The sequence below is a fragment of the Streptomyces sp. NPDC002787 genome, from assembly GCF_053592095.1.
In genome coordinates, this window is sequence record NZ_JBSFVC010000008.1 from 115344 (window position 1) to 306304 (window position 190961).

172 protein-coding genes, 1 tRNA gene and 7 pseudogenes are annotated in these 190961 nt (G+C 70.0%); 83 read left to right on the plus strand and 97 right to left on the minus strand.

Annotated features, from left to right (window positions below; all coding sequences use genetic code 11):
* Positions 1-368 precede the first annotated feature (368 nt).
* The 3 genes from ACWD26_RS13255 to ACWD26_RS13265 form a co-directional block, all read right to left on the minus strand.
* A complete protein-coding gene (locus tag ACWD26_RS13255) occupies positions 369-626 on the minus strand; it encodes a hypothetical protein (RefSeq protein ID WP_451269309.1) in 258 nt (85 codons plus the stop codon).
* A complete protein-coding gene (locus tag ACWD26_RS13260; protein WP_451269311.1) occupies positions 623-979 on the minus strand; it encodes a hypothetical protein in 357 nt (118 codons plus the stop codon). Before ACWD26_RS13260 ends, ACWD26_RS13255 begins: the two co-directional genes overlap by 4 nt.
* A gap of 227 nt (positions 980-1206) precedes the next feature.
* A complete protein-coding gene (locus ACWD26_RS13265; RefSeq protein ID WP_451269313.1) occupies positions 1207-2490 on the minus strand; it encodes an adenylosuccinate synthase in 1284 nt (427 codons plus the stop codon).
* A 200-nt stretch (positions 2491-2690) separates the two neighbouring features.
* Here ACWD26_RS13265 and ACWD26_RS13270 point away from each other — a divergent pair, with 200 nt between their 5' ends.
* Together ACWD26_RS13270 and ACWD26_RS13275 are read left to right on the plus strand one after the other, a co-directional pair.
* Positions 2691-3662 carry a diacylglycerol kinase family protein gene (locus tag ACWD26_RS13270; protein WP_451269315.1) on the plus strand — a complete coding sequence of 324 codons (972 nt, stop codon included), beginning with the start codon at positions 2691-2693 and terminating at the stop codon, positions 3660-3662.
* A gap of 535 nt (positions 3663-4197) precedes the next feature.
* Positions 4198-4869 (plus strand): hypothetical protein, encoded by a 672-nt coding sequence (locus ACWD26_RS13275; protein ID WP_451269317.1) that lies wholly within the window; start codon positions 4198-4200, stop codon positions 4867-4869.
* A 134-nt stretch (positions 4870-5003) separates the two neighbouring features.
* On the opposite strand, the gene ACWD26_RS13280 is transcribed toward ACWD26_RS13275, so the two are convergent.
* Both ACWD26_RS13280 and ACWD26_RS13285 read right to left on the minus strand, forming a co-directional pair.
* Positions 5004-5222 (minus strand): DUF397 domain-containing protein, encoded by a 219-nt coding sequence (locus ACWD26_RS13280; protein ID WP_451269319.1) that lies wholly within the window; start codon positions 5220-5222, stop codon positions 5004-5006.
* Positions 5219-6088, minus strand: a complete 870-nt coding sequence (locus ACWD26_RS13285) for a helix-turn-helix domain-containing protein (protein ID WP_451269321.1) — start codon at positions 6086-6088, stop codon at positions 5219-5221. The genes ACWD26_RS13280 and ACWD26_RS13285 overlap by 4 nt, the downstream gene beginning before the upstream one ends.
* Positions 6089-6275: 187 nt before the next feature.
* On the opposite strand from ACWD26_RS13285, the gene ACWD26_RS13290 reads away from it, so the two are divergent.
* Both ACWD26_RS13290 and ACWD26_RS13295 read left to right on the plus strand, forming a co-directional pair.
* Positions 6276-6689 carry an ATP-binding protein gene (locus ACWD26_RS13290; protein ID WP_451269323.1) on the plus strand — a complete coding sequence of 138 codons (414 nt, stop codon included), beginning with the start codon at positions 6276-6278 and terminating at the stop codon, positions 6687-6689.
* Positions 6690-6918: 229 nt separating this feature from the next.
* Positions 6919-7149: a hypothetical protein gene (locus tag ACWD26_RS13295; protein ID WP_451269325.1), complete on the plus strand. Its 231-nt coding sequence runs from the start codon at positions 6919-6921 to the stop codon at positions 7147-7149.
* A 95-nt stretch (positions 7150-7244) separates the two neighbouring features.
* Here ACWD26_RS13295 and ACWD26_RS13300 read toward each other — a convergent pair whose 3' ends face one another.
* Positions 7245-7862, minus strand: coding sequence for a hypothetical protein (locus ACWD26_RS13300; RefSeq protein ID WP_451269327.1), 618 nt, complete (start codon positions 7860-7862; stop codon positions 7245-7247).
* A 29-nt stretch (positions 7863-7891) separates the two neighbouring features.
* Positions 7892-8449 carry a hypothetical protein gene (locus ACWD26_RS13305; protein WP_451269329.1) on the minus strand — a complete coding sequence of 186 codons (558 nt, stop codon included), beginning with the start codon at positions 8447-8449 and terminating at the stop codon, positions 7892-7894.
* A 148-nt stretch (positions 8450-8597) separates the two neighbouring features.
* Between ACWD26_RS13305 and ACWD26_RS13310 the strand changes: the two genes are divergently transcribed.
* Positions 8598-9083, plus strand: a complete 486-nt coding sequence (locus tag ACWD26_RS13310) for a DNA-binding protein (RefSeq protein ID WP_451269331.1) — start codon at positions 8598-8600, stop codon at positions 9081-9083.
* 12 nt (positions 9084-9095) lie between these two features.
* On the opposite strand, the gene ACWD26_RS13315 is transcribed toward ACWD26_RS13310, so the two are convergent.
* Entirely contained in the window at positions 9096-9638 is a 543-nt protein-coding gene (locus tag ACWD26_RS13315) for a GbsR/MarR family transcriptional regulator (protein ID WP_451269333.1), read from the minus strand.
* Between the two features lie 101 nt (positions 9639-9739).
* Here ACWD26_RS13315 and ACWD26_RS13320 point away from each other — a divergent pair, with 101 nt between their 5' ends.
* The 3 genes from ACWD26_RS13320 to ACWD26_RS13330 all read left to right on the plus strand — a co-directional run bounded on the left by ACWD26_RS13320 (position 9740) and on the right by ACWD26_RS13330 (position 12731).
* Complete coding sequence (locus ACWD26_RS13320; RefSeq protein ID WP_451269335.1) at positions 9740-10642, plus strand: ABC transporter ATP-binding protein; 903 nt, start codon at positions 9740-9742, stop codon at positions 10640-10642.
* On the plus strand, positions 10639-12285 hold the full coding sequence (locus ACWD26_RS13325) for an ABC transporter permease (protein ID WP_451269337.1): 1647 nt from the start codon (positions 10639-10641) through the stop codon (positions 12283-12285). The genes ACWD26_RS13320 and ACWD26_RS13325 overlap by 4 nt, the downstream gene beginning before the upstream one ends.
* Positions 12286-12347: 62 nt before the next feature.
* Positions 12348-12731, plus strand: a complete 384-nt coding sequence (locus ACWD26_RS13330; protein ID WP_451269339.1) for a hypothetical protein — start codon at positions 12348-12350, stop codon at positions 12729-12731.
* On the opposite strand, the gene ACWD26_RS13335 is transcribed toward ACWD26_RS13330, so the two are convergent.
* The 9 genes and pseudogenes from ACWD26_RS13335 to ACWD26_RS13375 all read right to left on the minus strand — a co-directional run bounded on the left by ACWD26_RS13335 (position 12714) and on the right by ACWD26_RS13375 (position 20817).
* Positions 12714-13931 (minus strand): cytochrome P450, encoded by a 1218-nt coding sequence (locus tag ACWD26_RS13335; RefSeq protein ID WP_451269341.1) that lies wholly within the window; start codon positions 13929-13931, stop codon positions 12714-12716. The two genes, ACWD26_RS13330 and ACWD26_RS13335, sit on opposite strands and share 18 nt — an antisense overlap.
* 82 nt (positions 13932-14013) lie before the next feature.
* Complete coding sequence (locus ACWD26_RS13340) at positions 14014-14679, minus strand: response regulator (protein ID WP_451269343.1); 666 nt, start codon at positions 14677-14679, stop codon at positions 14014-14016.
* Positions 14676-16025, minus strand: coding sequence for a sensor histidine kinase (locus ACWD26_RS13345; RefSeq protein WP_451269345.1), 1350 nt, complete (start codon positions 16023-16025; stop codon positions 14676-14678). Before ACWD26_RS13345 ends, ACWD26_RS13340 begins: the two co-directional genes overlap by 4 nt.
* 124 nt (positions 16026-16149) lie before the next feature.
* Positions 16150-16374: pseudogene (locus ACWD26_RS13350) on the minus strand (response regulator transcription factor); the annotation flags it as partial.
* A gap of 14 nt (positions 16375-16388) precedes the next feature.
* Positions 16389-17279 carry an alpha/beta hydrolase gene (locus tag ACWD26_RS13355; RefSeq protein WP_451269347.1) on the minus strand — a complete coding sequence of 297 codons (891 nt, stop codon included), beginning with the start codon at positions 17277-17279 and terminating at the stop codon, positions 16389-16391.
* A 547-nt stretch (positions 17280-17826) separates the two neighbouring features.
* On the minus strand, positions 17827-19062 hold the full coding sequence (gene kynU, locus ACWD26_RS13360; protein WP_451269349.1) for a kynureninase: 1236 nt from the start codon (positions 19060-19062) through the stop codon (positions 17827-17829).
* Positions 19055-19900 carry a tryptophan 2,3-dioxygenase family protein gene (locus ACWD26_RS13365; protein WP_451269351.1) on the minus strand — a complete coding sequence of 282 codons (846 nt, stop codon included), beginning with the start codon at positions 19898-19900 and terminating at the stop codon, positions 19055-19057. Before ACWD26_RS13365 ends, kynU begins: the two co-directional genes overlap by 8 nt.
* Positions 19901-20054: 154 nt before the next feature.
* Positions 20055-20468, minus strand: a complete 414-nt coding sequence (locus tag ACWD26_RS13370; protein WP_451269353.1) for a DUF3151 domain-containing protein — start codon at positions 20466-20468, stop codon at positions 20055-20057.
* 52 nt (positions 20469-20520) lie between these two features.
* Positions 20521-20817 (minus strand): GntR family transcriptional regulator, encoded by a 297-nt coding sequence (locus ACWD26_RS13375; RefSeq protein WP_451269355.1) that lies wholly within the window; start codon positions 20815-20817, stop codon positions 20521-20523.
* A 418-nt stretch (positions 20818-21235) separates the two neighbouring features.
* On the opposite strand from ACWD26_RS13375, the gene ACWD26_RS13380 reads away from it, so the two are divergent.
* Positions 21236-21559 (plus strand): hypothetical protein, encoded by a 324-nt coding sequence (locus ACWD26_RS13380; protein ID WP_451269357.1) that lies wholly within the window; start codon positions 21236-21238, stop codon positions 21557-21559.
* A 3-nt stretch (positions 21560-21562) separates the two neighbouring features.
* Here ACWD26_RS13380 and ACWD26_RS13385 read toward each other — a convergent pair whose 3' ends face one another.
* The 11 genes from ACWD26_RS13385 to ACWD26_RS13435 all read right to left on the minus strand — a co-directional run bounded on the left by ACWD26_RS13385 (position 21563) and on the right by ACWD26_RS13435 (position 31306).
* Positions 21563-23032 (minus strand): MFS transporter, encoded by a 1470-nt coding sequence (locus tag ACWD26_RS13385; protein ID WP_451269359.1) that lies wholly within the window; start codon positions 23030-23032, stop codon positions 21563-21565.
* 79 nt (positions 23033-23111) lie between these two features.
* Positions 23112-24134: a class II fructose-bisphosphate aldolase gene (fbaA, locus tag ACWD26_RS13390; RefSeq protein WP_451269361.1), complete on the minus strand. Its 1023-nt coding sequence runs from the start codon at positions 24132-24134 to the stop codon at positions 23112-23114.
* A gap of 165 nt (positions 24135-24299) precedes the next feature.
* Positions 24300-24854: an orotate phosphoribosyltransferase gene (pyrE, locus tag ACWD26_RS13395; RefSeq protein WP_451269363.1), complete on the minus strand. Its 555-nt coding sequence runs from the start codon at positions 24852-24854 to the stop codon at positions 24300-24302.
* A 32-nt stretch (positions 24855-24886) separates the two neighbouring features.
* Positions 24887-25681 (minus strand): aldose epimerase family protein, encoded by a 795-nt coding sequence (locus ACWD26_RS13400; RefSeq protein WP_451269365.1) that lies wholly within the window; start codon positions 25679-25681, stop codon positions 24887-24889.
* Between the two features lie 112 nt (positions 25682-25793).
* A complete protein-coding gene (locus ACWD26_RS13405; protein ID WP_451269367.1) occupies positions 25794-26648 on the minus strand; it encodes an SRPBCC family protein in 855 nt (284 codons plus the stop codon).
* Between the two features lie 135 nt (positions 26649-26783).
* Positions 26784-28418: a polyamine aminopropyltransferase gene (locus ACWD26_RS13410; RefSeq protein WP_451269369.1), complete on the minus strand. Its 1635-nt coding sequence runs from the start codon at positions 28416-28418 to the stop codon at positions 26784-26786.
* Between the two features lie 330 nt (positions 28419-28748).
* Positions 28749-29276: a DUF2617 family protein gene (locus ACWD26_RS13415; RefSeq protein WP_451269371.1), complete on the minus strand. Its 528-nt coding sequence runs from the start codon at positions 29274-29276 to the stop codon at positions 28749-28751.
* Between the two features lie 590 nt (positions 29277-29866).
* Positions 29867-30283, minus strand: coding sequence for a hypothetical protein (locus ACWD26_RS13420; protein ID WP_451269373.1), 417 nt, complete (start codon positions 30281-30283; stop codon positions 29867-29869).
* Positions 30284-30436: 153 nt separating this feature from the next.
* Entirely contained in the window at positions 30437-30772 is a 336-nt protein-coding gene (locus tag ACWD26_RS13425) for a hypothetical protein (RefSeq protein ID WP_451269375.1), read from the minus strand.
* Positions 30773-30775: 3 nt separating this feature from the next.
* On the minus strand, positions 30776-30973 hold the full coding sequence (locus ACWD26_RS13430) for a hypothetical protein (protein WP_451269377.1): 198 nt from the start codon (positions 30971-30973) through the stop codon (positions 30776-30778).
* A 102-nt stretch (positions 30974-31075) separates the two neighbouring features.
* A complete protein-coding gene (locus ACWD26_RS13435; RefSeq protein ID WP_451269379.1) occupies positions 31076-31306 on the minus strand; it encodes a hypothetical protein in 231 nt (76 codons plus the stop codon).
* Positions 31307-31426: 120 nt separating this feature from the next.
* Between ACWD26_RS13435 and ACWD26_RS13440 the strand changes: the two genes are divergently transcribed.
* Positions 31427-32695, plus strand: a complete 1269-nt coding sequence (locus tag ACWD26_RS13440; protein ID WP_451269381.1) for a pyridoxal phosphate-dependent aminotransferase — start codon at positions 31427-31429, stop codon at positions 32693-32695.
* Between the two features lie 75 nt (positions 32696-32770).
* Here the strand turns inward: ACWD26_RS13440 and ACWD26_RS13445 are convergent, their stop codons facing one another.
* Positions 32771-33571: a hypothetical protein gene (locus ACWD26_RS13445; RefSeq protein ID WP_451269383.1), complete on the minus strand. Its 801-nt coding sequence runs from the start codon at positions 33569-33571 to the stop codon at positions 32771-32773.
* Between the two features lie 389 nt (positions 33572-33960).
* Between ACWD26_RS13445 and ACWD26_RS13450 the strand changes: the two genes are divergently transcribed.
* Genes ACWD26_RS13450 through ACWD26_RS13465 form a run of 4 tightly spaced genes read left to right on the plus strand, consistent with a single transcriptional unit; the run spans position 33961 to position 42197 of the window.
* Entirely contained in the window at positions 33961-36072 is a 2112-nt protein-coding gene (locus tag ACWD26_RS13450; protein ID WP_451269385.1) for a hypothetical protein, read from the plus strand.
* A gap of 37 nt (positions 36073-36109) precedes the next feature.
* Positions 36110-37747, plus strand: a complete 1638-nt coding sequence (locus tag ACWD26_RS13455) for a class I SAM-dependent DNA methyltransferase (RefSeq protein WP_451269387.1) — start codon at positions 36110-36112, stop codon at positions 37745-37747.
* Positions 37744-38934: a restriction endonuclease subunit S gene (locus ACWD26_RS13460; RefSeq protein ID WP_451269389.1), complete on the plus strand. Its 1191-nt coding sequence runs from the start codon at positions 37744-37746 to the stop codon at positions 38932-38934. Before ACWD26_RS13455 ends, ACWD26_RS13460 begins: the two co-directional genes overlap by 4 nt.
* Positions 38931-42197: a type I restriction endonuclease subunit R gene (locus ACWD26_RS13465; protein ID WP_451269391.1), complete on the plus strand. Its 3267-nt coding sequence runs from the start codon at positions 38931-38933 to the stop codon at positions 42195-42197. Before ACWD26_RS13460 ends, ACWD26_RS13465 begins: the two co-directional genes overlap by 4 nt.
* Before the next feature lie 59 nt (positions 42198-42256).
* Here ACWD26_RS13465 and ACWD26_RS13470 read toward each other — a convergent pair whose 3' ends face one another.
* Both ACWD26_RS13470 and ACWD26_RS13475 read right to left on the minus strand, forming a co-directional pair.
* The gene (locus tag ACWD26_RS13470; protein ID WP_451269393.1) at positions 42257-43108 is read right to left on the minus strand and encodes a helix-turn-helix domain-containing protein; all 852 of its coding nucleotides are present in this window, start codon (positions 43106-43108) and stop codon (positions 42257-42259) included.
* A 16-nt stretch (positions 43109-43124) separates the two neighbouring features.
* Positions 43125-43883: a DUF6879 family protein gene (locus ACWD26_RS13475; RefSeq protein WP_451269395.1), complete on the minus strand. Its 759-nt coding sequence runs from the start codon at positions 43881-43883 to the stop codon at positions 43125-43127.
* Positions 43884-44055: 172 nt separating this feature from the next.
* On the opposite strand from ACWD26_RS13475, the gene ACWD26_RS13480 reads away from it, so the two are divergent.
* From ACWD26_RS13480 to ACWD26_RS13495, 4 genes are all read left to right on the plus strand, one after another.
* The gene (locus ACWD26_RS13480) at positions 44056-44259 is read left to right on the plus strand and encodes a hypothetical protein (protein WP_451269397.1); all 204 of its coding nucleotides are present in this window, start codon (positions 44056-44058) and stop codon (positions 44257-44259) included.
* Complete coding sequence (locus ACWD26_RS13485; protein WP_451269399.1) at positions 44259-44474, plus strand: hypothetical protein; 216 nt, start codon at positions 44259-44261, stop codon at positions 44472-44474. Before ACWD26_RS13480 ends, ACWD26_RS13485 begins: the two co-directional genes overlap by 1 nt.
* 98 nt (positions 44475-44572) lie before the next feature.
* Positions 44573-45073 carry a hypothetical protein gene (locus ACWD26_RS13490; protein ID WP_451269401.1) on the plus strand — a complete coding sequence of 167 codons (501 nt, stop codon included), beginning with the start codon at positions 44573-44575 and terminating at the stop codon, positions 45071-45073.
* 69 nt (positions 45074-45142) lie between these two features.
* Positions 45143-45799, plus strand: a complete 657-nt coding sequence (locus ACWD26_RS13495) for a class I SAM-dependent methyltransferase (protein WP_451269403.1) — start codon at positions 45143-45145, stop codon at positions 45797-45799.
* A 40-nt stretch (positions 45800-45839) separates the two neighbouring features.
* Here the strand turns inward: ACWD26_RS13495 and ACWD26_RS13500 are convergent, their stop codons facing one another.
* The 5 genes from ACWD26_RS13500 to ACWD26_RS13520 form a co-directional block, all read right to left on the minus strand.
* A complete protein-coding gene (locus tag ACWD26_RS13500) occupies positions 45840-46184 on the minus strand; it encodes a PIN-like domain-containing protein (protein ID WP_451269405.1) in 345 nt (114 codons plus the stop codon).
* Between the two features lie 31 nt (positions 46185-46215).
* On the minus strand, positions 46216-46872 hold the full coding sequence (locus ACWD26_RS13505) for a DUF433 domain-containing protein (RefSeq protein ID WP_451269407.1): 657 nt from the start codon (positions 46870-46872) through the stop codon (positions 46216-46218).
* Between the two features lie 85 nt (positions 46873-46957).
* Positions 46958-47896, minus strand: coding sequence for a hypothetical protein (locus tag ACWD26_RS13510; protein WP_451269409.1), 939 nt, complete (start codon positions 47894-47896; stop codon positions 46958-46960).
* A 282-nt stretch (positions 47897-48178) separates the two neighbouring features.
* Positions 48179-48316, minus strand: a complete 138-nt coding sequence (locus tag ACWD26_RS13515; protein WP_451269411.1) for a DUF397 domain-containing protein — start codon at positions 48314-48316, stop codon at positions 48179-48181.
* Positions 48273-49187: a helix-turn-helix domain-containing protein gene (locus ACWD26_RS13520; protein ID WP_451269641.1), complete on the minus strand. Its 915-nt coding sequence runs from the start codon at positions 49185-49187 to the stop codon at positions 48273-48275. Before ACWD26_RS13520 ends, ACWD26_RS13515 begins: the two co-directional genes overlap by 44 nt.
* 176 nt (positions 49188-49363) lie before the next feature.
* Here ACWD26_RS13520 and ACWD26_RS13525 point away from each other — a divergent pair, with 176 nt between their 5' ends.
* The 4 genes from ACWD26_RS13525 (at position 49364) to ACWD26_RS13540 (ending at position 54772) form a co-directional block, all read left to right on the plus strand.
* The gene (locus tag ACWD26_RS13525; protein ID WP_451269413.1) at positions 49364-49888 is read left to right on the plus strand and encodes an ATP-binding protein; all 525 of its coding nucleotides are present in this window, start codon (positions 49364-49366) and stop codon (positions 49886-49888) included.
* A 181-nt stretch (positions 49889-50069) separates the two neighbouring features.
* Positions 50070-52553: an AAA family ATPase gene (locus ACWD26_RS13530; protein WP_451269415.1), complete on the plus strand. Its 2484-nt coding sequence runs from the start codon at positions 50070-50072 to the stop codon at positions 52551-52553.
* Complete coding sequence (locus ACWD26_RS13535) at positions 52550-53005, plus strand: hypothetical protein (protein WP_451269417.1); 456 nt, start codon at positions 52550-52552, stop codon at positions 53003-53005. The genes ACWD26_RS13530 and ACWD26_RS13535 overlap by 4 nt, the downstream gene beginning before the upstream one ends.
* 84 nt (positions 53006-53089) lie before the next feature.
* Entirely contained in the window at positions 53090-54772 is a 1683-nt protein-coding gene (locus tag ACWD26_RS13540; RefSeq protein ID WP_451269419.1) for a TIGR04141 family sporadically distributed protein, read from the plus strand.
* 219 nt (positions 54773-54991) lie between these two features.
* Here the strand turns inward: ACWD26_RS13540 and ACWD26_RS13545 are convergent, their stop codons facing one another.
* Together ACWD26_RS13545 and clpB are read right to left on the minus strand one after the other, a co-directional pair.
* Positions 54992-55519 (minus strand): YbjN domain-containing protein, encoded by a 528-nt coding sequence (locus tag ACWD26_RS13545; protein ID WP_451269421.1) that lies wholly within the window; start codon positions 55517-55519, stop codon positions 54992-54994.
* A gap of 150 nt (positions 55520-55669) precedes the next feature.
* Entirely contained in the window at positions 55670-58303 is a 2634-nt protein-coding gene (clpB, locus tag ACWD26_RS13550) for an ATP-dependent chaperone ClpB (RefSeq protein ID WP_451269423.1), read from the minus strand.
* A gap of 130 nt (positions 58304-58433) precedes the next feature.
* Between clpB and ACWD26_RS13555 the strand changes: the two genes are divergently transcribed.
* Entirely contained in the window at positions 58434-58859 is a 426-nt protein-coding gene (locus ACWD26_RS13555; RefSeq protein WP_451269425.1) for a pyridoxamine 5'-phosphate oxidase family protein, read from the plus strand.
* A 196-nt stretch (positions 58860-59055) separates the two neighbouring features.
* Here the strand turns inward: ACWD26_RS13555 and ACWD26_RS13560 are convergent, their stop codons facing one another.
* The gene (locus ACWD26_RS13560) at positions 59056-59391 is read right to left on the minus strand and encodes a Rieske (2Fe-2S) protein (protein ID WP_037702762.1); all 336 of its coding nucleotides are present in this window, start codon (positions 59389-59391) and stop codon (positions 59056-59058) included.
* Positions 59392-59396: 5 nt separating this feature from the next.
* Positions 59397-59567 (minus strand): hypothetical protein, encoded by a 171-nt coding sequence (locus ACWD26_RS13565; RefSeq protein ID WP_451269427.1) that lies wholly within the window; start codon positions 59565-59567, stop codon positions 59397-59399.
* A gap of 128 nt (positions 59568-59695) precedes the next feature.
* Between ACWD26_RS13565 and ACWD26_RS13570 the strand changes: the two genes are divergently transcribed.
* Positions 59696-60709 carry a helix-turn-helix transcriptional regulator gene (locus ACWD26_RS13570; protein ID WP_451269429.1) on the plus strand — a complete coding sequence of 338 codons (1014 nt, stop codon included), beginning with the start codon at positions 59696-59698 and terminating at the stop codon, positions 60707-60709.
* Between the two features lie 48 nt (positions 60710-60757).
* Here ACWD26_RS13570 and ACWD26_RS13575 read toward each other — a convergent pair whose 3' ends face one another.
* A complete protein-coding gene (locus ACWD26_RS13575; RefSeq protein WP_451269431.1) occupies positions 60758-61834 on the minus strand; it encodes a LuxR C-terminal-related transcriptional regulator in 1077 nt (358 codons plus the stop codon).
* Between the two features lie 388 nt (positions 61835-62222).
* On the opposite strand from ACWD26_RS13575, the gene ACWD26_RS13580 reads away from it, so the two are divergent.
* Genes ACWD26_RS13580 through ACWD26_RS13590 form a run of 3 tightly spaced genes read left to right on the plus strand, consistent with a single transcriptional unit; the run spans position 62223 to position 65571 of the window.
* Positions 62223-63764 (plus strand): circularly permuted type 2 ATP-grasp protein, encoded by a 1542-nt coding sequence (locus tag ACWD26_RS13580; RefSeq protein WP_451269433.1) that lies wholly within the window; start codon positions 62223-62225, stop codon positions 63762-63764.
* Positions 63761-64696, plus strand: coding sequence for an alpha-E domain-containing protein (locus ACWD26_RS13585; RefSeq protein ID WP_451269435.1), 936 nt, complete (start codon positions 63761-63763; stop codon positions 64694-64696). Before ACWD26_RS13580 ends, ACWD26_RS13585 begins: the two co-directional genes overlap by 4 nt.
* Before the next feature lie 5 nt (positions 64697-64701).
* Positions 64702-65571 carry a transglutaminase family protein gene (locus ACWD26_RS13590; RefSeq protein WP_451269643.1) on the plus strand — a complete coding sequence of 290 codons (870 nt, stop codon included), beginning with the start codon at positions 64702-64704 and terminating at the stop codon, positions 65569-65571.
* A gap of 7 nt (positions 65572-65578) precedes the next feature.
* On the opposite strand, the gene ACWD26_RS13595 is transcribed toward ACWD26_RS13590, so the two are convergent.
* From ACWD26_RS13595 to ACWD26_RS13650, 12 genes are all read right to left on the minus strand, one after another.
* The gene (locus tag ACWD26_RS13595; protein WP_451269437.1) at positions 65579-66136 is read right to left on the minus strand and encodes a hypothetical protein; all 558 of its coding nucleotides are present in this window, start codon (positions 66134-66136) and stop codon (positions 65579-65581) included.
* A 250-nt stretch (positions 66137-66386) separates the two neighbouring features.
* Positions 66387-67541, minus strand: a complete 1155-nt coding sequence (locus tag ACWD26_RS13600; RefSeq protein WP_451269439.1) for a sugar ABC transporter substrate-binding protein — start codon at positions 67539-67541, stop codon at positions 66387-66389.
* 549 nt (positions 67542-68090) lie between these two features.
* A complete protein-coding gene (locus ACWD26_RS13605) occupies positions 68091-69251 on the minus strand; it encodes a zeta toxin family protein (RefSeq protein WP_451269441.1) in 1161 nt (386 codons plus the stop codon).
* Positions 69248-69607 (minus strand): hypothetical protein, encoded by a 360-nt coding sequence (locus ACWD26_RS13610; RefSeq protein WP_451269443.1) that lies wholly within the window; start codon positions 69605-69607, stop codon positions 69248-69250. Before ACWD26_RS13610 ends, ACWD26_RS13605 begins: the two co-directional genes overlap by 4 nt.
* Positions 69608-69715: 108 nt before the next feature.
* A complete protein-coding gene (locus tag ACWD26_RS13615; RefSeq protein ID WP_451269445.1) occupies positions 69716-70222 on the minus strand; it encodes a hypothetical protein in 507 nt (168 codons plus the stop codon).
* A 65-nt stretch (positions 70223-70287) separates the two neighbouring features.
* The gene (locus tag ACWD26_RS13620; RefSeq protein ID WP_451269447.1) at positions 70288-71094 is read right to left on the minus strand and encodes a hypothetical protein; all 807 of its coding nucleotides are present in this window, start codon (positions 71092-71094) and stop codon (positions 70288-70290) included.
* A complete protein-coding gene (locus ACWD26_RS13625) occupies positions 71094-72824 on the minus strand; it encodes a type IV secretory system conjugative DNA transfer family protein (RefSeq protein WP_451269449.1) in 1731 nt (576 codons plus the stop codon). Before ACWD26_RS13625 ends, ACWD26_RS13620 begins: the two co-directional genes overlap by 1 nt.
* A gap of 49 nt (positions 72825-72873) precedes the next feature.
* Positions 72874-74280, minus strand: a complete 1407-nt coding sequence (locus tag ACWD26_RS13630; RefSeq protein ID WP_451269451.1) for an outer membrane protein assembly factor BamB family protein — start codon at positions 74278-74280, stop codon at positions 72874-72876.
* 67 nt (positions 74281-74347) lie between these two features.
* Positions 74348-76471 carry a peptidoglycan DD-metalloendopeptidase family protein gene (locus ACWD26_RS13635; protein ID WP_451269453.1) on the minus strand — a complete coding sequence of 708 codons (2124 nt, stop codon included), beginning with the start codon at positions 76469-76471 and terminating at the stop codon, positions 74348-74350.
* A 7-nt stretch (positions 76472-76478) separates the two neighbouring features.
* Positions 76479-77150, minus strand: coding sequence for a hypothetical protein (locus ACWD26_RS13640; RefSeq protein WP_451269455.1), 672 nt, complete (start codon positions 77148-77150; stop codon positions 76479-76481).
* Positions 77151-77301: 151 nt separating this feature from the next.
* Positions 77302-77664 carry a DUF4913 domain-containing protein gene (locus ACWD26_RS13645; protein ID WP_451269457.1) on the minus strand — a complete coding sequence of 121 codons (363 nt, stop codon included), beginning with the start codon at positions 77662-77664 and terminating at the stop codon, positions 77302-77304.
* Between the two features lie 140 nt (positions 77665-77804).
* Positions 77805-78317 (minus strand): hypothetical protein, encoded by a 513-nt coding sequence (locus ACWD26_RS13650; RefSeq protein WP_451269459.1) that lies wholly within the window; start codon positions 78315-78317, stop codon positions 77805-77807.
* 321 nt (positions 78318-78638) lie between these two features.
* Between ACWD26_RS13650 and ACWD26_RS13655 the strand changes: the two genes are divergently transcribed.
* From ACWD26_RS13655 to ACWD26_RS13725, 15 genes are all read left to right on the plus strand, one after another.
* Positions 78639-80339: a conjugal transfer protein gene (locus ACWD26_RS13655; RefSeq protein WP_451269461.1), complete on the plus strand. Its 1701-nt coding sequence runs from the start codon at positions 78639-78641 to the stop codon at positions 80337-80339.
* A gap of 53 nt (positions 80340-80392) precedes the next feature.
* A complete protein-coding gene (locus ACWD26_RS13660; protein WP_451269462.1) occupies positions 80393-80668 on the plus strand; it encodes a TrbC/VirB2 family protein in 276 nt (91 codons plus the stop codon).
* Positions 80669-80708: 40 nt separating this feature from the next.
* Positions 80709-81191 carry a hypothetical protein gene (locus ACWD26_RS13665; protein ID WP_451269464.1) on the plus strand — a complete coding sequence of 161 codons (483 nt, stop codon included), beginning with the start codon at positions 80709-80711 and terminating at the stop codon, positions 81189-81191.
* 64 nt (positions 81192-81255) lie between these two features.
* Positions 81256-84258 carry an ATP-binding protein gene (locus ACWD26_RS13670; protein WP_451269466.1) on the plus strand — a complete coding sequence of 1001 codons (3003 nt, stop codon included), beginning with the start codon at positions 81256-81258 and terminating at the stop codon, positions 84256-84258.
* Positions 84259-84299: 41 nt separating this feature from the next.
* Positions 84300-84965, plus strand: coding sequence for a hypothetical protein (locus tag ACWD26_RS13675; RefSeq protein ID WP_451269468.1), 666 nt, complete (start codon positions 84300-84302; stop codon positions 84963-84965).
* Between the two features lie 120 nt (positions 84966-85085).
* Positions 85086-87311 carry a hypothetical protein gene (locus ACWD26_RS13680; RefSeq protein ID WP_451269470.1) on the plus strand — a complete coding sequence of 742 codons (2226 nt, stop codon included), beginning with the start codon at positions 85086-85088 and terminating at the stop codon, positions 87309-87311.
* A 54-nt stretch (positions 87312-87365) separates the two neighbouring features.
* Positions 87366-87995, plus strand: coding sequence for a hypothetical protein (locus tag ACWD26_RS13685; RefSeq protein WP_451269472.1), 630 nt, complete (start codon positions 87366-87368; stop codon positions 87993-87995).
* Between the two features lie 37 nt (positions 87996-88032).
* Positions 88033-88641, plus strand: coding sequence for a hypothetical protein (locus ACWD26_RS13690; RefSeq protein WP_451269474.1), 609 nt, complete (start codon positions 88033-88035; stop codon positions 88639-88641).
* Positions 88638-89855 carry a hypothetical protein gene (locus ACWD26_RS13695; RefSeq protein ID WP_451269476.1) on the plus strand — a complete coding sequence of 406 codons (1218 nt, stop codon included), beginning with the start codon at positions 88638-88640 and terminating at the stop codon, positions 89853-89855. The genes ACWD26_RS13690 and ACWD26_RS13695 overlap by 4 nt, the downstream gene beginning before the upstream one ends.
* 48 nt (positions 89856-89903) lie before the next feature.
* A complete protein-coding gene (locus tag ACWD26_RS13700; RefSeq protein ID WP_451269478.1) occupies positions 89904-90533 on the plus strand; it encodes a hypothetical protein in 630 nt (209 codons plus the stop codon).
* Between the two features lie 25 nt (positions 90534-90558).
* Entirely contained in the window at positions 90559-91188 is a 630-nt protein-coding gene (locus ACWD26_RS13705) for a hypothetical protein (protein WP_451269480.1), read from the plus strand.
* Between the two features lie 173 nt (positions 91189-91361).
* Entirely contained in the window at positions 91362-92261 is a 900-nt protein-coding gene (locus ACWD26_RS13710; RefSeq protein WP_451269482.1) for a hypothetical protein, read from the plus strand.
* A complete protein-coding gene (locus tag ACWD26_RS13715) occupies positions 92258-92980 on the plus strand; it encodes a hypothetical protein (RefSeq protein ID WP_451269484.1) in 723 nt (240 codons plus the stop codon). Before ACWD26_RS13710 ends, ACWD26_RS13715 begins: the two co-directional genes overlap by 4 nt.
* A gap of 127 nt (positions 92981-93107) precedes the next feature.
* A complete protein-coding gene (locus ACWD26_RS13720; RefSeq protein ID WP_451269486.1) occupies positions 93108-94685 on the plus strand; it encodes a WhiB family transcriptional regulator in 1578 nt (525 codons plus the stop codon).
* A 28-nt stretch (positions 94686-94713) separates the two neighbouring features.
* Entirely contained in the window at positions 94714-95004 is a 291-nt protein-coding gene (locus ACWD26_RS13725; protein ID WP_451269488.1) for a hypothetical protein, read from the plus strand.
* Between the two features lie 116 nt (positions 95005-95120).
* Here the strand turns inward: ACWD26_RS13725 and ACWD26_RS13730 are convergent, their stop codons facing one another.
* From ACWD26_RS13730 to ACWD26_RS13745, 4 genes are all read right to left on the minus strand, one after another.
* On the minus strand, positions 95121-95795 hold the full coding sequence (locus ACWD26_RS13730; protein WP_451269490.1) for a hypothetical protein: 675 nt from the start codon (positions 95793-95795) through the stop codon (positions 95121-95123).
* Positions 95792-97021, minus strand: a complete 1230-nt coding sequence (locus tag ACWD26_RS13735; RefSeq protein ID WP_451269491.1) for an AAA family ATPase — start codon at positions 97019-97021, stop codon at positions 95792-95794. Before ACWD26_RS13735 ends, ACWD26_RS13730 begins: the two co-directional genes overlap by 4 nt.
* 355 nt (positions 97022-97376) lie before the next feature.
* The gene (locus ACWD26_RS13740) at positions 97377-97640 is read right to left on the minus strand and encodes a hypothetical protein (protein WP_451269493.1); all 264 of its coding nucleotides are present in this window, start codon (positions 97638-97640) and stop codon (positions 97377-97379) included.
* Positions 97637-97780: a hypothetical protein gene (locus ACWD26_RS13745; protein ID WP_451269495.1), complete on the minus strand. Its 144-nt coding sequence runs from the start codon at positions 97778-97780 to the stop codon at positions 97637-97639. Before ACWD26_RS13745 ends, ACWD26_RS13740 begins: the two co-directional genes overlap by 4 nt.
* 366 nt (positions 97781-98146) lie before the next feature.
* Here ACWD26_RS13745 and ACWD26_RS13750 point away from each other — a divergent pair, with 366 nt between their 5' ends.
* The gene (locus ACWD26_RS13750; RefSeq protein ID WP_451269497.1) at positions 98147-98380 is read left to right on the plus strand and encodes a GntR family transcriptional regulator; all 234 of its coding nucleotides are present in this window, start codon (positions 98147-98149) and stop codon (positions 98378-98380) included.
* A gap of 11 nt (positions 98381-98391) precedes the next feature.
* Positions 98392-98634, plus strand: coding sequence for a GntR family transcriptional regulator (locus ACWD26_RS13755; RefSeq protein WP_451269645.1), 243 nt, complete (start codon positions 98392-98394; stop codon positions 98632-98634).
* A 59-nt stretch (positions 98635-98693) separates the two neighbouring features.
* On the opposite strand, the gene ACWD26_RS13760 is transcribed toward ACWD26_RS13755, so the two are convergent.
* Entirely contained in the window at positions 98694-99257 is a 564-nt protein-coding gene (locus ACWD26_RS13760; protein WP_451269499.1) for a hypothetical protein, read from the minus strand.
* 61 nt (positions 99258-99318) lie between these two features.
* On the opposite strand from ACWD26_RS13760, the gene ACWD26_RS13765 reads away from it, so the two are divergent.
* On the plus strand, positions 99319-102069 hold the full coding sequence (locus ACWD26_RS13765) for a hypothetical protein (RefSeq protein WP_451269501.1): 2751 nt from the start codon (positions 99319-99321) through the stop codon (positions 102067-102069).
* 39 nt (positions 102070-102108) lie between these two features.
* Here ACWD26_RS13765 and ACWD26_RS13770 read toward each other — a convergent pair whose 3' ends face one another.
* The gene (locus tag ACWD26_RS13770; protein WP_451269503.1) at positions 102109-102729 is read right to left on the minus strand and encodes a Uma2 family endonuclease; all 621 of its coding nucleotides are present in this window, start codon (positions 102727-102729) and stop codon (positions 102109-102111) included.
* Between the two features lie 263 nt (positions 102730-102992).
* On the opposite strand from ACWD26_RS13770, the gene ACWD26_RS13775 reads away from it, so the two are divergent.
* Both ACWD26_RS13775 and ACWD26_RS13780 read left to right on the plus strand, forming a co-directional pair.
* Positions 102993-104429, plus strand: coding sequence for a PA14 domain-containing protein (locus ACWD26_RS13775; RefSeq protein WP_451269505.1), 1437 nt, complete (start codon positions 102993-102995; stop codon positions 104427-104429).
* A gap of 109 nt (positions 104430-104538) precedes the next feature.
* Positions 104539-105081, plus strand: coding sequence for a hypothetical protein (locus ACWD26_RS13780; RefSeq protein WP_451269507.1), 543 nt, complete (start codon positions 104539-104541; stop codon positions 105079-105081).
* 90 nt (positions 105082-105171) lie between these two features.
* Here the strand turns inward: ACWD26_RS13780 and ACWD26_RS13785 are convergent, their stop codons facing one another.
* The 5 genes from ACWD26_RS13785 to ACWD26_RS13805 form a co-directional block, all read right to left on the minus strand.
* On the minus strand, positions 105172-105624 hold the full coding sequence (locus ACWD26_RS13785; RefSeq protein ID WP_451269647.1) for a heat shock protein transcriptional repressor HspR: 453 nt from the start codon (positions 105622-105624) through the stop codon (positions 105172-105174).
* Positions 105625-105629: 5 nt separating this feature from the next.
* A complete protein-coding gene (gene dnaJ, locus ACWD26_RS13790; protein ID WP_451269509.1) occupies positions 105630-106808 on the minus strand; it encodes a molecular chaperone DnaJ in 1179 nt (392 codons plus the stop codon).
* A 54-nt stretch (positions 106809-106862) separates the two neighbouring features.
* A complete protein-coding gene (grpE, locus tag ACWD26_RS13795) occupies positions 106863-107555 on the minus strand; it encodes a nucleotide exchange factor GrpE (RefSeq protein ID WP_451269511.1) in 693 nt (230 codons plus the stop codon).
* Positions 107552-109402 (minus strand): molecular chaperone DnaK, encoded by a 1851-nt coding sequence (dnaK, locus tag ACWD26_RS13800; RefSeq protein WP_451269513.1) that lies wholly within the window; start codon positions 109400-109402, stop codon positions 107552-107554. The genes grpE and dnaK overlap by 4 nt, the downstream gene beginning before the upstream one ends.
* 884 nt (positions 109403-110286) lie before the next feature.
* Positions 110287-111531, minus strand: a complete 1245-nt coding sequence (locus ACWD26_RS13805) for an undecaprenyl/decaprenyl-phosphate alpha-N-acetylglucosaminyl 1-phosphate transferase (RefSeq protein ID WP_451269515.1) — start codon at positions 111529-111531, stop codon at positions 110287-110289.
* Positions 111532-111788: 257 nt separating this feature from the next.
* Between ACWD26_RS13805 and ACWD26_RS13810 the strand changes: the two genes are divergently transcribed.
* On the plus strand, positions 111789-114086 hold the full coding sequence (locus ACWD26_RS13810) for a heterodisulfide reductase-related iron-sulfur binding cluster (RefSeq protein WP_451269517.1): 2298 nt from the start codon (positions 111789-111791) through the stop codon (positions 114084-114086).
* Positions 114087-114154: 68 nt separating this feature from the next.
* Here ACWD26_RS13810 and ACWD26_RS13815 read toward each other — a convergent pair whose 3' ends face one another.
* Positions 114155-114547 (minus strand): DUF6281 family protein, encoded by a 393-nt coding sequence (locus ACWD26_RS13815; RefSeq protein ID WP_451269649.1) that lies wholly within the window; start codon positions 114545-114547, stop codon positions 114155-114157.
* Between the two features lie 381 nt (positions 114548-114928).
* Here ACWD26_RS13815 and ACWD26_RS13820 point away from each other — a divergent pair, with 381 nt between their 5' ends.
* From ACWD26_RS13820 to ACWD26_RS13840, 5 genes are all read left to right on the plus strand, one after another.
* Positions 114929-116404 carry an FG-GAP and VCBS repeat-containing protein gene (locus ACWD26_RS13820; protein WP_451269519.1) on the plus strand — a complete coding sequence of 492 codons (1476 nt, stop codon included), beginning with the start codon at positions 114929-114931 and terminating at the stop codon, positions 116402-116404.
* A 254-nt stretch (positions 116405-116658) separates the two neighbouring features.
* Positions 116659-118038, plus strand: a complete 1380-nt coding sequence (locus ACWD26_RS13825) for an FG-GAP-like repeat-containing protein (RefSeq protein WP_451269521.1) — start codon at positions 116659-116661, stop codon at positions 118036-118038.
* 215 nt (positions 118039-118253) lie between these two features.
* Positions 118254-118649 (plus strand): nuclear transport factor 2 family protein, encoded by a 396-nt coding sequence (locus ACWD26_RS13830; protein ID WP_451269523.1) that lies wholly within the window; start codon positions 118254-118256, stop codon positions 118647-118649.
* A gap of 107 nt (positions 118650-118756) precedes the next feature.
* Positions 118757-120244, plus strand: a complete 1488-nt coding sequence (locus ACWD26_RS13835) for an integrin-like protein (RefSeq protein WP_451269525.1) — start codon at positions 118757-118759, stop codon at positions 120242-120244.
* A gap of 88 nt (positions 120245-120332) precedes the next feature.
* Positions 120333-121349, plus strand: a complete 1017-nt coding sequence (locus tag ACWD26_RS13840) for a Yip1 family protein (protein ID WP_451269527.1) — start codon at positions 120333-120335, stop codon at positions 121347-121349.
* 125 nt (positions 121350-121474) lie between these two features.
* On the opposite strand, the gene ACWD26_RS13845 is transcribed toward ACWD26_RS13840, so the two are convergent.
* The 3 genes from ACWD26_RS13845 to ACWD26_RS13855 form a co-directional block, all read right to left on the minus strand.
* Positions 121475-121972: a phosphoribosyltransferase gene (locus ACWD26_RS13845; RefSeq protein WP_451269529.1), complete on the minus strand. Its 498-nt coding sequence runs from the start codon at positions 121970-121972 to the stop codon at positions 121475-121477.
* Between the two features lie 2 nt (positions 121973-121974).
* Positions 121975-122550, minus strand: coding sequence for a dCTP deaminase (gene dcd, locus ACWD26_RS13850; protein WP_451269531.1), 576 nt, complete (start codon positions 122548-122550; stop codon positions 121975-121977).
* Positions 122551-122696: 146 nt separating this feature from the next.
* Positions 122697-122819 carry a hypothetical protein gene (locus ACWD26_RS13855; protein ID WP_256966653.1) on the minus strand — a complete coding sequence of 41 codons (123 nt, stop codon included), beginning with the start codon at positions 122817-122819 and terminating at the stop codon, positions 122697-122699.
* Positions 122820-123147: 328 nt separating this feature from the next.
* On the opposite strand from ACWD26_RS13855, the gene ACWD26_RS13860 reads away from it, so the two are divergent.
* The 3 genes from ACWD26_RS13860 to ACWD26_RS13870 all read left to right on the plus strand — a co-directional run bounded on the left by ACWD26_RS13860 (position 123148) and on the right by ACWD26_RS13870 (position 127594).
* A tRNA-Gly gene (locus ACWD26_RS13860) sits at positions 123148-123221 on the plus strand.
* A gap of 228 nt (positions 123222-123449) precedes the next feature.
* Positions 123450-124010 carry an FG-GAP repeat domain-containing protein gene (locus tag ACWD26_RS13865; RefSeq protein WP_451269533.1) on the plus strand — a complete coding sequence of 187 codons (561 nt, stop codon included), beginning with the start codon at positions 123450-123452 and terminating at the stop codon, positions 124008-124010.
* A gap of 704 nt (positions 124011-124714) precedes the next feature.
* Positions 124715-127594 (plus strand): SpoIIE family protein phosphatase, encoded by a 2880-nt coding sequence (locus tag ACWD26_RS13870; RefSeq protein WP_451269535.1) that lies wholly within the window; start codon positions 124715-124717, stop codon positions 127592-127594.
* Positions 127595-127662: 68 nt separating this feature from the next.
* On the opposite strand, the gene ACWD26_RS13875 is transcribed toward ACWD26_RS13870, so the two are convergent.
* Positions 127663-129183 carry a purine-cytosine permease family protein gene (locus ACWD26_RS13875; RefSeq protein WP_451269537.1) on the minus strand — a complete coding sequence of 507 codons (1521 nt, stop codon included), beginning with the start codon at positions 129181-129183 and terminating at the stop codon, positions 127663-127665.
* A 513-nt stretch (positions 129184-129696) separates the two neighbouring features.
* A pseudogene (locus tag ACWD26_RS13880) lies at positions 129697-130958 on the minus strand (IS701 family transposase).
* 186 nt (positions 130959-131144) lie between these two features.
* On the opposite strand from ACWD26_RS13880, the gene ACWD26_RS13885 reads away from it, so the two are divergent.
* Entirely contained in the window at positions 131145-131297 is a 153-nt protein-coding gene (locus ACWD26_RS13885) for a nuclear transport factor 2 family protein (protein ID WP_451269539.1), read from the plus strand.
* A 157-nt stretch (positions 131298-131454) separates the two neighbouring features.
* On the opposite strand, the gene ACWD26_RS13890 is transcribed toward ACWD26_RS13885, so the two are convergent.
* The 4 genes from ACWD26_RS13890 to ACWD26_RS13905 form a co-directional block, all read right to left on the minus strand.
* A complete protein-coding gene (locus ACWD26_RS13890; RefSeq protein ID WP_451269541.1) occupies positions 131455-132390 on the minus strand; it encodes a GNAT family N-acetyltransferase in 936 nt (311 codons plus the stop codon).
* A complete protein-coding gene (locus ACWD26_RS13895) occupies positions 132387-132989 on the minus strand; it encodes a TetR/AcrR family transcriptional regulator (protein WP_451269543.1) in 603 nt (200 codons plus the stop codon). The genes ACWD26_RS13890 and ACWD26_RS13895 overlap by 4 nt, the downstream gene beginning before the upstream one ends.
* 167 nt (positions 132990-133156) lie before the next feature.
* Entirely contained in the window at positions 133157-134287 is a 1131-nt protein-coding gene (locus ACWD26_RS13900; protein WP_451269545.1) for a CU044_5270 family protein, read from the minus strand.
* Positions 134284-134847, minus strand: coding sequence for an RNA polymerase sigma factor (locus ACWD26_RS13905; RefSeq protein ID WP_451269547.1), 564 nt, complete (start codon positions 134845-134847; stop codon positions 134284-134286). The genes ACWD26_RS13900 and ACWD26_RS13905 overlap by 4 nt, the downstream gene beginning before the upstream one ends.
* 262 nt (positions 134848-135109) lie before the next feature.
* Between ACWD26_RS13905 and ACWD26_RS13910 the strand changes: the two genes are divergently transcribed.
* On the plus strand, positions 135110-135433 hold the full coding sequence (locus ACWD26_RS13910; protein WP_451269549.1) for a phosphotransferase: 324 nt from the start codon (positions 135110-135112) through the stop codon (positions 135431-135433).
* 190 nt (positions 135434-135623) lie between these two features.
* Here ACWD26_RS13910 and ACWD26_RS13915 read toward each other — a convergent pair.
* Both ACWD26_RS13915 and ACWD26_RS13920 read right to left on the minus strand, forming a co-directional pair.
* Positions 135624-136252, minus strand: a pseudogene (locus ACWD26_RS13915) (pyridoxal-phosphate dependent enzyme); the annotation flags it as partial.
* A 197-nt stretch (positions 136253-136449) separates the two neighbouring features.
* Positions 136450-136889, minus strand: a pseudogene (locus tag ACWD26_RS13920) (transposase); the annotation flags it as partial.
* Between the two features lie 539 nt (positions 136890-137428).
* On the opposite strand from ACWD26_RS13920, the gene ACWD26_RS13925 reads away from it, so the two are divergent.
* From ACWD26_RS13925 to ACWD26_RS13955, 7 genes are all read left to right on the plus strand, one after another.
* Positions 137429-138046 carry a flavodoxin family protein gene (locus ACWD26_RS13925; protein ID WP_451269551.1) on the plus strand — a complete coding sequence of 206 codons (618 nt, stop codon included), beginning with the start codon at positions 137429-137431 and terminating at the stop codon, positions 138044-138046.
* Positions 138047-138192: 146 nt separating this feature from the next.
* Positions 138193-138831, plus strand: a complete 639-nt coding sequence (locus ACWD26_RS13930; protein WP_451269553.1) for a (2Fe-2S)-binding protein — start codon at positions 138193-138195, stop codon at positions 138829-138831.
* 12 nt (positions 138832-138843) lie between these two features.
* Positions 138844-139824 carry an FAD binding domain-containing protein gene (locus ACWD26_RS13935; protein ID WP_451269555.1) on the plus strand — a complete coding sequence of 327 codons (981 nt, stop codon included), beginning with the start codon at positions 138844-138846 and terminating at the stop codon, positions 139822-139824.
* On the plus strand, positions 139821-142028 hold the full coding sequence (locus ACWD26_RS13940) for a xanthine dehydrogenase family protein molybdopterin-binding subunit (protein WP_451269557.1): 2208 nt from the start codon (positions 139821-139823) through the stop codon (positions 142026-142028). The genes ACWD26_RS13935 and ACWD26_RS13940 overlap by 4 nt, the downstream gene beginning before the upstream one ends.
* A gap of 132 nt (positions 142029-142160) precedes the next feature.
* Entirely contained in the window at positions 142161-143345 is a 1185-nt protein-coding gene (locus ACWD26_RS13945) for an XdhC family protein (RefSeq protein ID WP_451269559.1), read from the plus strand.
* Positions 143346-143386: 41 nt separating this feature from the next.
* On the plus strand, positions 143387-144376 hold the full coding sequence (moaA, locus tag ACWD26_RS13950; RefSeq protein WP_451269561.1) for a GTP 3',8-cyclase MoaA: 990 nt from the start codon (positions 143387-143389) through the stop codon (positions 144374-144376).
* Positions 144377-144401: 25 nt separating this feature from the next.
* Complete coding sequence (locus ACWD26_RS13955) at positions 144402-144872, plus strand: molybdenum cofactor biosynthesis protein MoaE (protein ID WP_451269563.1); 471 nt, start codon at positions 144402-144404, stop codon at positions 144870-144872.
* A gap of 67 nt (positions 144873-144939) precedes the next feature.
* On the opposite strand, the gene ACWD26_RS13960 is transcribed toward ACWD26_RS13955, so the two are convergent.
* On the minus strand, positions 144940-145794 hold the full coding sequence (locus tag ACWD26_RS13960; RefSeq protein WP_451269565.1) for a helix-turn-helix domain-containing protein: 855 nt from the start codon (positions 145792-145794) through the stop codon (positions 144940-144942).
* Between the two features lie 258 nt (positions 145795-146052).
* Positions 146053-146298, minus strand: coding sequence for a hypothetical protein (locus tag ACWD26_RS13965; protein ID WP_451269567.1), 246 nt, complete (start codon positions 146296-146298; stop codon positions 146053-146055).
* A gap of 338 nt (positions 146299-146636) precedes the next feature.
* Here ACWD26_RS13965 and ACWD26_RS13970 point away from each other — a divergent pair, with 338 nt between their 5' ends.
* Entirely contained in the window at positions 146637-147260 is a 624-nt protein-coding gene (locus ACWD26_RS13970; protein ID WP_451269569.1) for a TetR family transcriptional regulator, read from the plus strand.
* A gap of 154 nt (positions 147261-147414) precedes the next feature.
* Here the strand turns inward: ACWD26_RS13970 and ACWD26_RS13975 are convergent, their stop codons facing one another.
* Positions 147415-147765 (minus strand): helix-turn-helix domain-containing protein, encoded by a 351-nt coding sequence (locus tag ACWD26_RS13975; protein WP_451269571.1) that lies wholly within the window; start codon positions 147763-147765, stop codon positions 147415-147417.
* A 134-nt stretch (positions 147766-147899) separates the two neighbouring features.
* Here ACWD26_RS13975 and ACWD26_RS13980 point away from each other — a divergent pair, with 134 nt between their 5' ends.
* Positions 147900-148271: a low affinity iron permease family protein gene (locus tag ACWD26_RS13980; RefSeq protein WP_451269573.1), complete on the plus strand. Its 372-nt coding sequence runs from the start codon at positions 147900-147902 to the stop codon at positions 148269-148271.
* A gap of 851 nt (positions 148272-149122) precedes the next feature.
* Here ACWD26_RS13980 and ACWD26_RS13985 read toward each other — a convergent pair.
* The 6 genes from ACWD26_RS13985 to ACWD26_RS14010 all read right to left on the minus strand — a co-directional run bounded on the left by ACWD26_RS13985 (position 149123) and on the right by ACWD26_RS14010 (position 152123).
* Positions 149123-149293 carry a hypothetical protein gene (locus tag ACWD26_RS13985; protein WP_451269575.1) on the minus strand — a complete coding sequence of 57 codons (171 nt, stop codon included), beginning with the start codon at positions 149291-149293 and terminating at the stop codon, positions 149123-149125.
* Between the two features lie 268 nt (positions 149294-149561).
* On the minus strand, positions 149562-150155 hold the full coding sequence (gene amaP, locus ACWD26_RS13990) for an alkaline shock response membrane anchor protein AmaP (RefSeq protein WP_451269577.1): 594 nt from the start codon (positions 150153-150155) through the stop codon (positions 149562-149564).
* A 10-nt stretch (positions 150156-150165) separates the two neighbouring features.
* Positions 150166-150924: a DUF6286 domain-containing protein gene (locus ACWD26_RS13995; RefSeq protein ID WP_451269579.1), complete on the minus strand. Its 759-nt coding sequence runs from the start codon at positions 150922-150924 to the stop codon at positions 150166-150168.
* Positions 150921-151385 (minus strand): Asp23/Gls24 family envelope stress response protein, encoded by a 465-nt coding sequence (locus ACWD26_RS14000; RefSeq protein WP_451269581.1) that lies wholly within the window; start codon positions 151383-151385, stop codon positions 150921-150923. Before ACWD26_RS14000 ends, ACWD26_RS13995 begins: the two co-directional genes overlap by 4 nt.
* On the minus strand, positions 151382-151609 hold the full coding sequence (locus ACWD26_RS14005) for a hypothetical protein (protein WP_230215084.1): 228 nt from the start codon (positions 151607-151609) through the stop codon (positions 151382-151384). The genes ACWD26_RS14000 and ACWD26_RS14005 overlap by 4 nt, the downstream gene beginning before the upstream one ends.
* An 82-nt stretch (positions 151610-151691) precedes the next feature.
* Positions 151692-152123, minus strand: a complete 432-nt coding sequence (locus tag ACWD26_RS14010) for an Asp23/Gls24 family envelope stress response protein (RefSeq protein WP_451269583.1) — start codon at positions 152121-152123, stop codon at positions 151692-151694.
* A gap of 175 nt (positions 152124-152298) precedes the next feature.
* On the opposite strand from ACWD26_RS14010, the gene ACWD26_RS14015 reads away from it, so the two are divergent.
* Both ACWD26_RS14015 and ACWD26_RS14020 read left to right on the plus strand, forming a co-directional pair.
* On the plus strand, positions 152299-153084 hold the full coding sequence (locus ACWD26_RS14015) for a hypothetical protein (protein WP_451269585.1): 786 nt from the start codon (positions 152299-152301) through the stop codon (positions 153082-153084).
* 314 nt (positions 153085-153398) lie between these two features.
* Positions 153399-154442, plus strand: coding sequence for a fatty acid desaturase family protein (locus ACWD26_RS14020; protein WP_451269587.1), 1044 nt, complete (start codon positions 153399-153401; stop codon positions 154440-154442).
* A gap of 495 nt (positions 154443-154937) precedes the next feature.
* Here ACWD26_RS14020 and ACWD26_RS14025 read toward each other — a convergent pair whose 3' ends face one another.
* The 5 genes from ACWD26_RS14025 to ACWD26_RS14045 form a co-directional block, all read right to left on the minus strand.
* Positions 154938-155618, minus strand: a complete 681-nt coding sequence (locus ACWD26_RS14025) for a hypothetical protein (RefSeq protein WP_451269589.1) — start codon at positions 155616-155618, stop codon at positions 154938-154940.
* Positions 155615-155983, minus strand: a complete 369-nt coding sequence (locus ACWD26_RS14030; RefSeq protein WP_451269591.1) for an STAS domain-containing protein — start codon at positions 155981-155983, stop codon at positions 155615-155617. Before ACWD26_RS14030 ends, ACWD26_RS14025 begins: the two co-directional genes overlap by 4 nt.
* 439 nt (positions 155984-156422) lie before the next feature.
* Positions 156423-156716 carry a hypothetical protein gene (locus ACWD26_RS14035; protein ID WP_451269593.1) on the minus strand — a complete coding sequence of 98 codons (294 nt, stop codon included), beginning with the start codon at positions 156714-156716 and terminating at the stop codon, positions 156423-156425.
* A 5-nt stretch (positions 156717-156721) separates the two neighbouring features.
* A complete protein-coding gene (locus tag ACWD26_RS14040; protein ID WP_451269595.1) occupies positions 156722-157333 on the minus strand; it encodes a DUF5994 family protein in 612 nt (203 codons plus the stop codon).
* A gap of 269 nt (positions 157334-157602) precedes the next feature.
* Positions 157603-158175, minus strand: a complete 573-nt coding sequence (locus ACWD26_RS14045; RefSeq protein WP_451269597.1) for a DUF5994 family protein — start codon at positions 158173-158175, stop codon at positions 157603-157605.
* 178 nt (positions 158176-158353) lie between these two features.
* On the opposite strand from ACWD26_RS14045, the gene ACWD26_RS14050 reads away from it, so the two are divergent.
* The 5 genes from ACWD26_RS14050 (at position 158354) to ACWD26_RS14070 (ending at position 162066) form a co-directional block, all read left to right on the plus strand.
* Positions 158354-158638: a hypothetical protein gene (locus ACWD26_RS14050; protein WP_451269599.1), complete on the plus strand. Its 285-nt coding sequence runs from the start codon at positions 158354-158356 to the stop codon at positions 158636-158638.
* Between the two features lie 529 nt (positions 158639-159167).
* A complete protein-coding gene (locus ACWD26_RS14055; protein ID WP_391010385.1) occupies positions 159168-159440 on the plus strand; it encodes a hypothetical protein in 273 nt (90 codons plus the stop codon).
* A gap of 81 nt (positions 159441-159521) precedes the next feature.
* Positions 159522-159878, plus strand: a complete 357-nt coding sequence (locus ACWD26_RS14060) for a PRC-barrel domain-containing protein (RefSeq protein ID WP_451269601.1) — start codon at positions 159522-159524, stop codon at positions 159876-159878.
* Positions 159879-159915: 37 nt separating this feature from the next.
* Positions 159916-160086 (plus strand): hypothetical protein, encoded by a 171-nt coding sequence (locus ACWD26_RS14065; protein ID WP_450937116.1) that lies wholly within the window; start codon positions 159916-159918, stop codon positions 160084-160086.
* Positions 160087-160314: 228 nt separating this feature from the next.
* Entirely contained in the window at positions 160315-162066 is a 1752-nt protein-coding gene (locus tag ACWD26_RS14070) for a SpoIIE family protein phosphatase (RefSeq protein WP_451269603.1), read from the plus strand.
* Between the two features lie 239 nt (positions 162067-162305).
* On the opposite strand, the pseudogene ACWD26_RS14075 reads toward ACWD26_RS14070, so the two are convergent.
* Both ACWD26_RS14075 and ACWD26_RS14080 read right to left on the minus strand, forming a co-directional pair.
* Positions 162306-162968, minus strand: a pseudogene (locus ACWD26_RS14075) (tyrosine-type recombinase/integrase); the annotation flags it as partial.
* 255 nt (positions 162969-163223) lie between these two features.
* On the minus strand, positions 163224-164360 hold the full coding sequence (locus ACWD26_RS14080) for a PQQ-dependent sugar dehydrogenase (RefSeq protein ID WP_451269605.1): 1137 nt from the start codon (positions 164358-164360) through the stop codon (positions 163224-163226).
* Between the two features lie 362 nt (positions 164361-164722).
* Here ACWD26_RS14080 and ACWD26_RS14085 point away from each other — a divergent pair.
* The 4 genes and pseudogenes from ACWD26_RS14085 to ACWD26_RS14100 all read left to right on the plus strand — a co-directional run.
* Positions 164723-164911 (plus strand): annotated as a pseudogene (locus ACWD26_RS14085) (dCTP deaminase); the annotation flags it as partial.
* 327 nt (positions 164912-165238) lie between these two features.
* Positions 165239-166447 carry a serine hydrolase domain-containing protein gene (locus ACWD26_RS14090; protein WP_451269607.1) on the plus strand — a complete coding sequence of 403 codons (1209 nt, stop codon included), beginning with the start codon at positions 165239-165241 and terminating at the stop codon, positions 166445-166447.
* A complete protein-coding gene (locus tag ACWD26_RS14095) occupies positions 166444-168153 on the plus strand; it encodes an alpha/beta hydrolase (protein WP_451269609.1) in 1710 nt (569 codons plus the stop codon). Before ACWD26_RS14090 ends, ACWD26_RS14095 begins: the two co-directional genes overlap by 4 nt.
* A gap of 1189 nt (positions 168154-169342) precedes the next feature.
* Entirely contained in the window at positions 169343-172204 is a 2862-nt protein-coding gene (locus ACWD26_RS14100; protein WP_451269611.1) for a tetratricopeptide repeat protein, read from the plus strand.
* Positions 172205-172495: 291 nt separating this feature from the next.
* Here ACWD26_RS14100 and ACWD26_RS14105 read toward each other — a convergent pair whose 3' ends face one another.
* The 3 genes from ACWD26_RS14105 to ACWD26_RS14115 all read right to left on the minus strand — a co-directional run bounded on the left by ACWD26_RS14105 (position 172496) and on the right by ACWD26_RS14115 (position 176666).
* Complete coding sequence (locus ACWD26_RS14105) at positions 172496-173824, minus strand: enolase C-terminal domain-like protein (protein WP_451269651.1); 1329 nt, start codon at positions 173822-173824, stop codon at positions 172496-172498.
* An 84-nt stretch (positions 173825-173908) separates the two neighbouring features.
* Complete coding sequence (locus tag ACWD26_RS14110; RefSeq protein WP_451269613.1) at positions 173909-175246, minus strand: gluconate:H+ symporter; 1338 nt, start codon at positions 175244-175246, stop codon at positions 173909-173911.
* A gap of 460 nt (positions 175247-175706) precedes the next feature.
* A complete protein-coding gene (locus tag ACWD26_RS14115; protein WP_451269615.1) occupies positions 175707-176666 on the minus strand; it encodes a 5-dehydro-4-deoxyglucarate dehydratase in 960 nt (319 codons plus the stop codon).
* A gap of 112 nt (positions 176667-176778) precedes the next feature.
* Here ACWD26_RS14115 and ACWD26_RS14120 point away from each other — a divergent pair, with 112 nt between their 5' ends.
* The 3 genes and pseudogenes from ACWD26_RS14120 to ACWD26_RS14130 all read left to right on the plus strand — a co-directional run bounded on the left by ACWD26_RS14120 (position 176779) and on the right by ACWD26_RS14130 (position 180991).
* On the plus strand, positions 176779-177567 hold the full coding sequence (locus ACWD26_RS14120; protein WP_451269617.1) for an IclR family transcriptional regulator: 789 nt from the start codon (positions 176779-176781) through the stop codon (positions 177565-177567).
* A 90-nt stretch (positions 177568-177657) separates the two neighbouring features.
* Positions 177658-177920: pseudogene (locus ACWD26_RS14125) on the plus strand (PIN domain nuclease); the annotation flags it as partial.
* Between the two features lie 419 nt (positions 177921-178339).
* A complete protein-coding gene (locus ACWD26_RS14130) occupies positions 178340-180991 on the plus strand; it encodes an RICIN domain-containing protein (RefSeq protein WP_451269619.1) in 2652 nt (883 codons plus the stop codon).
* 738 nt (positions 180992-181729) lie between these two features.
* On the opposite strand, the gene ACWD26_RS14135 is transcribed toward ACWD26_RS14130, so the two are convergent.
* Positions 181730-182179, minus strand: coding sequence for a hypothetical protein (locus ACWD26_RS14135; protein ID WP_451269653.1), 450 nt, complete (start codon positions 182177-182179; stop codon positions 181730-181732).
* Positions 182180-182938: 759 nt separating this feature from the next.
* Between ACWD26_RS14135 and ACWD26_RS14140 the strand changes: the two genes are divergently transcribed.
* The gene (locus tag ACWD26_RS14140; RefSeq protein WP_451269620.1) at positions 182939-183766 is read left to right on the plus strand and encodes a hypothetical protein; all 828 of its coding nucleotides are present in this window, start codon (positions 182939-182941) and stop codon (positions 183764-183766) included.
* A 73-nt stretch (positions 183767-183839) separates the two neighbouring features.
* On the opposite strand, the gene ACWD26_RS14145 is transcribed toward ACWD26_RS14140, so the two are convergent.
* A complete protein-coding gene (locus ACWD26_RS14145) occupies positions 183840-184415 on the minus strand; it encodes a hypothetical protein (RefSeq protein ID WP_451269622.1) in 576 nt (191 codons plus the stop codon).
* A 243-nt stretch (positions 184416-184658) separates the two neighbouring features.
* On the opposite strand from ACWD26_RS14145, the gene ACWD26_RS14150 reads away from it, so the two are divergent.
* Positions 184659-190829 carry a DNRLRE domain-containing protein gene (locus ACWD26_RS14150; RefSeq protein WP_451269624.1) on the plus strand — a complete coding sequence of 2057 codons (6171 nt, stop codon included), beginning with the start codon at positions 184659-184661 and terminating at the stop codon, positions 190827-190829.
* The last annotated feature ends 132 nt before the right edge of the window (positions 190830-190961 follow it).

A 190961-nucleotide genomic window follows, 5' to 3' on the forward strand; every position in this document is an offset into this window, starting at 1 on the left:
AGGATATGCCCGGTATGCACACCACGCTCCCGACAACGGCCGGAACGCGACCCGCTGTGGCCCAACGCCCCGTCGTTCTGTGTCACGGGATGGATGCAATCTGTAGCAAGGAGGACGGAGCGAGCGATCACTGAGTCCAGTGCCGACGACAGGCGCCCCTGCAGCACCCACTCCGAACTGAGGGGGGCGTCCTCCCGTGACGTCGTCCAGGCGAGGGGCATCGCGGGAGGCGTCCACTTCCACGACCAGCCGGCGGACCGCTACGGTTCGGACCCGCCCACACCACGACAACTCGCGGACGGCACCCGGCAGGCCGACCGCGCGGGCGTCGTGCCCCGGCCGAAGCGTGCGCCGTGGCGCGCTGAGGATCAGAACTCAAGATGCGTGAGCTGCACGACATACACGCGCTCGTGGCGAACCACGATCTGGTAGTCGAAGAAACCGCTGCCAACACTCAGGGAACCGCCCGGCGGGTCCTCCCCTTGATACGTCTTGCCGTCCAGATACTGGGCCTCGCACATACGGACCAGCTCATCCGCCTTCGCCCTCACCTTCGCGAGGAACGGCGCGGGCAGCGTCTTGGCAGACTGCTCAGCGCCGAAAGCGTACTCCCAGCTCCAGCTCACCGACGCACCGCCGCCATCGCCTCATCGAGAACCTTGGACAAGTCGTCGGCAGCCGCTTTGACGGTGGCCTCGTCGGAGCCCGCGTTGTGCATGCGGTGCAGCGCGTCCTTGTAGCGGGCGGCCAGCTCGGGCCTGCGCGCGATCTCGATATCCCGGGCCCAGGTGAGGATCCAGGCCCGGAGCGGCGTCAGCGAGTTCTCTTCGAGGGCCCCAGCAACGGCCTTGTCGCGCTGCTCCGCCATCTCCTCCAGGCGCTGCGGGGCGACGGCGGCCAGGGCCTGCCGCAGGGCCTCAGGGGTGCGCTCGGGGCGGGGAATCAACGCTCCGCCATATTGCTCGGGCTGTGCGGTCACGGTTCCTCCTCAGGATCCTTCACCAGCGTAGTGTCCCTCTCCTCGTCACGTGGCTTCCAGTCGCTCACCCAGCGTTCTCCTGCGCTGCGGCCAGGGTTCGCTGACCTCGGCGGCAACTGCGCGGCGCTCGGCGCAGCGACCAGTCACACCATCCGGCCGCGTCTGGGTGCGCGACGGCGGCCGACCCCGTCACCGGGTCGGCCGCCTCGCGGACGGGGTGCGGTGGGTTAGATGAACGAGTTGATCTCGATCGTCTCGTCGCGGCCCGGGCCCACGCCGATCGCGGAGATCGGGGCGCCCGACATGTCCTCCAGCGCCTTGACGTAGTTCTGGGCGTTCTTCGGCAGGTCGGAGAACGACTTCGCCTTGGTGATGTCCTCGGACCAGCCCGGGAGGGTCTCGTAGACGGGCTTGGCGTGGTGGAAGTCGGACTGGGAGTACGGGAGTTCCTCGACGCGCCTGCCGTCGATCTCGTAGGCGACGCAGACCGGGATCTGCTCCCAGCCCGTGAGGACGTCGAGCTTGGTGAGGAAGAAGTCCGTCAGACCGTTCACGCGGGTCGCGTAGCGGGCGATGACCGCGTCGAACCAGCCGCAGCGGCGGTCACGGCCGGTGGTCACACCCCGCTCGTGGCCGATGCGGCGCAGCGCCTCGCCGTCCTCGTCGAAGAGCTCGGTGGGGAACGGGCCGGCGCCGACGCGGGTCGTGTACGCCTTGAGGATGCCGATGACCCGGCTGATCTTCGTCGGGCCGACGCCCGCGCCCGTGCAGGCGCCGCCGGCGGTCGGGTTCGACGAGGTCACGAAGGGATACGTGCCGTGGTCGATGTCGAGGAGCGTGCCCTGGCCGCCCTCGAAGAGGACCACCTTGTCGTCGTCGAGGGCCTGGTTGAGGACCAGGACCGTGTCGGCGACGAACGGGGCCAGCTTGTCGGCGTAGCCCAGCAGCTCCTCGACGACCTGGTCGACGGCGATCGCGCGGCGGTTGTAGAGCTTGGTGAGGAGCTGGTTCTTGACGTCGAGGGCCGCCTCGACCTTCTGCGTCAGGATCGACTCGTCGTACAGGTCCTGGACGCGGATGCCGACGCGGTTGATCTTGTCCGCGTAGGTCGGGCCGATGCCCCGCCCCGTCGTACCGATCTTGCGCTTTCCGAGGAAGCGCTCGGTGACCTTGTCCACCGTCACGTTGTACGGCGTGATGATGTGAGCGTTGCCGCTGATCAGGAGCTTGGACGTGTCGACGCCACGCTCGTTCAGACCGCTCAGCTCGGAGAGCAGGACCGACGGGTCGACGACGACGCCGTTGCCGATGACCGGCGTGCAGCCGGGGGAGAGAATCCCGGAAGGGAGGAGGTGGAGGGCGTACTTCTGGTCACCCACGACTACCGTGTGGCCGGCGTTGTTGCCGCCCTGGTAGCGCACCACGTAGTCAACGGATCCGCCTAGCAGGTCCGTCGCCTTTCCCTTGCCTTCGTCACCCCACTGAGCACCGAGCAGCACAAGTGCGGGCACGCGCGTACACCCCTTCCGGGCGGGGCATGTCCAAGGTCGGGGGCGTACGCGGTGGCTCATATCCACCGCGTGCGCCGGGCGACCGCCGTTGGTCGCAGACTGTAGGACCCGGGTGCCCCGGAATAGACGAAGCCCCTGGCGCAATAGCGCAAGGGGCTCTTGCACAAAGATGCTACCCGAGGAAGCGAGGCAGGACCGAGGTGGCGCCTTACGACCAGCTCCTCGTGGTCATCGACCCCCTCGCCCGTCGCACGGACGGTGAGGCGGTACGGATCGCGAAAGACGTGCTCAGCGCGGGTGCGGCGAGTACGAAAGTGTGCCTTCCCGAGGGGCCCGAGGAATTCGCGCGAGCGCTCTCGCGGCGCGGTTCGCGGCGGCCGGTGGTGGTCGGCGACGACCGCGCGCTGCTGCGGACCGTGGCTCTGCTGCACCGTCGGCGGGAGCTCGCCGCGTGCGCCCTCTCGCTCGTCCCGGTGGGGTCGGCGCTCGGGCTCGCCCGCTCCCTCGGTGTGCCCACCGACGCCGTCGCGGCGGCCCGTGCCGCCCTCGACGGTGTCGAGCGACGGCTTGATCTGCTCGTCGACGACAGCGACGGGGTGGTGCTGGGCACACTGCGGATCCCGGTCCTGCCGGGCGCGCCGCCTCCCGAGCCGGAGGAGGCGACCGACGCGGAGGCCGGCACGTGCACGGGCGCGGGAGCAGGTGGTGGCGCCTCGGGGGACGGCTCCCCCGGGGACGGCTCCTCGGCCGGCCATCACTCCTGGCTGCGCGCCTGGCCGCAGTCCCTCGTCCGTACGTTGTCGACGCGGCCTTCGCGACCTGCGCGGCCTTCTGGGGCACCGCGTCCGCTGCGGCCGCGCATACGGGTCGCCGCCGGGGGCGGGGCCGGGCCCTCGCGGCTGCGGGTGGAGGTGGACGGGGTGATGCTCGTCGACCTCGACCAGCCCGTGGAGGGCGTGTCCATCACCCCCGGCTCGGACGGCGGCGCCGACGTCGAGATCCGCCCGGTGTCGGTGGGCGCCGAGGCGGCCCCGCTGCAGGCGACCGGCCACCGGGTGACCGTGTCCGGCGCGGACTTCCGCTACGGGGCGGACTCCCTGGTAGCCGGGCCCGTACGGACGCGGACGTGGACGGTGCGGGAGGGGGCCTGGGGCCTGACGTTGCCGGGGTGAACGCGGGGCCCGGAGAGGGCGCCCGGCTTTACCGACCGCCCCGCCCTTTCAGGTGAGCGCGCGGGGGCGTGCGTTGCCGGCACCGCAGGCCTCCGCGCGGGCCGACCACGGTACGCGTCGCGGGGCCCGCACGAGCGCGCGACACGCCGGGGAAAACGCTTCTCGCCATCGAATTCACACGACAGGACGGAAGGGCCTTTTCACCCTGCTCCAGCCCTTCCTGAGGAACCGTCAGCTGTTATCTGATGACGAATCAGAGTGTTGATCCGTTCCGAGGCACCCCCAACAGGGTGACGGTATGTCAGCACGGACCTGCGTAATTCTTCGCCGGATTCGAAATACCAGCTCACTGCCATATTTTGATGCCACGTCAGACCCGCCGGTGGTCACTCGACAGGGCGACATTTCACGCACCCGTTCAGACCTATTTTCGCCCCGCTCCGAGCCTCCTCGAAATGACAGCCGAAATGGCCGTCATTACGTTCGTTCTCGTCGGCAGGTCATGCCGGCGAGAACGAAGAGAAGGGGTAGTGCATTGCGCACTCGTAAGATCACGGTGATCGCCGCCTCCGTCGGCGTGGCAGTCGCGGCCGCCACAGGTGTCACCTACGCGAGCTCGGCCCTGGAGTCCGCCCCCAAGTCGGCCCCGATCGTCAAGGAAGCCGTCACCGACGCGGCCCCGCGCGGCGGCAACGGCACGGGCACCAACACCGGCTCGAACGCCGCGTCCGACGCCGGGCAGCACGACAACAGCTGGAGGCAGGGCAAGGGGAACGAGGGGCGGGGTGGCAACGGGGGCGGCAACGGGGGTGAGAACCGGGGTGAGCACCGCGGCGAGAACCGCGGCGAGCACCGGGAAGACCACCACCGGGACCACGGCCGGATCATGATCAACGAGCGCACGTATCCCGCCGAGCCGGGGTCCTGCGTCGCCGTCATCAACCTGAACCCCATGGCCCCTGCGATCGGCGCTACCAGCTTCAACATCCGAAACGAAAGCGACAAGACCGTCGAATTCTTCAACGGGATCAGCTGTGACAATGGCGCTCCCATCGCCACGGTCGGCCCTCGCAGCTCAGCCACCGCGATCACCCCGACGCCGCCGGCACCTGTAACTGGAGCCATCGTGGGCAGCTTCCGCGTGATCCACGATCACAACGGGCACAACGGGCACAACGGGCACAACGGGAACAACGGCCACCACTGACGCGACCGAATCCGGCGACGGATAGGGCAGCCCTTCATGGCAACATCGGAAACCCCGGCTCGCCGCAATCGAGCCGGGGTTCCGGCACAGGGCATCCCTGGGGGAGATGACCTCCCCATGTTAATCCGCGCGGATCAGCCGCAGCGTCTGTAATTACTCCTGACGGGTTCCTCCACGAGGATGCCGGTCAGGAAGGAGTGCCAGCACGTGGGGCTGAGGTGGAGGAGGGGGCCGTGAGGGTTCTTGCTGTCGCGTATGGCTCGGCCGCCGGTGGTTGTCGCGGCGACCTCGACGCAGTTGCCCTCCCCTCCGGAGTACGACGACTTCCAGAAGGGGCCTATGACCTCGGTCACGATGCGTCTTCCCTGCTACTCCGCAGTGCGCTCCGAATGAGCCGCGCACTGGCGTCCGGTGCCAGTGCTGCCGATCGTAGATGGTCGTGCGCATTGGCGTAAGCCGCCAGGTCCTCGGGAGCTTCAAGGACCGACGTCCCCCGCAAGTTCTCCAGGGTCACGGCTTCGACGATCGGGTCGGCTTCGAAGCTGAAGGACGAAAAGGGATCCGTGAGGCCGGCCATCGCCCCCGCGCTGAACGGCAGCACCTGCACGGTGACGTTCTTCCGCTTCCCCACCTCAAGGATCGTGGCGAGCTGTTCCTGATGGATGTCGACGCTCACCAGCGGGTGCGCGATGACCGCTTCCCAGATGATGACGGCGTAGGTTGCTCCGCCTTCCTCGATCTTCGCTTGTCGACCCACGCGCACTTTCACCAGCTCCGCGATCCGTTCGGGAGCGATGTAGTGAGGGGTCGCCGCGATAACCGCCTCCGCGTAGGCCGGGGTTTGCAGTAGCCCCGGCACCAGAACCGGCTGCCACTCGCGGATGTACGTCGCGTCGTCCTCCAACGCGATGTGGTCGAGGTAGTCCGGCCGCAGGTGTGCCGCGTGTTCGAGCCACCAGCCGCGGTTCTTCGAGTGCTTGGCCAAGTCCTCCAGCTTGTCCCGGACTTCCTGGTCGGTGACGCCGTACGCGTCGAGCAGCAGCCGTACCTCGATGACGCGAGGTGTCGCATGCCCGGTCTCTACGCGGCTGATCCGAGCCTGGCTCGACGCGATCACCTCGGCGGCCTGCGGCTGGTCCAGCTTCGCGGCCAGTCGGTAGCTCCTGAGCGCCGAACCCAGGCGCCTGCTGCGCACGGTCGGCCGTCCACCTGCGGGCATGGGCCCTCCCCTCTGCTGCGGCAACGATCCCACGCTAGGCGTCAACCCTAGGACCGCATCACACCATCGAGTGACACGAGTGCATGTATTCAGTCGTCCACATTGCATGGGTCGTGAATTTGCCCCTAGCTTCGAAGCACGCGCCGCTGAGGCGTGCTTTCTTGACGACTGGTCAGTGGGTTTTGCCATGCCCGTTCTCACCCCACGTCGCGACTCCTTCCGTATCCCCAAGCAGAGAAGACACGTTCCCGAGGCCCGCGCTCAGGTGCGCCGGATCCTCAAGGACTGGGCCCTCGACGGGGAACTCGTCCACGACATCGCCACGGTGGCGACAGAGCTGGTCACCAATGCCGTACGGCACTGTCGGGTGAGCCTCGCCGAGGTCGAGGTCGTGCTGTCGGTCCGGGGGTGTGGGGTGCTGGTGGAGGTGTCGGACCCGGACAAGGGGAAGGTGCCGACACCGGTGGTGGAGCCGGACGGCGACGGCGGCCGGGGGCTGACGGTGGTCGCCGGGCTGGCCGAGCGGTGGGGGCATGAGCTGCGGCCGTTCACCAAGTGCGTGTGGGCGTACTTCGTGATCCCGGGGCGGTCGTCCCGGTGAGCGCGGCGACGCTGAGCCCGGAGCGGGGGCGCTGGCGGCGCTGGGCCGCGCGGGCGGAACGGCAATGGGCAGCGTACGGGCGCTGGTTGCCGCTGCTCCCCCGGGAACCATGCTGGGAACCCCGGCGGCCGGCCGCGCGGACCGTGCCGCCGGAGGACGAGGCCTTTGACGAAGGGGACGTCGTGCGGGCGTATGTCACGGCGCACCTGCGGGAGGGGCGGGCGGCGGCATGAGCGGGGACGAGGAGGAGACAGCACGGCCGGATGGCAGTCCGCCGCTCGACGCGGTCATGGCCACGTTCGGCGACTGGCTCGACCACGCCGTGGCTTGCAAGGACGCGTGCCGCAGAGAAGGGGTCTCGTGTCTGCACTCGATGCGGCTGGGCAAGAGACACCGCGAGGCGAGGAGAGCCGCGGCCCGGGCGGCCCGCCGGACGGACGGGCCGCCGGAACTCCTGTGAGCCGGCAGGACACGTAACCGGTCGGCCGGAATCCTCGCGTCACGCGTCACACGCCACGCGTACGGCTCACGGTCACGTGTAGTGGGCCGTGGGTCTCACGTGATGAGCAGCCGGTTGAAGAACGAGCGGTAGCGGCGCAGGGCCCCGCGCAGTTCCTCGGTGTCCACCTGTTCGTCCTGGCCCCACTGGCCCTCCAGGTCCTTCTTGTGCTGGGCGAAGGTGGAGGCCAGGGTCTGCATGACGTCCGCTACCAGCGTGTCGGCGGCGTGGACGGCCTCACGGGGCTCGTCCACGAACTGACTCTGGATCTCCTGCCAGCGTTCGCGGAAGCCCTGCTCCTCGTCCTCCGTCAGCAGCCGGGGAGCCTCGTCGGCCGTGCCGGAGGCACCCGGGGTGCCCGGCGCGGCGATCCCGCCTTCGGGCTCCTCGGCCACGGCCTCACCGGCGCCGGGGGTGGCCTCATCGGTGACGGCCTCATCGGTGACGCCTCCGCCGCCGGGCTCATCGGTGGTGGTCTCAGCGGCCTCGCCCCCGCTCTCCGTCTCGGTGAGCGCGCTGCCCTCGCCCGGGAAGAGCGGGGCTCGCGAGGAGGTTTCCTCCGCCCCTCCCGGTGTCCCCTCGGTTGTCCCCTCGGTGGTGCCGGTGGTGGGCTGGGCGAGATCCTCGGTGGACAGGCCGCCGGTCTTGCGGTCGTTTTCCTCGTTGCTGTGCATGGCTACCTCCATGCCGGGTCGTGTCGGCGTCAGGACGGGGTGGGCTGGGCCCGGCCGCCGTCGGAGAGCAGCTCGTCGAACAGGGCGCGGTAGTGCACCATGGCACCCCGCAACTGCTCGGTGGTCGCCTGCCTGCGCGTGCTGAGGGACTCCACCTCGTGCGCGGCGCGGTAGTGCTCCAGCGTGCGGCCGTGTTCCACCGAGAGGTCCCTCATCTGCTGCTCGAACCCCTCGGTCGGATACCCGCGCTCGTGCATCAGGGAGGTCACCAGCCGGTCGGCGTCGTGCACGGCGTCCTCCGGCCGGTCCACGAACTCCTCCTGGACGCTGTTCCACTCACGTGTGTAGCGGTCCCGCGAGACGGGAGGCAGCGGTTTGATCTCCAGCGAGTCGTGCCTCTTCTCCCGGGCCCTCAGCTCACGCTCGCCGGCGAACCGGCTGTCCGAGCCCTCAACCGTCCGTTCGTACTCCGGGCCGAAGCGATCGCGGAGCTCACGGCGTCGCATCATCAGTGAGACCGCCACAGCGGCCAGGGCGACCACCACGACGATCGGAATGATGATCGCAAGAAGCGTTCCTGTGGACATGGGGCGCACGCTCCTCATGGGAAAGATGTATGCACACTCCCTTTTCCCCATTTGCCTGATATTTACCCTTCTCGACAGCAATCGGGACGTCACAGCAGGCGTAAATAAAGCGTTGACAACAATCTGTTTGCATCAGAGGCTGAGTCGTATGACGTCAACCTCGCCACAGCCGCCTGATGCCGCCGACCCCTTCACCCCGCCCAGCGCCGACGAGGCGAGGGCGCAGCGCGTCTACACCGCCCTCTTCCGCATCGCGGAGCGGCACGCCGCCACGGACGGGCAGCGCCGCCGCCAGACCCACCCCCGCGTACTCGGCCCGCACGAGGCGATCAGGTTGGTGTCGTTCCTTCTCAGCGGTGCCGCCCTCCTGGAGGAGGGCGAACCCGAGGTCGACCGCGCCGACATCACCGCCGCCCTCAGCCTCGTCCCGCTCGCCCGCGGCGAGATGGACGAACTGGAGGTGGGCCTGCTGGACATGGCCCGGGGCCGCGGCATGACCTGGCCGGAGATCGCCTTCGGCCTCGGCCTCCAGACCCCACAGGCCGCCCGGCAGCGCTACGAACGCCTGGCCGGCCGTACGGAGACGGGCATCGCGAAGGACGACGGGCGACAGGGAGACGTGGAGGGCGGTTGATGCCGCCCGGGGTCAGCCCCGGCCGAAGGTCTTCTCGCGGTGGACGCGCCAACGGGCCATCACGCCCTGGACCTCGACCTCGACGAACTCGAAGAAGGCGAGGGTCTCGGAGAGCCGGCGCCCGGCGGGGGTGTCGGCGCCCAGGCCGGCGACACCCTCGCGCAACGCGTCCTCCCAGCGCTTGATGAGGGCCTCCCGGTTGGTGAGGGCCTCGTACCACTGCTCACTGTGGACGCGGTAGCGCTCGCGGCGCGAACCGGGCTCACGCTCGCGTGACACCAGGTGCACCTGGGCGAGATAGCGGACCGCGCCGGAGACGGCCGCGGGGCTGATCCGCAACTGCTCGCCCAGTTCGACGGAGGTCAGCGCGCCGGTGTCGGAGGCGAGGAGCGCGGCGAAGACCCGGGCCGGCATACGCGGCACCCCGGCCTCGACGAGTTGCGCCGCGAAGTTCTCGACGAAACGGGAGACCGACTCGGGGTCGCGCCCCACGGCCCGGCCGCCATCGGCCTCGACACCGTCGGCCCCCGCTCCGGCCTTCGAATCCGCCGCCATCCCTGGATCATCTCCCCTGGTCGGACACCACCGGCCAGCCTACCGGTATTCATACGCTTCCTTAACTTCACAAGTTTCTGAAATAAGCGTACGTTCTGAACATGACTAAGGCCCTCACCGTCTCCGGACTGCACAAGTCCTTCGGACGGACCCACGCGCTCGACGGCCTCGACCTGGCCGTCGACACCGGCGAGGTTCACGGCTTCCTCGGCCCCAACGGCGCCGGGAAGTCGACCACGATCCGCGTCCTGCTCGGCCTGCTGCGCGCCGACTCGGGCGCCGCGCAGGTGCTCGGCCGCGACCCGTGGGCGGACGCGGTCGAGGTGCACCGCCGGATCGCCTACGTACCGGGCGACGTGACCCTGTGGCGGAACCTCTCCGGCGGCGAGGTCATCGACCTGTACGGCAGGCTGCGCGGCGGACTGGACGCCGGGCGCCGCACGGAGCTGATCGAGCGTTTCGAGCTGGACCCCACCAAGAAGGGCCGCACCTACTCCAAGGGCAACCGCCAGAAGGTCGCCCTCGTCGCCGCGTTCGCCTCCGACGTGGACCTCCTTATCCTGGACGAGCCGACCTCGGGCCTCGACCCGCTGATGGAGGAGGTCTTCCAGCGGTGCGTACGGGAGGAGCGGGGCCGGGGCCGTACGGTCCTGCTGTCGTCCCACATCCTCAGCGAGGTCGAGGAGCTGTGCGACCGGGTGAGCATCATCCGCAAGGGCGTCACCGTCGAGAGCGGCTCCCTCGCCGACCTGCGCCACCTGACCCGCACCACCGTCACCGCCGAACTCGCCGGACCGCCGGGCGGCCTGGCCCGCCTCCCCGGCGTCCACGACCTCGACGTCCAGGGCAACCGCGTCCACCTCCAGGTCGACACCGACAAACTCAACGCCGTACTGCGTTCCCTGACCGAGTCCGGCGTACGGTCGCTGACCTCGACCCCGCCGACGCTGGAGGAGCTCTTCCTGCGGCACTACCAGGGAGCGGGAGAGGCGGTCGCGCGATGACCACCACCGACGCGGAGGCCGGCACCGGCACCGGCACCACAGCCCTGAACGCCTTCGCCGTACGATCCGGCGGGAAGCGTCAACTCGCCGGGACGGGAACCCTGTTGAGGTTCGCCCTGCGCCGTGACCGGGTGATGGTCCCGGTCTGGGTCGCGGTGACCGGGCTGATGGTCCTCTCCATGCCCAACAGCCTGCGGAGCCTGTACGGCACCGCCGCCGAACGTGCCGACCTCATGCGCCAGATGACCACCAACTCGTCACTGCGCGCCCTGGTCGGCCCCGTCTTCGACGACTCCCTCGGCGCCCTGACCGCCTGGCGCGTCGGCGTCTACGCCGGCCTCCTCGCCGCCGTCATGAGCCTCCTCGTCGTCATCCGCCACACCCGCGACGAGGAGGAGAGCGGCCGCCAGGAACTCGTCGCGTCGGGCATGGTGGGCCGCCGGGCCTCCCTGACCGCCGCCCTGCTCACGGCGGCCGTCGCGAACGGCGGGCTGGCACTGCTCGTCACGCTCGGGCTGGCCGGGGAGAGCACTTCCGGCGCGCCGGCCTTCGGGCTCGGGATCGCGGGCGTCGGGATGGTGTTCGCGACGATGGCGGCGGTCGTCGCCCAGCTGACGGAGAGCGCGCGGCTGGCGCGGGGGCTGACGGCGGGGGTGCTGGGCGCGGCGTTCGTGCTGCGGGCGGCGGGCGACGCTTCCGAGAACGACGGCTCGTCCTTTCTCACGTGGATGTCGCCGCTGGGGTGGCTGGAGAACGAGCGTCCGTTCGCGGAGGAGCGGTGGTGGGTGCTGCTGCTGTTCGTGGCGGCGACGGCCGTCCAGGGCGCGGTGGCGTACGCACTCGCCGGGCGCCGTGACGTCGGCATGAGCTTCCTGCCGACCCGGCCGGGACCGGCCGCCGGCCGACTGGGTACGGCCGGCGCCCTGGCCTGGCGGCTGCAACGCGGCAGCGTCCTGGGCTGGAGCCTCGGGTTCTTCCTCGTCGGCGTCGTCTACGGCGGGCTGACCGAGGGCACGGCCGACTTCGTCGGCGACAACAAGGGCGCCCGCGAGATCTTCGAACGCATGGGCGGTCAGTCGGGTCTGACGAACGCCTTCCTCGCCTCGATGATCGGCATGCTCGGTCTGATCGCCGCGCTGTACATCGTCAGCGCCGTCCTGCGCCTGCACGGCGAGGAGACGTCCGGGCGCGCGGAACCGCTCCTCGCGAACTCGGTCGGCCGACTGCGCTGGGCCGGCGGCCACCTGGCCGTCGCCTTCGGCGGAACCGTGTGGATCATGCTCCTGGCCGGCCTCGGCTTCACCCTCGGCTACGGCAAGGAAGCCGGCCCGATCCTGGGCGCGTGCCTGGTCCAGGTCGCGGGGGTGTGGGTCATCGGCGGTGCGGCCGTCCTGCTGTACGGCCTCACCCCGCGAGCGGCCATGGCGGCCTGGGGGCTCGCCGGAGCCGTCCTCCTCATCGGCTGGATCGGCCCCGTCCTCGACGTCCCGCAGGCGCTCCTCGACCTCTCCCCCTTCGGCCACCTCCCGAAGCTGCCGGGCGGCGAGATGGAGTGGGGGCCCGTGCTGGTGCTGACCGGGCTCGCGGTGGCGCTGGTCGCGGGCGGTCTGGCGGGGCTGCGGCGGCGGGATCTGAGCAGCTGAGGACCGCACGCACCGCGCACACCTCAAAGAACCACGGCCGAACCCGGCGCGTCCCTCCGGACATGGACCTACCGGAACAGCGGGGTGAGCGGCGCCAGCGGGACGAGGACGAGCGGGGCCGGGGGCTCGATCGGCAGAGCGTGCTGGGGTGTGGTGGCTGTGCGCTGTCGGCGGTGGGCGCGACGGCCGCGACGCTCGCTTGGGGCACCTCCGACCGCACCCAACGCCATCTCGGAGGCGGCTTCGAGGGCGAGGGCATGGACTACACCGTCCTCGCCACCGAACTCCCCTTCGTGGCCCTGGCCGGAGCCGCCCTCCCGGCCCTCGTCTGCCTCACGATCGCACTCCTGCCGGCCCGGCGACGGCGGTCGGGGGCGGGGGCGGAGTCGGGTTCGGGGGCGGAGTCGGGTTCGGGTGGCGCGGGCTCCTCAGGCCTCGACGGATAGGCCGTCCAGCCCCCGGATCACGAAGTTCGGCTTGCGCGTCGGCTCGGCGGCGAGGGCGAGTGCCGGTGCCTTCTCCAGGAGGGCGGTCATGGAGGCCGCCAGCTCGATACGGGCGAGGGGGGCGCCGATGCAGTAGTGGATGCCCGCGCTGAAGGAGATGTGCGGGTTCTCCCTGCGGGTGAGGTCCAGCTTCTCGGGGTCGGCGAACACGGCCGGGTCGTGGTTCGCCGAGCCGAACAGCATCGCGATCTCCGCCCCCCGGGGAACCGTCGTACCGTCGATCTCGATGTCGTCCAGCACCCAGCGCTCGAAGAGCTGCAGCGGGGTGTCGTACCGCATCAGCTCCTCCACCGCCGTCGGGACCAGCGAGTGGTCCGCCCGCAGCGCCGCCAACTGCTCCGGGTTGCGGAACAGCGCCCACCAGCCGTTCACCGTGGCGTTCACCGTCGCCTCGTGGCCCGCGTTCAGCAGCAGCACACAGGTCGAGATCATCTCCTGCTCGGTCAGCCGGTCGCCCTCGTCGTGCGCCGCGATCAGGCCGGAGATCAGGTCCTCGCCCGGCTCCGCCCGACGGTGGGCGATCAGCTCCCGCAGATACTCCGAGAACTCCACCGACGCCCGCACCGCCCGCTTCGCCGTCTCCTGCGACGGGCTCAGCTCGTACATCCCGCAGATGTCCGCCGACCAGGGCCGCAACTGCGCCCGGTCCGACTCGGGGATGCCCAGCATCTCGGCGATCACCGCCACCGGCAGCGGCTCCGCGACATCCGCCAGCAGATCACCCCCGCCGGCCTCCACCAGCCGCGTCACCAGCTCACCGGCCAGCTCCTCCACATACGGCTTCAGCTGCTCCACCGTGCGCGGTGTGAACGCCTTCGACACCAGTCGCCGGATCCGCGTGTGGTCCGGGGGCTCCAGGTCGAGCATCCCGTGGTCGTTCAGGGTGTGGAACGGCTCGTGCTCCGCCGGGGGCGCCGTCCGTCCGAAGTCCTCGTGCGTGAACCTGTGCTGGTACGTCCGCCCGAGCCGCCGGTCCCGCAGCAACGCCGAGACATCCGCGTGGTGCGGGACGAGCCACTGGTTCGTGGGCTCGAAGTACCGCACCCTGCCCCGGGCCCGCAGCTCCGCGTACGCCGGGTACGGGTCGGCCACGAAGTCGGGGTCCCACGGGTCGAAAGCGAGGTCGGAAGCAGGTGCCATGAACGGACGCTAACCCGCGACCGGGCCCGCTGAACAGGGGGAACCGGCGCGTGACCTCGACAAAACCGCTCCCGGTGCCCGGTCAGCCGGGCGTGACGAGCCGCGCCTCGTAGGCGAAGACCGCCGCCTGGGTGCGGTCGCGGAGGCCCAGCTTCACCAGGACTCGGCTCACATGCGTCTTGATGGTGGACTCGGCGACCACCAGGCGCTCGGCTATCTCCGAGTTCGACAGCCCCTGGGCTATGAGGACCAGGACCTCCGTCTCACGGTCGGTGAGTTCGCCGTACGCCAGCTGGGTGGCCGCCGACGGGCGGGGAACGTGGGCGAGCTTGGAGAACTCCGTGATCAGCCGCTTGGTGACGGACGGGGCGAGGAGGGCCTCGCCGGCCGCCACCACCCGGACCCCGTCGGCCAGTTGGCGTGCCGAGGCGTCCTTGAGGAGGAAACCGGAGGCTCCCGCGCGCAGCGCCTGGTACACGTACTCGTCGAGGTCGAACGTGGTCAGCACCAGCACCTTCGCCCCGCCGTCCGCCGCCACGATCTCCCGGGTGGCCTCGATGCCGTTCAGCTCGGGCATCCGGATGTCCATCAGGACCACGTCCGGCGACAGCTCCCGGACCCGGTCGACCGCGTCCCGGCCGTTCACCGCCTCGCCGACCACCTCGATGTCCGGCATCGCGCCGAGCAGCACCGAGAAGCCCTCGCGGACCATCATCTGGTCGTCGGCGATCAGCACGCGGATCGTCATGCGTCGGCCTCGCTCACCGTGGACACCGGCAGGAACACCGTCACCTCGTACCCTCCGTCGTCCGTCTCGCCCGTCGTCATCTCGCCGTTCAACATCGTGACGCGCTCGCGCATGCCGGTGATGCCGTGGCCCGCCCCGTGGGTGGACTTCACCAGGGTCACCTCCGGGGAGGGGCCGTTGACTATGCGCAGGCCGAGGCCGCCCAGGACGTAGCCGATCTCCACGCGCGCCGTCGCGCCGGGCGCGTGCCGCAGGGTGTTGCTGAGAGCCTCCTGGACTATGCGGTACGCCGACAGCTCCACACCCTGCGGGAGTTCACGGACCGCCCCGGTGACCGCCTTGTCGACCGTCAGGCCGGCCTCCCGCACATTGGCGAGCAGGCCGTCGAGGTCGGCGAGGGTGGGCTGCGGGGCGTCCGGGGCCTCGTAGTCCTCGGCGCGGACGACACCGAGGACGCGGCGCAGCTCGGTGAGCGCGGCGACCGCGTTCTCCCGGATCGTGACGAAGGCCTGCTCCAGCTCCGGCGGGGGGTTCTCCACGCGGTAGGGCGCGGCCTCGGCCTGGATGGCGACCACCGACATGTGGTGGGCGACCACGTCGTGCAGCTCGCGGGCGATCGTGGTGCGCTCTTCGAGGAGGGTGCGCTTGGAACGCTCGTGCGCCGTCACGGTCCGCTGGGCGGTCACCTCCTGCTGGGCCGACCGGCGTATGTTCACGACGGACGCGGCCAGCAGGGCCATCGCGGAGATGACCAGGAACGGGCCTGTGTTCGAGGCGTAGTGACCCGTGCCGATGGTGCTTTCGAGGAGCAGTCCGTACGTCGCGGTCAAGGCCCACATCCACGCGGCCGTGCGGGGCCGGGTGCGCAGTGCCACAACCGTCAGCACCACGAGGTGGCAGGCGAAGCTACCGGCCGCCCAGGGCCAGTCGCTCCACATGTCGCTGAACGCCCCGGTGACGGGGGTGGCGGCCATGGACACCCAGAAGGCTCCGACGGGTCGTATCAGCGTCAGCAGGACCGGGCACACGGCGAGGAGGGCGGACAGGAAGATGGCGAGTTCACCGTTGCCCTGGCTGGCGGATGCCGAGATGGTCAGCGCCAGCAGGCCGGCCGCCACCACGATCGCGTGCGGGGTCCAGCGCGTGTACTCCCGCAGGTGGCCGGAGAGCCGGCTGGTGAACAGGCCGTCCATCCTCATGGGCGGCAGTGGTCGGTAGGCGAACGCGTCGTGGAACAGGTCCTGCCGCATCCTGCGCCACGCGTCCATCGCCACCCGGAACTCCGGGCTGCTCGGCCTGCCCCCACCGCGTGAGGGCATCGTCTGCGTCTGGGTCGTCTCGGTCACGTGGAAAACGGTAGGTGGAGGGCGGGGTCGGCGTCGTCACCAGTGAGGAGGGTCTGTCCGGGTCCTTCTCAGGTACTACGGGTCGTGCGGGGGTGGGGCTGTCGCTCACCGTGGCGGTGTCCGCTCAGTATCCCGTGGGGCGGACCAGGCCCGACTCGTAGGCGAAGACCGCCGCCTGGGTGCGGTCACGCAGACCGAGCTTGACCAGGATGCGGCCCACGTGGGTCTTCACGGTCTGTTCGGCGACGACCAGACGCTGGGCGATCTCGGCGTTGGGCAGGCCCTGCGCGATCAGGGAGAGCACCTCCGTCTCCCGCTCGGTCAGGTCACCGACGCGGGCGGCGCGGGGCCATCCCCGTACGCTCACCAGGCCAGTTGCGCGATTTCCTCCGCCACCACCGCGCACGCGTCCGCCGCCGGGTCGATGAGGGGGAAGTGGCCCACGTCCTCCAGGAGTGTCAGACCCACGACCTCGCCCGCCTTGGCCGCGGCGTCGGCGTACGCCTCGGCGACGGCCTGGGGGACGACGATGTCGGAGCGGCCCTGTACGAGGGTGGTGGCGATGCCGGTCGGGAGGAGGAGGGCCGGGTCGGCGTAGGGGCGTCGTTCGGTGAACTTGTCCTGGCCGCCCAGGAGTTGGGTGGCCGCGCCGCCACAGACGTCGAGCTTCTCGGCTACGGCGAAGTCGGCGATGGGGGCCAGGGCGACGACGCCGCGGAGGGGGGCCGGGCGGGGGGTGTGCCACGGTGAGTCGGCCGGGAGTACGTGGCGGGCGGCGGCCCACAGGGCGAGGTGGCCGCCGGCTGAGTGGCCGGTGAGGACCGTGCGGCGGGGGTCCGCCTGGGGTAGGGCCTCGCGTACGAGGGCGGGCAGGGCGTCGAGGGCGGTGGCGATGTCGTCGAACGTCTCCGGCCAGCGGCCCGCTATCGGGGTGGGGGTGCTGGTCGGGCCGGACTGTGCGGGGAGTGAAGTGCCCCTTCTGTACTCGACGTTGGCCACCGCGAAGCCGTGGCGGGTGAGGAAGTCGGCGAAGGGGGTGATGTGGTGGCGGTCGTACGGGGCTCGCCAGGCGCCGCCGTGCAGGACTACGACCAAGGGGGCGGTGGCCGCGTCGGGGGTGCGGGGGGCGTAGAAGTCGATCAGTTGGTCGGGGTGGTCACCGTAGGGGGAGGTGACGAGGGGGGCGACCGGGGGGTGGGAGAAGGCGGACGCCTCTTCGGCGGCATCGCGGGCTGCGGCGTCGTCGTCGGGCATGCGCCAACCTCTCGGGTGGAATGGATTTGGAAGGGTTTGGGGTGGGCGGGTCTCTGGGGTGGGGAGGCCTGCCGTTGGCGGGGACGGTATCAGGCCGGTGACGTGCGTCGACACGGGGATGTGACGCTGGGTCAGGCGGATGGGGGTGGGCCGGGGCGGGGCCGGATGGGCGGCGGATGAAAGCTGGGCCGACGCCGCGGCTGGGCAGGGGTGGGCTTCGCTCGCCCGCGCTTGCGGGGTGCCGCCGCGCCCACCCGTCCCGCCCCAGCGGCACGACTGCCCGCAGCTACGCCGAGCGGACCGGGGCCCGCCTGCGGCTACGACGAGCGGACCGGCCCCGCATGCGGCGCTGCGGCAGGGCCAAGCACCCCCCGCCGGAGCCCAGCGCCGTTGCCCCAATGGCCGAAGCCCCCAGCACCGCTACCCCTTCGGCCCCCAGGTGCCCCCAGCGCCGTTGTACCGACGGCCGAGGTCTCCCCGGACACCGCTGCCCCCAGGCCAAGGCCCTCCCGGCATCCCTGCCTCCGAGGCCGAGGCCCCCGCAGCGCTACCGCAGCGTCCGCAGCGTTTCGCCCAGTGTTCGGGCCGCTCGTTCCGCGTCCGTGAAGCTGACGTAGAGCGGGGTGAAGCCGAAGCGGAGGACGTCGGGGTGGCGGAAGTCGCCTATGACTCCCTTGCCGATGAGGCGTTTCATGATGTCGCCGGCGTCGTCGCAGCGGAGGGCCACCTGGCTGCCGCGTTCCGCGTGGGCGGTCGGGGTGAGGGACTCGACGCGGCCCTCCGGGGCGTACGTCGATACGCAGCGCAGGAAGAAGTCCGTCAGGGCGAGGGACTTCGCGCGAACCGACTCGATCGTCACCCCGGCCCCTCCCTGGCCCCCGTACCAGACGTCAAGTGCCGCCTCCAGTGCCAGCATTGACAGGATGTCAGGTGTGCCGACGCGGCCCCGTACGGCTCCGGGGGCCGGGTCGTACGTGGGGTGCATGGCGAAGGGCTGGGCGTGGGAGGTCCAGCCGGGGAGGGGGGAGTCGAAGCGGGGCTGGAGGTCTTGGCGGACGTAGAGGTAGGCGGGGGAGCCCGGGCCGCCGTTGAGGTACTTGTAGGTGCAGCCGACCGCCAGGTCGACGCCGTGTTCGTCGAGGCCCACGGGAAGGGCCCCCGCGCTGTGGCAGAGGTCCCAGACGACGTGGGCGCCCGCGCGGTGGACCGCCGCCGTCAGACCCGGCAGGTCGTGCAGGCGGCCGGTGCGGTAGTCGACGTGGTTGAGGAGCACGGCGGCCGTACGGTCGCTCAGGGCCTCCGGCACCTCCGCCGGCGTCACCGGGCGCAGCGTACGGCCCGTCATGCGGGCCGCGGACTCGGCGATGTAGCCGTCCGTGGGGAACGTCGTCGCGTCGACCAGGATCTCGTCGCGCCGGCCCTCACCGGCCTCGTCCGCCATCCGTACCGCCGCCACAACCGCCTTGAAAACGTTGACACTTGTGGAGTCGCCTACGACGATCTGGCCCGGCGCCGCGCCCACCAGCGGAGCGATACGGTCGCCGATCCGCTCGGGCGCGGACCACCAGCCGCTCTCGTCCCAGGAACGGATGCGCAGCTCGCCCCACTCGCGGTACACGACGTCGGCCACCCGCCCGGGGACCGACACCGGCAGCGCGCCGAGCGAGTTGCCGTCGAGGTACACGGCATCGTCGAGGACGAAGCGGGTGCGCAGGCCGGCCAGTTCGTCGGCCGCGTCCAACTCCTTTGCGACTGCGGCCAGTTCAACGTTGAGTTCAGACATGGGAACGCGCCGTCCACAGCTCGGGGAACACGTTCTTGCGGGCGCGCTTCTCCAGCCAGGCCACGCCGGCGGAGCCGCCCGTGCCGGCCTTGGCGCCCATCGCGCGGCGCGTGGCGACGAGATGGTCGTTGCGCCAGCGCCAGACGAGTTCGGCCACGTCGGTCAACGCCTCGCCGAGGCGGGCGAGTTCATGGTCCGGGTCGCCGGAGTACAGCTCGGTCCACACCTCCTCGACCTCGGCGGAGGGCTCGTAGCGCTGCGAGACGTCACGGTTCACGACGGACGCGGGGATCGCGTGGCCTCGGCGGGCCAGGAGCCGCAGTACCTCGTCGTAGAGGCTCGGCTCGTGCAGCGCCTTCTCCAGTTCGGCGTGGACACGCGGGGCGCCCCGGTGCGGTACGAGCATGGAGGCGGACTTCTCGCCGAGCAGGAACTCCATCCGGCGGTACATCGCCGACTGGAAACCGGAGCCCTCGCCGAGGGCGTCCCGGTAGGAGTTGAACTGGGCGGGGGTGAGCTGGCCCAGGGGCTTCCAGGAGGCGTTCAGGGCCTCCAGCTCGCGCACGGAACGCTTCAGCGCGTCCCTCGCCGTCGCCACGTCGTCGTTGCGGATCGCGGTGGTCGCGGTCTCCCACTCGTGGACGATGACGGTGAACCACAGCTCCATGACCTGGGTCGTCACCAGGAAGACCATCTCTCCGGGGTCGTCGGAGAGGGGGTGCTGGAGGTGGGTGAGGACGTCCGCCTGGACGTAGTCCTCGTACGGGGTCGTGCCCTGGAAGTCGAGATGCGGGGTCTCGGGCTCCGAAGCCTCGTGGGGCTGAGCCTGAAGGGACATCGCTGTCTCCTGCTGTGTACTCCGGGTAGCGGTCCGCCCCTGCCGAATTCCGACACGGGGGCCCCGGTCCCCACCGGCATCGTCGGGGATACGCCCACGAACCGCAAGGTCCGCCTGATCACACCAGGCGGACCTGCGCGAACAAGTCCCCGGGTCAGCTCAGGGTCTGCGCCGCCGTCGGGGAGGAGTCCTTCAGGAACTGGGAGCAGCGCTCGTACTCCTCCTGCTCGCCGATCTCTCCGGCGGCGCGGGCGAGGGCGTGCAGGGCGCGCAGGAAGCCGCGGTTCGGCTCGTGCTCCCAGGGGACGGGGCCGTGGCCCTTCCAGCCGTTGCGGCGCAGGGCGTCCAGGCCGCGGTGGTAGCCCGTACGGGCGTAGGCGTACGACTCCACGACACTGCCCCGCTCGTACGCGTCGTCGGCGAGCTGGGCCCAGGCGAGGGAGGAGGTGGGGTACTTGGCGGCGACGTCGGCCGGGGCCGTGCCGCTCGCGAGGAGTTCGCGGGGCTCCGGGTCGTCGGGGAGGTGCGTCGGGGGCGGGCCCCCGAGAAGGTTCTCGTGAATCGTCATGGGTTCCAGTCTGGCCCATGTGGGTGCGGGTGGCGGTACGGGTGGCGGCGGATCAGCCGGCGGCCGGGGCGTCTTCGGGGGTGTCGCCGGTGGGCGGCTGCTCGGCTCGGACGAAGGTGCCCTTCACGGGGACCGTGATGACGAGGCCTTGATCGCGGAGGTCGCGGACAGCCCGGCGGATGGTGTTGACGGCCACGCCGTACTGCTCGGCGAGGTCGCGCTCGGCGGCAAGCCGGGCCCCCGCGGGCAGGCGCCCGGTACGGATCTGCTCGGCGAGATGATGCACGACCTGGAGGTACACGTAGACGTGGCTCGTCGGGTCAGGGCTCCAGTCACGGTCGTCAACCATGCCTGCACGCTAAGGCGGCTCGACGCGCCGCACTACGTACGGGAACACTCAGGTGCAACCCTATGCTTCCTATTGCTACCCAACGCTCCCTAATGCACTGTAGTCTGAAGAACGAAAGAACCCCGGCGGCCTGCCAGGACCCCGGGGCGTGGCCGACGCTGCAACCGGAGCATCGACATGCGCAACCTTATCCACCGCGCCGCCCGCTACTGGGCCTTCTGCTCACCCCGGGCGCGGGAACGCACCGCGCGGGCACCCGCCCCACCCAGCAGCCGCCCGCACCCCGCCCCCACCCCGCCGCAGAACGACTACCGCTTCACCGCTCCCCGTACGGCCTCGACCTCGGCCCCTGCGACGGAGGCACCAGCCCCCTCGTTCGCCCCTACCTCATCGGCATGGAAGTAGAGGCAGCCGCCTGATGGACTCGGTCACCACACCCCGCCTCCTGCCCTGGACCTCCTCGGAGGGCAACCCGTGCTACCTCCTCCCCAGCAACGAGGGCGGCTACGTGTCCCGCCTGGCCGACGAGATGGAGGCCGTGCAACTGACCGTGGGCACCGACGTACTCGGCCATGCCCGCAAGGTGCTGGATGACCCCGCGTCCCCGTACACCGAGGTGCGGTACGCCGGGCTCCGGCTGGCGGAGTGCCTCGGCGACGCACTGCGGGTCGCCGAGTCACGCGGACTGCGCCTGCCCACGCCGGACCACCAGGACACCCAAGACGACCAGGACGACGGCTGAGGCTCACGTCTCCCGGTCGCCCAAACCCCCCGCCTCCAGCGGCGGAGCCGTCACCCCGCAGTGCGTGCGGCACTCGGGGTGGCGGCAGTCCGGCGCCGGGCGGCGGATCGTCGCGTAGGCCAGGGCCGCGCCGGCCACCAGCGTGGCCGCGCAGACGACCATCGCCGTGCCGAACGCGTCGTCGAACTGCGTCGCCGACCGGTACGCCTCCGGCCCCATCCCCGCGATCAGCGGCAACGCGGCCACGGCGATGAGGCCGGCCGCGCGGGCCGCCGCGTTGTTGATGCCGCTCGCCAGACCCGCGTGCTCGGTGTCGACCGAGGCCAGGACCGTCGCGGTCAGGGGCGCGACCAGGGTGACCATGCCGAGGCCGAGCACCACCAGCGCGGGCAGGACATCGGCGACGTACGACGCCTCCGGCCCCACCCGCAGCGCCAGCAGCATGCCCGCCGCGCACAGCAGCGGGCCGACGGTGAGCGGGACGCGCGGGCCGATCCGTTCGCCGAGGGCGCCCGCGCGGGAGGAGAGCAGGAGCATCAGGACCGTGATGGGAAGCAGGGCCGTGCCCGCGCCCAGCGCCGAGTAGCCCGACACCACCTGGAGTTGGAGCGCGGCGAGGAAGAAGAAACCGCCGAAGGCCGCGTACACGCACAGGGTGACCAGGTTGACCACCGTGAACTGGCGGGAGGCGAAGATCTTCGGCGGCATCATCGGGTCGGGGCGCCGGCGTTCGACCTGGACGAAGGCCACACCCGCCACGACCCCCGCGACGGCCGACAGGGTCACCGCCAGCGAGCCCTCCCCCGCCTCGATCAGCGCGTACGTCACCAGGGCCAACGACAACGCGCCCAAGGTCGCGCCGAGGACGTCGAAGCGGCCGGGGTGTGCCTGGCCGTCGCCCGACTCGGGTACGTGGCGGGTGGCGATCGGGACGCAGACGAGCGCGAGGGGCACGTTCAGCAGGAAGACCCAGCGCCAGCCGGGGCCGTCCACCAGCCAGCCGCCCAGGAACGGGCCGACGGCGGCGCCGATGCCGCCGAAGCCGGACCACAGACCGACGGCCCGCGCGCGGTCGTCGGGGTGGAACGAGGCCTGGATGAGGGCGAGGGAGCCAGGGGTGAGGAGGGCGCCGCCCACGCCCTGCAGCGCTCGGGCCGCGATCAGGACGCCGACGTTCGGCGCGAGGCCGCACAGCAGCGACGCCACGGCGAACCACACCACACCGATCACGAACACCCTGCGCCGACCGAAGCGGTCACCGAGGGCGCCGCCGAGCAGGATCAGACCGGCGAGGGTGAGCATGTACGCGTTGACGGTCCACTGGAGGGCCGCCAGATCCGCGTCCAGGTCCTCGCCCATCCGGGGCAGGGCGACGTTGACGACGGTGGAGTCCAGCAGGGCCATGCTGGAGCCGAGGATCGTGGTGAGCAGGACCCACTTGCCCTGGGGCGAGGCCAGCCGGATGTCGGGCATGGGTCCAGGTATACAGCGAGCCCGGTGCCGTAGCACCGGGCTCGCTGCAAGAAGTGGGCTTACCTCGATCGACGCGGACCTACTTGATCTTCGTGCCCGCCGAGCGCAGGTTGCCGCAGGCCTCGACCACACGGGCCGCCATGGACGCCTCCGCGAGCTTGCCCCAGGTGCGCGGGTCGTAGGTCTTCTTGTTGCCGACCTCGCCGTCGACCTTCAGGACGCCGTCGTAGTTCTGGAACATGTGGGCCGCGACGGGGCGGGTGAAGGCGTACTGCGTGTCGGTGTCGATGTTCATCTTGACGACGCCGTTCTCCAGGGCCGTGCGGATCTCGTCCTCCGTGGAGCCGGAGCCGCCGTGGAAGACGAAGTCGAACGGGGACTCCTTGCCGAAGCGGGCGGCGACGCCCTCGTTCAGCTCCTTGAGGAGGTCGGGGCGCAGGACGACGTTGCCCGGCTTGTACACGCCGTGGACGTTACCGAAGGACGCGGCCAGCAGGTAACGGCCCTTCTCGCCCAGACCCAGCGCCTCGGCGGTGCGGATCGCGTCGTCGACCGTCGTGTAGAGGGAGTCGTTGATCTCGTGCGAGACACCGTCCTCCTCACCACCGGTCGGGGTGATCTCGACCTCCAGGATGATCTTCGCGGCGGCGGCGCGGGCGAGGAGCTCCTGGGCGATGGAGAGGTTGTCGGCGAGGGTCTCCGCCGAGCCGTCCCACATGTGGGACTGGAACAGCGGGTTCTGGCCGGCCTTGACCCGCTCCTCCGACACCGCCAGCAGCGGACGTACGTAGCCGTCCAGCTTGTCCTTCGGGCAGTGGTCGGTGTGCAGGGCGACCGTGACGGGGTACTTCTCGGCCACGATGTGCGCGAACTCGGCCAGGGCGACGGCACCCGTCACCATGTCCTTGCTGTACTGACCGCCCAGGAACTCGGCGCCGCCGGTCGAGATCTGGACGATGCCGTCGCTCTCCGCCTCCGCGAAGCCCCGCAGGGCGGCGTGCAGCGTCTGGGTCGAGGTCACGTTGATGGCCGGGTAGGCGAACTTGCCTGCCTTCGCCCGGTCGAGCATCTCGTTGTAGACCTCGGGGGTTGCGATGGGCATGGTCCGCTCCTTGTATGTGCGGGTGGCGTTGTGCTTACGAGCCCTGACCTAGGGTTGCGACATCATCGTCGGCCCCATCTTTCCAGACGGGACCGGATGCTCCGGCCAGGGTGTCCGGAACTGTTCGGTAACCCCTGACCTTGTGTTCCGCCCGGCGTGCCGACCTCAGTCGAGACCCAGTTCGTCCTTCGAGAACGCGAACCGGTACGGCACCCCGGCGCCCTGTTCGATCTTCTCGGCGGCGCCGGTGGCACGGTCGACGATGGTGGCGACGGCGACGACCTCGGCGCCCGCCTCGCGCACGGCCTCGACGGCGGTCAGCGGGGAGCCGCCGGTGGTGGAGGTGTCCTCGACGACGAGTACGCGACGGCCGCGGATCTCCGGCCCCTCGACCCGGCGCTGCAGACCATGCGCCTTGGCCGCCTTGCGGACGACGAACGCGTCCAGCCTGCGGCCCCGGGCGGCGGCCGCGTGCAGCATCGCGCCGGCCACCGGGTCGGCGCCCATCGTGAGGCCGCCGACCGCGTCGAAGTCGAGGTCGGCGGTCAGGTCGAGCAGCACCTGCCCGACCAGCGGGGCGGCCTCGCCGTCGAGCGTGACGCGGCGCAGGTCGACGTAGTAGTCCGCCTCCAGACCCGACGACAGGGTCACCTTGCCGTGCACCACGGCCTTGTCCTTGATCTGCTGCAGCAGAGATCCACGTACGTCCACGTCAGTCATGGCAGCCAGCTTAAGGGGGCCCTTATGTCCGCTTACAGCCGCCGCCACGTCCAGGTCGTCGTGGCTTCGAGGGGGTCGATGGGGGTGACCAGACGGGGGTGTGTGTTGAGGCCGTTGGGCGGGCCGGTCTGCGGTTCGACGCACACGGCTTCCGCCTGCTCGTCGTAGAGGACGACCCACTGCTCGCGTGAGGTGACCTTCAGCTCCAGCCGCCCCGGCCAGGTGAGGGTGACGTCGACGCCGTCGGGCATGCCGAAGCAGTCGTCCCAGGGGCCGGGCTCGGGGTCGACGCGGTCGCCGGTGGGCAGGTGGTCCGCGCCGCGCTCCTCCTGCCAGGCGGGCGTGAAGTCGATCCGTACGTCCTCCCCGCCGCCCTCCAGGCTCCGGTTGAACCAGGGGTGCCAGCCGATCTGGGCCGGGAAGGAGGAGTCGTACGCCTCGACGGCCATCGCGAGGGTGAGGGCGTCCGGGGTGAGGGTCACCACCTGGGTGACGCGGCCGGGGTAGGGCCAGGGGTCGACGAGGTCGTACGTGAGGACGGCCTCGGAGTCGCCGTGGCGCGCCACGCGCCACGCGCCGTCGCGGGTCGTGCCGTGGATGGCGTTGGGCGGGGCGTTGAGGGGCATCTGCTGTACGGTGCCGCCGCTGAGGAAGCGGCCGTCCCGGATCCGTCCGCACCAGGGAACCATCGGGAAGCAGCCGAACCGCTCGCCCTGACGCAGCAGTTCGACCCCACCGACCCGCAGGCCCGCCACCCGCCCGCCGTTCCCCGGCGCCAACACCGCCTCCGCGTCGCCCGCGGCCAACGTGATCTGTTCGCTACTCACGCCTCGACCCTACTGGTCCCCCCGACCGGGGAGTTGCCGAACGGGGCGGTGCGCGACAGCAGCACCGCGTAGGACGACACCGTCCGTGGGGGTGGTCAGCGGGGCGGCGCCCTCAGCGGCGCTTGCGCAGGGCGCGGCTCACGATGATCGCGGAGGCTACGGCGAAGGCCGCTGCCGGGGCCGCCCAGCGGAGGGTCGCGCTCGCGGAGACGGTCTCGGGGGCCGGGACCGGGGCGTACCGGCCACGCGGCGGGGCGTGGTCGACCTCCTCCGCGCTGCGGCCGATCATCGTCCGGCGCGCATGCGCGGCCTCGGCCGGCGGCTCGCCCCCGGCGACGAAGTCGTCCTCGACGAAGGGATCCAGCGCGGACGGCGGCGCCTCGGCCTCGAAGACGGGACCCCCCTCCGCGGCCTCCGCCTCGCCCTCGCCCTCGCCCTCGTCCTCGGCGGGGCGTGTCGACTCCTCCTCAGCGGTGGCTTTCGCGTCGTCGGCCTTGGTTGCGGCTGTGCCGGAGGCGTCCTCGGCCGCTTCTTCGGTGCCCCGTTCGCCCGCCGCTCCCAGGTTCTCCGCGAAGCGGCCCAGCAGGCGGGTCAGCGTCGAGGACACCGAGTCGGCCGGGAGTTCGGTGATGCGGCCGTCGGCGGTGGCCGTGCCGGTGTAGGTGACGGTGGTGCCCTCGGTGGCCGGGGCGAGGCTGAGGGTGAGCGTGAGGGTGACGGAGCCGCTGCCGCGGGCCTCGGTGGCGTCGCCCTCGACGGCGTAGGAGCCGTCGTCCTGGGCGGTGACGCGGAGGGTGCCGCGGTACGTGATGGTGTGGCCGGCGACGCGGACCTTCAGGCGGCCGGCGACGGGCGGCGTGCCCGCGTCCTGCTGGAGCCCGGGGACCGCTCGGGCCACCCGCTCGGGGTCGGACAGCGCCTCCCGGAGGCGGCCGACGGGAACCGGAACGAACACCTCATGCTCCATGGAAGCCGAGCCTACCCAGGAGAGACCGCACCGCACCCGTACATACGCGTTATTGCTCGTGTTCCGCCCCAGGCGACCTCATGTGGTCACACGCGCCCCATGCGTGAGGCGGCCGCACACGCGAACGCACGCGGCTCAGCCCGGGTACCTCGGGTGCACCAGCGTCGACGGCGGCAGGCCCGCCACCCGGTCGGCGGCGCCGAGTCGCGCGGCCCCGGCGCCGAGGTCCGGCGCGGGGCGCCGGCCGTCGGAGGCCCGCGTCGCCAGGACGAAGCCCCAGTCGTGGGGCGCGCGGGAGGTGTGGGCCGTGCGGTCGGGGCCGGTGACGAAGCCGGGATCGGGGGCGGCGACACGGTAGGGCGTGGTGCGCAGGCCGGTCGCGCGGACGGTGGCGTCGACCGTCCAGAAGACGTGCCGGCGTGACGACACCGGGCCCGCGTGCACGACCATGCGGCCGTCGTGGGCGAGGACCTCGCGGGCCAGGCCGTAGAACTCCTGCGAGTAGAACTTGGTGCTCGCCGTGATCCCGGGGTCGGGGAGGTCCGAGATCACGACGTCGTACGTCTCGGTCGGGCGCGCGTCCCGCAGCCAGGCGAAGGAGTCCGCCGTGTGGGCGCGGACGCGGTCGTCGGCGTACGCACGGCCGTTGAGGGCGGAGAGGGCGGGGTCCGTGCGGGCCAGACGCAGCACGCCGGGGTCGAGTTCGACGACGTCCACGCGACGTACGCCCTCGTGGCGGAGGACTTCGCGGGCGGCGAGGCCGTCACCGCCGCCGAGCACGAGGACGCGGGCGTGCGGTCCCGCGTTCATGGCGGGGTGGACGAGGGCCCGGTGGTAGCGGTGTTCGTCGCGGCCGCTGACGCGCAGACGGCCGTCGAGGAAGAGGGAGAGCGGGCGGCCGTCCCTGCCGCCGGTGAGGACGACCTCCTGGACGCCGGTCTGGAGTGCGACCCGTACGTCCTTGCCGTACACCGCGCGCCTGGCCGCGCGTTCGAAGTCGTCGACGTGTACGGCGGCGGTGGCGAGGAGGCCGAGGACGGCGAGGTTGGTGATCACCAGCAGCCAGCGGGCGCGGCGGCTGAGGTCGTGGTGGAACAGGCCCAGGACGAGGGCACCGCCGACGAGGGCGTTGACCGTGCCGGTGAGCAGGGCGCCGGTCAACTGGCCGAGCCAGGGCAGGAGAAGGAAGGGGAAGGCGAGGCCGCCGACGAGTGCGCCGACGTAGTCCGCCGCGAAGAGGTCCGCCACCGTGCCGGCCGCGTCCTGGCGGCGGATGCGCTGGATCAGCTCCATCAGCAGGGGGACTTCGGCGCCGATGAGCAGGCCGATGGCGAGGGAGAAGGCGACGAGGAGGTAGCGCGAGCCACTGGCCCACATGCCGCCCCAGTCGCCGGTCCAGGCGAACGCCGCGTACAGGGCGAGGGCGCTGCAGCCGCCGACGAGGGCGAGGGCGGCTTCGATGGCGCCGAAGCCGAGGGCCGCGTGGGGGCGGAGGCGTTTGGCGGCGAGGGAGCCGAGGCCCATGGCGAAGACCATGACGGAGAGGACCACGGAGGCCTGGGTGACCGAGTCGCCGATCAAGTACGAGGCGAGGGCGACGAGTTCGAGTTCGTACACGAGGCCGCAGGCGGCGCAGACGAAGACGCCGGCGAGGACGAGGAAGCGGCCTATTCCTGGGCGGACCGGTAGCCACGCCTGGGTGCCTGGGCCTCCGTGGCCGCGCCAGAGGGGAGGGACGCCAGGAGGTGCGGGAGCGTGCGGCTCGATCACTCCTCGCACGCTACCGTCAGGGTCACGCTCCGCTGGGTCACCCACACGGGTGGTCTGCGACGCTGAGCCAGGCGCCTAATAGCTCGGGGGTTCGGGTAGTTCGGCGGGCGCGGGTGGTACGTGGTTGCTCGCGCAGTTCCCCGCGCCCCTGAAAGACACGGCCCTGCGGGCCGAGAAGCAGGGGCGCCGCCCCTGCTTCTCAGGGGCGCGGGGAGTGCGCGAGAAGCTCTACGGGGCCCGCGGACAACCACCCACCACAGCCACCCCACCCCTCTTCCCACCCACTCCGAGCCACCCGTTCCAAGTCACCGTCACCCCACTCCCCACCGGTCAAAGCGCCGCAGGCACCGGCACCCTGACCCCGACTCTCGTTCTCGTGGCCACCAGTTGCCCGTCCTGCGGATACGCGTGCCACGTACGCCAGTGCACCTGCCCCTCGTGGCGCTGGGCGAGCATCGCGGTGAAGGCGTGAGGGCTGCCGGGGAAGACGCCCGCGAGGCCCTGCGGGTGGTCGGAGACGAGGGCCAGCAGCTCCTGGGCGCGGCCCGCGAAGGAACCGGGGGACAGGATTTCGACGCGGGCGGCGAATTCGTACTCCCAGTCGTCGATCCGTTTGGCGACACCGAGCGGGAGGGGTGTGCTGGAACCCGGGATACAGGCGACCGTCTCCGAACAGTGGCTGCCCCGCTCCTCCTCCAAAAGCACCTGGTGGGACGCGCCGAGCAGTCTCAACTGCAGCTTCGCGCCAGCGAGTTCGAGGTCGAGTGTGGCGAGCGCGGGAAGCGGTTCGCGGCCCAGGGCCCAGGCGAGGTCGGCGGCGCGCGAGTCGGTGTAGGCGGTGTTCAGGGTCGTGAGCATGGGTCGGCTCCACAGAGACGCAAAGAGAAGAGGAGTGGGTCCGGCACGCTCCGGGACGACACTGGGGGATGTGGCCCGGTCAGCCAGGTCAGGCGAGGACGACGTCCCGGGCGGTCCGGTCAAGCCGGATCAGGCTTGCCGGGGGGGGAACGTCCGGGTCCGCATTGGCGATTTATAGGGAATCATGAACTGTGGCGCCACCACAGCGTTTTTACCCAACTTGACGCGCTTTCCATCCCCCCGAGTGGCAGGCCAGCTCAAGTGTTCAACCAGGCGTACGCCCCTTGCGCCGACGCACTCCCCGCACGCCCACCGGGGCGGGCGCGCGGACCCCGGGGAGCGCCCCTCGGACAACCGGGTCCACCCGGCGTACTCAGGCGTACACAGGAGTCACTCGCGTGCGCCTCCCCCACATGGGTCAGCGCCCTGGCCCTGTACGCTTCCCCGCCTGGTCAGGCTCGCTCGTCCGGTGCGCCTGCCCCGAGAAGGCGGGCGTACACCTGTCAAAGCCACAGCCGCCGCACACGCGAGCGCCCGCCGGGAAGTTCGTCCCGGCGGGCGCTCGTGTCGTGAAGCTCAGCTGCCCCGTGTCAGCTGCCTCCACCGCATCCGCCCCCACCGCCGCAGGAGGACCCGCCACCACAGGACGAGCCGCTGCTGCTGCTGCACGACGAGGAACTGCCGCTGCCGCAGGACGAGCCGCCTCCCCCGGACGACGAACCCCGGTCGTCGCCGGACGAGGAGTCGGACGAACCGCTGTCACCGACCCCGGCGGTACCCAGCACCCACCAGCTGTTGTCGCTGTTGCTCGACGCGCTGTTGCTGGATGCGCTGTTGCTCCGGCCGCCGCTGCCGCCGCCGTAGGCGCTGCCGCCTCGGCCGTACGACTGACGGCGTCGAGCCGCCGCCCGCGCCGCGTTCGCCCTGCTGCGGTTGACGGTCACCACGACCACCGTCACGAGACAGACCACCGCCAGGATGATGCCGATCACCGCGATCGCGTTCATGGCGTCACCCTCCCCTCTTCTTCCTGAGTCCCCCGAAGCGGCCCCCCGTGGGCGCCTCGCTCACTTGCGTGTCGCGGGGATGCCCCCGCCGTCGTTCGTTCAAAGCCGAGTTGAGCAAGTCCAGAGCTTGTCCGGACGATTCGTCGTGCGCGGTCAGCTGCTGCTGCCGCAGGAGGACGAGGACGAGCCGCCGCCGCAGGACGAGCCGCCGCCGCACGACGAACCACCGGACGATCCGCCGCCACCTCCGCACGACGACCAGTCGCCGTGACCGTGACCGTGGCCGCCGCCGCCCCCGTCGGGCCACGGCGACCGCGAGGCGTTGGCCCACCAGCTGTCGTCCCGTCGGCGCGGGTGGGGCGGGCGCAGGCCGGGCGCGTCACCGATGCCACCACGCGTGATCAACACGACGAAGGGCACCACCAGCGACGCCACCACCACGAGCGCGACGAAGAGCAGGACGCCGAGCGTGAGCAGGGTCGCGGTCATAGGTCAGTCCCCTCCCCCACCGCCGCCGCAGCCGCCGCCTCCGCAGGACGAGCCGCCCCCGCACGACGAACCACCGGACGAGCCGCCGCCGTCCGCCCACCAACTGCGGCGCCGTCCACGGCGCGTGGAGCTCCTGACGGCCCCGACGACGATCGCCAGGGCGATGACGACGACCACCAGGATGAAGCCGGCTTCCGCCATGACCCACCCTCCTCTTCCTCACATGTGTCCCCCGAAGCGCCCCCCGTGGGTGCCTCGCTCACTTGCGTGTCGTTCAGCTGCCGCCGCCGCAGGCCGGAGCGGTCAGCTGCCGCCGCCGCAGCCGCCTCCACCGCCTCCGCCGCCGCAGGAGGAACCGCCGCCGCACGACGAGCCGCCCCCGCACGACGAACCACCGGACGAGCCGTGGTGGGACGAACGGCCGTCCGCCCACCAGCTGTGCGAGCGGCGCCGGCCGCGCCGTGAGCCTCCGCCGAGCCTCGACACGATGCTGATCACGACGATCGCGCCCGCGAAGATGATGAAGACCTCCATCTCGGCACCCGCCTTTCCGTTCCCCCCGGCAGACCCCCCGTGGGCCGCGCGTGACGTGGGGATGCCCTCGCGCGTCACCGGTCAAAGCCGAGTTGAGGAAGTCCAGAGGTTCGGCGCAGGATGACGGCCATGACCTCCAGCGCAAGCCCCTCCCGCACGCCTCGTCCTCCGCTCAACCGGAGGCTCACCGAGTTCGGGACGACGATCTTCGCCGAGATGTCGGCGCTCGCCGTCCAGACCGGGGCGATCAACCTGGGCCAGGGTTTCCCGGACACCGACGGCCCCGAGGAGATCCGCGAAGCCGCCGTACGGGCGTTGCGCGACGGGCGCGGCAACCAGTACCCGCCGGGGCCGGGCGTCCCCGAGTTGCGCACCGCGATCGTCGACCATCAGCGTCGGCGGTACGGGCTGACGTTCGACCCGGACACGGAGGTGCTGGTCACGGCCGGCGCCACGGAGGCCATCGCGGCCGCGCTGCTGGGTCTGCTGGAGCCCGGTGACGAGGTGGTCGCCCTGGAGCCGTACTACGACTCGTACGCGGCCTGCATCGCGATGGCGGGCGGGACGCGCGTACCGGTGACGCTTCGGCCGTCCGAGGGACCCAGCGACGGAGAGGAAAGGCGCGACGGAGAGGGACCCCGCGACGGGGTCGCGGACCGACGCTTCCGGCTGGACCTCGACGAGCTGCGGGACGCCGTCACCGACCGGACGCGGCTGCTGCTGATCAACACCCCGCACAACCCGACCGGGACCGTCCTCACCCGTGAGGAGCTGACGGCGGTCGCCGAGCTGGCCGTGGAGCGGGATCTGCTGGTGGTGACGGACGAGGTGTACGAGCACCTGGTCTTCGACGACGCCGAGCATCTGCCGCTGGCGACCTTCCCGGGCATGCGGGAGCGGACGGTCACCATCGGGTCGGCGGGCAAGACGTTCTCGTTCACGGGGTGGAAGGTGGGCTGGGTGACGGCCGCGCCCGCGCTCGTCTCGGCCGTGCGCTCGGCGAAGCAGTACCTGACCTACGTGGCGTCCGGGCCGTTCCAGTACGCCGTCGCCGAGGCCCTCGCGCTGCCGGACAGCTACTTCGAGGCGTTCCGCGCGGACATGCGCGCCAAGCGGGACGTGCTGGCGTCGGGGCTCTCGGACGCCGGGTTCGAGGTGTTCCGTACGGCGGGCACGTACTTCATCACCACCGACATCCGCCCCCTCGGCGAGACCGACGGCTTCGCCTTCTGCCGTGCGCTGCCGGAGCGAGCCGGCGTCGTCGCCATCCCGAACGCCGTCTTCTACGACCACCGCGAGGCGGGCGCGCCCTTCGTACGGTTCGCGTTCTGCAAGCGCACGGAGGTGCTGAAGGAGGCGGTCTCCCGTCTCAGGACCCTGTCAGGCTGAGGCCGCCGGGCGGAGGCTCGGTGGGCCTAGGGATCCGCTACTGCATTGCGCGAGCCAGGCGAGCCTCCGCGCCGATCACTCGGCCTTGGGGGACCTCAACCAGCCCTCGAAGTCGCTCAGGAACTCGCCCATGGCACCGAGGGACATGGGTGACGACTCGTACTGCGCCGAGAGGTTGACCTCGTACAGCTTGTACGCGGGCTCGGTCTCGCGTGCCGCCGCACACGCGGCCGCCAGCATCCGGACCGCGCGCCCCCGGTCACCGGCTTCTACCGCCTCCACGAGGTCGGGCCACAGCGGGTCACCGATGTGGTCGACGAGTGCCTCGACATGGGCTGCGGCCCGCCGGGCACGGTCCTTGATCGCCTCCCGTTCGGCCTCGGCGCGGTGCTCGGCCCGGTGGGAGTCCCGCTCGTCGGAGTCCGCCCAGGCATGGTCGCCCCAGATCTCCTCCCAGCGCTGGTCCGCCCGGGCCAGGTCGGCCTTGAAGCCCCGGTCCAGGTCCTCCTGTGTGAGGCGAGGATGCTCTCCGGCGTCGCTGTCCTCGAACGCCGCCAACGGCAGGGTGAGGTCAGGCATGGGTTCGTCGTCGCGGAGTGCGGTGAGCAGCAGTACGGTGTCGATCGCGGGGAGCACCTCCTCCACGTCCACCAGTCCGCGCAACGAGGCGACGGTCTGCTCGACGGCGGCGTAGTCGTACTCGGCGATCTGGTTGTCGAGATCGCCGTGAAGGTCGAGGACGGCACTGCCGATCGACTCGATCTCATCCATACGCGCCGCTATCTCCGTGTCGAGACGCTCCACGATCTGACGCAGCATGCGGACGTCCTCGACCCGCTCCTCAAGCTTCGCCACCGCTTCGGCCAGCTCACCCATTCCGTATCCCCCTGTCTCGATGATCGCCACGTTTCTCTGGAGGCAGGCTAATGACGAAGGCCACCTGCTCCGCTGTCATCCGGCCACGCGGATGGCTGCCCTCGGCTCGTGCCGGTTACTGTCGCGGAACCTAGCGCCGGGACCTATCGATAATCTGATAACCGGGATTATCAATCGATTTCGCTACGACGCAGCCTGAAGCGTCGTAGCGTTCTCTGGCATCGGGCGGGAAACCTCGGAAAGAGGCTCCGTGGAGCCCAACAAGGTCGAGCCCTGACAGCCGCAGCGACTGCCGGGAGGAGAGACGGACGGATGGGGGAGGTGTGCGCAACGTGATCACCGGTCCACCAGACACGACACTACGGCCCTCGGCGCCCCTCCTGGTGTCGATGTCCGAGATCGCCGCTCTCGCCCGGGTCAAGCGTCCCGTGGTGTCCACCTGGCGCCGTCGGCATCCGGACTTCCCCACCGCCGTGTCCGAGAACTCAGGACGGCCGCTGTTCGACGGCGCCCAGGTGGCCGAGTGGTTGATCGCGTCCGGCCTGGGCAACGCCGACCCGACGGAACTCAGGTCCGAGCTGGCCCTGTTCGGCGTCATCGCGCTGCGGGAGCGGTTCACGCCGTGGCAGTTGGTCGAGGCACTGGGAAGCCTGCTGTGCCTGCGCCGGCTCGGTCGGAGTCGGCCGCTGACCGACGGCGTGAGCGACCCCTCGGGCGATGCCGAAGGGGACACGGCCCTGTGGGCCGCCCTGCTGCACCGCGCCGAACGGATCGACGCGGAGGACGATTTCGTCCTCCGGGAACTGCGCTCTCTCGACGCATCGGCTGCCCCTCTCGCCCGTCTCGCGGAGGACCTGGTCGAGGCCGCCTACGACGAACGCGGCGCGTACGAGTGGCTGCTCGCCGCCCGCTCCCGGCTCGGCCTGGACTCCCTCGCCGCCGACGCCGTCGCCCCTGAGCTGCGCCGCCTGCTCACCCAGCTCACCGATCTCCGCGTGCGGCTGGAACACGGAGAGTCCCTCACCCTCGCCGACCCGCACGCCCGCGCCGGCGACCTGCTCGTCGCGCTCCTCGTCGACACGGAGGACCGCGAGAGCGTCGGCATCCTGGCCGCCGACCCCGACGAGCGGTTGGCCCGCATCACCCGCCGCCGACTCCTCCTCGCGGGCGTCAGCGAACTCGACCTCGACGTCCAGACCGGCCCTGATCTGGAGGAACGCCTCGCGGACCCGGACCTCGTCGTCACCCAGCTCCCCTACCGCCCCGGCGAGGACCGTTCCGTGTTCGCCGCCCTGGCGGAGGTCGAGCGGGTCGCCGACCTCCTCCGCCCCGGCTGCACGGCCCTCGTCCTGGGCCCGGCCGACGCACTCGTGGACGCGCTCAAGGACACCGAGGCGGCCCAGCTCCGCTCGGCCCTCCTGCGCTCCAACGTCGTAGAGTCGGTCATCGCGCTTCCCGGCGGCGTCCTGCCCTTCCGCCCCGGCTACCGCCCAGCCCTGTGGACACTCACCCGCGACCCCGTCCCCGAGGCGGAGGGCAAAGTCTTACTGGCCGACATCAGCTCCGAGCAGCTCACGGCGGAGGTACGCGCACGGCTCGCCGAAGACGTCCTCCTCTGGCGTGCGGAGGGCTTCCGGGAGCTCGACGGCCACGACCCGCGCTACGGCCGCGCGGTCCCCGTCGCCGTCCTGGACCGGGCCTTCGGCGGTCCGCTGACCCCGCCCGCGCCACCCGCGTCCGCGATCTGGTCCGACAAGGTCAAGGAGCGCCCCGCCCTGATCGGCGAGGCCGAGGCACGCCTGGAGCGCGCGACGGCGGACATGCGCGCATACGAGGACGGCCAGGGCCCCTACCGAGGAGGCGTACTGCGCCGGGTGGGCCGCCTGCCCGGCCGTACCACGCTCGGCAAGCTGATCGCGGGACACCGGGTGACCCGGCTCCCCGGCCACCGCGTCGACGACCGCCACCTCGACCCGGACGGCCACCATGCCGTCCTCGGACCCGAGGAGATCACAGGCGAACGGCCCGTCGGCGTACGCCGTATCGACCGGCTGGTCCTGGCCGCCGAATACGACCGGGTGGCGCTGACGGAGCCCGGGGACGTCGTCTACACCCTCACGCCCCGCCTCGGCCTGTACGTCGACGTCGACGGTTTCTCGGTGGTCGCCTTCCCGGCCCGCGTCCTCCGCGTGCACCGTGACGCGGCCCGTCCGCTGACCCCGCGCGTCCTGGCGGCCCTGCTGGGCGCGGCCCGGGGTACCGCCCGCAGCCCCAGCGCGGTGCGGGCGGCCCGCCGTATCGAGGACTACCAGCTCCCCGACCTCGACCCGGACGAGGTGCTCCGCTTCGATGCCCTGCTGGCCGAGACCGAACGCCGGGAACGCCTGCTGCGCGCCCAGGCCGACGCCCTCGCCGAGGCCCGGCGCATGACGATCGCCGGCCTGGCGGACGGCACGCTCACGCTGGCCGACCCGCCCGCCCGACACGCCAACCGTACGTAGCCCATCCACCGTTCAACTCGGATTGGAAGAAGGAACGATGCCTCCCCGCAAGCGAGCCGCGGCAGCCGCCGGACAGGGCGAACTGCTCAGTGTCTCCAGCACGAAAGAGATCCAGGACATCCTGTGGAAGGCCGCGGACAAGCTCCGCGGTTCCATGGACGCCGCCCAGTACAAGGAGTTCGTGCTCGGCCTGGTCTTCCTGAAGTACGTCTCCGACGCCTTCGCCGAGCGCCGCGAGGAGCTGGCCGCCGACCCCGAGCTGGCCCAGATCCCTGAGCACCGCCGCGCGGCCTTTCTTGAGGAGAAGGACGAGTACACCGAGAAGAACGTCTTCTGGGTGCCCCCGACCGCCCGTTGGGACCACATCTCCGAGAACGCGGCCAGCGCGGAGGGGGGCGTCGGCGCGCTGCTGGACACGGCGATGGATGAGGTGATGAAGGCCAACAAGACCCTCACCGGCGTCCTCCCGAAGATCTTCAACCGCGACAACGTCGACCAGAAGCGCCTGAAGGAACTCGTCGACCTAATCAGCGACGCCCGCTTCACGGGGCACGGTGACCGCCCGGCGCAGGACGTGCTGGGTGAGACGTACGAGTACTTCCTGGAGAAGTTCGCCCGCGCCGAGGGCAAGCGGGCCGGCGAGTTCTACACCCCGGCGAGTGTCGTCCGCCTGATCGTCGAGGTGCTGGAGCCGTACGAGGGGCGGGTGTACGACCCGGCGTGCGGCTCGGGTGGCATGTTCGTGCAGAGCGGCAAGTTCGTCGCGAAGCGGCGCGGCAAGGACCACACGCACGACATCGCGGTCTACGGCCAGGAGGCCAACGAGCGCACGTGGCGCCTGGCCAAGATGAACCTCGCGATCCACGGCATGGACCCGAAGGGCGTCGGCGACCGCTGGGCGGACACGTTCGCGGACGACAAACTGCCGGACCTCAAGGCCGACTTCGTGATGGCCAACCCGCCGTTCAACATGTCGGACTGGGCAAGGAAGACGGACGACCGGCGCTGGCGGTACGGCACCCCGCCCCAGTCGAACGCCAACTACGCCTGGCTCCAGCACATCGTCTCCAAGCTGGGCGACCGGGGCAGCGCGGGGGTGGTCCTGTCCAACGGCTCGATGTCGTCCAAGCAGTCGGGCGAGGGCGAGATTCGCGCGGCGATGGTCGAGGCGGACCTGGTCTCCTGCATGATCGCCCTCCCAGGCAACCTGTTCCGTACGACGGCGATCCCGGCGTGCCTGTGGTTCCTGACGAAGGACAAGTCCCCGCAGGGGGTGCGGGCGTTGGAGGACCGGCGGAGCCGGGTGCTGTTCATCGACGCGCGTGCGATGGGCACGATGGTCGACCGCACGGAGCGGATCCTCACGGAGGAGGACCTGGAGAAGATCTCCGACACGTACCACGCGTGGCGGGGCACGAAGTCGGCGACGGACAAGGGCCTGTCGTACGAGGACGTGCCGGGGTACTGCTACAGCGCGACGCTGGAGGAGATCGAGAAGCACGACTATGTGCTGACTCCGGGGCGGTATGTGGGGGCGGCGGAGGGCGAGGTGGATCCCGAAGCTGAACCGGTGGACGAGCGGATTACGCGGCTGATGAAGGAACTGTTCGAGCAGCTGGATGAGTCGGCTCGGCTGGATGTGGTGGTGCGGGAGCAGCTGGGGAGGTTGAGTTGAACAACTGGGATACCAAGACGATCGGACAGCTCGGACGCGTCGTCACAGGGACGACACCGCGGACAGGTGACAACAAGGCATGGGGAGACCACGTTGACTTTGTCACCCCCACGGAGATGAGCTACTCAGACCGTGAGCCTTCTGGATGCAGACGACTCTCCGAAGATGGTCTGGCTACGATGCGACGAAGGCTCGTACCCGCTGGATCTGTACTGTTCGCTTGCATCGGCTTCTCAACCGGAAAAGTTGCCCGCATCTCGCGGCCTGCTGTCACGAATCAGCAGATTAATGCACTGGTCCCTGATCTGTCTGTCGTTGACCCAGGCTTCGCTTACTATATGTTGCGATATCGCGCAGCGGATATTCGGAGAATTGCCAGCGGTTCAACAACGCCGATCGTAAATAAATCCACATTCGAAGCGTTCATTGTGTCCACCCCTGACGTGTCGGAGCAGGCGGAAATCGCAGAGGTCCTTGGGGCACTGGACGATAAGATCGCGATCAACAAGCAAATTGCGGCCACAGCCCTTGAGCTTGCGGACACTCAATTTGCCAGTGCTGCGAGAGGGGTGAACTTCGGTCCGGACACGTTCGGTTCGACGGCGACGGTTGCCGGTGGTGGGACGCCCAGTACGAAGACAGAGGAATACTGGGGCGGAGGAATCGCTTGGACCACTCCAACGGACGTAACCGCATTGTCCGCGCCATATCTGTTTGAAACTGGCAGGACCGTAACAGGTGAGGGACTAGAAAACTGTGCATCGCAGCTCTATCCGGCGCAGTCCATCTTCATGACCTCTCGTGCAACCATTGGGGCTTTCGCTCTGCCTCAGATTCCCGCTGCGGTGAACCAGGGATTCATCGTCGTCCTGCCGCCGAACGAGGAACTGCGATGGTGGCTGCTTCATGAAATGCGCTCTCGCGTGGAAGAAATGATCAGCCTGGCTAACGGGTCGACCTTCCTTGAGTTGAGTCGCAAGAATTTCAAGGCCATGCCGATCCGGCTGGCGAGTGACCAGAGCATTGCCGAGTTTGCGCAGGCCGTTGCGCCACTGCATCGCAGAGCTGCTCAAGCCACGGCTGAATCGCGCACCCTAGCGACCCTCCGCGACACCCTCATCCCTCAGCTAATGTCTGGCAAGCTCTACGTCCGAGACGCCGTGAAGGTCGTGGGGGACGCCGTATGACCAGCAATAGCGGCAGCGAGCCCCCTCACACCCCCGCCCACCTCGACGCCAAAATGACCGAGTCCACCTGGGAGCTCCTCGCCCTCGATGAACTCGGCGACCTCTCCTGGGAGATCAAAGCCGGTAAAGACCTAGCGCCCGGCACCGGCCACCGCCGCGACTGGGACGACCTCATCCTCCACGGCGAACTGCAAGCGGCCATCGAGAAGCTGAACCCGGAGCTGACCCCCACCGCCGTCACCGAAGCACTCCGTATCGCCACCGACCCCGCCTCCCGCGAGGCGTATGCGGAGAACCGGCAGGCGCACGAGCACCTCACCACCGGCATTCGCCTCACCTACACCGACGAGTTCGGCGCCGAGCAGACCCCCACCGTCCGCCTCGTCGACTTCACGGACCCCGACGCGAACAGCTACCTCGCCGTCAACCAGGTCACCCTCCGGGAGACCGACGGCAGTCACCGCCGCTTCGACATCGTCCTGTACGTCAACGGCCTGCCCCTCGCCGTCGTCGAGTTGAAGAGCGCCTCCGACGAGAACGCGACCCTCAGGTCCGCGCACGCGCAACTCCAGACGTACGTCTCGGAGTTCCCGATCGCGTTCCGCTACAACGTGCTCTGTCTCGTATCGGACGGCATAACCGCCAAGTACGGCACCGTCTTCACGCCGTACGAGCACTTCGCACCCTGGAACGTCGACCACGAGGGCAAGCCCGTCGACACCAACGAACCCGGCTACGACGGCCTCGACGCACTGAACCTGGCCCTCCACGGCCTGTTCACGCAGGAGCGGTTCCTCTCCCTCACCCGCAACTTCGTCAACTTCCCCCCGCCCAAGCCCGGCGAGGCTTTCTCCGGCAAGCGCATCGCCAAGCCGCACCAGTACTTCGCGGTCAACAAGGCGGTGGACGCGGTCGTCGAGGCGTCCCGTGGGAGCGGGCAGGCCGGCGTCGTCTGGCACACGCAGGGTGCGGGCAAGTCGGAGGAGATGGTGGAGACGACCGCGCTCGTCTCCCGCCACCCGGCGCTCAACAACCCCACCATCGTTGTCATCACCGACCGCAACGACCTCGACGACCAGCTCTACGACACTTTCCAGGACAGCCGGACTCTCCTCGGACAGGAGCCCCTCCAGGTCAATACGCGGGAAGAACTGCGCACCGAGCTGAAGAGCCGTAACGTCGGCGGGATCGTCTTCACCACCCTCCAGAAGTTCGGGCTCAGCACGGAGGAGAAGGCGGCCGGTAAGTCCCACCCCCTCCTCTCCGAGCGCCGCAACATCCTCGTCATCGTCGACGAGGCGCACCGCTCGCACTACGACAGCCTCGACGGATACGCTCGCCACCTGCGCGACGCCCTCCCCTACGCCACCCTGCTCGCCTTCACCGGCACACCGATCTCCAAGGCCGAGGCCGACACCCGGGCCGTCTTCGGTGAGTACATCGACGTCTACGACCTGAAGCGCGCCGTCGACGACGGAGCCACGGTCCGCGTGTTCCACGAGCCGCGGGTGATCGAGGTCGACCTGCCCAAGGGCGTCGACCCGGGCAAGCTCGACGAGCAGGCCAACACCCTCACCGAGGGCATGGACGATGCCGAGCGCCGTCGCGCCATCAGGTTCGCCACGGCGATGAACACCGTCTACGGCGCCCCCGACCGGATAGCGACGCTCGCCGACGATCTGATCGCCCACTGGGAGAAGCGTCGGGAACTGGTCAAGCCGGACCTCGGCGGGCCCGGCAAGGCAATGGTCGTGTGTATGACGCGGGACATCTGCGTGGCGCTCTTCGACGCGCTGGCCGAGCGGCGTCCGGACTGGGTGGCCAAGGAAGCCGATCAGGGCGTCATGAAGATCGTCTTTCACAGTGACCCTTCCGACGAGCCGCACCTGCGCGCGCACGCGCTCCGCCCGTCCCAGCAGAAGGTCGTCCAGGCCCGCGCCAAGGACCCGGACGACGAGCTGGAGCTGCTCATCGTCCACTCCATGCTGCTCACCGGCTACGACGCACCGCCCATCCACACCCTGTACATGGACCGCCCCATGAAGGGCGCCAACCTGATGCAGGCCCTGGCCCGCGTCAACCGTCGCTTCCGGGGCAAGCAGGACGGTCTCCTCGTCGGCTACGCGCCCCTGACCGACAACCTCGCCAAAGCCATGAGCGAGTACTCGGACCAGGACCGCAAGGACCAGACGCTCGGCGCCGACATCGAGCGGGCCATCACCGAGGTCAAGAACGAACTGTCGACCATCAAGGGCCACCTCGCCGGGTGCCATTGGCGGGAGTGGCTCGCCGACACCGGCCGCCCCGACTCCCGTAAGCGCGCACTGCGCCTGACCGCCGACTTCCTGCGGGACCCCAAGAACCCGGGCAACAAGGTCGAGCCCGGTGCCAAGCCGCTTTCCGTCCGCTTCAAGGACAGCGCCGCCCGGCTCGACCGCTTCTACCGTGTCTGCGCGATGAGCCGTGAGATCGCCGAGCGGTGCGACGACCTGGACGACTGGCGCGGAGACATCGCCTTCTTCAGCGAGGTCCGGGCCTGGATGATCAAGCTCGACGCCGCGCAGCGCGAGGCGAGCGGCGAGACGCTCAGCGCCGAGGTGCAACGCTACCTCCAGGCCCTCGCCGCCTCGGTCGTCGACGCCGACGAGATCACCGACCTGTACGCGGAGGCCGGGATCGGCCGGCTGGACATCACGCGCCTCAACGAGGCCCAGCTGCGCAAGCTGGAGAACTCCGAGACCCCGCACCTGGTCACCGAGGCGCTGCGGCGCCTCATCCAGCAGAAGATGCGCGAGGTGACCAAGCACAACGTCGTCCGGAACGAGAGCTTCGCCCAGCGCCTCGACGACCTGATGAAGCGGTACATGCTCCAGCAGCTCACCAGCGCCCAGGTCATCGCCGAACTCGCGGCCCTGGCACGGGAGGTGTCGGCAGAGGCTCGCCGCGGCGAGCAGTTCGACCCGCCGCTCAGCCATGCCGAACTGGCCTTCTACGACGCGGTCGCCCACCGTGACATGGCCGAGCTGATGGAGGGCGGCCAGGACACACTCGCCAAGATTGCCCGAGCCCTGGTGAGGGACATCCAGAAGAACCTCTCCGTCGACTGGCTCTCCCGCGAGCCCGTCCGGGCGAAGCTCCGCACCCGCATCCGCCGCGTACTGGCGATGTTCGACTACCCACCGGAGGAGGAGCGCGAGGCCGTCGACCTGGTCCTCAAGCAGATGGAGATCGTGGCCGCGCTGTGGGCACCCGCCGCGAAGTAGGGACACACTCGGGCGCACTCACACCGTCGAGCGCGAGCTCCTCGGACATGGGCTTGGCTTCAACGTGAGTGCAACGCTCGTCGTGCGGCGCTGATGAGGTTGTGCGCTTCAGCGCCGTACACGGCGGACTCCCGGAGTGTCTTCCAGGTGCGGAGATAGGTGTCCACGCTGGCCTCGTCGTCGATCCACAACTCCGCGTGCCAGTTCTCGACGATCACTTGGCGGTCGTCGTAGATCCAGAAGGCGGTGGCCGGGGGGATCTTGAGCGAGGCAGACAGGGGGATGATCCCCAGCTCTACGGTGTCCAGTCCGACGGCTCCTGCGAGTCGGTCGAGTTGGGCCGCGAGCACCGAAGGTGGGCAGACCAAGGCATGCAGGGCGGCTTCCCACATGATGAGGTGGAAACGCTTCGAGGAGTCGTACAGCGTCTCTTGCCGTTTCATGCGGGACCGGACTGCCCCTTCGGTGTCACGTGGCGATCGCTGCAGCTCCGAGTACCTCGTGAAGATCGACCGGGCGTAGTCCGGCGTCTGGAGAATCCCGAAGATCATGGAGGGTTCCCAGCCACGGAACACGGAGGCGTCGGCATGAGCGCTCAGGTGGGTGTCCTGGACTGGCTTGTGCCCGGCCGCCAGTTGTCGCCGCCAAGATCGGATGTGGGACTCGAAGCCCCGGAGGCGGGCCAGCAACTCGTCGTACACCTCGGACTGGCCGGTTGCCTCCGCCCATTTGCGCAGGTCCTCGGGTGTTGGAGTCTGCCTGCCGTTCTCCAGCCTGCTGACCTTGGACTTGTTCCACCCGTACAGCGTGGCGAGTTCCGTGCCGGTGAGCCGACGTCCAGGGGCGGAGAGCCGGAGTTCGCGTAGGCGCGCCCCGAGAGCTTCTCGTGCCTGCTGATAGTCCGTGCTCACCGGTACGCACCTGCTCTCAGTCCTTCTTCGCGGTCAGCTGCGCCGCGAACTGTTCGTACGGGACGGCGTGATGCATCGCCGCGTCACGCGCCATGGCGTACCGCAGGACTGCTGCGGGCTCCGTGATCAGTTCGACGTTGACCAGGTGGTCGGCGTCGTCGAAATTGAGCAGGGCGACCAACCGGGAGTCGAAGATCCAGAAGTCTTCGTCGGGCAGGCCGAGCCGGTGAGCGTCCACACGCCGGAGATTGCGGATCTTCTCGCCGACACCGCTGTTGCGGCGTGCGTTGTCGAGAAGATAGAGCTGGCCGGCCGTCGGCGGATCGTCGACCGTGCGGACGCGTTCGAACCTCTTGCCGAGCCCGGTCTGCTCGCGGCGCTCGGCACACCACTCGGCGTCGACGCCCTCCCAGTTGACGGGCTCGCCGTTAGTGAACTGCGCATACGTGTCCGTGAGCTCGTCGGACGCGTACCGACGGCGGCTCTCCAGACGCCACGCCGTGTGCTCGAACTGCGTGAAGAGTCGGTCGAACTCGTCCAGCCCGATGATGTTCGGCACGCGAGTGAACTCCTTGGGTGCGAAGTCAACGAGCACTTCCCGTGGCACCACGATGGGCACCTCCCCCTCGCTCAGGTGCCTGAGCTGGGCGACATCGTGCGGGTCGGTGAGGGCCGGGCCGTGCACGATGACCTCGCCCGTGTCGAGGTCTTCGTGAATGGACGGGCACCCGTTGACGCCGCTGCCCGTGCCGTTGAAACGCAGTCGTCGGGCCATGATCACGTCCTTCTACTGGGGACTGATCTCCCAAGCCTCCCTAAGGTCAGCGTCTTCTGGTGAGGGTTCCGTCGACCCATATCAGCAACGTCGCGCAACCTCGCCATACAGTCAAGCAACTTCGCGCAACTTCCATGGCGGCCATCAACTCCACCTCTCTAGCGTCCTGTTCATGGCTACGACGGAACTGCGAAACGTCGACCCGCACGCGGCAGTGGAGTCATTGAGGGCGGCGCTCACCGAGGCCGGGATCGTCTTACCCTCCCTCGGCGTCGACCTCGCGAACCCCGACCTGAACCTCGTCGAGCTGGGGCGCGTCCACGCCGACGTCGCTGAACGACTGACGGAAGCACTCCGGCGAGAGGGCCGTGAGTGATGGCCACGCGAGAAGGGGATGGCGCCCTGGTCATCGACACGAAGACGGACAGGATCGGCTACGTGATGGGGCGCGCCGGCCCCTACGTCCAGCTCAGGCCCCCCGGCGGCGGGCGTGAGTGGGACGCGGACCCCGACGCCGTCCGGCAGGCCACGGATACCGAAGTACTGCGCGCCCGTGTGACCGAGATGAACCGGGCGAAGCGGCTCGGATGACCGCGCCCGTCTCCGATACCCATTCCTCCGAAGGACCACGAACCTCCGATGGGGCGAGTTACCAGCACGGCACGCCACCTCCGAGAAAGGGAACGTTCATGACCGTCATGCTCGACAACCCCTCCCACACCCGCACCAGGGAACCGAAGGAGCTGCTCAACGCCGTCCAGCCGCACATCAGGCACCTGACCGTCAACGTCCTCGACAGCGGCATGAGCCTGTGGGACCGGGAGGTCGCCCTGTTGCTGCGCGATCACACGATGGTCCGCGACATGGCCGAACGCGTCCTGAGCAACGCCGTCATGTACACCATCGGTTGCATGGAGCACCCGGAGGTCCACCTCGGAGTCGGCAAGCTCGTCGACATCGGTGTCCACCAGCTCATCCTCGACACGCCGGTGTGGTGGGCTCTGTGCGATGCGTACAACGAGGGCCGGTACAAGCACCACGCCCCGTTCATCGAGCGTCGCCGTGACGGCCTGTGCCTGCGCACGGCGGACTTCCTGAAGTCCATCGGCTTCGACATCGACGAAGAGCTGTGGGCCATCGACGGCACGGACTGCTCACCGTGCGACAACAAGGTCCCCGACAGCCATTGAACGGCCCTACCCTGGCCCCTGCCCTCGGTCCCCTGGGGCAGGGGCCGTCCCTTGCGAAGAGGAATCGTCTTGCCTGCACACCACGACATCGCCGCCGAGACGGAGCTGTGGGACACCTTCGCCGCTTCCGCCTTCAAGGACGACGCGGAGCCTGGGTTCTCCTGGACCCAGTACGCCGGTCACGGTCCCGGCCCCGAACTGCTCGGCGACCCACGCTGCGTTCTGGAGATCGGCTGCGGCACCGGCCGCGCTCTCGCTCACCTGGCTCAGCGTGGCATCGCAGCTCGGGGCGTTGACCTGTCTCCGGTCATGGTGAAGAAGACCACCACGAAGTGGGGCAGTACCGGCGCGGAGTTCGTGTGCTCCGAGGTCCTGCGGTACCTGAGCGAGGAAGAGGCCGCGTACGACGCCGTCTACTCGATCTTCGGAGCCGCCTGGTTCACCGACCCGAGCCGCCTCTTCCCGCTCGTCCGCCAGCGGCTCAGGCCCGGGGGCGTCTTCGTCTTCTCGCAGCCGCCTGCCATCCCGGGCGCCTACGGGCCGCAGGGCATGTACAAGGGGGGCTTCGCGGGCAAGGCGATGTTCACCTACCGCTACAGCTACCGCCCGGCCGTGTGGGAGCGATTGCTCACTCGGGCCGGGTTCCTCACGGCTGACGCCCAGGTACTTGATGCCCCACACCCTGGCCACATCGGTACGCTCCTCGTTCGCGCGGTGGCGCCGTGACCGACGGTGTACATATGGCCGGCCTTCCTTCGCCGATCCGTCACGGCCAGGTGCGTTCGATGCGGTCGTGCCGCACGGCGTAGGCCGCCGGACCGCCTTTCTCGACCGCCCGGTGGATCGCGTCCTGGTGCATGGCGAGCCGACCGATCATCTCGGCGCTTCGGAGCTGCTGGTTGTCCAGGTAGAACAGCACAGCCTCGCGTTCCAGGACCGGTCGGATCTCCAGGTCCCGGGTCTTGATCCGCCCATCCTTCGACAGCGGAACCCAGGAGCGGTCGAGACCGTGCGTGATCCACTCCTCGTCCGGGATATCCTGGCCGTCGTCCGGGAAGACGTCCCCGATGCGGTGAACCGTCCACCCACAGGCTCTCAGTCCTTCCGCCACACGCCGACCGAGATTCCGGCCGAGGAAGAACTCAGGCGACAAGGTGCACCACTGCCTGGCAGAGCGCGTCCACCTGCTCAGGCGTCATGTCGTAGTCGTACGCGATGTCCTCGACGGTTTCTCCGGCCTCCCACAGGTCGGTGATGGCCTGGACCGTGACGCGGTTCGCGGCCACGACAGGGAGTCCGTGGCCGAACCTCGGGTCGATCACGACGGGGACGGAGTCCGGGTACTGCCTCAGCCGCAGGCTGGAGGGGAAGTCGTCGCCCGGCTCCCAGGTGAGGTAGCGGAGATAGTCGGAGACCACTTCGTGGATGGGGACCTGGCCGTCGCGGGCTCTGCGGAGATCCCCCCAGCCGTGCTCGATGAAGATGTCCACGCCGTCCGTGGCGATTCTCTTGGAGACGAGGCCGTAGGGAGTGTCGAGGGCGTCCCGTACGGCGGCGGCCGCCTCCCTGATCTCGCTCATGCGGAGCCCCAGGGAACGCAGGGACCGCAGGGCGTGCGCCTCGGCCACCGCGATGAACGGCACCGAAGGCTGCCCTTTCCGCACCGGCTCCACCTGGTGGACCAGTGGTGCTCCGGCGGCTTTGCCCTTCAGCCACGAGGTGAGGGTCGACTGGGGAATCTGAAGGTAGGAGGCTGTTTCCGTGGGCGTCAGAAGGCCGTCCGAGAACCTGTCGACCATGCCCCACCTCCTCTTGGCGTCAGATTTCGCATCGTGCCACATCAAGCCTCCCACCTGCGGGTGGACCGCACACCCGGCCACCGGCTCAGCCGGTCGCGGGGAGTTGGTCCCGGGACCGGCAGTCCCGGCAGTGGCTGTGTCCCGCCGAGCGGAAGCCCCGGTCGCAGCCGTCGCAGTTCCGCATTCTCAGGACCGCCGGGCGCTCTGGGGTCTCGGGGCTTCCGGGCTCCGGTGCGATCAGTGGAGTGTCCTTGAGTCGGTAGGCGAGGATGCCGGCCGGGCGGACGAGGAGGTTTGCCGGGAGTCGTGCGGTGAGGTGGTCGGTGATCTGGGTGGGCAGCAGGCCTGCCCCGAACCACCGGGTGACCGCCGGGGCGAGGCGGGCGGCTTCCCGCTCGGACAGGACGAGACGGGGGTCGACCCGGCGGAGGCCGGCGAGTACGGCGATGGCTCGGGGGTCGACGTCGGCGAGCGGGACCGGTGCCTCCGCCTCGGTCTCAGCCTGCGCTTCCGGCTCCGCTGCCTCCGCCGTCTTCTCTCCCGCCTGTACGGGTGCCTCCACCGTGTCCCGCACGGCCCCGGACGCGGGCGCGGGCGTGGCGGCGGCGGGTTGCTTCCGGGGGCGACGAGGCTTGGGCGGCCTGGGAGACCCGTCGGGATCCGGGGCGGGCTCGCCGCCGGGTACGTCGTAGAAGTACGTCCGGGTGCGGACCTGCCCGGTGGGCGTCCGTTCGCGACGGCGTTCCAGGTATCCGGCCTCTTCCAGTTCCCTGAGTGCCCGCGAGATGAGGATCTCGCCCTCGTCGAAGTGCTCGCACAGGGCGGCGATGCTCACACAAGTGCCGCTGGGCAGAGAGGAGATGTACGCCGCCACACCGACCGTGACCGCACTGCCGCGCCGCTGAGCGAGAGCGTTGGAGATCACGGTGAAGTCGGCGGTCAGCCGGGTGCGTACGTGGATCACGCCGGAGGTCGGAGCTCCGGCGTCGGCGCGCAGGGGCGCGTTAGACTGCGGGTCAGCCATCGGGAAGGTTGTCTCTTCCTGATCGGTCAGGCCCTCGTTCGGGATTGCCGTCCCGGCCGGGGGCCGTATCTGTTTGCGGTTGTCGCGGCGAACGTAACCGCCCGCATCCCACGCCTGCAAGCCGGTCACCCGGACGGGTGACGCAGGCCTCGCGGCCGGGGATGGTGGGTGGGCGGGTAGTTCTTTCCCCCGGTTCTTTGGGGAGGTCAGTGGCCCGCCGGACCCTCGCGGACAAGGGCCCGGTGAGCCCGGCAGACGGACGGCGGCCGGGGCCCGGCCGCCTCAGGGTCGGTGGTTGCCGGCCTTCAACTCGCCTATGAAGGCGGCCCAGGAGGCGGCTTCGAAGCACAGCGCCGGGCCCTGCGGGATCTTGCTGTCACGGACGGGAACGACGGTCCGGAACCCGTCGGCCACTTCCACGCAGTTGCCGCCCTCCTGATTGCTGTAGCTGCTCTTGCGCCAGGCGACGCCGTTCAGATCGGGACGGGACTTTCGCTCCACGGTGGTTGTCCTCCATCACGGATCGGATCATGTCGAGCGACATGAGCGAGGGCAAAGCTGCCGCCCTCAGCCGATCGTAGGTCAGCGCGAAACTCCTGACTTCGTCCGGATCCTCGATGAGTTGGCCGTAGTGCGCGCCTTCCGTGTAGGCGATCTCCGAGCCGTCCGGCATGGTGAGCACCGTGAGCGATCCGCCCAAGGCATCGTGCTCGCCCTGGTCGAACGGCAGTACCTGCACGGTGATGTGAGGTTCCGCCGTGGTCCCGAGCAGCCGCGCCAACTGCTCACCCATCACCGCCCGGCCACCGACCGGACGCCTGAGCACCGCCTCGTCGAGGACCACCCACAGTTCGGGACGATCGGGCGTACCGAGGCGCTCCTGTCGTCCCATGCGAAGGGCGACCCGCTCTTCCAACTGCTCCTTGCTGCCGAGCGTTCGACCGACACTCAGCACCGCCCGCGCGTAGTCCTCCGTCTGCAACAAGCCAGGCACCACATGAGCCGCGTATTCGCGGACGGCCACCGCCCGCGCCGAGTACTCCATGAACTTCCGCGACCAATCCGGAAACGCCTCCCGGTACACGTACGGCCACAACTCGACCAGCAGGTCGTCCGCGCCGAGGACCGCGTCCAGCGCACGCGCCAGCTCCAGCGTCGGCTTCGCTCCGGACGCCCGCTCGATCTGGGTGATCCGGGTGCTCACCACGTGCGTCCGGTCACCGAGCTCGGCCTGCGTCAGTCCAGCCGCCGTACGAAGCCTGCGCACCCGCGCGCCGAACAGCGCCGCCATCGACGCGCTGGGATCAATTCCGTTGGCCAAAGCGTCACTTCCGTTCCTTACGGACTGAAAAGTAAGGCTGCGTCACCTGTCGAGCGTAGGGCGATCGGACGAACCTTGGACACGGAACGTGACTATTCACGTACTCCGTGAGATTTCTCAGCTCGACAGACAAGGACGGACCAGCCGTGCTGACAGCAACGACCACGCCGGGAGACGAGCCGCGGCGGAGCATCGCGACCCTTGCGCCGGAGACAGTCGCGCTCGCCGCCAAGGCGAAGTCAGGCGAACTCCCCGCCATCGCCGAGCGGTTCGTCTCCTCCCCGCGAGGGGCACAGCTCGCCCGACGTCTCGCCGTCCGGCGTATGGACGAGTGGGGCTACCCGGCGGCGTCCGACGCGTCGTGCACCGTCGCTCTCGTCGTCGGCGAACTCGCCGCGAACGCCGTACGGCACGGCCGGGTTCCCGGACGGGACTTCGGCCTCCGACTCGCCCTCGACCTGACCGCGGGGGTGGTGCGTATCGAGGTCGCCGACGCCGCCTCCGCGAAGCGACCGCCCGCCACCCCGCCCTTGTCGCGCCCCGACGGCGAGTCCGGTCGAGGACTACTGCTGGTGGACGTCCTGGCCATGCGCTGGGGGTCGGATCCTCGTCACCCCGTGGGCAAGACGGTGTGGGCGGAGGTCTCCTTTGAGGCGTCAACTCGCCTCTAGGCAGCGTGAATTGCGATAACCCGCGTTATCGCCGAAATCATGGCTCCCCTCTCCTCTCCTTCCCTACCGTCTGTTCCGTCGCACCCGGCTCGCGCACAGCGGGAAGCACTCACGCCTCCCGCTCACCGCGCCCGCCCGGCCGGCTCTCATCGGAACGGACCACGGAAGGGCGGAGAACGCCATGACGGAACACCACGATCACCACCAGCCCCCGGAGCTCGACGGCCAGGCTCCCGACAACGGCGTCGGATCCTCGACGCTCTCCCGGCTGACCGGCCGCCTCGAAACGTCCACCCTCGCCGAGGCGACCAAGGAGATGCTCCGTGAGGCGCTCGGCGGGCACGGGGCGTCGGGCACCGGTCCGGACGCGCCCGGCGGCCCGCACCCGGACCGCCGGGTGTTCCTCGACTCCGTCAGCGTCAGCGGCTTCCGTGGCATCGGCCGCAAGGCACGTCTGCCGCTGAACGCGAAGCCCGGTGTCACCCTCGTGGTGGGTCGCAACGGTTCGGGGAAGTCCAGCTTCGCCGAGGGCGCGGAGACGGCGTTCACCGGCCGGACCGCCCGCCTCGACAAGCAGCGCGGCGAGGTGTGGCGTCGGCACTGGCGCAACCTGCACGACGGGGCCGAGCCGAGGGTCGAGGTCCGCCTCGCCATCGCGGGTGACGCCCGATCGTCCACGCTGACGTGCACCTGGCCGGGCGACGACGTCACGGCCCCGGAGGTCGAGTTCAAGCGGCCGGGACACGGCCGGCGGCCCTTCGAGGACGCGGGCTGGGAGCGGGCGCTGAACAACTACCGGCCCTTCCTGTCGTACTCCGATCTGGACAAGATCATCAGCGGCAAGCCCAGCGAGCTGTACGACTCGGTCGCCACCATCCTCGGGCTCGGCGAGCTGACGACTGCGGACGAACGGCTCCAGGTCGTCGAGAAGGCGCTCAACTCGGCCGTGAAGACGGCCGAGGCGGAGCTGCCCGCCCTCGTCGAGGCGCTGTCCGCGCTGGACGATCCCCGGGCGGAACGCGCGCTCGCGGCCGTCAGCGGGGCCGGGGCTCCCGACTTCGACGGCCTGGACGCCCTCGTGACCGGACTGCCCGACGCGGACGACGACCGGTTGAGGGAGCTTCGCGCGACCGTCGCACTGGCCGGTCCCGACCTCGACGCGGTCGGCGCTGCCGTGGACCGGCTGCGCGAGGCCGTCGCCGTACTCGACGATGTACGCGCCTCGGGTGCCGAGGACGCCCACCAGCGCGCCGAACTGCTGGACAAGGCCTTGGAGCACAGCCGTCGGCACACGGACGAGAAAGCCTGCCCGGTGTGTGGATCCGACCGGCCGCTCGACGAGGCATGGGCCGAGGGAGCCGCCGAACAGGTGGCCGCCCTGCGGCGGGAGGCCGCCGCCGCGCAGGAGGCCCGCATGGAGCTGAAGGACGCTGTGGACGCCGTCCGTTACCTCGTCACGCGGGTCCCCGCGTGGCTGCCCGCCCCGGTCGTCGCCCCCTGGGAGGAGTGGGCGGCCTGCCGGGCGATCGACGACGCCGAGCGGCTCGCCGCCCGTGCCGAGACCGCCGCGCTCGTCCTCGCCGACGCCTGCGCCGCCCTGCGGGCGGAGTCCGCCCGGGAGCTGGAGAAGCTGGACGAGGCGTGGCGGGGCTGCGTCACCCGCCTCGCCGCCTGGCTCGACCGGGCCAGGGCCGCGCACGCCGGCAAGCCCCGGCTGCGGCAGGTCAGGGCGGCCCGCAAGTGGCTCAAGGAGGCGTGCGCCGAGCTGCGCGAGGAGCGGCTGCGGCCCTTCGAGGACCACTCGCAGCGGATCTGGGAGGAACTGCGCCAGCAGAGCAACGTCGACCTGCGCTCCGTACGCCTGACCGGCAGCGAGAAGGCCGCCGTGCGCAAGCTGGTGATGGACGTGTCCGTGGACGGTACGGAGGCCGCCGCACTAGGTGTCATGAGCCAGGGCGAGCTGCACTCCCTCGCCCTCTCGCTCTTCCTGCCGCGTGCCGCCGCGCCCGACAGCCCCTTCGGGTTCGTCATGATCGACGACCCCGTGCAGTCCATGGACCCCGCGAAAGTCCACGGCCTCGCGAAGGTCCTGCACGACCTCGGCGAGACCCGCCAGGTCGTGGTCTTCACCCATGACACACGGCTCCAGCGGGCCTTCACCAGCCAAGAACTCCCGGTGACGGTGCTGGAGGTGGAGCGGGAGGCACGGTCGGTGGTGACCGTGCGCCGGGTGACCGATCCGGTCGGCCAAGCGCTGGACGACGCGCGTGCCCTCGCCCGTACGCCGAACCTGCCGCCGGTCGCCATGACCCACGTACTGCCCGGCCTCTGCCGCACCGTCCTGGAGCGGGCCTTCTCCGAGGCCGCGTGGCTGCGGCTGCACCGCGCCGGACTGACCGAACACGAGGCGGAGAAGATCGTCACGGCCGCCGTCAGGCTGCTGGACATCGCCGCCTTGGGGCTCTTCGGAGACCCGTCGAAGACGGCGGCTGACATCTACCGCGAGCTGCGCAGGCGGTGCGGCCCCGGGGCGGTGGACCTTATCCGGCAGTGCCAGGAGGGCGCCCACCCGTCGGGCACCTCGATGCCCGATCCCCGCCGGTTCGTGGAGGACGTCAAGGCCGTCGCCCAGACCGTGCGCATGCCGGAGGAGGTCACCCCGTGAACACGACGATCCGTCAGTTGTTGGACACCGCCGACTTGCTTATCGAGGACAACGGCGGTCCCGCCTTCGCCAGCCCCGTCACGGCCGGGCCCGCCACGACGTGGGTCAGTACGGCCGTACCCGCCCCGCCCGTAACCCTCACCCTCACCGCCACGGCGGCGAGCCGGTGCCGCGGGGCCGCCTTCGCACTCCGCGCCGCGCTGGAGAGCGCGGTCACCACCCGTCTGGCCACGCACGGCGCACCCCGCTCCATCCGTGAGGGCTCCATGCGGGCCGCACTCCTGTGGCTTCGCGGCTGCGCCGAAGCCGAGACCGCCCGCCGGGCGAAGGCCGCGTGGAGCCAGCTCTGCCTCGGCTGTCACTACCACCAGTACGAGATCGGCCCCAGGGAGGACCAGGTCCGTGCGTGGCGGGCCGAAGTCACCGCGATCGTCGCCCTGTTGGCCTGCTGAGAACGGCCGCTCCCAGAAGCCGGCGCACCTGAGAACGACACCACCAGGGCGACTGTCGCCGCCCCGCACGAGAGGAGCGACACCATGGCAACCCGCACGTCGAAGCGCACCCTGTACAGGCTCAGGGGCGTCACTCCTACCGTCGACGGGATGTTCGACGCTCTGGACGCGAGCCAGCTGGAGAGGGTGCACGCGGATTTCGACTTCCCCGAGAACCTCGGTGGGGCGGCGGTCCTGGTCACCGGCAGTTTCGAGCAGTCCGTCGCAAGCTGGTGCGACGAGATCTTCCGTACGACGGGCATCGAGGTGGCTCGGCCGGTCAACCGCTCGGCCGGACTGCTGATGCTCGCCGTCGACGGCGATGTGTACGCCCTCGGCTACGACCAGGGCTTCCGCCTGGTTCCCGACCGCTTGAAGGATCACCGGTTCGGCCTGAGCTTCGCGTCCCGCCGGGTGGATCCCACCCGAATCCGGGACGTGGTGTCGCACACCCCGGGCGGAGGCCGCACCGACATCACTCTCGTCCCGGGCGGCGCCTCCATCTGGAGCCTGGGCATCGTCGAGCACGCCCAGATCGTGCGCCGCCTCGGCGGTCACCTGGACGGCATCCCGCTCACCATCTCCCGGGACAACCCGGCGAGGATCTTTAGCGCCGAGGGTGGTGCCGGCCTGCGCCTGCGGCTCGGTGTGGAAGGCGCTGACCTGATCGCCGACATTCGTGCGATCGCCCGGGTCCTGCGCGAGGAGAAGCCGAGCCCGGAGCTGGAATTTGTCGAGCACGTCGTGCCCGTCGACGATCCCAGCCTTGTCACCCGCCTGGAGGCCGTCCTCGATGATCTCCTCGGTCAGGAGCCCGACGGACGGATCGGCGTAGCCGTCCCCGCCGACCACTGGGACGACTACACCGCCGCCCAGACGTTCCGGGCCAGGATCAACAGCGACACGGCCGGCCGGGCGACCGACGACCTCGACCTCGGCTACGTCCTCTGCCGGGCCCGTGTCCAGCGGGCCGGCAGACGGGTCACCGCACTCCGGGAAGGAACCGTCACCCTCTACCGGCACAGCCGCGCCGACCGGACCGACGAGATCTGGACCTCCAGCGCGCTCCGGTGGATCGAGGCGGAGGTGTCCCTCGGCTCACACCGGTACTTCTTGATGGACGAGCACTGGTACGAGATCGACCAGACATACCTGAAGGTGATCCGCTCGCACGCGGAGCGGCTGATGACGCGCTCCCCGTCCGTGGACCTGCCCCCGTGGGTTCTCGGAGAGGCGGAGCGCACCTACAACGCGTCCGTGCCGGACCAGCGGCCCGGGTACGTCTGCTTCGATCGCGACAACGTCCGGACGGCACTGCACCGCGGCAACGGAGTGGAGATCTGTGATCTCCTCAGCCCGGACAATGCGTTGGTCATGGTGAAGCGCGCCAAAGGTTCCGATGCGCTGAGCCATCTCTTCAGCCAGGCCCTCGTCGCCGTGCAGACCCTACGGAACTCCCCGGAGGGCAGGGAACGGTTCGCCGAGAAGGTGGCCACGGCACGTAAGGGGCGCGGCCTGCCGGAAGACTTCCGGCCCTCGAAGGTCGTCTTCGCAATTCTCCTGAAGAACGGAACCGACCTCACCGCCGACACCCTGTTCCCGTTCTCGCAGGTCACCCTGGTACAGACAGCCAGGACGCTCGAAGCGTGGGGGGTTCAGGTCGAGGTCGTGGGCATCGCTTCCACTCCAGCCGTCACCTCGCTCGGGAGTCGGCGGGTCGCGGCGTAGTTCGCACTTCCCGCCGCCCGCGTCCTCGCTGCCTTGCGTCGCCATGCCACAAGCCTGGACGGCGAGAGCCCGGCCGTGGCACCCCCGCGATGGGGAGGCGCCCTGGCCGGGCTCTCGTACGTGTGTCCGGGGAGCGGTTCTGGCCGTCATGGGCCAGGTCCCCCTGTGGCCACCGCGGCCGGTGACCGCCGGTGACCGTGGAAGCGCGTCGGGGGACGACTACTCGTCGTCCTTGGGCTTGTCGGTCTCCTCGATGTCCTCGGCCAGGCCGAGCTGCTCGACGAGCCACTTGTCGAACTCGATGGCGGCCCGCACCCAGCTGACCGTCGACGAGACGAAGTGCTCCAGGCTGACGCCGGTGCCGATCAGCAGCTGCGCCTCGCCGATGAGACGGACCGTGCCGTCGTCGTGGGTGTGGCTGTAGACCTTGGGCCACAGCGTGCGGCGGTTCCAGTCGTCGATGGTCTCCAGCAGGGCCGGCTTCTCGTTGATCTGGTGCGGACGGTCGTAGAACGTGCGCACCGAGAAGACCTGCTGGTCGCCCTCGCCACGGAACATGAAGTACGTACGGAATTCCTCCCACGGCGCCGCGAGGTCACCCTCGTCGTCGACGACGTACTTCAGCTCCATCTGGTCCAGGAGCTGCTTCACGAGGTCCTGATCCGGGACCACGGGGCCGGGCGGCGGGCCGGGCTGCGGCTCGGGCTGGCCCCCGAAGTTCGGAATCGAGGACGGGTCGATGCTCACCGTGATTTTCCCTTCGTACGGATTCCGCCATCCTCCCCCATGCGGGGGCGGGAGTGGCAACCCCCGCCCCGCGTGGTTCGTCGCCCTTGGCCGGATCCGGGAAGGGGATTCAGCTACGAGCGTGGGCGGGAACCTTTCGGGTACCCCCGCTCACGGGTTCTTCTCCAGCGAAGGTGCCGTCGGGGCACCCGTCACCGGGCCCACGATCAAGCCCTCCCCCTCCCCGAACGTGTCCACCCGGACCGTGTCGCCGTCCTTGACCTCGCCGGAGAGGATCTCCTTGGCGAGGCGGTCGCCGATGGCGGTCTGGACGAGGCGGCGCAGCGGGCGGGCGCCGTAGGCCGGGTCGTTGCCCTCGTCGGCGAGCCAGGCCAGGGCGGCGGGGGTGATCTCCAGGGTGAGGCGGCGCTCGGCGAGACGCTTGGACAGGCGTTCGATCTGGAGTTTCGCGATGCGCTCCAGCTCAGCCTTGTCCAGCGCGGAGAAGACGACGAGGTCGTCGAGGCGGTTGAGGAACTCCGGCTTGAAGGAGGCCCGGACCACCTCCAGGACCTGCTGCTTCTTCTCCGCCTCGCTGGTGACGGGGTCGACCAGGTACTGGCTGCCCAGGTTCGAGGTGAGGATCAGGATCGTGTTGCGGAAGTCGACCGTACGGCCCTGTCCGTCGGTGAGACGGCCGTCGTCGAGCACCTGGAGGAGGATGTCGAAGACCTCGGGGTGGGCCTTCTCCACCTCGTCGAGCAGGACCACGGAGTACGGGCGGCGGCGGACGGCCTCCGTCAGCTGGCCGCCCTCCTCGTAGCCGATGTAGCCGGGGGGCGCGCCGACGAGCCGGGCCACGCTGTGCTTCTCGCTGTACTCCGACATGTCGATACGGACCATGGCCCGCTCGTCGTCGAAGAGGAAGTCGGCGAGGGCCTTCGCGAGCTCCGTCTTGCCGACACCCGTCGGGCCCAGGAAGAGGAAGGACCCGGTCGGGCGGTCCGGGTCGGCGATTCCGGCCCGGCTGCGGCGTACGGCGTCGGACACGGCCCGTACGGCCTCGGTCTGGCCGATCAGGCGGCGGCCCAGCTCGTCCTCCATGCGGAGCAGCTTCTGGGTCTCGCCCTCCAGCAGACGGCCCGCCGGGATGCCGGTCCAGGAGGCGACGACGTCGGCGATGTCATCGGAGCCGACCTCGTCCTTGACCATGGTGTTCTTGGACGCGGCGGCCTCCTCCTCCGCCTCGGAGGCCTCCTCCAGCGCCCGCTCCAGCGTGGGGATCTCCCCGTACAGCAGCTTGGAGGCGGTGTCGAAGTCGCCGTCGCGCTGGGCGCGTTCGGCCTGGCCGCGCAAGTCGTCGAGCTTCTCCTTCAGTTCACCGACGCGGTTGAGGGACTGCTTCTCCTTCTCCCAGCGGGCGTTGAGGCCGCGCAGCTCCTCCTCCTTGTCGGCGAGGTCGCGGCGCAACCGCTCCAGGCGCTCGCGGGAGGCGGCGTCGGTCTCCTTGTCGAGGGCCATCTCCTCCATGCGCAGCCGGTCCACGGACCGCTGCAGCTCGTCGATCTCGACGGGCGAGGAGTCGATCTCCATCCGGAGCCGGGAGGCCGACTCGTCGACGAGGTCGATGGCCTTGTCGGGCAGGAACCGGGAGGTGATGTACCGGTCGGAGAGGGTGGCGGCCGCGACCAGCGCCGCGTCCGCGATCACGACCTTGTGGTGGGCCTCGTAACGGCCCTTGAGTCCGCGCAGGATCGCGATGGTGTCCTCGACGGTCGGCTCCGCCACCAGCACCTGCTGGAAGCGGCGCTCCAGGGCCGGGTCCTTCTCGATCCGTTCCCGGTACTCGTCGAGGGTCGTCGCGCCGACCATGCGCAGCTCACCGCGGGCGAGCATCGGCTTCAGCATGTTGCCGGCGTCCATGGCGGAGTCGCCGCCGGCGCCCGCGCCCACGACCGTGTGCAGCTCGTCGATGAAGGTGATGATCTGCCCGTCGGAGTCCTTGATCTCCGCGAGGACCGTCTTCAGCCGCTCCTCGAACTCGCCCCGGTACTTCGCCCCGGCGACCATGGCGCCGAGGTCGAGCGCGACCAGCCGCTTGTCCTTGAGGGACTCGGGCACGTCGCCCTTGACGATCCGCTGGGCGAGCCCTTCGACGACGGCCGTCTTGCCGACGCCGGGCTCACCGATGAGGACCGGGTTGTTCTTCGTACGGCGGCTGAGCACCTGCACGACCCGCCGGATCTCCTGGTCCCGGCCGATGACGGGATCGAGCTTCCCGTCCCTCGCGGCGGCGGTGAAGTCGGTCCCGAACTTCTCCAGGGCCTTGTACTGCCCCTCCGGATCGGCTGTGGTCACCCGGCGTCCTCCCCTTGCCTTCTGGAACGCCTCCCGCAGCTTGCCGGCGGTCGCTCCCTGCCGGGAGAGTACGTCCCCCGCCTGGCCGCCCTTCTCGGCGATCCCGATCAGCAGGTGCTCGGTGGAGACGTACTCGTCGCCCAGCTCCTTCGCCTTCGCCTGGGCCTCGGCGACGACGCTCAGCAGCTCACGGTTGGGCTGGGGCGGCGAGACGGTGGAGCCGGTCACGCTGGGCAGGCCGGCCACGATCTTCTCGGCGCCGGTGCGCACGGCCGCCTGGTCGGCCTCGACCGCGGCGAGCAGGTCGGTGATGTTCTCGTTGTCCTGCCCCTGGAGCAGCGCCAGCAGCAGGTGGGCGGGGGTGAAGTCCGGGTTGCCCTCGGACACGGCCCGGTTGCTGGCCGCGTTGATCGCGTCCCGGCTCCTGTTGGTCAGCTCGGCGTCCACGTTCGCGTTTCCTCCTTGCGTCAGCCGTCGGCCACAGTGACTTGGACAACGTGCATAAAGTTGAGTCTATTCCACTCAAGGTGAAGGGGGGAGGGATCCCTGGGTCGGATCGCCGCTAGATTCCACGACCGTGAGTACCTACCGACCTCCATACCGAGTGGACCCCGGCGAGCCGGACGCCGCCTATCTCGCCTTCTGGCAGGAGCGCCATCTCTGCACCCTGACCACCCTCCGCGCCGACGGCAGCCCCCATGTGGTGCCCGTCGGGGTTACATACGAACCCGGGGCGCGCCTCGCTCGGGTGATCACCAGTGCGACGAGCGCGAAGGCGCGGCATGTGCGCCTCGCCGGGGAGGAGGGCGCCCGGGTCGCCGTGTGCCAAATGGAGGGCAAGCGCTGGGCCACGCTGGAGGGGCGCGCGTTCGTCCGTACGGACCGGGAGCGGATCGCGGACGCCGAGCGGCGGTACGCCGAGCGGTACGGCAGGGACCCGCGACCCAACCCGCAGCGGGTGGTGATCGAGATCGAACTGACGGCGGCGCTGGGTCGGGGCTGAGGACGACACCGAGGGTGACCGCCCGCTTCCGGTTGACCTTTTTTCGGACAGATGAGCGACGGGTGGAGTGGTTCCGATACCGGGAGGCATTCTGAAATGTCCCCGTAAACCTGCAGCGGCGTCACCGTGTTCAGGTCACGGTGACGCCGCTGCTGGGGGGAAGCGCCTGAGCGATATGGAACGACGGGGGATCGCTTCAGGCACTGCGGGGGGTGGCCGAGACGGCCGTGGAGGCCGGGGTCTCCGGCTCGGCGAGCCGGTGGTCGCGCTGGTCGAGATTGACGAAGACCATCCCGTACCGGACGGCGCACCGCACTGGCTGCGGCGCGCCGCGCGGGCGCCGCAGACACCGGTACGCCCGGATGTCCTCGTCCTCGTCCCTGGTCACCACCACCGGCTCACCGAACACGGTCACCATCAACGAGTCACCGCTGTGGGGGATGGCGGTGGCCAGGTCAATGAAGTGCCAACCGGAGCGGTAGGCGGTGGCCATTTCGCGGCGGAAGGAGCGGTCGTCGGGTGGAGTCGTCATGTCAGTCAGTCCCAGACGCTGTCTTGTTCGCCAGTCTCTGCGGTGCCACCGGTTTCCACTGCCACCACGACAGTCGACGCCTCGTCACCGTTCGCCAGGCGATCACCGCTCTCCACGCCGGAAAGGCCGCTCAGCGCTCCGAAAGCCACAACGGTGGAGAAGGCGGCGACAAGCACCGAGCGAAGCATTCTGTTACACATAGTCGGCTTCGTCCTCACTTGAAGGTCCCCTCTTCCCCCGTCGGGTACGACGATGACTCATTCGGGCACGTCATGGCCACATAATCGATGCATCATGTTCCTGCATGTTCAGGACCCTGGGGGGTGGAGATTTGGTGACAGATCGAACTAAAGCGACGCATCCCCATCCAGTGACCGAGCTGTGCGAGGAAGGCGGACGCCTCTACGCGAACGCCCTGCGGCTGGGACGTATCGCCCGCGCGGACGTGGAATCCGCGCCCTGTCTCATGGAGTTCGCCCTCCTCCACCCCGACCCGGACGACATCGGCTGGTTGCGCCCTGTTGCCCCGCTGGTGGCCCTGGCACAGCGGCTCAACCCCCTGGAACGCGAGATCAGCGAGCGCCGACGGCTGTCGATCGAACTCTCCGAGGCCTTCGAACCCTTCATGGCGCTCACCGCCCAAGGCTCGTCGCCCACCCACTCGATCACGGTCCTGGAGGGCCTGGACCGCATCAACACGGCCCTCGATCTCGCCACCGCCGAGTGTCGGACGGAGATGCTGACAGTCCAGCCGAGCGGTCGCCGCCGACCCGAACAGCGGCTCATCGAAGGACTGGAGCGCGACCGGCCACTGATCGAACGCGGTGTGCGGCTGCGCACCCTCTACCAACACACAGCCCGATACAGCCCCGAGCGGCTGGCGTACGTCGATCAGATCGGCGACGGCAAGGTGGAGATACGCACCATCGACGAGCTCGTCGAGCGGCTCATCATCTGCGACGAGACCGTGGCCTTCATCCCTGTCCGGGATGACCGGCAGGTGGCCCTGGAGTTGCGCCACCCCGGCCTCGTCCGCTACCTGATCAAGGTCTTCGAGTTCATGTGGGGCCGTTCCGTCCCACTGAACGCCGGCGCCCCCTACGAAACCGCCCCCGACGGCATCACGGACATCCAGCACTCCATAGCCAAGCTCCTCATCGAGGGCCATGTAGACGAGGCCATAGCCCGCCGCCTCGGTATGAACGTCCGCACCTGCCGCGCCCACATAGCCAAGCTGGCGACCGCGCTGGGCAGCGGCAGCAGGGCGCAACTCGGCTATCTCATCGCCCAGTCGGGGATGCTGGAGCAGGAGGGCTGACCGACGGGGGCGACGGGCCCCGTGAGAGCCGTGCGCAACCGGGCTGCCTCACAGGGCGGTCGGGGATTCCCGAGGGGGAAGTGGGGCCGTGGGGGCGGGAGTCGGGGAGGGTACGGCGGGGAGGTCGTCCGGGGCGACGGGACGGGGCGGGCCGTCGAGGCCGGCCTCGGCGATACGGACACCGAGTTGCGTACGGCTGGCCGCGCCGAGCCGCTCGGAGAGGCGGGCGATATGGGCCCGGCAGGTGCGCACGCTGATCCCGAGCCGCTCGGCGACCACCGCGTCCTGATGGCCCTCCGCCAGCAGGGCCGCGATGGAACGCTCCCGGTGGGTGATGCCCGCGACACCGGTCGACGGCAGCGAGGCGGACAGCGGCACGCCCAGCCGCCACAGCCGTTCGAAGACCGTGACCAGGTACTCCACGAGCGCCGGGTGGCGGATCTCCAGGGCCATGGTCCGGTCGGCGTTGGCGGGGATGAAGGCCACCGTGCGGTCGAAGACGATGAGGCGTTCCACGACCTCGTCCAGCGTGCGGGCCTCCGCCGACTCCCCCATCAGCTCCATGTAGTTGTGCAGCCCCTGCCCGTGCCGGGCCACATGCGTGTACAGGTCCCGCATCCGCACGCCCCGCCGGCACATCGCCAGCGCCCGGTGCAGCCCCTCGCGCAGCTCGTCCTCGCGCCGGATGCCGCCCGGCTGCACGGTCAGCACCTCGGTCGTACAGCGGTCGGTGGCCTCGTCGATCGCCGCCCGGATCCGGGCCAGCCCGTCGAGCACCCGGATCGCCGCGCCCTCGGCCGGGTGCCGGGCGCCCCGGGAGCTGCCGAGCCCGGCGTACCACTCGACGGCGTCGACCGCCGCGCCCATCCGGGCCTGGCTGGCGCTGACCTCCGCGTGGACGCCGCGCAGCAGCCGGGTCATGACCTCCTGCGGGGAGGTGGGCACCAGCCAGCCCATGTCGTCGGGGTCGGGGTGCAGCAGGGCGAGTTCCAGCAGGCAGGGCACGGCGTCGGCGTCCGAGCGCGGTACGCGGCCCCGCCGTACGGCTCTGGAGTACACGCGGTCCCCGGCGGCGCAGAGCCGGTCGGCACCGTGCGGATGCTCCTCGGTCGCGGGCCCGGCCATCACCCATTCACCCCCGGTTCCAGCCTCTTCGCAGCGCAACTATGCGCGGCCCGCACCGGCACCGCAACACGGCTCCGCCGTCTTTCTGCCCCGGTAAAGCACCTTTCACCCACCTACCTCCACCCCTCAGGCAGTGCGCTCTGCAACAAGCTGAAGTCGGCGACGGGCGGTGCCGGGCCCCGGCGAGTTCCCCGTACCCGACCGTGGAGAAACTCGTTCCCCCGGAGTACGGCTCATCGCCCCCGGAGGCGACGAGGGCGTCCGCGCCCCGCCTCCCCCGCGCGGCCGTACTTCAAACCCTCCGTTTCCGCAGGTCGTGGTCGTCCCCGCAAGGTGCCGGAAATGCGATGGTGATCAGGCCGTTACGAGGCGCACTTACCGTCGGGCCATGGCGGACATATTTGACGCGTACGCGTTGGCCGACGCGTGGGACGAGATGTTTGAGCGGCCGGGTGAGGTCAGGACCGCCTATGAGCCGGTGCTGGCGGCCCTGCAGCCCATCGAACCGGCCGAACTGCGGTTCAGGGCCGACCAGATGGCCCGCGCCTTCACCGACCGGGGCGTGACCTACGCCTTCGCGGGCGAGGAGAGACCCTGGCCCCTGGACCTGGTCCCGCGCATCCTGGACGCCCTGGAGTGGGACCTCATCCAGCGCGGAGTCGCCCAGCGCGTACGGGCGTTGGAGGCGTACCTCGCTGACGCGTACGGGCCGTGCCGGGCCTTCGAGGACGGGGTCGTGCCCTGGCGGCTGCTCCTCAACTCCCCCCACTTCCACCGGGCCGCGCACGGGGTGGAACCTCCCGGCGGGGTCCGCATCCACGTCGCCGGCATCGACCTCGTACGCGACGAGGCGGGCGACTTCCGGGTGCTGGAGGACAACGTCCGGGTGCCGTCCGGGGTTTCGTACGTCATCGAGAACCGGCGGGCGATGACCCGGGTGTTCCCGTCCCTCTTCGCCGAGCAGCACGTCCTGCCCGTCGACGGCTACACGCAGAGGCTGCTCGCCGCGCTCCGGGCCGCCGCGCCCGGCGGCATCGGTGACCCCCGCGTCGTCGTCCTGACCCCCGGCCCCAACAACGCGGCCTACTTCGAACACGCCCTGCTGGCCCGGCTGATGGGCGTGCAGTTGGTGGAAGGGCACGATCTCGTCTGCCGGGGAAACCGGGTGTGGATGCGGACCACCCGCGGCGAGATGCCCGTCCACGTCGTATACCGGCGCCTCGACGACGACTTCCTCGACCCCCTCCACTTCCGGCCCGACTCGGTGATCGGCTGCCCCGGCATCATGGGCGCCGCGATGGCGGGCAACGTGACGCTCGCGAACGCCGTCGGCAACGGCATCGCCGACGACAAGCTCCTCTACACCTACGTCCCGGACCTCATCCGCTACTACCTCGGTGAGGAACCGATTCTCCCGAACGTCGAGTCCTTCCGGCCCGACGAACCCGGGCAGTTGGAGGCGGTCCTCGACCAGATCGACCAGCTGGTCGTCAAGCCGGTCGACGGGGCCGGCGGACAGGGCATCGTCATCGGCCCGAAGGCCGACCGGGAGACGCTGGAGCGCACCCGGGAGGCCGTGCTCGCCGACCCGCGCGGCTGGATCGCACAGCGCCCGGTGGCCCTGTCCACCTCCCCCACCCTCGCCGGCGAACGCATGGCCCCGCGCCACATCGACCTGCGGCCGTTCGCCGTGAACGACGGGAGCGAGGTGTGGGTCCTGCCCGGCGGGCTGACCCGTGTCGCCCTCCAGGAGGGCAACCTCATCGTCAACTCCAGCCAGGGCGGCGGCTCCAAGGACACCTGGGTCCTCGCCGAGGGCCCCGCCGAGCAGCGGTACGAGGAGAGCGGCGGCCCGTTGGAGAAGGCGCCGCGCCTGCTCGGACCCGACGGCACCCGTGCGGTCGTACAGGAAGGGGCGCAGCAGCAGTGAACGACGTGATCCTCTCCCGGATAGCCGAGGCCCTGACCTGGACGGGACGGTACGTGGAGCGGGCCGACGCCACCGGCCGCATCCTCGACGCCTACCTCCACCGCCTCCTCGAAGACCCCTGGCGCGACGAGGACGCAGCCTGCCGCTCGCTGTACGCGATCCTCGGCGTGGACGCGCCCGACCGGCACTGCGACATGCAGCAGGTGCTCGACCGGCTGGCCTTCGACGCCCGCTCGACGGGGTCGATCGAGGGCGCGCTCGGCGCGGCCCGCCTCAACGCCCGCAGCGCCGGTGAGGCGGTGTCGTCCGAGATGTGGGAGTGCCTGAACTCCACCTGGCACGCGCTCGCCGACCAGCGCACGGCCGCGCGCCGCACGGGCGGCCCGTACGCGTATCTGGAGCTGGTACGCCGCCGGGCCGCCCTCTTCTTCGGCCTCGCGGACTCCACGATGAGCCGCGACGACAGCTGGCGTTTCGTGGTCCTGGGCCGCAGCCTGGAGCGGGTGGACATGACCGTACGGCTGCTGTCGGTGCGGGTGCTGGACGCGGCGCACGCGCCCGACTGGCCGACCCTGCTGAGCGCGAGCGGCGCCGACGAGGCGTACGCGCGCGTGCACGGCGGCTTCGGCGACAGTCCCAAGGTCGCCGAGTTCCTGCTCCTGGACCGGGACTTCCCGCGCTCGGCGCTGCACGCGCTGACCACGGCGGAGGAGTGCCTGGCCGCGCTCGGCCGCCCCCGCCAGGACCCGGCCCGCCGCCCGATCGGCGCCCTGCGCACCCACCTCGAATACCTCGACTCCGAGTCGCTGGAGGCCGGACTGCCCACGCTGCTGCGCGACCTGCAGCAGGCGTGCATGGCCTCGGCGGAGGCGGTCGCCGAGAAGTTCTTCCCGTACCAAGGCCCCGTCGAGTGGGCCCAGGAAGGCGCGTGAGCACGATGAACCTGCCCGTAGCGGCTCCGAGGGCGACCCGGCGCCTGCGCATCCGGCACACCACCCGCGTCTCGTACGCCCAGCCCGCGGCCTCCTCCCACAACGAGGTCCGCATGACCCCGCTGACGCTGCCGGGCCAGACCACCCTGGACGCCCGCGTCCTGGTGAACCCTTCCACCCCCACCTGGTCGTACTGGGACTACTGGGGCACCCAGGTCACCGGGTTCGACCTCATCGAGCCCCACTCCGACCTGACGATCACCGCGACCAGCCTGGTGGAGACGGCCCCGCCGGACCCGCTGCCGGACGCGCCGGACTGGGCGGAGGTCCACCGGGCGAGCGCCGACTCCCGCCTCCTGGAGTACCTGACCGCGACGGGCCGTACGACGCTGCCGGCCGAACTCCTGGACCGGGCCCGGGAGGTCTCGGACGGCCTCTCCGTGCACGAGACGGCGACCGCGGTCTCGTCGATGGTCGCCGACCACGTCTCGTACGTGCCGGGCGCGACCGGTGTGCACACCAGCGCGGCCGAGGCCTGGGAGCAGGGCGCCGGCGTCTGCCAGGACATCGCCCACCTCACCCTCGGCATGCTGCGCGGCCTCGGCCTGCCCGCCCGCTACGTCTCCGGCTACCTCCACCCCGAACGCGAGGCCGAACTCCACCGCCCCGTCGCCGGCCAGAGCCATGCCTGGATCGAGTACTGGGCGGGCGACTGGACCGGCTACGACCCGACCAACCGCGTCCCCGCCGACGAGTCCCACGTCGTCGTCGGCCGCGGCCGCGACTACGACGACGTGACACCGCACAAGGGCATCTACCGGGGGGTGGCGGGGGGACCGCCGGAGGTGACGATCGAGTTCACGCGGGTGGCTTGAGGGGGCTCTAGTAGTTCTCGTCCTCGTCCTCGTCCTCGTCCTTCCGGGCGTAGTCCGTCAGGACGCAGCCCGCCTCGCCCTCGTCCTGCCGGTAGGTGCTCGGTATGTCCACGCCCGGATCGCAGACGAGGTAGAGGAGGCCCGCGTCGAGGAGGGCCTTGGCGCTCTTGTCGTCGTCGGCGTCGACGGCGAAGGTCATACCGACCATCAGGCCGGTGTCGTCGACGATCTCGGAGTTCACCACGTCCTTCTGGAAGTCGCCCAGCATCGGGAAGTGCACGAAGTCCATGTCGGTCTCGTCGTCGACCTCGCACTCGCCGGCACTGTCGACCGCGTAGCTGACCTCGGCGCGGAACTCCAGCAGGTCGTCGCCCACGTAGTAGTCGGTGTCCTGGCACCCGACGTTCTTGTCCAGGAAGAGGGCGACCGCCTCCGCGTCCTTGGCCACGGGAAGCATCTCGCCGTCGCCACCACAGGCGGAGACGGTGAGGGCGAGCAGCAGGGCGCAGGCGGACGAGGTCAGGGTGGAGGGCAGACGGCGGCGGGTACGGGCAGGCGTGCGCAAGGGAGGGTTCCTCTGGGAGTCTCGGTGAGCGGAAGGGGAGAGCGCGTACATCTGTCCCCACTGCTCCGAGACATGCGACAGTCGCCCCCTGTGATCACGACATGACAAGCCGTACCCTAGACCATGGGGCGAACGGCACGGCCCGGCAGGTCAACCGCCCGGCCCGTGGAGCCGGTGGTCGGCCCTGCCGGGCCGAGAGGTGTCGTGAGGGCGGCGCGAGGCCGTCGTGAGGGCGGTGTGAACCCGCGGGTCAGTCCAGGCCGGCCGCTTCGCAGTCGGACTTGAAGGCGGACGTGCAGATCTGCTTGACCGTGTAGATGCCGTCGGCGATGACCGTGTCCTTGATGTTGGACTTGGTCAGCGCGACCGGGGGCACCAGCTGGGCGGGGATCTTCTTGGTGGTCGGGGAGTCGACGCTGTCCTTGGCGAGGGCGTCGAACTCGATGGAACGGCCCTGGACCTTGGCGACGGCCATCTCGGCGGCGGCGCTCGCCTGCGTCGGGAACGACTTGTACACGGTCATGTACTGGTCGCCCGAGAGGATCCGCTGCACCGCGTCCAGGTCGGCGTCCTGCCCGGTGACCGGCGGCACCTTGGAGACACCGGCGGTCTTCAGCACGTCGATGACGGCGCCGGCGATGCCGTCGTTGGCGGCGTAGACCGCGTCGATGTTGTCGATGCCGAGCTTGGCGACGGCCTTCTCCATGTTGACCTTGGCGACCTTCGGGTCCCAGTCCGTGGTGTCGTACGTCTCCGAGATCGTCACCTTGTCCTGGAGCTCGGAGAGGGCGCCGTCCTTGAACATCGCGGCGTTCGGGTCGGCCGGGGACCCGTTCATCATGACGATCTTGTTGGCGGCGCTGTCCCCCAGATCCTCCACCAGCGAGCGGCCCTGCACCTGGCCGACGAGCTCGTTGTCGAAGGAGACGTAGCCGTCGATGGGGCCCTCGGCCAGGCGGTCGTAGGCGATCACGGGGATACCCGCGTCGTCCGCCTTCTGCACGGCGGGCGCGACGGCCTTGGAGTCCACGGCGTCGACGATGATGATGTCGACCTTGTCCTCGACCATCTGCGCCATCTGGCTGTTCTGGGTCTCGGGGTCGTTCTCCGCGTTGGCGTACTTGGTGACGCCCTTGTTGTCGGTCAGCTCGGCGATCTTCTTCTTGATGTGCGGGTAGTCGAACTGCTCGTACCGCTTGGTGTCCTTGTCGGGGAACAGCACACCCACCGTGATGTCGTCGCCCTTCGTGGGGCTCGCCTCCGCGCTGTCGCCGATGTCCGAGACCCCGCAGGAGGCGAGGGAGACGGCCGCGGCGGAGGCGGCGAGGGCGGTGGCGGTGCGGCGCAGAGCGGTACGACGACGTATACGGGTGCCGGGGGTGTTGCTGGTGGTACGGGCGTTCACATCAAGGGCCTTCCGGGCGTGGGTGCAGCACTGCGACCCAGGTGGCTGAAAGCCAACGCGGTGATCACCTCAGCGTCAAGGAGTAATCACTTAACGAGATGACAACAGCCTTGTGTGGTCTCGGTGTGAAGAGGGTAAAGCAAGGGACCCCCGGTGTCGCCGCTCGGCCTTCACGTGAGACGGGCCGACGACTACCGATGGGTAGCCGTCCGCGTCAATGACCTTCGTACGAACGGGGGTTGAGAACCGAGAGGATACGCGCCGCCGTTCGCCGGGTTCCTCGTGTACGGGGTGGCAGGTCAGGGCGGTGGCCGGTCCCCGGCCCGGGTGAACGCTTACCTGACGCCACGGAGGGGGTTACGCCCGTCTGCGGCGACCCCGGCACCCGTTCCCGCCCCCCGGGGCGAACAGCGACGAACAGCGACGGGTGGTGGACCTCACTCCGGATGGCGTCACGGGGCGCGTCGACACGCGGGTGGGGAGACAGGTGAGGGGGTGGGGGCGGGTCGAGGCGGTGGTGTGTGGGTGGGGGCGGGCCTGTCCGGTCCGCTATCTGCTGCGGCCCGGGTGGGGGTCGGGCCCGCCAGGCCCCTGGTGCGGCGTCGGGCGGGTGGGGCCGCCGGGGCGTGGCCCCTCCCCCGAAGGCTGCGGTGTGGTGGGCCTTCCGGGGCGCGGGGTGCTGCGGGAGCGCGCGGCTGCGGCCGACGGCGAGGCAGGCGGGGTGGTGGGGGCGGCGGCCGGCGACGAAGGCGACGAGGCGGCCGTAGCCGATGGCGAAGGTACGGGAGAGGGTGGCTGGGTGGTCGGGGCGGCGAGTCGGGCCGCGGCGTTCGGGGTCAGCAGGGGGTGGGCCTGGGACTCGATGCGGGCGAGCCGGGGCGGCCATTCCGGGCCCAGGGCCTGGCTGGTCTCCCGGAGTCTCAGCTGGGTGGTGACGAAGGAGTCGCTCTCGGCCGCCGTCCAGGGGCGGCCACGCTCCGCCATGAGGGCCTCGCGCAAACCCGGCGGGCCGGCCCAGTGGCCCGAATCGTCGAGGGAGTTGCTGTAGCGCGGCTTGCTCTCGCCGCGCCGGTAGACGCTCGCGAGGTCGGCGAGGGCACCCCGGTCGACCCGGTCGGCGAGTTCGAGGATGCCGGCGTAGGACTCGTCGGCGTTGGACTGCACGGTCAGCCGCCCCTGGCCCCGGTCGGCGAGCTGCTCGAAGTACCGGTTGACGATGCCCTGGTTGCTCATCGCCTGTGGCACACCCATGAAGAGGGCCTCGACGCGAGCGCCGGAGTCCCGGTACGCGCGCATCTTCTCCTCCACGGCCGCCGCGTTCTGCGAGGTCTCCTGGATGATCGCGTGCAGCCCGTGCTCGCGGACGTACGCCTCGGCCCGGGCCATCCAGGCCCGCCCGTCGGCGCGGGTGTACGCGGCCATCAGGGTGTCGTCCCGCGCCATCAGCCGGGCGTACGCGGGGTGGTAGGGCTTGTAGAGGTCGCTGTCGACGTCGACGAAGCCGCCGTGGCGGTTGAGTACGCCGGCCACCATCTCGGTGACCCGGCTCTTGCCCGCGCCGGGCTGACCGACGAGGAACACCACGGTGGGCGTCTCCTGCCCGGCCCGGCCTGCCAGGAGGTCGGGGACAATACGCTCGCGGAAGATCCGCCGGTTCTCGGCGTCGGACAGCCGGTGCCGCTCCACCTCGGCGGGGTCGACCACGTTCACCTGATGCTCGCCAGGACCTCGCGGGCGACCCGGGCGTAGTGGGCGCGGGCCTCGGCGATCTGCTCCCGGTCGGCCGAACGCAGCCGCTCACGCTCCTTCGCCAGCCGCCCCTGCGCGGCACGCGCGGCCTCGATGACGGCGGGGTCGGGAGCATCCTTGGCCTCCTCGGCCGCGATCCGCGCGCTGTAGGCGCCGACCGCGCCGTTGACGGCCTCGACCGCCGCCTCGTACGCCGCGGTCTCCTCGTTCGACCAGTCGTGCGGCTCCAGGTCGTGGGTCACCGAGACACCGCTGTCGCGTGCGGTGCCGCGTGCGGTGTCCCGTGGAGCGCCCTGTGGAGTGTCCCGTGCGGTCATGTGTCCCTCCGGTGTCCCGGTGTCCAGTGGTCATTGTGGGGGACGGCGGAGGAGCGGAACCGGGTTCCCGGGAACGCGGGGGGCGGCGCGAGGGGCTCCCCCGCCGGCTCAGCCCTCGGTCGCCCACTTCCGCAGCAGCGCCTCGCGCTCCTCGCGACGCGGGGTGCCCTCGGCGGCGTGGGCGCGGCCCCACTCCGCGAGCGTCTCCACGTCCGCCGTACCCGCGACGAGCCGCTCCAGCAGGGCGACGGAGAGGTCGTACTCGGACTGGACGTAGCCGCCGAGGGAAGCGGCCGACTGCGCGTTCAGTTCGACGGTCCTGTCGGCGGTCTCCAGGTGCACCTCGAACGCGGCCGCGGCATCACCGCCGCCCGCGACGGCGTGGAGGACGAGGTCGACGGCCGTGGTGGCGAGCAGCCGAGCGCTGGACCGGATCCGCACGTACCGCACGTCGACCGACCGGATCTCCGACCAGCCCCACACAGCGCTCTGGCCGGTCCCGAGCGCCTCCACCCAGTCCGGCGTCAGCCGCACCCCATACCCGTACCCCTCCGGCTTCGCCCCGACGTACACACCACCGTCCGCGGCGATCCAGAACAGTCCGACCATGGCCATGAGTTGCCTCCCCAACAGCGACGTACGCGTTTCACCTGGTGAGACGTGCACCGGCGCAGGACGGTTCAGCGGCCCAGTGCCGTCCGCAGGGTCACCCCGTGCCGGACGCGCAGACGCCGCACCTCCCACAGGGACAGCGCCGTCACCGTCAGCGGGCCGCCGAGGAGGAAGGAGTAGATCACGGCGGGCGGAGCCGCCACATCGGGGGTGTCGGAGACGCTGAGGGCGAAGAGCGACCAGACCAGCAGGGGAGAGAGGAGGGCGGGAAGCAGTTCGTGGACGTCGGCGGTGCGGAAGCAGGAGTTCAGGGCCATGAACGTGACCAGCAGGGTGGTGCAGAGAGAGACGAGCAGGACGACGACGCAGGCGAAGAATCCCACGACCAGCAACGCCATCATGACCAGGCCGGTGATCGCCCTCCCGGCCAGGTCACCGAAGAGCCCGAACGTGAGATCGAATCGACCGATGTCGGCCTCGGAGACGATGTCACCGCGCAACCCCAGGAACGCGAGCCAGCACAGGCCGATCCCGAGGACGATGATCCCTATCACGGTCAACGGCCCGACGAGGCGACGCGTGTACACACTCCCCAGCGGTGAGCGCGCCGCGAGGATGAAGAGCGTGATTCCGACGGCCCCGGCGCCCAGCATGATGGCGCAGCCCAGCGCCAGGTTCCCCAGCTTGTCCAGGACGAACTCCTCACGCCCCTTCCGCAGCGGATAGGCCATCACCAGCCACACACTGGCCAGCAGCCCCAGCGCGGTGCGGGCCCGCTGGAGCCAGGTGATGACCGGGTCCCTGATGAGGTCGGGCCGGTTCGGAACAGTCAGTGCGAGCGCACCGCCCAAGGCGATGCCCACGACCTCCCCCATCAGCGCGCCCCGGGGTCGTACTTCCTCAAGGACGCCTGGACCTCCTGGGCGTACGGCCCCTCCCACCACGGGATGGTCTCGACGAGGACCGGCTTGGTGCCGGAGGCGAGGACGAGGGCGCGGCCCGGGGGCATGGCGCCCAGGTCGGAGACGCCGAGGACGCGCTGGCGGCTGACGGACTCGCTGACGGTGCGGTTGCCGCTCCAGCCGCCGAACTCCGACTCACGGCTCGCCTGGTACTCGCGCTGGTCGTACTCGCCGGCCAGTTCGCTGAGGTCACCGAGGAACCGGGTGTCGGAGACACCACCGCCGTAGACGCGGATGTTCGCGGCGGACCACAGCTTCTCCATGCCGCGCTCGCCCCACACCTCGATGCCCTGGGCCCAGGACTGGAGGATGGTCATGAGGATGATGCCGCGCGAGCCGTAGTGGGAGTACAGGTCGGGCAGGGTGCGCCAGCGGCAGACGTTCGCGGCCTCGTCGAGGACGCCGACGAGGGGCAGCGGGAGGCGGCCGCCGCGCTGGGTGGTGGCGTACTCCTCGGCCGCCTCGACGACGGCGACGGTGAGCGCGGTGACCAGCGGTCCGGCGGAGTCGCGGCCCTCGCGGGAGAGTGAGTACAGGGTGCCGCCGGTGCGGACGAAGGCGTGCGGGTCGAACTCGGGCGCGTTCGGGTCGGCCGGCGGGGTCACCCAGCGGTTGACCTCCGGGTTGATCAGGCAGGACGCCATCTGCTGGGCGACGCCGTAGATGCCGCTGCGCTGCTTGTCGGGGGCGGTGATGACGCCGTTGAGGCCGTCGGCGGCCATGGTGTGCCCGGAGCCGCGCAGGATGCGCTCGGGGGTGTCGTCCTTGGGGTTGGACAGCCAGCTGTAGATCTGCGTGATCGGCATCTTGCCGCAGGCCGCGGCGAGGAGGAGGTTGGCGAGCAGGTCCTGGCCGGCCGGGTCGAAGAAGGCGTCCGTGGAGGCGTTGGCGTCCCGCGATCCGCTGGCGAAGTGGTCGGCCATCTTGCGGGCCTTGGCCACGTCGGTGACGTACGACAGCGGGTTCCACCACCAGCTGGGCGGCTCGGCGGCGACCTGCTGCGGATCGAAGACCCAGACGGGGCCGCGCGCGGAACGGGGGCCCCGGGTGGAGTCCACGATGTCGCGCTTGTTGGAGGTGACGAGGACGGCGCCGGGCCCGTCGAGGATGGCGGGGACCGCGCGTCGCGTCGTCTTGCCGGTACGCGGGCCCCAGATGTCGACGTGCATGTCCTCGTACGAACCGAACAGCGGCTGGCGGCCCTTGACGGACCGTCCGATGAACACGCCGGGCGTGCGCGCCTTCACGCCGAGCCGTTCGGCGATGGCCGCCGCGCCCTTCATCGTCAGCTTGCCAAGCTCCTCGCCCTTCGCGAGATGCTGTGCGGCCCCGTCCACCTTGGGCTTCTTCTTGAACCGCTGCACCACGCGGTACACGACGGTGCCGAGGATGCCGAGCAGCACGGCCTCACCGGCGGCGACGGCGCTGGCGGGCGACCCCGGCCAGCTGTAGTCGCCCTTGACCATGGCGACGAGGAAGGTCAGCGGGTTCGACGCCGGTGCCGGCGCGTCCGCGAACGGCGCGCCGATCTTCGCCGCGAGCCAGGCCCCGACGACCCCCAGGAGCACGATCGCGACCACGATGACGATCTCGATCGTCCAGTCGTCCTCGGCGCGGGGCTTCTTCTGCTGTTCTGCGGTCACCCGCGGGTCCGTCCTTTCTGGGGGTGGGGCGAAGCTGGTGGAACGGCCGTCAGGCCTTCTCGCCCTCGAAGGCGAAGAGGCCGTCGGCGGTGTCGACGAGCGTGTAGCCGCTGCTGCTGAACGCCTCGGGGAGCTCCGTCCCCTCGGGGACCATGCCGAGCAGTTCCTTGGTGTCCGCGGCCAGAGCGGCGGTCTCGCCGTCGTCGAGCGTCGCGTAGAGGACACCGCCAGGAGTGATCAGCAACGGCTTGATGTTCTTCTCGTCCGCCTCCTGGCGCCACAGCTCGGCGCCGGTCTCGGTGTTCCAGGCGAGCGCGCCCTCACCGAAGTTGCAGACGGCGGTCTTGCCATCGGGCGAGACGACGATCTCGGCCAGGTCCGTCGTGGCCAGGTGGACCTCGACGGACGGTCCCGTGGCCACGGTGCGTCCGGTCGGCAGGTCGACCGTGGTGATCACCGACCCGCTGCCGCCCAGCGGTGTCCACATGAGCGTCGCCCGGTCGCCCCGGAGCGGGAACAGGTCCTTGTGGCCGTCCTCGATGTCGCCGCCCTTGCCACGCAGTTCTCGGGGCGGGGTGACGTCGTCCTCCGTGCTCCAGACGGTCTCGCCCGTGGTTCGGTCGGCCAACCGCAGAGGGGAGTAGGCCCCGTCGTACTTGGCGACATAGCCCTGGCCGGTGCCGAAAATGGTCTCGTCGGCCAGGAAGCGCTCGAGAACGAAGTCCTTGCCGCCACCGATCGGAGCGAAGGTCACCTCGCCGTCGGGCATCTCGACGTGTCCCCGGACCACCGGCAGGTCCCTGTTCCTCTCACCGGTGAGGGTCGAGCTGCCCAGTTCCCTGCCGTTGGGGTCGTACATGGTGTAGACCTTTTTGAGCGTGGCCGCCTTCAGACCGCTCCCCGCCTTGTTCTCGCAGGTACGGATCAGGAGGGCCGGGGAACCGTCCTTCCACTCGCCCACCTGGACGAGAGTGTCGAACGAGGGCTTCCTCTCCAGTGCGGGGTCGTACGCGCACTTCACGGTGAGGGACGTGCGCTTCTCACCGGTGGCCGCGTCGAAGAGGTGGGCGACGAGGTGCACCGTCGGTGTCTCCGTCTCGGACTCCTCGTCCGGGACGGTGCGGTCCTGGACCAGGACGAAGGCGTCCCCCACCTGGCACACGCCCTTCTGGACGGTGGGGAAGCCCTTCTCGTCCTGCCCGTCGAAGGCGGCCTCACCCGGGCACGAGTACTCCTCGCCGTCCTTCTGGGCCAGGGCCCAGGCGGGCTTCGCCGCCAGCCCCGGGATCCGCTTCCCCTTGTAGACGGGTTCGCCGGCCGCGTCGGCGGACGCGGACGCCTTCGGGCTCCCGGTGGCCTTCGTACCGGTCCCGGCGTCGTCGTCACCGCCGCCACAGCCGGTCACGAGTCCCAGGGACAGGACGGTTCCGACGACGAGACCAGTGCGTGTCTTCATCAACTTCCTTGTTTCACACGGTGATGGGGGGATCAGTGGGCGGCTGTCGCAGGCCCGCCCCAGGCCCTTACGCGTCTGTGTGGCCGTCGCCCTCGATCGCGTTCGTGCCCGCCGGGATCGGCACGCGGTAGACGCCGGTGATCGGGTCCTGCTTGTCCCACGTGCTGAAGGCGACATCCCTGCCCGGACGCGGGGCGTGGATGATCTTCTTGCTCTTGGGGTCCCAGACGATGCCCACGTGACCCGACTGACCGTTGCCCTCCGGCCGGAAGAAGATCAGGTCGCCGGGCTGGGCCTCGGACAGCTGTACCTCGTACTTCTTGAGGCGAGGCTCCTGCACATAGGTGGTGCCACCGATGTCGATCTTCCCGTCGCTGGCCATGTAGTACGCCCACTGCGTGAAGCTGGAGCAGTCGAAGCTGGTCGGGTTCTGGCCCTGGAGGCGCGGCGCCCCGAACACGTACGGGACGCCGATGCCGCGCTGCGCCCAGCCGAGGACCGCGCGGATCACCGGGTCGTCGGAGTCGGGGAGGACACCGGAGGCGCCGGCGCCGTCGGGGGCGACGGCCGCGCCGCTGCCGCCCTTCGCGCAGTCGGCGTACTCGGCGTCACGGGACTTGTCGTCGGAGTCGGAGCCGGGGACCGTGCCGTAGTCCGGGTTGGCCGTGACCCGGCCCGCCATCCATTCCTCGGGGTCGACCATGCCGGGGCCGTTGTCCTGGCCGCCGACGAACGGGTTGTCGACACCGGGGACGAGAACCTCCCAGTGCAGGTGGGGGCCGGTGACGTTACCGGTCGCGCCGATCGTGCCGATCATCTGACCGCGCTTGACGGACTGCCCCGTCCGTACCTTGATCGTGGTCTGGTGGGCGTAGAGCGTGACGACGCCGTCCGCGTGCTGGAGCTTGGTCATGTTCCCGTAGGACCCGCCGGGGCCCGCGGTCATGACCTGGCCGTCGGCCGGGGCGTAGATGGGAGTGCCGCTGGAGGCCACCAGGTCGAGGCCGGTGTGGTAGCCGAGGCTCCACATGTTGCCGCTCTTGTGGTACTCCGTGCCCATCTGGTAAGTGCCCTTCTCCATGGGCCACTGCCAGTCCTTGCCTGCGGCGGGCGGCTTGGCGGCGGGGAAGGAGATCGGGGCCACGCTCGCTCCGCCCGTGCCGGTGTACGCGGCCGGCGCCATGGCGGTGACGGCCTCGTCGCCGGCGTCGTCCAGCGCGGTGACGGCCTCGTCGCCGGCGTCGTCCAGCGGCGGGGTAGACCACGAACGGGCCGCTGTCGCGGCGATGCTGAGAGCCTTCGTGGGCTGGGCGTCGTTGCCGACCGGCTCGGGGATGTCGGACTGCTTCCCGAGGGTGGGGAAGTCCGGGTTCTTCTCGACGGTCTTCTTGAGGTGGGCGTACCAGCGCTCGATGAGGTCCGTGTCACCGGTGAGCACGCCCCGGTAGCGGGCGGCCTGGGTGAGCACGACGCGCGGGTAGATGGTGTTGGAGGCGGTCGAGCCGGAGTAGATCTGCAGCGCCTTGAAGGGCTGGGTCTCCGCCTTCTTTGCGTGCAGGAAGTTGGCGGCGGCCCAGGCCGCGTCGTCGATGTTGTACAGGTCCTTCTGGCCGTCGTCGTTGCCGTCGTCCCCGTAGTCCGTCCAGGCGGGCTTGCCGAACTGCAGAATGCCCATGTAGCCCAGGGAGTTGGCGCCGCCGGGCGCGGCCGACGGGTCCTGCCCGTACTTGGTCTCCTGGTACATCTGACCGGCGATCATCGTCCAGTCGAGGCCGTCGTAGCGGGCGGCGGCGCGCATCGCGGCGAGGATCATCTTCGGCGGTATCTCGTTGCGCGCGGTCTCGCTCGGCATGTACATCTTGCCCGCCGGCATGATCGGGTTGGTGGCGGCCGCGTCGCCGGTGTTACCGGCTTCGGCGTTGTCGGCGTAGTCGGCGCAGGACGCGTTCGTGGCGCCGTTGCCGACGCCGCCGATCATGCTGCCGATGAGCAGCAGGACGAGACAGATGCCTGCTATGGCGAGGCCGCCGCCGCCGCAGAGGAAGATCCACCACTTGAAGCCGCTCTTCTTCCTGCCGCCACCTCCGCCCTTCGAGCCGCCGGAAGCCGCGGCCAGCTGACCGGCGGCCTTGGCGGCCTTGGCGACTTTCGCGGCCTTCGCCGCGGCTGCCAGTACGGCAGGTGCCACCATGGAAGGCTCACTCCCCCGATTCGTCGGAGGCGCCGACGTCACCCAGGCCGAAGATGTCGAACCCCGAGACCACCCACTTGCCGCGGTCCTCCTGGACGGTCACGAGCCATTCGTTGGACTCCGTCGTCGACTGCCCGCCCGCGGTGACCGTGGAGGTCGCCTCGACCAGGCTGGAGATCGTACGACCGCTGCCGCGCACCAGGTCGTCGGAGATCACCGCGTCGCGTACGACGACGGCCGTGCCCTTGGACTCGCACTGCTCCGCCTCGCAGGTCGCCCAGGCCTTGCCCGAGGGCAAGACGGTCAACTGCTTCATCCGGGTGTCGCCGGTGGTGAGTTCGAGCAGCGGGGGAACCCAGGTGACCGCGCTGCTCTTGTAGTCGTAGGTGGTGATGCCGGCCATGTACTTCGTCATGACCGTGTGCGCCTCGGCCACTTCGGAGAGGGCGACGATGGGGGTCGCCTCGGCGTCGCCCGGTTCGTCCGAGCCGGAGTCCGCGTCCTCACCACCGGGTCCCGGCTTCCCCGCGGAGGGTGCCGCCGATGCCGCGTTCCCACCGCCCGCGTCCTCGTCGTCTCCGTCGAAAACGATGAACACCGTCAGCGCGGCGGCCAGCAGAGCGCCGAGCACCGCCAGAGCCAGCAATGCCGTGCGCTTGTTCTCGGCAGGCAACTCCACGGTTCCCGCGTCTCCCTTGTGCTGAGCCAGTACGGCGGTCGAGCGCTGACCGGGACACGGTAGGGGGAGGTGAGGGCGGGAGAGGCTCAGCTTTTCCCGGTGGGGAATGGCCCGGGAAAAGGGGGCGAGCGTGGGGAAAGGCGGAAGGCCGTCACTCCGGCCGCGGATCCACCGGCAGGGGATCGAACGGGTACGCGGTGTGCCCGTCCTTGGGCGAACAGGCCGCGAACGGGCCCGAGTCGGCGTCCATCAGCACCCGCAGATGAGGGTCGGCGTGATGCAGCCACCACGTCGACATGCCGAGCGCCGGGTCCTGCCGCAGGTGCTCCCACGCCAGCCAGAGCGCGGAGAGGCGGGCACCGGCCTCGGGGTGCTCCCACCACTTGGGGCACCAGGTGGCCGACGAGCCGTTGACCCGGCGGCGGACCATCTGGGCGAGGTAGTCGGAGACGAAGACGTAGACGTCCGCGAAGTAGAACTCCGGCTCCTCGGCCTCGGCTTCGGTACCGGTCATCGTTCCACTCCTGGGGTCGCTGTTCGGGGGCGGCGGTGGCGGAAGGTCATTACCGCCACCGGATTGAGGGCTCCGTGGTCGAAGGAGGCCGAAGGAGGCGGCGCCGGCCTGCCGAAGAGGCCGAAGGGGCGGGCCGGCGATCAGGCCAGGACGATACCGAGCAGCAACAGCACCACGACGATCGCACCCATCACGATCCGCGCCGTCGGATCCTCGCGTTCCCACAGGTCGTGGACGAGGGCCCAGCCAGTCAGCCGGGCAGCTCTTCCGCTGTGGAGATCGGTGTCCGGCCCTTGTTGGTCCTCGCCGCCTTCCGGAACCGTCTCCGGCTCGGGGCCGGCGTCGAAACCGACCGGCAGGCCCTGCTGTTCCTGGGCCACCAGGACCATCTGCTCAAGGAGTTCGGGAATCGTGTTCGGGGTGAGGGGATAGGCGAAGGTGCCGTACGGCGTCTCGACACACAACCGCGCCTGCCAGGGGTTGCCGGGCTCATAGCCGTCGACCCAGGCGTGGTCGGCCTGGTGGACCTGGGGCAGCGGTACGGCCGCGGGAGCGGGGGCGGGCGCCTGCTGGACCGAAGGGGCCTGCTGGGGAACATCCCAGGTGCGCGGGTCGGGCTGCGGCGGCTGCGGGTGCCCGTTGTGGTCGGTCAACTGTCGTCCTTCGCCGGTCCGTCGGGTCCAGGTGGTGCCGGGAACGTCAGCTGTACGGCAGACGCGCCCAGCGCATTGTGGGCCCGGCGCGGATCAGGACGGCCCGACGACTTCCCGGCGTATCCCTGACACTTATCCCGACCTTTCCCGAAACTCCGCCCGCTCGGGAATCCCCTCTCTCCCGGCAAGGAAAGCGACAGCGGTTGGGTGACAGGTCTTTGTCACACTGCCTGCGCACCTGGCTGGGCCAGGGCCCGTCGTGCGGTGCGGTCGTGCCCGCCGAGGCGGACGGGGAACCGACTCGCTGGAGTAACCGACTCGATGACAGACCACAACAGCCCTGCTGGCGCGGTCGGCGGAGGCCAGCCTTCCGGCCAGCCCGGGTCCTTCGGTCCTCCTCAGCAGCCCCAACAGCAGGCATGGCAGGCACAGGGCCACGGTCAGCCCTCGGCCCCCCACCAGGCCCAACCCTCCGCCCCGCAGCCTTCCCACCCCCAGCCGCAGCAGCTTCCCTCCGACGCGGCCCGCGCACAGGTCGCCGCCGCCTGGGTGCGCAACACGCCCCAGGCCGGGCAGGCCGCCGTACCGGCGTTGCCGCCGCGCGAGACGCGCCCCGCGAGCGAGTCGAAGAAGGAGAAGCGCGAGCGCGAGCGGGCGGCACGGAAGGCCGCGTACGAGCAGAAGAAGACGGCGAAGGAACAGCGCAAGAGGGGCGGTACGACAACCGCCCCCGCCGCGGCCACGTCCGCCCCTCCTGCGACCTCGGCCGTCACCCACGCGCCTCCGACACCCCAAGCACACCAGGCACCAGCGCTCAACAATCAGACCCTCACCCTGGGAACCCGCTCCGACACCTCGGCCGCCCCGGCCACCGCCACCGGAGCCACTGCGGCCCCGGCCGCCACCAGGCCCCGCCCCGCCCGCGACTTCGACGTCCCCAAGCCCGGCGGCCGTGCCCGCACCGGGGGCCGCCGTACGCACGTCGCGCTGCGAGCCACCCTGCTGATCACCACATGCGTGTTCGCACTGGGCTCGTGCGGTGTGATGGGGATGGTGATCGGCGCGTCGTCAGGTTCCGTCACGGCGGGTCTCGACTCCGACGACGCGGCCAAGTACCGCCTCACCGACTTCCCGACGCAGCAGGCGGCGACCTTCGCCGAGCAGTACGCGCTGCTGTGCATGACGTACTCGCCGGAGACGGAGGCGGACCGCCGCGAGAACCTGGCCCGCTACGCCTCCTCCGGCGTCGACTCCGAGTGCGGCTGGAGCGGTGAGGGGTCCAGCACGGCACTGTCCGCCGTCTGGGACGGCACCCTCGAGGAGCTTCCCGAGTACGGTGACCGCGGCCGCTACCTCGGCATCCAGGTCCGTAGCGAGGACGGCTCCCTGACCACACTCACCGTGCCCGTGTACGTGAAGGACCTCGCGACCGGCGAAGGCATGCGCGTCGCGGGCGACGTCGGCCAGATGCCGCTGCCCGCCCGCGCGGACGTGCCCGAGATCAACGAGGACGAGGTCGTCGACGACACCCTCGCGGCACAGCTTCAGGAGAAGGTGCTGCCGGGCTACTTCGAGGCATGGGGCGCGTCGGACTCCACCGCCATGGCCCGCTTCGCCGCGCCCGGCGCCACCCAGGTGGCCACCGCCGGTCTGGCCGGCCGGCTGACGGACCCGACGATCGACGATGTGGTCGCACTGGTGCCCAAGAGTCTCCAGGGCGCCGACTCGTACACCTACGGCAATGGGCAGACCGTGCAGCTCCGCGTGGTCGTCACCTGGGGCGAACCCAAGGGTGCGACCGTGCGGCGCGCGTACCGGATGACCGTCGTGAACACGGCGCAGGGCTGGTTCATCAAGGACATCCGCGGCGGCGTCCTGGACCCGGAGGGCGGCCGGGCCGACTCCGACGAGGCAGCCGTGCCGGAGGAGGACACCGGCGCACCGTCGGCGTCCCCCTCAGGCTCGGCGTCCCCCTCCGGCGCGTCCAAGCCGGCCGGGGACGACAAGCCCCAGAAGTCCTGACCGCCCACGCCCCCACCCCCATCACTCGCTTTTCCCACCCGAGAGGAACCACCATGTACCTGGCCGCAGAGGGCGACGGAACCAACAAGATGAAAGAGATGTTCGGTGAGGTGCAGGACATCCTCACCAGCGCCGGCACGCTGGTCGCCGTCATCGCCCTTCTCGTTCTCGGCATCCGCATGCTCATGTCGATGAAGCGGGGCGACGGTATGCGCGAGGCCTTCCAGGGCTTCGGCATGATCGCGCTCGCCGCTCTCGTCATCGGTGGTGCCAGCGGTCTCGCCGGCCTGCTCATCTCGCTCGGCGACCAGATCGGCAACGGCGGCTGACGATTAGTCAACCGACTGTCAACGGGAGGAGCTGGTCACGATGACGCAGGAGGCACCCGAGCCGCTGGTCGCCTACGACCACACCGATCTGGTCAACCGGCCGAAGCGGATCTGGAACTGGGGCAACATCCCCCTTCCGGGGCTGCTGCTGCCGGCGCTGGGTGCGGCCTTCGGCTTCGGGCTGGTGTGGCTCATCCTCATGTTCACCCTCTCCGCGTTCCTCCCCTTCCTCGGCATGTCGATGGTCACGTCCGTCCTCTACTTCGGGCCGCCGTTCGCCGTCTACTTCGTCTGGGGCCGCCCGCTTCCCTCGGCGCTCACGCTGAGCCAGCAGCTGGTGGTGTGGACCGACTGGTGGTTCCAGCCCAAGCGGCTGCAGGGGCTCTCCGCCGACCAGGAACCGGAGGAACTGCACTGGCAGGTCATCCTCTGGTCCCCGGGGGGACCGCGCTGGCAGGCCCGCTACGACGAAGCCCGCCGGGCCGCCGCCGAACGCGGTACGGCCTTCTCCGCACCCCGCTGAACAGGCCAGTCCCCCCCGCTGATCCACCCCCGTACCAAGCCGACTACCGCAGGATGACTCCTCCATGTCCATGTTCATGTTGATCCTTCTGGGCGGGGCGACCGCCTTCTTCGTGGTCGCCATGATCATGGCCGCCACGTCGAGCAAGAAACCGGGCCAGGGCGGCGGCGGTCGGGCGAACTCGTCGTCCAGCCGTTCCAAGTCGTCCTCCGGGACCGGCGCCTCAGCACGACGCGAGGACCTCCGGCTGCCGTACCGCTACGCGGACGACATGATCTTCGTTCACGGCGATTCGGTGTGGACCGGCCTCGTCCTGCCCAACGCCATCGACGAGTACCTGAACGCCCAGGAACTCCAGGCGATGGCCGAGGGCCCGCCGCGCGGTCTGCTCAACCTCGCCCGCGGCGACCGCAACGTCGAGTGCCACTACCGCAAGGTCTACCAGCCGATCACCGCGCTGACCTGGGCGGAAGACCTGAACGCGATCGCCTGGGACCCGACCGACAACTACAAGGCCTACAACCTCCGCAAGGCCGAGTACCAGGAACGCATCGGTGCCAACCGGGAGCGCAACGTCCTGCTGGTGAAGCTGGGTTCGCTCAAGCGCAACAGCGGCGGCTCCGGGGTGATGTCCGAGGACGACGAGCCGTACGACGAGCCGGGCCTGCTTCGCGGCGTACGGGGCGCCGCCGACCACGTGGCCGCGACCGCGACCGGGGTCGCCGACGAGTACCTGTCACCCTCCGTCGTCGCGGAATGGACGCAGGTGGCGACCGAGGTCCACGAGAGCCTGGAGACCCTCCGGGGCACCCCCCTCACCCGCGAAGAGTTGGTCTGGCTGATCCGCAAGCCCCTCCACGGCGACCTGCCGGTCCCGCCCGAGCCGGTGCTGGGCTCGCGCGCCTGGGGCCCCAACGCCTTCGACCTCGTCGTCGACTTCTCCGGCGAGAACCGCAAGACGCACATCGTGCTGAACCAGTACGACGAGGTCACCGGCGAGCAGCAAACCAGCTACACCACGACCTTGGTCGCCGCCAACTGGCCCGCGGAGACCCGCTTCCGCCAGTCGACGGCGTGGGCGCGTTACGCCGCCCAGCACGTGGAGTTCCCCGTCGAGATCGACATGCGGTTCACACTCATCCCGTATCTGAAGTTCAAGGACCGGGCCGACAAGATCCGCGGCAACCTCGTGGACGAGATGAACGACATGGCCAACTCCGGCCGCAGCCCGGACACCAAGCTGGCCCACCAGGTCACCCGCGCCCAGGAGCTCGTCGACGACATCGAGGAGCACAAGATGCCGGGGATGGAGGCGCAGATCCGCTTCACGATCTCGGCTCCGAGCGTGAAGGAGCTGGAGCGCCGTCGCCGGGTCCTGGAGATGCAGTTCAAGCAGGACCTGAAGGTCACGCTGCTCCGCCCGACCCGCCAGCAGTGGCGTCTGCTCCAGTCCCAGCTCCCGGGCGACGCGCCGAAGCTCCCCATCGCCCCCTACCTCCGCCTCCAGGAGGTCGAGCAGCTGGGCGCCGGACTGCCCACGGCCGGCACGGAGTTGGGCGACAACCCCGAGCACCGCTCCGGCAAGCGCCTCGGCTGGGTCGGCAACCTGGTGGGCTGGGCGGGCAAGATGCCGGTCCACTACTCGCTGCACGTCGGCCCGGCCCGCAACGACGGCGGTGGCCTCGCCATCGTCGGCGCCTCCGGTGGTGGCAAGTCGTCCCTGGCCCTGCAGAAGTTCTACGAGGAGTCGGAGTCGGGCGTCCGCTGCCTGGTCATCGACCCCAAGACCGACTTCGCCCAGCTCTGCTACTACCTGGCCTTCGGCTCCCAGGTGAACGACCCGGCGTTCTCCGGCGACGCGGAGGCGGGCCTCCTCGGCACCCCGGCCAGCCGGTTCCAGCCGGTGAACCCGGAGTTCTGGGCGGAGACGGAGGTCGTCGACCTCCTCAAGGGCCAGGCGGGTGTACTGGACCCGTGGGTGATCGCCCGTGACGTCCCGGCCGGCCGTCTCCTCGCGGAGTCCATGCTGCGCGGCTTCCTCGGCGACGAGGACTACCAGCGCGTACGCCTCCCCGTCATCGAGGCGATGGCCACGGTCGTCGGCCGCTACAACTCGGCCATCCGCCAGGCCGTCGAGCAGGGCCTGACGGCCCGGGACGCCGACGCGCAGGTACCGCGACCGACGCTGTGGCAGGTGGTCGACGAGGTCGTGACGGCGTACGAGCACGCCGTGGCGACCGGTGACCGTGAGGCCGCGAAGGACCTGAAGCTCGCGCAGATGCTCCTCACCGAGCTGCGCACGCTCCCCTACGCCCGGCTCGCCTTCTCCGAGCAGCCCCAGCCGCTCTCGGCGATGCGCAAGCGCCGTACGGTCATCACCCTGCGCGGCTTCCAGTCCCCCGCGGCCTCCGACCCGCGCAGCTGGAACCCGGCGGAGCGCCTCGCGGCGACGGCCCTGATGGCGGTCGTGGAGCTGGGCAGCCAGATGCTGGACGTCGGTTACGAGAAGAACCCGGTTACGGGCGAGATCGGTCTGCGCCCGAAGGCGCTGTTCGTGGACGAGGCGTACGTCGTCACGGCCACGGAGTCGGGCCGCGACCTGATGCGCCGCGCCCTGAAGCAGGGCCGCTCGTACATGGCCGTGACCGTCCTGATCACCCAGCAGGCCATCGACCTGGTCCAGATCGAGGACTCCGAGGCCCGCAGCGGTGGCGCCAACCAGATCCACACGGTCTTCGCCTTCAAGCAGAAGTCCGCGCAGGAAGCGTCCCTGGTGGCTCCGCTCCTCGGCCGCCCCGAGGACGACCCGAAGGTCGTCGCGGCCCTCCAGGAACTCCGCACCGGCGTCTGCCTCCAGCGCGACGCCGACAAGCGCGTCGGCACGGTCGCCGTCGACCTGGTCTTCAAGGAGATCCTCGCGGCGACGGACACCAACGGCACGACCCGCCCGGCCCGTCAGGGCGTCAACCCGCCACTGAGCGTGTGGGACTGGACGTTCCTGCAGGAGGCGGCGGAGGACCCGGCGACGACGGCGCGGTCGGCCACACCGGAACCGTCTGTCGCGTGACGCCGCCCCGAAACACCCCCACCTCAGGAGGACACACCTTCATGTTCCGGTCCAAGGCCCTCATCACGGGCGTCATGTCCCTTGCCCTGCTGACCACGCTCACCGCGTGCGGATCGGACTCCGGTGAGGACGAGGGTGATTCCTTCTTCTCCCGCGCCAGTAATTCGCCCTCCCCCGAGGCCGAGGAAGCGAGCCGCCCCAGCGCCAAGACGCTGAGGGACGTCCAGGAATTCATCACCGGTGCGGGACTTCCGTGCGACAACCTGACCGACGACGAGATGGCGAAGAATACGCCTCTCGGGGGGTTCCTCGGCCCTGCGGAACAAACGTACAACCCTGCGGAGGAGGCCGACCCGTGGGCCATCCGTAAGGCCGGGTTTTGTGGGGACGTCGACGCCGACATGGGTGGCTGGGTCATCTATCTACCCAAGGACATGAAGGCGTTCCAGGAGAATTACCGTAAAGCGGCCCGAGAGGAGGACAAGGAGGTTGGCAGGATGGAGCTGGAGCGCGGAAGGTTCTTCATAGGCGCTGACTTCATCGTCGACCCCACGAATTACCTAGCCAGCCAGACCTTGCTCGAAGCGGGCATGCTGCTGGAGAACTGCGATCCCAGCTTCAAGGCTCCCGAGGGGTATCGCACAGAGAAAGCGTTGGCGAGCGGCTGCGTTCTGACCAACTATCTCCTCGATCCCCTGGACCAGTAGCACACCGGATCCCATGGGAAGGCTCCGCAGCTCAACCCAGAGGAATTTACTTCCTTCCGAAAGAGAACTGCGAAAGCCGCTGCCTATCTCGTTCTCGCCCCATCCCCGTTAGGACTTAAGATGCCCCCGCGCAACGCGCTGAGCCGCCGCATTCGGAACGCCGGCGCAGCCGTCCGTGCCGGTCTCTTTTTGGTGCTGGCGCTGATCGCCCTCACCCTGGCCGCGCCAACGTCGGCGTCCGCGGACTTCACCTGCGATTTCACCGGGGACGAGACTTACCACAGGGACTCCCCGGGCAGTAACGGCGAGGCCTTCATACCCACGGTCGTGCAGTGGGGTTCCCCGCCGGTCGTCGGAGATCTTCTGATCGACGAAGAATACGTCACTGAGGACTTGGTACAGCCGAAGGATGCAGGCAGCTACACCCTGTACGAACTGAACGGCATGCGGGGCCTCAACTGGTCCATGACCTTCAAGGACAAGGACGACGCCCAAAAGAACAACGGCACCTGGTTCAGCGGGGCGGATGACTGTTCGCTCATGACCTGGGTCAACAACGGCATGGCAAACATCATCTTCAACGGCACCAAGGTCCTGACCCGGTTCTCCATCTCGATCAAGGAGATGGCCTCCAACCCGAGTCCGTTCGCCGGCCTTTACTCGGGGCGGGACAACGTCGTCACAACGCTCAAGTCCCACGTCCTCAAGCCCGCCGTCCCGGTGATGATCGCGTTGGTCGGCTTCTGGGTGTTCGCCAAGTGGCGCAAGGGGGACATGCGCGAGGTCTGGGCCGGAATCTCCTGGACAGCGTTGACCACGATCGCGGTCATGGCCGTTTTGTACGACACCAACTACGACAAGTTCGTATCAGGTGCCGACAAATGGATCGCGGAGGCCAACTCGACACTCACGTCGACCGCGCTGTCCAGCGTGTCGGGCACGCCGCAGCCACCGTGCGACCTGAACGACAAGCGAGGGAAGGAAGGGCTTCGTCTCTCCAGCTGCGCAATGTACGACACGCTGGCGTTCCGCCCGTGGGCGCTGGGCCAGTTCGGAGAGGCGGGCAACACCTGCATCTTCAGGATGAAGAGCGACAAATCGACCGCCGTGAGCGGTTACTGCCCTGACAATGTCCCGGATGGAGTCTCGATGGGACTCCCGGACCACTCCGGTTGCTACTGGGGCACGAAGGGCAGTACCCGCTGCGCAGATCTCCGCGTGCGCCAAGTCGTCACACAGTCCATAACCGACATCGACACGTCGTCCGTACGCGGCGATGAAGATGAAGGCGACAAGAACCTCAACCAGTTCTACGATTGGCAACTGATCCGCGAGGACATCGCAAAGGGCACGCACTACCCAGTGCCGTACCCCGACTGGGCAGGCATGAACGCCTCCGACCGAGTGGGCATTGCCTTCTATTCCGTCATCGCCGCCTTCATCGTCGGTGTGATGGTCATCGTCCTCAGCGCGCTCACCCTGCTCTGGCACGCGGTCACACTGATCCTGATCATCATGTTGCCGTTGGTCGCCACCCTCGGTATCCACCCTTCACAGCAGAAGCTGCTCAAGGGCTGGCTGGAGACGTTCATCCACAGCTTCGTGCTGCGGGCAGGCTTCGGAGTGATCCTGACCGTCCTGCTCGTCCTGTACCAGATCATCCTTCCGGCCCAGGTCGCCCTGGGTACGCAGCTGTTGATGCTGGTCCTGGTCACTGCCGCCGTGGTGATGATGCTGAAGAAGCTCCTCGCCGGGAACTTCAGCCCCGAGTTCGCCGGCGGTGCCGGTGACGCGATGGGCATCCGGGAGGCAGCGAGCGCCGGGAGCGACAAGGTGGTCACCAAGGGCAATACCGCCATGGCGAGCACGGCCAAGGCCGGCGGGCGGGTCGTGGGCAAGACCGCTGCGGGGGCAGCCAACTTGCTCACCGGACGCAAGGGCCGTAAGGCGCTCCAGGAGCAGGGCTGGCTCGGCCAGTCCAAGCGCGAGCAAAACCAGTCCGCCTACTGGGCAAAGGAGGACGCGCGGGCGGCCCGAGAGGACAGGGCAGCAGCCCGCGTGGGGAACAACGGCAACAGGCCGACACCCCAGCCGGAGGCGGAGCAGGAGCCGGAAGGGCAGGAATCCGCCGACTCCAGGCGCAGCGGACGCGTCAGCGGTTCGAGCGGCGCGCAGACCCAGCAGCCGCCGCCCAAGCCCGCGCCGAGCCCCGCGCCCACGGCCCCCGCGCCGCGCCAGGAGCCGGAGCCCCAGCCGTCACCGCGCCGGGTCGCTCCGGCGGATCCGACTCCGCCCGCGCCGCGCCCGGCGCCGCGGGACCCGCGTGACCCGAGCGGTCGCGTCTGACCGGCCCTCGCCCGCCCGCACCCGGCGCACCGCCCCACTCCGAGGAGCCAGCCCATGCCTGCCTTGACCGCCGACCGCGCCCCCGACCAGTTGGTCGGGGAGATGCAGCGGCTCACCGGCGTGGACTGGCCCACGGTGTGGGCGGGCGTCCCCACGGACGCGGAGAAGCGCGCCCACTGGTGTGCGGGCTTCGGCTGGCACCCCCTTTGGTTCCAGTCCGGCCTGCGCGTCCGCACCTCCCTGGGCGGCCGCCTGCACCTCGTCTCACTCGGCCCGGCCCTCCCCGTGACCCGCGCCGAGTACACACTGTGGGCGGCCCGGTCCCACGACGTGTCCGAGAACGGCAGGATCACGGATCTTTCCGAGACCCGCTGGCAGGCCCACTTCGACGCGTTGCGCGGCTACCTGGGAAACCCGACCCACCGCAGCACGTGGGACAGCCCGGACTTCCCGGAACTGCCCGGCCCACAGCCCTGGCCGGACACGCGCTGGCGCTCGGAGCACCAGGACCCTCACCGAGTGGCGGTGTGGCGCTTCCTTCCGCCGCACGCCCCCCTCGTGGAGTTGCGGATGACGCTCGGCGCGGTCACCCGGCGCGGCCCGGTACCGGCCGATGCGAGGATCGTGCTCGCCTGTCACGACCCCGCCCACGCGGACGCGGAGCGGCAGGCACGGCACGGGTGAACCGGAGCCGCCCGAGAAGACGAGGAGGCAACAGACGATGACGACCACCAGGATCGACCGCAGTCCTGAGCAACTGGCCGAGGAACTCACGGGCCTGGAGCACGTGGACTGGCCCGCGGTCTGGGCCGGTCCTCCGAACCCCGGTCAGGCGTTGGACGATTGGTGCGCTCTGTTCGGCTGGAAGCCGACCTCGGCGGAGCGGGTGCTGACAGTACGCAGCGCCACGGGGCAGAGCTTCGTGCTCGACCCCGTGCGCGAGGCCGGCTGGGCTCCGATCAAGCAACTCGGCTGGACCAGTTGGCAGCAGTCGGCCGACGACGTCTCCGAGAACGACGAGGTCCTCAAGCAGGCAGCTGAGAGGTGGGCAGCGTACCTGGCTGCCGCACGCCCTGTGCTCGGTGAACCCGCCTTCGCCGGGGCCTGGAACGACCCCGCCTTCCCCGAACCGCCGCACGACCGGCACTGGCTCATGCCCCGCGACATCCGCCTGGAGGACATGGACCCCTACCGCATGGCTGTGTGGCGCGAGAACGGCCCGGAAGGGCGCATCACGGTGCTCACCGTCAGCCTGGGCGCCGCCCTGGAACCCGGCGAGCTTCGGCGCGCCCTCATCAATGTCGACTGCTATCCGCCGGAGGCCGTGTGATCCAGGTACACGTGTCGGACCAAGTCCTCGACGACGCCCGGGGCCGACAGCACACCGGCGAGTCCGCACCGACTCCAGACGAGGTCAAGAGAATCTCGAAGCGGTTGCGGGCAGGCATCGCCCACCTTCCGGACAAGGAATACACAGCGCAACTCCGCAAGCGACTGAGGGAGTTCACTGCTGAGCAGGACATGGAACTTCCCGCCCCCGACACCCGATCGGCCTTCTGGTCCTACCGGTTGGAGGATCACCCGACCGTCGACGTGCAAGCTGGGGAACAGCTTCAGAGCATGCACGTAGCGGCGGCGTACACCGAGGCTCAGAACTCAATAGTCGAGAACACTCTGCGGTACCTGGAAGGCACACCCGGCGGACAGGCACTGGGCGACCTCCACCTGTGGGATGCAAACGTGCAGAGGGCGCTGAAGCTGGACCGGGACACGGGCACGGCCCTCGCCTACGACGCCTGGGGCGCCCTCTCCCAGAGATACGCGGCCACGACCGAGACCGAAGCTCTCTTCTTCATGGCCGAGCTCAACCCGGGGGCCGTCGCCTACCAGACGGAAGCCCCACAGCTCCGCCAGGACGGCAAGCTCGACATCATCAACTTCATGTATCCGCCGCCGATGGACAAGTACGCGGACCTCGCGCCGGAAACCCAGGAGTTGCTGGCCTCCCAGGCCGTACGCGCCCAGGTCCACACCTTCGCGTACGACGAGAACGACCCCAAGTACACGCCGCTCACCAAGGCCGGCCACCTCGACCTGGAGCACCTGAAGTCGCTCCCCACTCCGGAGGCCCAACGCGCCGCCGTCCTCGAGGTCTGCACCCGCGTGGCAGCGATGGACGGCCCCGCCCGCACGGCCGACGTCGAGAAGTACGTCGAGGAGATCAAGGTCCTGCGCCCGGATCACGAGGTGGTCCTGCCCAGCTCCACGGATCTGGCATGGGCGTACGAAACCCGCGCCCAGACCACCCCCGTGGTCAGCACCCACGGCGCCTTCCTCCCCGGCGTGGAAGTGAACGCGAGGACCGGCCCCCAACAGATCCAGCCGCCCGAGGCCTCGGCGCAAGCCATCGCAGGCGCCCACTTCCTGCCCGGAGTCACCCTCAAGCCCGCACCGGCCCCCGCCGCACCGGGCCCCACCGTCCCCGCTCCCACCCAAGCCCCTCCCACCCCCGAGCAGGCGCGCGGCCCAGGCCTGGCCGAGTAAACAAGCCGCCGCCCCCTGCCGTACCGCCCCGACCCGAGGAGCCACCCCATGCCAGTCCTGACCGCCGACCGCACCCCCGACCAACTGGTCGAGGAACTGGGGCGGCTCATCGGCCTGGACTGGCCCACGCTCTGGGCCGGAGTGCCGGAGGACGAGGAGAAACTGGCGCCCTGGTGCGCCGGTTTCGACTGGCGGCCGCTGTGGTTCGAGGCGGGCCAGTGGGTGCGTACGGCACAGGGCGGCCAGCTGCACCTGGCGTCGGTCGCCCCCGGTCGGCCCGTCACCCGGGTGGAGCACGTCCTGTGGTCGGTCCGGTCCGGCTCGGCGGCGGAGAACGCGGCCGTGATGACCCTCGTCAGCCGCAGGTGGCCCTCCTACCTCGCCGCCGCCCAGGCCGTACTGGGCACGCCCGTCTGGTCGGGCGACTGGGACACCGACGGGTTCCCGGAGGCCCCCGGACACGCCTACTGGCGCGACGAGGAGTGGCGCCGGGAACACCGGGACCCGCACCGCCTCGCCGTGTGGTTCCCCCGTACGCCGGGCGCACCCATGTGCGCGCTCAGGGCGAACCTGTCGGCGGGTACGGCGGCCGGGTGGGGACCCGGCAGTGCGACGATCTCCCTCGCCTGCCACGGCCCCGCCGACCCCGAGGACGACGGCTCCGGCTGGCTGCTGTGACTACGAGGAACACGAGGTACTGACCATGGGACTCTCCGCTTCGGGTCCGCAGGACCGGACCCCGCAGGAACTGATCACCGAACTGCGCGGACTGACGGACGTGGACTGGCCGACGATCTGGGCCGGCCCGCCCTACCCCGGCAAGGGCCTGGACATGTGGTGCGCGCAGTTCGACTGGGTACCGACGAGCTTCGAGCGGGTGCTCCAGGTCCGCACCGACACCGGCGGCCAGCTCACCCTCAACAATCTCGGCGGCCGCTGGGCCCCGGTGACCCACGTCAGCCACTGGCTCTGGGGAGCGAGCGCCGAAGGCGTCGAGGACAATCCCGCGGTGTTGGCGGAAGCGGTGCGTGTCTGGCCCCTTTACCTGACGGCCGCCTGCGCAGTCCTGGGCGAGCCGACCTGGGAGGGCGCCTGGGACGCGGAGGACTTTCCCGAGAGCCTCGGCGACTACGACACCGGATCGCACGAGTACCGGTTCGAGCAGCAGAACCCGTACCGGTTGGCCTACTGGATGCCCCGCGAGGCCACCGGCCCGTTGGTGATCCTTCAAGTCTTCCTCAGCTTGGACACCGCCGCACCGCAGCCCCGGCGCGGTGTCGCGAACATGTCTGTCAAGTTCTACCCGCGGCCGGTCGGGATGGGAGCGCTGTGAGCCCACAACCCATACCCCGATACATCGAGCGGCTTGCCCTCAAAATCGCCAGCGAGGAGGACGAAGCAGCTCGGAAGGCAAACACGCCGGAGGGGGCGCGGGCCATCGTCCGTCGCCTGACAGCCGAATCCGACGCCAAGGGCTTCTCGTCCGTCAAGGAATACATCGAGTCCGTGACCAAGGACCGGGATGGTGTCACTCCCCCGGAGGGCACCTCCCCCACGAGCGCCTTCTGGTCGCACGGCATCCTGCACGACGAAGCGCCGCTGAACTGGAAGGGCGAACACTTCCTCGACAACCGGTATGTGGCCGAGGCGTGGGCCAGGACACAGAACAAGCGGAATCCCGGCTCCGCGCAGACCCTGGAGACCACAGCCGCAGGCCGCTGGCTGAACGAGGCGTACCTCTTCGAGGAGACGGTCCGAGAGGTACTCGGTGGCGATGGCCACGGCTTCACCTACGAATGGGCCCGCGGCTGTTGGGCCAACATCTCCGAGACCTACGCCGCCGCGGCCCGCGGCCAGGTCGTCGTGTTCGCCGAGTCCGCCCACACGCGCTCGATCCTCTACAACCAGGAACTCCCCGCCCTGCACACGAACCCGTACGTCGGCGTGGACAACGTCAAGTTCGCCTACGTGCCGAGCAAGCAGTGGCCGGAAGCTTCACGGAACGAGATCGGCGCGCACCAGATACGCGCGCAGGTACAGGTCGACGACCCGACCCTGCCGCACTACGTCGACGTCGCCGCGTACGCGAAGCAAGATCCCGTCGCACGTCAGGAGGCTCTGACCGCCGAGTGCGCGTCGGTGACGGCCGAACGCAACGAGAGAGCAGCCGCGAAGATCGCAGCCACTCCCGCCACGAACGAGGCGGAGGTTCCCGAGGCCGAAACGCCTGCCGTCGAATCATCGGCCCAGCCCGCACAGCCGTCGGCCCGCGTCCCCGTCTGGCAAGTCGGATTCAAGCCCGTACCCGTCAAGAACGAAGCACGAGCCGCCACTTCGGTGGCCACTCCCACGGCTCCGCCGACCCCCGACCTCGGAAAACAAGCCACAGGCACAGGGCTGGAATGACCACGAAGACGAGCAAGCAGCCAAAGGCGGACGCGATGACAAGCTCCAAGGCGGGCTCCCTGCGGGAATCGAAGCCACAGCCCTCTGCCCCCGGCGCGCCCCGCCCGGCCTCCGCCCTGCCCGGCCTCCGCCGCCTCCTCCACCAGGACAAGAACGACCCCTGGGCCGTACGCATGCTCCCCCGCATCGTCTTCGGCCTGGCCGCCGCCTACACCCTGTTCGCGATCGCCTCGCAGAGCGGCTCGTCCTTCGTGATGGTCTGCGTGGTGCTGCTGCTCGGCGGAGCCGTCTGGCTGCTCCGCCGCCGCACCCAACTCCTCCTGGCACTCGCCTCGACCGTCCTCGCCATGGCCTTCAGCGGCTACTTCTCGGCGGCGGGTGACGCGGCGCGGATGAACACGAGCGCGATGGTCACCGGGACGGCCGCGTTCGGGTACTGGGCCGTGGCCGGGATGGCCCTGCTCGGCGCCTGGATGGTGAAGGAGCACCCGGGCCGGCGCGGGGTCACGGTCGTGCTCGCCGATGTGATCTTGGTCATCGGCTCCGTCGCCGGCATGTTCGCCCCGGAGGCGGGCGTGCCCATCGGATTCGTGGGGGTCCTCGCGGTCCTGGCCGTACGCGGTGCGGCCGCGAAGGCGATGACGGACCGGGTCAAGCGGGTCGCGCGGGCGATCGGTCGGCCGCGTCGGCGCGACTCCCGTGAAACGACGGACAGTTGAGGCGCGCGTGAAAGATTCGTCACGTCACTGTTCGTTTCTGGCCAGTACTTTGCACATGCGTTGCAGCAGTTTGACAACTTGTTCTAGAGTCCCCCGCGATCACAGATCACCACGGGGGATATTACTCATGCGTATGGCGAGCCATACGACGCTGGCCAGGCTGCCTGTCCAACCTGCCCACAAGGCGGTTCGGCGGGAAGCCCACGTACCCGACGCGGCACTGCCCTGTCGGCGACGGCCGGACGTCTTCCAACACCCGTTGCTGGACAACTCGCAGAACCCACACAGCCTTTACGGCCCGGACGGTACGACGGCCGCGACCACGGGCATCTCACCCGACCAGCGCCACCAGCACCTCGTCCTGCTCCGCACCGCACGCGACCTGTGCGCCTCCTGCCCGCTCTGGGCGGAATGCCTCCAGGACGCCGTCGCGTACGCCGAACCGTACGGCTACACGGCGGCCACCACCCGGGAGGACCGGCGTGCGCTGCGCCGCATGCTCGACATCGGCGACGAGAACGGCGACCTGCCGGCGCACGCCGCGATCCGCTTCGACTCCGGTTCACTGCCCCGGCGGCTGACCCGGCTCAGGTCCCGAGCCGACGAGTCGTCCGCGCCCCACACGACCCGCCGCCAGACCGCCCCGGAGCTTCCCGAACTGGAGCGGATCCTCGACGCCTTCGACCTGCTCCAAGGCCAACTGGCCCATGATCGACCTCTGTTGCGGGAACGAACGCAAGGCGGCGCGCCCACACCGCTGTTGCAATCGCACATCACCTCACAAGCAACTCACAGACAGCCGCCCACCACGGGCGGGCCGTCACACCCGCCCAGACCGTCGGACGACAGGAGCGAGGAACCCATGGCAGCGGCCGAGGCCGGGCAACGGATCGCCTTCTCGTACGAGGATCCCGCCCTGGCCGTACGGCAGGCCGTGCTCGGCCCGCTGGTGCGCTCCGCCCTGCCCGCGCTCACGAGCCTCGAACAGCTCGTCGCGATGCTGACGTGCATGCCCGGCGACGCGGCCTCAGAGGCCCCCCAAAACCTCACCGCCGTACGGGAAGCCGTCGAGTCGCTGCTCCCGGCCGGCACCGACGCCCCCGAAGACGCCGACGGCGCGCCCCTCCCACCCCGGCGGCCCCTCACCGGCTCCGTGTCCGTCGAACTCGCCACCACCGACCCGGTCGCCGCCCTCCGCCGCGACTTCCTCGAACCGCTGCTACGCGAACTGGCCGCCACCCTCGTGAACATAGAGAAGGTCGCGACGATGCTGGCGGCCACCTCGGACGACGCCGGCGACGCCCACCTGGAGACGATCCGCACCGCCCTGCGCGAGATCCACGACCGCTTCCCGAGGGCGGCGACACCCACACCCCACCAGTCGGCGCACTCGATCCCCGCCGATCACCGGGCCGCCGCACCGTCCCGCCGTACGCCCTCCGCCCCCAGCATCCGCGCCGCCGTCGAGAAGGCCGTGGCCGGCTTCCCGGGCGCCTTCTCCGCCCGCGACGTACTGCGCGCCCTTCCCGCCGGCGTCTACGGCGACCCGTCGAAGACCATCAGCAACGTCCTGTCGACGATGGTCAAGTCGGGCCGCCTGCAACGCCTCTCCCGCGGCACGTACGCTCGCGTCCTGGACGTCGAGGAGATCGAAAACATCGACGCCACCCTCCTCCCCGAGCGGGGAGAGGCGAAGAGCGCCTGACCCTAGCCGGAAGGAACCCCGACCCCAGATGACCGAACCGACGCCGTTCCCGAGCCAGAGTCCGACGTCCCCGTCCGCCACGCCCCCCGGCGCGGCGGACGCCCAGGTCCACGTCTTCTCCCCCAACGCCGGCCTCATCGACGGCGTCCCGGTCACCGCCCCGCCCTACGGCGACATCCAGGACGTCGTCCTGTCGATCCTCCAACAACGCGCCCAGCAACTCGGTGCCCCCACCCCGGCGACCATCACGGACAACCGCTACGGCGGCGCGATCCGCCTCCTGATCCACCCGGACGGGACGACGGAACAGCTGGACTGAGGAGCTGAGTGCGGCGTCGGCCCTGCCACGGCCGGGCCGTTCACTGGGCGGAGCCGACGAACAGGGCGACCCCGACGTTCGTATCGCTCGCAGACGGCCTTCTGCCAGGTCTCAACTCAGCGCCCTGCACGGCGGGGAACCGGCCATGCCGACAGATCCGAGACGAACTCGCTGTACGACCGGTTGGAACCCTTGGGCTGGGTGAGCAGGCCCTGGACCAGGGCCTTGGAGGCTATCTCCGGTCCGTCGCTCTCTCGGAAGCGTGGGCTGCCGAACACTGCTTCAAGATCTTCTTTGGGTGTCCGCCGCCGACCCGTGTCCTTCCCCTGCCATGAGTCGGGCAGTTTCCAGGACGGCCTGTGTAGGGCAAACGCGTCGGGAAAGAGAAGCAGCCAGGCCTCGGACTCGGCTGCCGCCAGCGCATAGACCGCTTCACACGCGCCGGCCGCCTTGTCCAGAGCCGAGGACACGGCTCGACGAGCGCTGTCATAGGCAGGTCCCGGGCAGGCGTCCATGTCCTCGTGGACCGCGATACCCACGAGGTCGCCGTTCTTCAGCTTGGCTTTGCCCCGCGCCTTGTTCACCAGAGTGCCGGCGGCGGTAGCCAGTTCGGGACCGGTCTTCTTCCGCAGCCGGACCGGATCGGTGATCTCGGTGAGCAGAACAGCGGAGGCGAGCTCCGGGTGAACAGCCTTGATGAAGGAGGCCAAAATGCGACGGTCGTTGGAGCTTTCTCCGGCGAGAACGACGATCCCTCTGCCGGAGACCTTCGCCGTGCTTCTCCTACTCACAGTTCGTCCTCTGTCAGGTCTCCGCCGAGCACGCCGGAGAACCACAGCTCGCCCAGAGGCTGATCGCCTGTCTCCGCGACGATGTCCTCGACCTCGTCCACCGACAGTGCCGGGATGATGGATGCGCCGCTGTCGTCGCGATCACAGACGATGAACTCCTGCGGCTTCAGGCGATCCACAAGGGCGGGGGAATGCGTCGCCACGATCAGCTGTGTCCGTTCGGAAGCCTCCCGCATCCGTTCCACGATGAGTTCGAGCGCCTGAGGGTGCAGACCGTGGTCGATCTCCTCGATACAGGTGAGGGCGGGCGGATGCGGGTCGTAGAGCATGGCCAGCAACCCCAGAAGTCGTACGGTGCCGAAGGAGGCGTCAGCCAGCGGAGTGGTACGGCGGAGGCCCCGCTCATGAAGTACGACGGCCAGTCGATCCGCGTAACCGCCGACCTGCTCGAACTCGATGGCCTCCAGTTGCGGCAGCAGTCGGCGGGCGTCCTCCGTCAGCAGACCCCAGCGCTCCTCGTCGGCGCTGAGCTGGACCAGGAAGGCTGCCAGGTTCTCGGCATGCGGTTCCAGACTGGCCGCCAGCGTGGAGCGGGCCCTGGTGGGCTGGCGTGCCGCTGCGACATCCACGTCGAAAACCCGGAAGGAGGAGAGTCGTTCGGCCACACGCGTGACTTCCTCACCGCCGTCCGAACGGCCCAGCCGTGGCAGGGTCGAGAGCCCACTGCTCAGTCGCTGGATGCCGAAACTTCCGCCGTCGGACTCGCGGCCCGCCCGTCGGTCGACCACACGGGCTTCCTCACCGGAGATCGTGATACGCCGCCCACGCCCACCGGTGCGCTTGAACTGGAAACTCTCCTGACGCGACAGCGTGTAGGAGTCCGGCCTGTCGGGCTTGGGAGAAGAGCGCCTGCGGATGGTCAACGAGTACTCGTCCGGCGCGGTGCGGCTCGCGTGGGTCGTCCAGGTGGCCTTGAGGTGGATCTGCAGGGAGGTTGGTGGCTTTTCACCACCCCAGAAAGCCACCTCGTCGAAACCGCCCTGCTCCTCAAGCGCGGGTCGGAGGTCGGTGCGAATGATCGCGGCGAGGAAGTCGAAGACCTTCAGCACATTGGACTTGCCGACGCCGTTGGGCCCCACGAGCACGGTCAGCGGGCCGAGCGGGATGGTCACATCGCGCAGACTGCGGAAGTTCTCGACGTGAAGTTCGAGGAGGCGGCCGGGCATGGGATGAACCTATCGAGTGGGAGAACACGGAAGGGGCGGGTGGGCGAAGCCGGTTTCATCCGTTGACCGATCGGCCGCTGTCCGTCCGGCCGGGACCGCCGCCCCGGCCCGGCACCCGTCCGGGGCGACATCGCTGTTGTCGGCGGTGCGAACCGTGACGGTTGTGCGGTGAAGCGACATGCGGAGCAGAGTAGACGCTCCGGCTGACAGCATGTCTGCTCGATCTTTTCACCGGCGGTACCTCGCCTTCGAGACCACGACGAGACACGGCGAACGGTCGAGCGGTGGGTGCCCCGGAAGATACTCCCGACCACCCACCGCCGTTACGGCCGTACGGCCGGACATCTCTCCGTCGTCACTCCCTGTCCGCGTCAGCGGTCATGATGCCGACGCATTCATCCAGCGCCGCGTACAACGACGGCACGAAGGCGGCGAGTTCGGTGTCCGACGCCCTCCCCGCCTCCAGTACGGCACCCACGACCGTTACCAGCACAGCGGCGGCCTTCAGCGCCTGTGTGTCAGCCAGCGCTTCGAGGAAGCCGCCGGGGCGCGTGTCCGCGAAGGCCTCCCGGCCGGTCGCCGGGTCCACGCCGAGGCTGCGGAGACGCGGCCCGCTCATACGGCGGCCTGCCGCGGGCAGTAGTCCTGGCCCGGCGTCGCCAGGACGGCCGCCCGGCGCCGCGCCCGCTGCAGGCGCCGACGATCGAGTTCGTCCCGCTCACGCTCCCATTCGAGGACGTACGGCCGGACCAAGGGCAACCCATCGACCCTGATGACGTCACCCAGGAACGGACATGGGGGTGCGGGCCGGTACAGGGACACGGGCGGACACGGGGGAGCGGAAGTCAGGGACGCCGCGACAGCGCGGTGCGCCCCGCGAGCGGGAAGGAAGAGGCTCAGAATCGCGGCCAGTAGGCTGCGTATAGGTCGACTCCTACGTAGTCGGCTCAGCCCCGGCACGGAAGCTCTCACCCTTCCCGCCGGGGCGCTTTCACCCTCTCAGGATAAGCACAATCTGCCCTGTGTGCACAGTGCGCTCACTCCGCACAGTCCGCACAGTCCGCACAGTCCGCACAGTGTGTTACCCAGTGCGCGCGATGCACCGCACGCACAGATGATCGGAGCATGGTTGAGTACGAGTGGGTGCGCATCGCAAGGGACCTCGAACGGCGGATCCGCAAGGGGGAGATCCCTCCCGGCGGTCGACTCGAGAACGAGCGCGCGCTGGCCGATGTGTATCAAGTCAGCCCTGGAACTGTGCGGCGCGCTGTGCGTGACCTGCGCGAACAGGGATTGGTCGAGACGCTGGCGGCCAAGGGGACGTACGTGGTCGACCCGCTGCCGCCCGCCGCCGGGTAAAGGTCGACTCGCTGACCCTTGACCGTACGCGCCCGCTGTGGCGGCAGATCGCAACGGAGATCATCCGGCGCATCGAGGCCGGCACATACCCGCCGGGAAGCCGCGTGCCGTCCACTCTGGAGATCGCCCAGGAGTTCGGCGTGGTGAACGCGACGGCAGCGAAGGCCATGCGGCATGTTCGGGAGCAGGGCTGGACGCGGGGCGAAGTGGGACTGGGGACCTTCGTTGCCGACCAACTGCCGCCGTCCTCATAAGCCCCCGACCCCGGCCAGCCGCGCTCGGCCCCGTTCGCAGCCGACCCTCCGTGCCATGCCTACGCGGCAGGCCCCGAACCATTGCCCATCTCGTCGATGCCGTCGAGGACATCACGAGCGACCCGGACATTCAGCTCCAGAATCTCGCGTGTGAAGTTTCCCGGATCACACCGATATCGCTCCTTGCCCACCTCGGAGGTGAATGCGCTAGCCGGAATGGCGTCCTCACCCGGCGGAAGAAACTTCAGCATCTCCTCGTACGCCGCGACGGTACAGGCCACCGCGCCGCGAAGCTTGTGATGCTCGGACTCAGGTGTGTTGAGGAGCTGGATTCCGGTGGATTCAGCGAGCCGACCCGCAACCTCCTCGAACTCCCCGGGGTCGATGATCCGAGAAGCCTCCGCACCACCGAATGCGGGCGGGGGCGGCGGAATCTCTTCCGTCATACGGAACTCGAAACGGCGGATCCTTCCACACTGCGCACAAGCACCCTCGTACACCGCGACCAGGGCATCGCCGCGCAGCTCCAGCCGGTGTTGGCGGTCGAAGTCGCCCGACCCGCACTCGCACCGATGCAGGTCCATGTACAGATGTGCTTCGGCGGATGAGCGCGCTGTCAACATGACATGATCCTAGGCGCTGTTCGGCTCATTCGTCGGCGCGGATTCGGGGGAGGAACGTCACGTGGACACGACGACCACCGACACGGGGACGCGTGCCCAGCAGGCGGCGCTGATCGCGACGGTGAAACGTGAACTGCGTGCGGTGACGACCGTCGTACTCGGGCAGCGATTCGCGTCGTTCGAGGAGAAGGTGTCCGAGGACGGCAGGGAGTACTTCTCCCTGGAGGACACCCAAGGCGGTTCGGCCGACCTCTGGGTGGACGCCATTCCCATGGTGTCGGGAATGATCGCCAACACGATGACGAACACGACGACGGATCAGTACGTCGTGCAGATATCCGACCGTCTGCCCAGCGAATTCCTGACCCGTGTCCTCGCCCATGAGGTGGGCGAACTCATCGCAGCACGCGACCGATCGAGTCAGGGTCTGGCGCCGGTGCGCGAGAACCTCCTGAACCAGGAGGCGGACCTCGGCAACCGGCACGAACTGTCGAGTCGGGACCATGGACGTATCGCCGAACTGAACTGGCTGGCCGCTCGTGCCTCCGACACGGAACTCGCGGAGTCGCAGCGGGCCGGGGCACGTGCCGACCTCTCGGCCCTGATCGACCACTGCGGTCTGCGGCCGGTGTCAGCCCTCACGGAGGCGGAAGCGCACACCGCCGAACGCAAGTCGGCTCGAACACGGCTCTACGCTTCCTGGAACTCGCTCTCCTCCAGAGCGAGACCACTGATCGCCACCCTCGCCCACCCCATAGAACACCTCAACCCCACCGACGCCACCGCCCTCCAAGCCTCCCGTGACGCCGCCCTGCGCGCCGAGCGTCAGGTCGAGGCCTTCATCGGTCGGCGTGACGTCACCATGGCCATGCCGGGCTACGACCAGAACGGACTGCCGCTCCCCCGCGACCAGTTGGAGGCGGTGGCGATGCAGTGGGCCGAGTACCGCGCCCAGATCAGCGCACGCACCGAGCAGGGGATCGAAGGGCAGTTGGCGCAGGGCGAGTTCCCGACCCGCCGCGTCGTGATCGGCGGCGGCGCGAGCCTGACCGGGCGGGACACGGACGCGCTGCTGATCGACGGGGCGGGCCGGTGGCACCTGGACCCCGGCCAGGGCATCGTGCAGTCGGCCGACCAGGACCGGGACCTCGCCCAGTGGATGGGAGTCGATCCGCACTCCACGGTCGAGCACCCCGGGCACCGCCTGCCCATCCAGGCCGTACGGATCTGGGAGGACCAACTCGCCACCCGGGGAGACGTGGTGAACGGCCACGCCCGCCTCCGCCTCGGCCGGAACGGCGAACTCCTCGCCGAGATCCAGAGGCCGGCCGAGGAGGGCAGAGAAACGCCGCCCCCACTGTGGGTGGCGTGCGACGGTACCCCGAGCATCGCCACCGGTCTGACCCCCGAGGTCGTACCCGGCATGCCACGCGGAGAGCACGCCGTGGAGAGCCGCGGCGAGGCCGTACGGCTGATCAGTGACCGGTTGCGGGAGTTGGCTCAGCGGGGTCTGGCGGGGGCAGACGAGCTGCGGGCCTGGCTGACCCAGGCCGAGCGCGGCGGCGCGGACGCCCGTACCGTGCTCGGCGTTCTGAAGTCGTCCCCGCTACTGGACGCCCTCACCACCGGCCTCGGCCCCGACAAGGCCCGCATGGGCAACTGCTTCGGCGCCCTCGACTCGACCGCGAAGTGGGAGACGGCACGGGAGGAGGCACCGGGCCGCGCGCTGCTCGGCGACGAGGTCGCCGAGAACCGCTTCGACGCGCGTCAGGCGAAGGACTGGGTCGTCGCGGGCTCCGGCGGCACCGGAGTCGCCAACGCCGAGATCATCCTCACGCAGAACCCGGACGCCCACGTCACGATCATCGGCTCGGCGCCGCCGCCGGCGCTGCAGCACCAGGTCCAGTTCCCGGCCATGGAGAAGATGTACGGCCACGGCGAGAACGGGCAGAAGCGCCTGACCTTCATCGAGGCGCGAGTGGGCGCCATCGAGACGTATCGGGACGAGAAGTCCGGCGAGACCCGCTTCCAGGTCCCCTACGAGGAAGGGGAGGGGGAGAACAGGCAACGGAAGGTGCTCCAAGCGCAGGGCTACGTCACCAGCCTCGGCCGCACCAACCCCCTCCCGCCCGCCCTCCAAGTCCTGGCCGACGAAGTGCGTGACCGGGGCGGGCAGATCTCCGGTGACCTGCAGTTCGACAAGGACGACCAGTACATCGGCTACGGCCTCACCTTCACCGTCGACGGCAAGGAACACCGGGTCGACGTGGACGGCGCGGCCTCCTGGCAGCTGCCGCGCGAGATCTTCGCCCCGGAGTCAGGCCTCCAGCGGCAGCTGAACGAGATGGGCGCCCGAGGCCTCCCCGCCGAGACCGGCAACGCCGCCCCCGGCTTCGCCCCCGTCGCCCGGCAGAGCGCCCTGCGCGCACGGGCCGTGGCGGCGCTGCAGGCGGGCGACGAGAGCGCCGTGCAACGGAGGTCGACGATCCCGGAACGCTGGCGCCGCCCGGACCTCACCCCGGAAACGGCCGCGGAGACGAAGACAGAGACGGAAACACCGGGCGGGGGCCCCGCGAACACCGCCCCACCGCAGAAGGAGACCCAACCGCAGCAACAGCCCCCCAACGCCGAGCGGACCCCGAGCCCTCCCGCCCCTACCAAGCCCGCGCCCGACACCCCCCTCTGGGAAGTCGGCATGCCCCGGCGCGGCACCCCCCGCGCACCGCGCCCCACCACCCAGCAACCCCAGCAACCCCAGCAACTGCCCCTCGGCCACGAGCGCCCCAACCCGGGGCTCGGCATAAACGACTGACCCGCCCGACCGAGGACACCGCTCGGCCGGGACCGACAATCAGCCCCGCCTCGGCCCCGTGATCGCCTCTCCGATGACGAAGCCCTTGGCGGGCCCTTCGGGGATGACGACCTCCGTGTCGTACGCAAACCGCCGGGTGTCCGCCCAGTCGGCCGCCTCCGGGCGCGGTCCGGTGAAGAGCGTGACGGCGCCCTCACCGTCGTAGTCATCGATGACGACGTACACCGGAATTCCGGCGCGGGCGTACTCACGTCGCTTCTTCACCCGGTCCCGGTCCTGGTTGCGCTCCCCCGGGGAGACGACTTCGACGATGAGGTGCACGGATTCGGCGGTCACGCCCAAGTCGTCCTCGTCCTCGTCACCGCACGGCTCCGTGTCCTCCGGAGCGACGAAGGCATCCGGGATCCACGCCTTACTGTCGTGGATCACGTTCCCGCCCTGGTAGCAGGTGTAGTCGCCGCCGTCCAGAAACCTGTCCAGAGCCCGTCGCAGACGATTGGCGATCAGGCCGTGCGAACGGCGCGTGGTGGGCGACAACTCGATGGCTCCCTCGATGATCTCAGCGCGGTAGCCCTCGGGCGGATCCATGGCCTTCCACACCTGCCACAAGGCCTCGCTCAGGCTGGGTCCATTCGCGAATTCGGCCCCGGTCTCGGACATGATCTCGGGCCTCTCGTGAGCACAGCAACGCCGCCACGCTAAGCGGCCACACAAGCTCACCTGCGAAAACACCCTCGCTTCACTCGAACTGGTGACGCAGAATCGACCCGCCCCGCACGCCCCGGATCGAACCACACCCCCTGCGCTGCCCCCCTGTCTCTCCTGCCCCATCCACCCCGTACAACCATTCCCCCACCTCGAACGTCTGATCGTCACCGGCGGCCCCCGCCGGTGACGATCGGCATCACGCCCTGAAGGACCCCATGACCTCAGCCAGACGCTCGACGGCGGCCGCAGCCACCGCCGTCGTTCTCGCCACCACGGGCGGTCTCCTCGCCGCGGCCGCCGCGCCCGCGGCCGCCGCCGTGACCTGCGCCTCCCCCGTCTTCAAGCGCCAGCTCTTCGCCAACACCACCTTCTCCGGCACGCCGAAGAAGACGGACTGCGACAGCGCGATCGACCAAAACTGGGGCACCGGCGCCCCCGCCTCCGGCCTCCCGTCCAACAACTTCGGCGTCCGCTGGAGCGTGACCCGCGACTTCGGCTCCGGCGGCCCGTTCACGTTCTCCGCCTCCGGCCTCGACGGCATCCGCGTCTACCTCGACGGCACCCGCAAGGTCGACCTCTGGAAGAACGTGTCGTCGACCGTCTCCAAGACCGTCAACGTCACCATCCCCTCCGGCAAGCACACCCTCCGCGTCGACTACGTCAACTGGACCGGCTTCGCCAAGGTCAAGTTCACCTACACGCCCCGCACCTCGGCCACCGTCGACGCGGTCGCCCCGCTGACACCGACGGGCCTCGCCGTGGCGTACGACAAGGCCACCGGCAGGGCCAAGCTGACCTGGGCGAAGAACAAGGAGATGGACCTCCGCGGCTACCGCGTGTACCGCCGTGGGGAGGGCGCGTCCTTCGCCGAGCCGATGGTGACGACCACGGGGACGTCGTACACGGACGCCACCCTCCCGGTCACCGGCGCGATGTACCACTACGAACTCCGCGCCCTCGACCAGGCCGGGAACGAGTCGAAGGGCACCGCCGACAAGGCCGTCACCACCGTCGACCGGGTCGCGCCCGGCGTTCCCCAGGGAGTGGACGTCACCGACGCCTCCGAGGCCGGCGGCATCCGCGTCGGCTGGGCGGCGGTCGCGGGAGCGTCGTCGTACCGGGTCCACCGGGCGGCGAGCGCCGACGGCACCTACACCCGGGTCGGCACCACGGACCAGCTCTCCTACCGGGACGCGACCGCCGAGGTCGACGTCACCTACCACTACCGGGTGACCGCCGTCGACGCCGCGGGCAACGAGTCCGCGCGGTCCGCCGCCGTCAGCGGGCGGCGCCGGGACGACACCCCGCCCTCCGCCGTCACGGGGCTGACCGCCACGCCGACCGAGTACGGCTTCGAGCTGAACTGGGACGCCAATCCGACGCCCGACCTGGCCCGTTACGTCGTCTACGGCGGCGAACTCGTCGGTGACGAGGAGGAGCGGATGTGCTACGCGGGCGAGGTGGAGTGGCTGTCGGCCGACACGACCTCGTACCAGTACCAGACCGTCCCGGACGGCGAGGAGCGCTGCTTCTTCATCGACGCCGTCGACGACGACTGGAACTCCCACTACGAGTGGACCCGCGAGCCGAACGTCGTGATCGCGACCGAGCTGGACACGCCGAGCGAGCCGACAGCCGAGTCCTCCTCCTGAAGGGAGTTGAGCGGTTCCGGACCAGGGGCAACCTCGTAGGACGTATCGGCCGTCCTACGAGGTGACGTACCGACCACTCGTCGGCCCCCGCCCAGGGAAGGACCACCACATGGCGAAGGACCCCGCCCCCCAGGCCGAGCCGGTCGTGGAAGCCCTCGTGGAGGACGACCTGTTCGGTGAGATCTCCGTGCGGCTGGACGTCGTACGCGGCGAAGTCGTCGTGGCGGGGGAGCGGGTGCCCCGGATCGAGATACGGCGGGCCGAGGGGACCGGGATGGAGGAGCACATCCCGGTCGGGACGCGGGACGGCGCCCTGCTCACCCTCACCGTCGACGGCACGGACGCCGTCATCGAGCCCGCCAAGGGCCGGCTGACCCGGCGTTCGTTCCGCGTCGACGTCCGGTACGGGGAGCACTCCTGGCGTCTGGTCCCCAACTCCACGGACGACAGCGGCCTGTTCCGTGACGGGACGGAGCACATCGGGGACTTCTCCTCCGAGGGCGACGGCAGGGTCGTCGGGGAGTGGCGCGAGGACGCCGAGCCGCAGGCCCTGGACGCCGCCTTCGGCTACGCCCTCGCCGCCGCGTTCGGCACGGGCGCCGACGCCACGTGGATGCTCACCGCCGGGGCGGTCGGCGAGTTCTTCGTCTGACAGCCGTACCCCGCTCCGCCACCCGTACGACGCGAAGGGCCCCGCCGGTACCGGAAAGTACCGACGGGGCCCTTCGCTCGCCGCGTCCCGTCAGTCCGACGGCTGCCGCCCCTTGGGCCGCCACACCACCAACGCGCTGCTCTGCTGCATCTCCTGATACGGCACCAGATCGCGCCGGTACGACGCGTGGACCGCGGCCTCGCGCTGGCGCATCGTCGCGGCGGCGCCGTCGAGGGCCGCCTCCATCTCCGCCACCCTCGCCTGCAGCGCGGCGACCTGGTTCTCCAGCTCGATGATGCGCTTGATGCCGGCCAGGTTGATGCCCTCGTCCTGCGACAACTGCTGGACCGTGCGCAGCAGTTCGATGTCACGGGCCGAGTAGCGACGGCCCCGCCCGGCGGTGCGGTCCGGGGAGACCAGGCCGAGACGGTCGTACTGGCGCAGGGTCTGCGGGTGCAGACCGGAGAGCTGGGCGGCCACCGAGATGACGTACACCGGTGTCTCTTCCGTCAGCTCATAGGGGTTTCGACGGCGGCCGTCCATCACATTCATGCTCCCTTCGCGGCCTGGAACAGCTCCGCCCGCGGGTCCTCGCCCGCGGTCGCCTCGCGATACGCCTCCAGGGCGTCACGAGCCTTCCCCGACAGGTCCTTCGGGACACTCACCTCGACGGTGATCAGCAGGTCCCCTCGGGTGCCGTCCTTGCGGAAGGCGCCCTTGCCCCGGGCTCGCATCGTACGGCCGTTCGGGGTGCCCGGAGGCAGTTTCAGGGTGACCGGCGGTCCGCCCAGGGTCGGGACCCGGACCTCGCCGCCGAGCGCGGCCTCGGTGAACGTCACCGGCACGGTCACCGTGAGGTTGTCCTCCTTGCGGCCGAACACCGGGTGCGCGTCGACGTGCACGACCACGTACAGGTCGCCCGCCGGGCCGCCCCGCTCACCGGGCGCGCCCTTGCCGCGCAGCCGGATCCGCTGGCCGTCGGAGACGCCCGCCGGGATGCGGACCTGCATGGTGCGGGACGACTTGGCGCGGCCGGAGCCCTTGCATATGTCGCAGGGGTGCTCGGCGATCAGGCCCCGCCCCTTGCAGTCCGGGCAGGGGTCGGTCAGGGAGAAGCCGCCGCCGGAGCCCCGCGCGACCTGGCCGGTGCCGACGCACGTCGGGCACACACGGGGGGTGCCGTTGGCGTCGCCGGTGCCCGAACAGGCCTTGCAGGGCGACTGCGAGGACATCCTGAGCGGTACGGTCGCGCCCTCGATGGCCTCGGTGAAGCTCAGCGTGACCTCGGACTCGATGTCCTGGCCGCGGCGGGGCTGCACCCGTGTGGTGCCGGAGCTGCCCCGGTTGAACAGGCCCCCGAAGACATCGCCGAGCCCCCCGCCGAAGCCGCCCGCCCCCTGGCCGCCCTGGGCGCCGCCTCCGAAGAGGTCGCCCAGGTCGAAGTTGAACTGGCCGCCGCCGGCGCCGGGTCCGGGGCGGAAGCCGCCGTTGCCGAAGAGGGCGCGGGCCTCGTCGTACTCCTTGCGCTTCTTGGGGTCACCGAGGATGTCGTTGGCCTCGGAGATCTCCTTGAAGCGCTCCTCGGCCTTGACGTTCCCCTTGTTGGCGTCCGGGTGGTACTCGCGGGCGAGCTTGCGGTACGCCTTCTTGATCTCGGCCTCGGTGGCGTCCTTGGGGACGCCGAGGACCTTGTAGTAGTCCTTCTCGATGAAGTCCTTGGTGCTCATCCGCGACGTCCCTCCTTCCACTCACCGTGCACATCACCGTGTACGCCGTCGGCGTCAGCCCTCTTCCGGGCCACCGCTCTCCTTGTCGTCGGCACCGGAGGCACCCTCCGCGGTCTCCGAGGAGTCCGCCTTGACCGTCTGTGCCCCCGGCTGGGGCTCGGCCACGGCCACCCGCGCGGGGCGGATGGTGCGCTCGCCGATGCGATACCCCGGCTGGAGAATCGCCACGCACGTCGTCTCGGTGACGTCGGGCGCGTAACTGTGCATCAGGGCCTCGTGGATCGTCGGGTCGAAGGGCTCGCCCTCCTTGCCGAACTGCTGCAGGCCCATCTTCGCCGCGACGGTCTCGAGCGACTCGGCGACGGACTTGAAGCCGCCGACGAGTTCGCCGTGCTCCCGTGCGCGGCCGATGTCGTCGAGCACGGGCAGGAGCTCGGTCAGGAGGTTCGCGATGGCGATCTCCTTGACCTGGATACGGTCGCGCTCGACCCGGCGGCGGTAGTTCTGGTACTCGGCCTGGAGCCGCTGGAGGTCGGCCGTGCGCTCACCGAGCGCCGTACGCACCTGGTCCAGCTGGGCCGTCAGACCGGCGACCTGGGCCGCTGCTGCCGCGTCCCCGGCCGGGGCCGCCCCCTCCTGGGGGGCGGCCTTCGGCTCGGCGTCCTCGGAGCCGGAGGGGACGTCGGGCTGCTGCGGCTGAGCCGACTGCGGCTGCTGCTCGTCGAAGCCCGGGGTCTCCTCCGTCACGCGGCACCGTCCTTCCGGTCCTCGTCGACGATCTCGGCGTCGACGACGTCGTCGTCAGCGGCCTTGGCCCCACCGTCGGCGGCGCCCTCCGGCCCGCCCGCGGCCTGCGCGGCCTGGGCGTCCGCGTACAGGGCCTGGCCGAGCTTCTGCGAGACGGCGGCGACCTTCTCGGTGGCCGTGCGGATCTCGGCGGTGTCCTCGCCCTTGAGCGCGGCCTTCAGCTCCTCGACGGAGGCCTCGACCTCGGTCTTGATGTCACCGGGGACCTTGTCCTCGTTGTCCTTGAGGAACTTCTCGGTCTGGTAGACGAGCTGCTCGCCCTGGTTGCGGGACTCGGCGGCCTCGCGGCGGCGGTGGTCCTCCTCCGCGTACTGCTCGGCCTCCTGGCGCATCCGGTCGACCTCGTCCTTCGGCAGCGAGGAGCCGCCGGTGACGGTCATCTTCTGCTCCTTGCCCGTGCCGAGGTCCTTCGCGGTCACGTGCATGATGCCGTTGGCGTCGATGTCGAAGGAGACCTCGATCTGCGGGACGCCGCGGGGCGCCGGCGGCAGACCGGTCAGCTCGAACATCCCGAGCTTCTTGTTGTACGCCGCGATCTCGCGCTCGCCCTGGTAGACCTGGATCTGCACGGACGGCTGGTTGTCCTCGGCGGTGGTGAAGATCTCGGACCGCTTGGTCGGGATCGTCGTGTTCCGCTCGATGAGCTTGGTCATGATGCCGCCCTTGGTCTCGATACCGAGGGACAGCGGGGTGACGTCGAGGAGCAGGACGTCCTTGACCTCACCCTTGAGGACACCGGCCTGGAGCGAGGCGCCGATGGCGACGACCTCGTCCGGGTTCACACCCTTGTTGGCCTCCTTGCCGCCGGTCAGCTCCTTGACGAGCTCGGCGACGGCGGGCATACGGGTGGAGCCACCGACGAGAACGACGTGGTCGATCTCGGAGAGGGCGATCCCGGCGTCCTTGATGACGTTGTGGAACGGCGTCTTGCAGCGCTCCAGCAGGTCGGCCGTCAGCTGCTGGAACTGGGCTCGGGTGAGCTTCTCGTCCAGGTGCAGCGGGCCCTCGGCGGAGGCGGTGATGTAGGGCAGGTTGATCGAGGTCTCCGTGGAGGAGGACAGCTCGATCTTCGCCTTCTCGGCGGCCTCGCGCAGACGCTGCAGCGCCATCTTGTCCTTGGCGAGGTCCACGCCGTGGCCGGCGCGGAACTGCTGCACCAGGTAGTCGACGACGCGCTGGTCCCAGTCGTCACCGCCGAGGTGGTTGTCGCCGTTGGTGGCCTTCACCTCGACGACGCCGTCACCGATCTCCAGGAGCGACACGTCGAAGGTGCCGCCACCGAGGTCGAAGACGAGGATCGTCTGGTCGTCCTTGTCCAGGCCGTAGGCGAGGGCGGCGGCGGTGGGCTCGTTGACGATGCGCAGGACGTTGAGGCCCGCGATCTCACCGGCCTCCTTGGTGGCCTGCCGCTCGGAGTCGTTGAAGTAGGCCGGGACGGTGATGACCGCGTCCGTGACCTTCTCGCCCAGGTACGCCTCGGCGTCCCGCTTCAGCTTCTGCAGGATGAAGGCGGACATCTGCTGCGGGTTGAACGGCTTCCCGTCCAGCTCGACCTTCCAGTCGGTACCCATGTGCCGCTTCACGGACCGGATGGTCCGGTCCACGTTCGTGACCGCCTGGCGCTTCGCGACCTCGCCTACCAGCACTTCACCGTTCTTCGCGAAGGCGACGACGGACGGCGTGGTCCTGGCACCCTCGGCGTTGGTGATGACGGTGGGCTCGCCGCCCTCCAGAACGCTGACGACGGAGTTAGTCGTGCCCAGGTCGATGCCGACCGCACGTGCCATTTCGATTCCTCCAGCTGACTTGAGTGGAACGGACTCAAGCATGCACGACACCCACCGCCGGGTCAACAGAGCTGAGTCGAGGAGGCTCAACTCTTATGTTTTCCTTATACGCAAGAACCCCCTGACCTGCGAAGAATCCCCACCTGGGAGCCGAATGAAAGGCCCACACGGGGGTGATCGTCGGACCGGCCCGACGACTCGGCGGACCTGCGGCAGGGACAGGGCGGGCCCGGGGGCCGGGGGCGCCGCCGCCAGGAAGGGGGGCGAGGCAGGCCGGTCATTCGCCGGAACAGGCCGCCGCGTGCCGGTCGGCCAGACCGGACGCCCCTCGGCGCAGGCCAGGCACAGGTAGGAGGGGTGCCCGGAGGACAACCACACCGGTGCGTCCCTGCGGCTCAGCCGGCCTGCCGTGCGGGCCGGGCGGCTGCGGCATGACGCGGCGGACAGCCCCCAGAGCGGGTCGCGCTGCGGGGGGCTCAACGCGTCCGCGCACGCCGGGCTCCGGTGAGCGCGGGCCCGGTCACGCGCACGGGAACGACAGCGCCTCGAGGACGGCCACATCGGCGTGGCTCGGCGGCTCAGCCGACCTGCGGACGGGACCGGGGCGCGCGGCAGGGCGGACCGGGGGCCGGGGTCGCACCCACCGGGGGTGGGACGGCGACGGTGGAGACGCGGTGACGCCGTCGGCGTGGGCCGGGCGGCGGGAAGGGGGCGTATGGAAGGGGCGGGTCCGAGGGGACGCGGCGGACGGCCACCAGAGCGGGCCAGGCTGCCGGGGGCAGGCCGCACCCCGTCCCGTACAGGCCCGACGCCGGTCGGCGCGGACCGGCCACGAGGAACGAAGAGCGCCCCGAGAACAGCCACGCTGGCGGGGGCCCGGCAGATCAGCCCACCTGTGGGCGGGACCGGGGCGTGCGGAAGGACGGCGAGCCCGGGGGCGCGGGAGCGCGGCCGCCGGGAATGGGGCGGGCGACGGTGGCGGGGACACGGTGGGCGCCCGTCGGAGCAGGGCGGGCGGCCGGGGGAACCGGGCGGGCTGCGGTGGAGGTAGGGCGCATGCCCGTTCGTGCAGGGCGTACGCCCGTCGGAACAGGTCGGCGCACTCCCGTCGGAACAGGTCGGCGTGCGCCCGTCGGAACAGGGTGGAGGCCGGTCGGGGAGGGGCGGGGCGCGCCCACAGGGACGCAGAGCGCCCCGAGGACGATCACGCCGGCGGCGCCCGACACCCACAGCGCGCTGCGCGGCTCCGTCCACAGCATGTGGATGGCGAGGCCGACGCCGGACGCACCGGCCGCGCACACTCCCAGCACGACCACCACCCCCGGCGGCGCGAGGCCGACCCGTCGCAGCCGGTGCGCGAGATGGTCGGGCCCACCACGCCACAGCTCCCGCCCCGCCAGCTTCCGCGACACCAGGACGAGCACCGCGTCGGCGGTGGCCACGGCCGTGAGGGCGAAGGGCGCGCCGACCCCGGCCCCGTACCCGACGGCGTAGACGTGCAGCACACCACCCGCGAGCAGGAACCCGACGAAGAGGGCGCCGCAGGTGCCGAGCACGACCCGCGCGGGCGGCCAGTTGTGCATCAGGAACCCGGTGAGCGCGGCCGCCAGCACACTGAACAGCGCCGCCAGACCGTCCATGACCTCGGCCGCCGCACACCCGCTCAGCGCGAACGCGGTCACCGCACCGACGACCCCGAGCACCCCGTCGGAACGCCCCATCCCCTTGAACCCGTGCACCACGAAGACGATCCAGACCGCCCCCAACAACCCGCCGAACACGCCGAGTTCGCGATACGGCACGACCAGCGCGGCGGCGACCACGATGCCGGCCGTCCGCACCACCACGGGCATCCGCCACACATCGCCGACCAGCCCGAGCACCCCCAGCCCGGCCCCGACGACGACCAGCCACCCGGCCTCACGTTCCAGCGGAGCGACCCCGCTCCACTCCCCCACCCACGCCACGCCCCCGACCCCGGCCATCACCGCGACACCCCCGAGCAGGGGCACCCCGCGACCCCGCCGCCGCTCCACGATCCCCCACCGCAGCGCGGGCACACGTACGGCCGCCGACAGCACGGCGGTCAGCAACAGGGCGGAGGCGGCGGCAAGGATTCCGTACAGCACGGATCCAAGTTAGGCGCGAATGTCACAATTTCTCATGAATAACACGATCGTTTTGAAATGGCGCGATCACCCGAAGCCACCCCACGGCCACACTCAGGCAACCCTCAGCGACGCAGATCACCGCCCTCCTGGCTACAGTGCGGCTGAAGAACTGGGTAGTCTCAGACGGACTGCATAAGTTACCGCTTAGTAATGATCTCCGAGGCGCCCGGCAGGCACCCCGGAGGAAAACCCTCGCAGGCCCGAGGAGCCCCCAAATGCAACTCGCCGCGATCATCGTGTCGTTGGTCCTGACCGTGGTCGGCGTTGCGCTCATCACCCGAGCCGTGGCGCAGATCTACCGGTTCGTGAAGCTCGGTCAGCCGGTACCGGCGGGCAGCCGTACCGACAACCCGAGGGCGCGCACGATCACCCTGGTCAAGGAGTTCCTCGGCCACACCCGGATGAACCGGTGGGGGATCGTCGGCTTCGCGCACTGGTTCGTCGCGATCGGCTTCCTGACGCTGCCGCCGACCCTCGCCCAGGCGTACGGCCAGCTGTTCCAGGCGGACTGGACGCTGCCGGTCATCGGCGGCTTCCTGCCGTTCGAGATGTACATCGAGTTCATCGGTGTGATGACGATCCTCGGCATCCTCGTCCTGATGGCCATCCGGCTGCTCAACCTGCCCTCCCGCGCCGGCCGCAAGTCACGCTTCGCGGGCTCCAAGGCCTGGCAGGCGTACTTCGTCGAGTACGTCATCCTCACCATCGGCCTGGCGATCTACACCCTGCGCGGTCTCGAGGGCGCCATCCACCACGTGGACCACTACGAGGCCGGGTACTTCGCCTCGTACCCGCTGGTCCTGGCCTTCAAGGACCTCGATCCGAGCACCCTGCAGAACCTGATCTACTTCGTCGCGATGATCAAGATCGGCACCTCGCTGATCTGGATGATCACGGTCTCGCTGAACACCAACATGGGTGTCGCCTGGCACCGCTTCCTCGGCTTCCCGAACATCTGGTTCAAGCGCAACGCCGATGGTGCGACGGCGCTGGGTGGCCTTCAGCCGATGACCTCCGGCGGCAAGCCGATCGACTTCACCGACCCGGGTGACGACGACGTCTTCGGTGTCAGCCAGGTGGAGCAGTTCTCCTGGAAGGGCATCCTCGACTTCTCGACCTGCACCGAGTGCGGCCGCTGCCAGTCGCAGTGCCCGGCCTGGAACACCGGCAAGCCCCTCTCCCCCAAGCTGCTGATCATGTCCCTCCGGGACCACGCGCACGCCAAGGCCCCCTACCTGCTCGCCGGCGGCGGCAAGACCATGGAGGGCGAGGAGAAGGCGAGCGAGGAGCAGCTCAAGGACGTCCCGGCCGCCGCCCTCGCCGAGGCCGAGCGCCCGCTGATCGGCACCGTCGAGGAGAACGGCGTCATCGACCCCGACGTCCTCTGGTCCTGCACCACCTGCGGCGCCTGTGTCGAGCAGTGCCCCGTCGACATCGAGCACGTCGACCACATCGTCGACATGCGCCGCTACCAGGTGATGATCGAGTCCGCGTTCCCGTCCGAGGCGGGCACGATGCTCAAGAACCTGGAGAAGAAGGGCAACCCCTGGGGCCTGGCGAAGAAGCAGCGCCTGGAGTGGCTCAAGGAGGTCGAGTTCGAGGTCCCGGTCGTCGGCAAGGACATCGAGGACCTGTCCGAGGTCGAGTACCTGTACTGGGTCGGCTGCGCCGGCGCCCTCGAAGACCGCGCCAAGAAGACCACGAAGGCCTTCGCGGAGCTGCTCCACATGGCGGGCGTCAAGTTCGCCATCATGGGCGGCGACGAGAAGTGCACCGGTGACTCCGCCCGCCGCCTCGGCAACGAGCCCCTCTTCCAGGAGCTCGGCATGGAGAACGTCGCCGCGCTGAACATGGCGTTCGGCGAGAAGATGGACGAGGACGGCAAGGTCACCGCCGAGACCAGGAAGCCGAAGTCGGCGAAGAAGATCGTCGCCACCTGCCCGCACTGCCTCAACACCCTCGGCAACGAGTACCCGCAGCTCGGCGGCGACTACGAGGTCATCCACCACACCCAGCTGCTCCAGCACCTGATCGACGAGGGCAAGCTGATCCCGGTGACCCCGGTCGAGGGCCTGATCACCTACCACGACCCCTGCTACCTGGGCCGTCACAACAAGATCTACACGCCCCCGCGCGAGATCATGACCGCCGTCCCGGGCCTGCGTCAGCAGGAGATGCACCGCCACAAGGAGCGCGGCTTCTGCTGTGGCGCCGGTGGTGCGCGGATGTGGATGGAGGAGCGGATCGGCAAGCGCATCAACAACGAGCGCGTCGACGAGGCCCTGTCCCTGAACCCGGACATCGTCTCCACGGCCTGCCCGTTCTGCCTCGTCATGCTGACCGACTCGGTCAACGGCAAGAAGAACGAGGGCAAGGCGAAGGAGTCCATCACCGTCGTGGACGTCGCCCAGCTCCTCCTGGAGTCCGTCAAGACCCCGGTTCCGGACGAGGACGAGCCCCCGGCGGGCACGACGGAGACGGAGAGCGAGCCGGAGCCGCAGCCGGTGAAGTGACCCGGGTCCGGCCGCCGAGGCCGTGCCGTTCGACGCCCCCAGGTCCCGCCCGGACCCGGGGGCGTCGCTCATTTCACCGGAAGGCGATCCTCGACCGCCGACGGCAGCTCCTCGCCCTGGCGCACCATGAAGAACGTCTCGTCGTCCAGTGAACGGCGGACCCCGATGGCATCGGCGGTGTCCAGCCCGTCGATCGCGTACGCCTCGAACGCGTCGTCAGGCTCGGGCGGGGCCTCGCCGTCGTCGGGGGTGTCGTCGCAGTACGCCGTACGGGCGGTGCCCACCTCGGCGCCGAGCTCGAACTCCATGTTGGCCAGTTGGCGGTAGTCGCGCCCGCCGTACTCCACCACGAACGCGCACGACGCCTGGGAGTCGCCGCCCCCGCTCACCGCCGCACAGCCGACGGCGAGCGGGGTCGTCACCAGAACGGCCAGGGCGGCCCGCACGCGGGATCCGATCATCGTCACGTCACGTCCTTGTCAGCGGCCCTCGTCAGGGGTCCTGCTCAGGGGTCCTGGTCAGGGGCCCTGACCAGTGGTCCTGCTCAGCGGTCCTACGCACCCCAGACGCACGACCCCCGCCGAACGTTCGGCCCACCCGCCGACCGCCCACACGCAACAGGCGTACTGATCTAAGAGCTCCCCCACGCCCCACCCGTTCCACCGGCCCCAGAAAATCTCCGAATTCCCTGGAGCCCCGTACAACCCTCCCCCACTCCCATCGGTCTCCTGTTCGCCAACCTCCCGTGAACTCCCGGACAACTCCGGGCGAACACGAACAGGAAGGGCACCCCATTGGCTGCGGACGTCTGCCAGACGTCCGCATGCAGCAGGAGATCCCGCATGCACAAGCACCTGCGACTCGCCCTCGCGACGGCCTCCGCGGCCGCGCTGACCGGCGGTCTGCTCACCTTCTCGGCCGCGACGGCGACGGCGGCCGACTCGGTCCACCAGCCCACGGCCGACTTCAACAACGACGGCTTCGGTGATGTCGCGTACTCGGCCGGCAACGCGACCGTCGGCGGCAAGAAGGGCGCCGGTCAGATCGTCGCCCTGTACGGCTCGGCGAGCGGTGTGACCTCGACGAAGCGCACCACGATCAGCCAGAACACCACCGGCGTCCCCGGCAGCGCCGAGACCGACGACGCCTTCGGCTGGGTCAGCGCGTACGGCGACTACAACGGCGACGGCTACGACGACCTGGCCGTGTCCGCACAGGCCGAGGACGTCGACGGCGACGTCGACGGCGGCACGGTCGTCATCGTCTGGGGCTCGGCGAAGGGCCTGTCCGGCGCCACCACCCTCAAGGACCCGGCGGTCTCCTCGCACGACTGGTGGGGCACCGCGCTGGCCTCCGGCGACTTCGACGGCGACGGCAAGGAGGATCTCGCGGTCGGCTCCTCGTCGAACCGGGTGTACGTCTTCAAGGGCGGCATCAGCAAGTCCGGCACGTACGGCGGCCGCTACAGCTTCACCACCCACATCCTCTCCGGCAAGGGCACCGGCACGCTGGTGCTCACCGCGGGCGACGTCAACGGCGACAAGCGGACCGACCTCGTCGTCGACGGCTTCGAGACCGACAGCGACTGGGGTTACAACACCAACTGGTACGTGCCCGGCACCGCCTCCGGTCTCAGCTCGGCGGGGGCGAAGGAGCTGAAGCGCGGCATCATCACCGGCATCGGCGACATCAACGGCGACGGCTTCGGCGACATCGTCACCGGCCAGGACTGGGACCCGTCGAAGGACGGCAGCGAGCCCTCCGTGCCCGAGTCGTCCACCGGCGGCAAGGTGCACGTCGTCTACGGCACCGCCGACGGCCCGGGGACCACGGTCGCGGTCACCCAGGACAGCGGCAACGTGCCCGGCGGCTCCGAGCGCGGCGACTGGTTCGGCAGCGAGCTGTCCCTCGGCGACATCAACGGCGACGGCAAGACCGACCTGGTGGTCGGCTCCCCCGGCGAGAACCTCGGCGGTGTCGTCAACACCGGCGCGGTGACCGTCCTGTACGGCGCGGAGTCCGGTCTGAACACCACCTCCGGCTACCAGTACTTCGCCCAGTCGACGGCCGGTGTCCCCGGCTCGGACGAGACGGACGACCGCTTCGGCAGCGACGTGAAGCTCACCGACGTCAACGGCGACGGCAAGGCGGACCTGACGGCCGGCGCGTACGGCGAGAACGACTTCAACGGCTCCGTGGTCTACCTGCCCTCCGACGGCACGAAGATCACCACGACGGGCTCCCGCTCCATCGCCCCGTCCTCCGTCGGCGTCTCCACGGACGCACAGCCGGTCTTCGGCGGGAACGCGGCCAACTGACGACGGCACGACGGCCGACCGCGTCACAGGCCTCATGGGCCTCATCGGCCTCATGGGCCTCATGGGCCTCATGGGCCGGGCCCGCATCCGTATCGGATGCGGGCCCTCTCCACGAAGTGCCTCCCCCATCCCAGAAGTTCACCGAAGTCCCCTACAACCTCCCCGCCCCTCCGTTGGTCTTCTGCTCGCACACCCTTACGACGGCAGTGGGGCCCGCCCGTCCGGCGCGAACCCTCCTCCCTCCTGGAGTCCCCTTGCGCACTCGCTCCTTGTTCCTGGCCGCAGGCCTCCTCGCCTCCGGTCTGGCCCCGCTCACCCTGGCCACGCCCGCCGCCGCGGCGCCGGCCAAGCACGCGGACGACTTCAACGGTGACGGCCATCGCGACTACGCGGTCTTCTCGTACGGCACCGACACCCGCTTCAGCGAGGGCGGCGGTGTCCTCGTCACCTTCGGTACGGCGAACGGCCCCGGCACGAAGACCCAGTTCGTCGACCAGGCGAGCGCGGGCGTCCCGGGCGCGGACGAGGCGGAGGACTTCTTCGGCGAGTTCCGCGCGGCCGCCGACTTCAACCAGGACGGCTACGGCGACCTCGCGGTCTCCGCCAACGGCGAGGACGTGGGCAGCGCCAGGAACAACGGCACGGTCACCGTCCTCTGGGGCGGCAAGAACGGCCTCTCCGGCGGCACCACCGTCCCGAACAAGGGTGCGAAGGGCTCCTCCGGCGAGGCCGTCGACTTCGCCACCGGCGACTTCAACGGCGACGCCAAGCCGGACCTGGCCCTCGTCCGCGCCGGCAAGACGTACGTCTACCGGGGCTCGATCAACAAGTCGGGCGTGAAGGGCTCGGTGACGGTCCTGGACAAGTCGACGCCCTTCTACTCCACGGCCCTGATCTCCGGCAAGGTGAACAAGGACGGCAAGACCGACCTGGTCGTCATCGGCGACGTCGTCACCGACACCACCCTCGCCTCCGACGCCTGGTTCGTCTCCGGCGGCAAGACCAAGCTCTACCCGGGCAAGACCCTCCGCATCGAGTCCGTGAAGGCCAACGGCGGCCAGGCCGAGCGCGGTGGCGACGGCGTCATCAACGACTTCGACAAGGACGGCTACGGCGACATCGCCATCGGCACACCGATCTACGACAAGGTCAAGGGCCGCGTGACGGTCTGGTACGGCGGGGCGTCGGGCCCCTCCGAGTCGGCCCGCTTCACCCAGTCCACGTCCGGCGTCGCCGACACCCCGGAGACGTACGACGCCTTCGGCGACACGGTGTCCGCCGGCGACATCAACGGCGACGGTTACCGCGACCTCGCGATCGGCGCCCCCGGCGAGGGCCTGAGCGGCAAGGCCGAGGCGGGCGCCGTCCACGTCCTGTACGGCGGCAAGTCCGGCCTGACGACCAAGTCCTCCCAGTTCCTCACCCGCACCACCGCGGGCGTCCCGGGCGACCTGGCCACCGGCGAGTACTTCGGCCACACGATCCGCCTCCGCGACACCGACCGCGACGGCAAGGCCGACCTGTACGTGGTGGGCGAGAACGGTTCGGTGGTCCTGCGGGGCTCGTCGAAGGGCGTGACGACCACGGGCGCGACGGTCGTGGACGGCGACACGGTCCGGGGGATGCTGCAGTAACTTCACCGAGGTGACGTACGAGGGCGGCGAGCCCGGCGGGGGGTGGTTCGAACCACCTGACCGGGCTCTTCGCTTTCGCGGAGCAGGAGAGCGTCCGCGCGGGCGGCGAGTTCGACGCAGTCGTAGCCGGGTCCGCGCTCGCGAAGGCAGCCACTTGCGAAGATAATCAACCTATTGGATCAAAACGCCACAAACAGGGAAGGCCGGCGATCGCCATGGCCGAACACCCGAACGCAGCACTCGTCCGCAAGGGCTACGACGCCTTCACGCGCGGCGACATGGACACCCTCCGCGGCCTGATGGCCTCGGACTGCACACACCACGTCCCCGGCAGCCACCTCCTCTCGGGCGACTACAAGGGCCAGGACTCGATCATCGGCCTCTACCAGCGGCTCTTCGAGGAGACCGGGGGAACGTTCAGCGTCGGCCTGAGCCACGTCTGTGTGGACGGACGGGGCCACGCGGTCTCCGTGCACCGCTACACGGCCGAGCGGGGCGACAAGCGGATCGAACAGAACGGCTGCCTCGTCTTCCGGATCGTCGGCGACAAGTTCACGGACATCGACGAGTGCCAGGAGGACTTGGACAAGGAGAGCGACTTCTGGTCGTAGCCCTCCCGCGACCCCGCACACCCCGTACAACCCCGCACGACCTCCAGGTGTCACACAGGTGAACCAGCCACACCCCTCGACATCCGGCCACCCCACCTGGAGCCCCCGTGCACAGACGGACGTACGCCCTGGCCGCCGTCACCGCCGCCGCCACGGCCACGACGGCACTGACGCTGACTCTCGCCACCCACCCGGCAGTCGCCCAGCCCACCACCCCCGTGACCAGCGACTTCAACGCCGACGGCTACGCGGACCTCGCCGTCGGCGTCCCCGACGCCACCGTGAACGGCGGGGCGAAGGCCGGCTATGTGAACGTCGTCTGGGGCGGCGCCAAGGGCCTCGGCAGGCACGGAAGCATCCGGATCAGCCAGGCGACCGCCGAGGTCCCCGGCACCCCGGAGGCGGGCGACCGCTTCGGCGCGGCCGTGGCGCTGGAGGACCTGAGCGGTGACGGCGTGGCCGAGCTGATCGTCGGCGCGCCCGGCGAGGACGTCGACGGCCGTGGCAAGGACGCGGGCGTCGTCGTGGCGATCGGCGGCGCCGAGGGAGCCACGACGGGCCGCCCGGGCCCGGGCTCGAACGTCCTCGTCGGCCCCTCCGCCTCCGCCGCGTACGGCTGGTCCGTGGCCGCGGCCGACCTGACCGGCGACGGCGGCCGGGACGTCGTGATCGGCGGCCGGGACAAGGTGGTCCTGCGGGCCGTCGTGGACGACGGCGAGGACGTCGTCGTCACGACCGTCCTGGCCACCCCCATGGGCGGCCGCGCCCCGCTCCTCGCCACCGGCGACTTCACCGCCGACGGCACGGACGACCTGGCCCTCGCCTTCCACACGATCAACGCCCCCCACACCCGGTCGGACGTACGACTCTGGGCGTGGGACCCGGCCGAGCGCCGCATGGCCAACACCTGGAACGCGAGCAACGGCGCCGCCTCCGCGCTCGCCGTCGGCGACTTCGACGGCGACGGCCTGGACGACCTGGCGCTCGGCGAGTGCCGCGAGATCGCCGACGAGAACATCGACGACCCGTGCGGCCCGGAGTCGTACGCCGAGGGCGGCGGCATCCACCTCCTCTACGGCCACGCGACCTCCTTCGGCCACCGCACCCAGACCCTCAACCAGGACACGGTCGGCGTCCACGGCGTCGCCGAGGACGGCGACCGCTTCGGCGCCTCCCTCGCCGTACTGGACGTCAACGGCGACGGCCGCGACGACCTGATCGCCGGAGCCCCCGGCGAGGCCATCGGCACCCGCGCCTCGGCCGGCGCGGCCACGCTCCTGCTGGGCCACGCCGGCGGCATCGTCGACAAGTTCGGCGAGGCGTCCTCCGTCCCGTACCACCAGGACCGCCCCCGCGTCCCCGGCGTGGCGGAGACGAACGACGCCTTCGGCACGGCCGTCGCCACCGGCGACTACGACAGGGACGGCACTCCGGACACGGCCGTCGGCACCCCCGGCGAGAACGCGAAGTCCGGCGGCGTCTGGGTCTTCCCGAAGACCTCCGTGACGGGTTCCTACGCCCTCACCCCGAAGAGCCTCGGCCTCCCGTCCCCGTCATCGGCACTGTCGTACGGCAGGCACCTGAGCAGCCACTGACCGAGCCCCGAACAATCCCTGAGGGCCCGTGAGGACCCCTGGGGACCCCTGAGGGCCCCTGACCCGATCCCTGACGATCCCTTAGGGGATGTCACAGCTCGGCCGCAAAGCCGGGCCGGTTGGCCCCGGCCCGGCACACCGCTCGCCGGGACCAGGTACGTTCGATGACGTGGCTGGATTCAGGATCGGACGCGGCCGGGACAACGGCGCTCCTCAAGCGCGACCGCAACACCCTCCGTACGGACAGCAGGCCCCGCAGGCCGGCGGCCCGTCGTACGGCTACCCCCAGACGCCCCCGCAACCGCCGTACGGCGGCGCCCGGGGCGGCGGCCAGGGCGGCTGGCCCCAGACGCACGGCGGCGGGACCCACGGCAACCACCGGCACCCCGGGAACCACGGCGAGCCGGAGTACTTCGGCGACGACGGCACGCACCCCCACGCCGGCGGCCCGGACCCGTACGCCGCGAACAACCCGGGGCACACGCAGACGTTCGCCGTCGGCGAGGACCCGTACCACCAGAGCGAGCCCTACCGCGCGGGCCAGGCCCCGGCCGCCCCGCTCGGCCCGCGGCTGCCGTGGAAGGCCCTCCTCAAGGGCATCGTCACCAGCCCGAACCAGACGTTCATGGTGATGCGCGACTACGCGGTGTGGGGCCCCGCCCTCATCGTGTCGTTCCTGTACGGCCTGCTGGCCGTCTTCGGCTTCGACACGGCCCGCGAGGACGCGATCAACGCGACGCTCTCCAACGCCGTACCCATCGTGCTCGTCACGGGCGTGACGATGGTGCTGAGCACCTTCGTCCTGGGCGTGGTCACCCACACGCTGGCCCGCCAGCTCGGCGGTGACGGCGCCTGGCAGCCCACGGTCGGCCTCTCCATGCTGATCATGGCCCTGACGGACGCGCCCCGCCTGGTCGTGGCGATGTTCGCGGGCGGCGACGCCTCCTTCGTCCAGATCCTCGGCTGGATCACCTGGGTCGCCGCCGGCGCGCTGCTGACCCTGATGGTCTCCAGGTCCCACGACCTCCCGTGGCCGAAGGCCCTGGGCGCCTCGGCGATCCAGCTGGTGGCGATCCTGTCGCTGATCAAGCTGGGCACGTTCTAGCGCGGACAACGGATGAGGGGCTCCCGGCGGTGTGTACGCCGGGAGCCCCTCACTCATGTGACCGAGTACTCACGTAACCGAGTACTCATGTGACCGAGTACTCGGGTGACCCAGTGAGCGGGTTCTCAGGCGTCGAGAACCTGCCCGGCCCTCCTGACGACCGGCGGCTCGACGCTCCACGGGAAGTTGATCCACTCATCGGTCCGCTTCCAGACGTACTGGCACTTCACGAGAGAGTGGGACTTCTCATAGATCACGGCGGAGCGCACCTCCGCCACGGCGTCGAGGCAGAAGTCGTGGACGAGCTTGAGCGTCTTGCCCGTGTCGGCGACGTCGTCCGTGATCAGGACCTTCTTGTCGGAGAAGTCGATCGCGTTCGGGACGGGCGCGAGCATGACGGGCATGTCGAGCGTCGTGCCGACGCCGGTGTAGAACTCGACGTTCACGAGGTGGATGTTCTTGCAGTCGAGGGCGTAGGCGAGCCCGCCGGCCACGAAGACGCCGCCCCGGGCGATGGAGAGGACGATGTCGGGCTCGTACCCGTCGTCGGCGATGGTCTGCGCGAGCTCGCGGACGGCCGTGCCGAACGCCTCGTAGGTCAGGTTCTCCCGCGGCTGGGCCACGCTCACACCTGCGTCCGGTGGAAGTTGAGGAAGGACCGGGAGGCGGTCGGCCCCCGCTGCCCCTGGTAGCGGGACCCGTACCGCTCGCTGCCGTAGGGGAACTCGGCCGGCGAGCTGAGGCGGAACATGCACAGCTGCCCGATCTTCATGCCGGGCCAGAGCTTGATGGGCAGCGTCGCGAGATTCGACAGCTCGAGGGTCACGTGCCCGGAGAACCCGGGGTCGATGAACCCGGCGGTGGAGTGGGTGACGAGCCCGAGCCGCCCCAGCGAACTCTTCCCCTCGAGCCGCGAGGCGAGATCGTCGGGGAGGGTGATGACCTCGTAGGTACTGGCGAGGACGAACTCCCCGGGGTGGAGGATGAACGGCTCGTCGCCCTCCGGCTCCACGAGCCGTGTGAGATCCGCCTGTTCGATGGACGGGTCGATGTGCGGATACCGGTGGTTCTCGAACACCCGGAAGAAGCGGTCGAGGCGGACGTCGACGCTCGACGGCTGCACCATGGATTCGTCGTACGGTTCGATCCGCACCCGGCCGGCATCGATCTCGGCCCGGATGTCCTTGTCTGAGAGAAGCACGCCCCGAGGATACGCAAGACGCGCGGACCGCCCACAACCGGACGGACCCGCGCGCCTCTACGACTGCTCTTTCCTCTACGACTGCTCTGTCACTGCCTGACCATCGCTACCGCTACCGCTGCCTGGCCATGGCTACCGCTGCATCGCTACCGCTTCTCCAACGCCACGGGCACGACACTGCGCAGCCGGGCGCAGCGTGGACAGCGCATGAGCCGACCGGGGCCGAGGCGCTCGGCCTGCTGCATCGGGAACGAAGCGGTGCTGAACACGTGCCCATCGGCACAACGGACGACGGTGCGCTCCATCAAGTCCAAGAGTCCCTTCCCCAAGAGCCGCGTCTGGTTGTCGACCTACGTCGACCTGACGACGAAAGCCACATTACGGGATGATTAGGACGGCCCTCCAGGCGGCACTCCGTTCCCCTCCGAGCCCCACCCAGACCCTCTTCCGCGCCTCCACCGTACGCCCCAACTCCCGCGCCCCGCAGCCCCATCCCCACCCCGGAAACACCACCGGGCCCCACGCCTTCAGCGCGCGAGGCCCGACATGGGGTAAAGTAACGACGCGTTCCGACACCGGCACCAACCGGCGTCTTACGCGGGTGTAGTTTAATGGTAGAACATCAGCTTCCCAAGCTGAGAGCGCGAGTTCGATTCTCGTCACCCGCTCCATGATGAAACCCCAGGTCAACGGCCTGGGGTTTGTTTACTGTCTAGACCAATTCGAGGGCTCCGCGCCCTTCACGTGCGCATCGCACATCTCGACAGGAGGGGCCAAGTCCCTTGCGGGAGCGCACGCTTGGCCGCGGAGGATTCGGAAGCTCTTCGGTTGCACCATCGGCCCGACATCGTGTCACCGGGAAGCGGGCGGGCTCCGGGTGGCCGACGACGGTGAAGGCCGTGCCCTTCGGCGACCTGAGCGGTGACCGGTGCAACGACGTGCTTGTCCGCTTCAGCAGCGGGGCGTTGCGCGCCTACCGGCCCGCGTGCGGGGCGGCGGTGACCCCGTCGACCGCGTACACGTCGCTGGGCACGGGCTGGAACCAGTACAACGTGCTGACCTCGCCGGGAGACATCAGCGGTGACGGCCGGGCCGACCTGATCGCCTGCCAGTCCTCGACCGGGGGCGTCTACCTCTACAAGGCGACGAGCACGGGCAAGCTCTCCGCCAGGGTGAAGATCGGGTCCGGGTGGGCGGGCTACAAGAAGATCGTGGGTGCCGGTGACCTGAACGGCGACGGTCACGGCGATCTGCTGGCCCAGGACAGGTCGAACGAGCTGTGGCGGTACGACGGCACCGCGACGGGCACGTTCAAGAGCCGCGTGAAGGTCTTCAACGACTGGGGCTCGTCCTACAACGTCGTCGTGGGCGTGGGCGACATCACCGGTGACGGCAGGGCCGACATCGTCTCCCGTGACACCTCCGGCACCGTGTGGCGCAACAACGGCAACGGCAGGTGATCTTTCGGCAGCACTACGAAGATCGCCACCGCCTGGCAGGGTTACAAGGGCCTGTTCTGAGCCGGCCTTCACCGCTGCCCTGCGTCCGCATGCGTGCCGCCTCGTTCGTACCCATCCTCTGCAGGCCAGGCATGGCCCAAACGGAACCCGGCGCCGCAGTCGACCCGTGGCGCCCTCGCCCACAGCACGGCGCCTACGGCACCTTCGGCGACGCCGATGCCGCGATCAACGGCACCACTGCCGGGTTGCCCGGAGAGGTCCGCGACAAGGGCTTCGCCGGGTTCCACCGCGTGGAGTCCCTTCCTCGAAGGCGTGGACCTCGTTGAGCGTCCAGCCGTCGGCCAGGGCCTCGACGAGGGCGCGGTCTAAGAAGTGCACGGTGAAGCTGCCGTGCTCGTCCTGTGCGTCGGACTTGCCGCCCACGGACTTGAGTGTGCAGCGCTCCCTGGCCCAGCCGGTCGACGGATCACGACCGAGCGCATCCGTGCCCAGCGGGCAGGGCTGAACGTGGCCGCGATCGGGCCGCCGTGTCCGCCTGCGGGGGATCACGCAGCAGCCCTGCTGCGCCCCGACGACTCCTGCGCCGCGCCCCAGCACGGTGGTAAGTCCGACTTCGGCGACTCGGCCTGCGGTGGCCTCGAGCAGACCGGAATCGGACCGGGTCTCCTCATCTCCGAGTACGGGCCCCGCTGTACCGTGAAAGCATGCACGTGCGGCTCTCCCTGCTCGCGGGCACCGACAAGGGGATCACCGAGAGTGAGATCTTCCGGTTGGCCCTTCAGCACGCGGTGGCCGAGTTGGACGCGCTCGGCGGCGCCATTCATTTGCGCGGCCCGATGTCAGCCCTGCGCCTCGTGTCGTCGACCGGTCTGCCCCCAGCGCTGACTCGTCCCTGGGAAATCGTCGACCAGGAGGGACCGACGGTCCCGGCGGGTGCGGTGCGCGAGGGCCGAAGCGTGTGGGCATCGACTGAGTCCCCTGATGTTCCCGGGCCACCGGTGAGGCCGTGGCCGGGTGCGGGACTCGCTTCCGTACCGATGTTCCGTGGGGACCGTACGATCGGCGCACTCACCCTGGCGATGGGCGCCGAGGGCGAGCCGCCCCCGGGGCAGTGGGAGTTCCTGCGGAACGTGGTCGCCTGGGCCGAGGAGTGGATGCGTCAGGCACCGCCGCCCGCCTCGCTGCGGGAGACGCCGGCCGGCCATCGGCTCCGGCAGGCCCTGAAGGCCGTCACGGCCGGCACATGGGACTGGAACATCCGCACCGGCGAGCTGCTGCTGGACGAGGCGGCGATCGCCCTGTACGGCAACGACCCGGCCGGTTATGTGCCCCGGATCGAGAGCTGGATGAGGGTCATCCACCCCGACGACCTGCCGTGGACGCTGGCCGCGGCCGAGCGGGCCATCCGCGACGGCACCGTGTACGAGGCCGAGTACCGGGTGCGGCGACCGGACGGCAGCTACGGCTGGACTCAGTCCCGCGGCACGGTCGTGGAGTACGACGACGGGGTACCGGTCCGGATGGTCGGCATGGGATGGGACAGCAGCGAGTCCCGTTCCGCACGCGACGCGCTCAGCCGAGCGTTGCGCCACATGAGCGACGGTTTCCTCCTGGTGGACGACGACTGGCGGGTCACCTTCGCCAACCTGGAGGCGGAGCGCACGCTCAGCGTTCCCGAGGAGGAGCTGTTCGGACAAGTCCTGTGGGATCTGCCCGCCGTACAGCGGGTCCCCGACCTGGAGGTCCGCTGCCGGAAGGCCGCCGCCACGGCCACGCCCGACAGCCTCGACGCCCGGATAGCGGCCGGGCGCTGGCACCATCTCCGACTCGTCCCGGGGCCGGACGGGCTCACCCTCTACCTCACGGACGTCACCGAGAAGCGGCAGCGCGAGGCGGAGCTGGCCGCCACCGCCCGTACGGCCTCCGAGCGCTCGACCCGGATCGCGGAGCTGACCACGGCGCTCGCCAAGGCGACGACCTCGCGCGATGTGGTGGAGGCGGTCGCCCAGCGGGTGCTGCCGCCGTTCGGCGCCAGCGGCCTGGCCGTGGTGACCGTCGAGAGCAACCGCATGCACATCGTCGGAGCCGTGGGCTACCCCCGCTCCTTCCTCGACTCGCTCAACAGCCACCACGTGACGCCGAACGACCCGGTCGGGGAAGCGATCAACACCGGCGCGCCGCTGTTCTTCTCCTCGGTCGAGGAGTACGCCGAGCACTATCCGCAGCTCGCCCACAGACCACGGCTGGCCGGCAAACAGGCGTGGGCGTTCCTGCCGCTGACGGTGTCCGGGCGCACGTTCGCCGTCTGCTCGATCTCCTTCGACCAGCCGCGCCGCCTCGCGCACGAGGAGCGGGCGCTACTCACCGCGATCAGCGCTCTCGTGGCACACGCCCTGGAACGGGCCCGGCTCTACGACGCCGAGCACACGCGCTCCCAGGAGCTGCAACGCGGGCTGCTTCCCCAGCAGCTGCCCGACGTACCCGCGTGCACGGCCGCGGCGCGCTACCTCCCCGCCGGACAGGGCATGGACGTGGGCGGCGACTGGTACGACGTCATCCCCCTCTCCGCCGGCCGGGTCGCGCTCGTCGTCGGCGACGTAATGGGCCACGGTCTGTCCGAGGCGGCCACCATGGGCCGGCTGCGTACCGCTGTCAAAACCCTGGCAGACCTGGAGCTGCCCCCCGACGAGATCATGGGCCACCTCAACGACATCGTCAGCGGGCTCGGCCAGGACTCGTACGCCACCTGCCTGTACGCGCTCTACGACTCCACCACCGGGATCTGCACCATCGCCCGGGCCGGCCACCCGCCACCCGCCGTGGTGCGGCCCGACGGCACCGTGCGCTTCCCGGGCATGTCCCCGAACCCACCACTCGGCGCAGCCGAACCCCCGTTCGAAACAGTCGAGTTCGAGTTGCCCGACGAGAGCCTTCTCGTGCTGTACACCGACGGGCTGGTCGAGTCCCCCGACCGCGAGGTCGAGGAGGGCATGGCCGAACTGGGGCGGCTCCTGGGCACGGCCGACCGCAGGAATCTGGAACGGCTCTGCGACACGCTCACCACTGGGCTGCTGCTTGGTGCGGAGGAGACCGCCCATGACGACGCCGCCCTGCTCGTCAGCCGTGTCCACGCGCTCGCCGCCGACCGGATCGCCTCCTGGGAGCTCCTCGAGGACCCCCGGGCGGCCGGACAGGCTCGCGAGTACGTCCGCGAGCAGCTGTCCGTCTGGGACCTGGACGACCTGACGATGACGACGGAACTCATCGCCAGCGAGCTGATCGGGAACGTCGTACGACACGCGAAGGGCCCGGTACAGCTGCGGCTGCTGCGCAGCGCCAGCCTGATCTGCGAGGTCTCCGACGGAAGCCTGACCACACCCCGCATGCGCCGCGCGTCCGAGACGGACGAGGGCGGGCGCGGTCTGCAGCTCGTCTCGGCGCTTTCCCAGCGGTGGGGCACGCGCTACACGGCGTCCGGGAAGTGCATCTGGACCGAGCAGGCACTCTCCGGCGCCCCCGATGATCTGCCCATGTCGGCGGGGGGCCCGGTGGATCCGTCCCGGCTGCAGATCGTGGCGGCGTAGCGCCCGCCGCACAGCCTGCCGCGCGGCGGGCACGTCCGGCGCCGGTAGGGCGGTGGTGCCGGCGCGTCTCAGCGGCTGTCCGCGGCGCAGGCGGAGCAGACGGCCTTGCCCTGAGCGGTCCGGTCCATCTCGACCGCCACGTAGAAGCGGTCGCAGGCGTGGCAGTGCACGCGGGTTTCCCAGATGTCCTCGACCTCGTCGCGCGGGTCGCCGCCGGTGGTGCGTACGGGATCCCGGCCGAACCGGAGCGCCAGCCCGTACAGTCCGGCCGCCAGGGCGACCGTCACCAGCGGCGCGAGCTGGGCGAGCACGGCGTGCGCCGTCTGCTCCGTGAGAGTGATGCCGACGGCGGATGCCACCACCCAGGCCCCGGCTCCCGCGGTGACCGGGGCGAGCCGCAGGGGCCGGAACTCGGGCAGACCGTCGCGGTCGGCGCCGCGCGCGGCGATGTGGACCAGGGCAGTGGCCACCCACGCGGTGACGAACACGCCCTGCCAGGCCAGGGCACGCAGCAGATAGCTGAGCACATCGGTGAGCATCAGCAGGTACGCGATGGCTCCGGCGACGGCGACCCAGGCGGCGCGCGGCAGCCTGACCCGCAGGACACGGGCGGCGAACGCCTCCAGGTTGGTGGAGGCGAGGTAGTAGTTGGCGGTGTTGATACGGGTCTGGGACACGATGATCACCAGGACCCCGGCGAATCCGAGCGTACGGATGAACGCGTCCACCACACCGGTTTCGGACCCCGCGATGCCCCAGGCCCGCAGCAGGTAGATGCCGATCAGACCGTTGACGGCGAACGTGCAGAGGTAGAAGAGCCAGCCGAAGGTGACGTGGGAGTGGAAACCCTGGTCCTCCGCCCGGCCGAAGCGGGCGTAGTCCATGGTGTACATCATCATGATCCACACGCCCATGTAGATCAAATACGAGGTGAGCCACCCCGGGAGCGCTCCGCCGGTCCGCGCCGAGGCCAGCCAGTCGTCCGGGTAACCCTGCTTGACGGTGGCTGTGACGACGACGGCGACCAGCCCGGCCACGTACAGCGGGAGCAGCACTCCGTTGAACCTGTCGAGCCAGACCCGGACTCCGCCGATCACCAGCGGCAGGGCGTAGAGCACCACGGCGAGGTACCAGAGCTTGATCTCGCCGCCGAAGTAACGCTGGAGAGCCACCGCGATGATGGATCCCTCGAAGACGCCGTAGTAGACGGCGGTGGCCGCGAAGATCAGCGGTGCGAGCGCCGAGCCGAGCACGCCGAACAGCCGACGGGAGAGCAGGGCGACCGTGAGCCCCGTGCGGGCGGCGTACCGGGACAGCACGAGGTTGACCGCTCCATAGGTGACCGTCGACAGCGCCATGCCCACGATGGTGGCCGGCGTGCCGACGGCGTCTGCCGAGGCCACCGCGATGTACAGCCAGAACATGGCCGAGAAAAAGGCTCCCCAGGCCATGGCCAGCGACCAGCGGCCGGATCGCCAGGACAGGGGGACGACATGCGTCGAGTAGTCCTCGATGGCGGCCTCTTTGACGACTCTGGGGTCGTCGGCGAAGGAGACCTCTAGGGCCGGGGGCTCGGGCGTCGTGGGCATGAAGGTCACCTGAAGGAAGCGGGCGGAGCAGGAGAGAGGATCGCGGTCGCCCGTACACCGTGCGTGCAAGATGTCTACTTTTGTACGTCATTGATCTTATGATGACTTTTACTCGACGGCGTGAATCCGCACCTCGCGTACCCACGCATCCAGGGAATCTCGGCGGCGAGCGGCCCTGCGAGGGCGAAGGCCACCCGCACGCACTCAAGATCTATGTGCAGTCGCCATGGCACTGCCCGGTCGACCTGCGAAGTGGGAGCCCCGGGCACGGAGGGGGCGACACAGGCACGGCGCTCGTCCACTTCACGGCGTCGTGCCCACAGCGTGCCCTTCAGAGCGGACAACCACGGTCAACAGCGGTGCCACCAGGCCCTCGCGCCTGCGCCAGCACAACGAATCCGCGCAGGTCAGAAGCTACGAGACCACGCAAGCGCCGTCGCTTCCCAAGCTGAGAGCGCGAGTTCGATTCTCGTCACCCGCTCCACGACTAATACTCCAGTGCGGTTTCGTGAGCTATCCAACGGGTTCGTCGACGATCTGTCGTCGGTAGTGGCTGCGCCGGGCTGTTGCCTGGTGGTGTCTGCGCCAGTTGGACCAGTGCAGCAGTCTGGCCACTGTTACGGCCGGTGGGTGGAAGACGGCGGTGAGCAGGTGGCGGATTTCCGGGATGGTCATCGAGATCGGATCGCGGTTGCGGGCGTGGTGGTATGCATCGACGGGCCGTTCGGGGGCCGCGTCGGCGGCGAGGGCCGTCAGGAAGGCCAGGGCAAGCATGGCGAGCGTGATGTGCCGGTGCCATGAGGTCCAGTGCCTGACCTGATAGTGGTCGAGTCCGACCTGGCTCTTGGCGGCCTGGAAACATTCCTCGACGCTCCAGCGGACACCGGCGACGCGGACGAGTTCGACAGGGGCACCTCGGTGGGTGACCAGCACAGGTAGAAGGCGAGTTCGCCGGTGGTCCGGTTGCGTCGGGTCAGCAGATGGCGGTGGCTGTCGCTGCCGATGTGGATCCAGGCCCAGTCGTAGTATCGCGGGCCTTTCGCGCCGTTTCCGGCGCTCTGACGGTGCCAGGCCGTGGCGGGCAGGCGGTCGGCGGCGGTATCCGCGCGGACGGGAGTTCGACCGTGGTTGATCCTCACCCGGGTCGAGCAGGCGACGGCCATCACGTAACCGATGCCGCGTGCCTCGAGGGCGGCGCGGAGTTGGGGGTCCTGGCCATAGGCTTCGTCACCGGTCACCCACGAGGTGGTGGTCCCGGCGTCCAGCGCGGCTGTGATCATCTCTTCGGCCGGACGGGGCTTGGTGGCGAACTGCACTGTCTGGGGTATTCCGGCGGCGTTCGGGATCGGTGCACCAGGACTGTTCTGGGAGGTAGAGCCGTCGGTCGATCTGGGCCCGTCCCCGGCTGGTGGCCAGGGCGAGGAACACGCGGACCTGGGCGTTCTCGATGCGTCCTGCGGTGCCGGTGTACTGCCGCTGTACCCCTGCCGAGGAGTGGCCCTTCTTCAGGAAGCCGGTCTCGTCGACAATGAGAACGCCGCCGTCTGGGCCGAGGTGTTCGGCGGCATAGGCACGCAGGTCGTCGCGGACGGCATCGGCGTCCCAGCGGGCGTAGCGCGCACCAGACGTTGCATCGGCCCGGGCCGCGTATGGCCCGCCTGTTCGGCCAACTGCCAGCAGTTCTTCCGTTCGACGCTCGACAGCAGCCCCAGCAGGTAAGCGCGGGCTGCGGCCCTGGGCTCAACTCGGCTGAATCTGCCCGCGATCCGGGCCATGACCTGGTCGAACATTGCTCGCCAGCGGGCAGGGTCTACGCTCTGGCCTGCGGCCACCGCACGATCTTCAGGAGTCCACACAACCCCCGATGATCATGCAGTGGCCGTACCCATTCCCAGTCGGCCCTGACAGAAGATCACGAAGCCAGAGTGGAGTATTAAGCGGATCGTCGCCGGGGAGACCTGGTGGCCATCCAAAGTCACTACGTCAACGCACCCGGCGAGCGCGGCCAGGCGGTCGCCGGCCTCTTCCGCGTAGAGAACGGCAAGATCGTCGAGCACTGGGACGTGGTGCAAGACGTGCCGACGGCATCGGCAAACGACAACGCGATGTTCTGAAAGCGGTGCCGGCCCCGGCGGGGCGGCTGCACGCGTCCTGCAGGCGGTCAGGGCGCTGGTGCAGGAGGAGGAAGTCGGCCATGAAGGGTTCGAGGTGGTTGAGCAGTGTGCTCGTCCACCGTGGTCCAAAGGGGCGGGGCAGCTGAGACCGCCCGTCTCATCGTCCGTCGGCCGGGGTGGCGGGTGTGTGGAGGTCGCGTCGCCAGGCCGCTTCGTCGGCAAGTGTTCCGGTGGTGCGGTACTGGTGGACCTGTGGGGCGTTGGGCAGGGCGTGGGTGATCTCGGTGACCGGTACCGGGCGGAATCCAAGCCGGCTCCAGAAGGGTCCGGCTCCCGTGGAGAACAGGTAGGCCGTGCGGGCTCCTTGCGCGGCGGCGTCCGTGAGCGCGTGTTCGACCAGGCGTCGTGCGGCGCCGCAGCCGCGCAGGTCGGGGCGGACGGCGACACTGCGCAGCAGCACGTGGTCGTCCTGGCGTTCCCAGCCCAGGGCCACGGCGGGACCTGCGGTGTCTCGGGTGAGCCAGTACCGGCTTCCGGGCGCGAGGACGCCCTGGGACGAAAGGCCCTGTCCGGCGAGGAAGGTGGACAGTTCGCCCCCGTCCCACTCCGGCCGGGCCGGTCTGGGGAGCGGGAGGGGTTTGGCGTAGCAGCGGCTGAGCGCCTTGTGTTCGTACGGCGGGTAGTTGGGGATCGGCCGGTAGCCGGCGCGGGTGTACAGGGCGATGGCTTCGGGCTGGTGGACGGCCGTCTCCAGGCGCATCTCGGGGTGGCCGAGGGCGGTGGCGGTGCGTTCTGCCTCGGCAAGGAGGCGGGCGGCGATGCCGCGGCCGCGGGCCTCGGGGACTACGTACATGCGTTTGAGTTCGGCGGCGGTGTCGGGGGCGGGAAAGGGCTGGACGGCACAGCAGCCGATCGGGCGGCCGTCGGTTGCCTCGGCGAGCAGGAAGCGGATGGCGGGGTGGAGGTGGGAGCCGCCGGTGCAGGGCTCGTCGGGGTAGCGGGCGGCGAGGTCGTCGTCGAGGGCGCGGACCAGCCGCGCCACGCTCGGGTGGTCGGTCGCGGCGGCCGCGATGGTGAGATCGGGGGTGGTCACAGGCTGCGGTTTCCTTCCAGGATCAGGTCCAGTTGCCTGTCCAGGACGCGCCGTTGGAGGTCGGGCGGGTAGGCGTCCGGATCGATGACGGCGTTCAGGGCCAGGCCGTCCAGGCATACGACGAGGGCGCGCACCCGCTCCTGCAGGTCCCCCGGTTCCGGCTCACCGGGCAGTGCGGCGCGCACCAGGACGGTCAGCCGGCGCACCCAGGAGGCGTGGCTGACGGAGTGCTCGCGCAGCAGACCCGGGTCGGTGCGGGTGGTGAGCAGGAAGGACGACCACACGACGGCCTCCAGGTGCCGTTCCTCGTCCAGCGGCAGTGCTTGCTCGGCGACGGCGTACAGGTGGGCGCGCGGGTCTTCGTCCGGCAGGGGCAGCGCGTCGATGCGGTCCGCCATGCGGCGGTGCATGACGGACCTGGCGTGCGCCAGGAGCGCCTTCTTGTCACGGAAGTAGTGGGTGACCATGCCCGTCGTGCACCCGGCCGCGGCGGCGACCGCCCGCAGGGTCAGCCCCTCCAGCCCGCTCTCGCTCACCACCTGCCATACGGCACCGGAGATCTCGGAACGGCGCTGGACGTGGTCCACCTGTCGAGGCACGAGGCCCTCCGTTTCGCGTAACGCACGTTGCGTAACGCATGTTACGCCATGGTTGGACACCAGGGCCAGAGGGTCGGCCGCGCCCCTGCTTGTGGCGCCCCCGACCGGCTTGGTGGGACCCCGGGGGCGTCACCCCGGGGTCCCACCGTTCGGCGGATCCGACAGCCTCAGCGATCCGACTCGATGACCGGGCCCGGGTCAGGGGTGTCGGTGTCGAAGGGCGGCGCTTCGTCGGTCCACTTCATCGACGTGATCGTCGTGTAGCTCAGCAGCTCCCCCTTGCTCACACCGTCGCCGCTCCGGGTGGCCACCGTCTCGGTGCCCAGGGGCATGCCCGTGGACTTGTCGAAGATCAGGCGGAGTTCGGGGGCGGACTCGTAGGGGCTGGGGAGGGCGACGGCGTAGCCGGTGCGGCCGGTGTGGTCCTTGACGTCTCCGAGGGAGCTCACGCCGGGTTCGGCGGCGAGGAGGCGGTAGGCGGCGGCGCGCAGCGCCGGGGTGGACGGCAGGGTCGTGGCGAGCTGGACGGCATCCTCGACGACGATCCGGTCGAGGGTCCATTCGGGGCCGTTGTAGTGCTTGTCGACCAGTTCGAACAGGCGCTTGCGGAGGGCCTTGGCATCGGTGGGCAGCGTGGGGAGGAGGCGCAGGGGAACTTCCCCCATCGGCACGCTGTCCGCGGTTCCGCCGGGGGCGTCGTGGTCGAACTCGCCCTTGCCGGCGTAGGTGTAGATCTGGTCGGCGCCGTTCCCCAGGTCCCACGACCTGGGGGAACCGTCCGCCTTCCACGCCGCTTCATCGGCTTTCGTGGACGGACGGGCCCCTGTGTCCAGCGACTGCGACCAATACTTATTGCCGGCGGTGGCCGTCCACCACCGCTGCTCGCCGCGGACGTCGATGCTGTAGTTCTTGCCGGGCACCTTGTAGCGGTCTGCGAACTGTTTCTCCACGTACCAGTACTTGCCGGAGCCGGCCGGTTGCTGCTCGACGTGGGAGGCGGCAGCGAGAAGGATTCGGCTGCCCAAGCCCAACGTCGCGGAGGGCGCGGATCCCGGCTGCTCCGGTCCTGTGCCGGTGATCACCACAGCCGCGACCGCCGTCGCCGTGGCCAGGGCGAGAGCGGACAGGAGAGGGCGGCGCACCCTCCGCGTGCGGGCGGCGCGAGCCGTGCGCGTTGCGCGCGGAAGGCTCATGAACGTTGTGAGCTCCTCCTGCCGAACCTGCGAGGGCGTGGGGAGGTCGGGGTCGAGATAGGCGGGGCGGGCGGCGGTCAGGCGGTGCAGGACGTCGTTCTTCACCGGGCTTCCTTTCCTACGACGATCCGGGCTCGGGTGGACACGCGCCGCGCGGCTGCGGCCTCCTCCTTGAGCGGGGAGGCCGACGCGGCCTGGTCGAGGCGCTTGCGCGCCCGGTGCAGGCGGACCCGCAGGGTGATGGGCGAGCAGCCGACCACCGTGGCCGCCTGTGCCGGGGTCAGGCCCTGCCATGCGGAGAGGATCAGCAGTTCCCGATCGTCCTCCGGCAGCATGGCGAGCGCCTTGAGCAGCGCGCTTCGCTCGGACACCTCCTCGGCGATGTCTGCCTCGGCGGGTTCCGCCCAGGACATCGACTCGGCGGCGAACGACGCGCGCCTGGCCTCGGCCCGGATGCTGTCCCGCAGGATGTTGCGTGCGACTACGAGCAGCCACGGCAGCGGCGGCTCGGGCACGTCGTCCAGCCTGCGCCAGGCCACGGTGAACGTCTCGCTCACCACCTCGTCGGCGACCTGCCGTCCCGCACGGCTGACCACGTAGGCCCACACTCGTTGTCGGCAGCCGTCATAGATGGCGGTGAAACGATCCGCGTCATCGTCGGGCACTGCCGCACCTCCTGTCCCTCCGGGTGTGTTCTGTCGTCAGGTAGTGGTCCGAACGAGGTGATCGTTACAGCGGAACCTCAGGAAGCCCGCCCGAGAAGCGAGGCATAGGTCACACCGAAATCCGCCGAAGACGAGCTGGTCAAAGCCGCCGCCCGCCTGCCGGCGTCTCCAAGTGGCCGGGCCGGGGTTACCGGTTGTGCGTCACCGACAGCGCGGACCGGAACGCGGCCGTTCCGAGACTGCTCAGCCGTCCTCGCGGCAGATGACCAACGACGGGGCACAGCCCCGGATCGCCGGACTCATCGACCACGAGCGGGCGTTCTGGGGCGACCCGGCCGCCGAGCTGGTCTCCCTGGCCTTCGGCGGCGACACCGGCCCGGGCAGCGACCTCGTCGCCGGTTACATCGAGGCGGGCGGCAGCCTCGACTTCACGCCCGCCCTCCGGCACCGGCTGGCTCTCTACCGCCTCTACCTGAGCCTGCTGCTCGTCGTCGAATGCGGCCCTCGCGGATACAGCCCCGACCACCTTGCGTCCTGCAGCCACACCCTCGCCGACACCATCGCCCAACTCCGGGCGCTGGAGTAGACCCACGGGAGAGCCAAACAAGTCTTCGACCAAGACGTCGCCTTCACCAGTTCGCCCCATACCGTCTCCGGACGGAGTGTCCTCCAGACCGACTTCCGGCAACGCACCACGCTGAGTCGACGCGGCCCATGCACCGCCGACAGACAGCGCGCTCGAGGACCGGCCCGGCCGTCCGCGCTGGGAGCAATTGTCAAGAACTGTGGATGGGAGCCGGGCCGACCCAGCGGTGATAGGCGTCTACGTCGACGTTGCCGCCGCACACGATGGTGACGGCGTGTCGGCCGGCGAAGCGGTCACGGTCTTCGAGGATCGCCGCGATGCCGAGTGCGGCCGACGGTTCGACGACGAGGCCGACGTGGTCGAGGAGCATCCGCATACCGGCGGTGATCGACGCCTCCTGGACCAGGACGGCGTCGTCGGCGACCAGGAGGAGGTCGTCCAGGACGGCTGGGATGGGACGTCTGCCGGCGACTCCGTCAGCGATGGTGTTGGTCGAGTCGGTGGTGACGACACGTCGCCTGCGCCATGAGTGTGTCAGCGCCGGTGCGCCCAGCGGCTGGACGCAGATCACCTCGATTTCGGGTGCCGATGCTTTCACCACGTGACCCACGCCGGTGGCCAGCGCCCCGCCGCCGAGGGCAATCAGGACGGTGTCGAACGACGGCACGGTGTCCATCAGTCCAGGCCAATGGTCGCCGCGCCCTCGCAGGTCTCGATGTCCAGGCTGTCTTCGACCAGCCGGATGCCGTCGTATCGTGCGATGGCCGCCGCCCGATCGCGAGCCATCTCGTGGTCGCCGTCCACCAGCTCCAGCCTGGCGTCTGAGGTTCCCCCGGCGTGCGGGAGGTGCTGATCAGCTGGTCAGAGCGGGTTGACGGAGTTTCAGGTTCGTTCGTTCGGTCGTTGCCCCCGGAGATGAAATCGACGTAGTCGTCCTCCATCGACCGCGCCATGTCCCCGCCGTCGCCGGACTGCCACCCCTTGCCGGCGGCCATTTGGGCAGCGGGTGCGGCCTGGCGTTTGCGGTGGGCGTAGTAGGTGGACGGGGCGATCTTGCAGTCGTGGTCGGTGAGGACCCGGCAGATCGGCTCGACGCCGCCGAAGCGGTCCTTGTGCTCGTCGACGAACGCTACGAGCGTGTGTGTGGCCGGTCGAGCTCGGCCGCGAAGAAAGACGCTGCGGCCTTGAGGATGTCGTCGGCCCGCTTGAGCTCCGCGTTCTCCTTCTTCAGTCGCTTCAGCTCCGCCGACTCCTCGCTCGTTGCGCCCGGACGGGTCCCGGCGTCGATCTGGTCCTGCCGCACCCACTTGCGCAGCGTCTCGGTCGTGCCGATGCCCAGCTTCTGGGCGACCCCTTTCATCGCGGCCCACTCGGTTTCGTACTCCGGCCGCACCTCGGCGACCATCCGCACCGCACGACGGCGCAGCTCAAGCGGGAACTGGGAAGGACGTGCCATAACTCGATCCGCTCAAACGATCGAGTCCCTACCGAACCCGGAACGGTTCACTCCGTAGTTTCCCGTTCCGCCACTCGATTCCGGTCCACGGCGGCCGTGGCCGGCCAGGGGCGAGGAACGACTTCGACAGGGGAGGGTGTCCGATACCGGGCACCCTCCCCACGCATGACGGCATGACGGCATGACGGCATGACGTCCACCGTCGGCGGTCGCGCCGCTCCGGCTGCTACTGCCAGACGTACCAACGGCAGTGGTACGTACCCGAGTCGTCCCACAAACCTGTGCTCGTTGTATCGCGAGGCGTGCCACACAGTGGATGTCGTGCCGCACCGGAGGCCTGGTGAGGCGGCTGCCGATCGTCTTCAACCCTGGCCGCCGCACTCCTCCTGGGCCGAGGCCCGCCTCGTCCGCCGCGGCGTGAACCGTGTCCCCGGACGGCGGACCGACCGGCGCCGCCGGAACACGCAGACCACGACGTCATGCGGCGGGACTGCTCACACGCGGCAGTCGTCCACGCGCCGACCAAGGAGATTCCCCCATTGTCCCGCCGTTTCCTCTTCGTCCTCGGCAGCCACCGCAGCAACGGGAACACCGAGTTGCTCGCGCGCCGGGCCGCCGCACAGCTGCCCGCCGACATCGAGCAGCAGTGGATCTCGCTCGCCGAGCATCCGCTCCCCGACTTCGACGACCTGCGGCACGGCGCGGGGCACCCCACGCGGCCCGAGGAGGGCAACCACGCGCTGCTTCTCGATGCCACCCTCGCCGCGACCGACATCGTGATCGCCTCCCCCGTGTACTGGTACTCGCTGTCCTCGCACACCAAGCGCTACCTGGACCACTGGACGTCCTGGACGTACATCCACGGTCTCGACCTCCGGGCGGCCATGGCCGGACGCACCCTGTGGGGCGTCACCGCCTCCGCGGGTGACCTGCCCTGGCTCGCCGAACCGCTGGTCAGCACCATCAACAACTGGGCCGCTTTCATGAAGATGAACTTCGGTGGCGTCCTCCGCGGCAACGGCACCGCACCGGGCGACGTCCTGAAGGACACGGAGGCGCTGGCGCACGCGAAGACGTTCTTCGCCCAGGACGCGCAGCCCGCCCGCTTCCCGGGCGGCTTCACACGGCCCGAGTCCGACACGGAGTCCGCCGCATAAACGCCATGCGGCGCCACAACGCCGCCCCTGCATGTGCGCTGTCACCTCCTCCCGAGGAAAGCCGTGATGCCTCGTCCTCAGGCCGATTCGCGCACATGACGGTGGTCGGTACCGCAATCCGTCTTCCGTCGACCGAGAGAGTGGGCATGTCCACCGAACCCCCCGAGTCAACTGTCTCTCCCCCTGAGGGATCTGCGTCCGCCCCGTCCCGGCGTACGTTCGTCGCGACCACCGTCGTCGGTGGTGCTGCCGTGGCGGGCGGCCTGATAGCCGGGCCGTCCGTGTTCGGCGCCGAGCCCGCGGACGGCGCCGAGACACCGTCCAGCAGCCACGTCTCCCTGACCGTCAACGGCGAGCGGCACACCGTCACGGTCGACAACCGGACCTCGCTCCTTGACCTGCTGCGCGAACACCTCGGGCTGACCGGCTCGAAGAAGGGCTGCAACGCCGGTGCCTGCGGCGCCTGCACCGTCCTGGTCGACGGCCGGCGGGTCAACTCCTGCCTGACGCTGGCGGTCCGGCTGGACGGCGCCGAGGTCACCACCATCGAGGGCCTGGCCAAGGGCGACCGGCTGCACCCGCTGCAACAGGCGTTCATCGACCAGGACGCCTTCCAGTGCGGCTTCTGCACCTCCGGCCAGATCATGTCCGGCGTCGGCTGCATCAAGGAGGGCCACACCGACTCACCGGAGGAGATTCGGGAGTGGATGAGCGGCAACATCTGTCGCTGCGGCTGTTACACGAAGATCGTGCGCGCGGTCGAGCAGACCGCGCGCGGGAAGTGAGGCACGGTCCCCATGCACCCCTTCTCCTACACCAAAGCCGCCAACACAGGGCAAGCCGTTGACGCGGGCCGCGACGGCGGCCGATACATCGCCGGCGGCACCACTCTGGTCGACTTGATGCGCGAGACCGTGGAACGCCCCGAGACGCTGGTCGACATCAGCGCCCTGCCGCTGCGCGAGATCACGGTCACCAAGCGCGGGGGCCTGCGCATTGGAGCGCTGGTACGCATGGCCGAGGCCGCCACCCACAAGGGGGTGCGCGCCCTGTATCCGGTCATCTCCGAGGCGCTGGAGCTGAGCGCGTCGGCACAGCTGCGCAACATGGCCACCATCGGCGGCAACATCATGCAGCGCACCCGCTGCACGTACTTCCGCGACGTGAGCGCCGACTGCAACAAGCGCGAACCGGGCTCGGGCTGCGCCGCCCTGCACGGCGTCAACCGCACCCACGCCATCCTCGGCACCTCCGACGACTGCGTGGCCACCCACCCCTCCGACGCGGCCGTGGCCTTCGCCGCCCTGGAAGCGAACGTCCATCTCCTCGGCCCGGACGGCGAGCGAACCGTGCCCTTCGCGAAGTTCCTGCTCAAACCGGGCAGCACACCCAACCGCGAACAGGCCCTGCGCAGGGGAGAGTTGATCACCGGTGTCGAGCTTCCGGCCCTTCCGCGCCCGCTGAAGTCGGGCTACCTGAAGGTGCGGGACCGGCAGTCGTACGAGTTCGCGCTCACCTCGGCGGCCGTCGCGCTGCACATCCGCGGCGGGGTGATCCGGGAGGCGAAGGTGGCCGCCGGAGGCGTGGGCACCGTGCCCTGGAAACTGCCCGTCGTCGAGCGGGAGCTCATCGGGCAGCGGCCGTCGAACGCCCTGTGGACCAAGGCCGCCGAGCGGGCGGCGGACGGGGCTCGCCCCCTCCAACACAACCGTTTCAAGGTCAAGTTGCTCCAACGGACCATCGAGCGCCAACTGCGCGTCGTAGGAGGTGGCAAGTGAGCCAGCAGCCACAGGCAGCCGTCGGGGCGCCCCTGTCCCGGGTCGACGGACGACTGAAGGTCACCGGCCAGGCCAAGTACGCCGCCGACCACGACATCGACGGAGTCGTCCACGCCGTCATCGTCAACAGCACCATCGCGCGCGGACGCATCGCCGGCATCGACACCCGCGCCGCCGAAGCCCAGCGCGGTGTCCTGAAAGTGATCACCCACCGCAACGCGCCCACGCTGGCGTACCGCGACAACCCGGTCAGCTTCCCCTTCCCGGGCCGGCGACTGCGTGCCTTCCAGGACGACGCCGTCCGGTTCTTCGGCCAACCGGTGGCCGTCGTGGTGGCGACCACGCTGGAGGCCGCGCAGCACGCCGCCGACCTGGTCGAGGTCTCCTACGACGCCGAGGAACCCGCGACCGACCTGACCCGCAGCCCGGCCGTGGACGGGCCCCGGCCCTTCGCGCAGCCCTACGCGCGAGGCGATGCCCAGGAAGCGCTGGGTTCCGCGGACGTCCGGTTGGAGATGACCTACCATCTCTCCCGCAACCACCACAATCCGATGGAGACGCACGCCACCATCGCCCGCTGGGACGGCGAAAGGCTCACTCTGTGGGACAAGACCCAGTGGGTGATCGGCGTGCAGAACGAGGCGGCGGCCGCGTTCGGCATTCCGCCGGCGAACGTGCGCGTCCTCTCGCCGTTCGTCGGCGGCGCGTTCGGCAACGCCCTGCGGACCTGGCCACACGTCGTCATCGCGGCACTCGCCGCACGCGAGGTGGGACGCCCGGTGAAACTCGCGCTTACCCGCAGGCAGATGTACTTCACGGTGGGCTACCGGCCCGCATACGAGTACAAGCTGCGCCTGGGCAGCACCCGGCGCGGGCGGCTGACCGCGATGACCCACGACATGAAGTACGAGACCTCCCGCTACGAGCAGTTCTGGGAGGCCAACCAGGCGCTCGGGCGCATGCTCTACGCCGTGCCCAACGTCAGCCTGACGGTCCAGACGGTGCCGCTCGATGTCAGCACCCCGATGTGGATGCGCGGCCCCGGCTACGGCAGCGCCGCCTTCGTCATCGAGACCGCGATGGACGAACTCGCCTACAAGCTCGGCGTCGATCCGATCGAGCTGCGGCTGCGCAACGAACCCGGCGAAGACCCGTCGACGCAGCAGCCCTTCTCCACACGGCGGCTGCGCGAGTGCTTCCGCGCCGGCGCCCGTGAGTTCGGCTGGCACCGGCGCAACCCCAGGCCCCGCTCCACCCGTGACGGCGACTGGCTCATCGGCACCGGCGTGGCCACGGGCTGCTACGACGTCTTCCTGGGAAGGGCCAACGCCCACGCCAGGCTCGACGCCGACGGCACCGTGGTGGTCCAGTCCGCGACCCATGACGTGGGTACGGGCACGTACACCTCCATGACCCAGATCGCCGCCGACGCCCTCGGCCTGGCCGTACGCAACGTCGAGTTCCGGCTCGGCGACTCCACCATGCCGCCAGCCCCGCCACAGGGCGCCTCACAGACCACGGCCAGCGTGGGGTCCGCCGTCCAGGACACCTGCGACAAGCTGCGGCAGCAGGCCATCGCCCTCGCGGTGGAGGATGAGCGCTCACCGCTGCACGGCGTCGCCGCCGCCGACGTCGTGGTCCGTGGCGGACGGTTGCATGTCAAGGGCAACACCGCGCGCGGGGAGACCTACCGGCAGCTCCTGGCCCGCAACAACCGCACCCACCTGGAGTCGAGCGGGTCCTACACCCCGGAGGAGAACCGCCGGTTCTCGATGTACGGCTACGCCGCGATGTTCGCCGAGGTCGCGGTCGACGCCCGGCTCGGGCTGGTCCGGATGCGGCGGATGCTCGGCGTGTACGACGCGGGGCGCATCATCAGCCCCAAGCTCGCCGAGAGCCAGGCCATCGGCGGCATGGTCGGAGGTATTGGCGCGGCCCTCCTTGAGCACACGGTCACCGACCACCGCGACGGCCGGATCGTCAACGCCAACCTCGCCGACTACCTCATGCCCGTCCACGCCGACATCCCCGACGTCAAGGCCGTCTACCTCGACGGGGAGGACTACAAGGCCGACCCCATCGGCGTGAAGAGCCTCGGCGAGCTCGTGCAGATCGGCGTGGCACCCGCCATCGCCAACGCGGTCTTCCACGCCACCGGACGCCGCGTCCGCGAACTGCCCATCACCGCCGAAGCCCTCCTCTGAACCCCGGGCGGCCGGGCCCCTCTCCCTCCCCCGGGGGAGCCCCGGAACCGACCCGGCCGGCCCGCCGCCGCGGCCTCCCCCCCATGCCGCCGCGGCGGCGGGCCTCCCCTCTCCCCCCGAAGGACACCTCTCATGCTGAACATCGCGGACACTCTGTACCGCTGGTGCCGCGAGGCCCGCCCCTTCGCCCTTGCCACCGTCACCCGGGTCAGCGGCAGCGCACCCCTGCCACCCGGCACCGCACTGGCTGTGGACACCGACGGCTCGGCGGTCGGCAGCGTCTCCGGAGGATGCGTGGAAGGCGCCGTCTACGAGCTGTGCCGACAAGTGCTGGAGTCGGGCGAACCCCCGGTACAGGCCCGGTTCGGCTACTCCGACGACGACGCCTTCGCCGTGGGCCTGACCTGCGGCGGCGAGCTGGAGGTCCTGGTGCAGCGGATCGACCCCGCCGACCAGCCCCACCTCACCACCGCCCTGGAACACGTGTCGGCCGGTCTGCCCGTCGCCGTGGCACAGGTGGTTGACGGACCGCAGCGCGCTCTCGGCCGCACCCTGTCCGTCCTCGGCGGCGGCAGCGCGTACGACGGAACACTGGGCAGCCGGCAGGAGGACCGTACGGTGGCCACCCAGGTCCGCGCGCTGCTGCGGGCAGGCCGCACCGCCCGGATCGAGGTCGGCGGGGACGCCGACACCTGCCCGGAGAAGCTGACACTCCTGGTCCACACCCACGCGGCGCCGCCCCGCATGTTGATCTTCGGCGCCGTCGATTTCGCCGCAGCCCTGAGCCAGGCCGGACGCTTCCTCGGCTATCACGTCACGGTCTGCGACGCCCGTCCTGTGTTCGCCACCCACGCCCGCTTCCCACACGCCGACGAGGTCGTCGTCGACTGGCCCCACCGCTACCTGGCGGCCACCGAGGTCGACGCCCGCACCGCGATCTGCGTCCTCACCCACGACGCCAAGTTCGACATCCCGCTGCTGCGCCTGGCCCTCGGTCTCCCGGTCGGCTACATCGGCGCGATGGGTTCCCTCCGTACCCACGACCACCGTCTCGAACGACTGCGTGAAGCCGGCATGCCCGAGGAACACCTCGCGCACCTGCACTCACCGATCGGACTGGACCTCGGCGCCCACACCCCCGAAGAGACAGCGATCTCCATCACCGCCGAGATCATCGCCCACACCAACAACGGCACCGGCCTGCCCCTGTCCCGCGTCCCCGGTCCCATTCACGGTTCCGTCCCTGTGGTCCAGATGTCGTCCCCAGCCGCGCTCCTGTCCGCATCACAGCTCGCGCCGAGTCGCCGCGAGCGCTGACGAGCCACATGAATCCGATACGCGTTGAGGAGAGGCCCCACGTGCTCATCGACACCTACGGCCGGGTGGCCACCGACCTGAGGGTCTCCCTGACCGACCGCTGCAATCTGCGCTGCACGTACTGCATGCCCGAGGAGGGCCTGCGGTGGCTGGCCAAGCCCGACCTGCTCACGGACGACGAGATCGTCCGCCTGATCGACATCGCGGTCGCCTCCCTCGGCGTCAAGGAGGTCCGCTTCACCGGTGGCGAGCCTCTGCTGCGCCCCGGCCTGGTCGGCATCGTCGAGCGGGTCGCCGGCCTCGACCCGCGCCCTCGGATGTCCCTCACCACCAACGGCATCGGCCTGAAGCGCACGGCGACGGCCCTGAAGGCCGCGGGCCTGGACCGGGTCAACGTCTCCCTGGACACCCTCCGCCCGGACGTCTTCAGGACCTTGACCCGGCGGGACCGCCATCAGGACGTCCTCGACGGCATCGCGTCCGCCCACGCGGCCGGACTGAACCCCGTCAAGGTCAACTCCGTCCTGATACCCGGGCTCAATGAGGACGAGGCCCCCGACCTGCTCGCCTGGGCCGTGCGGCACCACTACGAGCTGCGCTTCATCGAGCAGATGCCCCTGGACGCCCAGCACGGCTGGAAGCGCGACGGCATGATCACCGCCGGCGACATCCTCACCTCCCTGCGCACCCGCTTCGACCTCACCCCCGAAGGCAACGAGGAGCGCGGCTCAGCCCCGGCCGAGCGCTGGCTCGTGAACGGCGGCCCGCATCGCGTCGGCGTGATCGCCTCGGTCACCCGCCCCTTCTGTGCGGCCTGCGACCGCACCCGCCTCACGGCCGACGGCCAGGTACGCACCTGTCTGTTCGCCCGCGAGGAGACCGATTTGCGTGCCGCGCTCCGCTCGGGCGCATCCGACGAGGAGATCGCCCGGATCTGGCGTGTGGCGATGTGGGGCAAGAAGGCGGGTTCGGGCCTGGACGATCCCTCGTTCGTCCGGCCGGAGAGGCCGATGTCGGCGATCGGGGGCTGACCCGGTGACAGGGAGGAACGAAGGTATGGCAGTTGTGCGAACCCACGAGCACCCCGGCGAGCAGGCGCACCCGCAGCCGATCAGGCTGATCGCGATACGGCGGACACCGCTCTTGCTGGACGAGGTGTTCCAGGCCGTCGGCGACGAGGCGGCGGGCGGGATCGCGCTGTTCGTCGGCACGGTGCGGAATCATGACGCGGGCGCGGGCGCGGACGTGGACGGACTGGGGTATTCGTGCCACCCGGCGGCCGAGGCCGAGATGCGGCGGATCGCGGAGAAGGTCGTGGCGAACCACCCGGTGCGTGCCCTCGCCGCGGTGCACCGGGTCGGGGAACTCGCGGTGGGAGAAACGGCGGTCGTGGTCGCCGTGGCATGTCCGCACCGGGGAGATGCCTTCGTGGCCTGTAGGAAACTGATCGACGACCTCAAGCACGAAGTGCCCATCTGGAAGCACCAGAGGTTCTCGGACGGAACCGATGAGTGGGTCGGCGCGTAGCGCCGTCGTTGAGGGGTGGTGGTCGGGTGACGGGCGGGCGGGTCGGCGCGTAGCGGCCGCCACTGTGTCACCGCAGCGGCTCCATTTCCCAACTGGCCAGCATCCGCAGGGCTTCCTCCGACCGGGTGCCCGGCTCGGCGTGGTAGGTGACCAGCCGCATGGGGGCGCCTCCGGGCAGCGCCATGGGTTCGTGGACGAGGTCGAACTCTCCCACCAGTGGGTGCCGCATCCGCACGATCTCGCCAACGGTCCCGCAGCTCACCTCGTGCCGTGCCCACAACCGCCGGAACTCCTCGCTCCGCTGCGACAACTCCTGGATCAGGGAAGAGAGGTATGAATCCCCGGGGCTTTTGCCCGCGTTCATGCGCAGAACACCGGCGACTCTCAGCGCCACGCGGTCCGAGTCGGCGAAGCGGTCGCGCATCTCGGGCGCGAGGAAGATCAGCCGGGCCACGTTGCGCTCCTCGGGTGGCAGTTGGCCCCAGTCCCCGAAGACGGCGGCGGCGAGCCGGTTCCACCCCAGGATGTCCATGCGCCGGCTGACGACGTAGGCGGGCACGCCGAGCGTGTCGAGGAGGTGCTGGACGGTGGGCCGCAGTCGCTGCGGCGGGGGCAGGGCCTGTGCCGCGCTCTGCCGCTCGGGCTGGGCCAGCCGGATCAGATGGTCGCGCTCCTCCTCGTTCAGGCGCAGGGCGCGGGCCACGGCGTCCAGCACCTCGGCCGACATGGTGTCGCCGTATCCCTGCTCCAGGCGCGCGTAGTAGGCGTAGGACACCCCGGCCAGCTGTGCCAGTTCCTCGCGCCGCAGTCCGGGCACCCGCCGTCGCCCGTACGAGGGCAGGCCCACGTCCTCGGGCGTGAGCCGGGCCCTGCGAGAACGCAGGAACTCCCTGAGTTCGGTACGCCGATCGAGTCCGGACATCACTTGGTCACCGGGTGCCACGTGTGAAGACATCTCTGTCCTCCAGTTGTCAAAAGCGCCTCGCTGATGCCAGGCAGGGTACAGCATCGAATCTACGACTCATAGTGATACTCGGTCTCAGTATGATGTAGAGGCTCTCAATAAGACTTCACTTCGAACGGGAGTATTTCTCGTGACCAAGATCTGGTTCATCACCGGCTCGTCGCGCGGCTTCGGCCGCCAGTTCGCCGAGCGGCCCGAGCTGCTGAAGACGTGGGTTCAGTCCGCGGTCTGCGTAGGGTTGGCCGTCACCCTGCGCAGCAGCGGCTCGCCGCCCGATTCGGCGAGCACCGCCAGCGCGCCGACGGTCACGCGGGCGGCGAGTTGGAGCGCGCCGGAGCTGTTCACGGTGGCACCGGCCGCCCTGTCGAGCTGGTAGGCGCCGAAGACGCCCATCGCGGTGATGCCGCCGGTCAGGACGAGAAGGGGCAGGATCGTCTCGCGGACCCGGGCCGCGTCCAGCACCCTTCAGCACCGGGCACCCGGCGCATCCTGGAGCCGAAGCCAGGCACCGTCCCAATGAATCCGCTGCTGATCTTCGCGTGCAGCCGCCGCACATGTCCTTGCGAGGACAGATCGGGGTCCGCCACCAGCAGTTCCCGGCCTCGGCAAGGCTGACGGGCACCGAGACCGTCACCCGGCTGGGCGGGCAGGGGGTGCGTCCGGGCCACAGCGGCTGGACATTCTCCCGCGCCGACAACGGCGATGAGCGATGCTTCAGTCGGCGGCGGGGAGCGGATGCGACCCGTGTTCTACCATCTGATACTCAGTATCAAATTGAGTCCTTGCTGTATCTTTCTCGTATGACCGAGCCCGCCCGTTCCGCCGACCGGCCCGCCCGCAAGCCGCCCGGCTTGCGTGAGCGCATGCGTGCGACGGTTCAGGCGGAGGTGGTCGAGGTGGCGCACCGGCTCTTCACCGAGCAGGGATTCGACCGGACGACCGTCGACCAGATCGCCGGCGAGGTGGGCTTGTCGCGCGCCAGCCTGTTCCGGTACTTCGGCACCAAGGAAGACATCGTCCTGGGACGCCTGGAGGAATCCGGCCGCCAGATCGCGGAGGCCCTCGCCGCCCGCCCCGACGACGAGCGGCCCTGGGAGGCACTGCGCCGGGCGTTCGACGTCCTCACGCAGATGAACGCCGCGGCGCCCGAGCAGTCGCTCAGCTATCTGCGCATGCTCCAGGAGACCCCGTCACTGCGCGCCCGGCACTACGAGAAGCAACTGAGCTGGCAGGAACTGCTGCTGCCGGAGATCGCCCGGCGACTGGGGGTCAGCCCTGACCGGCCCGAGGACACCAGGCCGAGTGCACTGGCCGCCGCCGCGCTAGCCTGCCTGGACGTGGCAGCCACGGGATGGGTGGCCTGTGAGGGTACTGTCCCGCTGGCCGTGCTGCTCGACCGGGCGATGGGCGCGCTGAGGGAGTAACCGGGCAAGCGCACGCGCAGGCCGCGCCGCAGCCCGTGCTGTTTTCACGCCGAGCAGTGCAAGATCGCACAAGGAGGGCCCTCAGCCCGCGTTTCCCGTAAGAACTCTGCCGATCGAGGCACTACATGGGACGACTCCAAAGCCTTTGGGTAGGCTACGCCGCGGCGTTGCCCTGATCACCACTTGCCGGCATCCGCAGCGTGTGATCACCGAAGTCGGCAACCAGGTCCAACCTGCCGCCGAGCGCCTCGACGTAACGCGCGATGACATCGAGAGTGGCGACCTCACCGTGTTCGATCTGGGATACGCGAGCGATGCTCACACCCCTGCGGGCAGCCAGGTCCCTCTGGGTCAACCCGTACTGCTTGCGCGCCTCGGCGAGTTGATGCCCACGGGCTTCCGCCGGCAGACGACGCGAACCAGCTTCCACCTCAGCGGGATCCACACCGGCCGAGTACAGCTCCTGCTCCAGGGTCTCCCAGTCCTGCGGGGCCTTCTTGGGCATGCTTATTCCTCAGTCCTCCGTGTCACCGGTGTAGTCGCGGTAGAGCTGTTCAGCCAGAGGAGGGTTGTCGCGGTACCAACGTGGCCGGGCGTGGCAGCCCTCGGGCATGCCACCGTCCGCTGTAGAGAATGGGCATGATCCTCAAGCACCCGTCCGACCGCGGAGGCTCGCGAAGCAAGCCGTTTGAGAGGCTGGCCGAGAATGCCTCGCGGTTCACCAGTTCGGCGATGTTCTTCGGGATCTGCCTGATCCTGGTCGCCGCGGCTGTCACGTTGCACGTGATCGATTTGCCGATCACGTGGCTTCTGTTCGTGGGCGAGGCAATGTCGGCCGTGACACTGCTCATGGTGGCGCTGCTGAAGAACTCCGAGCTGCGGGCCGAACGCGCCGTCCAGCGCAAGCTCGACGCCATCGCGGCAGCCCTGCTGGAAGGACAGGAGGGCGACGGCCCAGGAGAAGCACACCAGAAGCTACGGTCCACCCTCGACAGGGAAGAGAAATCCTGATTGAGGGTCACACGGTTGGTGCGACTGATGCGTTCGTGAAGGTCCCCCGAGATCAAGTTCTCAAGGCGAACCAATATAAGGGCCTGAGCTTCCGCTGGCTGACGAAGCAGACGTCGTCCTTGCTCCGCGGCGCTATGCGCCTCCCCCCAGGGCGGAAGCGCATCCCTGTGTGCGGCCCGGTCTCAGCAGCTCCCGAGGCGGCGCCGAGCCATCTGGTAGTCGCTTGTTCAAGCGCCAGTTCGGGCTGGCGCGCCGGGACCGTGGTGCGGCCGCCGGGAGAGGCGGAGCGGGTCGCAGCCGGCGAGGTCGTGGAGGACTCGATCGTGACCTCGCGCGAGGTGCCTCGCTGCGCAGGAAGACCGCGCCACCGGGGCAGGGGGCTGGTGGCTGCCTGGCGTCGCTCAAGGCGCGGCGGGTGCGTCCTTCGTACGCCTGTCGACGGGCAGCAGGATGGGGAGGAACCGGGCGGCGGCCATCACAAGCGGCACACACCGCTGCCCTGCTCGCCGCCCAGATCATTGGGCGGCCGTTCAGACTCTGAGCCACGACGGCCGCGGCGAAGCGGGAATCCCCCGCACGGTTGAGGAGGGGCCGTGGTGGAAGGCCCACGTGTCGCTGCGCCCGCGAACCGCCGAATGCCCGAAATGTGCACCAGATGTAGCATGAAAGCGGGTCGGCACACTCTCACGTGCGACCGGCCCGGAAGGGCGACCCCGGTGTGTATACGCCGGGGTCGTTGGCGCACCGTGGCCGGGCAGGACTTCGTGGTCGTCGCACCGTTCGAGGTCCGCCATGACGTGCCGAGCGGGTCGGGCCCGGACTGGTCCTGGGCGGCCGGGAACCGGAGCCGGTCAGCGCGCCGTATGCCGGTGGGAGCGCCAAATGGAGCGGGCCACCAGGTAGACCAGATCGGCGACGAGAAGCAGTACGCCGACGGACATCAGGTAGAGCGCACCGTCGATGGTCGCGCCGATGACGACCAGAGCGATTCCGGCGATGAGCAGGGTCGGGAAGAGAACCATGGCGGGAATGCCTCCTGGGACGGAACCACGGGATCTGCGTGCTCTCCCGGCTACGGAGGGACCTGAGAACCCTGGGCTCGGTGGGGCACATCGGTGATGGTGACGACGAACGATGGCCGGCGCCCCGCGAGCACGCCGATCGCGAGGCGAGTGCGCCGGGCAGCGTGCGGTTCGTTCGGTCCGCCGCATGCCAGGGCGTTCGGCTCCGGGAGTCCTGGACGCCTCGCCGCCGACGGCCCCGTGCGACTTTCGGCCCAGGAGGCGGTACTCAGGCAGCGCGCCGGGCGCGGTGGCGGGCTTCCTGGAGCCGTACCTTCGAGGGGAGGCTGTCCAGACCGGCCGCGTCCCGTGCGTGTGCGAGCGTTTCCCGGCTCAGTCGCCCCAGGGTCAGCGCTGGATCGGCATGGGGCTCCAGCATCAGCCGTACGCGTGCGGTGGGAGCGGTACGTCGGCCCGCCAGCCGTACATGGGCCCGCGAGACCCCGTCCAGGGCTTGCGCCTCCTCCTCGATGGCGTTCTCCAGGGTGCGGCCGTTGAGCCGGGACGCCTCGCCGTCCTCGCTGTCGACGAGAACCTGGCCCAGGCGGTGTCCGCGTTGTGCGAGGAGCCACCACAGCAGCAGGACCAGCAGCACGGCGAGCACCGCGATGACGGTCGGCCACCACCAGCCCTCCTCCCGCCATTGGGTGCGTCCCTCGACGCCCAGCACCACGTCGGCCGGCCCGCGGAAGGGCCACCAGCCCGGCATCCCGAAGTTCCAGTGGCGCTGCAGGTCAAGCCCGCCCAGCAGTACGCCGCCGCCCAGGGCGAACAGTCCGAGGCCGAGAAGCCCCAGCAGCACCCGGTTCACCGTCTTGAGCATCTGGATCGCCTCAGTCCTTCTTCGGGCGCCGGACGTGCACGGTCAGCGCGGGGCGCCGGGCGAGACGCAAGGACGTCATGGTTTCCCCGAGCGCGGCTTCCAGATCCCTGCGGACCTCCCCGAGTTCACGGAAATGTGCCCGTGCCCGGGCCTTGACCTTGCGGCGGCCGACAGCGACCTGCACCGACCGGACACCGGGTACCCGCATGGCTCGGTCACGCAGAATCAGGGCGGCCGCGCGGCGGTCGAGCCCGGCGCGGACCTCCTCCGTCGGGGGGATACCGGTGGGCCGGCGCATGGGGAGCAGCCTGCGCAGCCCCGGCGTCACCGCGAGGAGGAAGAGCCACAGGCCGAGGGCCATCGCCACGGCGGCCCCGACGATCATCCAGGTGTCGTCCAGGGGCCGTGTGGCCAGTTCGTCGGCGAGCCGCCGTCGCCAGCTCATCGCGGTCCACCCGGCCCGTACCGCGACCACGTCGTAGAGGAGCAGTCCGACGGCCACGGCGAACACCAGGGCCACCAGGGCCGCGGAAAGCCGTCGCGCCGACCAGAAACGGCGCGGCGGCGGGCCTGCTCCGTCCTCCGCCGCCGTCCCATCCGCGACTGCTCCGTGCCCCGCCGCCGTCACATCCGCGCCCGTCTTCTCGTCCGGCCCCGGACTGCCGTCGGCGGATGGAGCCGTCGATCCGTGGGCAGGCGGAGCGGGCGGTCCGGAGTCGGTGGGAGGGCCGCTGTCGCCGGTCGGCTGCCGCCAGGGGTTCGTGCTCATCTCACCCTCTCCATGCCCGAGGGCCGCCGCGGATGCGCCGAGTGCAGCCTCTCGACCGACACCGCCAGGACGGACACCTCCATGCCGGCCCAGGTCCTGAGCCGCTCGGCGACCTCCCGGCGCACCGCGGCGCACTGTGCGCCGATGTCGGACGGATAGCCGAGTTCGACGGTGATGTGTACCTGTGCCTCGCCGAGCACCGCCTGCCGTCCCGCGGCGGGTTCAATGTCCCGCCCCTCGGTGTCCCGTCCCCGGGTGTCCCGATCCGGGGCCCGTCGCACGTATACGGTCACGTGCGGTGTCCGGCGGCCGGGTGGTACGTGGCCGGTCGACTCGGTGAACCGGCTCAGCGCCTCGCGCGCGACCCGGGCAGCGGTCTTCGCCACGACCCGGTCGGCGACGGTGATCGCGCCGCGCTCCCTGCGGGGGACGCCTGGACGCGGGCCTGCCTCACCGGTCACCGTCGCCAGTCTTCCCGAGCTCGTCGCCGGTCATCGCTGATCCGCTCCTGGCGGTCCCGGCGGCGGACGAAGTCGCCCGGTTCGAGATCACCTTCCATGAACCGCCCGACCACGAGACCGACGACGCCCAGCCCCAGGACCAGCAGGAAAGCCCAGAAGTCACCGAAATACGCGGCGAAACCAAGCGCCATACCGGCAATCAAGCCCACCACAGCCCTGCTCATCACGCGCTCCTTCGTTCAAGCGGGCTGCTCCGCCCCGGTGCTGCGTGCGGGCTGCCCCGCCCCGGTGCGGGCTCCGCTCCGGCTACTGGACCCGCTGCCGGTCTGCTTCTTCGTCCTCCTCGTCCGGCAGCTTCACGTCGCTGACCGTGATGTTGACTTCCACGACTTCCCGACCCGCCATCCGCTCCACCGCGGAGATCACGTTCTCCCGCACGTCACCGGCGACGTCCGTGATCGAGACGCCGTAGTCGACGACGATCTCCAGGTCGACGGCCGCCTGGAGCTCACCGACCTCGACCTCGACCCCGCGGGTGACGGACTTGCCGCTGCCGGCGCCAGGCATCCGCTCCCGCATGGACCCCATCGAGCGCGCGAAGCCGCTGCCCAGGGCATGGACGCCGAGCACGTCCCGTGCCGCCATTCCGGCGATCTTCTCCACCACCACGTCGGCGATGGATGTCCGGCCGCGAGAACCGGGCGCACCACCGTGTCCTACGCCGGTGTTCTCAGTCATCGGGATATTCCTCCCTCGTGAGGCTCACACAGCACTCATAGATGCAAGTATATTCGCGTTAGCAGTACTTGACCTGGTTTGCGAATCATGTGACGAAATGGCCGGGCGATCGGACGAGCGGCCTGGGCAAGCCGGAAATGTGCAGTGGCCACGGAAGAAGGAGGGTGAGACAACGGTGGGAACCGACGCGTGGACGCAGGCAGTACGGAACCAGCTCGCCCTGGGCCGACTGCTGCCGCTCGGCGGGCTCGAGGACGGGGCGTGGATCACTGAGCAGGCCGCCGTACGGGCCCTCGGGCGCGCGGCCGCTGAGATTCCCGGTGTCCGGCTGGGGACCCTGCGCATCGGGCCGGTACCGCTGGAGTCCGTGTCCGAACCGGCCGTCCCTGCGCCTGCCAGCGCGCTACCGCCTGGCCCGCTCAGGATCGAGGCCGCCTTCACGGCATCCCTCGGGCAGCCGCTGCCCGAGGCCGCCGACCAGTTGAGGAGCGCCCTGCTTCACGCGGCCGCCGAACGGCTCGGCCTGGCCACCGCGACAGCCGACCTGCGGATTTCGGATCTTTATGAGGGCCCGGACGAAAGCCCGGACGAAAGCCCGAAGACTGAAGTGACATCGCGGGCCGCGACGAGGGACATGAGGCCGGCGCCGGAAGGCACAGCCGCACGCGGCTCGCACCCGGTGGCAGGAAAGGGGTCCGGGCAGGGGCCCGTCGGGGAGATCGCGGACGTCGCGGCGGGGGTTCCCGGCGTCGCCCACCTCACCGCCGTGCTGGGAAGCCGTCCGGTCAGGCTGCATGACCAGGTCGATCCGCCCGGCCGGCACGTCGAGATCCACTTCGCGGTCGCCCCCGGACACCATCCCCTGCACGTCGCCCGCGCCGTCCGGAAGGCCGTGGCCGCCGCGGCCGCCGGTGCCACGACGGGCCCGGTCACCGTCGCCGCCCTCATCACGGAGACATGAGTCCAGGTCGACCGGAGGACGTCCCGCACGGGCCCCATGTCGCGCGCCACCGGTCGACGTCGTCCGCCGCGGAAGCGCGCGGATCGCTCAAGGAGCCCTGCCCTGGCACGGTGTGAGACCTGCCTGGCAGGGAACCCGCGTTCGGACAGGAGGTCTGCGCGGTTGCGGCCGGCGAAGCAGACGTCGTCCTCTCTCCGCGGTCGCGCGACGCGCGTCCCGCCGTGGAGAAGCGCCTTCCTCCCAACGGCCCGGTCTCAGCGGCTCCCAGGGCGGCACCGAGCCATCTGCCTCCTTCGGAGAAGAGCTTCATCATCATGAGCACCAATTCGACGGCCGGCCTCCCGCTCCCGAGGACGTCCGGCAGTGACTTCGCCCGATTGTCGAGAAAGATCGCCGATGCCGGCCTGATGGAACGCCGCCCCGGCTACTACGCGCTGCGGATCACCGCGGTGGCCGGGCTCTACGTCATGGGGTGGGCCGCCGTCGCACTCGTCGGCGACAGTTGGTGGACCCTGGCGGTCGCCGCATTCCTGGCCGTGGTCTTCGGCCAGGTCGCCCTGCTCGCCCATGACGCGGCCCATCGCCAGGTGTTCCGCCGACGCAGGGCCAGCGAGGTGTCCGGACGGATCGCCGGTACCGGGATCGGCATGGGCTACGGATGGTGGCAGGACAAGCACACCCGCCACCACGCCAACCCCAACCACGAGGAACTCGACCCCGACCTCGACCCCGACCTGCTGGTCTGGTCCCAGGACCAGGCCAGGGCCGCCAAAGGACTCCCCCGTCTGATCGGCCGCTGGCAGGCGTTCCTGTTCTTCCCGCTGCTCACACTGGAGGGCTTCAATCTGCACGTGTCGAGCGTGCGGGCGCTGGCCAATCGCTCGCTCAAGCACCGAACCCTCGACGGCGCCCTGCTGTTCGCGCACTTCGCGGTCTATGTGACCGTCCTGCTCTGGCTGCTGCCGCCCACCATGGCGATCGCCTTCATCGCCGTCCACCAGGCCCTGTTCGGCGTCTACCTCGGCTCCCTCTTCGCACCCAACCACAAGGGCATGCCGATACTGACCGGCGAAGACCGCCCGGACTTCCTCCGCCGCCAGGTGCTCACCTCACGCAACGTGCGCGGCGGCAGGTTCACCGACATCGCCCTGGGCGGGCTGAACCATCAGATCGAGCATCACCTGTTCCCCAGCATGCCCAGCCCCAACCTGCGCCAGGCCCGGGCCATCGTCAGGCACTACTGCGAGGAACTGGGCGTGGAGTACGTGGAGACCGGGCTGCTCACCTCCTACCGGCTGGCCCTCGCCAGTCTCCACCGGGCGGGAGCACCGCTCCGGCACGCGCGCGTCCCTGCCTAGCGCCCCCGCAGGCAGCGTTCGCCCCGTCAAGGAGCGGCCTCCGGTGCGTGCTCCCAGGGTGCCGGCCGGAAGTCCTCGTACGTCCAGTACGAGGACTTTTGGGTACGTCCAGTACGAGGACTTCCGGCCGGTGCAGCAGGATGCCGCGCCCCCCGGTGGCAGTGCTGCGGCGGAGACGGCACACACACGCCCGGGCAGGCCCCGTAGGGAGCGACGGGCCCGGCACGCGGCCTCACCACAGCCTTGGACGCGGTGGAGAGAACACCGTCGTCGGCCCCGGACCGGCTCACACGCACCGCAAGGCTGGGACAGCGGCCGGACACGGGACACACATCCCTGATACGGGACACGCATCCCCCACAAGCCACCGCTGCCGCTGTACGCGGTCCCCAGGCCGATGGCCCGGGCTTCGTGGTGTGTCCGTCCGGATCGTCCTGCCGTCATCGCCCGCCGTGGTGCGCCACCCCCGGCCGCGGCCGGACCGAACGTCGGTCGTCAGTCGGGGCGTTGGGTGCGGTCCTCGTGGGTGAGGCCGTCCGGGTGGGCAGTCGAGCGGGGTCCGAGGGGAAGCACCAGGGCCCTCAGCAGCACAGGGGCCGACGGCCGGTGAGCGGTGGGATCCGATGGCCGATGTACCGCCCCGATGTCCTGCCATCCCCACGACAGGAAGGCGTCGCGGGCCGGAGCGTCGGCCGGGTCGACCAGTGTCGCCCCGAGCGAGGCGTGGTGGTCGCCGAGCAGGCGTCGCTGGAGCCGGCGGGCGAGGTCCTCGTCGCCGCTGTGGGGGTGCACCATGATCTCGGTGATCGCGAAGACGTGTCCGGACGCGGTGAGTTGTTCGACGCCCTGGGGGAGGTTCCCGTGGAACCCCCTCCACCAGGTCCCTTCGCGCGGTACGGGAAATCCGTAGGCGCATCCGGCGAAGGCCGTGTCCTCCGCGATCAGCAGGGCGAATCCGGGCCGCCTGATGTCGCCGGTGAGACGCCGCAGAAAGGCCTCCCGGCCCCGGTACCGTCGGCCCGCCCCCGCGCGGGACGACTCCACGGACAGATCCGCCAGGTCCTCCCGCAGAGTCTCTGCCTGCCAGCGGTTCAGCCGGCGCAGACGTACCGCGTGCGCGGGAGCCGCCGTGCCCGCCGGACCCCGCTGCGGCTCCCGGCGGTCCGGGGCGGTCACAGCGCGCCGCCCGCGACGGTCGGCACCCGGGGGCGGGCCGGCCGGACCGTGTGGTGTTCGGCGAGGAAGCCGGAGCCGGTCAGCTCGATGACGCGGGCCATGGCCGGAGGCGGATGGTGCAGTCGGAGGATCGTTCCGGCACCGGCGCCGAGCTGGAATGCGGTGAGGAATGGGTTGAGTCCGCTGGCGTCGCAGAAGGTGACCGCCGTGAGATCGACATCGATGGTACGCATGCCGTCGCGCAGACATCCGGCCAGTGCGGCGTACACGAGCGGGGCGGTGGCCAGGTCGATCTCTCCCGAGAGGGTGACGAGCGCGCGGGTGGTGCGGTCGTGCCGGTGGACGGTCAACTGGGGCAGGGGCATGGTTCCCTCGGTTCTCGACATCCGTCGGTGGTTCCGCGCGGCAGGGCCAGGGGCGCGGCCGCTCGCGGTGTGCCGCCGATACGGCAGGGGCGCGTAGACGGTGACGTGCGAACGACCGGTCCGTTCAGGCCGGTTGGCGGGCGCGCCGACGCATCGAACGGCGGGGGGATGCCCCGTGGAACGGCCGGATGGGGGGCTCCCTGTGGGCATCATGACCTGGGGGGTTCGTCCCGGGCACGGACGGTGGTGACGAACTTCTCGTCGTCCCCCGCTCCCGGCCGGCTCTGCCCCGGCCGAAGCCGGGCCCCTGGCCAGCGGGGCCAGGCAACTCGGGATACGGGAAGCCTGCGGCTTGTCAACCGCGGTGCCATGCCGGGGAGTCCGGGGGCACGGACGGACCATGTTGGCCGCTTCGGCCGGTTCTGATTGGCCCTGCGGCCTATGGGCGCGCCCTGTCCGAGCGGGGGCTCACAGCGCCCTCACGGGTGCGGCGCCGGAGGCGGAGGCGGAGGCGTCCACCTCCGACGTCACGCCGACGGCCCGTGCCGGTCGTCCCCGTCCGGACACGGGCCTTGCGCGGAGCAGACGGTGGCGGTCCCGCGACAGGCGTCCTGGAGTGACCGTAGTGGAAGGCGGCGATACGGTCGCCGTGCTGCGAGTTGAGCCGTCGGATGAGGAGCGCGCCGAAGGCGATCACCGCGATGATCACGATCAGGGTCAGGAATGTCTCCACGGTTCTCACCTTCCCGTCGGCTGATGCGGCATCGCTGCGGTCATGGCGGCGGTCATGGTCGGGATGCCCGGCCGTACGGCCGGGGCGCCGGCCTCACGTCCCCCTTCGGAGTCCCAGACCGCCTCCCCGGCCCGGTCGGTCTCCACCACCGTCCGCAGGCGCACCTCTTCCTCCTCCATCAACCGGCTCGCGGTCGACGTGCCCAGGGGGTCGCTCGCGGCGGCCATCAGCCGGGCTGCCGATGCGTCGGGCGTCTGCGGTGGGATCACCAGGAGGTTCCAGCGGCCCACATGGTAGGAGAGCAACAACAGTTCGTGCGGGTCCTGCTCCGACCGGAACCAGCCCACTTTCACCACGTGTCCCGCGACGGGCACCTTGCGCGGAACGACCGGCCAGTGGACGGGATTCACCGTCACGCGGGTGATCCGCCCCCACAGCGGGTCCAGTACGGCCGTCAGGGAGAGGAGTTCCGTCGCGAGATCGCGGGAGCGGGGCCACCAGGCACCGTCCAGCAGAGCCGGCGCGAGGCCGACGGGAGCCAGCGACAGACGGAGCGAGTTCGAGGAGAAACGGTCAGCGGCTTCGGCTGCCGGCGGGTGGGAAATGGTCACGGTCATGACGCGGACCCTGCCCCGGGCCGACCACGACCGGCCCGGCGTATTCGTTCGCCGAAAACGACACGAGCCTGAAAGCCGGTGTGCGAAGTATCCTCGGTGTCTTCGAGCGTACTCCTCGAACGGGCCCCACGGACCACCGCTCGACGGAGACCCGGTCCCGTACGGGAGACCCGGTCCCGTAGGCCACCCCCGAATCCCCCGAACGACTGTCCCTGGGGCCACGAACACGGCCAAGATCACCCCGCGGGAAACTGGCGGCACCTGCCCGGCTATTCACCGCCGGGCTGTTCACCCGGGGACTGTTCACCGGTGCTCTTCGCCACGCCCCCGTGGGCTTGTGCAGTGCTCGGGTCCGTTCGTCCGGTGCCCGTGTCGATGAGGATCTGCTCGGCCCGCCTCCCGCTGCCGGCGCGGACGGCCTCGGCCATGGCGGCGTGCGCGGCGGCGGGCGTCGCGTGCGGCGGGACCACGAGGAGGGAGAAGAGATCGTGCTCGCCCCGGGTGACGAGAACGGTGTCGTCGCCGACCGGGAAGGAGTCGATGCGGACGACGCGGTCGTCGACGGTCATCCGCGTCGGCAGTTCGTCCCATGCCCCGGTGTCGAGACCGACGCGTGTGATGGGCCCGAGGTGCTCGGTCAGTGCGCCGATCAGACCGGGAAGTTCGGCTGCGATGTCGCGGGATCGAGGCCACCACACCCCGTCGAGCACGCCCTGCCGGTCATGTGTCGTCTCCAGCCGCACGAGGGCCGTCCCGGGCCGCACGGCCTGGTGCGCATCGTCGGGCAGAGGTCTCGTCACCGGCGGGGAGTCGGAGCGGGGGTCGGAGCCGGAGTCGGCCATCGCACTCTCCTGGCTGCCTGGATGGAGGGGGCCGGGTGGCTTCCTCGTTCTCACGGTACTCCGCACCCCCGCAGCGGGCCGGGAGGCCGCCGGTCGCCCGAGGGAGCTGCGGCGACTGCGGGAGTAAGGTGGTGAACCCGGCCCGTCTCGTACGGGCACGTCGAACTCCGAGGTCGCCATGCGGTCCCTGGAAACACCCTCGGTCGGCCACGCCGAGGTCCGTGTCGTCGCCGCCTCGCCCGAAGTCGCCCGTCGGGTCGTGGAGGTCCTCCGCCGTTGCTTCGACTCCACCGAGCAGCGCAGCTACCCCGCGGGCCCCGACGGAGGAACCCGCCTCGACCTCACCGCGGACACCACCCACGCGGCGGAACCCGCCCGATCGTGGCTGGAGACCAGCCGGTCCACGGGAGACAGCGGGTCCACGGGAGACAGCGGGTCCACGGGACACAGTCACCGGCGGTAGTAGGTGCGGCGTCCCGGAAACGGCTTGCGAGGCCTCTTCGAGGAGAGGCGTGAGCCCACCGGGAGCCTTTCGCACACCGGCTCCGATGTCGGCGTCGTTCCGGCGGGCGATCGAGAGCCTTTCCGGGGAGCCCGCCGAGTCGAACGGCGCCTGGTGACCCCCGTTCAGTGAGCTGCCGAGCGAACGCGCCACCGGCCGATCATCCGCGGGCAGATGGAACCTCCTCATGATCCCCCCGGAGACCGGGAAGCCCGATGGCGGTCCGTGGCGACTTCACGATCCCTGTTCACCGCCCGGCCGCGCGTGGGCTGCCGGATCCGCCCGCGCGACCACGCGCGCGGTCACGCTGTGGGACGTGCCGCACGCGGACGTGTCGCCCGTCGTGAACAGGCCGTGCCACCGCGCCGCCCGTGCACTGACCGTGCGCTGCCCGGCAAAACCGCTGGCCGTGGGCGGGTACCGGCGTACGGCCCGGAGTAGAGTGAGGACGGAGAGCCGGTCCGGGAGCCCAGAACGAGTGGCGGTGACCATGGCGACACTGCACCAGCGGAAGACCCACCGCGAAGCGATCATGAAGACCCTGTACGACGACATGGAAGGCAGTGGCCTTCCCGACGTCTCCGGGGCCAGGCTGCGTGACGAGTTGCAGATCCCCGAGCACGATCTGGCCGCGGCCTGCACCTATCTGGTGGGCGAAGGGCTCGTCACGGTCCGCTGGGCCCACGGAGAGGTGCCTGCGACGGTCGTGCTGACGCATCAGGGGATACGGCTCATGGAGGCCGAGGAGGAGAGCCGCGGCTGACCGCGCCAGGGCGCCTTGAGACGCGAGGGCCGGGGTACTCGTGCGTACCACCCGGCAGAGCGTGCAGACAGGGAGCAGGCCATGATCCGTCCAGCCGACATCCGCGAGTGGCGCAACCAGGACGTGGTCGACGAGAAGCAGCACAGGATCGGCATGCTCGAAGCGGTCTACGTCGACACCGCCACCGACGAACCGGCCATGGCCACCGTCCGGACCGGACTGCCCACCCGCCACCGGCTGGTCTTCGTCCCCCTCGACGACGCGGTCCTCGGACCGGACTACGTCCGGGTCTCCTACACCAAGGGGCAGGTGCGCAAGGCCCCGTCGATCGGGACGGACGACGTCCTGCCGGCCGAGCAGGAGGAGGAGATCTTCCGGCACTACGGCATGACGTACCGGCCGGGGGCGGCCGGCGAACGTCAGCTCGCACGCCGGTGACCACGCGCGCACGGCACGGAGGAGATGGTCCGCGGTGATGGCGCTCTTCCTTCTGCTGCTCCTGGTGGCCGTCGTACTGGGAATCATCGGTGTGGCGGCGGAGGGGCTCGGCTTTCTCCTGGCCATCGGCATCGTGGTCTTCGCCGCAACCGTGATCTTCTTCGCGGTGCGGGTGTCCCTGCGCACCAGGCGGCGTCCCCTGCGCTGACGCCGGGGCCGGGGCCGACACCGTGGACGGCACCGAGACCGACACCGTGGACGACGCCGTGCCGTGGGCGGGCGCTCGGGAGGTGGGCGTACGCATCGTCGTGTCGGGCGTGCGCGCGGGGATCCGTCGGGGGACCATCGGTCACCGGTGTGTCGGTTTCCCTGCCGTGTATCCGGTTCCCGACGCGCCCCGGTCCTCGGTGCGGGGCCGTCATGGCGGGAGGACGGCATGGTCGAGGGTGCGGTACCCGGTGCGGGGGACGAGGAGCGGTCGCGGCCGGCGGCCGAGCCGGACCTCTGGCGGCAGGTGGTCGAGCAGCTGAGCACCGCCCTGATGGTGGTCGATCCGGCCGCACGGATCCTCGCCGTCAACCCGGCTGCCGAGCGGCTGCTGGGCCGTACCGCCGACGCGATGCGCGGAATGGACGCGCACGAACTGCTGCACCGGGACGCGGGCGGCGGTGCTCTGGTCCGCGAGCGTTGCCCGCTGCTCCGGGCGCTGGCCGAGAGGGCTGCCGCGGGCGGGGACGGCGACAGTTACCTGTGCGGTGACGGCCGTCTGATCACCATCGCCTGGTCCGCCTCTCCCCTGACGTACTCCGGCTCCTTCACGGGCATGGCCGTGCTGTTCACCGACTCCACGGGCGGCCACGGCACGCGCCGGGAGCGGGCGGAACGGGCGGAGCGGGCTGCCTACACGAGTGCCCTGGAGGACCTCACCGAGCGGCTGACGCTGGTCGCGGACATCACCGACGTACTGGGCCAGACCCTGGACGCCGACGAGGCCCTCGCCCGGCTGGGCCGCCTGCTGGTACCCCGCCTCGCCGACTGGACCGCGGTGGACCTCCGGACCGGTTCCGGGCAGGTACACCGCGTCGCGGTGACAGGTCCCGCGGGCCGCGACACGGCGCTGGAGGGCGGGCGCGAGCCCCTCCCCGAAGCGGGGGAGGCGGACCCGTCGCCCCTCGTCCAGGTGCTGAACGGCGGTGATCCCGTGCTGTGGGACGGGGTGGGAGCGGCCGTACCGCCCGGCTCCCCCCTGGCCGCCGCCCACCACGGCGACCTCCTGCGGACGGTGGGCGCGACATCCGCCGTCACGGTGCCGCTGGGCTCCGGACGGCAGATCACCGGCGCCCTGACGCTGATCCGCACCGACCCCGCACACCCCTTCGACGCCGCCGACCTGGAGGTGGTGAGCGACATCGGCCGCCGGGTCGGTCTGGTCGTCGACAACGCGCGACGGTACGGCCGCCAGCGTGCCGTCGCCGAGGCCATGCAGCGCAACCTGCTCGGCCCGCTGCCCCAGCCCGGCCGGCTGCGGCTGGCCGCCCGCTACCAGCCCGCCCCCGTCGGGTCCCAGGTAGGCGGTGACTGGTACGACGCGTTCGAACTGAAGGACGGCACGCTCGCGCTGGTCATCGGCGACGTCGTGGGCCACGACCTGACCGCGGCGGCCGGGATGTCCCAACTGCACGGCATCCTGCGCTCCCTGGCCTGGGACCACGTAGGGCCGCCGGGCAGCGTCGTCGACCGCCTCGACGACGCCATGCCCGCGATCACCACCGTCCCCATGGCCACCCTCGTCCTCGCCCGGGTCGAAGGCCATCCGCACGACGGCCCATGGACCCTGCGGTGGACCAGCGCCGGGCATCCGCCGCCGCTCCTCCTCACCCCCGGCGGACACGCGCGGTACCTCGAAGCCGGGCAGGGACTGCTCCTCGGCGCCCACCTGGGCGACGGCGGCAGCCGGCCGAACGCCACGGAACCCCTGCCGCCGGGTTCCACGCTGCTCCTCTACACCGACGGCCTGATCGAGATCCCCGGCAGTGACCTCGACACCGGCCTGACCCGCCTGCGCCGCCACGCCCTGGGGCTCGCGCACGCGTCCCTGGACACACTGTGCGACCAGTTGCTCGCCCGTATGCCGCCCGGCAGCACCGACGACGTGGCCCTCCTCGCCCTGCGGCTGCCGTCGGCGTGACAGCGGGCGGGCGACGTTCCAGACCCGACCCGCACGGTGCGCCGGATACGCGTCAGCGAACAGAGGGGCGAACGGTGCCCGGCAGTCAGTGCCGACAAGCGGGCGGAGAGCCACGGCCCTGCCCGGTCCCGTCGGCTGGGATGCCGTGCCCTCGACGTGCCCGTAAGAGCGGAAACCCACGGTCGACAGCGGTACGATCCGGACTGTCGCCATCCGACCCCGGACCGTGAACGAGCAGGTCAGACCCCATGCCTCTGTCTGAGCGTCATGTCTTCCCAGCTGAGAGCGCGAGTTCGATTCTCGTCACCCGCCTGGTGCTTCGCACGCTCGGCCCGGACCATGTCGTCGAGCCCGGCCGCCACGTCGCGCTGCCGCTCCTCATCGGAGTGCTGCTAGACCAGCGCGGCCTTCTCCGAGGACTGCCCGGCCCGAACCACCGTGCCCTTCCCTTGAGGGTCGCGCCGGAACGGGTCGAGAGCGTGTGTCCGGTGTGACGAAGGTCGTAGAAGCGAAAGCCGTCCGGGAGGCCGACAACTGCGCGAGCGCCCCGCCGCTTCCGCCCGAATGAAGTCCGCCGAAACGGCGCGCCCTTCTCTCCGACGAAGACCAGGCCACCAGGCCCCTTCTCGGCGAACCAGGCGAGATGCTGCCTCACCTCCTTGTGCAGAAAGGCCGGGAGAACCACGGCCCGCACACCCGCATCGGTCTTGGTCTCGCCAGGCGCACGCTTGCCATTGGTCCGCTCCGGTTCAGAGATGCGGACACGGATCACCAGGTTCGCGGTCAACGTCCCGGCGGCGAAGACCGGCGAGTTCCTCCGGGCGCATGGGTCCATACGCGCCCAGGTGGACCATGAGCCGCCAGCGGATACCGATCGCTTCGGCGAGCGCATCGGCTTGGGCGGGCCAGCCAGCCTGCCGCCGGTTCCGGGCCGAGCTCGGAGAGCCCCGACCCGGATATGGCCCCGAAGGCGCAACACCGGCACAGCGTCGTCCAGCAACGGTGGCCGAACTGCAGGTCCTGCACCGAAGGACGTCAAGGCTCTCGGGCCGAGGCCTCGGACTTGCCTCAAGCGGGCCGGAGATCCCGGAGGTGATCCAGCCAACCTGGGTGTTACTGGCTACTCGCTACTCGGCGGCTTCTTCATCCGGAGGTCGTTACGCCGGGTCGATGCGGGAGACGCTGCCACGCAGGTCGAGCACGTACAGCTCGCCATTGCCTCCCTGCACGAACGAGACGACCCGGCCGCCGTCGACGCCGAGGTTGCTCACGCCGGTCACCTCGCCGTTGTCCATCTGCAGAGCGCGGACGGTGCCGTCGCAGTAGTCGCTGAACAGGTACTGCCCCTTGAGGTCCGGGATCGCCTTGCCTCGGTAGACGTATCCGCCGGTCACCGAGCAGCCCAGCCCGTTGCGGTCGTACTCGTGGATCGGCGGTACGTGGTTCGCGGGCTCCGTGCCGCCCCGGAAGGGATGGTTGCCCTCCATCTGGGACCAGCCGTAGTTCTCGCCGCCCTTGCTGTTTGCCGGGGCCCAGTCGATCTCCTCCCAGGCGCTCTGTCCGACGTCAGCGATCAGCAGGTCGCCGGTGCCTGCGTCGAAGGAGAACCGCCACGGGTTGCGCAGCCCGTACGCCCAGATCTCGTCCTTCGCGTTCGGGTCGTCCACGAACGGGTTGCCCGGCGGGATCGCGTACGGCTTGCCGCCTCTCGGGTCGATCCGCAGTAGTTTGCCGAGCAGCGTGTCGAGTTTCTGCCCGTTGCCGTGCGGGTCGCCGCCCGAGCCGCCGTCGCCGAACGCGATGTAGAGGTAGCCGTCGGGGCCGAACGCGATGTCGCCGCCGTTGTGGTTCGCGTAGGGCTGTGTCTGGGTGAGGACGGTGCGCCGGGTGTCCGGCTGGATCCCGCCGTCCCGCACCGCGAACTCGTCCACGGTGCTGGTGCCTTCGCGGTTCGTGAACGAGATGTAGAAGTGCGCGAACTCCTTGTCGAACGCGACGCCCATCAGGCCGCGTTCGCCGTTCGTGGTGGTCTCGCCGGATATGTCGAGGACGGGCTCGCCGAGCCCCTCATCGTCCAAGACCCTTACCTTGCCCGCGCGTTCGGCAATCCAGACCGTGCCACCGGGACCGGCGGCGCCGGCGGTTGGATTCTGGGCCGTGGCCACTTTCTTGAGCACGACCTTCGCTGCCTGGCGTGGGGAGCTGAGCTCGTCGGCAGACGCCGTGGCCAAAGCGAGGGAAGCCACGAGGCAGAGGGTGCCGATGATCGCCGAGCTTCTGGTGCGAACTTTCACCGTGATCCTCCTAGAGGCGGCGAACGGGGGAGACCACCCGGCTGCCGGGGGCAGAGAGAGGTGGGTGTCGTCCACACCGGCACGCACACCTGGGGGGTGGGGGGATTGGTGCGCTACTGGCCACAGGTGAGGCTACCGGGACAGGGGTTGTTGAAATAGACCACACTCCGCCACTCATTTACCTCCGCTCCGCTTTCCGTCGCGGCCTCCGCCTCCCCGTTCCCCGGCACTCTGCCTCGTACGACGCCTCTGCGGTGACAACAACGCCGAAGCACCCTGTGCAGCCCGCACGAGGATCGAGGCACTCTTGCCACAAGGAGACGGCTGGCCGGGCAAGCTACTCGCTCCCCCTCGTGGGACGCCGCCGCTCCCTGGAGATCCGCGCCGCCAAACCGGTACGGATCCATCCGGGCATGATCTACGGCAAACCCGCCTTCCTCACCGCCTACGGCACACCGGCCGGCTATCAGCAACAGCCCGCCAAGTACGCGGCGCCGGACGGCATCGACATCTCCCGACTCTACGAAGAGCTTCCCGGAGGAGTCCTGTGAGCCCCGGGCCGACCACGGCCGGCGCGGCGTTCTCGGAGGACCGGCCCGCGCGAACCATCCTGTGCGAGTGGCGCCCGAGCAGGTCGAGAGTGTGTATCCGGTGTGACGAAAGCCGTAGAAGCGGAAGCCTCCCGTAGACCGATGCCATCGGCCCTCCACCGGCCTCGTGAGGAGCTGCGGTAACCGCCGCACCAGCTCGCCCGTACCAGCAGAAGGTCCAACCGTCCAGGGGGACTGCTCCCGGCTCTCTGCTTGGGCCCGCCCCAGCTCCGAAGCACATGCCTGCCGGAGTGATCACGGGACCGCCCGTGCCTACCGTGATGTGGCATGCCAACCTTCTTACCGACTTCTGAGACCGGCAGGCGCATCGGCCTCGCGGCCCTGGTGGCGGCCATCGTGCTGGCCACCGGCCCGGCGGCGACCGCGCGGGCGCCGGGCTCACGCTCTGGCGGCGACTGCGGCGCGCACGACCAGACCCGCCAGGCGCTGCGCATCCTCACCGAGCGCGACGGCATCACCGGTGCCGCGGCCCTGGTGAGCGACCCGACCGCGGACGAGCCCTGCGGGCGCCTGGCCGAGACCGCCGGAACGGCGGATCTGCGCACCGGACGCCCGATGAACACCGTCGACCGGCTGCGCGTCGGCAGCGTGACCAAGACGTTCACCGCAGCGCTCGTCCTCCAGCTCGTCGCCGAGCACCGCCTCTCCCTGGAAGCCCCCGTCGACCGCTATCTGCCCGGCCTGATCCACGGGCACGGCCACGACGGGCGCCTGATCACCGTACGACAACTCCTACAGCACACCAGCGGATTGCCCGACTATCTCGACGCCCCCGAATGGGAGCATCCCGAGCGGCTGCGGTACCACCACTTCGAGCCGCGCGACCTCGTCACACGCGCTCTCGAACTGCCACGCCCGCAGGGCACCTGGCACTACGCCACCACCAACTACCTCGTCCTCGGCATGATCGTCCGCGAGGTCACCGGCCGTACCCCCGAGGCGGAGATCACCCGCCGCATCATCAAGCCCCTCGGGCTGCACGACACCTACTGGCCCGGCGACGACACCCGCGTCCGAGGCCCTCACTCCCGCAGCTATCTCACCGACGGCGACGGCCGGCGCGTCGACGGCACCGCCTGGAACATGACCTTCGGCGGGGTCGGCGGCGCCTTGGTCTCCTCGCCTGGCGACCTGACGCGGTTCGCAGCCGCCCTGTTCGACGGCCGCCTGCTGCCCCCGGTCCAACTGGCCGAGATGCGACGGACAGTGGAGGCCGACGGCGACCGGCTGTGGCCGGGCGCCCGCTACGGACTGGGCCTGATCTCGACACCGCTGTCCTGCGGCGGGACGTGGTGGGGGCACGGCGGCACGGTGCCCGGCGGTCACCGTGCGCTGGTCGCCGTCGGCCCCGACGGCCGGAGCGTCGCCGTCGCCCTGAACAAGGTGCCCGCCTCGCTCCAGGCCGAGCTCGACTTCCTGGACCTCGTCGACAAGTCCCTCTGCGAGGGCAGGTCTCCCGAAAGGACTTCCGCATGACCGGCTCCCCGTCCTCCCCCGGCACACCGTCCCGTACGGCGTCGTCCCCCGCCTCCTCAGCCCGTACGGCTCCTTTACCTCAGACCCCGCCCCCTGCCCCCACCTCGCCCGCAGCCGCGCGCACAGCCGGCCCACGCGGTTCCACGACCGGCGGTCTGCACCGGCTCGTGTCGCGCACCGCGGCAGGGGCCGCCCTGTGCCTGGTCGGGGCGCTCACCGTCACCGCCTCGCCCGCGGCGGCAGCCGAACCCGCCTCTGCGATCGCGGACCCCCTCGCCCGCTACCACCGGCAGCACCTCGACTGGAAGAGCTGCCTGCTCGGACCCGACGACGAGACCGGCAAGGAACTCCAGCAGGCGGGCGCCCAGTGCGCCGATGTCACCGTCCCGTTGAACTATGACGACCCGGACGGCCGCACGATCACCGTCGCGATCTCGCGGATCCGGGCCACCGACACGGCCCACCGCGTGGGCGCGCTGCTGCTCAACGGTGGTGGCCCCGGCGGGCAGACGATCGGCGACCCGCCGTGGGTGCGCACGGCGATGAAGAAGGTGGGTGAGCGCTACGACGTGGTGGGTGTCGACCCCCGTTTCGTCGGCCGCAGCACACCGCTGGACTGCCACTGGCCCACCGGCTCCTTCATACGCGGCGCGGGACTCGACCGTGCGGGGTTCGACGGCGCGGTGGCCCTGGCCGAGGAACTCGCCGGTCGTTGCCGTTCGACCCAGGGCGACGTCCTGCCGTACGTCACGACCCGGAACACCGCACGCGACATGGACGTCATCCGCGCCGCGCTCGGCGAGCCCAGGATCTCCTACCTCGGATACTCGTACGGCACCTACCTCGGCCAGGTGTACGCCACGATGTTCCCCGGCCGAACCGACCGAGTCGTGCTGGACGGCGTTGTCGCTCCCGGCAGCTACAACCCCCGGCTGCTGCGCGGCACGGAACCGGCCAACCGGCACGCTCTCAAGGGCTGGGCCTCCTGGGCAGCCGCCCGCGACACCGTCTACGGTCTGGGCCGCACCCGGGGCGAGGTGCTGGCGGCCGTGGACAGCGTCCAGGCGGCGGCCGGACGTACGCCCCTGGTGATCGGCGACCACCGGGTGGACGAGCACCTGGTGCCCGTCGTCGTCTTCAGCGGGCTCTCGCAGGACAACGACGCCGCCTACGCCGATCTCGCGCAGGCGGTGCGGGACATGCGTCGCGCCGTCGGCGGCCACACGGTCACCCCCTCACCGTGGCTGTCCGCAACGCTCGGGTTCCTGTTGAACGGATCCGACTCCGCGTACGGCAGTGTGCAGACGGCGATCCTGTGCGGGGACGCGTCCGCGCCGCGCTCCCCCGAGGTGTACTGGCGCGACGTCCAGCGTGCCCGCGCGCAGGACCCGTTGTTCGGGCCCGTCACCAACAACATCAATCCGTGCGCGTTCTGGGACCCGCCGCGCGAACGCCCGACCACGATCCGCGGCGACCTTCCGGCCCTGCTCGTCAACGCGACCGGTGACCCGCGCACCACCTACCGGAACGCGCAGACGGTGCGCCGCATGTGGCCCTCCTCCCGCCTGGTCACCCTCCGCGGCGCGGACCAGCACGCCGTGTACGGCGTCTTCGGCAGTTCCTGTGCCGACGCGACGGTCAACACCTACCTGGCCACCGGCCGCCTGCCGGCCACGGACGTCACTTGCGACCGGTCTTCCGGCTGAGGGAGGCGGCCCGGCGGCCACTGCTACCCCCGGCCAGGTCACGGGCGCACGTTCGTCCACTTGACGGCAGGCCGTGGGGTGCCGGAAGGGCTCCGGAGGTAGCTGTCCTCCGGAGCCCTCTGACCCCGTACGCCTAGGCAAAATCCATCGACGGAGGGCCCGTTGACGTTCACGCCGGACCGGCCGGCCTGGACCGCCGGTATCCGCTCGTGGACGTCAGGTACTCCGTCACCGCGGAAGCCGCACTCGTGGACGGACCTCTTCCGCACCACGACCGGGGGGTGGCGGGTCTCGCCGCTGGAAGTGACCTCCCGGCGAGCGCCGACAACGTACGGTGAGGTGTCGCCGGACCTGGCGCGCGCCGCCCGTGACCCGTCGTGCGTCCGGTGTGTGCACTCACGACGAGACGGCCGGATCAGGCTGAAGGGCGAACCGAACCCGAGACATCTCGCCCTGAAGTTCACGCATGTCCGTCGATCCGCGGCGTCGTGCCCATAGCGTGCCCGTAAGAGCGGACATCCAAGGTCGGCAGCGGTGCGATCCGACCCGCTCGTCCCCTCCAAACAGAAGACATCTGCACAGGTCAGAGCCATGGGACCCACCCAAGCGCCGTCACTTCCCAAGCTGAGAGCGCGAGTTCGATGCTCGTCACCCGCTCCACGTTGAAACCAGGCCCTTGACCTGGAGACCTCGCCCTTGACTCGGTCCCCGCGCGGGTCGAGAGGGCCGGTCGACGGGGAAACGTCGCGGGGAGCGGGTAGCCCTCCAGTTAAGGCCGGTGGTTGTGCATGACACGGCGCTGCAGGCGGTTTTACCGTTATCGGTGAATGTCCTGCAGTAGAGGGGCTGCCGCCCCTAACGTGCTCTTGCTGCCGTGCAGGGTGCATTGGGGGAGATTCATGGTGGATGCGGTCTCGGCAACGCTGTCGGCACCATTGCCCGGTGATATCGAGGGGAAGGTCGGCCGTCATCAGGCGTGGTCCGCCGCTTTCCGCAGCACTCTCACCACGGTCGCCGATTTCGACCCGGAACATACCGCTTCGGAACAGGGAGAAGCCCCTTCTGGCGTGACTGGGGCACGCCGGTGACCGCCGGCGGGAAGGCCCCCGGTCCCGACAGCGGGTGTGGTGGCGGTGCGTACCCGTTGGATGTGCTGCCCGCGGCTTCCGAGTCTGCCGGTGGGGCGGTGGTGAACGAGATCAGCGGCGGAGTCTTTCTGAGCCCGGTGGTCCAGGGCCACACCGTGATCCTTCATCTTCCGCCGACCGTCACCCCGGCATCCGGCGGGCTGCCGCCCCCGACTCCCACCTTCACCGGCCGTGACGATCAGCTGAAGGAGATCCACGGCCGACTGGCTCCGCAAGGGCCGGACACGCCGGGCGGAGTGGGCGTGGCGGTCACTGTGCTGGTCGGCCTGGGCGGTGTCGGTAAGACCGAGCTGGCCCTGCAGGCCGCCCACCGGGCCACCGCCGAACCCGGTTGGTTCCCCGGCGGGCTGCTGTTCGTGGACCTGTTCGGTTATGACGACGAGCGCCGCCTGTCCCCGGAGCTGGCCCTGGACACGCTCCTGCGTCAGCTGGCCGTCCCGGTCGAACACATCCCCGTCGACCTACAGGGCCGCAGCGCGCTGTACCGCACCATCCTCAAGGGCTACGCTGATCAAGACCGACGCGTACTCGTCGTCCTGGACAACGCCTCCAGCACCGACCAGATCCGCCCGCTGCTGCCTTCCGGCAGCGACACCCCGGTCCTGGTCACCTCCCGCCACACCCTCACCTTCCACCTGGGCGAGCGCCTGTACGACCTGGACGTCCTGGACAGTGACGACGGCGTCGAACTCATCCGCCGCGTACTCGAAGAGGCCCGCCCCGGCGATGCCCGGGCAACCGAGGAGCCCACGCAGGCCGCCCGGATCGTCGAGCTGTGTGCCGGACTGCCCCTCGCACTGTGGGTCGCCACCGCGCCGCTCACCGAAGCCCCTTCCCGCCCCCTGGCCAACCTCGCCCAGGCCCTCGAGGACTCGCACCGCCGCCTGGACCGCCTCAGCCGCCGCAGCGACAAGGCCGTACGGGCCGCCTTCGACCTCTCCTACCGGGCCCTGACTCCGCGCCAGGCGCGGCTGTTCCGGTTCCTGTCCCTGAATCCCGGCCCCGACCTGTCCACCGAGGCCGCCGCCTGCCTCCTCGACGAGGACCTCTTCGACGTACAGGACCTCCTCGACGACCTCACCCAGGCCCATCTCATCAGCCGCGGCGCCTCCTACGGCCGCTGGCGCATGCACGATCTGGTCCGGTTGTTCGCCCACGAGCGCGGCAACGACCAGGCCGGGGCCGACCGGCCCCTGGAGGCCGCAGGCCGCCTCTTCGACCACTACCGGCTCACCACCGAAGCCGCCGACACGCTCCTGGGACCCGGCTACGAGAACCCGGGCCGCTTCGCCGATCTCACCCAGGCCCTGAACTGGCTGGACACCGAGCATCCCAACCTCATCGCCACCGTCCTGACAGCGCACCACCTGGGGCACGCCGACACCAGCTACCATCTCGCCTTCGCGCTCACCAGGTACCTCAAGCGCCGACGCCACCTGGACGACTGGATCAAAATCAGCACCACGGCCGCGGGTCTGTGCCACCTGCACGGTCTCGAGGGCGGCACGGCCTCCGCCCTGAGCAATCACGGCGTCGCACTGGCCGAAGCGCGGCGATTCGACGAGGCCGTCAAGGCTTATGGCGCCGCTCTGGCCATCGGAAGACGGCTGAACGACCGGCGCGGCATGGCCCGAACTCTCAGCAACATCGCCACGACCTGGCATCAGATGCGCCGATTCGAGGACGCCATCAGCGCCTACAGGGCGGCTGCCAAGATCTTCGGCGAGCTGGGCCACAACCGCGGTCAAGGCCACGTACTCACCAACCTCGCCGCCCTGTTGAACGACCTGCGACGGTTCGACGAGGCGCTCGCCGTCCTCACCGAGGTCGCGGACCTCACCCAGGAAGGAAACGGCCACGACATCACCGGACTGATGGCGCGCGGCGCGGCCCTGGCCGGAAAGCGTCGGTTCGACGACGCCATCGAGGCGTTCAACCGCGCAGCGGACATCCACCGCCAGAACGCCGACCACCACGAGGAGGCCAATGCCCTCAATCACATCGGCAATGCGATGCTCCAAGCGTGGCGCGTCGGCGAGGCCATCGAAGCCCACACCCGGGCCGCCGAGCTCCTGGAGGAGACAGGTGACCTCCACGGCGAGGCCACGGCACGCAACAGCCTCGGCCTGTGCCTGCGGCAGTCCCGCCGACTGCACGAAGCCGCGGAAGCCCACACCCGAGCCGCCAAAGCGTTCCACGACACCGGCGACCGCCACGGCGAGGGTCTGGCCCGCACCAACCTCGGAATGGTCCTGGTCGCCCTCGGCCACCCCGACCAGGCAGTGGACGAGCACAAGCACGCCGCCAAGCTCCTCCACAAGACGTCGGACCCGAACGGCGAAGGTATCGCGCTGAACAACCTCGGTTGCGCCTTGCGGAGGGTTGGGGAGTTCGCGGGGGCTCTCACGGCTCACGACCGGGCTGCCGAGCTCTTCCGACAGACCGGGGATCGCAAGTCCGAGGCCGATGTCCTCAACAACGTCGGCACGACCCGTCGTGAGATGGGGCAGTTCGAAAAGGCCATCGCCGCCGGCACCGCCGCCGCTGCCCTCTACACGGAAGTCTCCGATCGCCACGGGGTGGCTGAGGCGTCGACAAAGATCGCGGAGGCGCTACTGGAAATGGGTCGGTTCGAGGAAGCGGCCCACGCCAGCCGCCGGGCCGCCGAGGTCCTCCGGAAGACGGAGGACCGTTACGGAACGGCCGTGGCGTACGGCAACCTCGGCGTCGCTCTGATCGGATCGGGCGACTATCGCGAGGCCGTCGACGCGTGCGGGGAGGCTGTCCGCCTCTTCCGAGAGCTGGACTGCTCGTCGGAGGAGACCACGCTGTTGCGCCATCTCTTCCATGCGGCAGGCGAGCTGAAGATGAAACCCCCAGGCCAGCGACCTGAGGGCTGTTAGCTGTCTAGTCCATTTTCAGGTGGCTTGCCCTCGGCGTGCTCTGAGGGTCTGATGTGCGGACCGCACCCTGGTCGTGCGCAGCCAGGGTGCAGTCGTGCGGCATGACGTTACCGGCCGCCAGTAGGAACTTCTCCGGTTCGTCTCCGGGGCTCGGCGACTGCCCGCCCCGTCTGCGCCGCAGGTCGGGGGGCCGGGAGTTTCGGCCCTGGTGCACCCCGCTTCCCACCAGCAGTGCAGTACGACGGTCGCGCTCACCATGACCGGGACGAAGGCGGGTCCACGAACAGTCGCCTACCGCACCAGGCAGGGGCGCTTACTGTCGAACTCCCAGTCAGGAATGAGGTACCGCATCGTGACCGCGTCGTCGCGGGCCCCCAACGTCTTCTCCTGGTAGAGATCGTGGGCCGCGAGGAGCCGGTCCATGTCGAGGCGGACACCCAGCCCCGGCCCGTCCGGGACCGCGATCTCGCCACCGGTGATGCGCGGTGGGGCGGTGGTGAGGCGTTCCAGTCCTTCCTGCCATATCCAGTGGGTGTCCAGGGCGTTGTACTCGCCGGGGGCGGCGGCGCCGCAGTGGGTGACCATGGCCAGGGAGATGTCGAAGTGGTTGTTGGAGTGGCAACCCCAGGTCAGGCCCATCGCGTTGCACAGCTGCGCCACCCGGACAGAGCCCTGCATGGTCCAGAAGTGTGGGTCGGCCAACGGGATGGAGACCGACTGGAGGGCCAGGGCGTGGGCCATCTGACGCCAGTCGGTGGCGATCATGTTGGTCGCGGTGGGAAGGCCGGTGGCGCGGCGGAACTCGGCAAGGATCTCCCGTCCGGAGTAGCCGCCCTCGGCTCCGCAGGGGTCCTCGGCATAGGCGAGCGTGCCGACCAGCGGCCGGCACAGCTCGATCGCCTCGCGCAGTGACCACGCGCCGTTCGGGTCGAGGGTGATCCGGGCCTCGGGGAAGCGGTCCTTGAGGGCCCGTACGGCCGCGACCTCCTCGACGCCATCGCGGACGCCACCCTTGAGCTTGAAGTCCCGGAATCCGTAGCGGTCGTAGGCCGCCTCGGCCTGACGGACGATCGCCTCGGGCGACAGGGCTTCCTCGTGCCGGATCCGGTACCACTCCACGGCGGAGTCGGGTTCACGGACGTACTCCAGGTCGGTCCGGTCCGGGTCGCCGACGTAGAAGAGGTAGCCCAGCACCCGTACGGAATCCCGCTGTTGCCCGTCGCCCAGGAGCGCCGCGACGGGCACGTCGAGGTGCTGCCCGAGCAGGTCGAGCAGCGCCGACTCGACGGCGGTGACCGTGTGGACGGTGGTCCGCAGGTCGAAGGTCTGGGCACCCCGTCCGCCGGTGTCGCGGTCGGCGAACCGGTCGCCGATTTCGCGTAGAACGCGCTTGTAGTCGCCCACCTTCGCCCCGACGATCAGAGGCTCGGCGTCACGCAGCGTCTGTGTGATCTTCTCCCCGCCGGGCACTTCGCCCAGCCCGGTGCGTCCCTCGGAGTCGGTGAGCACGACGACGTTGCGGGTGAAGTAGGGGGCGTGGGCGCCGGAGAGGTTCAGCTCCATGCTGTCCCGGCCGGCGACCGGGTAGACGGAGAACGCCGTGACGGTCGGCTGTCCGATGCTCATCGGGTGTCCTTCTGCGGGAGGGGAGGGAGGATGTGGTGCGTTGGGTGTTCAGACGTTGCCGGTTCGGAGGGTTCCGGTTCAGAGGCTGAGGACGTCGAGGGCCCATTCGGCCGCCAGGACGCCGCCCAGGCCGAGCACGGCGAGCACCGTCGTATAGGTGGTACGGACCTTGATCGCTTCGATGACGGAGAGGTTGAAGTACTCCTTGAACAGCCAGAATCCCGGGTCGTTGACGTGGGAGCACGCGATGGAACCGCAGGCGACGGCGAGCACCATGATCTCTGGGTGGACCCCGCTGCCCGCCAGGAGCGGCAGCACCACTCCGGAGGCCGTGACGACGGCGACCGTCGCCGAGCCGAGTGCGATGCGGAGGATGACGGCGACGAGCCAGGCAAGGACGATCGGCGAGATGGACCAGTGTTCCGTGGTGTCCTTGATGTAGTCGGCGATCCCGCCTTCGACGAGGACGTTCTTGAAGGCCCCGCCGGCTCCGATCACCAGAAGGATCATTGCCATCGCCTTGGCCGCCGAGGTGCAGGAGGCACTGATGTCGTCCAGACTGCGGCCGATCCGCGGTCCGAACGCCCAGACCGCCAGGCACAGGGTCAGCAGCAAGGCGATCGGGGCCGAGCCTATGAAGGCGACGACGTGCAGGAACGGGCTCTCGGTGGAGGTGGCCATGTCGGTCACGGCGGCGGACACGATCAGCACCACGGGGAAGAGCGCCACGAACAGCGACCAGCCCAGCCCGGGCATCTCCTCGTCGGTGAACTCGCGCTCGCTGACCAGGCCCTTGGGGATGGAAGGCGTCATGGCTTTGATGAACGGAAGGCGAGGCCAGGTCAGGGCGATGAGCGCACCGGCGGGAACGGCGATGAACAGGCCGTAGAACAGCGTGAGCCCGACGGAGGCGTGGAAGGTCGCGGCGACCGCGGTGGGGCCGGGGTGCGGCGGCAGGAAGCTGTGCATGGTGGACAGGGCGATGGACATCGGCAGACCGACCCACAGCAGCTTCGCCCCGGTGACCCTGACCAGGGTGAACGCTATGGGCACCACGATGATGAACGCGACCTCGTAGAACATGGTCACGCCGATCAGCATGGACGTGACCACCATGGCCACCTGGACCCCACGCGGGCCGAAGGCGTCGAGGAGCTTGCCGGCTATGCGCTGTGCGGCGCCGGAGTCCCCCATGACGCGGCCGACCATGGCGCCGAGTCCGATGGTGAGCATGGTGTCGCCGATCTGGCCCCCGATGCCTTCGGAGAGGACGTCCGGGATGGTCGCGACCGGGATTCCCTGGACCAGTGCGACGCCGACCGCCACGAGCAGGAGGGCCGCGAAGCCGTTGACTCTCAGCCTGGTCATGAGGAGAAGCAGAATCAGGACACTGATCCCGACTACGAGCAGAGGCATGGCAGTTCCCCTTTGAACTGTTGACTGGGCAGCGGGAGGCTCCGTCGGCTCTGGGTGGCCCGATCGGCGTACGGCGAGAACGGCCGCACGTCCCGCAAAGGCAGTAGTGCGCTGACGCTTGGCAGTGCGGGGGGCGGGATACGGGAATGCGATGTGAGCGGCACGGTAAGGCGGCGGCCTGTGGCCTTGACCCGAAGGGGGAGCGAGGAGAGACGGGTGGGTGGCGGACCGAGCATCCTCCGGTTCTCCGGACCAGCCGTGGGTCATCCGGCGGGCACGACGGGCGCCCGCCGGTTCGTTGGGCGGACACGACGGACGCCCGCCGGTTTGTCGGACGGACACGAGAGGTGCCCGCCGGTTCGTTCGGGCGGACACGAGAGGTGCCCGGGTTCGTCAAGCGGGTCACCGTACGGAGACCCATGGTCGTCAAAGGGGTCGCCGTACGGAGAGCCCGTGATCGTCAAACGGGTCGTCGTGCGGTGCCGACCAGGCTCAGGCCGTGGTCCAGCACCTTCTCCAGGTCGGCGAGGTCGACCGGGGCAGGGTCGGTGAGCGGGGCGCGCACCGGGCCCACCGGGAGACCACGCAGCCGGGCGGCGGCCTTGACCAGGGAGACGGCGTACCCCGGCACCCGGTCGCGCAGTTCGACCAGCGGGACGTAGAACTCGCGCAGGAGCTTGGTCACGCCCGCGTCGTCCCCGTCCCGCAGAGCGGCGAAGAAGGCGTTCGCGATCTCGGGTGCGAAGGCGTGGACGGCCGACGAGTAGGCGGGGACACCGACAGTGGCGTAGGCGCGTGCCTGGATCTCGGCGGTGGCGGCACCGTTGAAGAAGAGGAAGCCGTCGGGCGCGGCAAGTGTGAGGCGCTGGAGCCGGTCGAGGTCACAGTGCCCGTCCTTCAGACCGACGACGGTGGGGATTCGTGCGATCCGGCGCAGGCCGTCGGCGGTGAAGGCGACCTGACCGCGCTGGTATGCGATGAGCGGCAGCCGGGTGCCGTCGGCGATGTGGCGCAGCTGCTCCACCAGACCGTCCTGTGGGGCCCCGACCAGGTAGTGGGGCAGCACCAGCGCGGCGTCCGCGCCGACGTCCTCCGCGATACGGGCGAACCGCAGCGCCTGTGCCCAGCCGTAGCCGATGCCCGCGACCACCGGCAACCGCCCGTCGGCGACCTCGACCGTGGTGCGCACGACAGCCCGGTACTCGTCCTCGTCCAGCGAGAAGAACTCCCCGGTCCCGCAGGCCGGGAACACCGCGCCAGGTGCGGTGTCCAACCGGTCGGCCAGGTACGCCCGGTAGGCGTCCAGGTCGAGACCGCCGTCGTCCCGGAAGCTCGTGAGGGGGAAGGACAGTACCCCGCTCGCCATTCCCTCACGGAGCCGCTGGACGACCCCTGCTGCCTCAGTGCTGAGTGCTGTCACGTCTGTCCCTGTATGCAGATGCTGTCTATGTATGCAGATGGAGGTTAGGTCCATGAACGCGATGGGTCAATGGGTGGACAGACACGAAGGGGCGCGGATCTACGATGAGCCCATGTCGGAGACGAGAGGCGTGCGTGGGGTGAAGTCAGCGGCCCGGACCGTCGCGCTGCTGGAACTGCTCGCCGTGCGGGGTGAGCAGCCCTCGCGCCTGGACCAGCTCGCGGAGGACCTGGGCGTCCCGCGCAGCAGCATGTACCAGTTGCTCCAGACCCTCGTCGAACACGGCTGGGTCCGCACCGACGCCACCGGCTCCCTCTACGGCATCGGGATCCGCGCGCTGCTCACCGGCACCAGCTACCTCGACGGCGATCGACGTATCCGCACGGTCCGCCCGTACCTCGACGAGGCCTCGGAAGCGCTCGGCGAGACGATCCACATGGCACGTCTCGACGGCCCGGACGTCGTCTACCTCGCCACCCGCGAGTCTCACGAGTACCTGCGCACCATCAGCCGGGTCGGCCGCCGCGTCCCGGCCCATGCGGGCGCGCTCGGCAAGGCGTTGCTCGCCGAGCGCGCCGACGAAGAACTGCCTTTCGCGGACGGGCCGTTGACACCCCTCACGAAGAACACGCACACCGACCGTGCCGCACTGCTCGCCGACCTGTCGCAGGTGCGCGAGTGCGGCTACTCCATCGACCGCGAGGAGACGGTGACCGGTATCGCCGGCTTCGGCTTCGCCCTGCGGTACGACACACCGGCCACCGACGCCATCAGCTGTTCGGTTCCGGTGGCCCGGCTGACCGAGGAACACCAAGCCCGCATCATCTCCGTGATGCGGGAGATACGAGCGAAGATCGAAACTCACCTGCCGTCCGTCTCCGGTGGACCCGACTGGCGCTGAGGCCGCGAGCACACCCCGGATCCTCGTCGGTGAGAGCCGACGCTCAGGCAGCACCGGGCCGCTCAGGCCGCCGGCGGGGTGATCTCGAACCACGGCGCGCGCTCCGCCACCGGCCGCGTACAAGGCATCAAGGACCTGCGCCTGTCTTCGGCTGGACACCGGCCGACGACCGCGCCTGGCCAGGAGATCCTCACCCGGCGCGGACTGCACCGCGGTGCCGAAGCCGTCGACCTCGGGTGGCCGCCACGGCCGAGTCGCAGGGACTGACGCTTCTCCACCGCGACCGGGACTTCGAGTGCATCGCCCCTGTCACCGGACAGGCGCTCCCGTGGTACGGCCCCGAAGCCGGGAAATGGACCATGGGGTGGGGAAAGTCGTACTCCACCACGGACGGTTCAAGCGGCGACCGTGCCAGATGGTCAGGGGCATGGTGCCGACGGCGATGACCGGGGCCGACGTGCACGGTGGACATTCCGAACACGGCCAGTGCACGGGGCGAGGTCCGCCCCGACCAGCCCCGCCGTAGATCTCGGTCACCGGGACAGCGGGCGGTGCCGAGGCGTGGGAGCGGTCAACCATCTGACCGTCCGCGGGAGTTGCCCCGCCGGCCGGCCCCCCACCCCGCCTACCACCCCACGAGGTGATCTTAAAAAGTTTCCGGCTCGCGGCAACCCTTTGCGGACCCTGTGCCCACAAAGGATCGGATCCGGCCAGTTCCGGTGCCCGGATCCGCCTTCCTCTGGTGAACGGTATGCAAGGAGAACGCCTCCCTATGAACAACCCCACGAGCGGCGGGCGCCGCGGGCGGCACCGCCGCCGCTGGACCGCCACCGGTCTGCTGCTCGGTGTGCCCGCCGTCGTCGTGCCGTACCTCCTGTTCGTACAGGAGGACTCGCAGGCCGCGACGGTCGACGGCAATGCCTACTACCAGCTGGTCTCCGTGCGCAGCGGGAAGGTGATGGACGTCAACGCCTTCTCCACCGCCGACGGCACCCGCATCCAGCAGTGGACCGACCAGAACACCGCCAACCAGGAGTGGAGGCTGAAGCCCACCGGGGACGGCTACTACGAGCTGGTGAACCGCAACAGCGGCAAGGTGCTTGGTATAGCGGGCAATTCGACCGCTCAGGGAGCCGCCGCCGAGCAGCAGACCGACAGCTCCTCCGCCTCCCAGGAGTGGCGGATCGACGAGGTGAGCGGTTCCGGCGCCGTCACCTTCACCTCCCGCAGGAGCGGCCAGGTCCTGGACGTCTCCGGGGGCTCCACGGCCCAGGGCGCGGCGGTCATCCAGTATCCCGACAAGGGCGGCAGCAACCAGCAGTGGAAGCTGCTGAAGACGGGCACGGCCCAGGCGTCCGGGACCGGCGGCACGCAGACCACGACGGCGGCCGGACCGTATGTGTGGAAGAACGCCCAGGTGGTCGGCGGCGGTTACGTCACCGGTCTGGTGTTCAACCAGAAGGAGAAAGGCCTGCTGTACGCGCGCACCGACATGGGCGGCGCCTACCGCTGGGACACCGCGGCCGAGCAGTGGATCCCGCTGACCGACTGGATCGGCGAGAAGGACTGGAACCTGCTGGGCATCGACTCGGTGGCCACCGACCCCGTCGACCCCAAGCGGCTCTACCTCGGGGCGGGCACCTACACCAACGACTGGGCGGGCAACGGCGCGATCCTGCGCTCCACCGACCGGGGCCGCACCTTCAAGCGCACCGATCTGCCCTTCAAGCTGGGCGCCAACGAGGACGGCCGCGGCGCCGGCGAACGGCTCGTGGTCGACCCCGCGGACAACGCCACCCTGCTGCTGGGCACCCGCAAGAACGGCCTGTGGCGCAGCACCGACCACGGTGTGACATGGCGCCAGGTCTCCTCGTTCCCCGTCAAGGACGGGGCGAGCAGCGGCGCGGGCATCTCCTTCGTGACGTACGGCCCGGCCGGCAGCAAGACGGTCTACGTCGGCGTCAACGACAAGTCCACCTCCCTGTACCGCTCCACCGACGGCGGCAGCACCTGGCAGGCCGTCTCCGGGCAGCCCACCGGCCAGCTGCCACAGCACGGCGTCCTCTCCGGTGACGGCTCGCTCTACCTGACGTACACCGACAACCTCGGACCCAACGGCGTGACGGCGGGCTCGGTGTGGAAGTACACGCCGAACCGCGGGGCGTGGAAGAACATCTCCCCCTCCCAGGGCAACTACGGGTTCTCCGGTCTGGCCGTCGACCCGCGCAAACCCTCCACGGTGATGGTCACCACCCTCGGCCGCTGGTGGCCCGAGGACGAGATCTACCGCAGCACCGACGGCGGCGAGACCTGGAAGGCACTGGCCGACAAGTCGAAGCGCAACGCCTCCGCCGCGCCTTACGTCGGCACCCACACCGGGCACTGGATGACCGCCCTGGCCATCGACCCCTTCAACTCCGGGCACGTGCTGTACGGCACCGGCAACGGCATCCTGCGCAGCAAGAACGCCAACGCTTCCGACAGCGGCGGCACCAGCGACTGGAGCATGGGCGCCCGAGGTCTGGAGGAGACCGCGCTGCTGGACGCGATCGCCCCGCCCGGCGGCGCCACCGTCATCACCTCCATGGGCGACCAGGGCGGCTTCCGGCACGACGACCTGACCAAGGTGCCCTCCGGGCGGCTGAAGAACCCGATGATGACCAACAGCACCGACATCGACTTCGCCCAGTCCAAGCCCACGATGATGGTCCGCGTCGGCCGTGGCGGCGCACAGGACGGCGCCTACTCCACCGACGGCGGCAGCAATTGGACCGGCTTCAAGGCAGAGCCGGTGGCCGATGCCCAGGACGGTCATGTGGCGCTCTCGGCGGACGGCTCCACCATCGTCTGGACGCAGGCCGGTCAGGCCCCGTACCGCTCGACCGACAAGGGGGCGAGCTGGTCGAGGGTCAGCGGCCTGGGCACCGGCGCCGTCGTCGTCGCCGACCGCTCCTCGGCCAGGACCTTCTACTCCCTGTCCGGCGGCACGCTCTACGCCAGCACCGACGGCGGCGCGACCTTCACCGCCCGCGCCACCAACCTGCCCACCGGCCGGCTCACGGCCGTCCCCGGCATCGCCGGTGACCTGTGGATCGCCGGCAGCGGCAAGGGGCTGCTGCACTCCACCGACGGCGGCCGCACCTTCACCACGCTGAAAACGGTGCAGTCCGCCTCCGCCCTCGGCTTCGGCAAGGCCAAGCAGGGCACCAGCTACCAGGCCCTGTACCTGATCGGCACCGTCAAGGACGTCACCGGGGTCTTCCGCTCCACCGACAAGGGCGCCACCTGGCTCCGCGTCAACGACGACGCCCACCAGTGGGGCGCCATCGGCGGCGTCGGCGTCATCACCGGTGACCCCGACACCTACGGCCGCGTCTATGTCGGCACCAACGGACGCGGCCTCCAGTACGGCGACCCGTCCTGACCCCAACGCCCGAGCGGGGCCGCAGGCACCACGGCCTGCAGCCCCGCCCTGGCTGAGGAACCTCGACCTGGTCGCCGAGCCCGTCGGCTGTCAGTTCTCTGAACAGCGCCTCCGAGGTTCGCTAGCACACTCAACAACGGTGCGAACCCCCCTCACGACCACGCTGAAGGGAAAACATCTTCCCAGGTCAGAGACCTAAAGCACCCAAGCGCCGTCGCTTCTGCCCAGAGGCTCTCCGCCCCGTCGCCCGGAGCGGAGAGCCTCCGCGTCATCGCCCATCGTCGCCCGCCGACCCGGTCGGCGGTCACAGCACCTCACCGACCAGCAGCGCCTCGACGACACGGCCGGCCGCACTGTTGACGTCCGCGCTCTCCCTGATAGCCGCACTCGCCTGGCGTCGGGCGGCGGAAAACGTGTCAGGCAACCTCGTGGATGTTGTGCTCGGTCAGGTCGGTTGCGGGTCGGGCAATGGCACGGTAGTCGGCATCGTCGTGGCCGGGCGGCGGCCGCTTCGAGGAACGCGACAACCAGCCCCTGACAGGTACGCCTTCCTCTGCCTGGTGATGACGGGCATTCCTTTTCGGCTGCTTCGTCGGTTGGCGGGGAGGCCCCCCGGGGCGGCGGGATGTCTGGCGGCGTGTTACCGCCCCGACGGCGACGGCCACGGCGGCGACCATCTGCGTACGGTGGTGTTGAGTCCGCGGCCAACGTCGGCAGGTCTGGCCTTGGCCAGAACCATCAGACACAGATCCAGCAGTAGAGACGATGCCCCCGATCCATCGCCCTGCCCGCCAAGTCGCTCGCCTGATTGAGGAACGCGGCAAGGCCGTCTGGATCGGGAGGCACGGAGAAGACATCTGATGCGGCCCACTTCAGGGCAATGCCCCGCAGCGACGCCCGATCGGCTACGGCGAGCGCATCACGAAGAGCATCCGTGAGCGACAGACACACGAGCTGCCCGTCATCGACCATCGCGACCAGGTGGCCGTGCCGGGGGTCGGCCCGGACTGCTTCGGCTGCCCGGCCTGTGAGGAGCACTTCGGCCGGCAGCAGGTCGAGGGTCGGGTCCATGGCATTGACGTCGAACCCGTCGTAGCCCGCCGCGGTCGGCTCGTCATCATCGCGCACAACGGCCCGGACCGCGTCATCATCGTCAGCGGCGGCGAAGTAGCCGAAGAGAACTCCCATGCCGCGGATCTTGGCATCCCTCACTGAGCCAACCAAGGCTGGGGCTGCCAGCCCGCGCCCTCCGCCCATCAGAACCACCAACCGCACCGGATCGAGCGGGGGACAGCGGGGAATCACGGTGAATGTCGCTGCGTCAGACAAGCCTGCACCCACAGCGTTCGCGCAGGTCAGCACATCAGCGAGGTGCTGATGATCGCAGCTTCCCACGGAGGAGGCGGATTGGGGCGTGACGCGGACCGTATACGTGCCCTTGGCCGCGAGTTGCTGCTCGGACAGCGCGAGGGCGGGCTCACGACCGCCGGCGGTCGCCTTCTGGCCACCGTCGGGGGTACGGGTCCAGGTGCCGGTGACGGGGAGGGGTCCGGAATCGGGGTGGGGGCGGGGGTCGTTCCCGCGGCGCTCGGGGTGGCGGCCTGGGCTGCGGGCATGATGCCTCCGAGAGGCAGCAGGGTGGCGGCGGTGCCTCCCGCGAGCAGGAGGGTACGGCGGGACACGCTCATGGCGGCTCCCTCCGTGCGTGAGCGTCGCGGCGACGTGGCGCAGGTCCCGCAGCGTGATGGGCGGCACGTCGGTCGTCTCGAGGACGCGGCCGAACGGTCCTTGCCCTGTCCACGAGGCATCGGCTCTCCACCAGCTCTTTGCGGTGACTGTCACAAGAGCTACCGTTCTTACATGACAGATATGCCCCAAGAAGTCCGATTGGTGCTCAGTGGTCGCATCACGTTCCAACAGGAGATAAGTGTGGCCCAAGGAGCCCAGGTGATCAGCATGCTGCAGGCCCCGCCGGAGCTGACGCGTCCAGCTCCCGGCCCCGAGCCCCCTGCTCTTCCCCCGGCATCCGCCCCAGAGGCGGAAGAGGCCCATCTCGAGATCCCGGCGCGGGACGAGTCTCACCCACGGCAGTCCGTCGAGGGCCCACGCCAAGCGCTGGAGTTCTCGGGTGCGCGAACCAACCCGGAGAAGATGACTGCCTTCGCCTCGTACCTGCTGCAAGGGGAAGGTCATGAGACCTTTACTCAAAGTGATGTACGGAGACTCTTTCAGCGTGCGCGTGAGCGCATCCCGGCACACTTCACCCGCGACTTCGACAAAGCCGTACAGGTTGGCTGGATTCATGAGGGGGAGGTCAAGGGTGAGTTCTACCTGTCACAGGCAGCCCAGAACGTGATCGAGGATGGCTTCGACGGCCTTCGCGTCAGGCGTGGCGGCAAGCCCGCCATTGCAGGTTCCGCATCGCGAGGGGGTGCGAGGAGAAAGCCGCGCGCTATCCCCGTACCGGAGGCGTTCGCCAGCCTCGACCACATACCGACGACGCTCGATGGGGTCATTCCCTACCACCGAGTCAAGCTGAAGCGGGACAAGCTCTTGTGGGCCCTCAAGCTGGCCAAGCACCTCGGTATCGAAGCCCTCCGGAACACGGAGGCCGCTTGGCTCACCGACAAGCTCGGGGATGGCATACCGACCCGCGACATGACCGGTCATTTCACGGGTCTGCACCGTCAGGGATTCGCCAACCGCTCGATGGGCGACAACGCCATGCGGATCACGGAAACGGGCGAGGAGTACCTCGGGTCGCTTTCTGCGTGAGGGCGTCGGACACCCACCCGTGGCCACGTCTCGGCTGCAACGGTTCGACGACACCTTGGTCTTCGGTGCTGGTTCACGTGCCGGTCGCTCGGGCCGAGCGGAGTTGCGTGCGCAGAGCAGGCGGCCGGGCGCAGTCTTCGGATTCGGCCAGGCCCTCACCCACGGCCAGAAGCGAAAGGAGCCGCACCGGGCGGGCGGTCGTGGCCGCAGCCTCCAGTTTGTGGTGGCCGTCGAGCAGGAAGTGTGTCAGAGCCCAGTGTCGGTAGTGGTCTGTCGGCAGGCCGGAGGCGGGTTCGCAGACGTCCAGCGTGGAGACCGCCACAGCCGTCGGGACCGATCCTCGGCTCATGAGTTCGATGTACTCCTCGAGGCGCTCCCTCGTGTTCCACGTCGGGGGAACCATGGGCACGACGAACTCATAGAGGTGAGCTGACGCGTCGACTGCGGTCTCGAAGGTCCGGTAGTACGGCGTGTGCGGATACTCCGGGAGGCCCCAGAACTGGTCGAGCCCCCACGTGGCCACCTGCTCCCCGCTGAAGTAGTCGCCTTCCTGGCCGGGGAGGACCAGACGGGGCTCCACGCGGAGCAGCAACGGAAGGTAGTCACAACTCCTCCTGTCCGCGCCCTCGTTGCGCGTGTGCCATGTCACAAGGAGCAATAGGGGAATCCCGCACGCCCTTTGCGATGATCAGGCCCGTTTGTCTCTTGCGGCGGCAGCTAGGTTTCACATCGACCACATTCTTTACAGCAGCCTTACATCTGGCGGCTCAGAACCGAACACGGGTGGATGTTGAGACCACAGGGGGATTCGTCCTCTCCTTTCCGGAGAAGGACTGTTTGGCATGGGCGCAGTAGGTATCTGCGCTGGACGGCGGGCGGCCTGGCCGCCGCCGTGTCCGTGACCCTGCTGCAGGGGCCGGCCGCGGCCGCTCCGCAGCAGAAGCCCGCCAAGCCCGAGGCGGCGACCACCGCCGCGGACATCGCGTCCGCGAAGGTCGCGGCGCGGCTGTCGGGCAAGCGGGTGGAGGCACTGTCGGAGCGCACCGAGACCTCCACGACCTGGGTGAACAAGGACGGCAGCCTCACCACGGAGATGTCGGCCGGGCCGGTGCGCTTCGAGCGCGACGGCACCTGGGTCGACGTCGACGTGGAGCTGCGCGAGTCCGGTGACGGCGTGGAGCCGGTGGCGCATCCGCGCGGGCTGCGGCTGGCGGGCCGGACCGGTACGCCCGCGAAGTCGCTGAAGGCCGCACAGCGGTCGAAGGCCGTCGACCTGGTGACGCTGGGCGAGGGCGACGAGCAGATCACGCTGCGCTGGAAGGGCGGACTGCCGGAGCCGAAACTGGACGGGACGCGGGCGGAGTACGTCAACGCCGTGCCCGGCGCGGACGTCGTCGTCGAGGCGACCCGCACCGGCTTCGAGCAGTACGTCGAGATCAAGGAGAAGCCGGCCACCGGCGGGTTCTCCTACACGCTGCCGCTGGAGACCGACGGGCTGAAGGTCGAGCAGCTGAAGGACGGTGGCCTGCAGTTCACCGACGAGAAGAACAAGAAGCGGGCCGTCATGCCCGCGCCGGTGATGTGGGACTCCACCGTCGACAAGCGCTCCGGCGAGCACACCCGCCGGGTGCCGGTGTCGATGAAGGTGGTCGAGAAGGGCGGGGAGGGAGAGGAGGGGTCGGGCGTCGATCTGGTGGTCACGCCTGACCCCGAGTTCCTCGCCGACCCCGCGACCCGGTACCCCGTGACGGTGGACCCGTCGACGTCCTCGCTGTCGAACGTCTTCGACACCTATGTGCAGCAGGGCGAGACGGTCGACTGGTCGTCCGACACCGAGCTGGACTTCGGCAACCCGGGCACCACCAACGCCGACGGGACGCCCCGCACGGCACAGTCCTTCCTCAGCTGGAACACCTCGCCCATCGCCGACGCCCTGGTCACCAGCGCGAAGCTGAGCCTGTGGAACTTCCACTCCGGCAACCAGACGGACTGCGCGGCGCAGTCGTGGGAGGTGTGGTCCGCCGGGGCCGCGTCGACGTCCTCCCGGTGGTCGAACCGCCCCTCGATGACAGCGAAGAAGGCCACCTCCACCGAGACCCGCGGCAACGCCTCGTGCACCTCCCAGCCGGACGGCTGGATCAACGCCGACGTGACCACGCTGGCGCAGGAGTGGGCCTCGGCCAAGGCCACCCGCGGGCACATGGGCGTGCGTGCGACGAGCGAGTCGGCCGTGGCGCAGTGGAAGCGGGTCAACTCCGCGAACGCGGCGGCCAATCCGCCGAAGCTCGTGCTGAACTACAACTTCCGGCCGAAGACGGGCACCCGGCAGGAGGCCGGTCCGCCGTTCTTCTCCTACGGCGGCGCCTACGTGGTGAACACCACCACACCGACGCTGCGCGACACCTTCGTCGACGCCGACGGTGACAAGGTCAACGGCACCTTCCAGATCTTCGACAGCGCCACCGACGCCCAGGTCGGCGAGGTGATCGTCTCGAAGTACGTGGCCTCCGGGTCCGCGGCGTCGGTGACGGTCCCCGCAGGGGTGCTGAGCAACGGCAGGACGTACAAGTTCCGCACCAACCCCTACGACGGGAAGCACTACAACGTCGGCTGGTCGGCGTGGAAGACGTTCACCGTCGACACCTCGGCCCCGTCCGCCCCGGCGCAGATCACGTCCACGGACTATCCGGCAGGGCAGTGGGTCAAGGGCGCCGGACAGGCCGGCACCTTCACCGTCACCCCGCCCGCCGCGGACCACAACTGGCTGGAGTGGTCGCTGGACGGCGTGACCTGGACCAGGGTCGCCACCGGCGGCGCCGGCGCGGCCAAGGGGATATCCGTCACCCCGCCCAAGAACGGCACCCACACCCTCCAGGTGCGGGCCGTCGACAAGGCGGACAACAAGTCCGAGGCCAAGGAGTACACCTTCCACGCCGGTTCCGGCGGCTTCCTCCAGCCGGCCGACGGCGAGCGCACCGCACGCCGGCTGCCGCTGGTCGCCGAGGCCGAGGGCGGCAAGTACGACAAGGTCTCCTTCTCCTGGCGCCGCTCCGAGGCCGACTCCTGGGTGAAGATCCCCGTCGGGGACGTCACCTCCGGCGGCACGGCGCTGACCGCCTGGCCGGTCGGGCTCACGAACGGCAGGAACGCGGCGCTGGTCTGGAACGCCACCGGCACCGTCGACCCCGACGGCACGGTCCAGATCAAGGCCGACTTCACCGGCCCGAACTCCGCCGCCAGCAGCTCCGAACCGCTGACCGTGGTCGTGGACCGCGACGCAGACGGCGCGGCCACCACCGAGACCGGTCCCGGTTCGCTCAACCTGCTCACCGGTGACTACACCCTGTCGGAGACCGACGCGTCGTTCTTCGGCATGGAGGTGACGCGGACCGCCTCCTCACGCAACCCCGAACAGGGCGCGAAACAGGAGGGCCAGGCCGCGATCTTCGGCAAGGAGTGGGTCGCCGGCACCGTCGCGGACGAGACCACCTCCGACTACAGCCACATCCGCAGGATCTCCGACACCGCCGTCGACGTGGTGATGTCCGAGGGTGACGCGGTGCACTTCACCGCCAACGCGGCCAGGACCGGCTGGGTGCCCGAGCCCGGTGCCGAGGCGCTCACCCTCAAGGGGAGTGTCACCGGCTCGTTCACCCTGTCGGACACCGCGGGTTCGGTGACGACGTTCGCCAAGCCCGGCCCGGCGGCCACGACATGGCAGGTCTCCACCGCCCTGATCGACGGTCTGAGCAACACCACCACCAAGGTGGTCTCCGAGACCGTGACCTCGGGTGGCAGGACGCTGTCCCGCCCCAAGCGGATCATCGCCCCCACCTCGGCCGTCACGGCCGCCGCGTGCGAGGCCGATCCGGCCACCAGGGGTTGCCGGGTGCTGGAGTTCGTCTACGCCACCGCCACCACGGCGACCGGCACCGGGACGGACGCCGACTTCGGTGACTTCACCGGCCAGGTCAAGCAGCTCAAGCTGTGGGCCACCGCCCCCGGCGCCACCGCCGCGACCGCGACCGCCGTGGGCACGTACCGGTACGACTCCGCCGGCCGGCTGCGTCAGTTCTGGGACCCGCGGATCGGTCAGCAGGCCGAGACCCAGTACGCCTACGACGAGGGCCGGGTCACCTGGTACCAGCCGTCGGGCGTGCTGCCGTACACCTTCGACTACGGCAACGCCGGCGGTGGTACCGCCCCCGGCGCGGGGATGCTGCTCAGCGTCTCGCGTCCGGCCCTGAAGCAGGGCTCGGCGGACGTCACGGACGGCGAGGCGGTCACCAGTGTCGTGTACGGCGTGCCGCTGACCGGCACCAAGGCACCGCACGCCATGGGCGGCGGTGACGTCTCGAAGTGGGGGCAGCTCGACGCCCCGAGCGACGCCACCGCCGTCTTCCCCGCCGACTCCGTGCCCGCGTCCCACGACGGCGCGAACCTGACCGGCGGCGGATACACCCGCGCCGAGGTGCACTACCTCGACGCCTCGGGCCGTACCGTCAACACGGCGGAGCCCGGCAAGCACATCAGCACCACCGAGTACGACCGGTTCGGCAACACCGTCCGTGAACTGAGCGCGACCAACCGGGCGCTGGCGCTCGGCACGACGGACGCGCAGAAGGACGCGCTGACGGATCTGGGCATCATCTCCCGGCCCTCGGCCGAGCGCGCCCACCTGCTGTCGACGACCTCGCTGTTCAACGAGGCCGGCACCCGGGAGCTGGAGGAGTTCGGTCCGCTGCACCGGGTGGACCTGACCGCGGACCTCAAGGACGGGACCACCGTTCTGGTCAAGGCCGGCACCTCCGTGCCCGCCCGCACCTGGACGGTCAACGAGTACGACGAGGGACGGCCCACCGACGGCACGGCAGGCGTCAAGGACCAGGTCACGCTCAAGATCGTCGGCGCCCGCGTCCGCGACTACTTCTCGGTCATGGGTGAGAAGCAGGTCACCGAGACCCAGTACGACTGGGCCAAGGGCCTTCCGAAGCTGGTCATCCAGGACTCCGGCGGCCTGAACCTGACGACCTCCGCCGCGTACGACGCGCAGGGCCGCATCACCGACGTCGTGCCTCCGGCCGGCACCGGCGACGACGCCGCCACCCGCGTCACCGAGTACTGGGCGGCCGACGGCACCGGCTTCTGCAAGGGCCGTCCCGAGTGGGCCGACCAGGTCTGCTGGAGCGGACCGGCCGGAAAGATCACCGGTGGCGGCAGCCGGCCCGACGAGGTGACCGACTCCACCGTGGAGTACGGCTACTTCGGCCAGCCCACCAAGGTCACCGACACGGCGAACGGCCAGTCGCGCACGACCACCCGGTCGTACGACGACGCGGGCCGCCCGCTGAAGACCACGGTGACCGGCGGTCTCGGCCAGGCGGTCCCGGAGTCCACCGTGGAGTACGACCCGGCGACGGGGGCGATCACCAGGATCACCTCTCCGACGGCGGGCACCATCACCAAGGCGTACGACAAGCTCGGCCGCCTCATGTCGTACACCGACGCCGACGGGGGCCGGACCACCACCGCCTACGACGCGCTGGACCGCGCGGTCAAGGTCAGTGACTCCGTTCCCTCGACCGTCACCTACACCTACGACCACGGCGCCGAACCGCGCGGACTGGTCACCAAGGCCAGCGACTCCGTCGCCGGTGACTTCTCCGCCACGTACGACGCGGACGGTTCCGTCACCTCCGAGAAGCTGCCCGGCGGTTACACCCTGAACGTCACCGAGGACGCCACCGGCGCCCCGACGTCCAGGGCCTACACCCGCGACAGCGACGGCACCACCGTCTACACCGACGTGGTGACCCGCTCCGCCCAGGGACGGACCACCAGCCACTCCGGCTGGTCCGACCAGCGCTACGGCTACGACAGGGCCGGGCGTCTGACCACGGTCGAGGACACCGTCGGCGAGGTGTGCACCAAGCGCACGTACGCCTTCGACAAGCGGTCGAACCGCACCGGTCTGACCACCGCGACGGGCGAGGTCTCGGGCGCCTGCCCCACCTCGGGAGGCACCACCACCACCCACTCCTACGACAGCGCCGACCGGCTCGTCGACTCCGGTTACTCCTACGACGCGTTCGGCCGCACCACCGCCCTGCCGGGCGGCACCGTCGACTACTACGCCAACGACCTCGCCTACCGGCAGACCGCGGGCGGCAAGCGGCAGACCTGGCAACTCGACGCGGCCATGCGCTTCCGCTCCTCCAAGACCGAGACCGGCAGTGGCTCCACCTGGACCCAGACCGGGTCCAAGGTCAACCACTACGGTGACGACAGCGACAACCCCCGCTGGATCGTCGAGGACATCGCGAGCGGAGCCGTCAGCCGCAACGTGGCGTCCGTCTCCGGCAAACTGGCCGCGATCACCGGCAAGACCGGTGGCACGGAGCTGCAGTTCACGACCGTCCACGGCGACGTGGCGCTCCAGCTCCCGCTGGACGTGAGCCAGGCACCCGTGGTCGTCGACACGGACGAGTACGGCAACGTCCGCGAGGGCGGCGGCGCCGACCGCTACGGCTGGCTCGGCGCCGAGCAGCGCTCCGCCGAGACCCCGACCGGTCTCCTCCTCATGGGTGCCCGCCTCTACAACCCCACCACCGGCCGCTTCCTGTCCGTCGACCCCGTCCTGGGCGGCAGCTGCAACAGCTACGAGTACGTCTGCGGCGACCCGGTCAACCTGGTCGACCTCGACGGCAGGATGACGGCGGTCGCCCTGGTCGGCATGGCCGGCCTCGGCGTCAGCGCCGGCACGGTGCTCGCCGTGATCGGTGTGGGCGCGGTGGTCGCGATCATCGGCCTGATCTGGTGGAAGGGCAAGAAGTGGGCCATCAACAAGGTCCGCACCCTCTGGAAGGAGGCCCGCAAGTCCGGGAAGGAAAGGGCGAGCGACGCTCCGAGCTTCGTCAAGGGGAAGAACAGGATCCCTGGAAAGTCGGCGCAGCAGTCGGCGGTGGAATACTTCAAGAAGGCGTTCGGGCGCCCGCCGACCAAACGGGAAATGGGCCCGGGTGGGCCCATCAACAAGGCTAAGAAGTATCTCGACCGCAAGTAGATAGGACACTGGAACGAACTTCGGGGGGTGGGGGGGGGGGGGGGCGCCCGCCCCCCCCCCGGGGGGTGGCTATTTAATTATGTGGGGGTAGGGGGTGGTGGTTATAAATCTAAACAGGGAAGTAGGGACAGT

Excerpts from the sequence above, each read along its gene's own strand:
- ACWD26_RS13715 (WP_451269484.1), top strand. The coding sequence starts at position 92,258 with ATGACCACGAAGACGAGCAAGCAGCCAAAGGCGGACGCGATGACAAGC.
- ACWD26_RS13780 (WP_451269507.1), top strand. The coding sequence starts at position 104,539 with ATGGCGAAGGACCCCGCCCCCCAGGCCGAGCCGGTCGTGGAAGCCCTC.
- ACWD26_RS13415 (WP_451269371.1), bottom strand. The coding sequence starts at position 29,276 with ATGCTCACGACCCTGAACACCGCCTACACCGACTCGCGCGCCGCCGAC.
- fbaA (WP_451269361.1), bottom strand. The coding sequence starts at position 24,134 with ATGCCCATCGCAACCCCCGAGGTCTACAACGAGATGCTCGACCGGGCG.
- ACWD26_RS13310 (WP_451269331.1), top strand. The coding sequence starts at position 8,598 with ATGACGTCAACCTCGCCACAGCCGCCTGATGCCGCCGACCCCTTCACC.
- ACWD26_RS13685 (WP_451269472.1), top strand. The coding sequence starts at position 87,366 with ATGCCTGCCTTGACCGCCGACCGCGCCCCCGACCAGTTGGTCGGGGAG.
- amaP (WP_451269577.1), bottom strand. The coding sequence starts at position 150,155 with ATGCTCAAGACGGTGAACCGGGTGCTGCTGGGGCTTCTCGGCCTCGGA.
- ACWD26_RS13700 (WP_451269478.1), top strand. The coding sequence starts at position 89,904 with ATGCCAGTCCTGACCGCCGACCGCACCCCCGACCAACTGGTCGAGGAA.
- ACWD26_RS13340 (WP_451269343.1), bottom strand. The coding sequence starts at position 14,679 with ATGACGATCCGCGTGCTGATCGCCGACGACCAGATGATGGTCCGCGAG.
- ACWD26_RS13590 (WP_451269643.1), top strand. The coding sequence starts at position 64,702 with ATGAACCTGCCCGTAGCGGCTCCGAGGGCGACCCGGCGCCTGCGCATC.
- ACWD26_RS13420 (WP_451269373.1), bottom strand. The coding sequence starts at position 30,283 with ATGAACGCGATCGCGGTGATCGGCATCATCCTGGCGGTGGTCTGTCTC.
- ACWD26_RS13975 (WP_451269571.1), bottom strand. The coding sequence starts at position 147,765 with ATGCCCAAGAAGGCCCCGCAGGACTGGGAGACCCTGGAGCAGGAGCTG.
- ACWD26_RS13520 (WP_451269641.1), bottom strand. The coding sequence starts at position 49,187 with ATGGCGGCGCTGTTCGGCGCGCGGGTGCGCAGGCTTCGTACGGCGGCT.
- ACWD26_RS13675 (WP_451269468.1), top strand. The coding sequence starts at position 84,300 with ATGTTCCGGTCCAAGGCCCTCATCACGGGCGTCATGTCCCTTGCCCTG.
- ACWD26_RS13490 (WP_451269401.1), top strand. The coding sequence starts at position 44,573 with ATGACCGTCATGCTCGACAACCCCTCCCACACCCGCACCAGGGAACCG.
- ACWD26_RS13785 (WP_451269647.1), bottom strand. The coding sequence starts at position 105,624 with ATGGACGGCCGCCGTCGAAACCCCTATGAGCTGACGGAAGAGACACCG.
- ACWD26_RS13325 (WP_451269337.1), top strand. The coding sequence starts at position 10,639 with ATGACCACCACCGACGCGGAGGCCGGCACCGGCACCGGCACCACAGCC.
- ACWD26_RS13670 (WP_451269466.1), top strand. The coding sequence starts at position 81,256 with ATGTCCATGTTCATGTTGATCCTTCTGGGCGGGGCGACCGCCTTCTTC.
- ACWD26_RS13450 (WP_451269385.1), top strand. The coding sequence starts at position 33,961 with ATGTCCGAGATCGCCGCTCTCGCCCGGGTCAAGCGTCCCGTGGTGTCC.
- ACWD26_RS13760 (WP_451269499.1), bottom strand. The coding sequence starts at position 99,257 with ATGTTGACAGCGCGCTCATCCGCCGAAGCACATCTGTACATGGACCTG.
- ACWD26_RS14130 (WP_451269619.1), top strand. The coding sequence starts at position 178,340 with ATGAACAACCCCACGAGCGGCGGGCGCCGCGGGCGGCACCGCCGCCGC.
- ACWD26_RS14045 (WP_451269597.1), bottom strand. The coding sequence starts at position 158,175 with ATGGCCGACTCCGGCTCCGACCCCCGCTCCGACTCCCCGCCGGTGACG.
- ACWD26_RS13505 (WP_451269407.1), bottom strand. The coding sequence starts at position 46,872 with ATGGTCGACAGGTTCTCGGACGGCCTTCTGACGCCCACGGAAACAGCC.
- ACWD26_RS13820 (WP_451269519.1), top strand. The coding sequence starts at position 114,929 with ATGCACAAGCACCTGCGACTCGCCCTCGCGACGGCCTCCGCGGCCGCG.
- ACWD26_RS13735 (WP_451269491.1), bottom strand. The coding sequence starts at position 97,021 with ATGCCCGGCCGCCTCCTCGAACTTCACGTCGAGAACTTCCGCAGTCTG.
- ACWD26_RS13385 (WP_451269359.1), bottom strand. The coding sequence starts at position 23,032 with ATGCCCGACATCCGGCTGGCCTCGCCCCAGGGCAAGTGGGTCCTGCTC.
- ACWD26_RS13995 (WP_451269579.1), bottom strand. The coding sequence starts at position 150,924 with ATGAGCACGAACCCCTGGCGGCAGCCGACCGGCGACAGCGGCCCTCCC.
- ACWD26_RS13620 (WP_451269447.1), bottom strand. The coding sequence starts at position 71,094 with ATGGGGGAGGTCGTGGGCATCGCCTTGGGCGGTGCGCTCGCACTGACT.
- ACWD26_RS13290 (WP_451269323.1), top strand. The coding sequence starts at position 6,276 with ATGCCCGTTCTCACCCCACGTCGCGACTCCTTCCGTATCCCCAAGCAG.
- ACWD26_RS13285 (WP_451269321.1), bottom strand. The coding sequence starts at position 6,088 with ATGCCCGCAGGTGGACGGCCGACCGTGCGCAGCAGGCGCCTGGGTTCG.
- ACWD26_RS14030 (WP_451269591.1), bottom strand. The coding sequence starts at position 155,983 with ATGCCCCTGCCCCAGTTGACCGTCCACCGGCACGACCGCACCACCCGC.
- ACWD26_RS14135 (WP_451269653.1), bottom strand. The coding sequence starts at position 182,179 with ATGGGAGTTCTCTTCGGCTACTTCGCCGCCGCTGACGATGATGACGCG.
- ACWD26_RS13315 (WP_451269333.1), bottom strand. The coding sequence starts at position 9,638 with ATGGCGGCGGATTCGAAGGCCGGAGCGGGGGCCGACGGTGTCGAGGCC.
- ACWD26_RS13475 (WP_451269395.1), bottom strand. The coding sequence starts at position 43,883 with ATGGCCCGACGACTGCGTTTCAACGGCACGGGCAGCGGCGTCAACGGG.
- ACWD26_RS13970 (WP_451269569.1), top strand. The coding sequence starts at position 146,637 with ATGACCGAGCCCGCCCGTTCCGCCGACCGGCCCGCCCGCAAGCCGCCC.
- ACWD26_RS13615 (WP_451269445.1), bottom strand. The coding sequence starts at position 70,222 with ATGGCCATGGTCGGACTGTTCTGGATCGCCGCGGACGGTGGTGTGTAC.
- ACWD26_RS13810 (WP_451269517.1), top strand. The coding sequence starts at position 111,789 with ATGCAACTCGCCGCGATCATCGTGTCGTTGGTCCTGACCGTGGTCGGC.
- ACWD26_RS13680 (WP_451269470.1), top strand. The coding sequence starts at position 85,086 with ATGCCCCCGCGCAACGCGCTGAGCCGCCGCATTCGGAACGCCGGCGCA.
- ACWD26_RS13655 (WP_451269461.1), top strand. The coding sequence starts at position 78,639 with ATGACAGACCACAACAGCCCTGCTGGCGCGGTCGGCGGAGGCCAGCCT.
- ACWD26_RS13635 (WP_451269453.1), bottom strand. The coding sequence starts at position 76,471 with ATGGTGGCACCTGCCGTACTGGCAGCCGCGGCGAAGGCCGCGAAAGTC.
- ACWD26_RS13955 (WP_451269563.1), top strand. The coding sequence starts at position 144,402 with ATGGCAGTTGTGCGAACCCACGAGCACCCCGGCGAGCAGGCGCACCCG.
- ACWD26_RS13375 (WP_451269355.1), bottom strand. The coding sequence starts at position 20,817 with ATGGTTGACGACCGTGACTGGAGCCCTGACCCGACGAGCCACGTCTAC.
- ACWD26_RS13355 (WP_451269347.1), bottom strand. The coding sequence starts at position 17,279 with ATGCCCGACGACGACGCCGCAGCCCGCGATGCCGCCGAAGAGGCGTCC.
- ACWD26_RS13705 (WP_451269480.1), top strand. The coding sequence starts at position 90,559 with ATGGGACTCTCCGCTTCGGGTCCGCAGGACCGGACCCCGCAGGAACTG.
- ACWD26_RS13840 (WP_451269527.1), top strand. The coding sequence starts at position 120,333 with ATGTCACAGCTCGGCCGCAAAGCCGGGCCGGTTGGCCCCGGCCCGGCA.
- ACWD26_RS13425 (WP_451269375.1), bottom strand. The coding sequence starts at position 30,772 with ATGACCGCGACCCTGCTCACGCTCGGCGTCCTGCTCTTCGTCGCGCTC.
- ACWD26_RS13740 (WP_451269493.1), bottom strand. The coding sequence starts at position 97,640 with ATGAGCGGGCCGCGTCTCCGCAGCCTCGGCGTGGACCCGGCGACCGGC.
- ACWD26_RS13510 (WP_451269409.1), bottom strand. The coding sequence starts at position 47,896 with ATGGCTGACCCGCAGTCTAACGCGCCCCTGCGCGCCGACGCCGGAGCT.
- ACWD26_RS13370 (WP_451269353.1), bottom strand. The coding sequence starts at position 20,468 with ATGACGATTCACGAGAACCTTCTCGGGGGCCCGCCCCCGACGCACCTC.
- ACWD26_RS13455 (WP_451269387.1), top strand. The coding sequence starts at position 36,110 with ATGCCTCCCCGCAAGCGAGCCGCGGCAGCCGCCGGACAGGGCGAACTG.
- ACWD26_RS13330 (WP_451269339.1), top strand. The coding sequence starts at position 12,348 with ATGGACCTACCGGAACAGCGGGGTGAGCGGCGCCAGCGGGACGAGGAC.
- ACWD26_RS13480 (WP_451269397.1), top strand. The coding sequence starts at position 44,056 with ATGGCTACGACGGAACTGCGAAACGTCGACCCGCACGCGGCAGTGGAG.
- ACWD26_RS13830 (WP_451269523.1), top strand. The coding sequence starts at position 118,254 with ATGGCCGAACACCCGAACGCAGCACTCGTCCGCAAGGGCTACGACGCC.
- ACWD26_RS14120 (WP_451269617.1), top strand. The coding sequence starts at position 176,779 with ATGTCGGAGACGAGAGGCGTGCGTGGGGTGAAGTCAGCGGCCCGGACC.
- ACWD26_RS14065 (WP_450937116.1), top strand. The coding sequence starts at position 159,916 with ATGGCGCTCTTCCTTCTGCTGCTCCTGGTGGCCGTCGTACTGGGAATC.
- ACWD26_RS13430 (WP_451269377.1), bottom strand. The coding sequence starts at position 30,973 with ATGGCGGAAGCCGGCTTCATCCTGGTGGTCGTCGTCATCGCCCTGGCG.
- ACWD26_RS13485 (WP_451269399.1), top strand. The coding sequence starts at position 44,259 with ATGGCCACGCGAGAAGGGGATGGCGCCCTGGTCATCGACACGAAGACG.
- ACWD26_RS14040 (WP_451269595.1), bottom strand. The coding sequence starts at position 157,333 with ATGACCGTGACCATTTCCCACCCGCCGGCAGCCGAAGCCGCTGACCGT.
- ACWD26_RS13300 (WP_451269327.1), bottom strand. The coding sequence starts at position 7,862 with ATGCACAGCAACGAGGAAAACGACCGCAAGACCGGCGGCCTGTCCACC.
- ACWD26_RS13440 (WP_451269381.1), top strand. The coding sequence starts at position 31,427 with ATGACGGCCATGACCTCCAGCGCAAGCCCCTCCCGCACGCCTCGTCCT.
- ACWD26_RS14070 (WP_451269603.1), top strand. The coding sequence starts at position 160,315 with ATGGTCGAGGGTGCGGTACCCGGTGCGGGGGACGAGGAGCGGTCGCGG.
- ACWD26_RS13380 (WP_451269357.1), top strand. The coding sequence starts at position 21,236 with ATGGACTCGGTCACCACACCCCGCCTCCTGCCCTGGACCTCCTCGGAG.
- ACWD26_RS13610 (WP_451269443.1), bottom strand. The coding sequence starts at position 69,607 with ATGACCGCACGGGACACTCCACAGGGCGCTCCACGGGACACCGCACGC.
- ACWD26_RS13945 (WP_451269559.1), top strand. The coding sequence starts at position 142,161 with ATGCTGAACATCGCGGACACTCTGTACCGCTGGTGCCGCGAGGCCCGC.
- dnaJ (WP_451269509.1), bottom strand. The coding sequence starts at position 106,808 with ATGAGCACCAAGGACTTCATCGAGAAGGACTACTACAAGGTCCTCGGC.
- ACWD26_RS13445 (WP_451269383.1), bottom strand. The coding sequence starts at position 33,571 with ATGGGTGAGCTGGCCGAAGCGGTGGCGAAGCTTGAGGAGCGGGTCGAG.
- ACWD26_RS13295 (WP_451269325.1), top strand. The coding sequence starts at position 6,919 with ATGAGCGGGGACGAGGAGGAGACAGCACGGCCGGATGGCAGTCCGCCG.
- ACWD26_RS13560 (WP_037702762.1), bottom strand. The coding sequence starts at position 59,391 with ATGACGACTCCACCCGACGACCGCTCCTTCCGCCGCGAAATGGCCACC.
- ACWD26_RS13775 (WP_451269505.1), top strand. The coding sequence starts at position 102,993 with ATGACCTCAGCCAGACGCTCGACGGCGGCCGCAGCCACCGCCGTCGTT.
- ACWD26_RS13660 (WP_451269462.1), top strand. The coding sequence starts at position 80,393 with ATGTACCTGGCCGCAGAGGGCGACGGAACCAACAAGATGAAAGAGATG.
- dnaK (WP_451269513.1), bottom strand. The coding sequence starts at position 109,402 with ATGGCACGTGCGGTCGGCATCGACCTGGGCACGACTAACTCCGTCGTC.
- ACWD26_RS13575 (WP_451269431.1), bottom strand. The coding sequence starts at position 61,834 with ATGGCCGGGCCCGCGACCGAGGAGCATCCGCACGGTGCCGACCGGCTC.
- ACWD26_RS13335 (WP_451269341.1), bottom strand. The coding sequence starts at position 13,931 with ATGGCACCTGCTTCCGACCTCGCTTTCGACCCGTGGGACCCCGACTTC.
- ACWD26_RS13930 (WP_451269553.1), top strand. The coding sequence starts at position 138,193 with ATGTCCACCGAACCCCCCGAGTCAACTGTCTCTCCCCCTGAGGGATCT.
- ACWD26_RS13435 (WP_451269379.1), bottom strand. The coding sequence starts at position 31,306 with ATGGAGGTCTTCATCATCTTCGCGGGCGCGATCGTCGTGATCAGCATC.
- pyrE (WP_451269363.1), bottom strand. The coding sequence starts at position 24,854 with ATGACTGACGTGGACGTACGTGGATCTCTGCTGCAGCAGATCAAGGAC.
- ACWD26_RS13720 (WP_451269486.1), top strand. The coding sequence starts at position 93,108 with ATGCGTATGGCGAGCCATACGACGCTGGCCAGGCTGCCTGTCCAACCT.
- ACWD26_RS14050 (WP_451269599.1), top strand. The coding sequence starts at position 158,354 with ATGCGGTCCCTGGAAACACCCTCGGTCGGCCACGCCGAGGTCCGTGTC.
- ACWD26_RS13910 (WP_451269549.1), top strand. The coding sequence starts at position 135,110 with ATGACCAACGACGGGGCACAGCCCCGGATCGCCGGACTCATCGACCAC.
- ACWD26_RS14095 (WP_451269609.1), top strand. The coding sequence starts at position 166,444 with ATGACCGGCTCCCCGTCCTCCCCCGGCACACCGTCCCGTACGGCGTCG.
- ACWD26_RS13770 (WP_451269503.1), bottom strand. The coding sequence starts at position 102,729 with ATGTCCGAGACCGGGGCCGAATTCGCGAATGGACCCAGCCTGAGCGAG.
- ACWD26_RS13405 (WP_451269367.1), bottom strand. The coding sequence starts at position 26,648 with ATGGAGCATGAGGTGTTCGTTCCGGTTCCCGTCGGCCGCCTCCGGGAG.
- ACWD26_RS13305 (WP_451269329.1), bottom strand. The coding sequence starts at position 8,449 with ATGTCCACAGGAACGCTTCTTGCGATCATCATTCCGATCGTCGTGGTG.
- ACWD26_RS13630 (WP_451269451.1), bottom strand. The coding sequence starts at position 74,280 with ATGAAGACACGCACTGGTCTCGTCGTCGGAACCGTCCTGTCCCTGGGA.
- ACWD26_RS14090 (WP_451269607.1), top strand. The coding sequence starts at position 165,239 with ATGCCAACCTTCTTACCGACTTCTGAGACCGGCAGGCGCATCGGCCTC.
- ACWD26_RS13690 (WP_451269474.1), top strand. The coding sequence starts at position 88,033 with ATGACGACCACCAGGATCGACCGCAGTCCTGAGCAACTGGCCGAGGAA.
- ACWD26_RS13725 (WP_451269488.1), top strand. The coding sequence starts at position 94,714 with ATGACCGAACCGACGCCGTTCCCGAGCCAGAGTCCGACGTCCCCGTCC.
- ACWD26_RS14060 (WP_451269601.1), top strand. The coding sequence starts at position 159,522 with ATGATCCGTCCAGCCGACATCCGCGAGTGGCGCAACCAGGACGTGGTC.
- kynU (WP_451269349.1), bottom strand. The coding sequence starts at position 19,062 with ATGTCTGAACTCAACGTTGAACTGGCCGCAGTCGCAAAGGAGTTGGAC.
- ACWD26_RS13530 (WP_451269415.1), top strand. The coding sequence starts at position 50,070 with ATGACGGAACACCACGATCACCACCAGCCCCCGGAGCTCGACGGCCAG.
- ACWD26_RS14020 (WP_451269587.1), top strand. The coding sequence starts at position 153,399 with ATGAGCACCAATTCGACGGCCGGCCTCCCGCTCCCGAGGACGTCCGGC.
- ACWD26_RS13570 (WP_451269429.1), top strand. The coding sequence starts at position 59,696 with ATGTTCAGGACCCTGGGGGGTGGAGATTTGGTGACAGATCGAACTAAA.
- ACWD26_RS13465 (WP_451269391.1), top strand. The coding sequence starts at position 38,931 with ATGACCAGCAATAGCGGCAGCGAGCCCCCTCACACCCCCGCCCACCTC.
- ACWD26_RS14010 (WP_451269583.1), bottom strand. The coding sequence starts at position 152,123 with ATGACTGAGAACACCGGCGTAGGACACGGTGGTGCGCCCGGTTCTCGC.
- ACWD26_RS14055 (WP_391010385.1), top strand. The coding sequence starts at position 159,168 with ATGGCGACACTGCACCAGCGGAAGACCCACCGCGAAGCGATCATGAAG.
- ACWD26_RS13815 (WP_451269649.1), bottom strand. The coding sequence starts at position 114,547 with ATGATCGGATCCCGCGTGCGGGCCGCCCTGGCCGTTCTGGTGACGACC.
- ACWD26_RS13320 (WP_451269335.1), top strand. The coding sequence starts at position 9,740 with ATGACTAAGGCCCTCACCGTCTCCGGACTGCACAAGTCCTTCGGACGG.
- ACWD26_RS13580 (WP_451269433.1), top strand. The coding sequence starts at position 62,223 with ATGGCGGACATATTTGACGCGTACGCGTTGGCCGACGCGTGGGACGAG.
- ACWD26_RS13665 (WP_451269464.1), top strand. The coding sequence starts at position 80,709 with ATGACGCAGGAGGCACCCGAGCCGCTGGTCGCCTACGACCACACCGAT.
- ACWD26_RS13935 (WP_451269555.1), top strand. The coding sequence starts at position 138,844 with ATGCACCCCTTCTCCTACACCAAAGCCGCCAACACAGGGCAAGCCGTT.
- ACWD26_RS13365 (WP_451269351.1), bottom strand. The coding sequence starts at position 19,900 with ATGTCCCTTCAGGCTCAGCCCCACGAGGCTTCGGAGCCCGAGACCCCG.
- ACWD26_RS13540 (WP_451269419.1), top strand. The coding sequence starts at position 53,090 with ATGGCAACCCGCACGTCGAAGCGCACCCTGTACAGGCTCAGGGGCGTC.
- ACWD26_RS14005 (WP_230215084.1), bottom strand. The coding sequence starts at position 151,609 with ATGAGCAGGGCTGTGGTGGGCTTGATTGCCGGTATGGCGCTTGGTTTC.
- ACWD26_RS13980 (WP_451269573.1), top strand. The coding sequence starts at position 147,900 with ATGATCCTCAAGCACCCGTCCGACCGCGGAGGCTCGCGAAGCAAGCCG.
- ACWD26_RS13985 (WP_451269575.1), bottom strand. The coding sequence starts at position 149,293 with ATGGTTCTCTTCCCGACCCTGCTCATCGCCGGAATCGCTCTGGTCGTC.
- ACWD26_RS13645 (WP_451269457.1), bottom strand. The coding sequence starts at position 77,664 with ATGACCGGTACCGAAGCCGAGGCCGAGGAGCCGGAGTTCTACTTCGCG.
- ACWD26_RS13870 (WP_451269535.1), top strand. The coding sequence starts at position 124,715 with ATGCACGTGCGGCTCTCCCTGCTCGCGGGCACCGACAAGGGGATCACC.
- ACWD26_RS13875 (WP_451269537.1), bottom strand. The coding sequence starts at position 129,183 with ATGCCCACGACGCCCGAGCCCCCGGCCCTAGAGGTCTCCTTCGCCGAC.
- ACWD26_RS13960 (WP_451269565.1), bottom strand. The coding sequence starts at position 145,794 with ATGTCCGGACTCGATCGGCGTACCGAACTCAGGGAGTTCCTGCGTTCT.
- ACWD26_RS14110 (WP_451269613.1), bottom strand. The coding sequence starts at position 175,246 with ATGCCTCTGCTCGTAGTCGGGATCAGTGTCCTGATTCTGCTTCTCCTC.
- ACWD26_RS13750 (WP_451269497.1), top strand. The coding sequence starts at position 98,147 with ATGGTTGAGTACGAGTGGGTGCGCATCGCAAGGGACCTCGAACGGCGG.